This is a genomic window from Streptomyces sp. NBC_00376 (assembly GCF_036077095.1).
Lineage (GTDB): Bacteria > Actinomycetota > Actinomycetes > Streptomycetales > Streptomycetaceae > Streptomyces.
In genome coordinates this window covers 3,393,438-3,618,350 of record NZ_CP107960.1, presented here as the reverse complement: position 1 = coordinate 3,618,350, position 224,913 = coordinate 3,393,438, and the positions used below count along the sequence as shown (strand labels likewise).

219 protein-coding genes, 5 pseudogenes and 1 riboswitch (1 of these 225 cut by a window edge) are annotated in these 224,913 nt (G+C 71.0%); of the genes and pseudogenes, 142 read left to right on the top strand and 82 right to left on the bottom strand.

Annotation, left to right across the window (positions count from 1 at the left end):
* Window positions 1–1,735: the 5' portion of a DUF1998 domain-containing protein gene (locus OG842_RS16170; protein ID WP_328512662.1), read on the bottom strand. It extends 77 nt beyond the left edge of the window; the window shows 1,735 of its 1,812 coding nt (coding positions 1–1,735); it begins with the start codon at window positions 1,733–1,735; its stop codon lies off the left edge, out of view.
* Window positions 1,736–2,094: 359 nt separating this feature from the next.
* Here OG842_RS16170 and OG842_RS16165 point away from each other — a divergent pair, with 359 nt between their 5' ends.
* The 5 genes from OG842_RS16165 (at window position 2,095) to OG842_RS16145 (ending at window position 4,341) form a co-directional block, all read left to right on the top strand.
* Complete coding sequence (locus OG842_RS16165; RefSeq protein ID WP_266730388.1) at window positions 2,095–2,565, top strand: hypothetical protein; 471 nt, start codon at window positions 2,095–2,097, stop codon at window positions 2,563–2,565.
* Window positions 2,562–2,828 (top strand): hypothetical protein, encoded by a 267-nt coding sequence (locus tag OG842_RS16160; RefSeq protein ID WP_266730386.1) that lies wholly within the window; start codon window positions 2,562–2,564, stop codon window positions 2,826–2,828. The genes OG842_RS16165 and OG842_RS16160 overlap by 4 nt, the downstream gene beginning before the upstream one ends.
* A 150-nt stretch (window positions 2,829–2,978) precedes the next feature.
* The gene (locus OG842_RS16155) at window positions 2,979–3,440 is read left to right on the top strand and encodes a Panacea domain-containing protein (protein ID WP_266730385.1); all 462 of its coding nucleotides are present in this window, start codon (window positions 2,979–2,981) and stop codon (window positions 3,438–3,440) included.
* Window positions 3,440–3,910 (top strand): hypothetical protein, encoded by a 471-nt coding sequence (locus OG842_RS16150; protein WP_266730384.1) that lies wholly within the window; start codon window positions 3,440–3,442, stop codon window positions 3,908–3,910. Before OG842_RS16155 ends, OG842_RS16150 begins: the two co-directional genes overlap by 1 nt.
* Before the next feature lie 101 nt (window positions 3,911–4,011).
* Window positions 4,012–4,341: a hypothetical protein gene (locus tag OG842_RS16145; RefSeq protein WP_266730383.1), complete on the top strand. Its 330-nt coding sequence runs from the start codon at window positions 4,012–4,014 to the stop codon at window positions 4,339–4,341.
* Window positions 4,342–4,614: 273 nt separating this feature from the next.
* Here the strand turns inward: OG842_RS16145 and OG842_RS16140 are convergent, their stop codons facing one another.
* The 3 genes from OG842_RS16140 to OG842_RS16130 all read right to left on the bottom strand — a co-directional run bounded on the left by OG842_RS16140 (window position 4,615) and on the right by OG842_RS16130 (window position 7,153).
* Window positions 4,615–4,977, bottom strand: coding sequence for a hypothetical protein (locus OG842_RS16140; protein ID WP_266730381.1), 363 nt, complete (start codon window positions 4,975–4,977; stop codon window positions 4,615–4,617).
* 495 nt (window positions 4,978–5,472) lie between these two features.
* Window positions 5,473–6,444 (bottom strand): helix-turn-helix domain-containing protein, encoded by a 972-nt coding sequence (locus tag OG842_RS16135; RefSeq protein WP_328512287.1) that lies wholly within the window; start codon window positions 6,442–6,444, stop codon window positions 5,473–5,475.
* 217 nt (window positions 6,445–6,661) lie between these two features.
* A complete protein-coding gene (locus OG842_RS16130) occupies window positions 6,662–7,153 on the bottom strand; it encodes an ATP-binding protein (RefSeq protein ID WP_328512286.1) in 492 nt (163 codons plus the stop codon).
* A 165-nt stretch (window positions 7,154–7,318) separates the two neighbouring features.
* On the opposite strand from OG842_RS16130, the gene OG842_RS16125 reads away from it, so the two are divergent.
* Complete coding sequence (locus OG842_RS16125) at window positions 7,319–8,197, top strand: helix-turn-helix domain-containing protein (protein ID WP_328512285.1); 879 nt, start codon at window positions 7,319–7,321, stop codon at window positions 8,195–8,197.
* A complete protein-coding gene (locus OG842_RS16120; RefSeq protein WP_328512284.1) occupies window positions 8,194–8,403 on the top strand; it encodes a DUF397 domain-containing protein in 210 nt (69 codons plus the stop codon). The genes OG842_RS16125 and OG842_RS16120 overlap by 4 nt, the downstream gene beginning before the upstream one ends.
* Before the next feature lie 60 nt (window positions 8,404–8,463).
* On the opposite strand, the gene OG842_RS16115 is transcribed toward OG842_RS16120, so the two are convergent.
* Both OG842_RS16115 and OG842_RS16110 read right to left on the bottom strand, forming a co-directional pair.
* Window positions 8,464–9,909 carry a type IIL restriction-modification enzyme MmeI gene (locus OG842_RS16115; protein ID WP_328512283.1) on the bottom strand — a complete coding sequence of 482 codons (1,446 nt, stop codon included), beginning with the start codon at window positions 9,907–9,909 and terminating at the stop codon, window positions 8,464–8,466.
* A gap of 904 nt (window positions 9,910–10,813) precedes the next feature.
* Window positions 10,814–11,320 carry an SNF2-related protein gene (locus tag OG842_RS16110; protein ID WP_266733619.1) on the bottom strand — a complete coding sequence of 169 codons (507 nt, stop codon included), beginning with the start codon at window positions 11,318–11,320 and terminating at the stop codon, window positions 10,814–10,816.
* On the opposite strand from OG842_RS16110, the gene OG842_RS16105 reads away from it, so the two are divergent.
* Window positions 11,228–11,485, top strand: coding sequence for a hypothetical protein (locus OG842_RS16105; protein ID WP_266733860.1), 258 nt, complete (start codon window positions 11,228–11,230; stop codon window positions 11,483–11,485). The two genes, OG842_RS16110 and OG842_RS16105, sit on opposite strands and share 93 nt — an antisense overlap.
* A gap of 396 nt (window positions 11,486–11,881) precedes the next feature.
* On the opposite strand, the gene OG842_RS16100 is transcribed toward OG842_RS16105, so the two are convergent.
* Together OG842_RS16100 and OG842_RS16095 are read right to left on the bottom strand one after the other, a co-directional pair.
* A complete protein-coding gene (locus tag OG842_RS16100) occupies window positions 11,882–14,164 on the bottom strand; it encodes a poly(A) polymerase (RefSeq protein WP_328512282.1) in 2,283 nt (760 codons plus the stop codon).
* A gap of 201 nt (window positions 14,165–14,365) precedes the next feature.
* Window positions 14,366–16,036, bottom strand: a complete 1,671-nt coding sequence (locus OG842_RS16095) for an RNA ligase family protein (RefSeq protein WP_328512281.1) — start codon at window positions 16,034–16,036, stop codon at window positions 14,366–14,368.
* A gap of 506 nt (window positions 16,037–16,542) precedes the next feature.
* Between OG842_RS16095 and rpsJ the strand changes: the two genes are divergently transcribed.
* The 31 genes from rpsJ (at window position 16,543) to truA (ending at window position 33,978) form a co-directional block, all read left to right on the top strand.
* Entirely contained in the window at window positions 16,543–16,851 is a 309-nt protein-coding gene (gene rpsJ / locus OG842_RS16090) for a 30S ribosomal protein S10 (RefSeq protein ID WP_003948644.1), read from the top strand.
* 13 nt (window positions 16,852–16,864) lie between these two features.
* Entirely contained in the window at window positions 16,865–17,509 is a 645-nt protein-coding gene (gene rplC, locus OG842_RS16085; protein ID WP_072485542.1) for a 50S ribosomal protein L3, read from the top strand.
* A 4-nt stretch (window positions 17,510–17,513) separates the two neighbouring features.
* A complete protein-coding gene (rplD, locus tag OG842_RS16080; RefSeq protein WP_266730369.1) occupies window positions 17,514–18,164 on the top strand; it encodes a 50S ribosomal protein L4 in 651 nt (216 codons plus the stop codon).
* Window positions 18,164–18,487, top strand: coding sequence for a 50S ribosomal protein L23 (rplW, locus tag OG842_RS16075; RefSeq protein ID WP_014154589.1), 324 nt, complete (start codon window positions 18,164–18,166; stop codon window positions 18,485–18,487). The genes rplD and rplW overlap by 1 nt, the downstream gene beginning before the upstream one ends.
* A 39-nt stretch (window positions 18,488–18,526) precedes the next feature.
* A complete protein-coding gene (gene rplB / locus OG842_RS16070) occupies window positions 18,527–19,363 on the top strand; it encodes a 50S ribosomal protein L2 (protein WP_072485540.1) in 837 nt (278 codons plus the stop codon).
* A gap of 12 nt (window positions 19,364–19,375) precedes the next feature.
* A complete protein-coding gene (gene rpsS / locus OG842_RS16065; RefSeq protein WP_093540761.1) occupies window positions 19,376–19,657 on the top strand; it encodes a 30S ribosomal protein S19 in 282 nt (93 codons plus the stop codon).
* A 43-nt stretch (window positions 19,658–19,700) separates the two neighbouring features.
* A complete protein-coding gene (gene rplV / locus OG842_RS16060) occupies window positions 19,701–20,048 on the top strand; it encodes a 50S ribosomal protein L22 (RefSeq protein ID WP_004571827.1) in 348 nt (115 codons plus the stop codon).
* Entirely contained in the window at window positions 20,048–20,887 is an 840-nt protein-coding gene (gene rpsC, locus OG842_RS16055) for a 30S ribosomal protein S3 (protein ID WP_072485539.1), read from the top strand. Before rplV ends, rpsC begins: the two co-directional genes overlap by 1 nt.
* A 5-nt stretch (window positions 20,888–20,892) precedes the next feature.
* Window positions 20,893–21,312, top strand: coding sequence for a 50S ribosomal protein L16 (rplP, locus tag OG842_RS16050; RefSeq protein WP_072485538.1), 420 nt, complete (start codon window positions 20,893–20,895; stop codon window positions 21,310–21,312).
* Window positions 21,312–21,536, top strand: coding sequence for a 50S ribosomal protein L29 (gene rpmC, locus OG842_RS16045; protein ID WP_014047786.1), 225 nt, complete (start codon window positions 21,312–21,314; stop codon window positions 21,534–21,536). Before rplP ends, rpmC begins: the two co-directional genes overlap by 1 nt.
* The gene (rpsQ, locus tag OG842_RS16040) at window positions 21,536–21,820 is read left to right on the top strand and encodes a 30S ribosomal protein S17 (RefSeq protein WP_030977953.1); all 285 of its coding nucleotides are present in this window, start codon (window positions 21,536–21,538) and stop codon (window positions 21,818–21,820) included. Before rpmC ends, rpsQ begins: the two co-directional genes overlap by 1 nt.
* Before the next feature lie 107 nt (window positions 21,821–21,927).
* The gene (gene rplN / locus OG842_RS16035; RefSeq protein WP_003966950.1) at window positions 21,928–22,296 is read left to right on the top strand and encodes a 50S ribosomal protein L14; all 369 of its coding nucleotides are present in this window, start codon (window positions 21,928–21,930) and stop codon (window positions 22,294–22,296) included.
* A 2-nt stretch (window positions 22,297–22,298) separates the two neighbouring features.
* Window positions 22,299–22,622, top strand: a complete 324-nt coding sequence (gene rplX, locus OG842_RS16030; protein ID WP_003966949.1) for a 50S ribosomal protein L24 — start codon at window positions 22,299–22,301, stop codon at window positions 22,620–22,622.
* On the top strand, window positions 22,622–23,179 hold the full coding sequence (gene rplE, locus OG842_RS16025; protein WP_072485537.1) for a 50S ribosomal protein L5: 558 nt from the start codon (window positions 22,622–22,624) through the stop codon (window positions 23,177–23,179). Before rplX ends, rplE begins: the two co-directional genes overlap by 1 nt.
* Window positions 23,180–23,181: 2 nt before the next feature.
* Window positions 23,182–23,367 carry a type Z 30S ribosomal protein S14 gene (locus tag OG842_RS16020; RefSeq protein WP_003948630.1) on the top strand — a complete coding sequence of 62 codons (186 nt, stop codon included), beginning with the start codon at window positions 23,182–23,184 and terminating at the stop codon, window positions 23,365–23,367.
* A gap of 224 nt (window positions 23,368–23,591) precedes the next feature.
* A complete protein-coding gene (rpsH, locus tag OG842_RS16015; RefSeq protein WP_037688013.1) occupies window positions 23,592–23,990 on the top strand; it encodes a 30S ribosomal protein S8 in 399 nt (132 codons plus the stop codon).
* Between the two features lie 21 nt (window positions 23,991–24,011).
* Window positions 24,012–24,551 (top strand): 50S ribosomal protein L6, encoded by a 540-nt coding sequence (rplF, locus tag OG842_RS16010; RefSeq protein WP_093540757.1) that lies wholly within the window; start codon window positions 24,012–24,014, stop codon window positions 24,549–24,551.
* Window positions 24,552–24,553: 2 nt separating this feature from the next.
* Window positions 24,554–24,937 carry a 50S ribosomal protein L18 gene (gene rplR, locus OG842_RS16005; protein WP_072485534.1) on the top strand — a complete coding sequence of 128 codons (384 nt, stop codon included), beginning with the start codon at window positions 24,554–24,556 and terminating at the stop codon, window positions 24,935–24,937.
* A 46-nt stretch (window positions 24,938–24,983) separates the two neighbouring features.
* Window positions 24,984–25,589, top strand: coding sequence for a 30S ribosomal protein S5 (rpsE, locus tag OG842_RS16000; protein ID WP_072485533.1), 606 nt, complete (start codon window positions 24,984–24,986; stop codon window positions 25,587–25,589).
* On the top strand, window positions 25,589–25,771 hold the full coding sequence (gene rpmD / locus OG842_RS15995; protein WP_030914154.1) for a 50S ribosomal protein L30: 183 nt from the start codon (window positions 25,589–25,591) through the stop codon (window positions 25,769–25,771). Before rpsE ends, rpmD begins: the two co-directional genes overlap by 1 nt.
* A gap of 1 nt (window position 25,772) precedes the next feature.
* Window positions 25,773–26,228: a 50S ribosomal protein L15 gene (gene rplO / locus OG842_RS15990; RefSeq protein WP_018550610.1), complete on the top strand. Its 456-nt coding sequence runs from the start codon at window positions 25,773–25,775 to the stop codon at window positions 26,226–26,228.
* A gap of 215 nt (window positions 26,229–26,443) precedes the next feature.
* Window positions 26,444–27,763 carry a preprotein translocase subunit SecY gene (gene secY, locus OG842_RS15985; protein WP_093540755.1) on the top strand — a complete coding sequence of 440 codons (1,320 nt, stop codon included), beginning with the start codon at window positions 26,444–26,446 and terminating at the stop codon, window positions 27,761–27,763.
* Complete coding sequence (locus OG842_RS15980; protein WP_266730363.1) at window positions 27,763–28,419, top strand: adenylate kinase; 657 nt, start codon at window positions 27,763–27,765, stop codon at window positions 28,417–28,419. The genes secY and OG842_RS15980 overlap by 1 nt, the downstream gene beginning before the upstream one ends.
* Window positions 28,420–28,556: 137 nt before the next feature.
* Window positions 28,557–29,393, top strand: coding sequence for a type I methionyl aminopeptidase (gene map / locus OG842_RS15975; protein ID WP_266730361.1), 837 nt, complete (start codon window positions 28,557–28,559; stop codon window positions 29,391–29,393).
* Window positions 29,394–29,709: 316 nt separating this feature from the next.
* Entirely contained in the window at window positions 29,710–29,931 is a 222-nt protein-coding gene (infA, locus tag OG842_RS15970) for a translation initiation factor IF-1 (protein ID WP_003956442.1), read from the top strand.
* A 60-nt stretch (window positions 29,932–29,991) separates the two neighbouring features.
* Window positions 29,992–30,105, top strand: coding sequence for a 50S ribosomal protein L36 (gene rpmJ / locus OG842_RS15965; RefSeq protein ID WP_003956441.1), 114 nt, complete (start codon window positions 29,992–29,994; stop codon window positions 30,103–30,105).
* A gap of 194 nt (window positions 30,106–30,299) precedes the next feature.
* Window positions 30,300–30,680, top strand: a complete 381-nt coding sequence (gene rpsM / locus OG842_RS15960) for a 30S ribosomal protein S13 (RefSeq protein ID WP_018519286.1) — start codon at window positions 30,300–30,302, stop codon at window positions 30,678–30,680.
* A 105-nt stretch (window positions 30,681–30,785) separates the two neighbouring features.
* A complete protein-coding gene (gene rpsK / locus OG842_RS15955; RefSeq protein ID WP_003956432.1) occupies window positions 30,786–31,190 on the top strand; it encodes a 30S ribosomal protein S11 in 405 nt (134 codons plus the stop codon).
* A 133-nt stretch (window positions 31,191–31,323) separates the two neighbouring features.
* Window positions 31,324–32,346, top strand: coding sequence for a DNA-directed RNA polymerase subunit alpha (locus tag OG842_RS15950; RefSeq protein ID WP_024755423.1), 1,023 nt, complete (start codon window positions 31,324–31,326; stop codon window positions 32,344–32,346).
* A 179-nt stretch (window positions 32,347–32,525) separates the two neighbouring features.
* Window positions 32,526–33,026, top strand: coding sequence for a 50S ribosomal protein L17 (rplQ, locus tag OG842_RS15945; RefSeq protein WP_072486706.1), 501 nt, complete (start codon window positions 32,526–32,528; stop codon window positions 33,024–33,026).
* Window positions 33,027–33,123: 97 nt separating this feature from the next.
* Window positions 33,124–33,978, top strand: a complete 855-nt coding sequence (gene truA, locus OG842_RS15940; protein WP_266730360.1) for a tRNA pseudouridine(38-40) synthase TruA — start codon at window positions 33,124–33,126, stop codon at window positions 33,976–33,978.
* A 34-nt stretch (window positions 33,979–34,012) separates the two neighbouring features.
* Here truA and OG842_RS15935 read toward each other — a convergent pair whose 3' ends face one another.
* Entirely contained in the window at window positions 34,013–34,876 is an 864-nt protein-coding gene (locus OG842_RS15935; protein ID WP_266730359.1) for a hypothetical protein, read from the bottom strand.
* Between the two features lie 57 nt (window positions 34,877–34,933).
* Here OG842_RS15935 and OG842_RS15930 point away from each other — a divergent pair, with 57 nt between their 5' ends.
* The 4 genes from OG842_RS15930 to glmM all read left to right on the top strand — a co-directional run bounded on the left by OG842_RS15930 (window position 34,934) and on the right by glmM (window position 39,464).
* Window positions 34,934–36,562, top strand: coding sequence for an ABC-F family ATP-binding cassette domain-containing protein (locus OG842_RS15930; RefSeq protein ID WP_328512661.1), 1,629 nt, complete (start codon window positions 34,934–34,936; stop codon window positions 36,560–36,562).
* A 352-nt stretch (window positions 36,563–36,914) separates the two neighbouring features.
* Window positions 36,915–37,358 (top strand): 50S ribosomal protein L13, encoded by a 444-nt coding sequence (gene rplM, locus OG842_RS15925; protein WP_072486702.1) that lies wholly within the window; start codon window positions 36,915–36,917, stop codon window positions 37,356–37,358.
* Between the two features lie 44 nt (window positions 37,359–37,402).
* The gene (gene rpsI / locus OG842_RS15920) at window positions 37,403–37,930 is read left to right on the top strand and encodes a 30S ribosomal protein S9 (protein ID WP_030914197.1); all 528 of its coding nucleotides are present in this window, start codon (window positions 37,403–37,405) and stop codon (window positions 37,928–37,930) included.
* A gap of 175 nt (window positions 37,931–38,105) precedes the next feature.
* The gene (glmM, locus tag OG842_RS15915; protein ID WP_266730358.1) at window positions 38,106–39,464 is read left to right on the top strand and encodes a phosphoglucosamine mutase; all 1,359 of its coding nucleotides are present in this window, start codon (window positions 38,106–38,108) and stop codon (window positions 39,462–39,464) included.
* Window positions 39,465–39,480: 16 nt separating this feature from the next.
* On the opposite strand, the gene OG842_RS15910 is transcribed toward glmM, so the two are convergent.
* The 4 genes from OG842_RS15910 to OG842_RS15895 form a co-directional block, all read right to left on the bottom strand.
* On the bottom strand, window positions 39,481–40,437 hold the full coding sequence (locus OG842_RS15910) for a DUF389 domain-containing protein (RefSeq protein WP_266730357.1): 957 nt from the start codon (window positions 40,435–40,437) through the stop codon (window positions 39,481–39,483).
* A gap of 35 nt (window positions 40,438–40,472) precedes the next feature.
* A complete protein-coding gene (gene coaA, locus OG842_RS15905) occupies window positions 40,473–41,468 on the bottom strand; it encodes a type I pantothenate kinase (RefSeq protein ID WP_266730356.1) in 996 nt (331 codons plus the stop codon).
* A 172-nt stretch (window positions 41,469–41,640) separates the two neighbouring features.
* Window positions 41,641–42,612, bottom strand: coding sequence for a CU044_5270 family protein (locus OG842_RS15900; RefSeq protein ID WP_328512280.1), 972 nt, complete (start codon window positions 42,610–42,612; stop codon window positions 41,641–41,643).
* The gene (locus OG842_RS15895; protein ID WP_266730353.1) at window positions 42,600–43,199 is read right to left on the bottom strand and encodes an RNA polymerase sigma factor; all 600 of its coding nucleotides are present in this window, start codon (window positions 43,197–43,199) and stop codon (window positions 42,600–42,602) included. Before OG842_RS15895 ends, OG842_RS15900 begins: the two co-directional genes overlap by 13 nt.
* Before the next feature lie 177 nt (window positions 43,200–43,376).
* On the opposite strand from OG842_RS15895, the gene glmS reads away from it, so the two are divergent.
* The 8 genes from glmS to OG842_RS15855 all read left to right on the top strand — a co-directional run bounded on the left by glmS (window position 43,377) and on the right by OG842_RS15855 (window position 50,982).
* Entirely contained in the window at window positions 43,377–45,224 is a 1,848-nt protein-coding gene (gene glmS, locus OG842_RS15890) for a glutamine--fructose-6-phosphate transaminase (isomerizing) (protein ID WP_266730352.1), read from the top strand.
* Between the two features lie 20 nt (window positions 45,225–45,244).
* Window positions 45,245–45,613, top strand: a complete 369-nt coding sequence (locus OG842_RS15885) for a holo-ACP synthase (RefSeq protein ID WP_266730350.1) — start codon at window positions 45,245–45,247, stop codon at window positions 45,611–45,613.
* A 4-nt stretch (window positions 45,614–45,617) separates the two neighbouring features.
* Complete coding sequence (locus tag OG842_RS15880) at window positions 45,618–47,087, top strand: NAD(P)H-hydrate dehydratase (protein ID WP_328512279.1); 1,470 nt, start codon at window positions 45,618–45,620, stop codon at window positions 47,085–47,087.
* 50 nt (window positions 47,088–47,137) lie between these two features.
* Window positions 47,138–47,524 carry a DUF488 domain-containing protein gene (locus tag OG842_RS15875; RefSeq protein ID WP_266730348.1) on the top strand — a complete coding sequence of 129 codons (387 nt, stop codon included), beginning with the start codon at window positions 47,138–47,140 and terminating at the stop codon, window positions 47,522–47,524.
* Window positions 47,525–47,586: 62 nt separating this feature from the next.
* A complete protein-coding gene (alr, locus tag OG842_RS15870) occupies window positions 47,587–48,741 on the top strand; it encodes an alanine racemase (protein WP_266730347.1) in 1,155 nt (384 codons plus the stop codon).
* Between the two features lie 93 nt (window positions 48,742–48,834).
* A complete protein-coding gene (locus tag OG842_RS15865; RefSeq protein ID WP_266730346.1) occupies window positions 48,835–50,088 on the top strand; it encodes an alpha/beta fold hydrolase in 1,254 nt (417 codons plus the stop codon).
* Entirely contained in the window at window positions 50,057–50,596 is a 540-nt protein-coding gene (gene tsaE / locus OG842_RS15860) for a tRNA (adenosine(37)-N6)-threonylcarbamoyltransferase complex ATPase subunit type 1 TsaE (RefSeq protein ID WP_266730344.1), read from the top strand. The genes OG842_RS15865 and tsaE overlap by 32 nt, the downstream gene beginning before the upstream one ends.
* Window positions 50,597–50,814: 218 nt before the next feature.
* Window positions 50,815–50,982 carry a hypothetical protein gene (locus tag OG842_RS15855; RefSeq protein WP_266730342.1) on the top strand — a complete coding sequence of 56 codons (168 nt, stop codon included), beginning with the start codon at window positions 50,815–50,817 and terminating at the stop codon, window positions 50,980–50,982.
* Window positions 50,983–51,050: 68 nt separating this feature from the next.
* Here OG842_RS15855 and OG842_RS15850 read toward each other — a convergent pair whose 3' ends face one another.
* Window positions 51,051–51,584, bottom strand: a complete 534-nt coding sequence (locus tag OG842_RS15850) for a L,D-transpeptidase (RefSeq protein WP_266733615.1) — start codon at window positions 51,582–51,584, stop codon at window positions 51,051–51,053.
* A gap of 192 nt (window positions 51,585–51,776) precedes the next feature.
* Between OG842_RS15850 and tsaB the strand changes: the two genes are divergently transcribed.
* The 4 genes from tsaB to OG842_RS15830 are packed head-to-tail and all read left to right on the top strand — an operon-like array spanning window position 51,777 to window position 54,305.
* The gene (gene tsaB / locus OG842_RS15845) at window positions 51,777–52,424 is read left to right on the top strand and encodes a tRNA (adenosine(37)-N6)-threonylcarbamoyltransferase complex dimerization subunit type 1 TsaB (RefSeq protein WP_328512278.1); all 648 of its coding nucleotides are present in this window, start codon (window positions 51,777–51,779) and stop codon (window positions 52,422–52,424) included.
* Window positions 52,421–52,924, top strand: a complete 504-nt coding sequence (gene rimI, locus OG842_RS15840) for a ribosomal protein S18-alanine N-acetyltransferase (protein WP_266730339.1) — start codon at window positions 52,421–52,423, stop codon at window positions 52,922–52,924. Before tsaB ends, rimI begins: the two co-directional genes overlap by 4 nt.
* The gene (tsaD, locus tag OG842_RS15835; RefSeq protein WP_266730338.1) at window positions 52,924–54,030 is read left to right on the top strand and encodes a tRNA (adenosine(37)-N6)-threonylcarbamoyltransferase complex transferase subunit TsaD; all 1,107 of its coding nucleotides are present in this window, start codon (window positions 52,924–52,926) and stop codon (window positions 54,028–54,030) included. Before rimI ends, tsaD begins: the two co-directional genes overlap by 1 nt.
* Window positions 54,027–54,305, top strand: coding sequence for a hypothetical protein (locus OG842_RS15830; protein ID WP_266730336.1), 279 nt, complete (start codon window positions 54,027–54,029; stop codon window positions 54,303–54,305). The genes tsaD and OG842_RS15830 overlap by 4 nt, the downstream gene beginning before the upstream one ends.
* Before the next feature lie 15 nt (window positions 54,306–54,320).
* Here OG842_RS15830 and OG842_RS15825 read toward each other — a convergent pair whose 3' ends face one another.
* On the bottom strand, window positions 54,321–55,028 hold the full coding sequence (locus tag OG842_RS15825) for a TetR/AcrR family transcriptional regulator (RefSeq protein WP_266730334.1): 708 nt from the start codon (window positions 55,026–55,028) through the stop codon (window positions 54,321–54,323).
* Between the two features lie 114 nt (window positions 55,029–55,142).
* Between OG842_RS15825 and OG842_RS15820 the strand changes: the two genes are divergently transcribed.
* The 6 genes from OG842_RS15820 to OG842_RS15795 all read left to right on the top strand — a co-directional run bounded on the left by OG842_RS15820 (window position 55,143) and on the right by OG842_RS15795 (window position 60,035).
* Entirely contained in the window at window positions 55,143–56,627 is a 1,485-nt protein-coding gene (locus OG842_RS15820; protein WP_266730332.1) for an MFS transporter, read from the top strand.
* Between the two features lie 41 nt (window positions 56,628–56,668).
* Window positions 56,669–57,037, top strand: a complete 369-nt coding sequence (locus OG842_RS15815; RefSeq protein ID WP_266730331.1) for a YciI family protein — start codon at window positions 56,669–56,671, stop codon at window positions 57,035–57,037.
* 57 nt (window positions 57,038–57,094) lie between these two features.
* Window positions 57,095–58,369, top strand: a complete 1,275-nt coding sequence (locus tag OG842_RS15810; protein ID WP_266730330.1) for an RNA polymerase sigma factor — start codon at window positions 57,095–57,097, stop codon at window positions 58,367–58,369.
* A gap of 62 nt (window positions 58,370–58,431) precedes the next feature.
* Window positions 58,432–58,896: a VOC family protein gene (locus tag OG842_RS15805; protein WP_266730329.1), complete on the top strand. Its 465-nt coding sequence runs from the start codon at window positions 58,432–58,434 to the stop codon at window positions 58,894–58,896.
* Between the two features lie 57 nt (window positions 58,897–58,953).
* Window positions 58,954–59,619, top strand: coding sequence for a hypothetical protein (locus OG842_RS15800; protein ID WP_266730327.1), 666 nt, complete (start codon window positions 58,954–58,956; stop codon window positions 59,617–59,619).
* A 50-nt stretch (window positions 59,620–59,669) separates the two neighbouring features.
* Entirely contained in the window at window positions 59,670–60,035 is a 366-nt protein-coding gene (locus OG842_RS15795) for a hypothetical protein (RefSeq protein WP_266730325.1), read from the top strand.
* Between the two features lie 23 nt (window positions 60,036–60,058).
* Here the strand turns inward: OG842_RS15795 and OG842_RS15790 are convergent, their stop codons facing one another.
* The gene (locus tag OG842_RS15790) at window positions 60,059–61,330 is read right to left on the bottom strand and encodes a class I SAM-dependent methyltransferase (protein ID WP_266733614.1); all 1,272 of its coding nucleotides are present in this window, start codon (window positions 61,328–61,330) and stop codon (window positions 60,059–60,061) included.
* Between the two features lie 82 nt (window positions 61,331–61,412).
* On the opposite strand from OG842_RS15790, the gene OG842_RS15785 reads away from it, so the two are divergent.
* Both OG842_RS15785 and OG842_RS15780 read left to right on the top strand, forming a co-directional pair.
* Window positions 61,413–62,456 carry a polysaccharide deacetylase family protein gene (locus OG842_RS15785; RefSeq protein ID WP_401873415.1) on the top strand — a complete coding sequence of 348 codons (1,044 nt, stop codon included), beginning with the start codon at window positions 61,413–61,415 and terminating at the stop codon, window positions 62,454–62,456.
* Window positions 62,453–62,584, top strand: a pseudogene (locus tag OG842_RS15780) (polysaccharide deacetylase family protein); the annotation flags it as partial. The gene OG842_RS15785 and the pseudogene OG842_RS15780, both read left to right, overlap by 4 nt.
* Before the next feature lie 77 nt (window positions 62,585–62,661).
* On the opposite strand, the gene OG842_RS15775 reads toward OG842_RS15780, so the two are convergent.
* A complete protein-coding gene (locus OG842_RS15775) occupies window positions 62,662–63,138 on the bottom strand; it encodes a DUF6234 family protein (protein ID WP_266730324.1) in 477 nt (158 codons plus the stop codon).
* Between the two features lie 286 nt (window positions 63,139–63,424).
* On the opposite strand from OG842_RS15775, the gene groES reads away from it, so the two are divergent.
* Window positions 63,425–63,733 (top strand): co-chaperone GroES, encoded by a 309-nt coding sequence (groES, locus tag OG842_RS15770; protein WP_124716902.1) that lies wholly within the window; start codon window positions 63,425–63,427, stop codon window positions 63,731–63,733.
* A gap of 98 nt (window positions 63,734–63,831) precedes the next feature.
* On the top strand, window positions 63,832–65,457 hold the full coding sequence (gene groL, locus OG842_RS15765) for a chaperonin GroEL (protein ID WP_266730323.1): 1,626 nt from the start codon (window positions 63,832–63,834) through the stop codon (window positions 65,455–65,457).
* Between the two features lie 131 nt (window positions 65,458–65,588).
* On the opposite strand, the gene OG842_RS15760 is transcribed toward groL, so the two are convergent.
* From OG842_RS15760 to OG842_RS15740, 5 genes are all read right to left on the bottom strand, one after another.
* Window positions 65,589–66,617, bottom strand: a complete 1,029-nt coding sequence (locus tag OG842_RS15760) for a hydroxyacid dehydrogenase (RefSeq protein ID WP_328512277.1) — start codon at window positions 66,615–66,617, stop codon at window positions 65,589–65,591.
* Between the two features lie 35 nt (window positions 66,618–66,652).
* Complete coding sequence (locus tag OG842_RS15755; protein WP_266730320.1) at window positions 66,653–67,507, bottom strand: carbohydrate ABC transporter permease; 855 nt, start codon at window positions 67,505–67,507, stop codon at window positions 66,653–66,655.
* A complete protein-coding gene (locus OG842_RS15750; RefSeq protein WP_266730319.1) occupies window positions 67,504–68,397 on the bottom strand; it encodes a carbohydrate ABC transporter permease in 894 nt (297 codons plus the stop codon). Before OG842_RS15750 ends, OG842_RS15755 begins: the two co-directional genes overlap by 4 nt.
* Window positions 68,397–69,725 (bottom strand): ABC transporter substrate-binding protein, encoded by a 1,329-nt coding sequence (locus OG842_RS15745; protein WP_266730318.1) that lies wholly within the window; start codon window positions 69,723–69,725, stop codon window positions 68,397–68,399. The genes OG842_RS15750 and OG842_RS15745 overlap by 1 nt, the downstream gene beginning before the upstream one ends.
* 182 nt (window positions 69,726–69,907) lie before the next feature.
* Window positions 69,908–70,999, bottom strand: coding sequence for a substrate-binding domain-containing protein (locus OG842_RS15740; RefSeq protein WP_266730317.1), 1,092 nt, complete (start codon window positions 70,997–70,999; stop codon window positions 69,908–69,910).
* Window positions 71,000–71,241: 242 nt separating this feature from the next.
* Here OG842_RS15740 and OG842_RS15735 point away from each other — a divergent pair, with 242 nt between their 5' ends.
* Window positions 71,242–72,771, top strand: coding sequence for a right-handed parallel beta-helix repeat-containing protein (locus tag OG842_RS15735; protein ID WP_266730316.1), 1,530 nt, complete (start codon window positions 71,242–71,244; stop codon window positions 72,769–72,771).
* Between the two features lie 8 nt (window positions 72,772–72,779).
* On the opposite strand, the gene OG842_RS15730 is transcribed toward OG842_RS15735, so the two are convergent.
* On the bottom strand, window positions 72,780–73,553 hold the full coding sequence (locus tag OG842_RS15730; protein ID WP_266730315.1) for an SDR family NAD(P)-dependent oxidoreductase: 774 nt from the start codon (window positions 73,551–73,553) through the stop codon (window positions 72,780–72,782).
* A gap of 35 nt (window positions 73,554–73,588) precedes the next feature.
* Window positions 73,589–74,263, bottom strand: coding sequence for an MOSC domain-containing protein (locus tag OG842_RS15725; protein WP_266733610.1), 675 nt, complete (start codon window positions 74,261–74,263; stop codon window positions 73,589–73,591).
* Window positions 74,264–74,371: 108 nt separating this feature from the next.
* On the opposite strand from OG842_RS15725, the gene OG842_RS15720 reads away from it, so the two are divergent.
* Entirely contained in the window at window positions 74,372–75,262 is an 891-nt protein-coding gene (locus OG842_RS15720) for a LysR family transcriptional regulator (RefSeq protein ID WP_266730314.1), read from the top strand.
* A 130-nt stretch (window positions 75,263–75,392) separates the two neighbouring features.
* On the opposite strand, the gene OG842_RS15715 is transcribed toward OG842_RS15720, so the two are convergent.
* Window positions 75,393–75,719: a WhiB family transcriptional regulator gene (locus OG842_RS15715; RefSeq protein WP_266730313.1), complete on the bottom strand. Its 327-nt coding sequence runs from the start codon at window positions 75,717–75,719 to the stop codon at window positions 75,393–75,395.
* Between the two features lie 412 nt (window positions 75,720–76,131).
* Between OG842_RS15715 and OG842_RS15710 the strand changes: the two genes are divergently transcribed.
* The 4 genes from OG842_RS15710 (at window position 76,132) to OG842_RS15695 (ending at window position 80,480) form a co-directional block, all read left to right on the top strand.
* A complete protein-coding gene (locus OG842_RS15710) occupies window positions 76,132–76,743 on the top strand; it encodes a response regulator transcription factor (protein WP_003948568.1) in 612 nt (203 codons plus the stop codon).
* A 287-nt stretch (window positions 76,744–77,030) separates the two neighbouring features.
* Entirely contained in the window at window positions 77,031–77,606 is a 576-nt protein-coding gene (locus OG842_RS15705; protein WP_132904942.1) for a sigma-70 family RNA polymerase sigma factor, read from the top strand.
* Between the two features lie 139 nt (window positions 77,607–77,745).
* Window positions 77,746–79,251 carry an IMP dehydrogenase gene (gene guaB, locus OG842_RS15700; protein WP_266730311.1) on the top strand — a complete coding sequence of 502 codons (1,506 nt, stop codon included), beginning with the start codon at window positions 77,746–77,748 and terminating at the stop codon, window positions 79,249–79,251.
* A 104-nt stretch (window positions 79,252–79,355) separates the two neighbouring features.
* On the top strand, window positions 79,356–80,480 hold the full coding sequence (locus OG842_RS15695) for a GuaB3 family IMP dehydrogenase-related protein (RefSeq protein ID WP_072486665.1): 1,125 nt from the start codon (window positions 79,356–79,358) through the stop codon (window positions 80,478–80,480).
* Window positions 80,481–80,550: 70 nt separating this feature from the next.
* On the opposite strand, the gene OG842_RS15690 is transcribed toward OG842_RS15695, so the two are convergent.
* Window positions 80,551–81,114 (bottom strand): hypothetical protein, encoded by a 564-nt coding sequence (locus OG842_RS15690; RefSeq protein WP_266730310.1) that lies wholly within the window; start codon window positions 81,112–81,114, stop codon window positions 80,551–80,553.
* Window positions 81,115–81,218: 104 nt separating this feature from the next.
* Window positions 81,219–82,481 (bottom strand): nucleotide sugar dehydrogenase, encoded by a 1,263-nt coding sequence (locus OG842_RS15685; RefSeq protein WP_266730309.1) that lies wholly within the window; start codon window positions 82,479–82,481, stop codon window positions 81,219–81,221.
* Between the two features lie 258 nt (window positions 82,482–82,739).
* Here OG842_RS15685 and OG842_RS15680 point away from each other — a divergent pair, with 258 nt between their 5' ends.
* A complete protein-coding gene (locus OG842_RS15680) occupies window positions 82,740–84,446 on the top strand; it encodes a glycerol-3-phosphate dehydrogenase/oxidase (RefSeq protein ID WP_266730308.1) in 1,707 nt (568 codons plus the stop codon).
* Here OG842_RS15680 and OG842_RS15675 read toward each other — a convergent pair.
* Entirely contained in the window at window positions 84,443–85,531 is a 1,089-nt protein-coding gene (locus OG842_RS15675) for a serine hydrolase domain-containing protein (RefSeq protein ID WP_266730307.1), read from the bottom strand. The genes OG842_RS15680 and OG842_RS15675 overlap by 4 nt on opposite strands.
* A gap of 120 nt (window positions 85,532–85,651) precedes the next feature.
* Between OG842_RS15675 and OG842_RS15670 the strand changes: the two genes are divergently transcribed.
* The 5 genes from OG842_RS15670 (at window position 85,652) to OG842_RS15650 (ending at window position 96,184) form a co-directional block, all read left to right on the top strand.
* Window positions 85,652–87,640: a serine/threonine-protein kinase gene (locus OG842_RS15670; protein ID WP_266730306.1), complete on the top strand. Its 1,989-nt coding sequence runs from the start codon at window positions 85,652–85,654 to the stop codon at window positions 87,638–87,640.
* Window positions 87,641–87,871: 231 nt separating this feature from the next.
* Window positions 87,872–90,733, top strand: a complete 2,862-nt coding sequence (locus OG842_RS15665; protein WP_266730305.1) for a protein kinase — start codon at window positions 87,872–87,874, stop codon at window positions 90,731–90,733.
* Between the two features lie 131 nt (window positions 90,734–90,864).
* Window positions 90,865–92,535 (top strand): serine/threonine-protein kinase, encoded by a 1,671-nt coding sequence (locus tag OG842_RS15660; RefSeq protein ID WP_328512276.1) that lies wholly within the window; start codon window positions 90,865–90,867, stop codon window positions 92,533–92,535.
* Between the two features lie 140 nt (window positions 92,536–92,675).
* Window positions 92,676–94,304 carry a succinic semialdehyde dehydrogenase gene (locus tag OG842_RS15655; protein ID WP_266730302.1) on the top strand — a complete coding sequence of 543 codons (1,629 nt, stop codon included), beginning with the start codon at window positions 92,676–92,678 and terminating at the stop codon, window positions 94,302–94,304.
* A gap of 50 nt (window positions 94,305–94,354) precedes the next feature.
* Entirely contained in the window at window positions 94,355–96,184 is a 1,830-nt protein-coding gene (locus tag OG842_RS15650) for a GMC family oxidoreductase (protein WP_328512275.1), read from the top strand.
* A gap of 120 nt (window positions 96,185–96,304) precedes the next feature.
* Here the strand turns inward: OG842_RS15650 and OG842_RS15645 are convergent, their stop codons facing one another.
* Both OG842_RS15645 and OG842_RS15640 read right to left on the bottom strand, forming a co-directional pair.
* Window positions 96,305–97,327, bottom strand: coding sequence for an LAETG motif-containing sortase-dependent surface protein (locus OG842_RS15645; protein ID WP_266730299.1), 1,023 nt, complete (start codon window positions 97,325–97,327; stop codon window positions 96,305–96,307).
* Between the two features lie 474 nt (window positions 97,328–97,801).
* Window positions 97,802–98,137, bottom strand: a complete 336-nt coding sequence (locus OG842_RS15640) for a chorismate mutase (protein ID WP_266730297.1) — start codon at window positions 98,135–98,137, stop codon at window positions 97,802–97,804.
* 361 nt (window positions 98,138–98,498) lie between these two features.
* Here OG842_RS15640 and guaA point away from each other — a divergent pair, with 361 nt between their 5' ends.
* The 5 genes from guaA to OG842_RS15615 all read left to right on the top strand — a co-directional run bounded on the left by guaA (window position 98,499) and on the right by OG842_RS15615 (window position 103,779).
* Window positions 98,499–100,094: a glutamine-hydrolyzing GMP synthase gene (guaA, locus tag OG842_RS15635; protein WP_266730295.1), complete on the top strand. Its 1,596-nt coding sequence runs from the start codon at window positions 98,499–98,501 to the stop codon at window positions 100,092–100,094.
* A gap of 114 nt (window positions 100,095–100,208) precedes the next feature.
* On the top strand, window positions 100,209–100,814 hold the full coding sequence (locus OG842_RS15630) for a Uma2 family endonuclease (protein ID WP_266730294.1): 606 nt from the start codon (window positions 100,209–100,211) through the stop codon (window positions 100,812–100,814).
* Window positions 100,815–100,925: 111 nt separating this feature from the next.
* Window positions 100,926–101,696 (top strand): class II aldolase/adducin family protein, encoded by a 771-nt coding sequence (locus OG842_RS15625; RefSeq protein WP_266730292.1) that lies wholly within the window; start codon window positions 100,926–100,928, stop codon window positions 101,694–101,696.
* Window positions 101,697–101,830: 134 nt separating this feature from the next.
* Window positions 101,831–103,099: a hypothetical protein gene (locus OG842_RS15620; protein ID WP_266730290.1), complete on the top strand. Its 1,269-nt coding sequence runs from the start codon at window positions 101,831–101,833 to the stop codon at window positions 103,097–103,099.
* Between the two features lie 170 nt (window positions 103,100–103,269).
* Window positions 103,270–103,779: a DoxX family protein gene (locus OG842_RS15615; RefSeq protein WP_266730288.1), complete on the top strand. Its 510-nt coding sequence runs from the start codon at window positions 103,270–103,272 to the stop codon at window positions 103,777–103,779.
* Window positions 103,780–103,935: 156 nt separating this feature from the next.
* Here the strand turns inward: OG842_RS15615 and OG842_RS15610 are convergent, their stop codons facing one another.
* Entirely contained in the window at window positions 103,936–105,276 is a 1,341-nt protein-coding gene (locus OG842_RS15610; protein WP_266730286.1) for a PspC domain-containing protein, read from the bottom strand.
* A 169-nt stretch (window positions 105,277–105,445) separates the two neighbouring features.
* Between OG842_RS15610 and OG842_RS15605 the strand changes: the two genes are divergently transcribed.
* Together OG842_RS15605 and OG842_RS15600 are read left to right on the top strand one after the other, a co-directional pair.
* On the top strand, window positions 105,446–106,744 hold the full coding sequence (locus OG842_RS15605; protein WP_266730285.1) for an ATP-binding protein: 1,299 nt from the start codon (window positions 105,446–105,448) through the stop codon (window positions 106,742–106,744).
* Window positions 106,728–107,423: a LuxR C-terminal-related transcriptional regulator gene (locus OG842_RS15600; RefSeq protein ID WP_266689074.1), complete on the top strand. Its 696-nt coding sequence runs from the start codon at window positions 106,728–106,730 to the stop codon at window positions 107,421–107,423. The genes OG842_RS15605 and OG842_RS15600 overlap by 17 nt, the downstream gene beginning before the upstream one ends.
* A 24-nt stretch (window positions 107,424–107,447) precedes the next feature.
* On the opposite strand, the gene OG842_RS15595 is transcribed toward OG842_RS15600, so the two are convergent.
* Both OG842_RS15595 and OG842_RS15590 read right to left on the bottom strand, forming a co-directional pair.
* The gene (locus OG842_RS15595) at window positions 107,448–108,209 is read right to left on the bottom strand and encodes a GNAT family N-acetyltransferase (RefSeq protein ID WP_328512274.1); all 762 of its coding nucleotides are present in this window, start codon (window positions 108,207–108,209) and stop codon (window positions 107,448–107,450) included.
* A gap of 61 nt (window positions 108,210–108,270) precedes the next feature.
* Window positions 108,271–109,314, bottom strand: coding sequence for a C40 family peptidase (locus tag OG842_RS15590; protein WP_266730283.1), 1,044 nt, complete (start codon window positions 109,312–109,314; stop codon window positions 108,271–108,273).
* A gap of 322 nt (window positions 109,315–109,636) precedes the next feature.
* On the opposite strand from OG842_RS15590, the gene OG842_RS15585 reads away from it, so the two are divergent.
* Window positions 109,637–109,990, top strand: a complete 354-nt coding sequence (locus OG842_RS15585; RefSeq protein WP_266730282.1) for a hypothetical protein — start codon at window positions 109,637–109,639, stop codon at window positions 109,988–109,990.
* Window positions 109,991–110,040: 50 nt separating this feature from the next.
* Here OG842_RS15585 and OG842_RS15580 read toward each other — a convergent pair whose 3' ends face one another.
* Window positions 110,041–111,186 (bottom strand): C40 family peptidase, encoded by a 1,146-nt coding sequence (locus OG842_RS15580; protein ID WP_328512273.1) that lies wholly within the window; start codon window positions 111,184–111,186, stop codon window positions 110,041–110,043.
* Window positions 111,185–111,350, bottom strand: a riboswitch (cyclic di-AMP (ydaO/yuaA leader). It overlaps the preceding gene by 2 nt.
* Window positions 111,351–111,609: 259 nt before the next feature.
* Here OG842_RS15580 and pcrA point away from each other — a divergent pair.
* A complete protein-coding gene (gene pcrA / locus OG842_RS15575) occupies window positions 111,610–114,090 on the top strand; it encodes a DNA helicase PcrA (protein WP_266730278.1) in 2,481 nt (826 codons plus the stop codon).
* Between the two features lie 63 nt (window positions 114,091–114,153).
* On the opposite strand, the gene OG842_RS15570 is transcribed toward pcrA, so the two are convergent.
* Together OG842_RS15570 and OG842_RS15565 are read right to left on the bottom strand one after the other, a co-directional pair.
* Window positions 114,154–115,722 carry a M23 family metallopeptidase gene (locus OG842_RS15570; RefSeq protein WP_328512272.1) on the bottom strand — a complete coding sequence of 523 codons (1,569 nt, stop codon included), beginning with the start codon at window positions 115,720–115,722 and terminating at the stop codon, window positions 114,154–114,156.
* A gap of 251 nt (window positions 115,723–115,973) precedes the next feature.
* Window positions 115,974–116,891: an esterase/lipase family protein gene (locus OG842_RS15565; protein ID WP_328512271.1), complete on the bottom strand. Its 918-nt coding sequence runs from the start codon at window positions 116,889–116,891 to the stop codon at window positions 115,974–115,976.
* Between the two features lie 363 nt (window positions 116,892–117,254).
* Between OG842_RS15565 and OG842_RS15560 the strand changes: the two genes are divergently transcribed.
* On the top strand, window positions 117,255–117,668 hold the full coding sequence (locus OG842_RS15560; protein WP_124716864.1) for a cobalamin B12-binding domain-containing protein: 414 nt from the start codon (window positions 117,255–117,257) through the stop codon (window positions 117,666–117,668).
* A gap of 118 nt (window positions 117,669–117,786) precedes the next feature.
* Here the strand turns inward: OG842_RS15560 and OG842_RS15555 are convergent, their stop codons facing one another.
* Window positions 117,787–119,379, bottom strand: a complete 1,593-nt coding sequence (locus OG842_RS15555) for a DUF5691 domain-containing protein (protein WP_328512270.1) — start codon at window positions 119,377–119,379, stop codon at window positions 117,787–117,789.
* A 44-nt stretch (window positions 119,380–119,423) separates the two neighbouring features.
* Window positions 119,424–120,932 carry an SWIM zinc finger family protein gene (locus OG842_RS15550; protein ID WP_328512269.1) on the bottom strand — a complete coding sequence of 503 codons (1,509 nt, stop codon included), beginning with the start codon at window positions 120,930–120,932 and terminating at the stop codon, window positions 119,424–119,426.
* Window positions 120,933–121,064: 132 nt separating this feature from the next.
* Between OG842_RS15550 and OG842_RS15545 the strand changes: the two genes are divergently transcribed.
* The 6 genes from OG842_RS15545 to sucD all read left to right on the top strand — a co-directional run bounded on the left by OG842_RS15545 (window position 121,065) and on the right by sucD (window position 128,832).
* On the top strand, window positions 121,065–121,532 hold the full coding sequence (locus OG842_RS15545) for an MmpS family transport accessory protein (protein WP_328512268.1): 468 nt from the start codon (window positions 121,065–121,067) through the stop codon (window positions 121,530–121,532).
* A gap of 125 nt (window positions 121,533–121,657) precedes the next feature.
* Window positions 121,658–122,770, top strand: a complete 1,113-nt coding sequence (locus tag OG842_RS15540) for an ATP-binding protein (RefSeq protein WP_266730268.1) — start codon at window positions 121,658–121,660, stop codon at window positions 122,768–122,770.
* Complete coding sequence (locus tag OG842_RS15535) at window positions 122,767–125,193, top strand: DUF5682 family protein (RefSeq protein ID WP_328512267.1); 2,427 nt, start codon at window positions 122,767–122,769, stop codon at window positions 125,191–125,193. Before OG842_RS15540 ends, OG842_RS15535 begins: the two co-directional genes overlap by 4 nt.
* Entirely contained in the window at window positions 125,190–126,503 is a 1,314-nt protein-coding gene (locus tag OG842_RS15530; protein WP_328512266.1) for a VWA domain-containing protein, read from the top strand. The genes OG842_RS15535 and OG842_RS15530 overlap by 4 nt, the downstream gene beginning before the upstream one ends.
* Before the next feature lie 241 nt (window positions 126,504–126,744).
* Window positions 126,745–127,926 (top strand): ADP-forming succinate--CoA ligase subunit beta, encoded by a 1,182-nt coding sequence (gene sucC, locus OG842_RS15525; protein ID WP_266730262.1) that lies wholly within the window; start codon window positions 126,745–126,747, stop codon window positions 127,924–127,926.
* Between the two features lie 21 nt (window positions 127,927–127,947).
* The gene (gene sucD / locus OG842_RS15520) at window positions 127,948–128,832 is read left to right on the top strand and encodes a succinate--CoA ligase subunit alpha (RefSeq protein WP_266730260.1); all 885 of its coding nucleotides are present in this window, start codon (window positions 127,948–127,950) and stop codon (window positions 128,830–128,832) included.
* A 154-nt stretch (window positions 128,833–128,986) separates the two neighbouring features.
* Here the strand turns inward: sucD and OG842_RS15515 are convergent, their stop codons facing one another.
* On the bottom strand, window positions 128,987–130,327 hold the full coding sequence (locus tag OG842_RS15515) for a helix-turn-helix domain-containing protein (RefSeq protein ID WP_328512265.1): 1,341 nt from the start codon (window positions 130,325–130,327) through the stop codon (window positions 128,987–128,989).
* A 125-nt stretch (window positions 130,328–130,452) separates the two neighbouring features.
* Here OG842_RS15515 and OG842_RS15510 point away from each other — a divergent pair, with 125 nt between their 5' ends.
* Entirely contained in the window at window positions 130,453–132,051 is a 1,599-nt protein-coding gene (locus tag OG842_RS15510) for a cell division protein PerM (RefSeq protein ID WP_328512660.1), read from the top strand.
* A 20-nt stretch (window positions 132,052–132,071) separates the two neighbouring features.
* On the opposite strand, the gene OG842_RS15505 is transcribed toward OG842_RS15510, so the two are convergent.
* Complete coding sequence (locus OG842_RS15505) at window positions 132,072–133,004, bottom strand: hypothetical protein (protein WP_266730258.1); 933 nt, start codon at window positions 133,002–133,004, stop codon at window positions 132,072–132,074.
* A gap of 334 nt (window positions 133,005–133,338) precedes the next feature.
* Between OG842_RS15505 and purN the strand changes: the two genes are divergently transcribed.
* Together purN and purH are read left to right on the top strand one after the other, a co-directional pair.
* Window positions 133,339–133,995, top strand: coding sequence for a phosphoribosylglycinamide formyltransferase (purN, locus tag OG842_RS15500; RefSeq protein ID WP_266730257.1), 657 nt, complete (start codon window positions 133,339–133,341; stop codon window positions 133,993–133,995).
* On the top strand, window positions 133,982–135,535 hold the full coding sequence (purH, locus tag OG842_RS15495; protein ID WP_266730255.1) for a bifunctional phosphoribosylaminoimidazolecarboxamide formyltransferase/IMP cyclohydrolase: 1,554 nt from the start codon (window positions 133,982–133,984) through the stop codon (window positions 135,533–135,535). Before purN ends, purH begins: the two co-directional genes overlap by 14 nt.
* 113 nt (window positions 135,536–135,648) lie before the next feature.
* On the opposite strand, the gene OG842_RS15490 is transcribed toward purH, so the two are convergent.
* Window positions 135,649–136,419, bottom strand: a complete 771-nt coding sequence (locus OG842_RS15490) for an RDD family protein (protein ID WP_266730254.1) — start codon at window positions 136,417–136,419, stop codon at window positions 135,649–135,651.
* A gap of 224 nt (window positions 136,420–136,643) precedes the next feature.
* Between OG842_RS15490 and OG842_RS15485 the strand changes: the two genes are divergently transcribed.
* From OG842_RS15485 to OG842_RS15465, 5 genes and pseudogenes are all read left to right on the top strand, one after another.
* The gene (locus OG842_RS15485) at window positions 136,644–137,507 is read left to right on the top strand and encodes a bifunctional methylenetetrahydrofolate dehydrogenase/methenyltetrahydrofolate cyclohydrolase (RefSeq protein ID WP_124716850.1); all 864 of its coding nucleotides are present in this window, start codon (window positions 136,644–136,646) and stop codon (window positions 137,505–137,507) included.
* 29 nt (window positions 137,508–137,536) lie between these two features.
* Complete coding sequence (locus OG842_RS15480) at window positions 137,537–138,169, top strand: DUF3017 domain-containing protein (RefSeq protein WP_266730251.1); 633 nt, start codon at window positions 137,537–137,539, stop codon at window positions 138,167–138,169.
* A gap of 423 nt (window positions 138,170–138,592) precedes the next feature.
* Window positions 138,593–138,883: pseudogene (locus tag OG842_RS15475) on the top strand (helix-turn-helix domain-containing protein); the annotation flags it as partial.
* Window positions 138,884–139,349: 466 nt separating this feature from the next.
* Complete coding sequence (locus OG842_RS15470) at window positions 139,350–140,339, top strand: malate dehydrogenase (RefSeq protein WP_266730250.1); 990 nt, start codon at window positions 139,350–139,352, stop codon at window positions 140,337–140,339.
* Window positions 140,340–140,502: 163 nt separating this feature from the next.
* Window positions 140,503–141,870, top strand: a complete 1,368-nt coding sequence (locus OG842_RS15465) for a B12-binding domain-containing radical SAM protein (RefSeq protein WP_266730248.1) — start codon at window positions 140,503–140,505, stop codon at window positions 141,868–141,870.
* Window positions 141,871–141,934: 64 nt separating this feature from the next.
* On the opposite strand, the gene OG842_RS15460 is transcribed toward OG842_RS15465, so the two are convergent.
* Entirely contained in the window at window positions 141,935–142,669 is a 735-nt protein-coding gene (locus tag OG842_RS15460) for an isocitrate lyase/PEP mutase family protein (RefSeq protein WP_328512264.1), read from the bottom strand.
* Window positions 142,670–142,730: 61 nt separating this feature from the next.
* Complete coding sequence (locus tag OG842_RS15455; RefSeq protein ID WP_266730245.1) at window positions 142,731–143,246, bottom strand: carboxymuconolactone decarboxylase family protein; 516 nt, start codon at window positions 143,244–143,246, stop codon at window positions 142,731–142,733.
* A gap of 47 nt (window positions 143,247–143,293) precedes the next feature.
* On the opposite strand from OG842_RS15455, the gene pdxR reads away from it, so the two are divergent.
* Complete coding sequence (pdxR, locus tag OG842_RS15450; protein ID WP_266730243.1) at window positions 143,294–144,712, top strand: MocR-like pyridoxine biosynthesis transcription factor PdxR; 1,419 nt, start codon at window positions 143,294–143,296, stop codon at window positions 144,710–144,712.
* A 57-nt stretch (window positions 144,713–144,769) separates the two neighbouring features.
* Here the strand turns inward: pdxR and OG842_RS15445 are convergent, their stop codons facing one another.
* Both OG842_RS15445 and OG842_RS15440 read right to left on the bottom strand, forming a co-directional pair.
* Window positions 144,770–145,408, bottom strand: a complete 639-nt coding sequence (locus OG842_RS15445) for a LysE family translocator (RefSeq protein ID WP_266730242.1) — start codon at window positions 145,406–145,408, stop codon at window positions 144,770–144,772.
* 57 nt (window positions 145,409–145,465) lie between these two features.
* On the bottom strand, window positions 145,466–146,338 hold the full coding sequence (locus OG842_RS15440) for a hypothetical protein (RefSeq protein ID WP_266733607.1): 873 nt from the start codon (window positions 146,336–146,338) through the stop codon (window positions 145,466–145,468).
* 125 nt (window positions 146,339–146,463) lie between these two features.
* Between OG842_RS15440 and OG842_RS15435 the strand changes: the two genes are divergently transcribed.
* Window positions 146,464–146,730, top strand: a complete 267-nt coding sequence (locus OG842_RS15435) for a hypothetical protein (protein ID WP_266730241.1) — start codon at window positions 146,464–146,466, stop codon at window positions 146,728–146,730.
* Window positions 146,731–146,736: 6 nt separating this feature from the next.
* Window positions 146,737–147,915 (top strand): annotated as a pseudogene (locus OG842_RS15430) (glutathionylspermidine synthase family protein); the annotation flags it as partial.
* A gap of 22 nt (window positions 147,916–147,937) precedes the next feature.
* Here the strand turns inward: OG842_RS15430 and OG842_RS15425 are convergent.
* Window positions 147,938–148,726: an SMI1/KNR4 family protein gene (locus OG842_RS15425; protein WP_266730239.1), complete on the bottom strand. Its 789-nt coding sequence runs from the start codon at window positions 148,724–148,726 to the stop codon at window positions 147,938–147,940.
* Window positions 148,727–148,790: 64 nt separating this feature from the next.
* Window positions 148,791–149,996 carry an ornithine--oxo-acid transaminase gene (rocD, locus tag OG842_RS15420; protein WP_266730238.1) on the bottom strand — a complete coding sequence of 402 codons (1,206 nt, stop codon included), beginning with the start codon at window positions 149,994–149,996 and terminating at the stop codon, window positions 148,791–148,793.
* 141 nt (window positions 149,997–150,137) lie between these two features.
* Here rocD and trpS point away from each other — a divergent pair, with 141 nt between their 5' ends.
* Both trpS and OG842_RS15410 read left to right on the top strand, forming a co-directional pair.
* Complete coding sequence (trpS, locus tag OG842_RS15415; RefSeq protein ID WP_266730237.1) at window positions 150,138–151,151, top strand: tryptophan--tRNA ligase; 1,014 nt, start codon at window positions 150,138–150,140, stop codon at window positions 151,149–151,151.
* A gap of 113 nt (window positions 151,152–151,264) precedes the next feature.
* Complete coding sequence (locus tag OG842_RS15410; RefSeq protein ID WP_266730235.1) at window positions 151,265–151,855, top strand: 2'-5' RNA ligase family protein; 591 nt, start codon at window positions 151,265–151,267, stop codon at window positions 151,853–151,855.
* Between the two features lie 21 nt (window positions 151,856–151,876).
* Here OG842_RS15410 and OG842_RS15405 read toward each other — a convergent pair whose 3' ends face one another.
* Window positions 151,877–152,728 (bottom strand): SDR family NAD(P)-dependent oxidoreductase, encoded by an 852-nt coding sequence (locus OG842_RS15405; RefSeq protein ID WP_266730234.1) that lies wholly within the window; start codon window positions 152,726–152,728, stop codon window positions 151,877–151,879.
* Between the two features lie 57 nt (window positions 152,729–152,785).
* Window positions 152,786–154,135: an FAD-binding protein gene (locus OG842_RS15400; protein WP_266730233.1), complete on the bottom strand. Its 1,350-nt coding sequence runs from the start codon at window positions 154,133–154,135 to the stop codon at window positions 152,786–152,788.
* 143 nt (window positions 154,136–154,278) lie between these two features.
* Between OG842_RS15400 and OG842_RS15395 the strand changes: the two genes are divergently transcribed.
* Entirely contained in the window at window positions 154,279–155,202 is a 924-nt protein-coding gene (locus OG842_RS15395; RefSeq protein WP_266730232.1) for a YihY/virulence factor BrkB family protein, read from the top strand.
* Here OG842_RS15395 and OG842_RS15390 read toward each other — a convergent pair.
* Window positions 155,150–156,409: a D-alanyl-D-alanine carboxypeptidase family protein gene (locus OG842_RS15390; RefSeq protein WP_323185746.1), complete on the bottom strand. Its 1,260-nt coding sequence runs from the start codon at window positions 156,407–156,409 to the stop codon at window positions 155,150–155,152. The genes OG842_RS15395 and OG842_RS15390 overlap by 53 nt on opposite strands.
* Window positions 156,410–156,530: 121 nt before the next feature.
* On the opposite strand from OG842_RS15390, the gene OG842_RS15385 reads away from it, so the two are divergent.
* From OG842_RS15385 to OG842_RS15375, 3 genes are all read left to right on the top strand, one after another.
* Window positions 156,531–156,776 (top strand): SCO4848 family membrane protein, encoded by a 246-nt coding sequence (locus tag OG842_RS15385; protein WP_093549020.1) that lies wholly within the window; start codon window positions 156,531–156,533, stop codon window positions 156,774–156,776.
* Window positions 156,777–156,829: 53 nt separating this feature from the next.
* Entirely contained in the window at window positions 156,830–158,143 is a 1,314-nt protein-coding gene (locus OG842_RS15380; protein WP_328512659.1) for a metallophosphoesterase, read from the top strand.
* Window positions 158,144–158,332: 189 nt separating this feature from the next.
* Window positions 158,333–159,889, top strand: a complete 1,557-nt coding sequence (locus OG842_RS15375) for an ABC transporter substrate-binding protein (protein ID WP_266730230.1) — start codon at window positions 158,333–158,335, stop codon at window positions 159,887–159,889.
* 75 nt (window positions 159,890–159,964) lie between these two features.
* Here OG842_RS15375 and OG842_RS15370 read toward each other — a convergent pair whose 3' ends face one another.
* From OG842_RS15370 to OG842_RS15355, 4 genes are all read right to left on the bottom strand, one after another.
* Window positions 159,965–160,702, bottom strand: coding sequence for a TetR/AcrR family transcriptional regulator (locus OG842_RS15370; RefSeq protein WP_266730228.1), 738 nt, complete (start codon window positions 160,700–160,702; stop codon window positions 159,965–159,967).
* A gap of 23 nt (window positions 160,703–160,725) precedes the next feature.
* Window positions 160,726–161,160: a thiol-disulfide oxidoreductase DCC family protein gene (locus tag OG842_RS15365; protein WP_266730226.1), complete on the bottom strand. Its 435-nt coding sequence runs from the start codon at window positions 161,158–161,160 to the stop codon at window positions 160,726–160,728.
* Window positions 161,161–161,165: 5 nt separating this feature from the next.
* Complete coding sequence (locus tag OG842_RS15360; RefSeq protein ID WP_266730224.1) at window positions 161,166–161,597, bottom strand: hypothetical protein; 432 nt, start codon at window positions 161,595–161,597, stop codon at window positions 161,166–161,168.
* Window positions 161,598–161,664: 67 nt separating this feature from the next.
* Window positions 161,665–162,891, bottom strand: coding sequence for an MFS transporter (locus tag OG842_RS15355; protein ID WP_328512263.1), 1,227 nt, complete (start codon window positions 162,889–162,891; stop codon window positions 161,665–161,667).
* A gap of 88 nt (window positions 162,892–162,979) precedes the next feature.
* Here OG842_RS15355 and OG842_RS15350 point away from each other — a divergent pair, with 88 nt between their 5' ends.
* Window positions 162,980–163,489 carry a MarR family winged helix-turn-helix transcriptional regulator gene (locus tag OG842_RS15350; RefSeq protein ID WP_266730222.1) on the top strand — a complete coding sequence of 170 codons (510 nt, stop codon included), beginning with the start codon at window positions 162,980–162,982 and terminating at the stop codon, window positions 163,487–163,489.
* 7 nt (window positions 163,490–163,496) lie between these two features.
* On the opposite strand, the gene OG842_RS15345 is transcribed toward OG842_RS15350, so the two are convergent.
* From OG842_RS15345 to OG842_RS15315, 7 genes are all read right to left on the bottom strand, one after another.
* Window positions 163,497–164,297 carry a hypothetical protein gene (locus OG842_RS15345; protein ID WP_328512262.1) on the bottom strand — a complete coding sequence of 267 codons (801 nt, stop codon included), beginning with the start codon at window positions 164,295–164,297 and terminating at the stop codon, window positions 163,497–163,499.
* A gap of 12 nt (window positions 164,298–164,309) precedes the next feature.
* On the bottom strand, window positions 164,310–164,912 hold the full coding sequence (locus OG842_RS15340) for a hypothetical protein (protein ID WP_266730220.1): 603 nt from the start codon (window positions 164,910–164,912) through the stop codon (window positions 164,310–164,312).
* A 174-nt stretch (window positions 164,913–165,086) separates the two neighbouring features.
* Window positions 165,087–165,845 carry a succinate dehydrogenase iron-sulfur subunit gene (locus OG842_RS15335; RefSeq protein ID WP_266730219.1) on the bottom strand — a complete coding sequence of 253 codons (759 nt, stop codon included), beginning with the start codon at window positions 165,843–165,845 and terminating at the stop codon, window positions 165,087–165,089.
* A complete protein-coding gene (gene sdhA, locus OG842_RS15330) occupies window positions 165,845–167,599 on the bottom strand; it encodes a succinate dehydrogenase flavoprotein subunit (protein ID WP_266730218.1) in 1,755 nt (584 codons plus the stop codon). Before sdhA ends, OG842_RS15335 begins: the two co-directional genes overlap by 1 nt.
* A gap of 29 nt (window positions 167,600–167,628) precedes the next feature.
* On the bottom strand, window positions 167,629–168,105 hold the full coding sequence (locus OG842_RS15325) for a succinate dehydrogenase hydrophobic membrane anchor subunit (protein WP_124716825.1): 477 nt from the start codon (window positions 168,103–168,105) through the stop codon (window positions 167,629–167,631).
* A gap of 5 nt (window positions 168,106–168,110) precedes the next feature.
* Window positions 168,111–168,491, bottom strand: a complete 381-nt coding sequence (gene sdhC / locus OG842_RS15320; protein WP_072486591.1) for a succinate dehydrogenase, cytochrome b556 subunit — start codon at window positions 168,489–168,491, stop codon at window positions 168,111–168,113.
* A gap of 205 nt (window positions 168,492–168,696) precedes the next feature.
* Window positions 168,697–169,227 (bottom strand): 2-oxo-4-hydroxy-4-carboxy-5-ureidoimidazoline decarboxylase, encoded by a 531-nt coding sequence (locus tag OG842_RS15315; protein WP_443064063.1) that lies wholly within the window; start codon window positions 169,225–169,227, stop codon window positions 168,697–168,699.
* Window positions 169,228–169,528: 301 nt separating this feature from the next.
* Between OG842_RS15315 and OG842_RS15310 the strand changes: the two genes are divergently transcribed.
* From OG842_RS15310 to OG842_RS15290, 5 genes are all read left to right on the top strand, one after another.
* Window positions 169,529–171,148: a beta-N-acetylhexosaminidase gene (locus OG842_RS15310; protein ID WP_328512261.1), complete on the top strand. Its 1,620-nt coding sequence runs from the start codon at window positions 169,529–169,531 to the stop codon at window positions 171,146–171,148.
* Between the two features lie 233 nt (window positions 171,149–171,381).
* Entirely contained in the window at window positions 171,382–172,122 is a 741-nt protein-coding gene (locus OG842_RS15305; RefSeq protein WP_266730215.1) for a DUF4328 domain-containing protein, read from the top strand.
* A gap of 115 nt (window positions 172,123–172,237) precedes the next feature.
* Complete coding sequence (locus OG842_RS15300; RefSeq protein ID WP_266730214.1) at window positions 172,238–172,813, top strand: hypothetical protein; 576 nt, start codon at window positions 172,238–172,240, stop codon at window positions 172,811–172,813.
* Window positions 172,814–173,112: 299 nt separating this feature from the next.
* Window positions 173,113–173,871: an RNA polymerase sigma factor gene (locus tag OG842_RS15295; protein WP_266730213.1), complete on the top strand. Its 759-nt coding sequence runs from the start codon at window positions 173,113–173,115 to the stop codon at window positions 173,869–173,871.
* Window positions 173,850–174,992: a hypothetical protein gene (locus OG842_RS15290; protein WP_328512260.1), complete on the top strand. Its 1,143-nt coding sequence runs from the start codon at window positions 173,850–173,852 to the stop codon at window positions 174,990–174,992. Before OG842_RS15295 ends, OG842_RS15290 begins: the two co-directional genes overlap by 22 nt.
* 213 nt (window positions 174,993–175,205) lie before the next feature.
* On the opposite strand, the gene OG842_RS15285 is transcribed toward OG842_RS15290, so the two are convergent.
* Window positions 175,206–176,108 carry a L,D-transpeptidase family protein gene (locus OG842_RS15285; RefSeq protein ID WP_328512259.1) on the bottom strand — a complete coding sequence of 301 codons (903 nt, stop codon included), beginning with the start codon at window positions 176,106–176,108 and terminating at the stop codon, window positions 175,206–175,208.
* 241 nt (window positions 176,109–176,349) lie between these two features.
* Between OG842_RS15285 and OG842_RS15280 the strand changes: the two genes are divergently transcribed.
* The 3 genes from OG842_RS15280 to leuE all read left to right on the top strand — a co-directional run bounded on the left by OG842_RS15280 (window position 176,350) and on the right by leuE (window position 179,357).
* Window positions 176,350–177,930, top strand: coding sequence for an acyl-CoA mutase large subunit family protein (locus OG842_RS15280; RefSeq protein ID WP_328512258.1), 1,581 nt, complete (start codon window positions 176,350–176,352; stop codon window positions 177,928–177,930).
* 89 nt (window positions 177,931–178,019) lie between these two features.
* The gene (locus OG842_RS15275; RefSeq protein WP_328512257.1) at window positions 178,020–178,631 is read left to right on the top strand and encodes a Uma2 family endonuclease; all 612 of its coding nucleotides are present in this window, start codon (window positions 178,020–178,022) and stop codon (window positions 178,629–178,631) included.
* A 60-nt stretch (window positions 178,632–178,691) separates the two neighbouring features.
* Window positions 178,692–179,357, top strand: coding sequence for a leucine efflux protein LeuE (leuE, locus tag OG842_RS15270; RefSeq protein WP_259928170.1), 666 nt, complete (start codon window positions 178,692–178,694; stop codon window positions 179,355–179,357).
* A gap of 9 nt (window positions 179,358–179,366) precedes the next feature.
* On the opposite strand, the gene OG842_RS15265 is transcribed toward leuE, so the two are convergent.
* Entirely contained in the window at window positions 179,367–180,068 is a 702-nt protein-coding gene (locus tag OG842_RS15265; RefSeq protein ID WP_443063983.1) for an FAD-dependent monooxygenase, read from the bottom strand.
* Between the two features lie 35 nt (window positions 180,069–180,103).
* Between OG842_RS15265 and OG842_RS15260 the strand changes: the two are divergent.
* The 3 genes and pseudogenes from OG842_RS15260 to OG842_RS15250 form a co-directional block, all read left to right on the top strand.
* A pseudogene (locus OG842_RS15260) lies at window positions 180,104–180,442 on the top strand (TetR/AcrR family transcriptional regulator C-terminal domain-containing protein); the annotation flags it as partial.
* A 209-nt stretch (window positions 180,443–180,651) separates the two neighbouring features.
* Window positions 180,652–182,169, top strand: a complete 1,518-nt coding sequence (locus tag OG842_RS15255) for a hypothetical protein (protein WP_266730205.1) — start codon at window positions 180,652–180,654, stop codon at window positions 182,167–182,169.
* Window positions 182,166–184,550: a glycosyltransferase gene (locus OG842_RS15250; protein WP_266730203.1), complete on the top strand. Its 2,385-nt coding sequence runs from the start codon at window positions 182,166–182,168 to the stop codon at window positions 184,548–184,550. Before OG842_RS15255 ends, OG842_RS15250 begins: the two co-directional genes overlap by 4 nt.
* Window positions 184,551–184,652: 102 nt before the next feature.
* Here the strand turns inward: OG842_RS15250 and OG842_RS15245 are convergent, their stop codons facing one another.
* A complete protein-coding gene (locus OG842_RS15245; RefSeq protein ID WP_266730201.1) occupies window positions 184,653–186,047 on the bottom strand; it encodes a polysialyltransferase family glycosyltransferase in 1,395 nt (464 codons plus the stop codon).
* Entirely contained in the window at window positions 186,044–187,033 is a 990-nt protein-coding gene (locus OG842_RS15240) for a glycosyltransferase family 2 protein (protein WP_266730200.1), read from the bottom strand. The genes OG842_RS15245 and OG842_RS15240 overlap by 4 nt, the downstream gene beginning before the upstream one ends.
* A gap of 209 nt (window positions 187,034–187,242) precedes the next feature.
* On the opposite strand from OG842_RS15240, the gene OG842_RS15235 reads away from it, so the two are divergent.
* The 4 genes from OG842_RS15235 to OG842_RS15220 are packed head-to-tail and all read left to right on the top strand — an operon-like array spanning window position 187,243 to window position 191,892.
* A complete protein-coding gene (locus OG842_RS15235; protein WP_328512256.1) occupies window positions 187,243–188,592 on the top strand; it encodes a DUF6716 putative glycosyltransferase in 1,350 nt (449 codons plus the stop codon).
* 20 nt (window positions 188,593–188,612) lie between these two features.
* Window positions 188,613–189,845, top strand: a complete 1,233-nt coding sequence (locus OG842_RS15230; protein ID WP_328512255.1) for an acylneuraminate cytidylyltransferase — start codon at window positions 188,613–188,615, stop codon at window positions 189,843–189,845.
* Window positions 189,846–189,889: 44 nt separating this feature from the next.
* The gene (locus OG842_RS15225; protein ID WP_266730196.1) at window positions 189,890–190,825 is read left to right on the top strand and encodes an N-acetylneuraminate synthase family protein; all 936 of its coding nucleotides are present in this window, start codon (window positions 189,890–189,892) and stop codon (window positions 190,823–190,825) included.
* 11 nt (window positions 190,826–190,836) lie between these two features.
* The gene (locus tag OG842_RS15220; protein ID WP_266730195.1) at window positions 190,837–191,892 is read left to right on the top strand and encodes a hypothetical protein; all 1,056 of its coding nucleotides are present in this window, start codon (window positions 190,837–190,839) and stop codon (window positions 191,890–191,892) included.
* A gap of 68 nt (window positions 191,893–191,960) precedes the next feature.
* Here OG842_RS15220 and OG842_RS15215 read toward each other — a convergent pair.
* Window positions 191,961–192,301, bottom strand: a pseudogene (locus OG842_RS15215) (type II toxin-antitoxin system VapC family toxin).
* 213 nt (window positions 192,302–192,514) lie between these two features.
* Between OG842_RS15215 and OG842_RS15210 the strand changes: the two are divergent.
* The 8 genes from OG842_RS15210 to OG842_RS15175 all read left to right on the top strand — a co-directional run bounded on the left by OG842_RS15210 (window position 192,515) and on the right by OG842_RS15175 (window position 201,813).
* Window positions 192,515–193,156, top strand: coding sequence for a hypothetical protein (locus tag OG842_RS15210; RefSeq protein ID WP_266730193.1), 642 nt, complete (start codon window positions 192,515–192,517; stop codon window positions 193,154–193,156).
* Window positions 193,157–193,336: 180 nt separating this feature from the next.
* On the top strand, window positions 193,337–194,563 hold the full coding sequence (locus OG842_RS15205) for an amidohydrolase (RefSeq protein ID WP_266733604.1): 1,227 nt from the start codon (window positions 193,337–193,339) through the stop codon (window positions 194,561–194,563).
* A 138-nt stretch (window positions 194,564–194,701) separates the two neighbouring features.
* Entirely contained in the window at window positions 194,702–195,742 is a 1,041-nt protein-coding gene (locus OG842_RS15200; RefSeq protein ID WP_266730192.1) for a BMP family lipoprotein, read from the top strand.
* A 247-nt stretch (window positions 195,743–195,989) separates the two neighbouring features.
* Window positions 195,990–197,627 (top strand): ABC transporter ATP-binding protein, encoded by a 1,638-nt coding sequence (locus OG842_RS15195; RefSeq protein ID WP_266730190.1) that lies wholly within the window; start codon window positions 195,990–195,992, stop codon window positions 197,625–197,627.
* Window positions 197,624–198,742, top strand: coding sequence for an ABC transporter permease (locus OG842_RS15190; RefSeq protein ID WP_266730189.1), 1,119 nt, complete (start codon window positions 197,624–197,626; stop codon window positions 198,740–198,742). Before OG842_RS15195 ends, OG842_RS15190 begins: the two co-directional genes overlap by 4 nt.
* On the top strand, window positions 198,739–200,028 hold the full coding sequence (locus OG842_RS15185; protein ID WP_266730187.1) for an ABC transporter permease: 1,290 nt from the start codon (window positions 198,739–198,741) through the stop codon (window positions 200,026–200,028). Before OG842_RS15190 ends, OG842_RS15185 begins: the two co-directional genes overlap by 4 nt.
* The gene (locus tag OG842_RS15180; RefSeq protein ID WP_266415187.1) at window positions 200,025–200,423 is read left to right on the top strand and encodes a cytidine deaminase; all 399 of its coding nucleotides are present in this window, start codon (window positions 200,025–200,027) and stop codon (window positions 200,421–200,423) included. Before OG842_RS15185 ends, OG842_RS15180 begins: the two co-directional genes overlap by 4 nt.
* 112 nt (window positions 200,424–200,535) lie before the next feature.
* Window positions 200,536–201,813, top strand: a complete 1,278-nt coding sequence (locus OG842_RS15175; RefSeq protein ID WP_266730186.1) for a thymidine phosphorylase — start codon at window positions 200,536–200,538, stop codon at window positions 201,811–201,813.
* Between the two features lie 137 nt (window positions 201,814–201,950).
* On the opposite strand, the gene OG842_RS15170 is transcribed toward OG842_RS15175, so the two are convergent.
* The gene (locus OG842_RS15170) at window positions 201,951–205,301 is read right to left on the bottom strand and encodes a S8 family peptidase (protein WP_443063982.1); all 3,351 of its coding nucleotides are present in this window, start codon (window positions 205,299–205,301) and stop codon (window positions 201,951–201,953) included.
* Window positions 205,302–205,593: 292 nt separating this feature from the next.
* On the opposite strand from OG842_RS15170, the gene OG842_RS15165 reads away from it, so the two are divergent.
* A complete protein-coding gene (locus tag OG842_RS15165; RefSeq protein WP_266730185.1) occupies window positions 205,594–205,968 on the top strand; it encodes an STAS domain-containing protein in 375 nt (124 codons plus the stop codon).
* 33 nt (window positions 205,969–206,001) lie between these two features.
* Here OG842_RS15165 and OG842_RS15160 read toward each other — a convergent pair whose 3' ends face one another.
* From OG842_RS15160 to OG842_RS15145, 4 genes are all read right to left on the bottom strand, one after another.
* On the bottom strand, window positions 206,002–206,301 hold the full coding sequence (locus tag OG842_RS15160; RefSeq protein WP_266730184.1) for a hypothetical protein: 300 nt from the start codon (window positions 206,299–206,301) through the stop codon (window positions 206,002–206,004).
* A 20-nt stretch (window positions 206,302–206,321) separates the two neighbouring features.
* On the bottom strand, window positions 206,322–207,341 hold the full coding sequence (locus tag OG842_RS15155) for a sigma-70 family RNA polymerase sigma factor (protein ID WP_323185745.1): 1,020 nt from the start codon (window positions 207,339–207,341) through the stop codon (window positions 206,322–206,324).
* 78 nt (window positions 207,342–207,419) lie between these two features.
* Complete coding sequence (locus tag OG842_RS15150; RefSeq protein ID WP_266730181.1) at window positions 207,420–208,136, bottom strand: L,D-transpeptidase family protein; 717 nt, start codon at window positions 208,134–208,136, stop codon at window positions 207,420–207,422.
* A gap of 85 nt (window positions 208,137–208,221) precedes the next feature.
* The gene (locus OG842_RS15145) at window positions 208,222–209,568 is read right to left on the bottom strand and encodes an MFS transporter (RefSeq protein WP_266730180.1); all 1,347 of its coding nucleotides are present in this window, start codon (window positions 209,566–209,568) and stop codon (window positions 208,222–208,224) included.
* A gap of 63 nt (window positions 209,569–209,631) precedes the next feature.
* Here OG842_RS15145 and OG842_RS15140 point away from each other — a divergent pair, with 63 nt between their 5' ends.
* Window positions 209,632–210,585, top strand: coding sequence for a LysR family transcriptional regulator (locus OG842_RS15140; protein ID WP_266730178.1), 954 nt, complete (start codon window positions 209,632–209,634; stop codon window positions 210,583–210,585).
* Between the two features lie 127 nt (window positions 210,586–210,712).
* Entirely contained in the window at window positions 210,713–211,018 is a 306-nt protein-coding gene (locus OG842_RS15135) for a hypothetical protein (RefSeq protein ID WP_266730176.1), read from the top strand.
* Window positions 211,019–211,192: 174 nt separating this feature from the next.
* On the opposite strand, the gene OG842_RS15130 is transcribed toward OG842_RS15135, so the two are convergent.
* Window positions 211,193–211,963, bottom strand: a complete 771-nt coding sequence (locus OG842_RS15130) for an alpha/beta hydrolase (protein WP_266730174.1) — start codon at window positions 211,961–211,963, stop codon at window positions 211,193–211,195.
* Between the two features lie 103 nt (window positions 211,964–212,066).
* Between OG842_RS15130 and OG842_RS15125 the strand changes: the two genes are divergently transcribed.
* Window positions 212,067–213,221, top strand: coding sequence for an adenosine deaminase (locus OG842_RS15125; RefSeq protein WP_266730172.1), 1,155 nt, complete (start codon window positions 212,067–212,069; stop codon window positions 213,219–213,221).
* 136 nt (window positions 213,222–213,357) lie between these two features.
* On the top strand, window positions 213,358–213,675 hold the full coding sequence (locus OG842_RS15120; protein ID WP_266730170.1) for a hypothetical protein: 318 nt from the start codon (window positions 213,358–213,360) through the stop codon (window positions 213,673–213,675).
* A gap of 70 nt (window positions 213,676–213,745) precedes the next feature.
* Here the strand turns inward: OG842_RS15120 and OG842_RS15115 are convergent, their stop codons facing one another.
* The 5 genes from OG842_RS15115 to afsQ1 form a co-directional block, all read right to left on the bottom strand.
* Window positions 213,746–213,949 carry a PspC domain-containing protein gene (locus OG842_RS15115; RefSeq protein ID WP_259928209.1) on the bottom strand — a complete coding sequence of 68 codons (204 nt, stop codon included), beginning with the start codon at window positions 213,947–213,949 and terminating at the stop codon, window positions 213,746–213,748.
* Between the two features lie 93 nt (window positions 213,950–214,042).
* Window positions 214,043–214,591, bottom strand: coding sequence for a VanZ family protein (locus OG842_RS15110; RefSeq protein ID WP_266730169.1), 549 nt, complete (start codon window positions 214,589–214,591; stop codon window positions 214,043–214,045).
* Window positions 214,592–214,727: 136 nt separating this feature from the next.
* Window positions 214,728–215,357, bottom strand: coding sequence for a GerMN domain-containing protein (locus OG842_RS15105; RefSeq protein WP_266733601.1), 630 nt, complete (start codon window positions 215,355–215,357; stop codon window positions 214,728–214,730).
* Window positions 215,358–215,368: 11 nt separating this feature from the next.
* Entirely contained in the window at window positions 215,369–216,907 is a 1,539-nt protein-coding gene (locus tag OG842_RS15100; RefSeq protein WP_266730168.1) for a sensor histidine kinase, read from the bottom strand.
* Window positions 216,904–217,581: a two-component system response regulator AfsQ1 gene (afsQ1, locus tag OG842_RS15095; RefSeq protein WP_206433404.1), complete on the bottom strand. Its 678-nt coding sequence runs from the start codon at window positions 217,579–217,581 to the stop codon at window positions 216,904–216,906. The genes OG842_RS15100 and afsQ1 overlap by 4 nt, the downstream gene beginning before the upstream one ends.
* A 192-nt stretch (window positions 217,582–217,773) precedes the next feature.
* On the opposite strand from afsQ1, the gene OG842_RS15090 reads away from it, so the two are divergent.
* Window positions 217,774–218,535, top strand: a complete 762-nt coding sequence (locus OG842_RS15090; protein WP_266730167.1) for a SigE family RNA polymerase sigma factor — start codon at window positions 217,774–217,776, stop codon at window positions 218,533–218,535.
* A 135-nt stretch (window positions 218,536–218,670) separates the two neighbouring features.
* On the opposite strand, the gene OG842_RS15085 is transcribed toward OG842_RS15090, so the two are convergent.
* A complete protein-coding gene (locus OG842_RS15085) occupies window positions 218,671–219,378 on the bottom strand; it encodes a uridine kinase family protein (RefSeq protein WP_266730166.1) in 708 nt (235 codons plus the stop codon).
* A 63-nt stretch (window positions 219,379–219,441) separates the two neighbouring features.
* On the opposite strand from OG842_RS15085, the gene OG842_RS15080 reads away from it, so the two are divergent.
* Window positions 219,442–219,861 carry a hypothetical protein gene (locus tag OG842_RS15080; RefSeq protein WP_266730165.1) on the top strand — a complete coding sequence of 140 codons (420 nt, stop codon included), beginning with the start codon at window positions 219,442–219,444 and terminating at the stop codon, window positions 219,859–219,861.
* A gap of 66 nt (window positions 219,862–219,927) precedes the next feature.
* Here the strand turns inward: OG842_RS15080 and OG842_RS15075 are convergent, their stop codons facing one another.
* The 3 genes from OG842_RS15075 to deoC are packed head-to-tail and all read right to left on the bottom strand — an operon-like array spanning window position 219,928 to window position 223,236.
* A complete protein-coding gene (locus tag OG842_RS15075; RefSeq protein WP_266730164.1) occupies window positions 219,928–220,839 on the bottom strand; it encodes an aldehyde dehydrogenase family protein in 912 nt (303 codons plus the stop codon).
* Window positions 220,829–222,268: an aldehyde dehydrogenase family protein gene (locus OG842_RS15070; RefSeq protein WP_266730163.1), complete on the bottom strand. Its 1,440-nt coding sequence runs from the start codon at window positions 222,266–222,268 to the stop codon at window positions 220,829–220,831. Before OG842_RS15070 ends, OG842_RS15075 begins: the two co-directional genes overlap by 11 nt.
* 5 nt (window positions 222,269–222,273) lie before the next feature.
* Entirely contained in the window at window positions 222,274–223,236 is a 963-nt protein-coding gene (gene deoC, locus OG842_RS15065) for a deoxyribose-phosphate aldolase (protein ID WP_266733600.1), read from the bottom strand.
* A 124-nt stretch (window positions 223,237–223,360) separates the two neighbouring features.
* Here deoC and OG842_RS15060 point away from each other — a divergent pair, with 124 nt between their 5' ends.
* On the top strand, window positions 223,361–224,017 hold the full coding sequence (locus OG842_RS15060; protein ID WP_266730162.1) for a PH domain-containing protein: 657 nt from the start codon (window positions 223,361–223,363) through the stop codon (window positions 224,015–224,017).
* Between the two features lie 70 nt (window positions 224,018–224,087).
* Here the strand turns inward: OG842_RS15060 and OG842_RS15055 are convergent, their stop codons facing one another.
* Window positions 224,088–224,891: a hypothetical protein gene (locus OG842_RS15055; protein WP_266730161.1), complete on the bottom strand. Its 804-nt coding sequence runs from the start codon at window positions 224,889–224,891 to the stop codon at window positions 224,088–224,090.
* Window positions 224,892–224,913: the final 22 nt, after the last annotated feature.

Below are 224,913 nucleotides of genomic sequence, written 5' to 3'. Positions count from 1 at the left end.
CGCACGAGGTCTCGGCGGCGAAGAGGCAGGCATGACAGGCTGCCCCGTGCAGGCGTCCGTGCACCCGGGGGTCGTGTTCCGCGCACATCGGATCGGAGCTGCAGAGCCGGGCTTCTTCGAGGGCCTGGTCGATGACGGGTCCGAGCCGGTCCTTCCCACCCAGAGAGACCAGGCCTCCCAGGGTGCCCTCGCTGTCCGGGGCCGCGGTGTAGAGAAGGATGCCGGCCATGGGGTGCTTGCCGGAGCGTGCGTACACACGCTCCGCGATGCCGGAAGCCCCGTAACCGCACTCCAGGGCGAAGCCGCGGATGAGAACGTGAGCGAACGTATGGAGGAGCACGTATCGGATACCGGGCCACTGGGGCTCAAGTCCGCGTGCGAGACACCAGGTCACGTGTGCGGCTTTCAGTACCTTCTCGCGTGCGACTACTTCCGGGCGCTTTTCCCACTCGCTCAGACGCTCCTCCCGGAATGCAAGGAACACGCCCTCGCCGCGCAGTTCGGCGCAGGGGACCCAGGTCGGCGGTTCCTTGGTGAGGGGAGCGGCCTTGATGGTGGGGTCGTCATCCTGCGGCATCCATTCCGGGGCGTCGATCCGGGTGAATCCTGTGAGTGCCGAAACTTCGCGCAGACGATGAACGAGGATGACCCGTACCCGCCACCGGGCCGCGGTGGCGGGTACCTTCTCGGGCTCTGTGGTGAAGTCAGGCAGCTCGTAGCGATGAGGCGCGGTGAATGCCTCCCATTCGGGCGTCGCCAGGTCGAATCCCTCGTCATCGGGTTCGGGATTGACACCGGGCACAGCGCTGGAGGTGGCAGCCTCCTCGGTGACCGCCTTCCACACCTTGTCCACCCCGTACTCCTCCAGCACCGGCCAGCAGGCTTGTGTGGGCAGCAGCATCCTGGCTGCCTCGGCAGGGATGCCGGACAGCGGGGCGAGGAACTCCCAGTGCTCCCACACCGCCTGTGTCAGCGGTTCGTCGGCACGGGGCAGGCTGAAGACCCTCAGCTGGGAGGCGAACCAGCTGTTGGTGGCTCCGAGGGCGATGGTGCGGACGTTTTCGCCGCATGTGTCGAAGGTCCCCAGATGGGGATGGTGCCCCCGGCACGCGGGGAGCTCCTGCTCGCCCCGCTTGCCCATGGCCTCGGCCATCGAACGGTCGGCCACGTTCGGGCATGAGCACTGGACGAAGATGTTGGCGGCCTCGCCCGTCGTGCCCCGTTCGACCAGACTGAGCGTGCAGTCGTGAGCGGGTGTGCCGCCCCGGTGGACGAAGTACTGCCAGGGGAAGTCGTCCATATGGCCGGCGGGACAGGCGATCAGGAAGCGGGCGGGCACCGCTGTGGGACGACGCCGACCGGTACCGAAACAGGTGTGGACGTAGCGGGTGTTCTCCGGGCGGAAGAAGTGCTCTTCCAGCTCGAAGAGTCCGGAGGAGGCGGGTGACAGCTGGTTGCACTGCTCGCGTGAACAGCGCAGCCAGCGGGGGAAGAGCGCCACCGGGACACCGACTCGGGTCCATTCGCCGAAGGGATCGGAGCTCTCCTGCATCTGTGGCGGAGTCCGCAGCGTGGTCACCTGGGGGCCCAGGCGCCTGCGTACGGCGGCGAGCAAGCGGTCCTCGGTGAGCTGGGTCGCCTGCAGGAGCTCCCAGTGGTCCAGCCCCAGCACCATCGTGGCGCTGCGGAGTTCAGCCAGGTGAACGACCTGGCCACGTCCTCTCTGCTGCGCTATCTGCGAGGCCGTGGTTGGTCACCCTTCAGGGACTACGGCCGTGGGCAGCTCTGGGTGCTGGACGCCCCGGGGGAGTCCGGCGAACCGTACGAGGTGATGGTGCCTCTGGACCGCGGCCCCCGCGACTATGCGGACCGCGTCGCCGATCTGGTGGAGACCCTGTCCGTGGTGGAGGCTCGGCTGCCCGCCGACGTGCTGCGTGAGATGGCGCTCCCTTCCGCCAACTGGCAGTTCCTCCGGCTCACCCCGCCGGGACCGTCCGGAACCGCTCCGTTGGTGGAGCTGGTCCCCGCCCTGGCCGGCCTGAGGGATCTGATGACATCGGCCGCGGCCGCGGTGGCGGCGCCGGAGCCCAGCCGGTGCAGCCTGCCAACAAGCCGCAGCTGGTCAAGGACCATGTCGCCTCGGTGCGGCTGGACCAGACCCGGGTGGGCAGCTATGTCGTCGCCGTGCACACCCCGCTGCCCGAGGCCCCCGCTCAGGCGTTCCTCTTCGACCACGGCTCCCGCGCGGAGCCGTTCGCGAGGAGGGTTACCCGGGGTCTGTACGCGGCGCTGATCTGCGCCAGGGAAGCAGCGGATCTCACCCTTCAGCGCGACGAGCTGGCCGATTTCTCACGGTTCACCCCCGGCGGCCTGTCGGCGAATCTCTGCGAGGCCCTGGTCAAGATCGGCGGTGACGAAGGGCCGGGGTTCTCAGTCGACTTCACCTGGTCGGCGGATCTGCCGGTGGAGCAGGCAACCGAGCGCATCCGGCTCACCTCCCCCAGCTCGCGGCCCTGGACGCCGGGGCCAAGGACCTGTGGGCCCGGCTGGGGCACACGGACATGACATTGCTGGGGTCGGTGGTCCGCCTGCACCGTGAGCTTCCCTACGGGCCGGGCGCGGTCACCATCGCCGGGTACTTCGACGACCGGGACGGCCGCAGGGCGCGCAGGGTCAGGATGTCCCTGGACGAGCGCGACTACGGCAAGGCGGCCGAGGCCCACCGCCGGGGCGACGAGGTCATAGTGCGGGGTGACGTCACGGCCCAGAGCGGGGTCGCGGGGATGGAGAACATAGTTTCGTTCACGGTGCGACATGTATCCGAATGAGACAGCCGGCGCGGCTCGTTCCGTTCTCGTTGTCCGACCTCGCCCGTACGCTGGACCGACAGGGGAGGATCCTCCCCGCCCGGGAGCTCAGAGGATGTCGATGGGGGCGTGCGGCTCTAGGGTGGCGGCGAGGACCAGAGGGGACCGACCATGGCAACCGTGCACGACGTAGCCGCGTACATCCTGGTGAAGGCCGCACCGATGTCGGCCATGAAGCTGCAGAAGCTCTGCTATTTCTCCTACGGCTATCACCTGGCCTGGGAGGACCGCCCGCTGTTTGCCGAGCGTTTCGAGGCGTGGGCCAACGGGCCTGTCGCGCCGGAGCTGTACAGCAAGCACCGTGGCCGCTTCGAGCTGAAGCGCGGGGACATCGAGGGTGACCCGGCGGAGATGGACGACCAGGAGCGGGAATCGGTCGACATCGTGCTGGAGAACATGCGCGTGTACTCCGCACATGAGCTCTCCGAGATGACCCATCGGACCGGCCCGTGGGTCGAAGCCCGCGGCCGGGCCCAGGCGCCGGATCTGGTGCGGAGCAACGAGCCGTTGCTCGATGAGGACATCGCCGACTTCTTCGGCGCGCTGGCCGAGCACGAGGAGCACAACGGCTGATGCCCAAGGGGGGACGGGCCAAGAAGAAGTTGGCGCTCCCGCCCAGCGGGGAGGTGCGAGAGAAGCGGATCGGTGGCGTCCGGTTACTTCTGTCGGGCGCGGCCACTTCGGACGACCGGGTGTGCTGGCGGTTCACACATGTCGACCACGGCGGTCCCTGGGGGTTCGACCAGATGGATTCGGCCACGTTGTGTGAGGTGCTGACCAAGCTCCGGGACTGCGAGACGATGACTCTCGATGAGTTACGCAGGACTGGTGACTTCTTCAAGGAGTACGACCTGCCCGGCGGCCTGTGCAAGGAGGCTGTGGTGCGGCTGACCGCCATCGGCTTCGATGACGCGTTGAAGATCCAGCGTCTGCGGTTCACCGGCACCCAGCGGTTGTACGGATTCCTGACCGGCAACATCTTCCACGTGCTGTGGTGGGATCCCCTCCACGAGGTGTATCCGTCGAAGCTCAAGCACACCTGACTGCTCCGTCCGAGAGAAGCCGCAGATGTTCGAGCCCGAAGTCAGACCGAGGCTTCTCCCGGTCGTCGGCCGTCTCCGCGCTCAGGGAGCTCAGCCACGCCGTGCAGGCGTACCGATTCACCGTCAACGCCCGCAAGACCCGGATCGTGCCACCGGGCGCCCGCCGGTCAGTGCTCGGGCTTCTGGTCGACGGTGACGCCCCGCGCCTTGCTCCCGACTTCAAGTCCCGGGTCCTGGGCCACCTGTACGGCATCGAGAAGTTCGGGCTCCGCGCCCACCAGCAGCACCGTGACTTCGCATCCCTCGCGGGCCTGGTGCACCACGTCGACGGCCTCATCGCCTACGCGCTCGGCACGGAGGCCGCGTGGGCCGAGCCGGTACGAGAGCGGTGGCGATCGATCCTGGACGCGCAGGGCCGGCCGCTCGGCTGAGAGCGGTACCGTGGCGCGGCGTCAGCGTTTGTCGTTGAGGGCGGAGCGGCCGGCGATCGTCAGGCCGCGCTGCGCGGGGCTGCCATGCCGCACCTCCCAGGGCGGGGCTCCCTGGGAGGTGATTCCGGCACATCGGGTGCAGCTACTCCGTTGACGATGTCGCCTTGCCGGACGGATCCGGCCTGTCAGTGAAGATGGTCAGGTGCCACGTGCCGTCCACCCTCACCACGCTGAAGGAGTCCTGTGTTGTCTTGCCGGATTTCTCCTTCGCTGTCAGCTTTGCCGATCCGGCATCCGGCCCCATGTCGAGGTCAATTTGAATCTCCGTGATCGAGAGTCCTCGACCACCCTGTCCGAGGCGAGGAGCCACGTACCGTCGGCGGATCGGGTGAACGTCACCGTGTGCGGAAGGGAGAACTCTTCGTACTCGGGCGCCCCTTCGGCGACTTCTGCGGCTGTGAACGGCATGTAGAGCCGGGTGTCTTCGGTGAGTTGGATGGTGGCGGTGGTTCCCGCCAGCGACGAGTCCGTGACGGTGACGTCCACGACGGCCTTTGTGTAGCCGCCGTCCACCTGCTCGTACCTCTTGCCCTTTGCTGCGAGCTGGGCGAATTCATCCGAGGTGCGATTCGCCATGGCCGGGGTGGCTGAGATGTTCGAGATCCTTGCCCGGGGAGGAGTGGTGGTGACCATGCCTGCGCGCGTCTGCAGATATTCCCCTGCAAGCTGCGACAGCTCGTCGACCTCACTCGTGGACAGCTGGGTCTTCTGAGAGCTGTCCTGGGGTGAGGGCGGGGCTGTTCCTAATGTTCACTCGCAGCCGCGATGGTGATTGCGACGACTATCCATCTCTTGTAGGCGGTTCGCACAGAAGTCCCCCTGATCCGGACGTGACTGGTCAGCTTCCTTCGTACCTGTCGCCCGAGAGGCAGTGCCTGTGGTGGCTGTTCATCGTCTGGTTGTGATCACGGAATGGCTTATTCCTTGAGGGATCTGGGAGACGACCACCAGGCTTTTCCGCCGTTGTGTGGCTGGACGGTTGTCGAGGCCCTGTGCGGTGCGTTTGGCGATGGCTGCGGCGATGTTCTCGCGGGCGGGTCCGGAAGTTGCGGGTGGAGCGGCTGGTGGTTGTCAGGCGGCTGTGTGGAGGTCCGTCCGGCAGTCGCGGCAGTGGCCGGGGTGGCGGGAGCGGAAGGCGCGGTCGCAGTGGTCGCAGTTCTGGAGCGGAATGACGATGACGCCGGGGCGTGCGAGTGCGACGGCGTCCTGGGCTCCCGGCAGCGGTGGTGGCAGGAGTGCCGTGATGCGGTGGCGCAGGAGTTTGGCCGGGCGTTTCAGAGGGCTCGGGAGGTCGGTGGTGAGGGTGCGGCTGATGGTGTCGGGGTGGGCGTCGCGTTCGAGCCAGGTGGCGACGCCGGGGGTGAGGGTGTGGATGTCGTTCTCGGAGAGGACGAGTTGAGGTGCGTGGCGGCGCAGGTCGGCGAGGAGGGCGGTGGCCACGCGCTGGAGTTCCGGCGTGAGCTCCCGCGGCCGGGGGAGCGGCGGAGGCGGCGTCGTGCGCGCGGTGGGGGCCGGGACGAGGACGGGGGTGGGTTGAGGCTGCGGCGCGGGTGCCGGGGGTGGTGCGGGGCGTGGTTCGGGGGCGGCCTCGCGTGGTGGCTGTGGGGTGGGCAGCGGGGCTGCCGGTGTGCTGCGCCTGGTCCGCGGCTGCGGCGCTGCGACGGTGGACGCGTCGGCGCTCGGCTGGTTGTACGAGACGGTGCGGGTGATGATGCGGCCGTCGGCGAGGCGTACGCGGCTGCGGTGGAGGTAGCCGTGGGCTTCGAGCTCGCGCAGGGCGGCGGCGACGCGGGTCTCGCTCTCGGGGAAGCGTTCGGCGAGGCGCTTGATGCCGATCCTGGCTCCGGCGGGCAGCGACTGGATGTGGGCGGCGAGCCCGATCGCGGCGAGGGAGAGTCCGCGGTGCTGGGCGAGGTGGTTGCCGATGACGGTGAAGCCTGCGGCGTGCCGGAAGCTGATGTGGATGACACCGGGTGACGGTGTGGTGTCTCCGGGTACGGGGGACGGGGCGCGCGAGGGCGCGGTAATCTGCGGGGTATCCATCGGGAAGCCTCTTACTTCCTCGGTGGTCAGGCCCCCGGTTGAGACTACGAATCTCGGTCGGGGGCCGTCGCATGTTCTGGAGTTGTCGCGGCGAGCATATGCCAGCCAACCCACATGAAATCCAGCCCAGTTGCCCCATGTCACCCGCGTGAGTGACGGGAGCGGGAGGGGGGCGGGTTTGGGTGGGGAGGGTAATTTCCCCAGGTTCTTTAAAGCTTTATGCGTCGTGGAACGCGGGGACGTGGCTCACCGGGTCGCGGGTTTCCGCGACCCGGTGGAGCGGTCGCGGTACGAGGTCGAGTTCGGCCCAGATCGTCTTGCGCGGGACGGGCCCTACATCGATGCCCCACCGGTCGGCTAGCGCCTCGACGATCAGCAGGCCGCGCCCGCTCTCCGCGTACTGGTCGGGGGTGGACACGACGGGCAGTTGCTCGCCCCGGGTGTCGGTCACCTCGATCCGCAGGAGCTCGTCGCGGTGGGCAGTGAGGCCGAGTCGGAAGTCCCGGCCGGGTACGCGGCCGTGGACGGCGGCGTTGGCGGCCAGCTCGGCGACGATGTGCGCGGCCGGTTCGCAGACGATCCCCCAATCGCCCAGATGCGCCGTGGCCAGGAGCCGGGCGAGCCTGGCGCCCCGCCGGGTGGGGGAGAGCGAGACGGTGAACTGCCGGACGGGAGCGGAATGTTCGGTTCGGGTGATGTGTTGGTTCACGCCGCTCAGCGTGGCCGGGGCGTGCGTACCGTGAACAGCAACGAGCCCCTTGCGTACGGTGATTGTCCCGTGCTTGTCCAGTGCTGTCCCGGCTGTCCGGGGTGACGTGTCGGAGAGACCAGGGGTTGGGTCAAGAACGGCATGCACACCGGAAGTGGGGCACGGATGAGCGTGGATGAGACCGGTACGGAGCCCGGTGACGCCGGGGCGGACGAGCCGGGTTGGGACGTCGATCCCGATGACGAGTCGGGGGCGGCCGTGGTCGCGGCGGTGGGGCGCCAGATCAAGGCGTGGCGGGAGGCGGCGGGGCTGCGGGCCGGCGAGTTCGGGACCGCGATCGGGTACGGGGAGGACCAGGTCTACAAGGTGGAGGGCGGCCGCCGCATCCCTCGCCCGGAGTTCCTGGACAAGGCGGACGAGGTGCTGGGGGCGGGCGGGAAGATCGCCGCGATGAAGCAGGACGTGGCCGAGGTCCGGTACCCGAGGAAGATTCGGGAGCTGGCGAAGATGGAGGAGCGGGCGGTCGAGCTCTCGGCGTACGGGAGCCACAATCTCCACGGTCTGTTGCAGACGGAGGAGTACGCCCGGGCGTTGTTCGGGATGAGGCGGCCCGCCTTCTCGCAGGACGAAGTGGAGAGGCTAGTGGCTGCTCGTGTGGCTCGGCAGTCCATCTTCGACCGCTCTCCCGGCCCGGAGCTCAGCTTTGTCCAGGAAGAGGTGACGCTGAGACGCCACCTTGGGGGCAGAATGGTGTTGCGCCGACAGCTCGAACGCCTCTTGGAGGTAGGGCAGTTGCGTAATGTCGAGATCCAGGTGATGCCGACCGGCCGCGATGATCACGCCGGAATGGGCGGGGAGATGCAGGTGTTGAAGTTCAAGGACGGCTCGGCGGTGGGGCGCTCCGAAGGCGACTTCGGCAGTCGCCCGGTCTCTGACCCGAAGCATCTCCGGATCGTTGAGTTGCGGTGTGGCATCATCCGGGCTCAGGCTCTCACCCCCCGGGAGTCGCTGGCCTTCATCGAGCAAGTGCTGGGAGAGACATGATCAGCGAGACCTCTGCCGGAGGCGCTCCCCGGCTGGAGTGGTTCAAGAGCAGCTACAGCGACAGCAGCAACAGCAATGAATGCGTTGAGGTCGCGACCACCCCAGACGTAGTGCTCGTGCGCGATTCCAAGAACGCGCAGGGGGCCCGGCTCGCTTTCGCATCAGGCGCTTGGGCGGGCTTCGTCTCGTACGCCGCCGGGCGCTGAACCCGCACCCGCACCCTCGCCCCCGCCCTGGGCTGATGCCTGGGCGGGGGCGCGCTGCTGTCAGAAGAACCCGTCCTGGATGCCGTCCTCCGGCTTGGGCTCTGCCTTCGGCTTCGGCGCCCGCTTGGGGGCGGCCTTCTTCTTCGCGCCCGGCACGTGAAGCCCGGCTTCCTGTTCTTCCTTGTAGCGAGCGTGGTTCAGCTCTAGGAGGCGGTCCAAGACTTCAACCTGGGCATCGGGCGAGATGGTGAATCGGGTGCCCTGGCGCGTCTCGTGTATCCCATGGCGCAAGTTAAGGTCGGTCCAGCCGCACGCTTCGGCGACAGCTTCGTCCACTTCTACGTGGGCCTGGCGCACAGCTTCGGCGGAGGCGGAGTGCGCAGCCCCGGCGTGGATGGCGTTGTAGAGCTTCGTCAAGCCAATGGCCTGGCTGGCCATGGCGTCGCGCTGGATCTTCTCGAGAGTGTCACCGGCTGTGGCCAAGCGATTGGTCTCGCGCGGCTTGGGGAAGGTGTCGTAAACGTCTGAAGGCGTGTAGCGGAGGTCGCCTTTCAGGCTGGAGCCGTGTTGCACCGCCCACCAATAGTGCAGCGAGCCCGAGAGTAGGGCTAGCTGGGCAGCCGAGTCGGTGGCAAACACGCCGAGCATGTGCGAGAAGACCTGGGTGGTGGCTTGGCGCACGGGTACTGCCGTCTTGCTCACCAAGGCGATCACGATGACTCGATCCAGGTCGGAGATCGTCCTCACCATGGCGGGGCGCTTCTCGCCGTATTGCCACCAGAAGTCCCGGTACACCTTGCGGTTGTTCGCAAGACGCACCGGCTTGACGTCCCGCTCCACGATCGCGAACACGTCCTCGTATGTTGCCGCCTTCTCCTCCGACCACCCGTGGAAGTTGATCACCCACCGGCTGGCCGAGCAGTCCGGCCGTGAGTTCAGGTCCTCCCCGTTGAGGTACGGGAACAGCACGTCCTTGTTGCGCGGGTCCTTCTCGATCAGCGCCTGGGCCACCTCCGGCTGGAGTACGAACCCCTTTCCCAGGACGTTCGACCCCTGGAACGACTGCCCCGCGTTCGCCGCCAGCCGATACGGCTTCCCGCTCACCCGCGACCGAGGGTCGAGCCCCGGCGTGATCCCCCGCACCTCGTCCCCGTCCAGCACCGGCTGCTCGTCCTTGCCCGCGCTTCCGCCCAGCCACAGCAGCGAGACTTCCAGCGCCGCCGTCCCCGGCCAGGGCTGCGACTTGATCGCCCGGTACACCGTCCACCCGGCAGCCGTCGCCTGGTCCAGCCCGACCTCCCGGGTATCGCCCTGCGCGATCGTGTTCGTCGCGATGATCCCCGTACGCCGCCCCGGCGCCAGCGCCAGGTTCCGCAGCAGGAAGTACGCGCACAGGTCCGCGCTGCCCCGCTGCCCTCCGCCCAGTCGGTTGACCAAGTATTCGCGGTAGTCCGTGCCCAGCGCACCGGTCAGCTTCTGGCCGCCGATGAACGGCGGGTTCCCCACGATCGCGTCGAACCCCGACGCGCCCCCACCCCCATGATCTCCGGGAACTCCAGCGGCCAGTGCAACGGCCGTACCGCAGCCGCCCGTTCACCCGTCAGCCACCGGTCCACCACGCCCCGCGCCTGCTCACCCGCGTACGACGACCCGGGGACCTCCGCGTCCTCCTCCAGCGCCGTAGCCACCAGCCCCGCCACCGACTCCAGCCGGTTCCGGTACGCCCGTTCCTTCGCGCTCTCCTTCGCGTCCCGGAACTGCGCGGCGCCCCGCTTGCCGCCCACCTTCTCCTCGCCCGTCAGGTCGGACGCCTCCTCGTCGGAGATGCCCTCCGCCGCCAGCGCCGCACCCACCACCGCGTCCGCCGCCAGGCGCAACCGCTCCGACAGGGCCTCCGCCTCGCGCAGCTTCTCGGTCTTGGCGTGGACGCTTCGGATGTCGTGGACCGGGGTCGCCTCGATCTCGCGGCGCAGACCCGCGGCCTTCGAGAGCAGGGACTCCGTCACAACCAGGGCACGCGACACCTCCTGGCTCAACTGCCTTGCACCCGACTCCAGATGGAACGCCTTGATCTGCTCCACGTCGATGACGCCGACCAGCGAGTCCCCGCACCGCAGCGCGTGGTCCAGGAACGAGAACGGCCGGCCCTTCGCCAGCGTGACCAGCCACAGCGACAGCTTGGCCAGCTCCACCGCCATCGGGTCCCGGTCCACCCCGTACAGGCAGCGGTCGGCGACCAGACGCCGCGCCACGCGCAGCAGCTCGTCCCGGTCGTCCGCGCCCACATCGCGGCGGACCTCGTCCGGCAGCCCGTCCCGCAACCAGGCGTCCACCACCCGGTCCGAGAGGTAACGGCAGGCGGAGACGAGGAAGGCGCCGGAGCCCATCGCCGGGTCCAGCATCCGCAGCTTCAGCAGCTCTGCGGCGGGCTTTGCCTTCCAGACCCCAGAGGCCGCGCCCTCCGCCGGGCCGGGGGAGAAGCACAGGGGAGCGAGGGTGTGCTCGACGACCTCCTCCGCCAGCTTCTTCGGGGTGTAGTGCGTGCCCGTGTTGCGGCGGTTGCCGGAGCGCACCATGACCATGGAACCGGCCGGGAACACCATCGGTTCGCCGCGCAGATCGTCGTCGACCAGACCCGCGAAGGGTGCGACACGGGCGGCGAGCTCGTCGTCGTTGCCGGCCGAGGCGTGCAGTTCGGCGGTGACCACGCCCGCCTCAGGGCGCTGTTCACGATGCGGAAGTCCAGGCCGAACTTGTCCCGCATCTCGTCCTGCCACTGAAGGGTCAGGCCGGAAGGACAGACGATCAGCATGGTGCGGGCCCGGTGGCGGAGCATGAGCTCCTGCATGACCAGACCGGCCTCGATGGTCTTGCCGAGGCCGACGTCGTCGGCGATCAGCAGATTCGTCCGCGGCATGGACAGGGCCCGCACGACGGGGGCGAGCTGGTAGTCCTGGATCTCGGCCCCGGACCGGAAAGGGGCCTGGAGGGCGGTCTTGTCGGCGGAGGCGATCGCACCCCAGCGGACCGCGTCAAGGAAGGCGTCCAGGCGTGCCGGGGCGTCGATACCGGCGGTGGGTGAGGGGAGCTCGTACTGCTGATGGACGACCGCGCCCTGTTCCAGCTCCCAGACCACCCGGAGCTCTTCGTCGCGCGCGTCGTCCTCGACGGAGACCAGAGACACCAGGTGCGGCGCCGACGCCGCCGCAGTACGGGCGGGATTCTCGGACGAAACCGCGGAGCGGGTGACCTCGGTGACCACCCAGGGACGATTTCGTACGGTGACGAGCTGGCCGTGAGCCGGGGCGGCACCGTTCTCGTCCGTATCGATTCCGGTCCGGTCTGTTCCCACGGCCACGTCCGTCATCGATCGCACTCCCGCTCTCGTCCCCTTAACCCTGCGAGAAGCTCAAAGGGGGAAAAGCGGCGCACAGCGGGGTCGGAGGGATTGGTGGCGGGAAGGGCGCCGTCCAGTCCGTCAGAGGGCGAACGCCGGGTCTCCTGCCGACCGGAGACCGGAAATCTCCACCCGGGTCAGAGAGGCGTCCGGGATGCCGCGCAGAATCTCCGTCCTGATCTCCGCCAGCCGGTGCCCGTCGGGCGGTGTGGCGCCCAGGCCGATCGCGTATCCCACCAGGCCGTCGGCGGTGAGAGGGCGCGGCCAGATGCGGGAGTCCGGGGCACCCGCCCCGGCGAGGGCGGCGGCCAGGGAGAGGAGACGGCCGCGCAGCCGCCCCTCGTCGGGCCCGGGCCGTACGGAGGCGAGAGCCCAGGCAGTGTGCTGCGTGTGCAGCGGCGGCGGGGTGCGGAGCAGGGCGTGCGGTACGGGGCCGGTGTCGTCGGCGGACTCCAGGATCTCCCAGGCGCGGAAGAGTTCCTCGGTGAGGAGGTCGCGGCCGGCCGGGGAGACCTGTGCGGTGCAGGAGCGGACGGGGGCGGTCGGGGTCAGCACGGTGACGGGAAGCCCACCGGTGTCGGGGGCCGTGGCGGGGCCGACCGGGCGCTCCCAGTCCCAGGTGGCCCAGGACGCGAAGAAGTGCCTGAGCAGGGGGAGCGGAGGCAGGTCGCCCGACTCGTGGGCGGTACGGGCCGCGAGCACCGACCAGGCGAGGCCCGGCAGCCCGCCGCACGGTGCGGAGTCCAGGCCGCGCGCCCGCGCCCAGGCCTTCACCTCGCGGGCGAGGCCCACGAACGCCGCCCGGTGCGGGTCCGCCGCCGCGAGCACCGCGTCCGCGTCGCTCACCGCGCTGAGCGCCGTGGCCGCCGCCTCGCCCAGCCCGGCGCGCCCGGCCACCGCCTCGGCCGGGTCGAGCGCCCCCGTCGCCACGGTCACCATGTCCACGTTCAGGCCGCCGAGGGCGAAGCGCAGACCCGGTACGCGGGCGCCGGTCACCTCGCGCAGGCCGACGGCGTCCGGCAGGGCAACGGTCAGCCGCTCCCGTACCCCCGGCAGATCCACCGCGCCCGGCAGCGCCGCGACCAGGTCCACGTCCGCGCCGGGCAGCGCACAGCCCATCCGCCGGGAGCCGGCCAGGTGGACAGCGCCTCCGGGCAGGGCGGCGGCCACCCGGCGCACGACATCGGCCGCGCAGGCCTCCTCCGCAGCGTCCTCCCAAGCCTCCTCCGCCGCGTCCGCGCGGACCTCTTCCGCCGCCCCGGCGGCCAGCTCCACGCGTACCCCGAAGTGGTCCGAGACGTACAGCCCGTCCGGTGCGGGGACATCGCCCAGCAGCACCGCAGAGGCGGGGCGCAGCCGCTCCGAGCGGACCAGGACCCTGTCCAGCCGGGACGCCCGCCCGGACAGGGAGGAGACCGCCGCCAGCGGGTTGACCGACGGGTCGAAGGTGGGCGTCCGGTCGTCCGCGCCGTGCACCCGGCTCCAGGCGTCCGCCATCCCCAAGCGGTCCTGCGGGGTGTCCCCGCCGTCGTTGAAGTCGCCGAGCAGCGCCACATCGCCCTCGACCGCCGCCAACCCCGTTGCCAGATCGGCCAGTTCGGCATCGCGTCGGCCGGCACCGTCGGCCGAGTGGTCGCTGCTGAGATGGGTCACCGCGACCGTGACCGGCCCGTCCGACCCGTCCACCACGACCGCCGCGACCGCCTTGTGCGGGCCGAGTACATGCAGGCCCGCCTCGCGCACCGGCACCCTGCTGAGCAGCAGCAGACCGCAGTCGGCGACGTCCCGGCCCGCCGGATCGGCCCAGAACGTGTAGCCGTCGCGGACCCAGGGCGCCGCCAGCAGCATGGCGAGCAGGGCCGGTTCGGCCTCCTGGAGGGCGATGACATCGGCGTCCGCGGCGCGCAGCGCGTCGAGCAGGAGCGGCCGGCGCCGGGCGGTGTCGATGCGGTCGCTGTCGTAGCGGTCCCAGAGGGTGTTCCAGGTCAGCAGCGTCAGGGGACCGGAGGCCGGCCCGGGCGCCGGAGCGTCCTCGGGCACGGGCGTCCAGGCCGCCTCCGGCGCGGAGAACGCGTGCGGGGTGCGGGAGACGAAGTACGGGGACGGCAGCCGGCGCGGGGCGCGCACCCGCCCGGCCTCCGTCGCGTCGATCCGGTCCACGCCCGAGGACCGGTCCCACACCACCTCGCCGTCCGCCTCGAAGAACAGCACCCGGTGCCAGGGGATGTCCCCGCCGGGCGTGAAGCGGGGCAGCGGCACCCGCTTGGGCACGGTCCCGCGCTGCGCCACGCCCATCACGAAGCGCGCCGGGTCGAACCGGGAGTCCCAGCGGACCCGGTGGTAGATCTCCTCGCTGGTACGCATTCAGGGGCCTTCCGTCCGGATCAGGCCGGGCTCGCGTGTCCCGGTGCCGCGCCTCGCGGCATTGTCGTCACTCGCCATGGCTGCTTCCCCAAGCTCTCCGCTGCGCTCGAGCAGGGGAGACCCCACCGACTCCCTCCCCCGCCTTGCGATCCACGGCACCGGGCCCCGCTCCCTGATCCGGCCTGATCCAGACGGAAGGCCCTACGCCCTGTCCTCCACCGTTCCGCTCGCGCCGATGTACCAGGTGCGGTGGGCCTGGCCGGGGTACGGGGGCACGAATCTGTGCAGCTGCGCGGTCAGCACCTCGGGTGGTACGGGGTGGCTGCGGCACCCGTTGCGGCGGATCAGCTCCGCCTCGTCGACCAGCGCCACGGCATGGGTGAGCAGCGCGTCCCTGCGCCGGGCCACCGCGTGCACCAGGGAGCGCTGGTGGGCGTTGAGCGAGGTGGCGTCCCAGACGACCGTGGTGCCGGCCGCGAGCGCTGCGTCCAGCCGGTCGAGCCCCTCGCGCAGCACGTCCCCGTTGGCCTTCTGGTCGGCGCGCGAGCCCCGGGCCTGGCGCAGGTCGTCGAGCGAGAGGTACGTGTCGGTGCCGGGCAGGGCGCGGGCGAAGGTGCTCTTGCCGCTGCCGGACGGGCCGACCAGCTGGACCAGGCGCGGGAAGTCCCCGGCCCGCCAGCGCCAGGTCGCGGCGACGGCCTCCTCGGCGGTGGTGACCCGGCCCAGGGCGTACGCCTCACGGGCCTGCGCAAGGCAGCGGTCGGCGGTGTCCGGTGCCAGGTCCGCGAACGCCTCCCGCAGCCCGGCCGGTTCGCTCACGTCCTGTGCGTACAGCGCCGACCACTCCACCTGCTCGCGCGCCCCGGCCGTGTCCGCGACCGTGGCGGCCAACGCGTGCAGCAGCGGCAGATCGGCGGCGAACGACATCCGGACCAGCCCGGTGCGGCGTTCCTCGTCCGGGTAAGGGCGGTGCAGCCCGGGGTGCAGTCCGACGAGGTCCGCGACGCGCCGGGCGAGCGGCATCCCGAGCGCGGGGGCCAGCGCGGGCGCGAGCGCGGCGCGGCGGGAGCGGTGCAGCAGCGCGGCGAGCACCCCGGTCAGCCGGTCCTCGCCCGTCCGGCCCGCCGCGTCCAGGGCGTCGCCCATCGCGGCGGCGGCCCCGGCGTCCCCCGCGTCCGCGCCGGTGGCGGCGGCCAGCGCCGCCGCGTCGGCCGGGGCCCCGGACCGTACGGCCCACAGGGCGGCGGCCGGGCCGAGCCCGTTCTCCACGACGGCGGCGTGCATCCAGTGCGTATCGGTCTGTACGTGTCCGGGCCGCACCCACTTGGCCACCAGGCACCGGAAGTCCGCCGCGCCGAAACCGTCCGCGGGCCGCACGACGTAACCCTCCTGCCGGCCGGTGTCGAGCTTCAGCGCCCGCAGCGTCTTCTCGGCGCGGGCGTCGAACACTCCGCGCCAAAGCACCGGCGGCACCGGTATCCCCAGGTCCCGCAGGAACGCCACGGTACGGTCCCAGTCCAGGCAGTGCTCCCCGTCCCAGACGGAGAAGCCGTAGAAGAAGCTCTCCAGCTCCTCGTAGGGGATCGAGTGGCGCGCGAACATGTTCTCGCCGCAGACCCGCCACCCCTCGGGGATCCGCGCCCCGACCCGGCCCTGGAGCGCCTTCACCCAGCCCCGCGAGGGGTGGTGGGCGGAGTCCAGGGAGCGGGCGTGGAGCCCGTCGGCGTAGAGCGTGGTGTTCTCGCCGTCCAGCTTCTCGGTGACGACGACCTCGCGGCCGGTCAGCGCGGCGAGATGGGCGATCCGCACGTCGTCCGAGGTGGCTCCGGGGGACCAGGGCAGATGGGCCGTGCGCGGATAGTGCGTACGCATGATCGATGCCCCTGGTGACGACGGTTTGCCCGGCCGGTCACTGTAGGCACGGCGGTGCGGACCGCTCGACCGAATTACGCCGGGGGCGCCCGGCGCGGCCCCCGCTGCGCGCCCGCGTTTGACCGAGCGACCACGCGGGGTAAGATCCTCGGCCCGATTGGCCAGGCTCACGGCCCGTATGGCACACTGACCAGGTTGCTCGGTTGAGTGTCAATGCTGCGCGCCTCCCGCCGGGAGGACCGGAAGCGAGTCCCACAGTACTCGTCGACCCCTCGGGTCGGACGTACGGGAATCTTCCGGGAAGCGTCAGTGGGGCACCGGCCAGGCACCCGGTGGGTGTTTCGCCCCCGGTCCTGCGGTCCTCGGGCCCGCACCCCCTTGGTTGGGAAATCCTTCGGGAGATCTGCGTAGAGGGGATGCGACACGCCCGACCGCGTGGGTCGGAGGTGGAGTCGTTAGAACTCCCGGGTTCCAGAGCGTTATGAGAGACAGGACTACTAGTAGCCATGGCGGGACAGAAGATCCGCATCCGGCTCAAGGCCTACGACCACGAGGTCATCGACTCCTCGGCGAAGAAGATCGTCGAGACGGTGACCCGCACTGGTGCGTCGGTCGCGGGCCCGGTGCCGCTGCCCACTGAGAAGAACGTGTACTGCGTCATCAAGTCGCCGCACAAGTACAAGGACTCGCGCGAGCACTTCGAGATGCGCACGCACAAGCGCCTCATCGACATCCTCGACCCCACGCCGAAGACGGTTGACTCGCTGATGCGTCTCGACCTGCCGGCGGGCGTCGACATCGAGATCAAGCTCTGAGGTGACGCGCGAGATGGCTAAGAACATTAAGGGCGTCCTGGGCGAGAAGCTCGGCATGACCCAGGTCTGGGACGAGAACAACCGGGTCGTCCCGGTGACCGTCGTCAAGGCCGGGCCCTGCGTCGTCACCCAGGTCCGCACCAACGACAACGACGGCTACGAGGCAGTCCAGATCGCCTTCGGCGAGATCGACCCCCGCAAGGTGAACAAGCCCCTCAAGGGCCACTTCGCCAAGGCCGACGTGACCCCGCGCCGCCACCTGGTGGAGCTCCGCACCCCTGACGCCAGCGAGTACACGCTGGGCCAGGAGGTCACTGCCGAGGTGTTCGAGTCCGGCGTCAAGGTTGACGTCACGGGCAAGAGCAAGGGCAAGGGCTTCGCCGGTGTGATGAAGCGTCACAACTTCAAGGGTGGCAAGGCGTCCCACGGTGCCCACCGTGTGCACCGCATGCCCGGCTCCATCGGTGGCTGTGCCACCCCCGGCCGTGTCTTCAAGGGCATGCGCATGGCGGGTCGCATGGGCAACGAGCGTGTCACCACCCAGAACCTGACCATCCACGCGGTTGACGCGGAGAAGGGTCTGCTCCTCATCAAGGGCGCAGTCCCCGGTCCGAACGGCGGCCTCGTCCTGGTCCGTACCGCGGCCAAGGGGGCTTGAGGTAATGAGCACCATTGACATCCTTTCGCCGGCAGGCGACAAGGCCGGTACCGTCGAGCTCCCCGCGGAGATCTTCGACGCGAAGACCAGCGTTCCGCTGATCCACCAGGTCGTCGTCGCACAGCTGGCAGCTGCCCGTCAGGGCACGCACAAGACCAAGACCCGCGGCGAAGTCCGTGGTGGTGGCCGCAAGCCGTACCGCCAGAAGGGCACCGGCCGCGCGCGCCAGGGTTCGACCCGTGCGCCGCAGTTCGCCGGCGGTGGCGTCGTCCACGGCCCGCAGCCGCGTGACTACTCGCAGCGGACCCCGAAGAAGATGAAGGCCGCCGCCCTGCGTGGTGCCCTCTCCGACCGGGCCCGTCACTCCCGCATCCACGTCGTCACCGGCGTGGTCGACGGTGCAGTCTCCACGAAGGCCGCCAAGACGCTGTTCGGCAAGATCTCGGAGCGCAAGAACCTGCTCCTGGTCGTCGAGCGTGCCGACGAGGCCGCGTGGCTGTCCGCCCGCAACCTGCCCCAGGTGCACATCCTGGAGCCGGGCCAGCTGAACACGTACGACGTGATCGTCTCTGACGACGTGGTCTTCACCCAGGCCGCCCTCGAGTCCTTCGTGTCTGGCCCCCAGACCGCTGAGACCGAAGGGAGCGACGCCTGATGAGCGAGGCGACCGTTACCAGCAAGACCTACTCGGACCCGCGCGACGTTCTCGTCAAGCCGGTCGTTTCCGAGAAGAGCTACGCGCTGCTCGACGAGAACAAGTACACGTTCATCGTCGCGCCCGGCTCCAACAAGACCCAGATCAAGCAGGCCGTGGAAGCGGTCTTCTCGGTCAAGGTCACCGGGGTCAACACGATCAACCGGCAGGGTAAGCGCAAGCGCACCAAGACCGGTTTCGGCAAGCGCGCTGACACCAAGCGCGCCATCGTGACCCTCGCCGAGGGCGACCGTATCGACATCTTCGGCGGCCCGACCTCCTGACGGAGGTCGAGTCGTCCGGAATCGGACGAGGACTGAGAAATGGGTATCCGCAAGTACAAGCCGACGACCCCGGGCCGTCGTGGCTCCAGCGTCGCCGACTTTGTCGAGATCACGCGGTCCACGCCGGAGAAGTCGCTGGTCCGCCCCCTGCACAGCAAGGGCGGCCGTAACAACGCCGGTCGTGTGACCGTTCGCCACCAGGGCGGTGGCCACAAGCGCGCCTACCGAGTGATCGACTTCCGTCGTCACGACAAGGACGGCGTGCCGGCCAAGGTCGCGCACATCGAGTACGACCCCAACCGCACCGCGCGCATCGCGCTCCTGCACTACGCGGACGGCGAGAAGCGCTACATCATCGCGCCGCGTGGCCTGTCGCAGGGCGACCGTGTCGAGAACGGCCCGGCCGCCGACATCAAGCCCGGCAACAACCTGGCGCTGCGCAACATCCCGGTCGGTACGACCATCCACGCCATCGAGCTGCGGCCCGGCGGCGGCGCGAAGTTCGCCCGTTCCGCGGGTGCCTCCGTGCAGCTGCTGGCGAAGGAGGGCACCATGGCCCACCTTCGTATGCCGTCGGGTGAGATCCGCCTGGTCGACGCCCGCTGCCGCGCCACCATCGGCGAGGTCGGCAACGCCGAGCAGTCGAACATCAACTGGGGCAAGGCCGGCCGCATGCGCTGGAAGGGCGTTCGCCCGACCGTCCGCGGTGTCGCGATGAACCCGGTTGACCACCCGCACGGTGGTGGTGAAGGCAAGACCTCCGGTGGTCGCCACCCGGTCTCGCCGTGGGGTCAGAAGGAGGGTCGTACTCGTTCGCCGAAGAAGGCATCGAACAAGTACATCGTCCGCCGCCGCAAGACGAACAAGAAGCGCTAGGAGCGGGTTTAGATGCCGCGCAGTCTCAAGAAGGGGCCCTTCGTCGACGGCCACCTCATCAAGAAGGTGGAAGTTCAGAACGAGGCAGGCACCAAGAACGTCATCAAGACCTGGTCCCGTCGCTCGATGATCGTCCCGGCCATGCTGGGTCACACCATCGCGGTGCACAACGGCAAGATCCACGTCCCGGTGTTCGTCACCGAGTCGATGGTCGGCCACAAGCTCGGCGAGTTCTCGCCGACTCGCACCTTCCGCGGCCACGTCAAGGACGACCGGAAGTCGAAGCGCCGCTAACCGCGGGGTGGAAACGACTATGACTTACACCGAAGGGACAACCATGGAAGCCAGGGCCCAGGCGCGGTACATCCGCGTCACGCCCATGAAGGCCCGCCGCGTGGTGGACCTCATCCGTGGCATGGATGCCACGGAGGCTCAGGCGGTCCTGCGTTTCGCCCCGCAGGCCGCGAGCGTGCCGGTTGGCAAGGTGCTGGACAGCGCCATCGCCAACGCCGCACACAACTACGACCACACCGACGCCTCTTCGCTGGTCATCAGCGAGGCGTACGTGGACGAGGGCCCGACCCTGAAGCGGTTCCGTCCGCGTGCTCAGGGCCGTGCCTACCGGATCCGTAAGCGGACCAGCCACATCACCGTGGTCGTCAGCAGCAAGGAAGGAACCCGGTAATGGGCCAGAAGGTAAACCCGCACGGGTTCCGGCTCGGCATTACCACGGACTTCAAGTCCCGTTGGTACGCCGACAAGCTGTACAAGGACTACGTCAAGGAAGACGTCGCCATTCGTCGCATGATGACGAAGGGCATGGAGCGGGCCGGCATCTCGAAGGTCGAGATCGAGCGCACCCGCGACCGCGTCCGCGTTGACATCCACACCGCCCGCCCGGGCATCGTCATCGGCCGCCGCGGCGCCGAGGCCGACCGCATCCGTGGCGAGCTGGAGAAGCTGACCGGCAAGCAGGTCCAGCTGAACATCCTCGAGGTCAAGAACCCCGAGGTGGACGCTCAGCTGGTGGCCCAGGCCGTCGCCGAGCAGCTCTCCTCCCGCGTCTCCTTCCGTCGGGCCATGCGCAAGAGCATGCAGAGCTCGATGAAGGCCGGCGCCAAGGGCATCAAGATCCAGTGCGGTGGCCGCCTCGGCGGCGCCGAGATGTCCCGCTCGGAGTTCTACCGCGAGGGCCGTGTGCCCCTGCACACGCTCCGCGCGAACGTCGACTACGGCTTCTTCGAGGCCAAGACGACCTTCGGCCGCATCGGCGTGAAGGTCTGGATCTACAAGGGCGACGTCAAGAACATCGCCGAGGTCCGCGCCGAGAACGCCGCTGCCCGCGCAGGCAACCGCCCGGCCCGTGGCGGCGCTGACCGCCCGGCCGGCCGTGGTGGCCGCGGTGGCGAGCGTGGCGGTCGCGGTCGCAAGCCGCAGCAGCAGTCGGCTCAGACCGAGGCCCCCAAGGCCGAGGCTCCCGCCGCTGCCGCTCCGGCTGCCGAGAGCACCGGAACGGAGGCCTGACCGAAATGCTGATCCCCCGTAGGGTCAAGCACCGCAAGCAGCACCACCCGAAGCGCAGCGGTATGTCCAAGGGTGGCACGCAGGTTGCGTTCGGCGAGTACGGCATCCAGGCGCTGACCCCGGCGTACGTGACGAACCGCCAGATCGAGGCAGCTCGTATCGCGATGACCCGCCACATCAAGCGTGGCGGCAAGGTCTGGATCAACATCTACCCGGACCGTCCCCTGACGAAGAAGCCGGCCGAGACCCGCATGGGTTCCGGTAAGGGTTCTCCCGAGTGGTGGATCGCGAACGTCAAGCCGGGTCGCGTGATGTTCGAGCTGTCCTACCCGAACGAGAAGATTGCTCGTGAGGCGCTCACCCGCGCTGCTCACAAGCTTCCGATGAAGTGCCGCATCGTTCGGCGCGAGGCAGGTGAGGCGTGATGTCGGCCGGAACCAAGGCGTCCGAGCTGCGCGAGCTGGGCAACGAGGAGCTGCTCAACAAGCTCCGCGAGGCCAAGGAAGAGCTGTTCAACCTCCGCTTCCAGGCGGCGACCGGGCAGCTCGAGAACCACGGCCGGCTCAAGTCCGTCCGTAAGGACATCGCCCGGATCTACACCCTGATGCGCGAGCGCGAGCTGGGCATCGAGACGGTGGAGAGCGTCTGATGAGCGAGAAGACTGTGACTGAGACGAACACCGACCGCGGTTTCCGCAAGACCCGTGAGGGTCTGGTCGTCAGCGACAAGATGGACAAGACCGTCGTCGTCGCTGTCGAGGACCGTGTCAAGCACGCGCTGTACGGCAAGGTCATCCGCCGTACGAACAAGCTCAAGGCGCACGACGAGCAGAACGCCGCCGGCGTCGGCGACCGCGTCCTCCTGATGGAGACCCGGCCGCTGTCCGCCACGAAGCGGTGGCGCGTCGTCGAGATCCTCGAGAAGGCCAAGTAATTCCTGAGGGGCATTCCCCTCAGGCAAGTTCCGCCAGGCTCGGCGGGGGCTCGTTCCGGTGACGGAGCGGCCCCCGCCGGGAACCGGCAGACGATCAGGAGATAGACGTGATCCAGCAGGAGTCGCGACTTCGCGTCGCCGACAACACGGGTGCGAAGGAAATCCTCACCATCCGTGTTCTCGGTGGTTCGGGTCGCCGCTACGCGGGCATCGGTGACGTCATCGTCGCCACCGTCAAGGACGCGATCCCCGGTGGCAACGTGAAGAAGGGTGACGTCGTCAAGGCCGTCATCGTTCGCACCGTCAAGGAGCGTCGCCGTCAGGATGGCTCGTACATCCGCTTCGACGAGAACGCCGCCGTCATTCTGAAGAACGACGGTGACCCCCGCGGCACCCGCATCTTCGGCCCGGTGGGCCGGGAACTGCGCGAGAAGAAGTTCATGAAGATCATCTCGCTCGCGCCGGAGGTGCTGTAAGCATGAAGATCAAGAAGGGCGACCTGGTTCAGGTCATCACCGGTAAGGACAAGGGCAAGCAGGGCAAGGTCATCGTGGCCTACCCCGCTCAGGACCGCGTCCTCGTCGAGGGTGTCAACCGGGTCAAGAAGCACACCAAGGCCGGTCAGACCGCTCGCGGTTCGCAGACCGGTGGCATCGTCACGACCGAGGCCCCCATCCACGTGAGCAACGTTCAGCTCGTCGTGGAGAAGGACGGCAACAAGGTCGTCACGCGCGTCGGATACCGCTTCGACGACGAAGGCAACAAGATCCGCGTTGCCAAGCGGACGGGTGAGGACATCTGATGGCTACCACCACCACTCCGCGTCTGAAGACGAAGTACCGCGAGGAAATCTCCGGCAAGCTGCGTGAGGAGTTCTCGTACGAGAACGTCATGCAGATCCCCGGTCTGGTCAAGATCGTGGTCAACATGGGTGTGGGCGACGCCGCCCGCGACTCCAAGCTGATCGACGGCGCCGTGCGCGACCTCACCACGATCACCGGTCAGAAGCCGGCCGTGACCAAGGCCCGCAAGTCCATCGCGCAGTTCAAGCTGCGCGAGGGGCAGCCGATCGGCTGCCACGTCACCCTCCGTGGTGACCGCATGTGGGAGTTCCTGGACCGTACGCTGTCGCTCGCGCTGCCGCGTATCCGTGACTTCCGTGGTCTGTCGCCGAAGCAGTTCGACGGCCGTGGCAACTACACGTTCGGTCTCACGGAGCAGGTCATGTTCCACGAGATCGACCAGGACAAGATCGACCGGGTCCGGGGCATGGACATCACCGTGGTCACCACGGCGACCAACGACGACGAGGGTCGTGCCCTCCTTCGTCACCTCGGCTTCCCGTTCAAGGAGAACTGACCGTGGCGAAGAAGGCTCTGATCGCTAAGGCCGCCCGTAAGCCGAAGTTCGGCGTTCGCGGGTACACCCGCTGCCAGCGCTGCGGCCGGCCCCACTCCGTCTACCGCAAGTTCGGCCTGTGCCGCGTGTGCCTTCGTGAGATGGCTCACCGTGGCGAGCTGCCGGGCGTGACCAAGAGCTCCTGGTAATTCTCCTTCGCCCTCCGGGCGTTGGGAATTGACGGAAGCTCTCGGTAAGCATCTGGTCGGCAGGAGCCCGCCCTCACATGCCGTAGGCTTGTGGGGTTGGGCGCCTGCCGCCCAAGACCGACTTACTACGCCGTAGGTCCCCGCACCGCACCCGTCCTGCCTCTGAGTAGGGAGAGGGATGGCGCATACAGGAAACCCCGGCGAGAGAGGCCGAAGGCCAATTCATGACCATGACTGATCCCATCGCAGACATGCTCACGCGTCTGCGTAACGCGAACTCGGCGTACCACGACTCCGTCGTGATGCCGCACAGCAAGATCAAGTCGCACATCGCGGAGATCCTCCAGCAGGAGGGCTTCATCACCGGCTGGAAGGTCGAGGACGCCGAGGTCGGCAAGAACCTCGTCCTCGAGCTGAAGTTCGGCCCGAACCGCGAGCGCTCGATCGCCGGCATCAAGCGAATCTCGAAGCCGGGTCTGCGTGTATACGCAAAGTCCACCAACCTGCCGAAGGTCCTCGGCGGCCTGGGCGTGGCGATCATCTCCACGTCCCACGGTCTCCTGACCGGCCAGCAGGCCAGCAAGAAGGGCGTAGGTGGGGAAGTCCTCGCCTACGTCTGGTAGTCGGGAACGGAGGAATAGCTCATGTCGCGAATCGGCAAGCTCCCCATCCAGGTTCCCGCCGGTGTGGACGTCACCATCGATGGCCGCACGGTCGCGGTGAAGGGGCCCAAGGGCACCCTCTCGCACACCGTCGCGTCGCCGATCGAGGTCACCAAGGGTGAGGACGGCTTCCTCAGCGTCACCCGCCCGAACGACGAGCGTCAGAACAAGGCCCTTCACGGCCTGTCCCGCACGCTGGTGGCGAACATGATCACCGGTGTGACCCAGGGATACACCAAGGCGCTCGAGATCAGTGGTGTCGGTTACCGCGTCCAGGCGAAGGGCTCCAACCTGGAGTTCGCCCTGGGCTACAGCCACCCGATCCTGATCGAGGCCCCGGAGGGCATCACCTTCAAGGTGGAGTCCCCCACGAAGTTCTCCGTCGAGGGCATCGACAAGCAGAAGGTCGGCGAGACCGCGGCCAAGATCCGCAAGCTGCGGAAGCCTGACCCGTACAAGGCCAAGGGCGTCAAGTACGCCGGCGAGGTCATCCGCCGCAAGGTCGGAAAGGCTGGTAAGTAGCCATGGCATACGGCGTGAAGATCGCCAAGGGCGACGCCTACAAGCGTGCCGCCCTCAAGCGTCGCCACATCCGCGTCCGCAAGCACATCTCCGGTTCGCCGGAGCGTCCGCGCTTGGTCGTGACGCGGTCCAACCGCCACATGGTGGCTCAGGTCATCGACGACATCGCGGGCCACACGCTCGCGTCGGCGTCGACCCTGGACGCTTCCATCCGTGGTGGCGAGGGCGACAAGAGCACCCAGGCCAAGCAGGTCGGCGCCCTGGTCGCTGAGCGCGCCAAGGCCGCAGGCGTCGAGGCCGTCGTGTTTGACCGCGGTGGTAACCAGTACGCCGGGCGGATTGCCGCTCTGGCTGACGCCGCCCGTGAAGCCGGTCTGAAGTTCTGAGCCCGGTTCCTACGCACAGCGGACGTAACAGAGAGAGGTAAATCCAATGGCTGGACCCCAGCGCCGCGGAAGCGGTGCCGGTGGCGGCGAGCGGCGGGACCGGAAGGGCCGTGACGGCGGCGCAGCTGCCGCCGAGAAGACCGCGTACGTTGAGCGCGTTGTCGCGATCAACCGCGTCGCCAAGGTTGTGAAGGGTGGTCGTCGCTTCAGCTTCACCGCGCTGGTCGTGGTGGGCGATGGTGACGGCACCGTCGGTGTCGGTTACGGCAAGGCCAAGGAAGTTCCCGCGGCCATCGCCAAGGGTGTCGAGGAAGCCAAGAAGAACTTCTTCAAGGTTCCGCGCATCCAGGGCACCATTCCTCACCCGATCCAGGGCGAGAAGGCTGCGGGCGTCGTCCTGCTGAAGCCTGCTTCCCCCGGTACCGGTGTTATCGCCGGTGGCCCGGTGCGCGCCGTTCTGGAGTGCGCCGGCGTTCACGACATCCTGTCGAAGTCGCTCGGCTCCGACAACGCGATCAACATCGTGCACGCGACCGTGGAGGCCCTCAAGGGCCTGCAGCGTCCCGAGGAGATCGCGGCCCGCCGCGGTCTGCCGCTCGAGGACGTCGCCCCCGCGGCTCTGCTTCGTGCGCGTGCGGGAGCGGGTGCGTAATGGCTCGCCTCAAGATCACGCAGACGAAGTCGTACATCGGCAGCAAGCAGAACCACCGTGACACCCTGCGTTCGCTCGGGCTCAAGCGCCTGAACGACGTGGTCGTCAAGGAGGACCGTCCCGAGTTCCGCGGCATGGCTCACACCGTGCGCCACCTCGTGACGGTTGAGGAGGTCGACTGACATGGCGGAGAACAAGCCGCTGAAGGCCCATGACCTCCGGCCCGCCCCGGGCGCCAAGACCGCCAAGACCCGTGTGGGTCGTGGTGAGGCGTCCAAGGGTAAGACCGCCGGTCGTGGCACCAAGGGCACCAAGGCCCGTTACCAGGTTCCGGAGCGCTTCGAGGGTGGGCAGATGCCCCTCCACATGCGTCTCCCGAAGCTCAAGGGCTTCAAGAACCCGTTCCGCACCGAGTACCAGGTCGTGAACCTGGACAAGCTCGCGACGCTCTACCCCGAGGGTGGAGAGGTCACCGTGGCCGACCTGGTCGCCAAGGGTGCGGTGCGCAACAACCACCTCGTCAAGGTCCTCGGACAGGGCGAGATCTCCGTGGCGCTGCAGGTTTCGGTTGACGCCGTCTCCGGCTCCGCCAAGGAGAAGATTGCCGCCGCCGGCGGCACCGTCACCGAGCTCGTCTGAGACAACTCGATGGCCTGAACATCCGACCGGGGATGCCTCTTATTTGGGGCATCCCCGGTTGGTCGTTCCTAGGGGGGCATGGTCGCCGGTAAGGTGGCGTGCGTTGTTGTGTGGTATCCCTCTGGGCACCCGCCCCGGGGACTTTGACTTTTACGTATTCGTCGATCCTCAAGACCGTCACCTCTACGCTTTGCGCGGGGGTCGCAGGAGGCACCGTGCTCACCGCGTTCGCCCGGGCGTTCAAGACGCCCGACCTGCGCAAGAAGCTGCTCTTCACGCTCGGCATCATCGTGCTCTACCGGCTCGGGGCACACATCCCGGTACCGGGAGTGAGCTACGAGAACGTCCAGACCTGTGTTGATCAGGCCAGCAAGGGCAACAACAGCCTCTTCGGCCTGGTGAACATGTTCAGCGGTGGTGCACTGCTGCAGATCACGATCTTCGCGCTCGGCATCATGCCGTACATCACGGCCAGCATCATTCTTCAGCTGCTGACCGTGGTCATTCCCCGACTCGAGGCGCTCAAGAAGGAGGGGCAGTCCGGTCAGGCGAAGATCACGCAGTACACGCGTTATCTGACCGTCGCGCTCGCCATCCTCCAGGGCACCGGCCTGGTGGCCACCGCCACCAGCGGCGCCCTCTTCAGCGGCTGCCCGGTCGCCGACCAGATCGTCCCGAACCAGTCGATCTTCACGACCATCGTGATGGTCATCACGATGACCGCGGGCACCGCGGCCGTCATGTGGCTCGGTGAGCTCATCACCGACCGCGGCATCGGCAACGGCATGTCGATCCTGATGTTCATCTCGATCGCCGCCAGCTTCCCCGGTGCCCTGTGGGCCATCAAGACCAGCGGCAAGCTGGCCGACGGCTGGATCGAGTTCGGCACCGTCATCCTGATCGGCTTCGTGATGGTGGGCCTCGTCGTCTTCGTCGAGCAGGCCCAGCGCCGTATCCCGGTGCAGTACGCGAAGCGCATGATCGGCCGCAGGTCGTACGGCGGTACGTCGACGTACATCCCGCTGAAGGTCAATCAGGCGGGTGTGATTCCCGTCATCTTCGCTTCTTCGCTGCTCTACATCCCTGCCCTGATCGTCCAGTTCTCCAACTCCACTGCGGGCTGGGCGACATGGATCAAGGACAACTTCGTCAAGGGCGACCACCCGTACTACATCACGGCGTACTTCCTGTTGATCGTTTTCTTCGCCTTCTTCTATGTGGCGATCTCGTTCAACCCCGAGGAAGTCGCCGACAACATGAAGAAGTATGGTGGGTTCATCCCGGGTATCCGGGCTGGTCGACCTACTGCCGAGTACCTGAGCTACGTGCTCAACAGGATCACTTGGCCGGGCTCGCTGTACTTGGGTCTGATCGCTCTTGTGCCGACGATGGCGTTGGCAGGCTTCGGTGGTGCGAACGCCAACTTCCCGTTCGGCGGGACGAGCATCCTGATCATCGTGGGTGTGGGGCTGGAGACCGTGAAGCAGATCGAGAGCCAGCTCCAGCAGCGCAATTACGAAGGGTTCCTCCGCTGATGCGAATCGTCCTCGTCGGGCCGCCCGGTGCCGGCAAGGGAACGCAGGCTGCGTACCTTGCCAAGAACCTGTCGATTCCGCAGATCTCCACGGGCGATCTCTTCCGCGCCAACATCAGCCAGGGCACCGACCTTGGCAAGCAGGCCCGCTCCTTCATGGACGCAGGCAAGTTGGTCCCGGACGAGGTCACCATCGGGATGGCCAAGGACCGCATGTCCCAGCCGGACGCCGAGAACGGCTTCCTGCTGGACGGCTTCCCGCGCAACGTGGGTCAGGCCGAGGCTCTTGACGCCATGCTCAAGGACGAGGGCACCAAGCTCGACGCGGTCCTGGACCTCGAAGTCCCCGAGGACGAGGTGGTCAAGCGCATCGCCGGCCGCCGTATCTGCCGGAACGACGGCTCGCACGTCTTCCACGCGACGTACAACCCGCCGAAGGCCGAGGGCGTCTGCGACGTCTGCGGCGGCGAGCTGTACCAGCGTGACGACGACTCCGAGGAGACGGTGCGCACCCGGCTGGAGGTCTACCACACGCAGACCGAGCCGATCATCGACTACTACCGGGCCCAGAACCTGGTGGTCACCATCTCCGCGCTCGGCAAGGTCACCGATGTGACCGAGCGCGCGATGGAGGCTCTCAAGTCCGACAAGGGCTGAGCGCAGAACCCGCAGTACTTGTGCAGTCGGCCGCGGCGTCCATGGGCGCCGCGGCCGACTGTTTGCGCCGTATCGTTGTGTGCGTACGCCGCAGACATCACCGTTCGATGCAGTCCGATGCAGAGAGGCGCCGTGCAATGGTGCAGATCAAGACCCCCGAGCAGATCGCGAAGATGCGCGAGGCGGGGCTGGTGGTCGCTGCCATTCACGCGGCCACCCGCGAGGCGGCGGTGCCCGGCGCCACCACGCTGGACCTGGACCAGGTCGCCCGCAAGGTGATCGCCGATCACGGTGCGAAGTCGAACTTCCTCGGTTACGGCGGGTTCCCCGCGACCATCTGCACCTCGGTCAACGAGGTCGTCGTCCACGGCATCCCGGACGAGAAGACGGTCCTCAAGGACGGCGACATCATCTCCATCGACGCCGGCGCGATCGTCGACGGCTGGCACGGCGACGCCGCGTACACGGCCTTCGTGGGCACCGGTCACGCTCCGGAGCTGGTCGAGCTCTCCCGGGTGACGGAGGAGTCCATGTGGGCCGGCATCGCCGCGATGAAGGTGAACAACCGCCTCGTCGACATCTCGAAGGCGATCGAGTCCTACATCCGCCGCCAGCCCCGCCCCGCCACCGGCAAGTACGGGATCATCGAGGACTACGGCGGCCACGGCATCGGCACCGAGATGCACATGGACCCGCACCTGCTGAACTACGTCGCCCGCAAGCGCGGCAAGGGCATCAAGCTCGTCCCCGGCGTCTGCCTGGCCATCGAGCCGATGGTCTCGCTCGGTACCGCGCAGACCGAGGTGCTCCAGGACGACTGGACGGTCATCACGACGGACGGCACCTGGTCCTCCCACTGGGAGCACTCGATCGCCCTCACCGAGCAGGGCCCCCTGGTCCTGACCGCCCCCGACTGCGGCCGGGCGAAGCTGGCGCAGTACGGGATCGAGGTAGCGCCGGACCCGCTGGGGTGACGACATGACCGCCGGCCGAAGCCTGTGAGGCGCTCCGGCGCCGAGCCCGCGAGGGCTGCGTGAAGGAGGGGCCGGCATCGAGGTGGCGCCGGACCCTTCCCCGAGGTCTTGAGGACCAGGGGATACCCCATCGGGTGACGACACCCGGGGGATTTGACCCGCTTGTCGAGGTCTAAGGATCTCCCTCGGTGGGCAAACTTGACGGATTCGTCTTTTGGGGTCCGCTGACGTAGACTGACTCGTCGGCTCTCGTGCATCAGTGTGTCCGCATGCTGTGCCGAAAGTCGATCAAGGTAGCCGATTCGAAAGGCGAAGCGTGGCCAAGAAGCAAGGTGCCATCGAAATTGAGGGCACCGTGATCGAGTCCCTCCCGAACGCCATGTTCAAGGTGGAGCTCCAGAACGGTCACAAGGTCCTCGCGCACATCAGCGGCAAGATGCGGATGCACTACATCCGAATCCTTCCGGATGACCGGGTCGTCGTGGAGCTCTCCCCGTACGACCTGACGCGTGGCCGGATCGTCTACCGCTACAAGTAGATCTTGCCTCCACCTCGCTTCCGCGTGGTGACGGCACTGACCCGGAGAACCTGACATCCCATGAAGGTCAAGCCGAGCGTCAAGAAGATCTGCGACAAGTGCAAGGTGATCCGCCGACACGGTCGGGTCATGGTCATCTGCGACAACCTGCGCCACAAGCAGCGCCAGGGCTGACGCACGACCCCCTGCATCTCGCAGCACTTCGCGCGACGCACGTAAAACGTACATACGCAGAGTCCGTCCAAGCTTCGGCTGACGACACCTCCGGTGGGGGCCGGGGACCCGGGCGTACCACCTCTCGTCACGAGAGGTCGGCGATCGGGAGCGGCACTGCGGAAGACCCCCGAATTAACAACTGGAGCCATTGAATGGCACGCGTTTCAGGTGTTGACATCCCGCGCGAAAAGCGCGTGGAGGTTGCCCTCACCTACGTCTTCGGTATCGGGCGCACCCGGTCCAAGGAGATTCTCGCCACCACTGGCGTGAACCCCAACACCCGCGTTCGCGACCTGGCCGAAGAGGACCTGGTCAAGATCCGCGAGTACGTGGACGCCAACCTCCGCACCGAGGGTGACCTCCGTCGCGAGATCCAGGCCGACATCCGCCGCAAGGTCGAGATCGGCTGCTACCAGGGTCTGCGTCACCGCCGCGGCCTGCCGGTCCACGGCCAGCGCACCAGCACGAACGCTCGTACCCGCAAGGGCCCGCGTCGCGCGATCGCCGGTAAGAAGAAGCCGGGCAAGAAGTAGTCCTCAGCGGACGCACTGCGGACGTCCGGGCCACCGGTCATCCGCAGCAACCAGCGGTCTTCGCTGTAGGACCGATCACCTCCCCTCTCCATCTGGAGTCAAGACATGCCCCCCAAGGGTCGTCAGGGCGCAGCCAAGAAGGTGCGTCGCAAGGAAAAGAAGAACGTCGCTCACGGCCACGCGCACATCAAGAGCACGTTCAACAACACGATCGTCTCGATCACGGACCCCTCGGGCAACGTGATCTCCTGGGCCTCCGCCGGCCACGTCGGCTTCAAGGGCTCGCGCAAGTCCACCCCCTTCGCCGCGCAGATGGCCGCCGAGTCGGCCGCCCGCCGCGCGCAGGAGCACGGCATGCGCAAGGTTGACGTCTTCGTCAAGGGTCCGGGCTCCGGCCGCGAGACCGCGATCCGTTCGCTCCAGGCCACCGGCCTGGAGGTCGGCTCGATCCAGGACGTCACCCCCACCCCGCACAACGGATGCCGCCCGCCCAAGCGTCGCCGCGTCTGATTTTTTCGGGCTCTGCTCCAGGCAGTAGCTCGTGGGTCCGGGCGGTACGGCCCCTTCGGGGTCGTGCCGCCCGTACCCTTGTCAGTATCTGGGGGCGTCAAATAGTGGGCGCCCACGACTGAAGGAACGCAACATGCTTATCGCTCAGCGTCCGTCGCTGACCGAAGAGGTCGTTGACGAGTTCCGCTCCCGGTTCGTCATCGAGCCGCTGGAGCCGGGCTTCGGTTACACCCTCGGCAACTCTCTTCGCCGTACGCTCCTCTCCTCGATCCCCGGCGCTGCTGTCACCAGCATCCGGATCGACGGTGTCCTGCACGAGTTCACCACCGTGCCGGGCGTCAAGGAGGACGTCACCGACCTCATCCTCAACATCAAGCAGCTGGTCGTCTCCTCGGAGCACGACGAGCCGGTCGTGATGTACCTGCGCAAGCAGGGCCCCGGCCTGGTCACCGCTGCTGACATCGCCCCGCCGGCCGGTGTCGAGGTCCACAACCCGGACCTGGTCCTGGCCACGCTCAACGGCAAGGGCAAGCTGGAGATGGAGCTGACCGTCGAGCGCGGTCGCGGCTACGTCTCCGCCGTCCAGAACAAGCAGGCGGGCCAGGAGATCGGCCGTATCCCGGTCGACTCCATCTACTCGCCGGTGCTCAAGGTCACGTACAAGGTCGAGGCGACCCGTGTCGAGCAGCGCACCGACTTCGACAAGCTGATCGTCGACGTCGAGACCAAGCAGGCCATGCGTCCGCGTGACGCCATGGCGTCGGCCGGCAAGACCCTGGTCGAGCTGTTCGGCCTGGCGCGCGAGCTCAACATCGACGCCGAGGGCATCGACATGGGCCCGTCCCCGACGGACGCCGCGCTCGCCGCCGATCTGGCGCTGCCGATCGAGGAGCTGGAGCTCACGGTCCGCTCGTACAACTGCCTCAAGCGCGAGGGCATCCACTCCGTGGGTGAGCTCGTGGCCCGTTCCGAGGCCGACCTGCTCGACATCCGCAACTTCGGTGCGAAGTCGATCGACGAGGTCAAGGCGAAGCTGGCCGGTATGGGCCTCGCGCTGAAGGACTCGCCTCCCGGCTTCGACCCGACCGCCGCCGCCGACGCCTTCGGCGCCGACGACGACGCGGACGCCGGTTTCGTGGAGACCGAGCAGTACTGATCCGCCTCCGGCCGGGGCGCCTGGGTTTTCCGGGCGCCCCGGACCGGGGTGAGGCTTTGTCCTCGATCGCCGACGGGCTTGATCTGCCCGTCGGCTCTTGAACTTCCGGGTGGCGTCCGCCGCACGGGAACTGACACCGGTACCTGATACGGCCGGTGCAGCACACAAGGAGAAACACCATGCCGAAGCCCGCCAAGGGTGCCCGTCTGGGCGGCAGCGCCGCGCACGAGAAGCTGCTTCTCAACAACCTCGCGAAGTCGCTGTTCGAGCACGGCCGCATCACCACGACCGAGGCCAAGGCCCGTCGCCTGCGTCCGGTCGCCGAGCGTTTCATCACCAAGGCGAAGAAGGGCGACATCCACAACCGTCGCCTGGTGCTGCAGTCGATCACGGACAAGGGCGTCGTCCACACGCTCTTCACCGAGATCGCCCCGCGGTACGAGAACCGCCCCGGTGGTTACACCCGCATCACCAAGATCGGCAACCGTCGTGGCGACAACGCCCCGATGGCCGTCATCGAGCTGGTCGAGGCGCTGACCGTGGCCCAGCAGGCCACCGGTGAGGCCGAGGCCGCCACGAAGCGTGCGGTCAAGGAAGACGCCCTCAAGAAGGACGAGGCTCCGGCCGAGGCCGTCGAGGACGCCAAGCCGGCCGACGACGCGGAGTCCAAGGACGCCTGAGCGTTCTGAGACCACTGGACGGGCCCGCATCACCCTTCGGGGCGGTGCGGGCCCGTTCCGTATGCATCTGCGTGCACTCGCAGGAAAGGACCCATGGGTGAGTGACGAAGTGGAGCCCGGCTTCGTACGGGTGCGGCTCGATCTGGCGTACGACGGCAAGGACTTCTCGGGCTGGGCGAAGCAGACCTCCAGGCGGACCGTACAGGGCGAGATCGAGGACGCGCTGCGGACCGTGACGCGGTCCTCGCGGACGTACGACCTGACCGTCGCCGGCCGGACCGATGCCGGGGTGCACGCGCGGGGGCAGGTCGCGCACGTCGACCTGCCGGACGAGGTGTGGGCCGAGCACGGTGACAAGCTGCTGCGGCGGATGGCCGGGCGGATGGCGCCGGACGTACGGATCTGGCGGATCGCGCCGGCACCCGAGGGCTTCAACGCGCGGTTCTCGGCGCTGTGGCGTCGTTACGCCTACCGTGTCTCCGACCGGCAAGGCGGGGTGGACCCGTTGTTGCGCGGTCATGTGCTGTGGCACGACCGGTCGTTGGACCTGGACGCCATGAACGAGGCGGCCGCCCTGATGACCGGTGAGCACGACTTCGCCGCGTACTGCAAGAAGCGCGAGGGCGCGACGACCATCCGTACGCTGCAGAAGCTGAGTTGGGTCCGGGACGAGGCGAGCGGGATCCTGACGGCGACCGTGCAGGCGGACGCGTTCTGCCACAACATGGTCCGCGCGCTGATCGGGGCCGCGCTCTTCGTCGGGGACGGACGCCGCCGGCCCGAGTGGCCCGCGCAGGTGCTCGCGGCACGGGTCCGCGACCCCGGCGTGCACGTGGTGCGCCCGCACGGGCTGACGCTGGAGGAAGTGGCTTACCCGGCCGACGAGTTGCTGGCCGTCCGGGCCCGGGAAGCGCGCAATGTGCGGACGCTTCCCGGGGGCGGGTGCTGCTGAGGGCCGTTCCCCGGGACGAGGGAAGGGAGCGGGGTCAGGCGGTCCGTGCGGTCTGGGCGGTGGCCGCTGCCGAGGCCTGGACCTCGCCCCGGTGGTGGATCTGACGGAACGTGAAGTTCGTCAGATCGTCACCGGTGGTGTAGACCTTCTTGTCGGCCGTGGTGACGCTCTTGCCGTTGGTGAACCCGCTGATGGCGAAGTAGGCGTAACGGCCGTAGGAGTTGGCGGTGCGGCGGCAGACCGATCCCGGCGGGCAGAAGGCCGGTACGCCTGCGCCGCTCAGCGTGGCGATGCTGCCGCTCGCCTGCTGGGCCGCCTTCTTGGCCTGGGCCTCCGTCCGGAAGACCGCGAGCCCGACGGTGACGGCGACGCCGTCCTTGCTGTACGTGGCCCGGATGACCTGGTCGCAGCCGTTGTTCACGAGGATCGAGCCGAGCGCGCCCTTCGTGGTCGCGGCGCAGTTCTTCGTCTGCTGCGTCGCGCCCTTGAGGTAGACGCGGTCGCCCATCGTCAGCTTCTTGCCGGGGAAGAACGCGTCGACGGTGATCGGCGCCCGGTCCTTCTTCGCGTCGGAGATGTAGTCCTTCGGGTTCGGCGGGGGGAGCGGTGCCACCGAGGAGAAGGACGGCTCCGGCTCGGCGGTCTCGTGCGGCAGATCGCTCGGCGCGGGCAGCTCGCTCGCGTTCTTGCCGGAGCCGGTGGGGCTGTTGTTCTTGTTGGTCGAGATGACCGCGGTGGCCACGATCGCGCCGATCGCGGCGGTGGCGAGCACGCCGCCGCCGATCAGCAGCCACTTCTTGCGCCGGCCCCGCGCCGCGGACTCGTCGGCCAGCGCTGCCCAGTCCGGAGTCTGTGTGTCCCCGGGCCCCCAGGAGGGCCCCCCTTGCCCAAAGCTCATGCCGCGATCCTAGAGGAGACGTAAACCGGTTGGGCCAGGGCTTCGCGGGCCGTGACAATGCTGTGCATGGGACATCTTGAAGCGGGCCACCTTGAGTACTACCTACCGGACGGGCGGGTGCTGCTCGGCGATGCTTCGTTCCGGGTGGCGGACGGGGCCGTGGTCGCCCTCGTGGGGGCCAACGGGGCCGGCAAGACGACGCTGCTCAGGCTGCTGGCCGGGGAGCTCCAGCCGCACGGCGGCTCCGTCTCGGTGAGCGGCGGGCTCGGGGTGATGCAGCAGTTCGTGGGCTCGGTGCGGGACGAACGCACGGTCCGGGACCTGCTCGTCTCCGTGTCCCAGCCGCGCATCAGGGAGGTGGCCCTGGCGGTCGACAAGGCCGAGGAGCTGATCCTCACCGTCGACGACGAGGCCGCGCAGATGAAGTACGCGCAGGCTCTGAGCGACTGGGCGGAGGCCCGGGGGTACGAGGCCGAGACCGTCTGGGACATGTGCACCATGGCCGCGCTCGGTGTCCCGTACGAGAAGGCGCAGTGGCGCGAGGTGCGCACGCTCTCCGGAGGTGAGCAGAAGCGCCTGGTCCTGGAGGCGCTGCTGCGGGGGCCCGACGAGGTGCTGCTGCTCGACGAGCCGGACAACTATCTCGACGTGCCCGGCAAGCGGTGGCTGGAGGACCGGCTCAAGGAGACCCGCAAGACGGTCCTGTTCGTCTCGCACGACCGCGAGCTGCTGTCCAGGGCCGCCGAGAAGATCGTCAGCGTGGAGCCGAGCCCGGCGGGCAGCGACGTGTGGGTGCACGGCGCCGGCTTCGACACGTACCACCAGGCCCGCAAGGACCGGTTCGCCCGGTTCGAGGAGCTGCTGCGGCGCTGGGAGGAGGAGCACGCCCGGCTGAAGGCGCTGGTCCACCGGCTGCGGCAGCAGGCGGCGATCAGCCCCGACATGGCGTCCCGCTACCGGGCGATGCAGACCCGCTTCAAGAAGTTCGAGGACGCGGGCCCGCCGCCGGAGCCGCCGCGCGAGCAGGACATCAGGATGCGGCTGCGCGGCGGGCGGACCGGGGTGCGCGCGGTGACCTGCAAGAACCTTGAGCTGTCCGGGCTGATGAAGCCGTTCGACCTGGAGATCTTCTACGGGGAACGGGTCGCCGTCCTCGGCTCGAACGGATCGGGCAAGTCGCACTTCCTGCGGCTCCTCGCGGGCGAGCAGGTCGCGCACACCGGGGAGTGGAAGCTGGGGGCCCGGGTCGTGCCGGGCCACTTCGCGCAGACCCACGCCCATCCGGAGCTGCTGGGCAAGACGCTCGTCGAGATCCTGTGGACCGAGCACGCCAAGGACCGCGGCGGGGCGATGTCCGTGCTGCGCCGCTACGAGCTGGAACGCCAGGGCGACCAGCCCTTCGAGAAGCTGTCCGGCGGCCAGCAGGCACGGTTCCAGATCCTTCTCCTGGAGCTGGCCGGCACGACCGCGCTGCTCCTCGACGAGCCGACGGACAACCTGGACCTGGAGTCGGCGGAGGCCCTCCAGGACGGCCTGGAGGCGTACGAGGGAACGGTGCTGGCCGTCACCCACGACCGCTGGTTCGCGAAGTCCTTCGACCGCTATCTGGTGTTCGGCTCGGACGGCGTCGTACGCGAGACGGCGGAGCCGGTGTGGGACGAGCGGCGGGTGGAACGGGCCCGGTGACGCGGTTGCTCCACGGTCCGCACCCCCGCGGGGAACCCGCACCGACCAGCCCGTCCGGCGATTGAGGACGGAACCCCCGGCAGCGGGGCCGGCCAGGCCGGGGAACCCCGCTGCCGCCCGCCCGAGGGCCACGCGTTTTGACCCGTCCGGGGCGGGGCGGGTAGTCTCGTTGCTTGTTATGCGTATTGGCTTCGTCGTTCTCACGCGTAGGGCCCTTACGTAGGTTCTCTGGAGCAGTTACCAGTGGCTCGCATACGGGCAGCGTCCCCGGCATTGTGAGCTCCAGCTGCATGATCGCTTCAGAGGTGCCATGTGTCTGGACCCCATCCACTGAAGAAGCGAAGGCTACGAAGTGCGTACGTACAGCCCCAAGCCCGGCGATGTGACGCGCCAGTGGCACATCATTGACGCGCAGGACATCGTCCTGGGTCGTCTCGCCACCACGGCTGCGAACCTCCTCCGCGGCAAGCACAAGGCGATCTACGCCCCCCACATGGACATGGGCGACTTCGTCATCATCATCAACGCCGAGAAGGTTCACCTCTCCGGCAACAAGAAGACCCAGAAGATGGCGTACCGCCACTCCGGGTTCCCGGGTGGTCTGCGCTCCGTCCGTTACGACGAGCTGCTCGCCAAGAGCCCCGAGAAGGCCGTCGAGAAGGCCATCAAGGGCATGATCCCCAAGAACAGCCTGGGCCGTCAGATGCTCTCGAAGCTCAAGGTCTACGCGGGCGACCAGCACCCGCACGCTGCTCAGCAGCCGGTCCCGTTCGAGATCACCCAGGTCGCGCAGTAGTTCCGGCCTCCCCCTAAGACCAAAAGAAAGATCTGAGGAGAATCGTGGCCGAGACCACTGTTGAGAACCCCGTCGAGGGCACCGAGGGCGAAGAGGTCTTCGCCGAGGTGACCACCTTCGAGTCCGAGGTTCCCGTCGAGGGCGAGTACACCAGCGAGTCGCTGGCGTCCCGCTTCGGCGACCCGCAGCCCGCCGCCGGCCTTGGCCGTCGGAAGAACGCCATTGCCCGCGTCCGGATCGTTCCGGGCACCGGCAAGTGGAAGATCAACGGTCGCACCCTTGAGGACTACTTCCCCAACAAGGTGCACCAGCAGGAAGTCAACGAGCCCTTCAAGGTGCTCGAGCTCGACAACCGCTACGACGTCATCGCCCGCATCTCGGGTGGCGGCGTCTCGGGTCAGGCCGGCGCCCTGCGTCTCGGCGTGGCCCGTGCGCTGAACGAGGCGGACGTGGACAACAACCGCGCCCCGCTGAAGAAGGCCGGCTTCCTCTCCCGTGACGACCGTGCGGTCGAGCGCAAGAAGGCCGGTCTCAAGAAGGCCCGCAAGGCCCCGCAGTACAGCAAGCGCTAATCCGCCTGCTCATCTGCTTTACACGTTCGCCCCGGCGGCACACCTCGTGCTGCCGGGGCGTTCGTTTATCGGCACCTTCGGGCGTATAACGGCATAAGGCGTTCATAGGCTTGTTGCGTTGCTTTGCTTTGGTTGATTTGGTTTTGCGGTTTCGGAGCATCTTCGGAGGACACCAGTGGGACGACTCTTCGGCACGGACGGTGTGCGCGGTGTCGCCAATGCGGATCTGACGGCCGAGCTGGCGCTCGGACTCTCGGTCGCTGCGGCGCATGTTCTCGCCGAGGGGAGCGCCCTCGACGGGACCCGGCCGACAGCCGTGGTGGGCCGTGACCCGCGCGCGTCCGGAGAGTTCCTGGAGGCCGCCGTCGTGGCCGGTCTCGCCAGCGCCGGCGTGGACGTCCTGCGCGTCGGTGTGCTGCCCACCCCGGCGGTGGCGTATCTCACCGGTGCGCTGGGCGCCGACCTCGGCGTGATGCTCTCCGCGAGCCACAACTCGATGCCGGACAACGGTGTCAAGTTCATCGCGCGCGGCGGTCACAAGCTCTCCGACGAGCTGGAGGACCGGATCGAGTCGATCTACCAGCAGCACCGCACCGGTGAGCCGTGGGAGCGTCCGACCGGTGCCGGCGTGGGACGCGTCACCGAGTACGCGGAGGGCTTCGACCGTTACGTGGCGCACCTCGTCGCGGTCCTGCCGAACCGTCTCGACGGGCTGAAGGTCGTGCTCGACGAGGCGCACGGCGCGGCCGCCCGGGTCTCGCCCGAGGCCTTCGCACGGGCCGGCGCCGAGGTGATCACGATCGGTGCGGACCCGAACGGCCTGAACATCAACGACGGCTGCGGCTCCACCCATCTGGAGCCGCTGAAGGCCGCCGTCGTCGAGCACGGCGCCGACTTCGGCATCGCGCACGACGGCGACGCCGACCGCTGCCTGGCCGTGGACTCCACCGGCGAGGAGGTCGACGGCGACCAGATCCTGGCCGTCCTCGCCCTCGCGATGCGCGAGGCCGGACAGCTGCGCAAGGACACCGTGGTCGGCACCGTCATGTCCAACCTCGGCTTCAAGATCGCGATGGAGCGGGAGGGCATCCAGCTCGTCCAGACCGCCGTCGGCGACCGCTACGTACTGGAGTCGATGAAGGCCGAGGGCTACGCGCTGGGCGGCGAGCAGTCCGGCCACGTCATCGTCCTGGACCACGCCACGACCGGCGACGGCACGCTGACCGGCCTGCTGCTGGCGGCCCGGGTCGCCGCCACCGGCCGTACGCTCGCCGATCTGGCCGGGGTCATGCAGCGGCTGCCGCAGCTGCTGATCAACGTCCGCGACGTCGACAAGTCCCGGGTCGGGACCTCCCCGGAGGTCGCCGCCGCGGTGGCCGAGGCCGAGGCCGAGCTGGGCTCCACCGGCCGCGTGCTGCTGCGCCAGTCGGGTACCGAGCCGCTGGTGCGGGTCATGGTCGAGGCGGCCGACATCGAGCAGGCACGGGCGGTCGCCGAGCGGCTGGCCGATGTGGTGAAGTCCGCGCTCGGGTAGTCGGTGGTCCCGGCGCTCATTCGCCGGGCGGGCTCGTGACGAGGCCCGTCCGGCGGCGGTGTGCCGCCCACAGTGCCTTCTGGACCAGCAGGGTCAGCGTCCCCGCGACCACGATCCCGCCGAGATTCGCCAGCAGCTGGGCCGTGGAGCCCCACATCTGGCTGTAGTCGCTGTAGCTGAACGCCACCGCGGCGTTGGCCGCGGCCGGCACGGTCGTCACCGAGATGGCGACTCCGATCAGCGCCCCGGACTTCGCCGAGGTGAGCGAGAGCGTCCCGGCGATCCCGGCCAGGAAGGCCACCACGAAGGACATCGCGTCGGGCTTCCAGATGAACGCCGTGTTGGGGCGGTCGGCCTCGATCATCGAGCGGGTGAACAGCCCGGAGGCGTCCATCAGCCAGGCGAACCCGGCCGTCAGCACCATCGCGACGGCGAAACCGCCGATCAGCGCGTACATCGAACGCAGCGCCAGCCGCGGAGCACGCTGCACCAGGGCCGTGGAGATCCCGGCCAGCGGCCCGAACTCCGGACCGACCGCCATCGCGCCCACGATCAGGATCGCGTTGTCGAGCATCACACCGCAGGCGGCGAGCATCGTGGCGACGGTGAGGAACGCCACGTACGTGACGCTGAACGTCGACTCCTCGTGGGTCGCCTCCGTCAGCTCCTCCCACAGCACCGCGTCCGCGCCCTCGCCCGGCGCGTCCTCCTCGGCCTTGTCGGCGTGGGCGGAGAGCGTCAGATCCATGTTCTCGACGGTGATCGAACCGGACTTGTCGATACCGAGCCGGCGCAGCGCGGAGATCAGCTCGTCACCCGCCTCACGGGCCACGTCGCACAGGACCAGGTCGCCCGCCGGGTTGCGGGCGGCCCCGGCCATCACGACGAGGTGTGTCGTACCGCGGGTGCTCTCCACCAGGTGCAGCACCTCGTCCGTACGGTCGGCGGGGACGATCAGGCGCAGATGCAGCACGCGGCCACTCCCAGGAGGCTCGGGGTATCGGAGGATCAGAGTTTGCGCAGGGACAGCCGCTGGACCTTGTGGTCCGGCCCCTTGCGGAGCACCAGGGTGGCACGGCCCCGGGTGGGCGCGACGTTCTCCACCAGATTGGGCTTGTTGATGGTCCGCCACATCGTCGCCGCGTACTCCATGGCCTCCTCCTCGGAGACCTGGGTGTACTTGCGGAAGTACGAGAAGGGGTTCTGGAACGCCGTCTCCCGCAGCTTCCGGAACCGGTTGAGGTACCAGCTCTCGATGTCCTCGGTGCGCGCGTCCACGTACACGCTGAAGTCGAAGTAGTCGGCGAGACCGACCCTGGTGCGGCCGTCCTTGCCGGGCATCGCGGGCTGGAGCACGTTCAGCCCCTCGACGATCAGGATGTCGGGACGGCGTACGGTGAGCCGCTCGTCCGGCACGATGTCGTAGATCAGGTGCGAGTAGACGGGCGCCGTCACCTCGTCCTTGCCGGCCTTGATGTCGGCGACGAACCGGGTCAGGGCGCGCCGGTCGTACGACTCGGGGAAACCCTTGCGCGACATCAGCCCGCGGGCCCGGAGCTCCTTCATCGGGAGCAGGAACCCGTCCGTGGTCACCAGCTCGACGCGCGGGTGCTCGGGCCAGCGGGCCAGCAGGGCCTGGAGGATGCGCGCGGTGGTGGACTTGCCGACCGCGACACTGCCCGCGACGCCTATGACGAACGGGGTGCCGCGCTGCGCGCCGTGGCCGTTCCCCGCGTCCCCGAGGAAGGTGTTCAGGGCGCCGCGCAGTCCCGAGGTGGCCTGGACGTAGAGGTTGAGGAGCCGGGAGAGCGGCAGGTAGACGTCCCGTACCTCGTCGAGGTCGATGACGTCCCCGAGCCCGCGCAGCCGCTCCACCTCGTCGGCGGTCAGCGGCAGCGGTGTCTTGTCGCGCAGGGCGCTCCACTCGGCGCGGGACAGGTCGACGTACGGCGTCGCCGCGTGCTCGGCGCGTCGCTGGGTGCTCCGTGGCGGCGAAGTGATCACGGGTTCATTGTTGCGGGAGTTCTGCCGCGGTGGAGGGTGGGCTCGGTCACGTAGGGGAGGAAACAGGGGTACCGCCGCCGTCGCTCACGGCCGGGTGCCCCCCAGCCGGCACGAGCGGCGGGGTCTTCGGGCCGGTGTCCGCACCCCCGCGGCGGACACCGGCCCTGTGGCGTCAGGGTTTCTGGCCCTCGGCGTCGACGACGGCGGCCTCGATCCGGGCCTTGCTGGTGAGGATCTGCCCGGCCTTGAACTTGAGCGTCGTGCCGGTGGAGAGCTCGTACGTGTAGTTCTCGGTGACCACGGCACGCAGACCGACGTAGCCGAAGTCGTGCGGGTCCAGGAGGATTTCCCGCTGCTCACGCCTGTCGTCCTCCTTGCGTGTGATGGCGATGGCCTCGCGCCCGGCCGCGTCCTTCACCAGGTGGTCGGTGACGCGGACGCCGGGAATGGTGGCCATGGCGCGGTAGATCCGGGCGAGGGCGGGCGGGGAGACCGGGTACGCCTCGGCCATCAGCCCGATCGCGCGGAAGCTGTGCTGTGCCTTGCCCTCGGGCGGGCTCTCGGCCGTGTGGCCGGTCGGGTAGAAGGCCCGGATCTCCGCCAGCAGCCGCGCAGGGTCGTCGGGCAGCTCGTTGGCCGCCCGGTAGACCTGGCGGGCGGTGCGGTAGTCGTCGTCCTTGCCGTTCTCGGCCGCGGCGGAGTTGTCGTACGGGACCCAGCCGGGCTGGTACGTGACGGGGCTGAGGGACGAGCCGTCGGGGCCGCCCTGCGAGGCCACCTGCGCCGTTCTGGTGTAGATCCACTGGTCGTCGCGCGGCTCCGGCCCGGCCGGCTGCTTCTCCAGCGCGTCGGCGGCCCGGTTCAGCACCTCGGCCGGGCTGTCCAGCCGCAGGGTTCCGGCGGTCGACGCGGGCCCGGAGCGGCTGGGCGCGGCGGCGTCCCCGAGCTGGGTGCCCAGCACCGCCGCCACGGTGATCGCCGCGGCCGCGCCGACCGAGGCGACCCGCCAGTCGGCCCGCAGGCGGCGGACGCGGCGGCCCGAGGCCGCGGCCTCGGTGAGCCGCTGCCGGCCCGGGGCGAGGGCGGCACGGTCGGGAACGGGCACGTCCGCGCGGAGCTCGCGCAGCTGGGTCATTTCGTCCATGACGGGGTCAGCTCCATGGCATCGGGCGTGAACGAGGGGTCCGTGCTGAGGGCCGAGCGGACTCTGCGGCGGGCGCGGTTGAGCCGGGACCGCACGGTGCCGAGCGGGATGCCCAGCGCGTCGGCGACCTCCTGGTAACTGAGGTCGGCCCAGGCGACGAGCAGCAGTGCGTGGCGGTCGCCGGGCGAGAGCGCGGCCAGCGCCGCCGCCAGCGGTGCCTGGGCGGCGATGCGGTCGTCGCAGCGGTCGCTCCAGGACGCGGCCACCGGGTCCTGCCCGGTACGGGCCAGGGCCCGCAGTCCCCGCTCCTCGCTGCGCCGGTGCCTGCCGATGAGGTTCGCCGCGATGCCGTACAGCCAGGGACGGGCGCTGAGCCGGGAACAGTCGAAGCGGCGCCGGGAGCGGAAGGCGATGAGGAAGGTGTCCGCCGTGATGTCGTCCGCCGCGCCCTCCCCGAGGCGGCGGGCGGCATAGCGGTGGATGTCCGGGGCGTGACGGTCGTAGAGCCCGGCGAAGATCTCGGGTTCCTCCAGGGACTGCGCGATGACCTCGGCATCGTCGTCGGGGCTGGCCGGTGGTCCGGTCACATCGGCTCCTGGGGGTTCGTCGGGTGGGCGTGTCACCCCTTGTTCCCCGCAGGTGCCGGAAAGGTTCACAGGGTATGCGGGGCGACCGCCGCGCACGCCACGCCGTCCTCCCCGCCGCCCCGTTCGGCTTCTGCGACGATGCGAAGAAGAGGGGGGAGTGACCACGAAGGGAACGGTATGTGCGGAATCGTCGGTTACGTCGGTGGGCAGTCGGCGCAGGACGTCGTCGTCGCCGGGCTCAAGCGTCTTGAGTACCGGGGCTACGACTCGGCGGGCATCGCCGTCCTCGCGGACGGCGGCCTGGCCGCGACGAAGCGGGCCGGCAAGCTCGTCAATCTGGAGAAGGCGCTGGCCGATGCGCCCCTCCCGGCCGGGAACACCGGCATCGGGCACACCCGCTGGGCCACCCACGGCGCCCCCACCGACGCCAACGCCCACCCGCACCTGGACAACGCGGGCCGGGTCGCCGTCGTGCACAACGGGATCATCGAGAACTTCGCCGCCCTGCGCGCCGAACTCGCCGAGCGCGGCCACGATCTGGCCTCCGAGACCGACACCGAGGTCGTCGCCCATCTGCTCGCCGAGGCGTTCTCCTCCTGCGCCGACCCGGCGGAGGCGATGCGGCAGGTCTGCCGCCGGCTGGAGGGCGCCTTCACCCTCGTCGCCGTGCACGCGGACGCGCCCGGCACGGTGGTCGGCGCCCGGCGCAACTCACCGCTCGTGGTGGGGGTGGGGGACGGCGAGTCGTTCCTGGCCTCCGACGTCGCCGCGTTCATCGCGCACACCCGCTCCGCCATCGAACTGGGCCAGGACCAGGTGGTCGAGCTGCGCCGGGAGGGCGTCACCGTCACCGACTTCGACGGGCGGCCCGCCGAGGTCCGCGAGTACCACGTGGACTGGGACGTCTCCGCCGCCGAGAAGGGCGGCCACGACTACTTCATGCTCAAGGAGATCGCCGAACAGCCCAAGGCCGTCGCCGACACCCTCCTCGGCCGGATCGACGCCGCCGGCTCGCTCCACCTCGACGAGGTCCGCATCCCGCCGCACGAGCTGCGGGAGGTCGACAAGGTCGTCATCGTGGCCTGCGGCACCGCGTTCCACTCCGGGATGATCGCCAAGTACGCCATCGAGCACTGGACCCGCATCCCCTGCGAGACCGAGCTGGCCAGCGAGTTCCGCTACCGCGACCCGATCCTCGACCACCGCACCCTGGTCGTCGCGATCTCGCAGTCCGGCGAGACGATGGACACCCTGATGGCCCTGCGGCACGCCCGCGAACAGGGCGCCAAGGTCCTCGCCATCTGCAACACCAACGGCTCCACCATCCCCCGGGAGTCCGACGCCGTGCTCTACACGCACGCCGGACCCGAGGTCGCCGTCGCCTCCACCAAGGCCTTCCTCACCCAGCTGGTCGCCTGCTACCTCGTCGCCCTGTACCTCGGACAGCTCCGGGGGACCAAGTGGGGCGACGAGATCCGCACCGTCATCCGCCAGCTCTCCGCGATCTCCGGCGCCGTCGAACAGGTCCTGGAGACCATGGAGCCGGTGCGCGAGCTCGCCCGCTCGCTGGCCGGTCACGACACCGTGCTCTTCCTGGGCCGCCATGTCGGCTACCCCGTGGCCCTGGAAGGCGCGTTGAAGCTCAAGGAGCTCGCGTACATGCACGCCGAGGGGTTCGCCGCCGGTGAGCTCAAGCACGGCCCGATCGCGCTCATCGAGGACGGCCTCCCGGTCGTCGTGGTGGTGCCGTCGCCGCGCGGCCGGTCCGTGCTGCACGACAAGATCGTGTCGAACATCCAGGAGATCCGGGCCCGCGGCGCCCGCACCGTCGTCATCGCCGAGGAGGGCGACGAGGCGGTCGTCCCGTACGCCGACCATCTGATCCGCATCCCCATTACGCCTACGCTGCTCCAGCCGCTGGTGTCGGCCGTGCCGCTCCAGGTCTTCGCCTGCGAACTGGCCACGGCCCGCGGCAACGACGTGGACCAGCCGCGCAATCTGGCGAAGTCCGTGACCGTGGAGTAGCGAGGGATGAGGGAACGCGCGTGATCATCGGGGTCGGGATCGACGTGGCCGAGATCGAACGGTTCGACGCGGCGCTGGAGCGTACGCCGCAGATGGCCGAACGGCTCTTCGTGGAACGGGAGTTGCTGCTGCCCAGCGGTGAGCGGCGGGGCATCGCCTCGCTCGCCGCCAGGTTCGCCGCGAAGGAGGCCCTCGCGAAGGCGCTCGGCGCACCCGGTGGACTGCTCTGGACGGACGCCGAGGTGTGGGTCGAGGACAGCGGGCAGCCCCGGCTGCGGGTCCGGGGCACCGTCGCCGCCCGCGCCGCCGAGCTGGGCGTAAGGCACTGGCACGTGTCCCTCAGCCACGACGCGGGGGTGGCGTCGGCCGTGGTGATCGCGGAGGGTTGAGCACATGCGTACCGCCTACAGCGTTCAGACCGTACGGGCCGCCGAACAGGCCCTGATGGCCCGGCTCCCCGAGGGCGCGCTGATGCAGCGCGCCGCCGCCGGACTCGCGGCGGCCTGCTCCGACGTACTGCGGCGGCGCGGCCGGGTGTACGGGTCCCGGGCCGTCCTCCTCGTCGGCAGCGGCGACAACGGCGGCGACGCGCTGTACGCGGGCGCCCGGCTCGCCCGGCGCGGCGCCGGCGTGCGCGCCGTGCTCACCGCGCCCGGCCGCGCCCACGAGGGCGGCCTCGCGGCCCTGCTCGCGGCCGGCGGGCGGATCGCGGACGGCGTGGAGGCGGCGCGGGGCGCGGACGCCTGGAGCGGCCACATCGATCTCGTGGTGGACGGGATCACCGGCATCGGCGGCCGGGGCGGGCTGCGTCCGGACGCAGCCGAACTGGTGCGGGCCTTCGCGGCGACCGGCGCGCCCCTGATCGCCGTCGACCTGCCCAGCGGGGTCGAGGCCGACACCGGCGAGGTGCTCGGCGAGGCGGTGCGCGCCGACGCGACGGTCACCTTCGGCACGTACAAGCCGGGCCTGCTCGTCGACCCTGCCGCCGAACGGGCGGGCGCGCTGCATCTCGTCGACATCGGTCTCGGGCCCGAACTGCCCGAGGTGCCCGAGCTGGAGGTGCTCCAGTACGCGGACGTCGCGGCCCTGCTGCCGGTCCCCGGCGCGGAGAGCGACAAGTACCGGCGCGGGGTCGTCGGCGTCGTCGCCGGGTCCGCGCGCTACCCGGGTGCGGCGGTGCTGGCCGTCTCCGGGGCGCTGCGGGGCGGTGCGGGGGCCGTGCGGTACGTCGGTCCGGGCGCCGGCGCGGTGATCGCCCGCCACCCGGAGACGCTGGTCCACGCGGGGCCGCCGTCGAAGGCGGGGCGGGTGCAGGCGTGGGTCGTCGGACCCGGACTCGGGGACGGCACGGAGGCCGCCGAGGCGGTCCGGGACGTGCTCGCGACGGAAGTCGCGGTGCTGGTGGACGCGGACGGGCTGCGGCTTCTGGACGCCGGTGCCGTACGGGAGCGCACCGCGCCGACCGTCCTCACCCCGCACGCCGGTGAGGCCGCGGCCCTGCTCGGCGTCCCGCGCGAGGAGGTCGAGGCGGGGCGGCTCGCTGCCGTACGGGAGCTGGCCGCCCGCTACCGCGCCACGGTCCTGCTCAAGGGCTCGACGACCCTGGTCGCCACCGGCGACCCGGCCACTCCTGTACGGGTCAATCCGACCGGCACCTCCTGGCTGGCCACGGCGGGCAGCGGCGACGTCCTGTCCGGACTGACCGGCTCCCTGCTCGCCGCGGGCCTCGCCCCGCGCGACGCCGCGTCGGCCGGCGCTCATCTGCACGGGCTCGCCGCCCGCCACGCCTCCGACGGCTCGCCCGTCGCCGCGCAGGACGTCGCCGAGGCGATCCCGGCGGCGTGGCGAGACGTACGGGCCTGAGTGATCCTGGGCCCAGCAGCCACCGACCGCAGCCGACAGGAGGGCCGACCGTGGGCAGCAACAGCGAGGTACGCGTACGCCGGGTGTACGAGCCGAAGGAGGACGCCGACGGCACCCGCGTCCTCGTCGACCGGCTCTGGCCGCGCGGCGAGTCCAAGGAGAGGGCCGCGATCGACAAGTGGCTCAAGGAGATCACCCCGTCGAACGAACTGCGCGACTGGTACCACGAGGACCGCACCGGCACCCGTTACGACGAGTTCGTCGACCGCTACCGCGCCGAACTGGCCGACCCCGTCCACACGGCGGCCGTCCGGGAACTGGTCGAACTCGTCGAGGAGGGCGGCCCGGTGACACTGATCACGGCGGTCAAGGACGTACCTCACAGCCATGTCCCGGTCATCGTCGACCACCTGGAACACGAGCTGCACCACCGCTGAGGGACGGCCGGGCGACCCGCCGCCCGAGGGCTCCGCCGGGCGCCTCTGAGAGACTGGGCGCGATGAACGAGACAGCGTCCTTGAGAGCCCGTGCCGAGATCGACCTCGCCGCATTGCGCGCAAACGTGCGTGTGCTGCGCGCACGGGCGGCGGGCGCGCAACTCATGGCCGTCGTCAAGTCCGACGCGTACGGGCACGGGGCGGTGCCCTGCGCCCGCGCCGCGCTGGAGGCCGGTGCGACCTGGCTGGGCACCGCGACCCCGCAGGAGGCGCTCGCCCTGCGGGCCGCCGGACTCGGCGGCCGGGTGATGTGCTGGCTGTGGACCCCGGGCGGCCCCTGGCGCGAGGCGATCGAGGCCGACATCGACGTGTCGGTGAGCGGGATGTGGGCATTGCGCGAGGTCGTGGCCGCGGCCACCGAGGCGGGCATCCCGGCCCGGATCCAGCTCAAGGCCGACACCGGCCTCGGGCGCAACGGCTGCCAGCCCGCGGACTGGCCGGAGCTCGTCGCCGCCGCCCGCGATGCCGAGGACGCGGGCACCGTACGGATCACCGGCCTGTGGTCCCACTTCGCCTGCGCCGACGAGCCGGGCCACCCCTCCATCGCAGCCCAGCTGGCCCTGTTCCGGGACATGGTGGCGCACGCGGAGAAGGAGGGCGTCGACCCCGAGGTGCGCCACATGGCCAACTCCCCGGCGACGCTGACGATCCCCGAGGCCCACTTCGACCTGGTCCGGACCGGGATCGCGATGTACGGCATCTCGCCCAGCCCCGAGCTGGGCACCCCGGCCGACTTCGGACTGCGCCCCGTCATGACGCTCATCGCCTCGGTCGCCCTGGTCAAGCAGGTGCCGGCCGGTCACGGGATCAGCTACGGCCACCACTACACGACCTCCGCCGAGACCACCCTGGGCCTGGTGCCGGTCGGCTACGCGGACGGCATCCCGCGCCATGCCTCCGGCCGTGCCCCGGTCCTGGTCGGCGGCGTCACCCGGCGGATCGCCGGCCGGGTGGCCATGGACCAGTTCGTCGTCGATCTCGACGGGGACGAGGTCGAGGTCGGCAGCGAGGCGGTGCTCTTCGGCCCGGGGGACCGGGGCGAGCCGAGCGCCGAGGACTGGGCGCAGGCGGCCGACACGATCGCGTACGAGATCGTCACCCGGATCGGCACCCGCGTACCGCGCGTGCATCTGCACGCCACCCCGGCCGAGTCCTGACCGATCAGGCGCCGCTGACCAGGCACGATCGGATCACGACCGGAACAGCCCGGCCCTGACCTGACGGATACGACCGACGAGGAGCGCGGCACGGTGAGCGAGATCGGTGCGGGGGACGCGGTGACGACGGCCGCTACGGCGGTCGGCTGGCGCCGGGCGGGGATCGCCGGAGCCGCCATAGGCGTGATCGCGGCGGGCGCCGCCGCCGGTGTCGCGGTCGAGCGGCTCACCGTCGGCCGGGGCATGCGCAGAAGGGCCAGGCTGGCGCTGGACGCCACCGGACCGTACGGCTCGCTGCGCGGCCTGCCCGGCCGGGCCGCGGCCGACGACGGCACCGAGCTGTACTACGAGGTCGACGAGGTCGAACCGGACGGCGCCGTGGGGACCGACGCGGGTGCCGGGGGCGCCGCCGCCCCCGGCACCCGCCGCCGCAGGCTCTTCGGCCGCAAGGCCCCCGCCCCCGTCACCGTGGTCTTCAGCCACGGCTACTGCCTCAACCAGGACTCCTGGCACTTCCAGCGGGCGGCGCTGCGCGGCCTGGTCCGCACCGTCCACTGGGACCAGCGCAGCCACGGCCGCTCCGAGCGCGGCCGGGCCCATGCGCAGGGCGTGACGGTCGGCATCGACCAGCTCGGCCGCGACCTGAAGGCGGTCATCGACGCGGCGGCCCCCGAAGGCAGGCTGGTGCTGGTCGGGCACTCGATGGGCGGCATGACGATGATGGCCCTCGCCGACCAGTACCCCGCGCTGATCCGGGACCGGGTCGCCGCCGTCGCCCTGGTCGGCACATCGAGCGGGAAGCTGGGCGAGGTCGATTTCGGGCTGCCGGTCGCGGGCGTGAACGCGGTGCGCCGGGTGCTGCCCGGGGTGCTCAGGGCGCTCGGCTCCCAGGCCGAGCTGGTGGAACGGGGCCGCCGGGCGACCGCCGACCTCTTCGCCGGGCTGATCAAGCGGTACTCGTTCGGTTCGCGGGACGTCGATCCGGCGGTGGAGCGGTTCGCCGAGCGGCTCATCGAGTCCACCCCGATCGACGTGGTCGCCGAGTTCTACCCGGCCTTCACCGAACACGACAAGAGCGGCGCACTGCCCGCCTTCCGCGACGTCCCGGTGCTGATCCTGGCGGGCGACAAGGACCTGGTGACGCCCAGCTCGCACAGCGAGACCATCGCGGACCAGCTCCCGGACGCGGAGCTGGTCATCGTCCCGGACGCCGGCCATCTGGTGATGCTGGAGCACCCCGAGACGGTCACGGACCGGCTGGCGGACCTGCTGGTACGCATCGGAGCAGTGCCGGCAACGGCTAACGTTGGCGGACATGGAAGCACCGCACAACAGCCCGGCGACTGAGCTCGTCGAGGACGCCGCGTCCGCCACCGTCACCCTGGGCCTGGCCGTCGAGTCCCCCGAACGGATGCAGGCACTCGGCCGCCGGATCGCCGGGATCCTGCGGCCGGGCGATCTCGTGATGCTCACCGGAGAGCTCGGCGCAGGCAAGACGACGCTGACCAGGGGCCTGGGCGAGGGCCTGGGCGTGCGTGGCGCGGTCACCTCCCCCACCTTCGTGATCGCCCGCGTCCACCCGTCGCTGACCGGCGGCCCGGCACTGGTCCACGTCGACGCGTACCGCCTGGGCGGCGGGCTCGACGAGATGGAGGACCTGGACCTGGACGTGTCGCTGCCGGAGTCGGTGGTGGTCGTGGAGTGGGGCGACGGCAAGGTCGAGGAACTGTCCGAGGACCGGCTCCAGGTGGTGATCGACCGCGCGGTCGGCGACACGGACGACGAACGGCGCGAGGTGACGCTGGTCGGGATCGGCGCGCGCTGGGCGGGACTGCGCGAGGCGATGGGCCACTGAACCGCCGGGGCGGGCGGGTCTCCCGCTGGACGGTCCCTCGCTCACCGCGCCGTCGGCCTTCCGGGCGCTCGTCCGTGTGTGAATCCAGCCGTCCGGAATTCTTTCCGACAAGCCGTCGGTAAATTGTTGCGCGGAGAGCGGCGGTCGTGGTCACATGGACGGGAGACCTGGTTAGGTTCGCCTAACCACGACCTCCACCGGAGCTCCAGGAGGCATCCATGCCGACGCCCGAGCGTGACTCGCAGCCGCGGACGCAGCCGCCGTCCGCCCCGTCGATGAAGGATCTGCTGGCCTCGTGCGCCGCCGCCACGGCGGTGTCCACACCACCGGTCGAGCCGGCCGGGGAAGAGGCGGAGGAGCTGCCGTCCCGGCGCGACGCGGCATAGCGCGTGCGTGTCATGGGGCGGGGGCGGAACGGCGGCGAACCGCTGCGGAACAGCGGCGGGGCCGGCCGCTACGGGACGACGACCACCTTCGTGCTGACCATCGCGAAGTCCCACATGGCGTCCCCGTCGGGCCGGGACATCCGCACGCCACCCGTCTTCAGCGTCGGGTCCGGGCTCTCCATCGAGCCGTCCACCGCCGCGCTGAACCCGACGGCCGCGTCGTCCACCATCGCGAACCGCACCACGTGCTCGATCATCACGCCGTCCGAGCCCTTGGTGGGGGTGCCCTGGCGGGTGCCCACGGTGTAGGTCCCGGGCAGCGGGCTCAGCGCGCTCGGCATGACCTCGAAGGTCCGGGCCACCTTGCCGTCCGCGTCGACGAGCCACACACGACGGTCCTCCAGGGCGTACACGACCCGCTTCCCGGTGCCGGAGCCCTTGGGGAGCGCGGCCGGGCGCGACTTCTCCTTCGGCTTCGCGTGCTCGGTGGCGGTGGCGGAGGGCTTCGGTTTGGGGGCCGCGAGGTTGTCGGGGACGTGCGCCGACGCCTGGAAGGCCAGGACGCCGACGGCGACCAGCGCCGCCGCAGTGAGCCCGGCCACGATTCCCGAGCTGCCCCTAGACACCGTGCGCGCCCCTTTCGCTTCCGTATGTCGTACAAGCGTTTAGCGTTTACGTCGTACCCGCGTGTGCACGGTGACGGTAGCAGCCGGGGCCGGGCGTGCCGGGACGCCGTACGGGGCGCCGTACCCCCGTCGGCGGAGCCGTAGGCTGTTTGCGTGCTCTTGCTCGCCGTGGATACCGCAACCCCCGCCGTCACCGTCGCCCTGCACGACGGGACCTCCGTCGTCGCCGAGTCCGGTCAGGTCGACGCCCGAAGGCACGGGGAGCTGCTGCTGCCCGCCGTCGACCGGGTCCTCGCCGGGGCCGGGGTGAAACTCGACGCCGTGACGGACGTGGTCGTCGGCGTCGGCCCCGGTCCGTACACCGGGCTCCGGGTCGGCCTGGTCACCGCCGCGACCTTCGGCTCCGCCCTCTCCGTGCCGGTGCACGGGCTGTGCACCCTGGACGGTCTCGCGTACGCCGCGGGGCTGACCGGGCTGGAGGGGCCGTTCGCCGTCGCGACGGACGCCCGCCGCAAGGAGGTCTACTGGGCGAGATACGACGACGCGCGCACCCGGGTCACCGGGCCCGCCGTCGACCGGCCCGCCGACATCGCCGGACAGCTCGCCGGACTGCCCGTCGTCGGCGCGGGCGCGGTGCTCTACCCCGAGGCGTTCCCGGACGCCCGGGGGCCCGAGCACGTCAGCGCCGGAGCGCTGGCCGCCCTCGCCGCCGAGCGGCTCGCCGCGGGCGCGGAACTGCTGCCGCCGCAGCCGCTCTACCTCCGCAGGCCCGACGCCCAGGTGCCGAAGAACTACAAGGTGGTCACTCCGAAGTGACGACCACGACTGCCGCTCTGCGCGAGATGCGCTGGTGGGACATCGATCCGGTGCTGGAGCTCGAACACGAGCTGTTCCCGGACGACGCCTGGTCGGCCGGCATGTTCTGGTCCGAGCTGGCGCACTCCCGGGGCTCCCGGGCCACCCGCCGCTACGTCGTCGCCGAGGACCCCGTCACCGGCCGGATCGTCGGCTACGCGGGCCTCGCCGCGGCCGGCGACCTCGCCGACGTACAGACGATCGGCGTCACCCGCGACCACTGGGGCGGCGGCCTCGGCTCGGTGCTCCTGACCGACCTGCTGAAGCACGCCACGGCCTTCGAGTGCGCCGAGGTGCTCCTCGAAGTCCGCGTCGACAACACCCGGGCCCAGAAGCTGTACGAACGCTTCGGCTTCGAACCGATCGGCTTCCGGCGCGGCTACTACCAGCCGGGCAACATCGACGCACTCGTCATGCGCCTCCACGTACAAGAACACGTACAAGAAACAGAGACTGACTGATGGCTGACGAACCGCTCGTACTCGGCATCGAGACCTCCTGCGACGAGACCGGCGTCGGCATCGTCCGGGGCACCACCCTGCTCGCCGACGCCGTCGCTTCCAGCGTCGACACCCACGCCCGCTTCGGCGGCGTCGTCCCGGAGATCGCCTCCCGCGCCCACCTGGAGGCGATGGTCCCCACCATCGAGCGTGCCCTGAAGGACGCCGGGATCAGCGCCCGCGACCTCGACGGCATCGCCGTCACCGCGGGCCCCGGGCTCGCGGGCGCGCTGCTGGTCGGCGTGTCGGCGGCGAAGGCGTACGCGTACGCGCTGAACAAGCCGCTCTACGGGGTGAACCACCTCGCCTCGCACATCTGCGTGGACCAGCTGGAGCACGGCCCGCTGCCCGAGCCGACGATGGCGCTGCTGGTCAGCGGCGGCCACTCCTCGCTGCTGCTCGCGCCGGACATCACCAATGACGTACGGCCGCTCGGCGCGACCATCGACGACGCGGCAGGCGAGGCCTTCGACAAGATCGCCCGGGTGCTGAACCTGGGCTTCCCCGGCGGCCCGGTCATCGACCGGCTGGCGAAGGAGGGTGACCCGGCCGCGATCGCGTTCCCGCGCGGGCTCACCGGTTCGCGCGACCCCGCCTACGACTTCTCCTTCTCGGGTCTGAAGACCTCGGTGGCCCGCTGGATCGAGGCCAAGCGCGCGGCGGGCGAGGAGGTGCCGGTACGGGACGTGGCGGCGTCCTTCCAGGAGGCCGTGGTGGACGTGCTCACCCGCAAGGCCGTCCGGGCCTGCAAGGACGAGGGCGTCGACCACCTGATGATCGGCGGCGGGGTCGCGGCCAACTCGCGGCTGCGGGCGCTGGCCGAGGAGCGGTGCGAGCGGGCCGGCATCCGGCTGCGGGTGCCGCGCCCCGGGCTGTGCACGGACAACGGCGCGATGGTCGCGGCGCTGGGCGCGGAGATGGTCGCCCGGAACCGGCCGGCCTCGGACCTGGAGCTGTCCGCGGACTCCTCGCTGCCGGTGACCGACACCCACGTACCGGGCGCCCAAGCGCACACCCACGATCACGACCACGTCCACGAGATCAGCAAGGACAACCTCTACTCATGACCGTCGCCCTGATGTGGGAGGCCCGTGCCGCCGACGGCCGGGGCGCCGAACTCCTGGAGTGGGCGCGGGCCCGTTCGGCGGAGCTGGCCCGCGAGCCGCTCCGCCGCGAGCTGCTGCGCGCCCCGCAGGACCGGGTCCTGGTCATCACCTGGTGGGAGGGCGCGTACGGCGACGAGCTGCCCGAACTCCCGGAACCGGACGCCGAGCTGATCGCCCGCCCGGTGCACCGCTGGCGTTTCGAGTCGCTGGGGGACGCCGGGGCCGCCACCGGGTGACCTGCCCCCAGTCCCTCAGTCGGAAGCGGCGTCCCGGGGTATCAGTCCCCGGATGATCGCGTCGAGTTCGTCCGCCACGTCGTAGTCGGCGGCGTACGCGCGCCAGTCGTCCTTGATCGCGGCGAGCCGGGGCAGCGTCGCCGCGTCCTGTTCCGTGACCATCTCGGGGAAGTAGCGCCTGCTCGGCGGGGTCTGCGCGCGGCGTTCGGCGGCCCGGCGGAATATCAGGTCGCCGTAGACGTAGCTCCAGATCGTCCGGTACGCGCGTACCGCCCGGGCGGGGGAGAGGCCGCAGGCGAGCGCCGAGTCGATGATCTCCTCGACCATCCACAGCGCGTTCTTGTCGGTCAGCTCGCCCAGCGCCAGGATGTCCAGCACCCACGGGATCCGCTCCAGGATGCCGTGCATGTGCACGGCCACGGCCAGCAGCCGTTCGCGCGGGTCCTCGGGCAGTTCGGGGCGGGGGAAGGCGGCCGCGGTGCCCGACAGGGTGAGCATCAGCAGCTCGTCCTTGTCCTGCACGTAGTGGTAGAGCGCCATCGGCGTGGAGCCGAGCTCCTTCGCCACCCGCCGCATGCTCAGGGCGTCCACGCCCTCTTCCTCGATGATGCGGCGCGCGGTGGCGACCATCGCGTCCGGGTCGAGCCTGCGCGGCCGTCCCACGGATCGTTTCGCAGGAGCCCGGTCCGCCCCCGGCGCCTGCTTCTTCTCTGTCCCTGACACCCCGGCATTGTCTCCCGTCCCGCTGTCCCCACGCCTTTCGGGGTTCCCTGGCGATTAATTTCTATACGCGTATAGTAATGATCCGACCGGTGATCGCGAAGGAAGGGGCGGGTCGTGGACGAACAGTCACGGCACACGCGTTGGCTGCTGGTGGTGGCCCTTGTCGTGCAGTTCATGGTGGCGCTGGACATGTCGGTGGTGAACGTGGCACTGCCGGACATGCGCGGCGACCTCGGCTTCACGCCCCAGGGGCTGCTCTGGGTGGTGAACGCCTACGCGCTGGCCTTCGGCGGGCTGCTGATGCTCGGCGGGCGGCTCGCCGATCTGCTCGGCAGCCGCCGGATCCTGATGGCGGGCCTGGTGCTGTTCGGCGCGGCGAGCCTGGCCGGCGGGTTCGCCCGGTCGCCCGGCACGCTGATCGCCGCGCGGGCGGTGCAGGGCGTCGGCGCCGCGGCGCTCGCCCCGGTCGCCTTCGCGCTGATCGCCCTGGCCTTCCCGGCCGGGCCCGCCCGCTCCCGCGCCCTGGGGCTGTGGGGCATGGCGGGCGCGGCGGGCGGCGCGGTCGGCGTGCTCGCCGGCGGGGTGCTCACCGACGCCGCGGGCTGGCGCGCGGTGATGCTGGTGAACGTGCCGATCGTGGGCTTCGCGCTGGTGGGAGCCGTGCGCGCCGGGCTGCGGGGCGAACGGGCCCGGACCGGCGCCCGGCTCGACGTGCTGGGAGCGCTGCTGGCCACCACGGGTACGACGCTGCTCGTCCTCGGACTGGTACGCACCTCGACCGACTCCTGGGGGTCGCCCCGGACGCTGGGCACGCTCGGCGCCGCCGCGCTGCTGCTGACCGCCTTCGTCGCCGTCGAGCTGCGCACCCGCTCCCCGCTGCTCCGTCCCGGGCTGCTGGCACAGCGGCCGGTCCTGGGCGCGAACCTCATCTGCCTGCTGCTGAGCTCCGGGCAGTTCGCCGCGTTCTACTTCGTCTCGCTCTACATGCAGCAGGTGCTCGACTACGGGCCGACCGCCGCCGGTGTCGCCTTCCTGCCGTTCTCGGTGGGCGTCGTCGTCGGCTCGGTCGTCGCCACCCGTACGGTCGCGGCGCTCGGCACCGGACGGCTGCTGGCGCTCGGCGCCTTCCTGGCCGCGCTCGGCCTCGCCGGATACGCGGCGACCGCGCGGGCCGACGGCGGCTTCCTGCTCTCGATCCTCGGCCCGTCACTGGTCTGCAGCATCGGTGTCGGGATGTGCTTCGTACCGCTCGGCACGGCGGCCACGACCGATGTGGCGCCCGAAGAGACGGGCATGGCCTCCGGGCTGCTGAACAGCGCCCGCCAGGTCGGCGGCTCGCTGGGCCTCGCGGTCCTGGTCACCGTCGCCGCCCGGGTCACCGGCGACGGGCACCGCCCGGCCGACCTGGCGGCCGGGTACTCGGCGGCGTTCTGGGTCTGCGCCGGGCTGCTCGTGGTCGCGGCGCTGGTGGCCCTGGTGCTGCTCCCGAAGGTGTCGGCGAGGGCCCCGGAGACCGCTCCGGTGGCCGGGCCGGAAGATTCTCAGAAGAATTTCCCGGGAGCTGTCGATCCGGCCGGGTCCCGTTCGACGCAAGGGTGAGAGGCGGGGAGAGCCCCCGCCCTCCCGACCCAGGAGTCACCATGCCGCGCTTCATGTCACTGATCCGCATCGACGAGCAGAGCCTTCCCTTCGACGACCCGGACCCCGGGTTCGAGGCGCGCATGGGCGCGCTGTTCGAGGAGATCACCAAGGCCGGCGTCATGCTGGAGACGGCCGGGCTCACCCCGACCTCCCAGGGGACCAGGGTCACCTGGTCCGGCGGGAAGCTCACCCACACCGACGGGCCCTTCACCGAGACCAAGGAGGTCGTCGGCGGCTACGCCATCCTCCAGACCAAGGACAAGGAGGAGGCCCTGGAGTGGACCCGGCGGTTCCTGCGGACCCACCCGGAGAACTGGACCGTGACCTCCGAGGTCCGCCAGATCGACGAGACCACCCTGGGCGCCTGAGACCTGTCCGACCGGCCCGCTTGCCCCGCCCCGGCACGGCTGCTGTGATGAGTGATCATGACGGCAGCAAGTCCAGAGCCGGCGGCCGAAGCGGTCGAGGCGGTCTTCAGGATCGAGTCGGCGCGGATCATCGCAGGTGTCACCCGCATCGTGCGGGACGTGGGCATCGCCGAGGAACTCGCGCAGGACGCCCTGGTGGCCGCACTGGAGCAGTGGCCGGAGTCAGGTGTCCCGGACCGGCCGGGCGCCTGGCTCATGGCCACCGCCAGACACCGCGCGATCGACCTCGTACGCCGCAAGGAGACCTACGCGCGCAAGCTCGCCGAGGTGGGGCGGTCCCTGGAGGACGTGCCGCCGCCCGAGCCGCCGGAAACCGACGACATCGACGACGATCTCCTCCGGCTGATCTTCACCGCCTGCCACCCGGTGCTCTCCACCGAGGCCCGGATCGCCCTCACCCTGCGGCTCCTCGGCGGACTCACCACCGAGGAGATCGCCCGCGCGTTCCTGGCCCCCGAACCGACCGTCGCCCAGCGCATCGTCCGGGCGAAACGGACCCTGGGCCGCGAGGGCATCCCCTTCGAGGTGCCGTACGGACCGGAGCGCGCCGCCCGCCTCGGCTCCGTGCTCGAAGTCATCTACCTGATCTTCAACGAGGGCTACGCGGCGACCGCGGGCGACGACTGGCTGCGCCCGGCGCTCTGCGAGGACGCGCTGCGGCTGGCCCGGGTGCTCGCCGGCCTGATGGCGCGGGAGCCCGAGGTCCACGGACTGGCGGCGCTGCTGGAGCTCCAGGCCTCGCGCACCGCCGCCAGGACCGGTCCGGACGGTGCGCCGGTGCTGCTCGCCGACCAGAACCGGGCCCGCTGGGACCGCCTGCTGATCCGGCGCGGGATCGCGGCCCTGGAGCGGGCCGTGGCGGCGACCGGTCAGGGGGCCGGGCTCGGCCCGTACACCGTGCAGGCCGCGATCGCCGCCTGCCACGCGCGCGCCGTGACGTACCAGGACACCGACTGGACCACCATCGCCGCCCTCTACGACCGCCTCGCCGCGATCGCGCCGTCCCCGGTCGTCGAGCTGAACCGGGCCGTGGCCGTCTCGATGGCGCGGGGCCCGGCCGCCGGACTCGCCCTGGTCGACGCCCTGACCGACGACCCGGCGCTCCGGGACTACCACCTGCTGCCCAGCGTGCGCGGGGACCTGCTGGCCAGGACGGGGCGTACGGACGAGGCGCGGGCGGAGTTCTTACGGGCCGCCGGACTGGCCCGCAACGAACGGGAACGGACGATGCTCCTGGAGCGCGCGGAACATCCGGCCCGCGACGGCCGATGAGTTCCGGCCGACGCACGGGTCCACCTTCCACAGCCTCCCGTACCACCCGACAGGAGCAGACCGTGCAGAAGATCACCACCTTCCTGTGGTTCGACACCCAGGCCGAGGAAGCCGCGAACTACTACGTGTCCGTCTTCGGCGGCGACTCCGAGGTGCTCAGGACGACGTACTACCCCGGGGCCGGGCCGGGGGAGACGGGATCGGTCATGACCGTCCGGTTCCGGCTGGCCGACCAGGAGTACGTCGCGCTCAACGGCGGCCCGCAGTTCCCCTTCACCGAGGCGATCTCGCTCTCCGTGGACTGCGCCACGCAGGAAGAGGTGGACACCCTGTGGGCCGAGTTCACCGCGGACGGCGAGGAGGGGCAGTGCGGCTGGCTCAAGGACAAGTACGGCCTGTCCTGGCAGCTCGTGCCCCGCGGGTTCGAAGAGGCGCTGTCCGACCCGGACCCCGACAAGGCCGCGCGGGCCATGAAGGCGATGACGGGCATGCGGAAGCTGGACATCGAGGCGTTGCGCAACGCGTGAGCAACACCTGAGAAACGCCTTAACCGGCCTGCGGGCACGGTCGGTAGGGTCATGCCCATGTCTCGACGCGCACAGCTGCCGCCACCGCCGCCGCCCGTGGAAATACGCTCCTGGCCCGACCGGGAGGCGCTGCTCGCCGACCGGGCCGCGGTGCTCGGGGCGCTGGTGAAGGCCCATGTCTCGCCGGGGCAGCTGGCGATGCTGTGGCTGTGGGGTGCGATCTGCGCGCTCGGCTGGCTCCTGGTGGGCACGGCGCTCGTCACCTTCGAGGAGTCGTACGACGTCATCAGCGCCGGGGTCGGTGTGATCATCGCCGCCATGGGTGTCTGCTGCATGGTGCCCGCGGTCGTCCTCGTCGTCATCGGCCTGCGCCGGGACCGCAGGATCCGCCGACTGCTCGACGCCTGGGGCGGGTTGGACCGCGATCCGGCAGGTGACGCGGCGCTGCGGATGCCGGGCGCCGGCACCGCCTGGATGCTGATGTCCTCCGTGCTGTGCGGGGTCGGGGCGGTCACGTGCTTCGTGGTCCCGGCGACCGCCACCCCGGGCAGATCCACCTACAGCATGGTCGCCCTGGTCATGGGGCTCGGGCTGATCGGCTGGCTCGTCGGACTCATCGGCCTCGTCAAGGCGTCCGCCCACCGGCGCTGGGTGCGGCGGGTACTGGCCGGGGCGCCCGCCCCGCAGCCGCTGATCTCCGTCGGGGGCGGCGCCCACCGCTGACCGCGGACCTATCCTGACGGGACACATGGGTCACGCCGGGGGAGGGCGACATGGAGTGGTACTGGTGGGTGCTCATCATCTTCTGGACGGGCGGCTTCGGATGGGCCGTCGACAACGTCCGTACGGCGCTGCGCAACCGGCACGACCGCAAGCTGGAACTGCTCGACGCGGCCAAGCAGGAGCGGCTGGCGCTCGAAGCGGCGAACAGGCCGCCGGAGCCGGTCTGCGGCTGCACCCACCATCTCGCCAAGCACGACAAGCAGGGCAAGTGCCATGAGCGGGTCGAGGTGCCGACGGCCTGGGACGAGGCCAAGAAGCCGGTCCGTTTCGAGTCCGGACAGTGCAACTGCCAGCAGTACGTGGGCCCTCAGCCGCTATCGCAGGTGTACGCCGAGGACCTGACCGACCTCGCCTGACGGCCGCCCGTCCGCCCGTCCGGTCAGGCCGGGCGGGCCAGCGGGTGGCCGATCAGCATCGTCGGTGCCCCGGCCACCCGGGTCAGGAAGACCGTCGCGGACTCGGGCCCCTGGAGCTTCATCCTGCGGCGCAGTTCCTCCGGTTCGACCGCCGAGCCGCGCTTCTTGACGGTCAGCACGCCCACCTTCCGCTCCCGCAGCAGCGCCTTCAGCTTCTTCATGTTGAAGGGGAGTTGGTCGGTGATCTCGTACCCGGAGGTGTACGGGGACTCGTACGGCTCGTCGCTCGTGATGTACGCGATCGTCTCGTCGAGCAGCCGGCCCTCGCACCGCTCGACGAGGTCGGCGACCAGATGGGCGCGGATGACGGCGCCGTCCGGCTCGTACAGATAGCGGCCCACCGGGCCGACCGGCGGGGCGGGCGGCGGGGCCGCGGACCACAGGGTGGCCCCGGCCGGGAGCACGGTGGCGCGGTACGAACCGGCCGCGAAGCCCTCGCCGAACCAGAGCACCGCCTCCTTCACGTCGCCGCCGTCCGAGATCCACTCGGCCTCCGCCTGCGCCGGGATCGCCTCGTGCGGGATGCCCGGGGCGATCTTCAGGGCGGCCCGGGGAGCCGCGAGCGCGGCACCGGTCGCCCAGGAGAGCGGCGGCGAGTACGCCTCGGGGTCGAAGATCCGGCCCCGCCCGCCGCGCCGGGCCGGGTCGACGAAGACCGCGTCGTACGACGAGGTGTCGACTCCCGCGACATCGGCGCACCGCACCTCGATCAGACCGTCCAGGCCCAGCGCGGCGGCGTTGGCACGGGCCACCTCCGCGGTCAGCGGGTCGCGGTCGACGGCGAGCACGCGGATGCCCGCCCGCGCGAGCGCGAGCGCGTCGCCGCCGATCCCGCAGCAGAGATCGGCGACGCTGCGCACCCCGCCCGCGGCGAACCGCCGTGCGCGATGGGTGGCCACCGACGTACGGGTCGCCTGCTCGACGCCGTTGGGCGTGAAGAACATCCGGTACGCGTCCTCGGCGCCGAACTTCGCCACCGCCCGCTGCCGCAGTCGCGCCTGGCCCAGTGCCGCCGAGACCAGGGCGGCCGGGTGGGAGCGGCGCAGCCGGGTGGCGGTGGCGAGTTCCTGGGAGGGGTCGTACGACCGCAGTCCGTCCAGGAGCGCGGTGCCCTCGGGGGTGCGCAGGGCCTGGAAGGCGGCGATGGGGCCGGGGGCGTCGGACCGGTCGTCGGCGGCGGACGGGTCGCTGGCGTCGGACGGGTCGTTCGGGGCGAGAGCGTTCACCCGCCCCATTGTGAGCCAGCCGGGTAGAGCGGCGGGCCCGGCGGCGGTGTCGGGCCGGGAGGCCCGTCCAGTGCTGGCAGTATGCGGCGCCATGCAGCTTGTACGACAAAACGAAAAAAACACCATGAAACGGAGCGAGCCGGGCATGCCCCGGTCCGGGCGCGACCGGGGCTCGGGCGCGCACCGGCCCGCCTGCGCCGTCCTGGCCGCACTCCTGGTCGCCGCGGTCGGCTCCGGCTGTGCCTCCGGGGCCGGCGAACAGGCGGGCGACACCGAACACCGGGACCGGCCCCTGGCCGGGAACCCGGAGCCGAACCCTGGTTCGAACCCCGCCGCCGGGCACCCGGGCGGCCCCGGACAGCGGCCCGGCCAGGGCCGCGCACCCGACGGGTCCCATGAGAACGCGCAGCTCGCTCCGGCCGTGCGGGCGGCGCTCGCCAAGAAGTGGGGGCTGGAGAGGACGCCGCTGATCGCACCGCCGCCACCCGCCGTGAAGCCGCGCATCACCACCCGCGAGGGGTTCGAGGTGAAGGGCGGCAACGACTCGCTGCCGCCGGTCTTCACCACCGTCCCGACCAAAGACCGGATCGTCTTCCTGACGATGGACGACGGCTCCGAGAAGGACCCCGAGCTGCTGCAGATGATGGACGAGCTGGACATCCCGTACAGCGCCTTCCTCAGCGACTACGAGGTGAGCGACAACTACGGGTACTTCGGCGAGGCCCAGCGGCTGGGCGTCTCCATCAACAACCACACGCTCAACCACCCCTATCTGCCCGGACTCCCGTACGACGAGCAGGAACGCGAGATCTGCCACCAGCAGGAGATCATCGAGAAGCAGTTCGGCAAGCGGCCCGTCCTCTTCCGCCCGCCGTACGGCAACTACAACGGCGACACCCTCCGCATCGCGCAGTCCTGCGGGATCAAGGCCGTGCCCCTCTGGAACGCCGAGGCGTTCCCGGACCACATGGAGTGGCGCGAGGAGGACCAGGACCTGCACCCGGGCGACATCATCCTCACCCATTTCCGGGGGCGCGGTGAATGGGGCGGCAGCATGGCCGACCTGGTCCGGGCGGTCATGAAGACCGTCACGGACCGGGGATACGCCGTGGCCCGGCTGGAGGACTACGTATGAGAAAGGCGCACCGGCTGCTGGCCGGACTGCTGGCGGCCGGTGCGCTCCTGGCCGCCACCGGCTGCGCCCAGTCGGTGGACCCGATCGAACGGCTGGGCCGCAAGGCCGCCCAGAAGGTGCATCACCCGCAGCGGACGCCCGCGGCGGGCCCGCCCGCGCACGGTGATCACGGCGAGTCGGGGTCGATGGTCGTGATCTCCTGCGGTCAGCTGCCGGAGTCCCGGCACTCGCGGCTGTCGCCGCCACTGAGGCACTGGTGGTCGGTCCGGCCGGGACCGTACGAGGGAGCGGGCGCGGGCGCCGGGTGCGAGCGGCGGTAGTCCTCGTGGCCGGCCTGCACGGTGACCACGCACAGCGCCAGCGCCGCCAGCACCTGGAGCGCGCCCGCCCGGGGCCAGTTGCTGCGGATCAGCACGACGGCGATCAGGCCGATCACCGCGGCGATCGAGCCGAGGACGAGGACGGGCGTCCAGTCCATCGGCGGCGGGCCCGTGGTCTCCGAGCCGTCGAGGTCCGCCCGGGAGAAGGCCGGCTGGATGGTGGCGACCGCGCAGATCAGCCCCTCCAGGAGGGTCAGCAGCAGCCCGAGCACCACATCGAGGCAGCCGTTCACGGTGCGCGATTCGTACGGGCGCCGCCCGGACGCGGGGTCCGGCTGCCGGTACGGAGAAGGGCGGGTCATCTCCCCACGGTCGTACGGAACGGTCCGGTGCGTCCGTACGTTGCCTCCATGTTGTCCGGACTGTTGTCCGGACCGGTGTCCGGAAGTGCCACGCCACGATCGTCTGAATTGGCACTCCGCTTGACCGAGTGCTAATCCCGGTCATAGTCTCGGTGCTGGCACTCACCACTGGAGAGTGCCAGCAGTACTGCGCGACTGGCAGGTCCGGCACCCGCGACGACGGATCGACCTGGTCGCCACCCAAAGACTGTTACCCCGTGAGATCTCCGAAGGGGGAGACCGGATCGTGTCGACCGCCAGCACCAAGGTTGCGATCAAGCCGCTCGAGGACCGCATTGTGGTCCAGCCGCTCGACGCCGAGCAGACCACGGCCTCCGGCCTGGTCATTCCGGACACCGCCAAGGAGAAGCCCCAGGAGGGCGTCGTCCTGGCCGTGGGCCCGGGCCGCTTCGAGAACGGCGAGCGCCTTCCGCTCGACGTCAAGACCGGCGACGTCGTGCTCTACAGCAAGTACGGCGGCACCGAGGTGAAGTACAACGGCGAGGAGTACCTCGTCCTCTCGGCTCGCGACGTGCTCGCGATCGTCGAGAAGTAATTCACCCACGTTTGCTTCTGTTCTGCGCCCCTGGCCCCCGCGAATAACCAGCCGGGTGGTCGGGGGCGCAGTTCGTTCGAGAGGAAAGCTCAGCTCCCATGGCGAAGATCCTGAAGTTCGACGAGGACGCCCGTCGCGCCCTTGAGCGCGGCGTCAACAAGCTTGCCGACACGGTCAAGGTGACGATCGGCCCCAAGGGCCGCAATGTCGTCATCGACAAGAAGTTCGGCGCTCCCACCATCACCAACGACGGTGTCACCATCGCGCGCGAGGTCGAGCTCGACGACCCGTACGAGAACCTCGGTGCCCAGCTGGTGAAGGAGGTGGCGACCAAGACCAACGACGTCGCGGGTGACGGTACGACCACCGCCACCGTGCTGGCCCAGGCGCTCGTCCGCGAGGGTCTGCGCAACGTCGCCGCCGGTGCCTCCCCGGCCGCCCTGAAGAAGGGCATCGACGCCGCGGTCAAGGCCGTGTCCGAGGAGCTCCTCGCGACCGCCCGCCCGATCGAGGACAAGACCGACATCGCCGCCGTGGCCGCGCTCTCCGCGCAGGACCCGCAGGTCGGCGAGCTCATCGCGGACGCGATGGACAAGGTCGGCAAGGACGGTGTCATCACCGTCGAGGAGTCCAACACCTTCGGTCTGGACCTCGACTTCACCGAGGGCATGGCCTTCGACAAGGGCTACCTGTCCCCGTACATGGTGACCGACCAGGAGCGTATGGAGGCCGTCCTCGACGACCCGTACATCCTGATCCACCAGGGCAAGATCGGCTCGATCCAGGAGCTGCTCCCGCTGCTGGAGAAGGTCATCCAGGCCGGTGGCTCCAAGCCGCTGCTGATCATCGCCGAGGACGTCGAGGGCGAGGCGCTGTCGACCCTCGTCGTCAACAAGATCCGTGGCACCTTCAACGCCGTCGCGGTGAAGGCCCCGGGCTTCGGTGACCGCCGCAAGGCCATGCTCGGCGACATCGCCACCCTCACCGGTGCGACCGTCATCGCCGAGGAGGTCGGCCTCAAGCTCGACCAGGCCGGTCTGGACGTGCTGGGCACCGCCCGCCGCGTCACCGTCTCCAAGGACGACACCACGATCGTGGACGGCGGCGGCGAGCCCGGCGACGTCAAGGGCCGGGTCAACCAGATCAAGGCCGAGATCGACGCCACCGACTCCGACTGGGACCGCGAGAAGCTCCAGGAGCGCCTCGCGAAGCTGGCCGGCGGCGTGTGCGTGATCCGCGTCGGTGCCGCCACCGAGGTGGAGCTCAAGGAGAAGAAGCACCGTCTGGAGGACGCCATCTCCGCGACCCGCGCCGCGGTCGAGGAGGGCATCGTCTCCGGTGGTGGCTCCGCCATCGTCCACGCCGTCAAGGTGCTGGACGGCAACCTCGGCAAGACCGGCGACGAGGCCACCGGTGTCGCGGTCGTGCGCCGCGCCGCCGTCGAGCCGCTGCGCTGGATCGCCGAGAACGCGGGCCTCGAGGGCTACGTCATCACCTCGAAGGTCTCCGAGCTCGACAAGGGCCAGGGCTTCAACGCCGCGACCGGCGAGTACGGCGACCTGGTGAAGGCCGGCGTCATCGACCCGGTCAAGGTCACCCGCTCCGCGCTGGAGAACGCCGCGTCCATCGCGTCGCTGCTGCTCACGACCGAGACCCTGGTCGTCGAGAAGCCGGCCGAGGAAGAGGCCGAGGCCGGCCACGGCGGTCACGGCCACTCGCACTGACGCCTGGCCACCGGCTCCCGGCCGCCGAGGGCTCACCGCCCTCGGAAGGCCGAGCAGCCCTCGGAAGGCCGAAGGCAGCAGAAGGCCCCCTGCCCCACCGCTCGACGGTGGGACAGGGGGCCTTCGGGCATTCAGGCCGAGTGGCTCAGGCTCCCGGAGTGCACCGGGTCCGCGAAGGGCAGGCCGGCCGCGAACCGCTCCAGCTCGTCCAGCGCCTGGTCGGCCATCCGGTGCAGCTCGTCGCCCAGCGAACCCGCGACGTGCGGGGTGAGCAGCACGTTCGGCAGGGTGTACAACGGCGAGTCGGCGGACGGGAGTTCGGGGTCCGTCACATCCAGCACCGCCTGGAGCCGCCCGGCCGTCAGCTCGGGCAGCAGCGCGCCCTCGTCGATCAGCGAACCCCGCGCCGTATTGATCAGCGTCGTCGCGTCCGCCATGGCGGCCAGCTGCGTCGCACCGATCAGATGGTGGGTCTCCGGGAGCTGGGGGGCGTGCACCGAGACGACGGAGCTGCTCGCGCACAGCTCGTCGAGCGAGGTGAGCCGTACACCGAGCCGTGCCGCCTCCGGGCCGTCCACGTACGGGTCGTACAGCAGCACGTCCAGGTCGAAGGGGCGCAGCAGCTCGATCACGCGCCGGCCGATCCGGGAGGCGCCGACGATGCCGACGGTACGGCGGTAGTTGCCGGCCCCGTCGAGCTCCCCGAGCCAGTTGTGCTCGGCGCGCAGGCCGCGGTAGCGCTCCGCGGAGTGCAGCACCCGCTTGCCGGCGAACAGGATCGCGGCGAGGGTGAATTCGGCGACCGGCAGGGCGTTGGCCCCGGCCGCCGAGGTGACGGTGATACCGCGTTCCCAGCAGGCGTCGGTGATGTGGTGCTTCACGGAGCCCGCGGCGTGCACGACGGCCCGCAGCCGGGGCGCGCCCGCCAGTACCCCGGCGGTGAGCGGGGTCGCGCCCCAGCAGGTGAACAGCACCTCGGCCTCGGCGAGCGCGGCGGCCGCCTCGGGCGTCGGGTCGGCCAGGTCGTGGGCGACGAAGTGCGGGTCGGTGCGGGTGAGGGCGGCCAGCCGGGTGCGGTGGCGGTCGGCGAGGAGACGGTCGGCGATGCCGGGGCCCATCGCGAGCAGGGCCGTCGGCCGGTTGTCAGTGGCGTGGGGCATGGTGGGACTCGTACTCCTCAGGGCTCGCGGTGAGGTCACTTGACGCTGCCGGCGGTCAGTCCGGCCTTCCAGTGCCGCTGCAGCGAGACGAAGGCGACGATCAGGGGGATGACGGCGAGGAGGGACCCGGTGACGACGAGCGGGTAGAAGCTCGGCTCGCCGTGGGTGTTGGTGTTCCAGGAGTACAGACCGAGGCTCAGCGGGAAGAGCTTGCGGTCCGAGAGCATCACGAGGGGGAGGAAGAAGTTGTTCCAGATCGCGGTGAACTGGAAGAGGAAGACCGTCACGAAGCCCGGCATGACCATGCGCAGTCCGATGGACCAGAAGACGCGCAGCTCGCCGGCCCCGTCGATACGGGCGGCCTCCAGGGCCTCGTTCGGTATGTAGCCGGTGCTGAACACCCGGGCGAGATACACGCCGAACGGGTTGACCAGCACCGGGATCAGCACCGACCAGTAGGTGTTGACCAGGCCGGTCTTGGAGGCCAGGAGGTACATCGGCAGGGCGAGCGCCGTGGTGGGCACCAGCACACCCATCAGCACGAGGGCGAACAGCTTCTCCTTGCCCCGGAATTCGTACTTGTCGAAGGCGTATCCCGCGGCGACGCAGATCAGTGAGCAGACGATCGCCCCGCCGCCCGCGTACATGAGGCTGTTGAGGTACCAGCGGAAGTAGATGCCGTCGCCGTAGGAGGCCAGGTTCGACAGGTTCTCGCCGAGGTTGAAGCCCTCGAAGGAGAAGGCGTTGCCCGCGAGCAGGCCGCCGGTGTCCTTCGTGGCGGCGGTGACCAGCCAGACGAGCGGGAAGAGCATGTAGACGACGGCGAGCAGGAGAAAGCCGTTGACTGCGGTCTTCGACATCCAGCGGCTGCGGGAGGCGGGGGAGTTCATGCTTTCTTGCCCTTCCGGCCGGTGAAGCGGGTGACGACGAAGGACAGCAGCGCGGCCGTGAGCGCCAGCAGGATGGAGGCGGCCGCGGCGAGACCGTAGTCGTTGCGTTCGAAGGCCGCGGTGTACGCGTACATGTTGGGCGTCCAGGTGGAGGTGACGGCGGAGCCGGTCCCCTTGTTGAGGATCAGCGGCTCGGTGAACAGCTGGAGCGAGCCGATGACCGTGAACAGCGCGACCATCACGACGGAGGCGCGGATCAGCGGAACCTTGATGCTGAGCGCGACGCGCCAGGCGCCGGCCCCGTCGACCGTCGCCGCTTCGAGCACGGAGCGGTCGATCGCCTGCAACGCGGCGTAGAAGATCACCATGTTGTAGCCGAGCCACTCCCACAGGGCGATGTTGACGACCGAGGGAAGGGCGCCTTCGGGGGAGAAGAAGTCGAAGCCGATCCCGCCGGACTCCATGGCACTGACCACCGGGCTGAGCTGCGGTGTGTAGAGGTACACCCAGATCAGCGCGGCGATGATGCCGGGCACGGCGTGCGGCAGGAAGAGCGCGAGCTGAAAGAACCGGCGGGCCCGGGCCAGCGTGGAGTCCAGCAGCAGGGCGAGGGCGAGGGCTCCGATGAGCAGCAGCGGAATGTAGAACAGGCAGTATCCGAGGAGTACGCCGAAGCCCTCGCGGAACGCCCGGTCGCCCAGGGCCGCCGTGTAGTTGTCGAGTCCGCTGAAGACGGTCTCGGTGCCGCCGAAGCCCAGGCCGGACTGCTTCTCGGTGAACAGGCTGAGCCAGACCGCGTAACCGATCGGCAGCACCATGGCCACGGTGAACAGTACGAAGAAGGGCCCCAGCAGGATGGCGGCGGCTCTGGTCGTCCGGGCGCGCTTCATCAGCCTGCGTCCTCGACCTTCAGACCGCGCTTCTTCAGCTCGGCGACCGTGGCGTCGTGCCCGGCCTTCACGGCGTCCTTGATGGTGGTGCCACCGCTGGCGACCTTGCCGAACTGGTCCTTCATGGTGGTGTTCGTGGTGCCGGTCGTCGGGCCCCAGCTCCAGTTCTGGCCGATCGACGTCGCGGCGCCCTCGAACACCTGGTAGATGTCCTCGCCGCCGTAGAACCCGGCGTCGAAGGACTTCTTGGCGACCGGGCGCAGGGCGGCCGCGGCCGGGAAGGCGCTCGAAGTGCCGGACTCGATGCGGGCCTTGATGCCTTCCTCGGTGGTCGACATCCAGGTGGCGAACTCGACCGCGGCCTTCGCCTTCTTGCTGGTCTTGGTCACCGCGAAGGTGGAGCCGCCGAGCATGCCGCTGGCGGGCTTGCCGTCCCAGCTGGGCATCGGGGCGACGGCCCACTTGCCGCTCTGCTCGGGCAGCGTGCCCTTGAGGACACCCGCGCCCCAGGCGGCGCCGAGGTAGCCGACGGTGCCGCCGTTCTTGAGGGAGTTGGTCCACTCGGGGCTGAACGAGGCGTTGGAGCGGATCAGGTCGTCGTCGAGCAGACCCTGCCAGTAGTCGGCGACCTTGTTGGTGGCCGCGTCGGCGGTGCTGACCTTCCAGGTGTCGCCCTCGGGCTTGTACCACTGGGCGCCGGCCTGCCAGGCCATCGCCTGGAACGTGGTCGGGTCATCGGGGAAGAAGGTGCCGATCCGGGCCTTCTTGTCGGCCTTCTTGATCTTCTCGGCGGCCTTGCGGAACTCGTCCCAGGTCTTGGGGACCTCGACGCCGTACTTCTCGAAGAGGTCCTTGCGGTAGTAGAAGGACTGCGGCGAGGCGTCGAACGGAACGGCCCAGTTCTTGCCGCCGAGCGTCGTCAGCTCGACCGCCTGCGGCAGCAGCTTCTTGCGGATGTCCTCGGTGAAGTACTGGCCGATGTCCTGGAGCGCGCCCTGACTGACGTACTCCGGAAGCTGCGGGTACTCGATGGAGACCAGGTCGGGGGCGTTGCCCGCCTTCACCGCGTTGGAGATCTTGGCGTAACCGCCCGCGTTGCCGGACGGGATCTCCTCGTACACCACCTTGATGTTCTTGTGCGAGGCGTTGAACGCGTCAACGACCTCCTTGGATCCCTTGGCCCAGCCCCAGAAGGTGATGCTGACGGGCTTGCCGTCGCTTCCGGCGGCGGAGTCGTCGTCACCGCTGCCGCCACAGGCCGTGAGAAGGGCGAGGGCGGTGGCGGTGCCGACAACGGCGAGGGACGTTCTGCTCGGACTGCGGCTCACAGCGAGGCTCCTGAACTGGCGGCGACATTGGCGTTGGCCGTGATCCTTGGACCAGTCGTGACCGAAGTCAAGAGCGAAAGATCGATTGATCGAAAAAAGATCAGATAAGTTGCGTACGGAAGGGTATGAGATATCCTGCGAAATCGGGTGCGAGGGCCGCGGGAGCGCCCGCTCCGGCGCGCCTACGGCAGACGCGCCCCGCACGAGTCCCTGACCCTCAGCTGCGGCAGCAGCGTCAGATGCCGCCGGGGAGCGCCCGTGCTCTGGCCCAGCCGCTCCACCAGCAGCTCCGTCGCATGGCGGCCCACCTCGCGCTTGGGTGGCGCCACCGCCGTGAGCGGGGTGTCCGCGAGGGCCGCCACCTCGTCGTCGTAGGCGATCAGCGCCAGGTCCTCCGGCACCCGCACACCCAGCTCGGCCAGGCGCTGCACCACCTGGATCGCGTCCACGTCGTTGTGGATCAGCGCCGCCGTCGCCACCCCCGACAGGACCGCCTCGCGCAGCGCCCGCACCGCCTCCTCGAAGGCGTCCGGGGCGAGTTCGGCCGGTACGGAATCGATCACGTCCTGCGGTGCGCTCAGCCCGAGCACGGCCAGCGCCTCCGCGTACCCGGACCGCACCGCGACGGCGGTCGGGGAGTCCGCGCGGGCCATCAGCAGCGGCGCCCCGTGCCCGAGCTCCACCAGGTGGCGGACGGCCAACAGCACGCCGTGCGCGTGGTCCGAGCACACCCGGTCCAGGCCGTCCAGCGGGGAGCCCGCGGTGGGCCTGCGTTCCAGCAGCACGGTCGGCACGGGCAGCGAGGCGATCCAGTCGCCGAACGCGGCGGGGTCGCCCGGGTCCTGCCAGCCGGGCGCGATCAGCAGCCCCTCGGCGCCCGCGGAGAGCAGGCCCTCGGTGCGGGCGTGGTCCTCCTGCGGCCGGTAGTCGGAGATCCGCAGGATGAGCCTGGCCCCGGCCCTGGCGGCGGCCTCGTGGGCCCCGCGGATGACCTCGGCGAAGTAGTAGGTCGACGAGGGCGCGAGCATGCCGAGGACCAGCCCGCTGCCCGTGGCGCCGGGCCCGGCGGCGGCGCCCGGGGCGGCGTCCTGCGGCCAGGACACCGATCCGTGGACCCGGTCGAGCAGGCCGCGGCCGGCCAGCTCCTCCACGTCACGGCGCGCCGTGACGGGTGAGACACCCAGCAGCGAGGCCAGGTCCGAGACCCGGGCCGAACCCCGTTCCCGTACCAGCCCGAGCAGGCGGTCATGACGTTCAGCAGCACTCTCGCGCACGGCAGCAGTCCCCTCGCAGTGTGTGGCCCGGCCCCCGGTCCGGCCGGTGCCGGCGGCCGTTGTCCGACCCTAGACCAACGTGATCGAACGATGGGAGTTTCGATCATTCAAACGTGATCCATTGACGTTCGATCAATCCGAGTCCAGGATTCCCGGCGATGCGGACGCGTCCCGTCCCACCCCGACGGTCCACCCCCACCCCGACCGTCCGCCCCGACCCTGACTGTTCGTACGGAGGAATTGTGAGACATCGCCTCACCGCTGCGGCGCTCGCGGCCCTGACCACCGCGGGCGGCCTGACCGTCGCGAGCCAGACCGCCGCGCAGGCCGCGCCCACCGGCCGTACCTTCCACGTCGACTGCGCCGCGGACCCGGCCGGTGCCACCGGCAGCAAGGCACACCCCTGGACCTCGCTCGCCGAGGCCAACGCGCACACCTACGGCCCCGGCGACCGGCTCCTGTTCAAGCGCGGCGCCACCTGCACCGGCACCCTCGCACCCGCCGGCTCCGGCTCCGCCCACGCCCCGTTCACCATCGCCGACTACGGCGGCGGCCCGGCCCGAGCCAGGCTCGACGGCGCGGGCGCCCATGACGTCGTCCTGCTCGCCAACACGCAGTACGTGCACCTCAAGGCGCTGGAGATCACCAACGCCGACAACCCCGGCAGCGAGCGCAACGGCGTCCGCCTCCGCCTCACCGACTACGGCGTCGCCCGCGGCTTCGACATCTCCGGCCTCTACATCCACGATGTGCGCGGCGGCGACTACAAGACGGTCTCCGGCTCCAGCGCGATCCACATCGCGGTCGAGGGAAAGACGAAGGCCAGCTGGTACGACGGTCTGGACATCTCTCACAACCGCATCGAGGACGTCGACCGCGAGGGCATCTACTTCAAGTCGACCTTCTCCAAGCGCGACCTGGTCGGCCAGCAGCAGGACCCGAACGTGTACCCGGGGGAGTGGACGCCCAGCACCGGGGTCCGCATCCACCACAACACGCTCAAGTCCCTGGCCGGCGACGGGATGAAGCTCGACACCACCAGCGGCGCCCGCGTCGACCACAACCGGGTCGACGGCTTCCAGCTCCGCTCGCCCTCCGCCAACGCGGGCATCTGGACCTTCAACACCGACGACACGACCGTCGAGTACAACGAGGTCTCCGGCGGCGGCAACACCCACGACGGCATGTCCTTCGACGCCGACGGCGCCTCCCAGAACACCGTCTTCCAGTACAACTACAGCCACGACAACAAGGGCGGCTTCCTGCTGATCTGCCCGTACAGCGGCGCCAAGACCATCGGTACGGTCGCCCGCTACAACGTCAGCCGCAACGACGGCGCCCGGCTCATCCAGAACTGCTGGGGCCCGATCCTGGGCACCGAGATCTACAACAACACCTTCCACAACAAGGAGCAGATCCCCGGCTACCTCGTCCAGGACGACGCCGGCAGCCCCGCCACCACCCAGCACGAACTGTCCATCCGCAACAACATCTTCGTGAGCGAGGGCACCGGCGGCTACGCCTTCAAGAACCCGACCCCCGGGCTCTCCTTCGACCACAACGCCTTCTACGGCATCGACATGACCCGGCCGAACCCCGGCGGCATCACGGCCGACCCGAAGCTCCGGGCCGACTTCCGGCTCGGCGCCGGCTCGCCCGCCCTCGCCGCCGGAGCCGTCATCGAGAACAACGGCGGCAAGGACTACTTCGGCAACGAACTGAAGCCCGGCGCCCCCAACATCGGCGCCTACGCGGGCCGCGGGGTCCGGTAACCCGCCGCTCACTGAGGACCGTACTTGCGGCCTGTCTTGGAGGTCATCCCTCCGAGCAGGCCGCGCGGCGTCACCTTCACGACCCCCATCAGCGCCTTGTACCGGGGATCGGGGATTGAGACCGACTTTCCGCGCGCCAGGTCCGCCAGGGCCGTCGCCACCAGCTTGTCCGCGTCGAGCCACATCCAGCCCGGGATGTTGCCGGTCCCCATCCCGGCCCGCTGGTGGAACTCCGTCCGTACGAACCCGGGGCACAGCGCCATCAGCCGAACTCCCGTACCGGCCATGTCCTTCGCCGCGCCCTGGGTGAACTGCACGACCCACGCCTTGGACGCGCCGTACGTGCCGCGCGGCACGAACGCGGCCACCGAGGCCACGTTGACCACGCCGCCCCGGCCGCGCTCCCGCATCCCGGCCGCCGCCGCCGAGGTCAGCCGCAGCACCGCCTCGCAATGCACCTTCAGCATCTTCAGCTCATCGGCCATGGGCACGTCCAGATAGTGGCCCTTGTTGCCGAACCCGGCATTGTTGACCAGCAGGTCGACCGGATGGCGACGGTCCGTCAACCGGTCCTCGACCGAGGCGATCCCGTCGTCCTCGGAGAGATCGGCCCTCAGTACCTCCGCCTCGATGCCGTGCCGGTCGTGCAGCTCCGTCGCCTGCTCGCGCAGCCGCTCGGTGTCGCGCGCCACCAGCACCAGGTTGTGCCCGTCCGCCGCGAGCCGCCGCGCGAAGGCGGCACCGATCCCCGCGGTCGCGCCCGTAATCAGTGCAGTCGTCATACGCGGCACGTTAGTGCCTGTCCGGCGCGCGGCGATCAGCCGCCCGCCGTCGGCTTCCCGGCGTACTTCAGAGCGGCGCGCAGCGCCTCGGGATGCAGCGCGTCCCCGGCGGCGAGCAGCTCCGGCAGCAGGTCGCGCCGCGTGGTGGTGGCCAGGAACTCCATCCGCACGGTGACGTCGTGGTCCGGGCGGTGCACGATCTCGACCGGATCCCCGGCCCGGATCTCGCCCGGCTCGATCACCCGCAGATAGGCACCGGGAGCCGCCGCCTGCGTGAACCGCTTGACCCAGCGTTCCGCGCCGACATGACCGGCGAACGTACGGCACGGAATCCGGCCCGACGTCACCTCCAGCACCAGGCCCGCGCCGATCCGCCAGCGCTCGCCGACCCTCGCGCCGCTCACATCGACCCCGCCGGTCGTCAGGTTCTCGCCGAACGCGCCGTTGGCCAGCGGGCGCCCGAGCTCCCGCTCCCATGCGTCGAGCTCCTCGCGGGCGAAGGCGTACACCGCCTGGTCCGATCCTCCGTGATGGCGCAGATCGCACACCGAGTCCCCGGCCAGACCACTGCCGCCGGTGCCTTTGGGCCCGGGGTCGGCGACCCGGACCGGCCCGTCGGCCGGCCGCTTGTCGATGCCGGTCACCCCGCCGGGGGCGTCGGTGCAGGAGGCGGCCTTCGGGCGCCCGGTGTTCACGGTCAGCAGCCGCATCGGCCCGGTCGGTTCCATGGACTTCATACCGAGAACGCTAACCACTCCACCCTCAAAGATGTGCGCCAATTATTCACATTCGATCCAAGAACCGCTTATGGTTGAAGGGTGATCGAAGCCCGTCATCTCCGTGTCCTGCGCGCCGTGGCCGCCACCGGCTCGTTCTCCGCCGCCGCCCGCGAACTGGGCTGCACCCAGCCCGCGGTCAGCCAGCAGATGAAGGCCCTGGAGGCATCGGCGGGCACCACGCTGCTGATCCGTACGGGACGAGAGATGCGGCTCACCCAGGCCGGTGAGGCCCTCGTCCGGCACGCCTCGGGCATCCTCGCCGGTCTCACCGCCGCCGAGGAGGAGGTCGCCGCCATCGCCGGGCTGCGGGCCGGCCGGGTCCGGCTCGTCTCGTTCCCCAGCGGCAGCTCCACCCTGGTCCCGGGCGCCCTCGCCGCGCTGCGCGCCGCCCACCCCGGCACCCGGGTCTCGCTGGTGGAGGCCGAGCCGCCGCGCTCGGTCGAGATGCTGCGCGAGGGCGACTGCGACATCGCGCTGGCGTTCCGCTACGGAGCCTCCGGCGCCGAATGGGAGGACCTGGTGGTGCGCCCGCTGCTCACCGACCGGCTGATCGGCCTGGTCCCCGAGGGGCACCGGCTGTCGCGTTCCGCCACGGTGGGGATCGCCGAGCTCGCCGAGGAGTCCTGGATCGCGGGCTGCCCGCGCTGCCGCCGCCAGCTCGTGGAGGTCTGCGAGGCGTCGGGCTTCACCCCCCGGATCGACTTCGCCACCGACGACTACCCGGCGGTGGTCGGCCTGGTCGGCGCCGGACTCGGGGTCGCCGTACTGCCGGAGCTGGCGATCGAGTCCGTACGCCCCAAGGGCGCGTGCACCGTGACGGTGGAGCCGGCCATCGAGCGCGAGATCGTCGCGCTGACCCTGCCCGACCTGGCCCAGGTCCCGGCGGTGGCCGCCACCCTGGACCAGCTGTCCCTGGCGGCCGCCCGCTGAGGGGCCTGCCTGTACCCCGGCCGCCAGTCGATGGCCGGGTGTTCGGCCCTCCCGGGGCCTGTCCTGCGGACCAGGGTCGGAAGGACCCCGCCGCGGAAACGTTTCTCTTTTTTGTGCGGGCCTGGCGGGATCAGTCGTGCCCCGGGGCGCCCGACGGTGCCGCGGCCGCGATCAGCCGGCTGCGGGCCCGTCCCATGAGCTCCTCGCGTTCGTCCTCGGTGAGTCCGCCCCACACTCCGTAGGGTTCTCGCACCGCCAGGGCGTGCGCCGCGCACTCGGCGCGTACCGGGCATCGCATGCAGACCTCTTTCGCCGAGTTCTCGCGGGCGCTCCGTGCCGCCCCGCGTTCACCCTCCGGGTGGAAGAACAGTGAGCTGTCCACCCCGCGGCAGGCCGCCAGCAGCTGCCAGTCCCAGAGATCGGCGTTGGGTCCGGGAAGGCGGGAGAAATCTGCCATTGCTTGTCCCCTCGAAACCTTGCTGAGTCGGAAACGTCGTTGTCGTCCGTCATCGACCGTGCCCACGACCGTACATCTGCTGTGTAAGTAGATGTAAATATGACTGATTGCGAATCTATCCACAGACACCAGCAAAAGGGAAGAAAACCCGCTAAATGGGGCATACCTTCATGTGAAGGTTCGGTTGACGATCGGATGATCCGCGTCGTTCTCCTCCGTGTGCGGCCCCTCACGTAGAGTGCCGAACTCGGTTCCTCGGCCCGTAACTCTTTCGAGTGACCGTCGTTGAGAAGGCGGAGGCGGTTGACGGAAAAAGCGATCGGGCAGGTGTCCGAGAGTGTCAACCGCACAGGTGACGACTTGTAACAGCCTGGAGGCTCAAGGTGACGCGCATCGGCTTCGGAGGACGGTCATGACATCCGTCCTCGTCTGCGACGACTCCCCGCTTGCCCGAGAAGCGCTTCGTCGCGCGGTCGCGACCGTGCCCGGCGTGGAGCGGGTGACGACGGCGGCCAACGGCGAGGAAGTCCTCCGCCGCTGGGGCGCCGACCGTTCGGATCTGATTCTGATGGACGTACGCATGCCCGGTCTCGGAGGTGTGGAGACGGTCCGGCGGCTGCTCTCCGCCGACCCCGGAGCCAGGATCATCATGCTGACCGTCGCCGAGGACCTGGACGGTGTCGCGCTCGCGGTCGCCGCCGGTGCCCGCGGCTATCTGCACAAGGACGCCTCCCGCGCGGAGCTGCGCGCCACCGTCACCCAGGCGCTGGCCGATCCGACGTGGCGGCTCGCCCCGCGCCGGCTGCGGTCGGCCGAGATGGGTGCGGCGCCGACGCTCACCGCACGTGAGATCCAGGTGCTCGAAGGAATGAGCCACGGCCGTTCGAACGCCGAGATCGGCCGTGAGCTGTTCCTCTCCGAGGACACGGTGAAGACGCATGCCAGGCGTCTGTTCAAGAAGCTCGGCGCCTCGGACCGGGCGCACGCCGTGGCGCTCGGCTTCCGCTGGGGCCTGGTTCGCTGAGGTCCGGCAGTCGATCGATTCCCCGCCCGCGCAGCGGCGGGCGGGGCGACGTGACCGACATGCGCGCGACGGGTTCCGCCCGACCGGTGGAGCCCGTCGCGCCGACGCCATGTGACGCTTCCCGGCCGATGCCGCATCCTTGAGATGTGGAGTTCCTCGGGAACGATTCGGTCGAGCGGAAGGGGAGGGCGCAGGACATGACTTCCGGCGCACCCGCTCATAACGCTTCGGTGCACAACTACGGACGCGGCGGCACGGATGATGCGGCTCCGGGGCACCATGGTCCGATGCGCGACGACGGGACGACGGCGATCGGTGCCCTGGTGCACCGTGCCGTCGAGGGCGACGCGCAGGCCACCCATGATCTGCTGGCCCATGTCCACCCCCTGGCGCTGCGCTACTGCAGGTCGCGGCTGAACCGGCTGCCCGGTGATGCTCGCCACTTCGTGGAGGACCTGGCGCAGGAGGTCTGTGTCGCGGTGCTGATGGCGCTGCCGCGCTACAAGGACACCGGCAGGCCCTTCGAGGCCTTCGTGTTCGCCATCGCGGGCCACAAGGTCGCCGATCTCCAGCGCGCCGCCATGCGGCACCCGGGGTCGACGGCCGTGCCGTCCGACGAGATGCCCGAGCGGCCGGACGATTCGCTCGGGCCCGAGGAGCGGGCCCTGCTCAGCAGCGATGCCGCCTGGGCGAAGAAGCTCCTGGCCAACCTCCCGGAGAACCAGCGCGAGCTGCTGGTCCTGCGGGTCGCCGTCGGGCTCACCGCCGAGGAGACCGGGCAGATGCTGGGCATGTCGCCGGGCGCGGTCCGGGTCGCCCAGCACCGGGCCCTGAGCAGGCTGCGGGCGCTCGCGGAGCAGTGAGCGGATGCGGTCGGTGCCGTCCGCGAGGTTCCGTACGAAGCTACAGAACCTCCAGGTGATCTTGCTCGTGGAATGAGACACCCCCGGAGGCCGTTAGCATGGACATCCGCACCGATTAAGGCCATTTGGGGAAGGTGTCATGACTGCAAACGTCGACGGAGTGCCCGAGAAATTCGCGACGCTCGGGCTGACATACGACGACGTGCTGCTGCTGCCCGGCGCATCCGAGGTGCTGCCGAACGCGGTCGACACCTCGTCCCGTATCTCCCGCAATGTACGCGTGAACATCCCGCTGCTCTCCGCGGCGATGGACAAGGTCACCGAGTCCCGCATGGCCATCGCCATGGCGCGGCAGGGCGGCGTCGGTGTCCTGCACCGCAACCTGTCGATCGAGGACCAGGTCAACCAGGTCGACCTCGTGAAGCGCTCCGAGTCCGGCATGGTGACCGACCCGATCACCGTGCACCCGGACGCGACGCTGGCCGAGGCCGACGCGCTGTGTGCCAAGTTCCGCATCAGCGGCGTCCCGGTGACCGACCCGGCGGGCAAGCTGCTCGGCATCGTCACCAACCGCGACATGGCGTTCGAGTCCGACCGCAGCCGCCAGGTGCGCGAGGTCATGACGCCGATGCCGCTCGTGACCGGCAAGGTCGGCATCTCCGGCGTCGACGCCATGGAGCTGCTGCGCCGCCACAAGATCGAGAAGCTTCCGCTGGTCGACGACGCGGGCGTCCTCAAGGGCCTCATCACGGTCAAGGACTTCGTGAAGGCCGAGCAGTACCCGAACGCGGCGAAGGACGCCGAGGGCCGGCTCCTCGTCGGCGCGGCGGTCGGCGCGAGCCCCGAGGCCCTGGAGCGCGCTCAGGCGCTGGCCGGGGCGGGCGTGGACTTCCTCATCGTCGACACCTCGCACGGACACAACAGCAACGCGCTGAACTGGATGGCGAAGATCAAGTCCAGCGTCGGCGTCGACGTCATCGGCGGCAACGTCGCGACGCGTGACGGCGCGCAGGCCCTGATCGACGCCGGTGTCGACGGCGTGAAGGTCGGCGTGGGCCCCGGCTCCATCTGCACCACGCGCGTGGTCGCCGGTATCGGCGTCCCGCAGGTCACCGCGATCTACGAGGCCGCTCTCGCCGCCCGCGCGGCCGGCGTCCCGGTCATCGGGGACGGCGGTCTGCAGTACTCCGGCGACATCGGCAAGGCGCTCGCCGCCGGTGCCGACACGGTCATGCTGGGCAGCCTCCTCGCGGGCTGCGAGGAGTCTCCCGGCGAGCTCCTCTTCATCAACGGCAAGCAGTTCAAGTCGTACCGCGGCATGGGTTCCCTCGGGGCGATGCAGTCCCGTGGACAGGGCCGCTCGTACTCCAAGGACCGCTACTTCCAGGCCGACGTGGCCTCGGACGACAAACTCGTCCCCGAAGGCATCGAGGGCCAGGTGCCCTACCGCGGCCCGCTGGCCAACGTGCTGCACCAGCTCGTCGGCGGCCTCCGTCAGACGATGGGCTACGTGGGCGCCGCCTCCATCGACGAGATGGAGACCAAGGGCCGCTTCGTCCGCATCACGTCCGCGGGGCTCAAGGAGAGCCACCCGCACGACATCCAGATGACGGTCGAGGCGCCGAACTACAGCCGCAACAAGTAGCCGCCGACGGTGCCAGGGGCGGCCCCGGGACTCCCGGGGCCGCCCCTGGCGCGTATGTCGGGGATACTGGAAGGCGCTGAAACGCAGAGGGAAAGGCCACACACGTGACTGAGATCGAGATCGGGCGCGGCAAGCGCGGCCGCCGGGCGTACGCATTCGACGACATCGCCGTCGTTCCGAGCCGCCGTACCCGCGACCCGAAGGAGGTCTCGATCGCCTGGCAGATCGACGCCTACCGTTTCGAGCTGCCGTTCCTGGCCGCTCCCATGGACTCCGTGGTCTCCCCGCAGACCGCGATCCGCATCGGTGAGCTCGGCGGCCTCGGCGTCCTCAACCTCGAGGGCCTGTGGACCCGGCACGCCGACCCGCAGCCGCTGCTCGACGAGATCGCCGAGATGCCCGTCGAGTCGGCGACCCGCCGCCTCCAGGAGATCTACTCCGCGCCGATCCAGGAGGAGCTGATCGGGCAGCGCATCAAGGAGGTGCGCGACTCCGGTGTCGTCACCGCCGCCGCGCTCTCCCCGCAGCGCACCGCGCAGTTCTCCAAGGCCGTCGTCGACGCGGGCGTGGACATCTTCGTCATCCGCGGTACGACGGTCTCCGCCGAGCACGTCTCGGGTGCCGCCGAGCCGCTCAACCTCAAGCAGTTCATCTACGAGCTGGACGTCCCGGTGATCGTCGGCGGCTGCGCCACGTACACCGCCGCCCTGCACCTGATGCGTACCGGTGCGGCCGGCGTCCTCGTCGGCTTCGGCGGCGGCGCCGCGCACACCACGCGCAACGTCTTCGGCATCCAGGTCCCGATGGCGACCGCGGTCGCCGATGTGGCCGGCGCCCGCCGTGACTACATGGACGAGTCCGGCGGCCGGTACGTGCACGTGATCGCGGACGGCGGCGTCGGCTGGTCCGGCGATCTGCCCAAGGCCATCGCCTGCGGCGCGGACGCCGTGATGATGGGCTCCCCGCTGGCCCGTGCGACGGACGCGCCGGGCCGCGGCCGGCACTGGGGCATGGAGGCCGTCCACGAGGACGTTCCGCGCGGCAAGCTGGTGGACCTGGGCTCGGTCGGTACCACCGAGGAGGTCCTGACCGGTCCTTCGCACACCCCCGACGGCTCGATGAACATCTTCGGCGCGCTGCGCCGGGCGATGGCGACGACGGGGTACAGCGACCTCAAGGAGTTCCAGCGCGTCGAGGTCACGGTGGCGGACTCGCAGCACCGCCGCTGATCGTTCCCGGCATGACGGGAGGGCCCGGACCGCAGCGGCGGTCCGGGCCCTCCCGTATGTGTCCGCGCGACTAGCCGGCGGCCTTCTTGGCGCCGGAGAACGCGGCGACCGCCGCGATGGCGAAGAAGAGGTACGAGATGAAGTCCGAGTCGGCCTTCCACGCCTCGTTCAGCAGGCTGAAGTGGTCGAAGAACAGCTCGGAGACGGTGACCGGGAGCTCCTTGGCCGCGATCATCGCCTCGCCGAGCAGCTGGCCGAAGTAGACGGCGACCAGCGAGAGCAGGGCGCTGACGACCGGCAGCACGGGGTTGCGGCCGCCGACCTTGCCCGACGCGAAGCCGACGACGAAGCCGACACCCACGGCCGCGTAGCCGATCTCGTGCTTGGTGGCGCCGATGATGGCGCCGTAGATGGCCGCGGCGACGACGGCCGCGACGACGGCGGCGGCCAGGCCGAGGCCGATGTTGTTGCGTACCGGGGCCGGCGGGGTGAACGGCGCGCCGCCGAACGGGGCGCCGGGCTGCTGGCCCGCGAACGGGTTGCCGCCGGGCTGGGCGCCGGGCTGCTGGCCCGCGAACGGGTTGCCGCCGGGCTGGGCGTCGTGCGGCTGGTTCGGTGGCACGGGCTGGCTCATGTTGATATCCCCCCTGGGACGGAAGCGCACGACTGTGCGAGAAGTGACGCCGCAGGCTAGCAGCAGCCTGTGACATCTCCTACCGAAATCCTGGGGAGAGATGTTTAAAGCCGGTGTGCGGCCCCCGCCGGGGTCGCTCCCCGGGTGTCCAGGAGGAGCTGGGCCTTCACGGCGAGGCCCTGGAGGTCGTACGTCCGGTGGTGCTGGAGCAGCACCGTGAGGTCGGCGCTGGACGCCGCCTCGTACAGCGAGTCGGCGCGCGGGACCGGGAGCTCGCGTACCCGCCAGTCCAGGACGTGCGGGTCGTGGTAGCCGATCTGGGCACCCATGTCCATCAGCCTGGTCGCGATCTCCCGGGCGGGGGAGCCCTCCTGGTCGGCGAGGTCGGGCTTGTAGGTGACCCCGAGCAGCAGTACCCGGGCGCCGCGGACGGACTTGCCGTGTTCGTTCAGCAGGGTGGCGCAGCGCTGGATCACGTACTGCGGCATCCGGCCGTTGATCTCCTGGGCGAGCGAGACCATCCGCAGGGGGTGGCCGGGGGTGCGGCTGTTGTACGGGAGGTAGCCCGGGTCGACGGGTGCGCCGTGGCCGCCGACGCCGGGGCCGGGGCGGAACGGCTGGAAGCCGAAGGGCTTGGTCTCGGCGCAGCGGATGACGTCCCACAGGTCGACGCCGAGGTCGTGGCAGAGCACCGCCATCTCGTTGACCAGGGCGATGTTGACGTGCCGGAAGTTGGTCTCCAGGACCTTGGTCATCTCGGCCTCGCGCGGTCCGCGCGCCCGGACGACCTTGTCGGTGAGCCGGCCGTAGAAGGCGGCGGCGGATTCGGTGCAGGCGGGGGTGAGACCGCCGATGACCTTGGGGGTGTTGGCGTAGACGTGGGTCCGGTTGCCGGGGTCGAGGCGGCTGGGGGAGCAGGCCAGGTGGAAGTCGCGGCCGGCGCGCAGCCCCGAGCCCTCTTCGAGCAGCGGCAGCAGGTAGTTCTCGGTGGTGCCGGGCGGTACGGCCGATTCGAGCAGCACGGTGGTGTGCGGGCGCAGCCGGGCGGCGAGTGCGCGGGCGGCGTCGCCGACGGCGGTGAGGTCGATGGTGCGGTCGGCGCCGAGGGGGGCGGGCGCGCAGATCACCGCGGTACGGACCCGGCCCAGTTCGGCCGGGTTGGTGGTGGGCCGGAAGCCCCCCGAGAGCATCCGGCGGATCTCCGAGGCGGTGAGCGATCCCTCGACGGGGGTGCGGCCCGCGGAGAGTTCCGTGTAGGCGCGTGGGTCGGTGTCGTAGCCGACGGTCTGCACGCCCGCGGCCACGGCGGCCTGGGCGAGCGGCAGGCCGAGGTGGCCGAGTCCGATGACTGCGAGGTCTGCGGGCATGTGGATGGGCCGTCCTTCCCGTCGGACTATGACCATGAGGGCAGAAAGCGCAACCGCTATGGACAGCGCAATGTCACACTAGGCTTATATATGACCTGTATGTCGCATTGCGCGCTTCTGCCGTCCCGGTGTTGTCCACAGGCGGTGGCCGAAGTCGTGGACGCCGGACAGAATCGAGAGGTGGGCGCGGGCCGCCCCGGCCGTCGAGCCGGGTCGCGTCCCCGTGCCGGACCACCCCGATCTACCCGGGAGGCAGCAGTGAGGACAGCGACACTGGGACCTGCGGAGCGCGCCGAGGCGCTGGCCGCGATGGCCGAGCGCGAACTGGACGTGCTGGTCGTGGGAGCGGGCGTGGTCGGCGCCGGCACGGCGCTGGACGCGGCGACGAGAGGGCTCTCGACCGGGCTGGTCGAGGCCCGCGACTGGGCGTCGGGCACATCGAGCAGGTCGAGCAAGCTGATCCATGGCGGGCTGCGGTATCTGGAGATGCTCGACTTCGCGCTCGTCCGAGAGGCACTGAAGGAGCGCGGGCTGCTCCTGGAGCGGCTGGCCCCGCACCTGGTGAAGCCGGTGCCATTTCTCTACCCGTTGCAGCACAAGGGCTGGGAGCGGTTCTACGCCGGCTCCGGCGTGGCGCTCTACGACGCGATGTCGGTGTCGTCGGGCCACGGCCGCGGCCTGCCCGTGCACCGCCATCTCTCCCGCCGCCACGCCCTGCGCGTCGCCCCGGCACTGAGGAAGGACGCCCTGGTCGGGGCGTTGCAGTACTACGACGCACAGATGGACGACGCCCGCTATGTGGCGACCCTGGTGCGCACCGCCGCCGGTTACGGTGCGCACGTGGCCAACCGTGCGCGGGTGGTCGGCTTCCTCCGCGAGGGCGAGCGGGTCGTCGGCGCCCGGGTGGAGGACGTCGAGGCGGGCGGTGAGTACGAGGTCAGGGCCAAGCAGGTGGTCAACGCGACGGGGGTCTGGACGGACGACACCCAGGCGCTGATAGGGGAGCGCGGACAGTTCCACGTCCGGGCGTCCAAGGGCATTCACCTGGTCGTCCCCAAGGACCGCATCCACTCCTCGACCGGCCTGATCCTGCGGACCGAGAAGTCCGTCCTCTTCGTCATCCCGTGGGGGCGGCACTGGATCATCGGGACCACGGACACCGACTGGGACCTGGACAAGGCACACCCTGCGGCGTCCAGCGCCGACATCGACTACCTGCTCGAACACGTCAATTCGGTCCTGGCCACGCCCCTGAGCCGGGACGACGTCCAGGGCGTGTACGCCGGGCTGCGGCCGCTGCTGGCCGGTGAGTCCGACGCGACCAGCAAGCTCTCGCGCGAGCACACGGTGGCGCATCCGCTGCCGGGCCTCGTGGTGGTGGCGGGCGGCAAGTACACGACGTACCGGGTGATGGCCAAGGACGCCGTGGACGAGGCGGTGCACGGTCTGGACCAGCGGGTGGCGGCCTGCGTCACGGAGGAGATCCCGCTGCTGGGCGCGGAGGGATACCCGGCGATGTGGAACGCCAGGGCGAGGATCGCGGCCCGGTCCGGACTCCATGTCGCCCGGGTGGAGCATCTGCTCAACCGCTACGGCTCTGCGACCGAGCAGATCCTCGAACTGATCCTCGCCGATCCGGTGCTGGGGGAGCCGCTGCCCTCGGCCGACGACTACCTGAAGGCCGAGATCGTCTACGCCGCCTCGCACGAGGGGGCCCGCCATCTCGACGACGTACTGACCCGCCGGACCCGGATCTCCATCGAGACCTTCGACCGGGGCACCCGCAGCGCCCGGCTCTGCGCGGAACTGATGGCACCGGTGCTGGGCTGGGACGAGGGCCAGATCGACCGGGAGGTCGAGCACTACGAGAAGCGGGTGCAGGCGGAGCGGGAGTCGCAGCGCCAGCCGGACGACCTCACGGCGGACGCGGCGCGGCTCGGGGCACCGGACATCGTGCCCATCTAGGAACTCCCTGGATTCTCCGGCCGGTCGCAGAACTCCGCTTCGAGCAGTGCGGGTTCGAGGGTCCGCGCGTCGGCCAGCGTGTCCGTGTCGATGCGGTACGTCAGGGTGTGGAGCCCGTCGCGCGTCGCGGCGGTACGGACGTAACTGCCCGCTATGTGGCCGTTGTGGCCCCAGACGGTGGTGCCGCAGGAGAGCTTCTGCGGATAGATGCCCAGTCCGTAGACGCCGTGCGTGGCCCGGGTGTTCAGCAGGATCGCCAGCTGGGCGGGCGCGAGGAGGCGGCCGCCCAGCAGGGCCGAGTAGAAGCGGTTCAGATCGTCGAGCGTGGAGATCAGCTCGCCGGCCGCGCCCGCCGTGCGGGGGTCCAGCGAGGTGACGTCGCGCAGACCGCCGTCGGCCGGATCGCGGGTGTAGGCACGGCCGTGCGGGGAGGGCAGGGTGGTACGGGAGCCAGGGAGGGAGGTGCCCGTGAGGTGGAGGGGGGTGATGAGGCGGTTGCGGATCTCGGTGGCGTAGCTGTGTCCGGTGACCCGTTGAACGACGAGTCCGAGTACGGCGTAATTGGTGTTGGAGTAGGCGTAGCGGCCGGGGGCGCTCGTCGGACGGTGGGTCAGGGCGACGCGGACCGCCGCGATGGCCGTGAGGGGGTGGGCGGATGGGTCGGCGGTGTAGTCGTGGAGACCGCTGGTGTGGCTGAGCAGGGCGCGCAGGGTGATGCGGCGGCCGTCGTTGCCGTTGCCGCGCACCAGCCCCGGCAGCAGCCGCTCGACCGTGTCCGTCAGCTGGAGCCGTCGTTCCCGGGAGAGTTGGAGCACGACCGTGGCGACGAAGGTCTTGGTGATGCTGCCCGCCCGGAACCGGTCCGCCCGCCGGATTCCGGGGCCTGTCGAGCGATAGGTGTCGTACGGTGCGGTGGAGGCGCGGCGGGCCAGCAGCGCCGCCGTGGGGGCACCGCCCTCGGCGACGAGCCGGGGAAGGTAGGCGGCTGCGGGCGTGAGGTGTGGTTCGCTGGGCAGGGGCACCGTTCCCAGGCCGAGCAGCGCCAGCAGCAACGGGGCGGCGAGCAGTGCCCTGGGTATCGGCATGGCGGGGATTCCCTTCCTCGGGGCACATCATGGCGGGCCCGTGGACCCGGCACCATGACCCGTGCCGGGGTGAGGGACAATGAACGCTCTGCCAGGGCGGGTTGATCGCAGAGGGGACGCATGTCGGAGGCGGAACAGGCACGGGAGCCCCAACGGGACAAGGACGGACGTCTCCTTGCGGGGCGCTACCGGCTCGGGGAGGTGCTCGGCCGGGGCGGTATGGGCACGGTCTGGCGTGCCGTCGACGAGACGCTGGGCCGCACGGTCGCGGTCAAGGAACTGCGGTTCCCCACGGCCATCGACGAGGACGAGAAGCGCCGGCTCATCACGCGCACGCTGCGTGAGGCGAAGGCGATCGCCAGGATCCGCAACAACGGCGCGGTGACGGTCTACGACGTGGTCGACGAGGACGACCGGCCGTGGATCGTGATGGAGCTCATCGAGGGCAAGTCCCTCGCCGAAGCCGTGCGCGAGGACGGTGTCCTGACGCCGAAGCGCGCCGCCGAGGTCGGCCTCGCCATCCTCGACGTGCTGCGCTCGGCGCACCGCGAGGGCATCCTGCACCGCGACGTGAAGCCGTCCAACGTGCTGATCGCCGAGGACGGCCGGGTCGTGCTGACCGACTTCGGTATCGCCCAGGTCGAGGGCGACCCGTCGGTCACCTCCACGGGCATGCTCGTCGGCGCCCCCTCGTACATCTCGCCCGAGCGCGCCCGCGGTCACAAGCCGGGGCCGCCCGCCGACCTCTGGTCGCTCGGCGGACTGCTGTACGCCAGCGTCGAGGGCTCCCCGCCGTACGACAAGGGGTCGGCCATCGCCACCCTGACCGCCGTGATGACCGAGCCGCTCGACCCGCCGAAGAACGCCGGTCCGCTTGAGGAGGTCATCTACGGCCTGCTCGCCAAGGACCCCGAGCAGCGGCTCGACGACGCGGGCGCCCGTGCCCTGCTCAACGATGTGATCCACGCCCCCGAGAAGCCGGACCCGGTGGTGGTGCCGCCCGCCGACGCCACCCAGGTCATGGCGCTGCCCGGGAAGACCGACGAGCCCCGCGCCAAGGCGGCGCCGAAGGCCGCGGAACAGGGCGAGGGCGCGCGGGACCGGCTGCGGGGCGCCCTGCGCTCCGTACGGAACGCGAAGGCGGCACCGGCCGCCGCTGCGGCGACCACCACGCCGCCCCCGCCCTCGGCACCCCCGTCGGTCTCCCCCTCGTCCGCCGGCGCGGGCACCCCCGCCAAGCCCGCGACCGCCCCGGCCTCTGCCGCCGCCGCGGCCGTACCGTCGCCGCGCCCGGCCACGTCCCCGGCCGCCCCGACCCGGGCGTCCATCACGGACGTGGTGCCGCGCCGCACCCTGGCGATCATCGCGGCCGTGATCGTGCTCGCCGTGCTCGGCACGGTCCTCGCGCTCACGCTCGGCGGGGACGACAAGAACAACGCGGGCAACGAAGGCGGCAAGGACGACAAGTCCACCTCCGCCGGGCCCTCGGCGCCGAGCGGCGGCTCCCCGGAGACCGACAGCGGCAGTGGCAGCGGCAAGGACCAGGGCAACGGCCAGGGCCAGGACCAGAACGGCAACCAGGGTCAGGGCGAGGACAAGGGCACGGGCGACGACAAGGGCAGCGGCAAGGGCGACAAGCCGGGCGACGCGCTGCCCGCCGGATTCCGGATGGTCACGAACAAGAAGTTCCACTTCCAGATGGCCATGCCCGAGGACTTCCGCTTCGACACCACGGCGGGCGAGAACTCCGGCGGCATCTACAACGTCAGCGGCGGCTTCCCCCGTATCCAGGTCGACTACACCGATTCGCCCGGCGGCGACGCGGCCGCCGCCTGGAACGCCGCGAAGGCCGCCGTCGCGGCCAGCAGCAACGGCTACCACCATCTCGGCATCAACAAGGTCCAGTACAACGGCTACCCGACCGTCGCCGACTGGCAGTTCGAGCGCACCCAGCGCGGCCAGCGGGTCCATGTACTCAACCGGGGCTTCAAGGTCGACGGCGAGCACGGCTACGCGATCATGATCAGCTGCAGGACCGACGAGTGGGACAGCAAGGAGTGCCGGACGTTGCGCAAGACCGCGTTCGACACGTTCAAGCCCATCGACTGAGCATCCAGGCTTCGGGCGGACATTCGGGCTTCGGCGCCACCGGCTGATCCATGGGCGGAGGGGGCCGGGATGCGCCGACCCGGCCGCGTGTCCGGCACTTGCCACGTATCGTGAGAGCCTGAAGACCGTACGCAGCTGGAACGGTGGGTCAATTGCACGGTGAGTGACCGCAATTGATGGATCGATTCCGGCTTTCGTGGCCGGGGGGACAGCGCGCTCTGGGGAGGCGTCGTGGACGACTACGCGGGTCGGGTGCTTGCCGACCGCTACCGCCTTCCGTTGCCTCCGCACGATGAGTACGAAACGGTCGAGACCCGGGCGTTCGATACCTATAGCGGGCAGGAAGTCCTGGTCCGGCAGGTGCCGTTGCCCGAGGTGGTGGACGCCGAGGTGCTCGACGCCGAGGATCCGGACCCGTGGGCCCGGCGAGCCGCCGGGCGGGCCGTGCGCGTTCCCGCCGACCCGGTGGTCCGGCGCGCCGTGGAGGCGGCGCAGGCGGCGGCCCAGGTGCCCGACCACCCCAGGCTCGACCAGGTCTTCGACGTGTTCGCCGAAGAGGGCTCGCTCTGGATCGTGAGCGAACTCGTCGCGGCCCGCCCGCTCGCCTCGCTCCTCGCGGAACGGCCGCTCAACCCCTTCCGGGCCGCCGAGATCGGCTCCGACGTGCTGACCGCGCTGCGCGTGTTGCACGCCCACGGCTGGACCCACCGGAACATCACCGTCCGCACGGTACTGATCTGCGACGACGGCAGGGTCGTGCTGACCGGCCTCGCGGCCGGGGCGGCGGAGGAGGCGCTCTGCGGGTACGTGACGACACCGCAGCCCGACGAGGACGAGGACGAGGGCGAGAGCCAGGGCGGTTACGGGGACGAGGACGGCTACGGCTACGGGCACGAGGACGAGTTCGCCCGCCCGGCGCTGGGTACGGGCTCCGCGAGCGCCTTCGCGCCGCCTCCGCCCGCCATGCCGCCCCTGCCCGCCGCTCCGGCCGAGGTGCCGGCCTCACGCGGTCCGGCGGCGATCGAGACGGGCCGGGGGGCCGACGCGCCCCACGGCGACGACGCCCCGTACGCGGACGACGACCCGTACGACGACGGCGACGAGGGCGACGACGGTCCCGACGCCCCCCGTGGCGGCGGTCCGGGAGACGCCGCACAGCTGCGGGCCGAGCGCGCCGGGGCGATCGCCGCCTACCGGGAGGGCGCCCGCGCCGCCGCACGCGTCAACGAGGACCGGCGGCACGCCGGTCCGGGCGACGCGGAGGACACCGGAAGCCTGCCGGTCCAGCGTCCCGCACGGCCGGAGGACGGGTACCCGTCCGACCCGGACCACAGCCGTCCGCGTCCGGCCGCCCCCTGGAGCCACGCCACCGACGATCCGGACACCGACGACCCGTACGCCGACGATCCGCACACCAAGGACCTGTACGCGGCGGATCCCTACGACGACGTGGACGACGGCGGCCACGACAACGACGACGGCGAAGACGGCCGGCCGCCCGCGCGGCGGCTGTATCTCACCGGTTCCTGGAGCGACGGCCCCGGTTCCGGCCGCCCCGTCCCCGCCGGGGGCTCGGGCGAGGACGCCCTGCGCGCCGACGCCCGGCGCCACGGCGACTCCCCGGCGCTGCCCGCGCACCGCACGGGTCGGCAGCAGCAGCCGGGGCGCTGGGACGAGGCGTCCGCGAGCGACCGTACGGACTCCGTCTACCGGGGCCCCGCCACCCCGCTCGCCGCCGAGCGCGCCCGGCAGACCCGGATCGCCGTGGTCGGCGCGGTCACCGAGCGCTGGGCGCCCGAGCAGGCCGGCCCCGTCCACGAGAACTGGCGGCTGGCACCGCCGATCGGGCCCGCCACCGACCTCTGGGCGCTGGGCGCGCTGCTCTACCGCGCCGTCCAGGGCCACGCCCCCTACCCCGAGGAGAACGCGGCCGAGCTCGTCCAGATGGTGTGCGGGGAGCCGCCCGCCTTCGCCGAGGAGTGCGGTCCGCTGCGCCCCGTCGTCGAGTCCCTGCTGCGCCAGGACCCCACCGAACGGCCGGACTTCGAGGAGCTGAGCGGCTGGCTGCGCTCCCTCGTGCGGTCGGCGCCCGAGCCCGAGGCCGGTCTGGACGTCGTCCCCCTGCCGTCCGCCGACACGGCCCGGCTCCCCGTCGTACGCCGCCGGGGCGAGCTGGTCCGCAGGCGACGCGGCCGGAGCGCGGCCCACGGCCGTCACCGCCACACCAAGGACAAGCCCGGCCGACAGGACCACCAGGACCGGCACGACCATCACGACAGGCACGACCCGCAGGCCGGGCTGGCCATGCCCAGGGCCGAGCGAGCCCCCCGGGCGCCGCGTGAGCCCAAGGGCCCCAAGGCGCTGCGCACCCCTCCCCGCCCCCAAGAGGGCGGGGGCCGGGCGCCGCGGCGGCTCGGGAGGCTGCTCCTGGTGCTGATCCTGCTGGTCCTCGCCGCGGCCATCGCGTACGCCGTGATGTTCATGCCCAAGTCGGACGAAGAACCGGGCAGCGGCTCCTCGGGCCCGGCCTCCTCGGCATCCGGTTCGCCGGAGCCCGGCACGGGGGAGTCCGGCGGTCAGGAGTCCTCCGGGTCGCCCGGCGCCCAGCAGCCGCAGACCAGCCGCTCCGCCGTAGCGCTCGCCCCCGGCTACACCCTGCGCAAGGACAAGGAGGGCTTCGAGGTCGGTGTGCTCAAGGGCTGGCAGCGCAGCCCCGCCAACGCGGACCGTCAGATCCGCTACGGCAGCGACGGCTTCAGCCTGCTGATCGTCCCGGGCCGCGACACCGTCAAGGCCAACGGCGACGACCCGCTGGCGTACCAGGCGGGCAAGGAGCTGGAGTTGCAGCCGTTCCGCGACTCCAGCTGGTCGGGGTCGAGCGGGCTGCGCCGGATCGACGTCGGGCGACAGGCCATGGCGGAGGGCCAGTTCACCTGGCAGGACGCCTCGGGGCGCGAGGTGTACGCCCGCAACCTCGTGATGATCGTCGAGGGCCGCTACCACGTCATCCAGGTCATCGGCCCGGAGAGCCGACGCGACAAGGTGACCGACATCTACGAACAGGCCATCGCCTCCTACCGCGTGACGCACTGAATCCTCTCCGTACAACTCCCGGGCGCAGGCGGGAGCGACAAGCATCACAGTGCGGTCTCGTGGGCGGTGCGAGGTTCCGTGGCCGTGCGTCCGCTCCGTAATCTGGCAGCCGAGGAACGGGGCGGGGATACGTGGATCGATCACAGGGCACGGACGCGGGACTGTTGCTGGCCGGAAGGTACCGGCTGGGCGAGGTCCTCGGGCGCGGCGGCATGGGCAAGGTCTGGCGGGCCCACGACGAGGTGTTGCACCGCACGGTCGCGGTCAAGGAGCTGACCGCCGGCCAGTACGTCGCGGAGGCCGACCGGATCGTGCTGCACGCCCGCACGCAGAAGGAGGCCCGCGCGGCCGCCCGGATCACGCACCCGGGCGTGGTCACCGTGCACGACGTGATCGAGTACGACAACCGGCCCTGGATCGTCATGCAGTACGTCGACGGGCCGTCCCTCGCCGACGCCGCCAAGGAGTCCGGCGAGATCGAGCCGCGCGAGGCCGCCAGGATCGGCCTCCATGTGCTGAGCGCCCTGCGCGCCGCGCACGGGGCGGGGGTCCTGCACCGTGACGTGAAGCCGGGCAACGTGCTCCTCGCCAAGGACGGCCAGGTGCTGCTCACCGACTTCGGGATCGCCGCCATCGAGGGCGACTCGACCATCACCCGGACCGGTGAACTGGTCGGCTCCATCGACTACCTGGCACCCGAACGGGTACGCGGCGCCGACCCGGGACCGGCCTCCGACCTGTGGTCGCTCGGCGCCACGCTCTACACCGCGGTCGAGGGCCGCTCGCCGTTCCGCCGTACGTCCCCGATCTCCACCATGCAGGCCGTCGTCACCGACGAGCCCCCGCCGCCCGGCCGGGCGGGCCCGCTGGCCCCCGTGATCACCGCGCTGCTCCGCAAGGAGCCGGACGAGCGTCCGTCGGCCGAGGAGACGGAGCGGATGCTGCTGGAGGCCATGGAGGGCCGCAAGCCCGTGGCCGCGCAGGCGTTCGTACCGACGCAGAGCGTCCCCGACGAGGTCCTGCGCTCCCTGGGCCAGGACGGCCCGTCCGGCCCGCCCGCCCCCGGCACCACCCAGCTGCCCCACCCCACCACCGCCGCACCGGCCCCGACGGCCCGGCGCGGCCGCTGGCGCACCGCGGTCCTGGTCATCGCGGCGGCGGCGCTGGTCGGCGGCGGCGCGGGACTCGCCGCGATGAAGTACGGCGACCGGACGGAGGACAACACCGGGCGCGGCGGCACGGGCACGCACGCGCCCGTCGACCCCGGGAAGCCCGGCGCCGACACCGGCACCGACACCAAGGCCCCGCCGTCGGACAAGCCCGACGTACAGGTGAAGGACGTGCCCAACGGCTGGAAGCGGGTGGAGGACCCCGAGGGCTTCAGCCTGACCGTGCCCGAGGGCTGGGAGCGCCGGGCGGACGGCAACCAGATCGACTACACCCCGGACAACGGCGTGCACTACATCCGGATCAGCATCGACCCGGCGCCCGACTTCGACAACCCGTACATGCACATGCTGAGCCTGGAGACGCAGCTCTCCACGCGGCTCCCCGGCTACGAGCGCAAGACCCTGCACTCCAACACCTACCGGGACCGTCCGGGTTCTCTCTGGGAGTTCACCTGGACCGAGACCAAGGACCATCCGGGCCCGCGCCACGCCATCGACCAGATGTACTTCGGCGAGGAGGGCGGCCCGGAGTACGCGCTGTACATGACGGGCCCGGCGGAAGACTGGGACACGACCCGGGCACAGTTCGACACGATGCTGCGCGGCTGGCGCGCGCCGGGGGGCTCCGGCTGAGGCCCCCCGACCCCTTCCCTGACGGAAGGGCTCCTGATCAGGGGCTTTGTTGCCAGTGATCGCTGGCTTGTTTGTGGGGACTGTGAAAACCCGTTACCCACGGGTACCCAAAGTGTGCGGCTGGACGTACTCTCGCCCTCATGACGGACTCGCAGGCCTCCACATCCACCTCCGCAGCCCCGGTCGGCACCAACCCGGTGGCCGCCGCGCCCGCGGGCGTACGCACCGCCGCCGATGTGGTGACTCCCGAGGTGATCGCCCAGCTGACCCGGGGCGTGGCCGGCTCGGGCCGCACGGCCAACCACACCCCCTTCACCGGGGAGAAGCTGGCCGACCTGCCGGAGTCCACCCCCGAGGACGTGGCGGGCGCCTTCGAGCGGGCCCGTGCCGCCCAGCCCGCCTGGGCCGCGACGCCCGTCCGCGCCAGGGCCGCCGTGCTGCTCCGCTTCCACGACCTGGTGCTCAGCCGCCAGGCCGAGGTGCTCGACCTCATCCAGCTGGAGACCGGCAAGGCCCGGCTGCACGCCCACGAGGAGGTGCAGGCCGTCGCCGTCGCGGCCCGCCACTACGGGCGCAGGGCCGGCTCGTACCTGAAGCCGAAGCGGCACACCGGGGTCGTACCGACCCTCACCAAGGTCACCGAGCTGCGCCAGCCGCGCGGCGTCATCGGGCAGATCGCGCCGTGGAACTACCCGCTCGAACTGTCCGTCGGCGACGCGCTGCCCGCGTTCGTCTCCGGCAACGCCGTCGTGATGAAGCCCGACACGGAGACCGCGCTGACCGCGCTGTGGGCCCGTGACCTGCTGATCGAGGCCGGACTGCCCGCCGAGGTCTTCCAGGTCGTCCTCGGCGAGGGCCCCGTCGTCGGCCCCGAGGTCGTCAAGCACGCCGACTACGTCTCGTTCACCGGCTCCACCCGCACCGGCCGCGAGGTCGCGCAGGGCGCGGCGGCCCGGCTCGTCGGCGTCTCGCTGGAGCTCGGCGGCAAGAACGCCATGCTGGTCCTCAAGGACGCCGACGTGGAGAAGGCCGCCGCGGGCGCCGTCCGCGCCTGCTTCTCCTCCGCCGGCCAGCTCTGCATCTCCATCGAGCGGCTGTACGTCCACGAGTCGATCGCCGACGACTTCGTGGCCCGCTTCGCCGCCCGTACGAAGGCCATGCGGCTCGGCAACTCCCTCGCCTACGGCGCGGACATGGGTTCCCTGGTCGGCGAGCGCCAGCTGGAGACCGTCACCCGGCACGTCGCGGAGGCCGTCGAGAAGGGCGCCAAGCTCGTCGCGGGCGGCGTCGCCCGCCCCGACATCGGCCCGCTGTTCTACGAGCCGACCATCCTCGACGGCGTCGAGGCACCGATGGCGGTGTGCAGCGAGGAGACCTTCGGCCCGGTCGTCTCCGTCTACCGCTTCACCGACGAGGACGAGGTCGTCGCCCTCGCCAACGCCACCCCCTACGGCCTGAACTCCAGCGTCTGGACCAAGGACTCCAGGCGCGGCCACCAGGTCGCCGCCCGGCTGCGCACCGGCACAGTCAACATCAACGAGGGGTACGCCCCCGCGTACGGCAGCGTGCAGTCCCCGATGGGCGGCATGAAGGAATCCGGCCTCGGCCGACGGCACGGCTCCGAGGGCATCCTCAAGTACACCGAGGCACAGACCGTCGCCCAGCAGCGGCTGATGCCGCTCGCCCCGTCCTTCGGCATGGACGACGAGAAGTACGCGGCGTTCATGAGCGTCAGCCTCAAGGCGATGAAGGCGTTCCGCCTGCGCTGAACACCGGTGGTACCGCAGCACTTTCCGCCCGTTTCGCACCGAGGAGAGCCATGTCCCAGGACAGCCCTGCCCAGAATCGGCCCGTCGGCCCGGAAACGGCCGACGACGACGCCGCGTACGACTACGACGTGCTCGTCGTCGGCTCGGGCTTCGGCGGTGCGGTGTCGGCGCTGCGGCTGACCGAGAAGGGCTACCGGGTCGGGGTCCTGGAGGCGGGCCGCCGCTTCGCCCGGTCCGAACTGCCCAAGAACTCCTGGGACCTGAAGAACTTCCTGTGGGCTCCGACGCTCGGTCTGTACGGCATCCAGCGCATCCACCTGCTGGGCAACGTCATGGTGCTGGCCGGCGCGGGCGTCGGCGGCGGTTCGCTGAACTACGCCAACACCCTGTACGAGCCGCTCGCGCCGTTCTTCGAGGACCCGCAGTGGAAGGACATCACCGACTGGCGCGAGGAGCTGGGCCCGTACTACGACCAGGCCAAGCGGATGCTGGGGGTCCGGTTCAACCCGACCATGACCCCGTCGGACGTCCACCTGAAGGCGACCGCGCAGGCCATGGGCATCGGCGACACGTTCCACATGGCGCCGGTGGGCGTCTTCTTCGGGGACGGCGAGGACGGCGACGGCACGGCGAAGGCCCGGCCGGGCGGCGAGGTCGCCGACCCGTTCTTCGGCGGGGCGGGGCCCTCCCGCAAGGCCTGCACCGAGTGCGGCGAATGCATGACCGGCTGCCGGCACGGCGCGAAGAACACCCTCAACGAGAACTACCTCCACCTCGCGCAGAAGGCCGGCGCGGTCGTCCACCCGATGACCTCGGTCGTCGCGGTCACCGAGAACTCCACGGGCGGCTACGCGGTCAAGACCCTCCCCACCGACAACCGGAAGAAGGGCAAGGGCCGCACGTTCACCGCCCGCAGGGTCGTCGTCGCCGCGGGCACGTACGGCACCCAGACACTGCTGCACCGGATGAAGGACACCGGCCTGCTGCCCCGGATCTCGTCCCGGCTCGGCGAGCTGACCCGCACCAACTCCGAGGGACTGGTCGGCTCGCAGACCAGCGACCGGCGCTACCGCAAGAAGCACGGGACCGCGCGGGCCGACTTCACCCGCGGTGTCGCCATCACCTCCTCGATCCACCCGGACGAGAACACGCACATCGAGCCGGTCCGCTACGGCAAGGGCTCCAACTCGATGGGCGCGCTGACCATCCTCCAGGTGCCGTACGGTGCGCACCGGGTGCGCAGGTGGCTGCTGGAACTGGTCAAGCACCCCACGCTCGCGGCCCGGTCGCTCTCCAACCGCCGCTGGTCGGAGCGGACCATCATCGGGCTCGTCATGCAGTCGCTCGACAACTCCCTGACGACGTACCGCAAGCCGGGCGGCGTGGGGAAGGGCCTGCTCACCGCCCGGCAGGGGCACGGCGCGCCCAACCCGACCCAGATCGAGGCGGCGACGCGCAGCGCCACGCTGCTCGCCGAGGAGATCAACGGATTCGCGGGTTCGAACGTCGGCGAGCTGATGGGCACCCCGCTCACCGCGCACTTCCTCGGCGGCTGCCCCATCGGCGCCACCGCCGAGGACGGGGTGATCGACCCGTACCACCGGCTCTACGGACACCCCGGCATCTCGGTCGTCGACGGCTCGGCGGTCTCCGCGAACCTCGGCGTCAACCCGTCGCTCACCATCACCGCGCAGGCCGAGCGCGCGATGTCCTTCTGGCCCAACAAGGGCGAGGCGGACCCGCGTCCGGCGCAGGGCGAGGAGTACGAGCGGCTGAGCGCCATCGAGCCGCGGTCACCGGCGGTGCCGAAGGACGCGTTCGGCGCGCTGAAGCTGCCGTTCCTCGGGCTGCCGACCGTCCCGCCGAAGAAGAAGCCGTAGCGGGACGAACAAGCCGCAGCGGGCCGGACAAGCCGCAGCCTAGAGCGCGGGCCCAGGCAGCAGAAAGGGGCTGCACCCCCCTCCGAGTGCAGCCCCTCACGCTCACGGTGACCGGACGCGTCACACGCCGGCGTCACCGTTCCTGCGGCGCCGCACGATGAACATCGCGCCCGCGCCGAGCACCACGGCCGCGCCGCCCGCGGTGGCGAACACCGGCAGCGCGGAGGACGAACCGGTCTCCGCGAGGCTGCCGGACACCTTGCCCGCCGTGTTGTCGGCCGGCTTCGTGGCCGGGACCGGGGCACTGCCACCGGTCTGCGGCACCGAGCCGTCCCCGCCGGACTTCACGATCTTGAACTTGTACGCGACGTCGCTGACGCCCATGCAGTCCTTGTCGCCCACGTACAGACCGGCACCGAGCGTGAAACCGGCGCCGACGGGGGCGGTCGGCTTCACATTGATGCGCAGCGGGATGTCGACCTCGTAGCCCGCGGGGATCTCGTCGGACTGGCCCACGTAACCGACCGCGCGACCGTCCTCGCTGAGCTCCTCCCACTTACCGGTCTCCTGGTCCAGGGCCTGGAGGCTGACCTGCTTCGAGCGGAAGAGGTCGTTGCCCGCCTTGTCGGAGGAGGCGCCCGCGAAGTAGTCGATCTCCTTCACGGCGGACTTCGAGGAGTTGTAGACGTTCATCTTGAACTTGTGCCAGCCGCTGCCCCGGACGATCTGTCCCGGCAGGCCGGTGATGGAGATGTCCAGGTCGGACTTGGCGCACTCCGTCGGCTCCTCCGGGTCCTCGGACTCCGACGGGGTGGCGGAGGCGGACGACGAGGCGCTCGCCGAATCGCTCGGGGTCGCGCCGACTGCCTCGCCCGAGTCCGGAGCGGAGTCCTCGGCGGACTCGGACGCCTCGCCGGGACCGGGCTCGCCGGGCTCCTCCGCAGGGGCGGAGGCGGATTCGGAGGCGGACGGGGCCGGCTCGGTCGCCGGGGAATCGGAGTCGCTGGGCGAGGGCGAGACGGTGGTCTCGGCGGCAGCGGTGCCGTCCGTGGTCTCGGCGAACGCGGCGGTGGAGGCCAGGAGCGTGGCAGGCGCGATGACTGCCGTGGCGGCGGCGAGCGCCAGGGCTCGGCGAAGCTTCATGGTGACCTCAGAAGTCCGGCGTACCGCGATGAGCGATACGGGTATCGGGACGGGCCCGCCGTGCGGCAGCACGAGCGGGGCCGGTGGTTCCGCATGGTTGACCCGTGGTCCGCCGCAATGGTTGTCCGGATACTCACAGAACCTTTATGTGACGCCCCTCACGTCCGGGGGTCGCGCCTGAGGTGGGCGGGTACGGAAACGGCCGGCCCCGGGCGTCCCCGGAGCCGGCCGTTTCCTGGGGTGACCGGGCTGCTGTCCCCTGCCGACCGGTCACGCACGCTGGAGCGCGGTCCCACGGCGTACTTGTGGTACGCCACACGCACCAGCGGAGCCACGCGTGGTTTCTTTCCAGAGCCGCCCCTGGCTGGCACGGACACCGGGACCAACGAAGCCGCGCCGGACCCGGTCACGCGCCGTACGGGTGAGAGTCGGCCCGAACTGGGATACGCCGGAGTACTCCCGGCCCGCGGGGTGTCACGCCCGGCCGCGGCACAGCTCCAGCAGCGTCATGGCGAGGGAGGTGCCGGGCCTGCCGAGCGCGTCCCGGTACGAGCCCAGGACCTCCATCTCGCGGGCGAGGTTGATCCGGCGGCCGCCCGAGGTGATCCGGGCCTCCTGGATGACCGCCGAGACGGCCATCCGCTCCTGGACGAGCCCGATGATCCGGTCGTCGAGGGTGTCGATCCGGGCCCGCGCGTCATCGATCAGCGCGGCGGCCTCCTCGGTGCCCGCGCCGGTCTTCTCGGCGGCGGTCTTCGTGGCGGTGCTCTTCGCAGGGGCGGTGCTCTTCGCGGGGGCGGTGCTGGTCATGGTGACTCCTCGTGGGGTGTGGTCCCCGAGGCCGGCCGGTCCGTAACGCCAAGGCGCCCCGGGCCTTTCGGCCCGGGGCGCCTGGAACGTTGCTTGTCGGTGGGATCAAGCAGCACGACCATGGCAGCCGGCGGGCCGGATGCCATAGGTAAAGACGAAGGTCGTGTGCTGAAGCATGGAACCAGTATGGCCCGGTCGCCGTGGGCGGACCAACACGGCGCCCGGATGCTGAGACACCGGGTCCGGCAGGCGGTGGCCCCGCACCTGAGCACGAGCGGGACGACGGCGGACTCCGCAACCCCGGTAGAATCGACAAAACAGACCCCCGTTTTCGCCCCCCTTCACCGCCGGAAGGCCGCCCGTGCCAGCAGCACCCCCCGCCGCCCCCGACACCACCACCGACGTGGTTCTGGTTGTCGACTTCGGCGCGCAGTACGCCCAGCTCATCGCCCGACGCGTCCGTGAGGCCCGGGTCTACAGCGAGATCGTCCCGTCCACCATGCCGGTGGCCGAGATGCTGGCCAAGAACCCCCGGGCGATCATCCTGTCCGGCGGCCCCTCCTCGGTGTACGCCGAGGGCGCGCCGTCCCTCGACCGTGCGCTGTTCGAGGCCGGGGTCCCGGTCTTCGGCATGTGCTACGGCTTCCAGCTGATGGCCACCACGCTCGGCGGCACCGTCGACGACAACGGTGCCCGTGAGTACGGCCGTACCCCGCTCACCGTCTCCAAGACCGGCTCCACGCTCTTCGAGGGCACGCCCGCCGAGCAGTCGGTCTGGATGTCGCACGGCGACGCCTGCTCCGCCGCCCCCGAGGGCTTCACCGTCACCGCGTCCACCGACGTCGTACCGGTCGCCGCCTTCGAGAACGACGAGAAGAAGCTCTACGGCGTCCAGTACCACCCCGAGGTCCTGCACTCCACGCACGGCCAGCAGGTCCTGGAGCACTTCCTCTACCGGGGCGCCGGCATCGAGCCGACCTGGACCACGACCAATGTGGTCGAGGAGCAGATCGCGCTGATCCGCGAGCAGGTCGGCACCAAGCGCGCCATCTGCGGCCTGTCCGGCGGGGTGGACTCGGCGGTCGCCGCGGCCCTCGTGCAGAAGGCCATCGGCTCCCAGCTGACCTGCGTGTACGTCGACCACGGTCTGATGCGCAAGGGCGAGAGCGAGCAGGTCGAAAAGGACTTCGTGGCCTCCACCGGAGTCCAGCTGAAGGTCGTCGACGCCGAGGAGCGCTTCCTGACCGCGCTGGCCGGGGTCTCCGACCCCGAGCAGAAGCGGAAGATCATCGGCCGCGAGTTCATCCGGGTCTTCGAGCAGGCCCAGGCCGAGATCGTCGCCGAGGGCGCCGCCGACGGCGAGGAAGTCGCCTTCCTCGTCCAGGGCACCCTCTACCCGGACGTCGTCGAGTCCGGCGGCGGCACCGGCACCGCCAACATCAAGTCGCACCACAACGTGGGCGGCCTCCCCGAGGACATCGAGTTCTCGCTCGTCGAGCCGCTGCGCCAGCTGTTCAAGGACGAGGTCCGGATGGTCGGCCAGGAGCTCGGCCTGCCGGAGGAGATCGTCCAGCGCCAGCCGTTCCCCGGCCCCGGCCTCGGCATCCGGATCGTCGGCGAGGTCACCAAGAAGCGGCTCGACCTGCTCCGCGAGGCCGACGCCATCGCCCGCGAGGAGCTGACCGCGGCCGGCCTGGACCGCGACATCTGGCAGTGCCCGGTGGTCCTGCTCGCCGACGTCCGCTCGGTCGGCGTCCAGGGCGACGGCCGCACCTACGGCCACCCGATCGTCCTGCGCCCGGTCTCCTCCGAGGACGCCATGACGGCCGACTGGTCGCGCCTGCCCTACGAGACCCTCGCCCGGATCTCGACCCGCATCACCAACGAGGTGGCCGACGTCAACCGCGTCGTGCTCGACGTGACGAGCAAGCCGCCGGGCACCATCGAGTGGGAGTGACCCCTCCCGCAAGGTCAATGCCGATGCCGTCGCTCATTCGTTTGGGCGGCGGCATCGTCGTATGAGCTGGGTACGCTGGCTGAGGAGACGAGACTCTGCCCCATGGGAGCAATCATGAGTGCCGCACCCGAATATGAGCTGGACGAGAAGTACAACTACCCCGTCCCTCCGCCCGAGGGCTGGACTGCGGACGATCTCGACCGGCTTCCGAATCTGCCGCGGCGCACTGAGTTGATCGACGGGAGTCTCGTCTTCATGAGTCCGCAGACCAGGTTTCACATGCGGACGATGCGCCTGCTGGAGAATTCTCTCCTTGAGCAGGCACCGGACGATCTCGATGTCTTTCGTGAATTCAGCGTCAGGCTGGACAACCGGAACCGCCCGGAGCCGGACGTGCTCGTGGTTCCGCTCGGGGCGGACACCGGTCCCAAGCAGACATCGCTCAGGCCGGAGGACGTCATCCTGGCGGTGGAGGTCGTCTCGGAAGAGTCTGTGGACAGGGACCGGGAGGTCAAGCCCAGGAAGTACGCAGCTGCCGGGGTTGTGCACTTCTGGAGGGTGGAGGCCGGCGGGGACGGTCTGCCCATCGTGTACGTGTATGAGCTCGATCCAGCGCTGAAGGCTTACCTGCCCATGGGCATCCACCACAACAAGCTGAAGCTGGACGTTCCCTTCCCCCTCGAAATCGACCTCACCGCGATCAACGAGCGGCGGCGCTAGGCGGCGCGCGGGGGCGGCCCCACGTCCGGCCGTCCCCCGTACCCCTGGCCACTTGCGGCAACCGGCGGTAACTTCCGATCCCGTACGTCCTGGGAGCCACGAGGAGCCGCCATGTCCGAGCCCACACCCGTACCCGTGGACCAGCTCCACTTCGCGATGCCGCCCGTCCACGAATCCGTGGCCGACGAGCGTGCGTACCGCAAGGAGCGGCTGGCCGGGGCGCTCCGACTGTTCGGGGAGTACGGGTACGAGGACGGGGTCTCCGGGCACATCACCGCGCGGGACCCGGAGTTCTCCGACTGCTTCTGGGTCAACCCCTTCGGGGCCCCGTTCGCCGGGCTCGCGCCGGACGAACTGATCCTGGTCAACGGCGAGGGCCAGGTCGTCGAGGGGCACCACCACGTCAATCAGGCCGCGTTCGCCGTCCACGCGCAGGTGCACCGGGCCCGCCCGGACGTCGTCGCCGTCGCCCACACCCATTCCGTGCACGGGCGGGCCCTGTCCGCGCTCGGCGAGCTCATCGAGCCGATCACCCAGGAATCCTGCGCTTTTTACGAAGACCACGTCCTTTATGACGCGTACACCGGGGTCGTCGTGGACGAGGACGAGGGGCGCCGGATCGCCGCCGCGCTCGGCGGGCACAAGGCGATCGTGCTGCGCAATCACGGGCTGCTGACCGTCGGTGATTCGGTCGACGCGGCCGCCTGGTGGTTCATCGCGCTGGAGCGCTCCTGCCAGGTGCAGCTGGCCGCGCGGGCGGCCGGGAAGCCGGTGCTGATCGAGCACCCGGACGCGCTCGCCACCCGTGAACAGCTGGGCAGCGACCTGGTGGCCTGGATCAACTACCAGCCCCTGTGGCGCCGGATCAGCCGCGCGTTCTGACGATTCGGTCGCACATTCTGGCGATCGCCGCCCAGGGGCCGCCCCGATGCGGTCCGGAGCCCCGCCGTACGGCACAATTCGCAGCAATCACAGCAGAGTTGGCTGTACCGGGGGTTGAAAGGGCGGCGTTCCCAGTGGCGTTGGACGAGGCGAGGGCGGGCAGCACGCACGGGGGCGGCTGCACGTGCGGCGACTGCCCGCACGGGGCGCGCGAGGGCCACCGGCGCGCGGTGGCCGCGTTCCTGGCCAAGCGGGACGAACTCGCCGCCGGGCAGGGGCTGCCGCCCGGGGTCGCGCAGTCCGCCTCGGCGACCCGGCAGTGGGTGTCGGACGAGCTGACCCAGTCCGCCAGGACCGTCGCCGAACGAGGCCGGGAGGCAGGCGAGGCCTGGCTGTACCGGGTCTGGCGGCGCACCCTGATCGCGGTGTGGGGAGGCGTCGCCCTGCTGGTCATCGGCGAGGCCGTCACCGCCATCGGAGCGGGCTGGACCAACGCCCGCACGGCCGGGCTGGTCGCCGGACTCGTCACCGCGGGCCTGCTGACCGGCGCCGCCCATGTCCACCGCGCCCGGGGCGGCCTCCTCGCCCCACTGATCGGCGAGGACCACCGGCTCTCCACCTCCCGGGCGGTCGCCGCCTCCTGGGTCCTGCTCGCGGTCTTCTCCGTACTGGTGCTGGCGCTCCAGTTGGCGGGCGCCTCCGGGCACGACGAGCGGGACGAGTTGATCGAGGGGCTGGACCTGTCCCGGGGCGCAGGGGTGGTGACGGTGCTCGCGCTGGTCTGCGCCGTCGCCGTCGTCGTACGCCGGGTGGTGACCGTACGGACGCTGTCCGGGCGGCTCCAGAAGCTGCGGGCCGTCCGGCCGCGCGCCGCCGATCTGCTCACCGACGACTCCGGGCGGGGCAGCTTCACGGATGTGCAGTACGTGCTGGTGAGCACCGTCGCCGTGCTGTTCGCCGCGGTCCGCCTCGCCCGCCGGCCCGAGCAGCTGCCGGACCTGCCCTGGGGCCTGGCGCTGCTGGTGACCGTCTCGGCGCTCGCCTACTTCGCCGGGAAGTACGCGGAGGGCGGGCGGCCGGTGATCCTCTCGGTGGTCCGGGCCCGCGAGGCCGGGGACCTGGACGCGCCGGTCCGCACCGGCGACGACATCGAGATCCGGGGCGCGGGTTTCGTGCCGCCCGGCGCCGGGACCCCGGAGCGGCTGGCCCGCCTGGTCGTCCGGATCGGCCGGGTCCATGTGCATGTGCCGCTGATCCCGGTCGCCGGAGGCTTCGCCAACCCGACGGACGGCGTGCTCACCGTGCCGGTGCCGGTGGAGGTCGAACCGGGGGTGGTGGAGGTGCAGGTGGTGACCGCCGCCGGGGTGGAGACGAACCGGGTCGAGATCGATGTGACGGACTGACCGCCGGGCCCCGGCCCCTGCCACTGCCGGACCTCGCCACTCCCGGGCCCCATGGCCCCGCGACCGCCCCGGCCGGCGGCGGAATCCGGCCGGAGGACCCACCGGGTGAGCAGCGCGGTTCCCGCCTACGTATCGTCTGGTGACGGGTCTACGGAAGGCGGTGCAGCCACATGCAGGGGTACGGAATGAACGTACGCGGTCTGGGCGAGTCGAGGGGGCTCAAGGACTTGGCGCGGGAGCACGCCCTGCTGCCGCTGCGGATCTTCCTCGGCGTGACCTTCGTCTACGCGGGGCTCGACAAGCTCACGGACAGCGGCTTCTTCCAGGCGAGCGGTGCCGGCTCCATCGGCGAGACCATGCACGCGGTACGCGACTCGTCCGCGATCCCGGCCCTCGTCGACCTCGCGCTGAAGAGCCCCGGCGCCTTCGGGTACGCCATCGCCATCGGCGAACTCCTCGTCGGCCTCGGCACCCTCGTCGGGTTGTGGGCACGGCTCGCCGCGCTCGGCGGGGCGCTGATCTCGCTGAGCCTGTGGCTGACCGTGAGCTGGCAGGTCTCGCCGTACTACTTCGGCAACGACCTGGTCTACCTCATGGCCTGGTTGCCGCTGCTGCTCGGCGGGGCCGCGGCGTTCTCCGCGGACGCCCTTCTCGCGTCGCGGCGGCGACGGATCCGGTAGTTCACCCAGGTCGCGGTTGCGGCCAGCCAGAGGCCGCCGAAGAACAACGGGAAGAAGAACACCCACGGGGCGTCCCAGATCCCCGCGGCGTCCGCCGCGTATCCCGCCGCCAGCGCGAGCATGACGAGGCCCGCCACCGCCCGCCCCGGACGGATCTCATGACGCAGCACGGGTGACCTCCACCTGTCCGATGCCGACTTCGAGAGTGAGCTCCACCGTGCCCGCCGGTCTGCTGCCCGGGGACGGCGGCAGCGTCCGGTGCTCGTTCTGGGACGGCCTGATGTCCACGTCGACCGGCGCCTCGGTGGCCGGGGCCGCGCCGGGCCGGCTGACCGGCAGGGTGATGTCGCCGAGGCTCGCTCGCGCGTCCACCCTCACCGTCACCTCCTTCGGCACGACCACGACCACGCGGCCGGCCCCGACGCCCACCTCGGTCGCGAGGGTCTCGCCCCGAGGCACCTCGATCCCGGTGAGGTCCAGCCGGGCCACCCCGGTGCCCAGCTCGTACCGCGGCTGGACGGCGGCCACCGATGCGGGGCGCCAGCCCTCGCGCACCCACTGGGTCGAGATGTCCTTGGGCAGCGCGGAGGCGCACGCCAGCAGGACCGCCGTGATCATCGACAGCATGACCGTGCCGAACCCGGTCCGCCCCAGGAAAGCGCTGACCAGCATGCCGAGACCGAACACCGCGAGCGCGGCGGCCAGGCCGAACTGCAGGCTCGTACCGAGCGGCTGGGACTCCCAGCTCAGCGAGGTGCCCAGACCGCCCGCGATCAGCGCGAACAGGAACACCACACCGCCGATCGAGGTCGGGCCCCTGGTGCCGGCCTCCCGCCGGGGCGTGCGGAACGGATCCTTCGGCGCGGCACCCGCGGGGCGTGCCGCACGGGGCGGGACCACCGTGTCGGCCGGACCCCACAGATAGCCCGCGCCCACCGGCCCCGTCGTACCGTCCTTGACGATCGGGTCCCGCCACCACGACGGGCTGCCCGGCGTCGGCGGCGCCTTCACCTCGGGGGGCGCGTCCGCCACCGCCTGCGCGGTCGCCGGATGCAGCGGGTCCTCGGGCGCCGCGGTCCTGCGGTGCTGCGTCCACACGGCGAAGCCGACGACCGCGAGCGACAGCATCGCGGAGAACGCCAGCGTGCCGCCGTTGCCCAGCATCGACAGGAAGAGACCGCAGCCGATCAGCGCGAGCAGCACCGCGATCAGCGACGCCCCCTCCACCCGGCCGGACAGCAGCCTGCGCGCCTCGTTCTCCTCCTCGCCGTCCACCGGGACCAGCAGCCAGGCGAAGCCGTAGAAGATCAGCCCGATGCCGCCGGTCACGGACAGCACACCGAGCACGATCCGGAAGATCACCGGGTCGACGTCGCAGTACCGGCCGAGCCCGCCGCACACCCCGGCCACGACCTTGTGCTGCGGACTGCGCCGCAGCAGCGGGGCCGGTTCGGGGGGCGGAGCGACACCGGGGGAGGTGTCCTGGGGAACGGTCATGGCTCCATGGTGACGGGCCGGGAGCCCGTCCGGGACCCGAGCCGACCCTGGCCGATCCCTGATATTGGCCCGCCGCACCCCTGGGGGCCACCCCGGCCCCGGGCTCTCAGGGTCGATTCGGGGGCCGACCCTGATGCCTCCACCCGTACGGACATGTGACGATCGGGGCATGCCAGCCGCCACGACCCGAGCCGCCAGCTCCCGCAACCCCGCTCCGGAGGAGCCGCCGCTGCGCAGGCTGTACCGCAGCGCCGACGGACGGCTGTTGGGCGGCGTCGCGCGCGGTCTCGCCGGGCATCTCGGGCTGCCCGTCGTCTGGGTGCGGTTCGTCTTCCTCGGCCTCTTCTTCGCGGACGGCCTCGGCGCGCTGCTCTACGCCGTGTTCTGGATCGTCGTCCCGCTCGGCGTCGGCGGCGTCGAGGCACCGCGCTCGGTCTTCGAGACCGCCCCGGACGGCAGCCGCCGGCTCCGCAAACCCGACCGGGGCCAGGTCTTCGCCCTGATCGCGCTGCTCTTCGGCGCCATGATCTTCGTCGGCAACGTCGACATGGGCAGCGGGGCCAACCGTTACATCTGGCCCACGCTGCTGATCGGCGCCGGTTCCGTACTGGTGTGGCGGCAGGCCGACAACGCCCGGCGCGCCCGCTGGATGGAGGTCGGCAGCCGCCGCCGGGTGCTGCACCTGGCCCGGGGGCTCGCCGGGGTCGCCCTGGTCGGCCTGGGCCTGGCCGTCTTCATGGTGGTACGCGGCTCCGCGGCCCAGCTCGGCAACGTCATGACCGCGGCCATCGCCGTCCTCACCGGCATCGCGCTGCTGGCCGGCCCCTACCTCGTCCGCATGACCCAGGACCTCTCCGAGGAACGCCTGATGCGCATCCGGGCCCAGGAGCGCGCCGAGGTGGCCGCCCACGTCCACGACTCGGTGCTGCACACCCTCACCCTGATCCAGCGCAACGCGGAGGACGCCGGCGAGGTCCGCAGGCTCGCCCGCGCCCAGGAACGCGAACTGCGCAACTGGCTGTACAACCCCGAGGGCACCGGCAAGGACGAGGACGACGAACCCGAGACCCTCGCCGAGGCGGTCAAGCGCGCCGCCGCCGAGGTCGAGGACAAGCACGGCGTCCCGCTGGAGGTGGTCGTCGTCGGCGACTGCCCGCTGGACGAGAAGCTGGCCGCACAGATGCAGGCCGCGCGCGAGGCGATGGTCAACGCCGCCAAGTACGGTGGCGAGGGCGGCGCCGTGCAGGTCTACGCGGAGGTCGAGGGCCGCACGGTCTTCGTCTCGGTGCGCGACCGGGGTCCGGGATTCGACCTGGACTCCGTACCGGGGGACAGAATGGGCGTACGAGAATCGATCATCGGCCGGATGCAGCGCAACGGCGGTACGGCGCGGCTGCGTTCGGTGCCCGGCGGGGGCACGGAAGTCGAGTTGGAGATGGAGAGGGCGAGCGATGACCAAGACCACTGAGGCGACCGGCGGCCCGGAGCGCCGGGTACGGGTCGTGCTCGTCGACGACCACCGGATGTTCCGCACCGGCGTCCAGGCCGAGATCGGCCGCACCGAGGAGACCGGCGTCGAGGTGGTCGGCGAGGCCGCCGACGTCGACCAGGCGGTAACCGTCATCACGGCGACCCGCCCCGAGGTCGTCCTGCTCGACGTGCACCTGCCCGGCGGCGGGGGCGTCGAGGTGCTGCGCCGCTGCGCCCCGCTGATGGGGGCGGTCGAGAACCCGGTGCGGTTCCTCGCGCTGTCCGTGTCGGACGCCGCCGAGGACGTCATCGGCGTCATCCGCGGCGGCGCCCGCGGCTATGTCACCAAGACCATCACCGGCGCCGACCTGGTCGACTCGGTCTTCCGGGTCCAGGACGGCGACGCGGTCTTCTCGCCCCGGCTGGCCGGCTTCGTCCTCGACGCCTTCGCCTCCACCGACGCGCCGCCGGTCGACGAGGACCTGGACCGCCTCACCCAGCGCGAGCGCGAGGTGCTGCGGCTGATCGCCCGTGGTTATGCCTACAAGGAGATCGCCAAGCAGCTCTTCATCTCGGTGAAGACCGTCGAGTCGCACGTCTCGGCGGTGCTGCGCAAGCTCCAGCTGTCCAACCGCCACGAGCTGACCCGGTGGGCGACGGCCCGACGGCTGGTCTGAGTACGCCGGCGGGCGGCGGCCGCGTCAGGCCGGTTCGAGCGAGATGTTCAGCTTCTCGCCGATCCTGCGGAAGCCGATGCCCGCGTAGATCCGCTCCACATCGGCGTCGCCCGGCTCCAGCCACACCACCCGGCAGCCGCGCTCGAAGGCGGTCGCGGTCAGATGGGCGGAGAGCGCGGCGCCGATGCCGCGGCGGCGGTAGGCGTCGGCCACGGCGAGACCGGCCAGTTCGGTGAGGCCGTCGACCGGGACGGAGCAGCCGCCCGCGCCCGCCGGTACGCCGTCGACCGTGGCGAGGGCGGCGACCCCGCCGTCCCGGGCCGCGGTGCGCAGCCAGTCCGCCACACCGGCCTCGGGTTCGCCGGTGCCGCCGTATCCGTGGTGCTGGACGAGTGCGGCGGCGGCCAGCTCCGTGTCGGTGGCCGGTTCGATGATCGTGAGGGAGTCCACCTGCTTCGGCGTCAGCAGGTCGTCCGGTGCGCAGGCCATGATCGGGGCCCGGTTCTCGACGGTGAACCCGGCGGCGAGCAGCGCGGGTTCGACCGCGGGCGCCGTGCCGGGCAGGAACTCCAGCCGGGGCAGCCGGTCGTGCTCGCGGAACGCCGCGATCAGTGCGTCGAGATCGGCGGGCGTCGGCTCGGCATCCCGGTCGGGTATGGCGTAATTGGCGTACTTGAGCGACCAGTTGGGGTTGTGGCGCACCGTGAACGGCCCGACCCGGAGGTGGTCCGGGGAGCGCTGGGCGAGCGTACGGGCGTGGTTCTGGACCTCGGCGTCCATGGGCATGTGGTGTGGTCCTCCGGCCGGTTGGGCGCCGGCGGGCGGGCCCGCCGGCAGAGACGGGAGCCTATGCCACCCGGGTGGCCCCGGCGAAGGGCATTTGGTCGATCGGCGCGATCCGGACCGGTGACCCGGTGCGCGGGGCGTGGATCATCTGCCCGTTGCCGATGTACAGCCCGACGTGACTGATGCCGGAGTAGAAGAACACCAGGTCGCCCGGGGCGAGTTCGGAGCGCGATACGCGCTGCCCGGCGTTGATCTGGGTGTACGTGGTCCGGGGGAGCGAGACACCGGCGGAGCGCCAGGCGGCCTGGGTGAGCCCGGAGCAGTCGAAGGAGGAGGGGCCGGTGGCGCCCCAGACGTACGGCTTGCCGAGCGCCCCGTACGCGAACGCGACGGCCTCGGCGGCGCGGGCGTTCGGCGCCCGGACGGGGCCGCGCGCTGCGGAGCGGTCGGCGCGGTCGGCGGACCCGTGGCCGGCGTTCTCGTAGGCGGTGCGCTCGGGCGGGGTGAGCCGGTCGAGCAGCCGCTGTGCCTCTGCCAGCTTGGTGGTGATCGTCGCCTTGTGCTTCTTCAGCTCGGCCCGGCGGGAGGTGAGCGTGGCCAGCTCCCCCTCGGCCTGCGAGCGCAGCGTGGCGATCTGGGCGACCTGCCGCCGGACCTTGGTGAGCGCGGCGGCCTGGCGGTCGCCGATGCGGTCCACGTACGACGCCCGTTCCAGGTACTGGTCGGGGTCGGAGGAGAGCGCCAGCTGCACGGAGGTGGAGAGGCCGCCGGCGCGGTATTGCGCCGCGGCGAACGAACCGAGTGCGTCGCGCGAGGCGTTGAGGCGATCGGTCCGGCGGGCGGCCTCGTCGCGCAGGGTGTCGAGGGCGTGCTCGGCGGCGGTCGCCTTCTCCTTCGCGCCGTTGTACTGCTCGGTGGCGACCTCCGCGTCGTGGTACAGCCGGTCCACCTCGGCCTTGACCTGGGCGGGGGTGCGCTGCGGGTCGGCGTGCGCCGGGCCGGGCAGGGCGGCGGCGGTGGCGGCCCCGGTGAGGGCGAGGGTCGCCGCGGTGCGGGCAGCAGGGCCGGTGTACAAGCGCTGCTTGGGTTTTCGATGCGCTGCCACGAGGGCGTGCGTCCTTCCTGACGACTGCCCGCCGGGGGATTACCGGCGGGCCCGCCACAACTCACGGCGGGGCGACCGGTGCACCGTCCGCGTACGGAGCGGAGGTGATCCGGTCGTCTGGTCAGCGACGCTAAACCCGGGGCAAGGGCAGGAGTCGTAATGACGCTTATTGTCCGAATTTGGCGCGGCGCTGTCGTCGAACGATCGGAAAAATTACGCCAGAGTCAGGCAATTAGTACAGATGCGAGTGAAGTGGCCAGGAAGTGGCGAAGGTGTACCTGCCCTCCGGGTGGTGATGTGGCCGGAGCTAGGCTGCGGCCTCATGGACGTACTCATTCATGTCTTCGTCGCCCTGCACATCATCGGTATCGCCTCCCTGCTGGGTGGTTTCCTGACCCAGATGAAGGCGATGGGCGCGGGCACGGCCCGGTTCGTCCCGGCGATGCTGCACGGCGCGCTGACCATGCTGGTCACCGGTGTCGCACTGGTCGGGCTCAACGAGGCCGACGGCAACCACGTCAACAACATCAAGATCGGCGTCAAGATGCTGGTCCTGATCGTCGTCCTCGCGCTCGTCTACATCAAGCGGGACGAGGAGAAGGTCGACAAGGGCGCCTTCGCGGCGGTGGGCGGGCTGACGCTCCTCAACATCTTCATCGCCACCCTCTGGGTCTGATCCCGCCCGCGCGGCGCCGCCCCGGCACCGGGGCGGCGCGGTGCGATTCGCTACGCGGGCCGCACGCTGCCGTAGATCGGCATGTAGTAGATCGACTCCTCGCGCACGTTCGCCCCGGGCTTCGGCGCGTGGATCATCATCCCGTCGCCCTTGTAGATGCCGACGTGGCTGATGTCGTCGTAGAAGAAGACGAGGTCCCCCGGCCGCAGGTCCGCCGTGGCGACCCGGGTGCCGATCTCGACCTGGTCCCACGTGGTGCGCGGGATGTCGACCCCCGCCGCCTTCCACGCGGCCTGGGTGAGCCCGGAGCAGTCGTACGACGCCGGGCCCGTCGCGCCCCAGACGTACGGCTTGCCGATCTGGGCCCTGGCGAAGGCGAGCACCTGCTCCGCCTTGGTGGTGGCGCCGCTGTCCGAGCCGGTTCCGGTGCCCGTCCCGGTACCGCTGCCGCTCCCCGACTCCTTCGCGGCCTCCTCGGCCTTGCGGTCCGCCTCGGCCTGCTGCTTCGCCAGCTCCTGGGCCTTGCGCTCGGCCTCCGCCTCCTTCTTGCGCTCGATCTCCGCGAGCCGCGCCTTCTCCTCGGCGGTGAGCTTCGACAGCAGCGTGCGCGCCTCGCCCAGCTTCGTCCGGACGTCCTGCTTGCTGGTGCGCAGCGTGGCCTGCGTCGTCGTCAGCGTCTCCAGGCTCCGCACCGCCTCGGCGCGCTTCTTGGCCGCCTTGGCCTGCTGCGCACGGAAGTCCGTGATCGCCTTCTGCTGCCGGCTGGTCATCCGGTCCATCAGCTGGCTCTGGTCGAAGTACGACTGCGGGTCGTCGGCCAGGAAGAACGTGGCGCTCGGCGCTATGGAACCGTTGCGGTACTGCGCGGCCGCGTAGGTGCCGAGCGTCCTGCGGGCGTCGTTGAGCTTGTCGGCGCGCTTCGCGACGTCGTCCAGCAGGGCGTCGACCTTGGCGCGCTGGGCGGCGGAGGCTTCCTTCGCCTGGTTGTACTGCTGGGTCGCGGTGCCCGCCTGCCGGTAGAGGTCGTCGACCTTCTTCTGGACGTCCTCGACACTGGGCTTCGGATCGGGCGCGGCCACCGCGCTCTGCGTGGAGAGCAGGGTCACGGACGCCAGGGCCGCCGTGGTGAGACCGATGGCCGGTGCGGAGGTGCGCACCCGGGTGCGCGGCTTGCGATGGGATGCCAAGGCCGGCATCTCCTTCCGTGGACCGCCTACCGGGTTAGCTGTCGGGTTCGGGCGGAACGGAAGGCTGCCCTACGGTCCGAGTGGGGGATAAGGACCGATTCACCCCGGTACTGCGTATGGGTCCCCGGTTCCGAACTCCCGTGGGGGCAGCCCGGATTCGGCGGAGGCGCCCGCTCGGCGTGGTTCGCCTCAAGGGGGTACGGGCCGCCCGGTCGAGCACGCTAGCCAACCCGTGGTGCTGCTGGGAAGGTTGATGTTCGATATGCCCGATACATTTTCGTGACCTTGCCGCGACGGGTGGCGGAGGTCCGGGATTCCTCACGTGGAGTGGGTGATCGGTCCCGCTGCGTGTCCGACGTGTGTCCGCCGTGCCGTGTGCGGTTGGTCATGCGGCCTCCGGGTGTCGGTGCGGCGGCCTAGACTCGACAAGCGATGAGCAGCCTCTTTGACGACAGCTTCCTGGCCGGCCTCCAGCACTCGGAGGAAGAGCCCCCGCCGCCCCCCGAGGACTCCGCACCCGAAGCGGTGCCGGAGGACCTCTTCGCGGGCGTGTTCGACGGGCCCCCGCCGCCCAGGGACGCCTACTACCGCGACGGCGCGCACCGCCCCGTCATCGACTCGGCGGCGCTCCTCGACGGGCTGAACACCGAGCAGCGCGCCGCCGTCGTCCACGCGGGCTCCCCGCTGCTCATCGTCGCCGGGGCCGGCTCGGGCAAGACCCGGGTGCTGACCCACCGGATCGCCCACCTCCTCGCGGAGCGCGGGGTGCACCCCGGCCAGATCCTGGCGATCACCTTCACCAACAAGGCCGCCGGCGAGATGAAGGAGCGCGTCGAGCAGCTCGTCGGACCGCGCGCCAACGCGATGTGGGTCATGACCTTCCACAGCGCGTGCGTACGCATCCTGCGCCGCGAGTCGAAGCGGCTCGGCTTCACGTCGTCGTTCTCGATCTACGACGCCGCCGACTCCAAGCGGCTGATGGCCCTGGTCTGCCGCGATCTCGACCTGGACCCGAAGCGCTTCCCGCCGAAGTCGTTCACCGCCAAGGTCTCCAACCTGAAGAACGAGCTGATCGACGAGGAGACCTTCGCCGGCCAGGCCGCGGACGGCTTCGAGAAGACCCTCGCCCAGGCCTACGCGATGTACCAGTCCCGGCTGCGCGAGGCCAACGCGCTCGACTTCGACGACATCATCATGACGACGGTCCACCTGCTCCAGGCGTTCCCGGACGTCGCCGAGCACTACCGCCGCCGCTTCCGGCACGTCCTGGTCGACGAGTACCAGGACACCAACCACGCCCAGTACACCCTCGTACGCGAGCTGGTCGGCCCGGCGGGCGAGGGCGACGCCCCGGCCGAGCTGTGCGTCGTGGGTGACGCGGACCAGTCGATCTACGCCTTCCGCGGCGCGACCATCCGCAACATCCTCCAGTTCGAGGAGGACTACCCGAACGCGACGACGATCCTCCTGGAGCAGAACTACCGCTCCACGCAGACGATCCTGTCCGCCGCCAACGCGGTCATCGAGCGCAACGAGAGCCGCCGCCCCAAGAACCTCTGGACCAACGCCGGCACGGGCGCCCGGATCACCGGCTACGTCGCCGACACCGAGCACGACGAGGCGCAGTTCGTCGCCGACGAGATCGACCGGCTCACCGACGCCGGCGACGCCAAGGCCGGTGACGTCGCGATCTTCTACCGTACGAACGCGCAGTCCCGCGTCTTCGAAGAGATCTTCATCCGCGTCGGCCTGCCCTACAAGGTCGTCGGCGGCGTGCGCTTCTACGAGCGCAAGGAGGTCCGGGACATCCTGGCCTACCTGCGCGTCCTCGCCAATCCGGAGGACACCGTCCCGCTGCGCCGCATCCTCAACGTGCCCAAGCGCGGCATCGGCGAGCGCGCCGAGGCCATGATCGACGCGCTGTCGATGCGCGAGAAGATCACCTTCCCGCAGGCGCTGCGCCGGGTCGACGAGGCGTACGGCATGGCGGCCCGGTCGGCCAACGCCGTCAAGCGGTTCAACACGCTGATGGAGGAGTTGCGCACGATCGTCGAGTCGGGCGCGGGCCCCGCGGTGGTCCTGGAGGCCGTCCTGGAGCGCACGGGCTATCTCGCCGAGCTCCAGGCGTCCACCGACCCGCAGGACGAGACCCGGATCGAGAACCTTCAGGAACTGGCCGCCGTGGCGCTCGAATTCGAGCAGGAGCGCGGAGCGGCCGGCGAGGAGGGCGCGGACACGGCCGCCGGTGCGGGCACAGCCCCCGGCACGGGCACGCTCGCCGAGTTCCTGGAGAAGGTCGCGCTCGTCGCCGACTCCGACCAGATCCCCGACGAGGACGAGGACGGCTCCGGCGTCATCACGCTGATGACGCTGCACACCGCGAAGGGCCTCGAATTCCCGGTCGTCTTCCTGACCGGCATGGAGGACGGCGTCTTCCCGCACATGCGGGCGCTGGGACAGGTGAAGGAGCTGGAGGAGGAGCGGCGCCTCGCCTACGTCGGCATCACCCGGGCCCGCGAGCGGCTCTACCTGACCCGGGCCGCCATGCGCAGCGCGTGGGGGCAGCCCTCGTACAACCCGCCGTCGCGGTTCCTGGAGGAGATCCCGGACCAGCACCTGGAGTGGAAGCGGACCGGGCCGATGGCGGCACCGGCCGGACCGACGTCGGGGATCACCTCGTCGCTGTCCTCGTCGCGTTCGCGCTCCGGGCCCTCGGGCTTCGCGACCCGGCGTACCTCCGACAAGCCGACGGTCACGCTGGCCGTCGGGGACCGGGTCACGCACGACCAGTTCGGGCTCGGCACGGTCACGGCGGTCGAGGGCATCGGTGACCAGGCGAAGGCCACGGTCGACTTCGGCGACGAACGGCCGAAGAAGCTGCTGCTGCGGTACGCGCCGGTCGAGAAGCTGTAGACGGGGCGAGCGAGTAGAGCGGACGGGCGGGGGTTGCGGCCCCCGCCCCGCCGGGTTCAGGTCTCAGGTCGGGTTGACGCCGTGGCTGCGGAGCCAGGGCAGCGGGTCCACTGCCGCTCCGCCACCGGGGCGCACCTCGAAGTGCAGGTGCGGGCCGGTCGAGTTCCCGGTGTCGCCCGAGTACGCGATGACGTCACCGGCCTTGACCGGGCCCGAGCGGATCTTGGTGGCGCTGAGGTGGCAGTACCAGGTCTCGGTCCCGTCGGCCATGGTGACGATGGCCATGTTCCCGTAGGCGCTGTTCAGCTGGGTGCGCACGGTGCCGTCCGTCGCGGCCATCACGGGCGTGCCCTGCAGGACGGGGAAGTCGATGCCCGTGTGCACGGACATCCAGTTGACGCCCGCCTGGCCGAAGTACGCGCTGAGGCCGTGCCGCTTGACCGGCATGACGAACTTGGGGCGCAGGGCCTCCTTGCGGGCGGCCTCTTCCTCGCGCTTCTTCTTCTCGGCGGCCTGCCGCTCCCGCAGGTCGATGCGCTCCTGGGTGCGGCTGGCGCGGTCGGCGAAGTTCTCCGCGTCGGCGCTGAGGTTGGCGAGCTGGGTGTCCAGCTTGTTGTTGGCGGCGACCGGCTTGACGGAGTCGGGGTCGGCCGCCGCCATCGTGGTGTTGTCGTCCTTCTTGTCCTCGCCGCCCAGCCCGGCGACCGAGGCCGCGGCGATTCCGGCCACGCTCATCACGCAGGCGGAGGGGATGGCGACGGTCAGGAGCGCGGAACGCTTCGCGGGGGAACGCCGCCGGCTGCGGCCGGCGCCGCCGCCGCGGGTTGCGGAGCGGCCGACGGAGCGGCGCGGTTCGGGCACGGCCTCCGCGACGTCCGTGATGGCCGCGACGCTGATGGTGGCCGCGTCATGGACATCGTCCGCTGCGATGTCGTCCTTGTCGGCCGCGATGCCCGCGTCAGTCGTGCTGTCTGCGGCAGTGGCGGCGGCGTAGGGCGCGTACGGGTCGTAGAGGTCGTAGGAGCCCGGGTCGGCGTAGGTCTCGCGGGTTCCGAGCGCCTCATGTGCCGAATGTGCCGACTGCGCCTCGTAGGACACCTGTGCGGTTTCCGTGGTTTGCGCGATTTGCTGCTCGTGCTCGGGCGTGGCGCCGGTGTTCCAGGCGGTGGCGTCGTACACGCCGGAGTCGTAGACGGCCGTTTCGCCCGTGGACCACGGGTCGTTCGTCTGCCAGCCGCTGGTGTCCCACTGGGCCGTGGCGTCCGGGGCGCCGCCCTGTGCCGGGATCCCGGCGAACGTGGCGGTGTCGGTCGCGGTGGCCGTCTCCGTGCCGTAGTCGGCCGCGGGCGTCCAGGTGGCCGTGGTGTCGTACGTCGGCCCCGCCTCGTACTGCTGCTGGGACTGTGCGGGGTACGCGGTGTAGGCCTCGTACGAGGTGGTCGGGTGTGCGCCCGTGTCCCACTGCGTGGAGTCGTACTGGCCGCTGTACCCGGATTGTCCGGCACCGTAGCCGCTGCCGTACGTGCCGTCGTGGCCGCCGGGGAGCGAGCCGAAGAGCGGATCGCTGTCGAAGCTGCCGGTCGCATCACTGTCGTATCCGGCGTACCCGGCGTGGGGGTGCTGGTCGTTCACCAACTTCTCTCTCGCCTCGGCAGCAGGACCTGTGCTCTGGAGTCCGGCAGGGGGATCCCAGGGGAAGCAGTGGCCGCGACTGTACCCGGCGGTACGTGACGCCGACAATCTTCGGCGGGCATGGGCGGCTCAGGAAACGGGCAATCGGCCGTCTTTCGACGGACTGTGCACACAGCCTTGGCCTTTTGTTCGAAACCCGTTCTATTTGTGGGGTCTCTGCCGGCTCCGCGGGCCCGTCCGGCCCCGCCGGTTCACGCGGCTCCTATGGTTCCGGTGGCCTCGGCCGTCGGCTCGCGGGATTCCAGGGCCTGCCGGACGGCGGCGGCGACGGCCGGGTGCACCGGCAGCGCGAGATGGCCGATCCCGGTGACGCGTACGTTCCGCGCGTCCAGATCCGGATGGTCGATGCAGGCCGCCTCGGCCGGGACGATCACCCGGTCGAGCTCGCTCCAGAAGCTCACGAACCGGGTGCGGCAGCCGGGCGCGGGTCTGCGCAGCTCCTCGATCGGCGTGGAGCCCGTGCGCATCTGCCGCACGATGGGATGGGCGCTCGCCAGGGGGGCGACGGCCGTGCCCCCGTGCGGCGTGCCGAGGGTGATCAGCGTACGGACCCGCTGGTCACCGCCGAGTCGCTGTACGTAGTAGCGGGCGATCAGGCCGCCCAGGCTGTGCCCGACGATGTCGACCTCGCGGTGTCCGGTGCGGGCGCAGATCTCCTCGACATGCCGCCCGAGCAGCTCGGCCGCCGTCCGGATGTCGCAGGTCAGCGGTGAGTAGTTGAGTGATTCCAGGTGGCGCCAGCCGTGCCGGGCGAGGCAGCGGCGCAGCAGGACGAAGACCGAACGGTTGTCGATGAAGCCGTGCAGCAGGACGACCGGGGGGTGCTCGTCGCCCTCGGAGGGGAGGACGGAGGCCCCGGCCGGGGCGGGTGCGCTGGGGGGTGCGGCGGCTTCGGGAGGTGCGGTGGCGCCGGGTGGTGTGGTCTGCGGCCCGGCGGGGCGGGGTGCGGCTCGCCGTTCACCCGGGATGCCGGTGGGATAGATGAGTACATGCCCGGCGAGAACCGCCAGCTCCAGTGCGGTGGCCTTCAGCAGCGCGGCTGACAGCTGGACGGTGGGGAGCGGACACGGTCGGCGCAGCAGCGGGGGGAGAAAAGGCAGGTCCTTCATGGCCGACCTCCTGCTTCGGCAGGCGGGGGAGGCGGCTCCGGCCCCGGATGCCCTCTCATGGGGCGCCGTCACGAAGGCGCGGTCGTCCGGTCGGCCGGATCGCTGGACCGGCCGGGCCGGCCGTACCACCGTGCCGCGCGGCTGACGGCGCGGTGGTACGGCGACCTCGTAGCGGCTCCCCTGGCGGCCGGCCCCGCACGGCAGGTCTGCCGCGTGACTACGGGAACGGCGCCCGGTGAACATGTCCCACGTGTGATTTCCCCCTCCCCGTCCACCGCGAAACGGCGGCTTGCGGGATGCTGTAGATAACGTTCGTTCACATCCCCGGCCCTTCAGGCACGGGAGACGCATGTGGAGGCAGTGATGGGTGTGACCGGTCCGATCCGTGTGGTGGTGGCGAAGCCGGGCCTGGACGGCCATGATCGCGGGGCCAAGGTGATCGCGAGGGCGCTGCGCGATGCGGGCATGGAGGTCATCTACACCGGGCTCCACCAGACGCCCGAGCAGATCGTGGACACCGCGATCCAGGAGGATGCCGACGCGATCGGCCTCTCGATCCTCTCCGGTGCGCACAACACTCTCTTCGCCAAGGTGATCGAGCTGTTGAAGGAGCGCGAGGCGGAGGACATCAAGGTCTTCGGCGGCGGCATCATCCCGGAGGCGGACATCGCACCGCTGAAGGACCAGGGCGTCGCGGAGATCTTCACCCCGGGTGCCACGACGACGTCGATCGTCGACTGGGTCAACGCGAACGTCCGCCACCCCGCGGAAGCCTGACCCCCGTCGGTCCCGGGCGTCGCTCTCGGGCCTGCCCTCCGTCCCGGCCCGTCGCGTTCCCGTGTCGCGTCGCGGGGGAGGGGCGGGCCCCGTCCGGCCCGTTCTGCCGTCGGCCCCGTCAGGCCGGGGTCAGCTCCGAGTCCATCGCCGCGCGCAGCCGCAAAGTGGAGACCAGCCGTTGGAAGGCCTCGGACCAGTAGCCGTTCGCGCCCGGTGAGGCGTTCTCCGGTTCGTCCGGGGTGGTGGTGAGGACCTCCAGGCGGTCCGCCTCGGCCGGGTTCAGGCAGCGTTCGGCGAGGCCCATCACGCCGCTGAAGCTCCAGGGGTAGCTGCCCGCGTCCCGGGCGATGTCCAGGGCGTCGACGACCGCGCGGCCCAGCGGCTCGGCCCAGGGTGTCGGGCAGACCCCCAGGAGCTGGAAGGCCTCCGACAGCCCGTGCGCGGCTATGAAGTCGGCCACCCAGCCGGCCCGTTCGGCCGCGGGGAGTATGCCGAGGAGCTTCGACCGTTCGGCGAGCGATGTCGTGCCGGGGCCGTTCGACGGAGGTGCGGAGGGGGCGCCGAGCAGCGCGCGGGCCCACTCGGGATCCCGCTGCCGCACCGTCGCCCGGCACCATGCCGCGTGCAGTTCCTCGGCCCAGCCGTCCGCGACGGGCAGGCCGACGACCTCCCGGGCGGAGCGGCCGGCGAACCGCGCCGGCCAGGTGGCGAGCGGGGTCGCCTCCACCAACTGGCCGAGCCACCACGACCGTTCCCCCCGCCCGGAAGGCGGCGCCGCCACCACGCCGTCACGCTCCATCGCGGCGTCGCATTCGTGCGGTGCCTCCACGGCGATCGAGGCCTCGTCGCCGGTGAGGTCCGGGCTCACGCAGGACAGCGCACGGGCCGCCATCCGGCCGGCGAACGCCGACTCCGGCAGTGCGGAGAGCAGTTCGGCGGCTGTCGAGCGGACATTGCGGCTTCGGTCGGAGAGTGCCTGTTCCAGGAAGGGCTCGTCGACCGCGGACAGTCCGGTGCGCAGTGAGTCCAGGAACATCAGCCGGTCCTCGGCCCGCTCGGTGGCCCAGGTGGTCGCGAGCAGTGCGAGCGCCGCCGAGGGATCGTGTGCACGAACAGCGCCGAGCAGGGCGACCCGCTCGGCGAACAGCCCCTCCTCCCACAGCCGGGTGACCGCTTCCGGCTCCGTCGGGTCGGGCAGTGACGAGCCGCCGGACGAACCGCGCAGCGCGAACTTCCACTCGGGGTTCAGCCCGGCCAGCCAGAGTCCGCGCGGCCCGGCGAAGGCCAGGGCCTGCGGCCGCAGGTCCGTCCGGGCCCTGGCCGCGTCGAGCAGGGCGGGGAGCAGCGCGGCCGGGGCCCGGAAGCCCCGCTGGTTGGCGGTGGCCAGCCACTGCGGGATCAGCTCCGTGAGATCGGGTGCCGTACCGCGACGGCCGCCCGAGCCGCCCGATGCCGACCGGTCCGCCAGCAGTTGGGCGAGCCTGCGCCGGGCGGCCGGGGGCAGCGGCGGCCGCGGGTCGACGGGCGCCGGTGCGGGCCGGGTGGAGGGGGCGGCGGGCAGCAGACCCGCCCTGCGCCGCACGGTGTGGAGCGCTGCCGCGTCCAGCAGCCCGGCAGGGCCGCCGTCTCCCGCCGCCGGGCGGCGGTCGGTGCCGAGCAGCGCCGTGGTGACGAGCTCTTCCCACGGTGCGGGTGTGATGGTGCGAGGCATCGGTCCCTCTTGCATTGATCCCCCTGCGGGTTTCGAGTCCATCGTCAGATGAGCGGCACGGTCCCGGACGCCGCGTCGGCACGACCGATCCCGGAATCGGCTCCGGTTCCGCTTCCGGTTCGGGTTCCGGTTCCGGCTCCCGTACCGTCGTAGGACCCGTCGGAGCCGCTGCATCTGTCCGACCCGTCGGACCCGTCCGACCAGGCCGCGAACGGGTCGAAGCCGCGATGGCCGCATTCGCCGAAGACCGTGACCGGAGAGCCGCCGGAGAGCGCGACGAGCTTCCACAGTCCGGGCCGGGACAGCGCCGCCGGGGCGATGGGCAGAGCCGCATCGCCCGCCGCGTCCACAAGTTGCCAGCCGTCCCCGGACGGCACGGGTATGACGTCGCGCAAGGTCACCGGCCAGGCGTCCAGCCAGGGGTCCTCACGCAGGGCGTCTCCGTACGCGCGCGTCGCGGCCGCTGCCGTGTCGCCCGGTGGCGGTGTGCCGGTCGGCGACGGCACACCGAACTGCCGGCCCAGCTCCGCCCGCAGCCGGCCGGAACCCGGATGGTGTGTCAGCTCGGCGTCGATCGTGACGCCCACCGGCAGTGCCAGGCCGGGGGAGCGCCCGGCCGCTCCGAAGGAGAGCAGCAGTGCCGTGCGGCCCGTCTCCTTCCCGTACAGCCAGATACGGCGGGCGACGATCTTGCCGTCCGGGATGTCGTACTGGGCGAGGACCAGCCAGTGGTCGCGGACCGGCGGGCCCTCGGCGGGGGCCGTCAGCCCCACCCGGGTACGGACCGTGGCCGCCAGCGGCTCCGGCAGCCGGTCGATCCCCAGCCAGGCGCTGTCCAGCAGATGCAGCAGCGCGCACTCCTCCAACAGCCGGGCCGGCCAGCCCGGACCGGATGCCGGTATGGAGCCCAGCTCCCGCACCCGGGCCGCCAGTCCGGGCGCCTGGGCGTCGACCATGCGGGCCGCCGTCTCCTCCCAGAGCCCGTACCCCGGCTGATCGGCCGCCGCCAGCCCCCCGCGCAGCAGATCGGTCAGCCGCTCCTCCAGCTCCTGCGCACCGCCGGTGATCCGCTCGGCCCGGCGCTCGGCCCGCCGCCGGGCGGCCTCCGGGTCCGCCGGGCCCCTGGGCGGGGCGCCATCCGCCGCCGTACGCTGCTCCGCCTTCTCGGCCGACCGTTCACGGCGGCCCGTCAGCCACTCTCCGGCCCAGTCCGGCACCTCGCCCTCGGGCAGGGCCGACTCGCCCGACGCCCAGACCAGCAGCAGGCCCAGCGCGTGCTTGCACGGGAACTTCCGGCTGGGGCAACTGCACTTGTACGCGGGGCCGGCGGTGTCGATCACTGTCAGATACGGCTTGCTCCCGCTCCCCTTGCACTGCCCCCACACCGCACCCGAGCCGTCGCACCCGCCGCCCGACCACGGACCGGCCGCACCGAGCTTGCTCCCGGCCTTGCGTGACGCGTCGTCAGGAGCAAGGGCCAGTACCTGCTCCACCGTCCAGCGCGCCACCGGACCGGCGGTGCGCAAGGGTTCTCCCCCGTGAGATAGCAGCATGGGAACGACGGTAGAGCGCCCCACTGACAATCACCCTGACCTGCTGATTCGTCGTCACGCACGCATCTTGACTTTACTCGCCCTTTGCGATTCGCTGCGATTGACCGAGCCATGGATCCGGGGGGCCAACCGATGAGCCACACCGTTCGCAACACCCGCAACACCCGCAGCGTCCGTAACCTTCGCTCCGTCCGGGCCGCCGCCTGCGCGGCCGTCGTGCTCGGCCTCGGCCTGGGCCTGGCCGGCTGCTACGGGACGGCCGACCAGGTGGACAAGGCCGTGGACGAGGTGGTGGACGAGACGTTCGAGGTCACCTACGAGGTCACCGGCACGGGCGTCGACGAGATCCAGTTCCACGGCGGCGGGGGCAAGGCGATGGAGCCGAAGATCGAGACGGTCAAGTCGCCCACCCTGCCCTGGCGGAAGACCGTCACACTGCGCGGGATCATGCCGCCCGCGGTCATGCCGATCGCCGTCGACGCGAACGGGGCCGACATCTCCTGCTCGATCACGCACAAGGGCAAGGTGATCAAGGAGGCGAAGGGGGAGGGCATGCTCACCGCGGGCGGCTGCGTGGCCGTCTCACCGGTGGCCGGCTGAACCGTCGGCCCGCAACTCTTCGCCCGTAGCCGGGAAATCGGCCCTGACCTGCGGTCGGGGCCGATTGTCAGTGCCATGGTGCACGGTGGGAACCACATCGGGTCGACCGATCCGGAGGGGGATCCATGACCGTGTCCGAAACCACTGCCGCCGTCGACGTACAGGCTCTGCGACCGCATGCCGAGGACGCCTTCGCCCATGAGCTGAAGGCCCTCGCCGCGGCCGACGACCGCCCGCGACCCGCCCGTTGGAACCTTTCCCCGTGGGCCGTCGCCACCTACCTGCTCGGTGGCACCCTGCCGGACGGCACCGTGATCACACCGAAGTACGTGGGCCCGCGCCGCCTCGTCGAGGTCGCCGTGACCACGCTCGCCACCGACCGGGCCCTGCTGCTCCTCGGCGTTCCGGGCACCGCCAAGACCTGGGTCTCGGAGCACCTCGCGGCCGCCGTCAGCGGCGATTCGACACTGCTCGTCCAGGGCACGGCGGGCACCCCGGAAGAAGCGGTCCGCTACGGGTGGAACTACGCGCAGCTGCTCGCGCACGGGCCCAGCCGCGACGCCCTGGTGCCGAGCCCGCTCATGCGCGCCATGTCCGACGGCATGACGGCGCGGATCGAGGAACTCACCCGCATCCCCGCCGATGTGCAGGACTCGCTCATCACGATCCTTTCGGAGAAGACGCTCCCCGTCCCCGAGCTGGGACAGGAGGTCCAGGCGGTCCGCGGTTTCAATGTCATCGCCACCGCCAACGACCGCGACCGGGGCGTCAACGAACTGTCCAGCGCGCTGCGCCGCCGGTTCAACACCGTCGTGCTCCCGCTGCCCGCCACCCCGGACGCCGAGGTCGACATCGTGTCCCGGCGCGTCGACCAGATAGGGCGCTCGCTCGACCTCCCGGCCGCACCGGACGGCATGACCGAGATCCGGCGCGTCGTCACGGTCTTCCGTGAACTGCGCGACGGAGTCACCACCGACGGCCGCACCAAGCTCAAGTCCCCCTCGGGGACGCTGTCGACGGCCGAGGCGATCTCCGTCGTCACCAACGGCCTGGCGCTGGCCGCGCACTTCGGCGACGGGATGCTGCGCCCCGGCGATGTGGCGGCGGGCATCCTCGGCGCGGTCGTCCGTGATCCCGCTGCCGACCGCGTGGTCTGGCAGGAGTATCTGGAGACCGTGGTCCGGGAGCGGGACGGGTGGAAGGACTTCTACCGCGCCTGCCGCGAGGTGTCTGCATGACCGGCGCCGGGCGCTCTGCGGGGCCACTGCTGCTGGGGGTGCGGCACCACGGGCCGGGCTCGGCCAGGGCCGTCCGCGCGGCGCTGGACGCCGCCCGCCCGCGGGCCGTGCTCGTCGAAGGGCCCCCGGAGGCCGACGCACTGCTGCCGCTGGCCGCCGACGAACGGATGCGGCCGCCGGTCGCGCTGCTCGCCCATGCCGTCGACGACCCGGGACAGGCGGCCTTCTGGCCGCTGGCCGCGTTCTCGCCCGAGTGGATCGCGATCCGCTGGGCCCTTGAGCACGGCGTTCCGCTCCGGTTCATCGACCTGCCCGCGGCGAACTCCCTGGCCATGGCGCAGGCCGCGGAGAACGAAGCGGACGAGAACGCCGAGCACGCACCCGATGCCGATGCCGATGGCCGGGCCGCCGCGCCGGCCCCGATCGACCCCATCGGTGTGCTCGCCGAGGCGGCGGGCTACGACGACCCGGAGCGCTGGTGGGAGGACGTCGTCGAACACCGCGCCCAGGACGGCGAAGCCGTCGACCCGCTGGCGCCGTTCGCCGCCCTCGCCGAGGCGATGACCGCACTGCGCGAGGTGTACGGGGACGGCGGCCACCCCCGGGACGCCGTCCGCGAGGCGCACATGCGCATCCAACTGCGCAAGGCGCGCAAGGAGTTCGGCGACGGTGTCGCGGTCGTCTGCGGTGCCTGGCACGTACCCGCGCTCGGTACGGGGACCACGCTCACCGCCGACCGCGCCCTGCTCAAGGGGCTGCCCAAGGTCAAGGCCGAGCTGACCTGGGTGCCCTGGTCGCACCGGCGGCTGGCCCGCCACAGCGGCTACGGCGCGGGCATCGACTCGCCCGGCTGGTACGGACACCTCTTCGACGCCCCGGACCGCCCGATCGAGCGGTGGATGACCAAGGTCGCCGGACTCATGCGCGACGAGGACCGGTTCGTGTCGTCGGCCCATGTCATCGAGGCCGTGCGGCTCGCCGAGACCCTGGCCGCCATGCGCGGGCGCCCGCTCGCCGGACTGAGCGAGACGACCGACGCGGTCCGCGCCGTGATGTGCGAGGGCTCCGATGTGCCGCTCGCGCTCGTCCAGGACCGGCTGATCGTCGGCGAGACCCTCGGCGAAGTGCCGGACACCGCCCCCGCCGTGCCCCTGCAGCGCGACCTCGCCCGCCTGCAGCGCACGCTGAGGCTCAAACCGGAGGCGCAGGAGCGGGAGCTGGAGCTCGACCTGCGCAAGGACAACGACGCGGCCCGCAGCAGACTCCTGCACCGGCTGCGTGTTCTCGCCGTCGGCTGGGGCGAGCCCGCCGCCGGCCGGTCGAGCACCGGCACCTTCCGGGAGAGCTGGCGGCTGCGCTGGGAGCCCGAGCTGTACGTACAGGTCGCGGAGGCCGGTACCTGGGGCACCACCGTGCTCTCCGCGGCCACCGCCAAGGCCGGGGCGCAGGCGGCCTCGGCGACCGCGCTCGCCGAGGTCACGGCGCTCGCCGAGCAGTGCCTCCTGGCCGAACTGCCCGACGCGCTCCCCGTCGTGATGCGGGCCCTCGCCGACCGCGCCGCGCTCGACACGGACGTCGGCCGTCTCGCCGACGCGCTGCCCGCGCTGGCCCGCACCCTGCGCTACGGCGATGTGCGGTCCACGGACACCGCGGCACTCGCCGAGGTCGCGGCCGGGCTCGCCGAGCGGATCTGCGTCGCACTGCCGGCCGCCTGCACCGGGCTCGACGCCGACGGAGCCGCCGAACTGCGCGGCCGGGTGGACGGAGTCCACACCGCGATCGGCCTGCTCACCGGGGCCGCACCGGCCGACGCCGGTACGGGCGCGGAGGGACTGCGCGAACGCTGGACGGCCGTACTGCACAAGCTCGCCGCCCGGGACAGGGTCGCCGGAGTCGTCCGGGGGCGCGCGACCCGCCTGCTGCTCGACGACGGACGGCTCGGGCAGGACGGCGCGGCACGGCTGATGGGGCTGGCCCTCTCGCCCGGCACACCCCCGGCCGACGCCGCGGAGTGGATCGAGGGATTCGTCGGAGGAGCCGCCGGCGGAGGCATGCTGCTCGTCCACGACGAGCGGCTGCTCGGCCTGGTCGACGCCTGGCTCACCGGGGTGCCAGCCGACCGGTTCGCCGATGTGCTGCCACTGCTGCGCCGCACGTTCTCGGCGTACGAAGCGGGCGTACGGCGCACCCTGGGCGAGCTCGTGCGGCGAGGCCCGGCCGCCGGAGGACCGCCGGCCACCGGTACCGGCACGGGCGGCGCGACGGCACCCGGATTCGGCCCGAGGCTGGACGAGGAGCGGGCGGACGCGGTCGAGCCGGTGCTGCGCCTGCTGCTCGGACTGCACAACGATCCGGGTCCGGACGGCGAGGCCCGGTCCGGGCGGGCCGCGAACGCCGAGGAACCGCTGGGGGCAACGGGATGACCACGACCACGACCACGACCACGGGCGAGGCCACGGCCGGCACCACACCGGCCCCGCCGCACCCGGTCGGCCCGCCGCACCCGGCCGGCCCGCCGCACCCGGCCGGCACGGCGCACCCGCCGCACGCGTCGCGCACGCCGCAGTCCGGCCCGGCGAACGACGAGCGGCTGCGCAGGTGGCGGCTGGTCCTGGGCGGGGACAGCGCCGAGAGCACCGGCTGCACCCTCACCGGGCGCGACGCCGCGATGGACGGCGCACTGACCGCGCTCTACGGCGACGGAGGCAAGCAGGGTGGCCGGGGCAGGAACAGCCGCACGGCCGGACTCGGGGCCTCCGCCCCCTCCGTGGCCCGCTGGCTCGGCGACATCCGTACGTACTTCCCGAGCTCCGTCGTCCAGGTCATGCAGCGCGACGCGATCGACCGGCTCGGTCTCTCCGCACTGCTCCTCGAACCGGAGATGCTGGAGGCGGTCGAGGCCGACGTCCATCTCGTGGGCACGCTCCTCTCGCTCAACAAGGCCATGCCCGAGACGACGAAGGAGACCGCGAGAGCGGTCGTGCGCAAGGTCGTCGAGGATCTGGAGAAGCGGCTCGCCGCCCGCACCCGGGCCACGCTCACCGGCGCACTGGACCGCTCGGCCAGGATCGACCGGCCCCGTCACCACGACATCGACTGGGACCGCACCATCCGGGCCAACCTCAAGAACTACCTACCCGAGTACGGCACCGTCGTCCCCGAGCGGCTCATCGGCTACGGGCGGGCCGCCCGGTCCGTGAAGAAGGACGTCATCCTCTGCATCGACCAGTCGGGGTCGATGGCCGCCTCCGTCGTCCACGCCTCCGTCTTCGGCGCGGTGCTCGCCTCCATGCGCACCCTGCGGACGAGGCTCGTCGTCTTCGACACGGCGGTGGTCGACCTCACCGACCAGCTCGACGACCCCGTCGACGTGCTCTTCGGCACCCAGCTCGGCGGCGGCACCGACATCAACCGCGCGCTCGCCTACTGCCAGTCGAGGATCACCCGCCCGGCCGAGACCGTGGTCGTGCTCATCAGCGACCTCTACGAGGGAGGCATACGCAACGAGATGCTGAAGCGGGTCGCCGCGATGAAGGCCTCCGGCGTGCAGTTCGTGGCGCTGCTCGCGCTGTCCGACGAGGGCGCGCCCGCCTACGACCGCGACCACGCGGCGGCGCTCGGGGCCCTGGGCGCACCGGCCTTCGCGTGCACCCCGGACCTCTTCCCGGAGGTGATGGCGGCGGCCGTCGAGAAGCGTCCGCTTCCCGTGCCGGACAAGGAGACCCACCGGTGACACGGTGCCGTGCGGTCCACTCACACACGGCCACCGGCGTGATCTGTGACCGTAATCACCGCTCAGGTGCGATCTCTGATTTAGGGTCCTGCGGACCACGGGGATAACCTGCGAGATGGACATGCCGCGTACCCGGGGTCACCGTGTGCGCCTTCCTGGTGACAGAACAGTCACGTTGCCCCTCGCGGCACGCCCACGCAGAAAACCAACCGCGAGACCATTGATTAAGGGACGGACGCGCGTGGACCTGTTCGAGTACCAGGCGAGGGACCTCTTCGCCAAGCACGGTGTACCGGTGCTGGCCGGTGAAGTCATCGACACGCCTGAGGCAGCCCGCGAGGCGACCGAGCGGCTGGGCGGCAAGTCTGTCGTCAAGGCGCAGGTGAAGGTCGGTGGCCGCGGCAAGGCCGGTGGCGTCAAGCTGGCCGCCACCCCCGACGAGGCGGTCGCCCGCGCGACCGACATCCTCGGCATGGACATCAAGGGCCACACGGTCCACAAGGTGATGATCGCCGAGACCGCGCCGGAGATCCTTGAGGAGTACTACGTCTCGTACCTCCTCGACCGCACCAACCGCACCTTCCTGGCCATGGCCTCGGTGCAGGGCGGCATGGACATCGAGGAGGTCGCGGAGAAGACCCCCGAGGCCCTCGCGAAGGTCCCGGTCAACGCCGTCGACGGCGTCACGATCGAGAAGGCCCGCGAGATCGTCGCCCAGGCGAAGTTCCCGGCCGAGGTCGCCGAGAAGGTCGCCGAGGTCCTGGTGACGCTGTGGGACACCTTCGTCGCCGAGGACGCGCTCCTCGTCGAGGTGAACCCGCTCGCCAAGGTCGCCTCCGGCGACATCATCGCGCTGGACGGCAAGGTGTCTCTCGACGAGAACGCCGACTTCCGTCAGCCCGACCACGAGGCCCTCGAGGACAAGGCCGCAGCCAACCCGCTCGAGGCTGCCGCCAAGGCCAAGAACCTCAACTACGTCAAGCTCGACGGCGAGGTCGGCATCATCGGCAACGGCGCCGGTCTGGTCATGTCGACCCTGGACGTCGTCGCGTACGCCGGTGAGAACCACGGCAACGTGAAGCCCGCCAACTTCCTCGACATCGGTGGCGGCGCCTCCGCCGAGGTCATGGCGAACGGCCTGGAGATCATCCTCGGCGACCCGGACGTCAAGTCCGTCTTCGTCAACGTCTTCGGTGGCATCACCGCCTGCGACGAGGTCGCCAACGGCATCGTCCAGGCGCTCGCGCTGCTCAAGTCCAAGGGCGAGGAAGTCACCAAGCCGCTGGTCGTGCGCCTCGACGGCAACAACGCGGAGCTGGGTCGCAAGATCCTCTCCGACGCCAACCACCCGCTGGTCCAGCGCGTGGACACCATGGACGGCGCGGCCGACAAGGCCGCCGAGCTCGCCGCGGCTGCGAAGTAAGGAAGAGGGACTCAGACCACCATGGCTATCTTCCTCACCAAGGACAGCAAGGTCATCGTCCAGGGCATGACCGGTGCCACGGGCATGAAGCACACCAAGCTCATGCTCGGTGACGGCACCAACATCGTCGGCGGCGTGAACCCGCGCAAGGCCGGCACCTCCGTCGACTTCGACGGCACCGAGGTACCGGTCTTCGGCTCCGTCGCCGAGGCGATGGAGAAGACCGGCGCGAACGTGTCCGTCCTCTTCGTACCGCCGGCCTTCGCCAAGGCCGCCGTCGTCGAGGCGATCGACGCCGAGATCCCCCTCGCGGTCGTCATCACCGAGGGCATCGCCGTCCACGACTCGGCCGCCTTCTGGGCGTACGCGAGCTCGAAGGGCAACAAGACCCGGATCATCGGCCCGAACTGCCCCGGCCTGATCACCCCCGGCCAGTCCAACGCCGGCATCATCCCGGGCGACATCACCAAGCCCGGCCGCATCGGTCTCGTGTCCAAGTCCGGCACGCTGACCTACCAGATGATGTACGAGCTCCGTGACATCGGCTTCTCCTCCGCCGTCGGCATCGGTGGCGACCCGGTCATCGGTACGACGCACATCGACGCCCTCGCGGCGTTCGAGGCCGACCCCGAGACCGACCTGATCGTGATGATCGGCGAGATCGGCGGCGACGCCGAGGAGCGTGCGGCCGACTTCATCAAGGCCAACGTCACCAAGCCGGTCGTCGGTTACGTCGCGGGCTTCACCGCCCCCGAGGGCAAGACCATGGGCCACGCCGGCGCCATCGTCTCCGGCTCCTCCGGCACCGCCCAGGCGAAGAAGGAGGCCCTCGAGGCCGCCGGCGTCAAGGTCGGCAAGACGCCGACCGAGACCGCCAAGCTGGCTCGCGAGATCCTCGGCGCCTGATCGCTTCACCGCGTCGGAGCAGTACCGCAGGACAGCAGCATCGCGTCACCGCACAGACGGCGCGGGTCCGTACCCGATCAAGGGGTACGGACCCGCGCCGTTTCGTGTCTCCTCCGCTCCGCGTCCCCGGGGCTCCTCCGCGCCCCGGAGGGGGTCAGCCCACCCGGGGGACCAGCCGGGCCGGGCCCCGCACGAGCTCGCCGTGGAGCTGCTTCCGCAGCTTCAGGTCCTGCGGCGTCAGCTTCTGCGGACCGCCGCGCGGCGGCACCCCGCCGACCTGCTGGGCGGGTGACTCCGGAGTCTCGTACCGGGTCGGGGCCGTACCCAGCGTGAACAGCGTCAGCCCGATGATCAGCACCGTGAACGAGATGGCCGCCCGGGTCCACAGCTGGGCCTTGCGCTCGCTGTCCGTGCGGATCGTGGCGGACGGGGGCAGCGAGCCGGAGGGCTGGGCCAGGGCGAGCGCGCCGAGCCGCTCGTGCAGCAGCGCCGACTGCTCGGCCGGCGACGAGCCCGCCGCCAGCTCGGGCAGCCGCTCGGCCACCGCGGCGCGGGCGTTCATCAGCCTGCCCGCCGCCGCCGGGGTGCTCGCCTCCGTCTCCGCCGCCGTCTCCGGCAGGTCCAGGCCGACACCGTCGTAGAGCAGCAGGGTGCGGCGGTACGACGGCGGCAGCTTCAGCAGCGCGTCGAGCAGGGCCCGCGGACCGGGTTCGGCCTGCGGCGGGTCGAGCCGGCGGTGGGCGCGGCGCAGCCGGTGCCACGGCGACATGGCGTACTCGTACGCGGCGGCCCGCACCCAGCCGGCCGGGTCCCGGTCCACCGCGACCTCGGGCCAGCGCTCCCAGGCCAGCGCGAAGGCCCGTGCGACGGACTCCCGGGAGAGGTTCCGGCACCCGGTCAGCAGAAACGTCTGGCGGAACAGGGCGTCGGCGGCGTGCGCGTACAAGGCATCGAAGGCCTCGTCGGGGGAGAGGCCGCCGCGGGCCGTCCCGGCTTGGGCCGGTCCGGCGGTTTCGGCCGCGGGAGCCGGTTCGGGCATCACGGATGTGTTGGGCGGATCAGGGGTGGTGCCGGGCTCGGTCGGGGCCATGTCGGTGCTCCCGGTGGCTTCGACGGGGGTCGGCGGACGCGACGGCGGCTTCGTGGACGTCACCGGCTTCGACAGCCTCGCGACCGTCTTCGGTGCCGCCGGGCGGGCCGCACGTTTGACCGCGGCCTTCGGCCGGGTGTTCGGGGCGCCCGGTTTGGTCCGGGCGCTCGGCGGGGTGGCCTGCGGACTCGGCCGGCCACCGCTTATCAGCCTGGCGTACGCCTCGCGTTTCCGCCCCCGGGGCGTGGTGCGGCCGGTCTCCCAGGACCGGACCGTGGCGGGGGTGACGCCCATCGCCGCTGCGACCTGCTCTTCACTCAGTGACTTCGCCTCGCGCAGTCTGCGTCGTTCCTTGGGGGAGGGAAGTGGATGCGCGGAGGCCGAATCGGCCGAGCTCTCTGTCATGTAGGACCCCCGACCGAGCTGCACTGGGTGGAAAAGTACATAAACGCATATTGAGCGACACGGCGGCCATTCGCCTGTTACGAGAAATAAGCGCGTGTCGTTGGGAGCATGGCCGTGTGACCCAAGTGACCGGAAGCAGCCCGTCGTTGTCGGCCGAGCAGGGCCGGTCCGCCGTGCTGGCGTTCGCGCTTCTGCGTGGAGCCGTTGCGGCCGGGCTGGGACTGGGATCCATCGCCGTCCTCGTCCTGGTGCTGTGGATCAGCTCCCCCACCTCCGACAGCAGCCCGGGCGGGGCGCTCCACGCGGCGGCCGGGCTCTGGCTGCTCGCCCATGGCGCGGAGCTGATCAGAGCCGACACGCTCAGCGGGGTGCCCGCTCCGATCGGCCTCGCTCCGCTGCTGCTCGCCGTGGTGCCGGTTTGGCTGGTCCACCGTGCGGCGCGGGACCTCCTGGTGCCGGAGGAGGGGCGCCCGGTCCCCTCGGCGGCGGGGGCGTTCGTCATGGTCGTCACCGGATACCTGCTGGTCGGAGCGGCTGTCGCGTACTACGGGTGGGACGGTCCGCTGTCCGTGCACCCGCCGTCGCTGCTCTTCCCGTCGGCCATCGTGGTGGCGGGCGCGGCGGCGGCCGGGGTCTGGACGGCGGCCGGGCGGCCGGTCGGGCCGCTGCCGTCCTGGGCGCCGGTGAGCCTGCACGAGGCGCTGGCACGTGGCCGGTTCCGGGAGCACGCGGGGACGGCCTGGCGGGCGGCGGCCGCTGGAGTGACGGTGCTGCTCGGCGGCGGGGCGCTGCTCGTCGCGGTGGCGCTGGTGTGGCATGCGCACCCCGCCCAGCAGTCGTTCGTCCAGCTCTCGGGCGACTGGACGGGCCGGGCCTCGGTCTTCCTGCTCGCTCTGGTGCTGGTGCCGAACGCGGCGGTATGGGGTGCGGCGTACGGGCTCGGGCCGGGCTTCGCCCTCGGTACGGCGTCCACGGTCACCCCGCTCGCCTTCTCGGGGCGCCCGGCGCTGCCCGGCTTCCCGTTGCTCGCCGCGCTGCCCGCCGCGGGCCCGGGAACGGTCCTTAACTGGACGGCAGTCGCGGTTCCGGTCGCGGCCGGGGTGACGATCGCCTGGTTCACGGTGCGGCGGGCCGCGCCCCCGCACGCCGCACCGGAGGACGCCTGGAGCCTGCGGGAGACCGCTCTGACGGCCGCCCTGGCCGCGGTGGGGTGCGGGGCCGGTACGGCGGTGCTCGCCGCGGCTGCCGGGGGGCCGCTCGGTACCCGGGCGCTGACGGAGTTCGGGCCGGTGTGGTGGCTCACGGGCGCGGCGGCCCTGCTGTGGACGGCGCTGCTCGGCGTTCCCGGTGCGCTGCTGTTCCGGGCCTGGCGGCTGCGGGAGCGCGGCGCCGGCACGTGGTGGTGGCTCACGGGCGCGGTACGGGGAGGGGCGAAGGCGGGAGCGGAGGAGGGGGAGAAGGGACAGGAGGCCGGGAAGCCGGTGCCGCAAACGGTTCCGGTGCCGGAATCGGTGCCGGTGCAGGGAGGCGAGTCCGACGCCGTGTTTGTAAGCCCTTCCCCGCCCGTCGCAGCGCCGTCGGCGCCCGCGCAGCCCGTCGCCCGCATGTCCGTTCCGGACGCGGACGCGGACGAGGGCTTCGTACCCTACGATTTCCTGCCGACCGACCCCTGGCACGAGCGGACGGCCCGGCCTGGAGAGGCCGGACCGTCCGGAAACACCTGAGACGCCCGGGGCGCGAGTTCCTAGTTCTTGACGCCGAAGAAGGGCTCCAGCGGCTTCGGCAGCAGGTCGTTGCAGGACAGCTGACCGGTCTTGGTCAGGGCGTCGTTCACGCAGGTGTAGTAGTCGCGGTAGACCAGCTGCACGGTGTAGGTCGTCGCGACGATCGACAGCGCGAGCAGCGCCGTCACCAGACCGCTGACCGCGGCCGTGGTCTGCTGCCGGCCACCACCGGGAGCGGCGGGCGTAGCGGGCGCGGAGCCGGCCGCCGGAGCCCGACCGGCAGCGGCGGCACCGGTTGCCCGGTCCGGACCGGATGCCCGAGCCGGGTTCGACGCCCGGCCGGAGCCGTCGGCCGTCGTGGCGGAGGCGCTCCTCGGCTTCGCCCGGAGCGAGCTGATCGCCCAGTACACGGAGAGCGCCCCGAGCAGCAGGGCGACCTCGGGCAGGTCGAAGAGGGCGAAGAAGAAGGCCCACATGCCGCCGAGCAGGGCGTAACGGGCACGGCGCTGGGCGGGGTCGGTCGGGTCCCAGCGCAGCCCGCCCGGGCTGCCCTCGGGTCCGCCCTGGCCGTTCGAACCGCCCTGGCCCCCGGGGCGGCCGCCGAAGCCGCCGCTCTGGCGGCCGGGCTGCCGACTGCTCCACTGGCCGCCCCAGGCAGGCCGGTCCTCGGAGGAGCCGCCCTCGGAGGAGTCGTCCCCGTTGCCGTTGCCGTCCCCGTTTCCGGTGTTCGAGGGGCGGCGGGGCTGCCAGGGCTGGTCGGGCCGGTTCTCGGGCGGCGCGGCGAACGGGTTCTCGTCCGCCTGGCCGGAGGCCCCGGACGCACCGGACGCACCGGAAGAAGAGGAAGAAGAGGAAGAGGAGGAGCCCGTGGGGGACTGGCGTTCTCGCATCAGCAGTGAGGCCCGCTCGGGCAGCGGGTGGCGGAAGGCGGTGCGGCGGCGTCGGTCCGGCATGTGGTGAACGTCTTCCCCATCTCGTCATTTCCGCCCTGTGGACGGTTCGCTGTCCCCTGACGCTACCTCCCGCCCAGGAGCGGCCGAAAGCTGGGAGCGGGGCCCGAACAGCCGATATCCGTCCCCCGGGCCCGCCGCTCCTCCCCGGAGTCCGGCCGGCCGCCGTCCACCCCCGTCCCGTGGGGGTCCTCCGAGGTGCCGGTATCGTTGCTGACGGTCGGCTGGTTCGTAGAGTTCCCCGTATCAAGGGGCTCAGTTCTTTCGTACGACCATACAAATTCAGCGTCGCTCTGCTCCACCATGCGAGAACCACCACGCGAGAAAGGGCCCAGCAGTGGCCTCCCCGCCCCCCTCAGCCGCCCCGGTGCGCCTGGTCGTACTGGTCTCCGGTTCAGGCACGAACCTTCAAGCCCTGCTCGACGCCATCGGTGACGACCCCGAGGGCTTCGGCGCACGGATCGTCGCGGTCGGCGCCGACCGCCCCGGCATCGTCGGTCTGGAACGGGCGGAGCGCGCCGGACTGCCGACCTTCGTGTGCCGGGTCAAGGACCACGCCACCCGTGAGGAATGGGACGCGGCGCTCGCGGCCGCGACGGCCGAGCACCGCCCCGACCTCGTGGTGTCCGCCGGATTCATGAAGATCGTGGGCAAGGAGTTCCTCGCCCGGTTCGGCGGCCGGTTCATCAACACCCACCCCGCCCTGCTTCCCAGCTTTCCCGGTGCCCACGGAGTGCGCGACGCGCTCGCGTACGGCGTGAAGGTCACCGGGTGCACCGTCCACTTCGTCGACGACGGCGTCGACACCGGTCCGATCATCGCGCAGGGCGTGGTCGAGGTGACCGAAGAGGACACGGCGGAGGGCGAAGAGGCCCTCCATGAACGCATCAAGAAAGTCGAGCGCAAGCTGCTCGTCGAGGCCGTGGGGCGGCTCGCCCGTGACGGCTATCGCATTGAGGGACGAAAGGTTCATCTCGGTCATGTCGGTGAATAAGCCCATCCGCCGCGCCCTGGTCAGTGTCTACGACAAGACGGGGCTCGAAGACCTCGCCCGCGGTCTGCACGAGGCCGGTGTCGAGCTGGTCTCCACCGGCTCCACCGCCGGGAGGATCGCCGCCGCCGGAGTGCCGGTCACCAAGGTCGAGGAGCTCACCGGCTTCCCCGAGTGCCTCGACGGCCGCGTCAAGACGCTGCACCCCCGCGTCCACGCCGGCATCCTCGCCGACCTCCGTCTGGACGCCCACCGCGAGCAGCTCGCCGAGCTGGGCGTGGAGCCGTTCGACCTGGTGGTCGTCAACCTCTACCCGTTCAAGGAGACCGTCGCCTCCGGCGCCTCGGCCGACGAGTGCGTGGAGCAGATCGACATCGGCGGCCCGTCCATGGTCCGCGCCGCCGCCAAGAACCACCCGTCCGTGGCCGTCGTCACCAGCCCCGAGCGGTACGCCGACGTCCTCGCCGCGGTCAAGGCGGGCGGCTTCGACCTGACCGCCCGCAAGCGCCTGGCCGCCGAGGCGTTCCAGCACACCGCCGCGTACGACGTGGCCGTGGCCTCCTGGTTCGCCGACGACTACGCCGCCGCCGACGACTCGGGCTTCCCCGACTTCTTCGGTGCGACGTACGAGCGCAAGAACGTCCTGCGCTACGGCGAGAACCCGCACCAGCCCGCCGCGCTCTACACCTCCGGCTCCGGCGGCCTGGCCGAGGCGGAGCAACTGCACGGCAAGGAGATGTCGTACAACAACTACACGGACACCGACGCCGCGCGCCGGGCCGCGTACGACCACGCCGAGCCGTGCGTCGCGATCATCAAGCACGCCAACCCGTGCGGCATCGCGATCGCCGACGACGTCGCCGAGGCGCACCGCAACGCGCACGCCTGTGACCCGCTGTCGGCCTTCGGCGGTGTCATCGCCGTCAACCGTCCGGTGACCGTCGCCATGGCCGAGCAGGTCGCGGAGATCTTCACCGAGGTCATCGTCGCCCCGGCGTACGAGGACGGCGCGGTCGAGGTCCTGGCCCGCAAGAAGAACATCCGCGTGCTGCGCTGCCCCGACGCCCCGACCGCCCCGGTCGAGGTCAAGCCGATCGACGGCGGCGCGCTGCTCCAGGTCACCGACCGCCTCCAGGCCGACGGCGACGACCCGGCCAACTGGACCCTCGCCACCGGCGAGGCCCTGTCCGAGGGCGAGCTGAAGGAGCTCGCCTTCGCGTGGAAGGCCTGCCGCGCGGTCAAGTCCAACGCGATCCTGCTCGCCAAGGACGGCGCCTCGGTCGGCGTCGGCATGGGCCAGGTCAACCGCGTCGACTCCGCGAAGCTGGCCGTCGAGCGGGCGGGCGAGGAGCGGGCGCGCGGCTCGTACGCCGCCTCCGACGCGTTCTTCCCGTTCCCGGACGGGCTGGAGATTCTGACCGCCGCGGGCATCAAGGCCGTGGCCCAGCCCGGTGGTTCGGTCCGTGACGAGCTGGTCGTCGAGGCCGCGAAGAAGGCGGGCGTGACGATGTACTTCACGGGTACGCGCCACTTCTTCCACTGATACGCGTCGCACCCGGGCTGCCCGGGTAAGACGGAAGGCCGCCAACCCCCCGGAATGAGCGGGGGATTGGCGGCCTTCGCCATGCGGTGAGGGTGGTTACACCTTCAGCATGCTCACTTCGTCTTGATGACGATCGTGCTGCCCGCGCGGTCGTGCCAGCCCTGGAGCTTGCCCGAGTTGTCGAAGAAGGGGGAGAGGTAGACCAGCAGCGTGCCGAGACCGCAGAAGAGCGAGCCGACCATCGGGATGATCCAGCGGATGAAGCCCGCACCCAGACCGGGGGCCTGGCCGGTGCTCTCCTTGACGACCTTGACGTTGAGGACCATCTTGCCGAGCGTGGCGCCCCAGATGGAGACCATCAGCCACTCGTAGAGCAGCGCGATCAGCGCGAACACGGCGATGAAGCCGAAGAAGCCCGCGATGACGCCGACGCTGGCGTTGGCCGCGTCGTTCATGCACTGGTTGTAGGACTCGGTGCCGTACGAGTAGCTGCTGCAGTCGTCGATGGACTTCGAGGCGCCCACGAGGCCCGCGACGCCGATCGCCGAGAAGATCATGTAGAGGATGAAGTACGCGACACCGTCCAGCGCACGCGCGCCCAGGCGACGCCCCATCGTGGCGAGTTCGACGGCGCCGAGGCCCGCGACGTTGATGTAGCCGTTGTTGGCCTGGAGGGTGCCGCCCGGCTGCTCGGGCGGGTAGCCGTAGCCCGGCTGACCCTGCGGCTGGCCCGGCTGCTGCGGGTAGCCGTAGCCCGGCTGACCCTGCGGCGGTACGCCCTGAGGTGCCTGCGGGTAGCCGTAACCGGGCTGGCCCTGCGGCGGCTGGCCCGGCTGCTGGCCGTACGGGTTGTTCGGATTCTGGTTCGGGTCGCCGAAACTCATCTGGGCGTTCCTCCAACGTGCGTGCGGGGACGATGCGGCCGCACGGAGGAAAGAAGAGTCAGTGGTCCGCCCCCCGGTACTTCTGCGGCACTGCGGCCATAATCGTTATAAGCGCAATGTAAGTTTGTCCAGCCGTGACGGTGGTTGTTGCGCAAGTGCAACATCGAGCCACCGCCTGCGGCCTGAATTGGTATGCGGGCGGGGTCATCCGCGAGTATGGGGACATGACTGCCCAGATTCTCGATGGCAAGGCCACCGCAGCCGCGATCAAGTCCGATCTCACCGTCCGCGTGGCGGCCCTCAAGGCGCAGGGCATCACCCCTGGCCTGGGAACCCTGCTCGTCGGGGACGACCCGGGCAGCCGGTGGTACGTGAACGGCAAGCACCGCGACTGCGCGCAGGTCGGCATCGCCTCCATCCAGCGCGAACTTCCCGACACCGCCACCCAGGAGGAGATCGAGGACGTCGTACGGGAGCTCAACGCCAACCCCGAGTGCACGGGTTACATCGTGCAGCTGCCCCTCCCCAAGGGGATCGACACCAACCGTGTCCTGGAACTGATGGACCCGGCCAAGGACGCCGACGGCCTCCACCCGATGAACCTCGGCCGCCTCGTACTGAACGAGACGGGCCCGCTGCCCTGCACCCCGCAGGGTGTCGTCCAGCTGCTCCGTCACCACGGCGTGGAGATCAACGGAGCACACGTCGTGGTCGTCGGCCGCGGTGTCACCATCGGCCGTTCCATCCCGCTGCTGCTGACCCGTAAGTCCGAGAACGCCACCGTCACCCAGTGCCACACCGGTACGCGTGACCTCTCCGCCCAGCTCAAGCAGGCCGACATCATCGTCGCCGCCGCCGGGGTGCCGCACATCATCAAGCCCGAGGACGTGAAGCCGGGCGCCGCCGTGCTCGACGTCGGCGTCAGCCGGGACGAGAACGGCAAGATCGTCGGGGACGTCCACCCGGGCGTGGCCGAGGTCGCCGCCTGGCTCTCCCCGAACCCGGGCGGTGTCGGCCCGATGACCCGCGCCCAGCTGCTCGTCAACGTGGTCGAGGCGGCCGAGCGCAACGCGGCCGCGGCCGTCTGAGCCGGCCGACCCGATCCGGAAGGAACCCCATGGGTGCTGGTACGAGTCCGGCCGACCCGTCCGCCTCGGCGGACGGCACGTCCGCGGCGCCGTCCCGCGCGGACACGCCGGGCACGGGTGAGAAGGCGGCGGACGGGGCCGCACCGGACCAGGCCGCGACCCGTGACGGCGACGCTCGTGACGACGCCGCGCGTCCTGACGGCGCCGCTCGTGAAGGTGCGGGCGACGGCGGTACGGGCGACGGCGGTACGGGCACCGGCCCGCGTCCGTCGCGGCGCTTCCCGTCGCTCACCCGGGACACCGCGCGTCCCGAGGGCGGGGGCAGGGCCGCGTCCGGGGACGCGCCCGCCCCGGCCCGTCAGTGGCCGCTGCTCGCCGTGCTCTGCACGGCCGGGATCGGGCTGCTGATCGTGGCCGTCGACCCGTTCGCCGAAGCCTTCCGGGTCGGCACGATACTGATCGGCGCGGCCCTCATCGGGGGTGCCGTGCTGCGGCTCGTGGTGCCGTCGGTGGGCATGCTGGCGGTACGTTCCCGCTTCACCGACCTGGTGACCTACGGGCTGCTCGGTTTCCTCATCGTGATGCTCGCGCTGGTGGCGCAGCCCAAGCCGTGGCTGGACATTCCGTTCCTGGAGCAGGCGGTCCACTTCACCATCCGCTGAGCCCGCGTTCCGTCGCGCTCGCGGGTCCGCCGCGCTCGCGGAGAGAGCGGTGTCCGTCCCCTCCCCCGAGGAGGGACGGACACCGGTACCGGGGCCCGCCGGAACGTGAACGCTCCGGAACGCGGTGACTTGAGCGGCCTTGCCCCGGCCGGGATTCAGCCTGGTCGACGGGGTGAGGCGGTTCAAGAGATGCCTGTCGCCTGTGGCACGGAAGTGACCATTCCGCCACCGTGTGATCGTCCGGCAACGGAGGCCCGGCCCGGGGCTGTGAAGCGGGGGCGTGGAGCGGGGGCGCGCGGCAGCCGGGTGCGAGGTTCCGAATACCTCCGTGCGCCCCGTGACGATGACCCGCCGCCCCTCGTTCGCGCCCGCTCCTGGGTAGCCCGGAACGGAAGAATCACCGGATCCGGGCAAGGGGAAGCAATGCCTCGTTGGAAGGCGCTGTCGGATGAACTCGATCCACAGGTCAGGGAGTTCGCCGGCCAGTTGCGCAGGCTTGTCGACCGCAGGGTTCGAGCATCGCCGCAGTGGCCGACCGCACGGGGTACAGCAGGACCTCGTGGGAGCGGTATCCGAACGGGCGGCTGCTCGCGCCGAAGGGGGCGGTCGTCGCGCTCGCCGAGGCGACGGGCACCAGCCAGGCGCATCTGACGACCATGCGGGAGCCGGCGGAGCGGGCCTGGAGCCGTTCCGGGCCGCGCCAGGACATGACGGTGCTGAGCGTCAGCGGCCCCGGCGCGCGCAGTGCGGGGATACCGCCCCGGAACCCGGTCACGGTCCGCTTCAACGGCGGCCGGGGGTGGCCGGCCGCCGCCGGCCGGAGACGGCCGGTCGTGCTCCTCGCGGGTGTGGTCGGCGCGCTGCTGGTGCTGGCCGCGGTGGTGCTGCTGACCGGGCCGGGGCTCTGAGGGCGGGCCGTACGGGAGCCGCCACCCGGTCGCCACCGGACCGCCGCCTTCGGAGCGACCGGGGCGGGTGACCGGGACGGGTGACCGGGATTCGGCCGGGTGAGCGCTGTGTGACGGGTTGTGTGCGGTGCCACAGGGGGCAGGGCCGCCGGGAGGTTCCGGGTCGGATAGCCTGATCGCTGGATATCTCTTCACATCAAGATTCAGATGGCGAGGGATATCCAGCACCAGGGGCAGGGACCCCCACCGCCAGCTGTCTAACGGAGATCGCCATGACCCGCACTCCCGTGAATGTCACCGTGACCGGCGCAGCCGGCCAGATCGGCTACGCGCTGCTCTTCCGCATCGCCTCCGGCCACCTGCTCGGCCCGGACGTGCCGGTCAACCTGCGCCTCCTGGAGATCACCCCGGCCCTGAAGGCCGCCGAGGGCACCGCCATGGAGCTCGACGACTGCGCCTTCCCGCTGCTGCGCGGCATCGAGATCACCGACGACGCCGACAAGGCGTTCGACGGTGCCAACGTCGCCCTGCTGGTCGGCGCCCGCCCGCGCACCAAGGGCATGGAGCGCGGCGACCTGCTCTCCGCCAACGGCGGCATCTTCAAGCCGCAGGGCAAGGCCATCAACGACAACGCCGCGGACGACATCAAGGTCCTCGTCGTCGGCAACCCGGCCAACACCAACGCGCTCATCGCGCAGGCCTCGGCCCCGGACGTACCGGCCGAGCGCTTCACCGCGATGACCCGCCTGGACCACAACCGGGCGCTGACGCAGCTGGCGAAGAAGACCGGCACCACGGTCTCCGACATCAAGCGCCTGACCATCTGGGGCAACCACTCGGCGACCCAGTACCCGGACATCTTCCACGCGGAGATCGCGGGCAAGAACGCCGCAGAGGTCGTCAACGACGAGGTGTGGCTGGCCGACACCTTCATCCCGACCGTCGCCAAGCGCGGCGCCGCGATCATCGAGGCCCGTGGCGCGTCCTCGGCCGCCTCGGCCGCCAACGCCGCCATCGACCACGTGCACACCTGGGTCAACGGCACCGCCGAGGGCGACTGGACCTCGATGGGCATCCCGTCGGACGGCTCCTACGGCGTCCCCGAGGGCCTCATCTCCTCCTTCCCGGTCACCGTCAAGGACGGCAAGTACGAGATCGTCCAGGACCTGGACATCAACGAGTTCTCCCGCAAGCGCATCGACGCCTCGGTGAAGGAGCTCACCGAGGAGCGCGACGCCGTTCGCGAGCTCGGCCTGATCTGATCCGGTCTGATCCGGTCTGATCGGATCCGTCTGATCCGTACGCCTCTCCAGGCGCACCCCACTGCCCCCGGCCGCACCCGCTGCCGGGGGCGGTGGCGTGTCCGGGCGGCGCCGGCCGGGAACTGACCGCACCATTTCGCGAGTCTGCGCTGTCATGCGCGTGATGATGATCCTTCCGGCACTGACCGAGGCGACCAGCCCGCTGTTCCGCCCCATCAAGTACTCGCTCTTCCCGCCGCTCGGCCTGGCGACCCTCGCCGGGTACCTCGACCCGGACGACGAGGTGACGCTCCTCGACGAGCACGTCGAACGGGTGGACATCGAGGCGCTCGACACCCCCGACCTGCTGGTCGTCCAGCCGTACATCACCTCCGCCCGGCGCGGCTACGAGATCGCCGACCACTTCCGTGCCCGGGGCGTCCACGTGGCCATGGGCGGCCTCCACGTGACCTCGCTCCCGGACGAGGCCGCGGCCCACGCCGACACGATCTTCACCGGGCCGGGCGAGGACACCTGGCCGGTGTTCCTCAAGGAGTTCCGCGACGGGGCGCCGGCCCGTCGGTACGACTCGAAGCTGCGCACGCTGGCCGGGCTGCCGCCCGTGCGGCGCGACCTGATCAAGCGGCAGCTGTATCTCGTACCGAACTCGATCGTCGTCTCGCGCGGCTGCCCGCACCACTGCGACTTCTGCTACAAGGACGCCTTCTTCGAGGGCGGGAAGTCCTTCTACACCCAGGCCGTGGACGACGCGCTCGCCGAGATCGAGCGGCTGCCCGGCAGGCACCTGTACTTCCTCGACGACCATCTGCTCGGCAACCGGCGCTTCGCCGAGGCGCTCTTCGACGGGATGGCCGGCATGGGGCGGCTCTGGCAGGCCGCCGGCACCGTGAAGTCCGTGCTCCAGCCGGATCTGCTGGAGCGTGCCGTGGACGCGGGGCTGCGCAGCCTGTTCGTCGGCTTCGAGACCGTCAACAGCGCGAACCTCGCCGAGCGGCGCAAGGACCAGAACATCGGCAAGGACTACGCGGCCGCCGTCCGCCGGCTCCACGACGCCGGGGTCATGGTCAACGCCAGCTTCGTCTTCGGGCTCGACCACGACGGCCCGGACGTCTTCGACCGTACGGTGGAGTGGGCCGTCGAGCAGGGCATCGAGACGGCCACCTTCCACATCATGACGCCGTATCCCTCCACCGGCCTGTGGAAACAGATGGAGGCCGAGGACCGGATCGTCCACCGGGACTGGGACCTCTACGACACCCGCCATGTCGTCTACCGCCCGAAGGGCATGACGCCGCGCCAGCTGGAGGACGGGTACTGGCGGGCGTACCGCGACTTCTACCGGTGGTCCAACATCTGGCGCGGGGCGGCAGCCCAGCCCGGTACGCACGAACGGCTCAGGCACCTGGCGTACTCGGGCGGCTGGAAGAAGTTCGAGCCGGCCTGGGACGCCCTGATCCGTTCCCGCCGGGTGGTCCGGGCCATGCCGATGCTGGAACGGACCCTGGCGGCCTTCGGCGGCAGACGGCCCTGAGCGCCAAGTTTCGCGAGCGCCCGGCCCTGAGCGCCCAGCCCGGTGAGCGCCCGGCCCCGTGCGCTCAGTGCTTCCGCAGCTCGTCCGCGGTCTCGCGCAGCGCCGCCATGGCCCGGCGCTGCAGCCCGGGGCCGAAGGTGATCCGGGTGGCGCCCAGCTCGCCCAGCCGGCGCGGGGCCGGGCCGTCCGGCCGGGCCAGGGCGTTGAGCGGGGCCGGGACGGCGGCGGCCAGGGCGGGCAGCGTCTCGGGCGGGGCCATGATCGGGTAGACGCAGTCCGCGCCCGCCGCCACGTACAGCAGCGCGCGGCGGACCGTCTCCGCCTCCTGGTCGGTGCCCTCGGGGACGCCCCGGACGTAGGTGTCGACGCGGGCGTTGATGAAGAGCGCGTCGCCCGCCACCGCCCGCATCTGCGCGAGCCGGTCCGCCTGCCGCTGGGCGTCGACGAGGGTGCCGTCGGCCGAGTCCTCCAGATTGCAGCCGACCGCCCCGGTGCCGAGGAGCCGCTCCACCAGCTCCTGCGGGTCCAGTCCGTACCCCGCCTCGATGTCCGCCGAGACGGGCACTGAGGCCGGGACGGCCCGCACGATCCGGGTCACGGCCGCGAACATCTCGTCGGCGGGCGTAGCCCCGTCCTCGTAACCGAGCGAGGCCGCGACCCCGGCGCTCGGGGTGGCGAGCGTCGGGAAGCCGGCCTCGACGAAGACCCGCGCACTCCCCGCGTCCCACGGGCCGGGGACGACCAGTGGGTCGCCGGGGGCGCGGTCGTGATGCAGGGCGCGGAGGACGGATGCGGTCACGCGGGGCTCCTGTGGGTGTGTCGGGGCAGTGGCGGCGGTGCGGGTCGGGGCCTGCGGGGTGTCAGTGCTTGATGTCGCCCGGCTGGTAGTGACCGGGGACCATGCGGGTGGTCACGGCGAAGCGGTTCCAGGCGTTGATCGTCGTGATCGCCGCGACGAGATGGGCGAGCTCCGTCTCGTCGAAGTGCTTCGCTGCCTTCTCCCACACCTCGTCCGGCACGAAACCGTCGGTCAGCACCGTCACGGCCTCGGTCAGCTCGATGGCCGCGATCTCCTTGGGCGTGTAGAAGTGCTGCGACTCCTCCCAGGCGCCGAGCTGGACGATCCGCTGGACGGACTCACCGGCCGCGAGCGCGTCCTTGGTGTGCATGTCCAGGCAGAACGCGCAGTGGTTCAGCTGCGAGGCGCGGATCTTCACCAGTTCCCCGATGACCGGGTCGAGGCCCTTACGGGAAGCCGCGTCCAGCCGGACCATCGCCCTGTAGACATCGGGGGCGAGCCCGGCCCAGTTCTGCAGGCGGGGGGTGTGCTCGGGGTTGAGCTCGGAGGTCGGGTGGCTGTGCTCGTTCGTCGTCATGGGTACGACGTTACGGGGTGGGTGGCGCACGGGTATGGTCCATTCCCATGACGAATTCATGGGCCACTTTCGGTGCCGACCTGCATCTCGACACGACCGGTGCGGCAGGGCTGCGGGCCGGGCTCATGGACGCGCTGCGCGAGGCTGTACGGACGGGGCGCCTGAAGCCCGGCACCCGGCTGCCGTCGTCCCGCAGCCTCGCCATCGACCTGGGCATCGCCCGGAACACCGTTGCCGACGCCTACGCCGAACTGGTCGCCGAGGGCTGGCTCACCGCCCGGCAGGGCTCGGGCACCCGGGTGGCGCAGCGGGCCGAGCCGCGCCGGCCGTCCACCCGGGCCGTACGGGCCCGCGCGGCCCGGTCCCGGCCCGTCCACAACCTGCTGGGCGGCTCGCCCGACCTCTCGACGTTCCCGCGCGCCGACTGGCTCAAGGCGTCCCGGCGCGCCCTGACGGCGGCCCCGAACGACGCGTTCGGGTACGGGGATCCGCGCGGGCGCATCGAACTGCGCACCGTGCTCGCCGGCTATCTGGCACGGGCCCGCGGTGTGTACGCGGACCCGGAGCGGATCATGATCTGCGCCGGCTTCGTGCACGCGCTGAAGCTGATGGGGCCGGTGCTGCGCAAGCGGCGGGTACGGGAAGTGGCCGTCGAGTCGTACGGGCTGGACATCCACCGGAACCTGCTCGCGGACGCCGGGCTGCGGCTGCCCTGCCTGCCGGTCGACCCACTCGGGGCTCGGACCGGCGAGCTGGCCGGGATGCGGGGCGTGGGCGCGGTCCTGATGACACCCGCGCACCAGTTCCCCACAGGTGTGCCGCTCCACCCCGACCGGCGGGCCGAGGCCGTGGACTGGGCGCGCGGCACGGGCGGGCTGATCCTGGAGGACGACTACGACGGCGAGTTCCGGTACGACCGGCAGCCGGTGGGCGCGCTCCAGGGCCTCGACCCCGAACGCGTGGTGCACCTGGGCACCACGAGCAAATCGCTGGCACCTGGGCTGCGGCTGGGCTGGATGGTGCTGCCGGAGGCGCTGGTGGGGGAGGTGTGCGAGGCCAAGGGAGCGAGCGACTGGTCGTCGAGCGCGCTGGACCAGCTGACGCTCGCGGAGTTCATCGGGTCGGGTGCGTACGACCGTCATGTGCGCTCGATGCGGCTGCGCTACCGGCACCGCCGCGACCAGCTTGTCGCGGCACTGGCGGAACGGGCCCCGGGTGTCCGGGTCAGCGGCATCGCGGCCGGGCTGCACGCCGTGCTCGAACTGCCCGAGGGCACCGAGCCGTCGGTGCTCCGGGCGGCGGCCTGGCAGGGACTGGCGCTGGAGGGGATCTCGCGCTTCCGGCACCCGGACGCGGCGCCGGGCCGCGACGCGCTGGTCATCGGCTACGGGACACCCACCGACAGCGCCTGGTCGGGTGCGTTGGACGCGCTCTGCCGGGTGCTGCCCGGGGAGGCCGCCGGGTGACCTCCGGCCGCCCGACGGCCTCCGGGCGACGGGGCGGGATGCCCGGCCGCCGGGAGCTCAGTCGCCGAGCGCCAGCCGGACACCGAAGGCGGCGATGACGGTCCCGGTGATCCGGTCGAGCAGCCGGCGGGCCTGCGGTTTGCGGAGCCAGCCGTGCAGCACGCGGGCGAAGCCGACGAGCACGGCCGACCACACCAGGCCCATCAGGATGTGTACGGAGGTGAGCAGGAGGCCCATCGTGAAGTGGCTGGTGCCGGCCGGGATGAACTGGGGCAGGACGGCGACGTAGAAGGCGCCCATCTTCGGGTTGAGGAGGTTGGTGAGGACCCCCTGCCGCCATCCACCGGCGAACGAGTCCGCGCCGGACAGGAGGTCGGATTCGTCAGTGCCGCCGGCGGGCAGCCCCCGGAAGGTGTCGCGGAGCATGCGCAGGCCCATCCAGACCAGGTACGCCGCGCCGACCCAGCGCAACGTCACATAGGCGAGATGGGAGGCCGTGAAGAGTGCGGTGACCCCGAGGGAGGTGAGCGCGCCCCACAGCAGGGTGCCGGACTGGATTCCGAGGACGACGCCCCAGGCTCTTCTGCGCCGGCCGAGGGCCGAGGTGCGCAGGATCAGAGCGGTGTCGAGTCCGGGAGTGAGAGTGAGAAGCCCTACTACGAGGGCGAAGGACCACAGCGCGGTGCTCATTGCCATGGAAGGCCAGCTTACGTCACCTTTTCGCGGCCCGGCCGGCCGGGCGCCCGGTGCGGGTCACTTCCCGCAGCGGTCCCGCTCGCCCGCGCCCTCTGCCGGACCCGGGGACTGTGCCGGGGCCTCGCCGAAGCGGGCCAGGGCCAGTGCGCCCGCCACCGCCACCACGAAACCGGCGACCGCCACCCACTCCAGGCCCTCGCGGGTGCGGTCGCCGAGCCAGACGACGCCGACCAGCGCCGGGCCGACCGTCTCGCCGAGCACCATGCCGGCCGTCGCCGTCGTCACCGAACCACGCTGCAGGGCCGAGGTGAGCAGCAGGAACGCCGAACCGCCGCCCAGCAGCAGCGCGTACGCGGCCGGGTCGGCGAGCAGCGCCGCCGGGGACACGTCGTCGATCAGCCGGACCGTGACCTCCACCACCCCGAAGCCGCATCCCGCGCCGAGCCCGAGCACGAGCGCCCGCGGCCGCTCCGGCAGGCGGCCGGCCGCCGCGCCGATCAGCAGGATGCCCAGGGCGATCCCCAGCATCGACCAGGCCAGGGCGGCGGAACCGCTCCCGTGGCCCTCGCCGCCGGACGCGAGCCCCAGCATGCCGAGCCCGGCGCAGACGACGCCGACCGCGGTCCACTCGACGCCGCTCAGCCGCACCCCGAGGAGCCGCGCGGCGACCACCGCCGTCACCGCGAGGCTCGCGGCCAGGGCGGCGCCGACCGTGTAGATCGGCAGGGACCGCAGGGCGATGATCTGGAGGACGAAACCGCAGCCGTCCAGGGCGAGTCCGGCGACGTACCGCCACTGGCGCAGGGCGCGCAGCAGCAGCGCCGGATCGACCCCAGCGTCCGACCCCGGCTCGGCGGCGGCCCGCGCGGCGACGGCCTGGAGGACCGAGGCGGTGCCGAAGCAGACGGCGGCGCCGAGTGCGCAGATCATTCCGAAGACCACATAGCGACTCTACTTGTGGAATATGGCGCACCGGCTTCCCGCCGCCATTGGCGGGCATTTAATCTGACGGATGGTCGCATTGGCTTGATTCGTACGACGGGGGAGTCGGAAACATGGCACGCAGGCTGAGGTCGAGCACGGTCGTGCTCGGCGGCATGGGGGTGCTCGCGGCGATGATCACCTCCTGCGGTTCGGAGCCGGACAAGCGGTGCGCCGACCCGCTGACCCGCGACAAGCTGCCGAGCTACGAGTGCAAGAACGGCAAGGGCTCGTACTACTACGGCGGCAGCAGCAAGAACGGCAAGGTGGAAGGCGGCAGTTTCGACAAGTCCGCGGTCGACCGCGGCGGTTTCGGCTGCTCGGGCACCGGCGGCGGCTGAACCGGCATGGAACGTCGCACCGCAACGCCCCGCCCCGACTGGCAGCGGACGGTGGAGGAGCAGGGGATCGTCTTCCCGCTCACCCGCTACCCGGACGGATCGCTGCGCCCGTACTGGGACGAGAGCGCCTACTACGTCTTCTCGCTGCCCGAGGTCGAGGCGCTGGAGGACGTCGTCGAGGAACTGCACACCATGTGCCTGGCCGCCGCCGCGCACATTGTGGAGCGGGACCGGTTCGCCGAACTCGGCATCACCGACCGGCGGTTGACGGATCTGATCGCCCAGTCCTGGCAGCGACGGGACGAACTTCCGTCCCTGTACGGCAGGTTCGACCTGCGCTACGACGGCATCGGCCCGGCGAAGATGCTGGAGTACAACGCGGACACCCCCACCTCCCTGGTGGAGGCCGCGAGCGCCCAGTGGTTCTGGATGGAGGACCGCTTCCCGGGCGCCGACCAGTGGAACTCGCTGCACGAACGGCTCGTCGAGGCCTGGAAGCGGCAGGCACCCCTGCTGCCGCCGGGCCCGCTGCACTTCGCGCACTCCGACGGCGACGAGCTGGGCGAGGACCTGATGACGGTCGCGTATCTGCGGGAGACCGCGGAACAGGCCGGCATCGACACGGAGGCGCTCTCCGTCGAGCAGATCGGCTGGGACCGGCTGAGCGGGCGGTTCGTCGACGAGCGGCTCCGTTTCATCCGGAGCTGCTTCAAGCTGTATCCGTGGGAGTGGCTGGCGACCGACCGGTTCGGCCCGTATGTGCTCGACACCCTCGACAACGGCGGCGGTACGGGCACCACCTGCTGGATCGAGCCCGCCTGGAAGATGCTGCTGTCCAACAAGGCGCTGCTGGCGATCCTCTGGGAGCTCTACCCCGGCCACCCCAACCTGCTGCCCTCCTACCTCGACGGTCCGCGCGAACTCGCGGAGTCGGGCGGCTACGTCGCCAAGCCCCTGCTCGGCCGCGAGGGGGACGGGGTCACGATCCACGAGCCGGGAAGCCCGGCGGTGCCGCGGGACGAGCCGTGCTGCTACCAGGAGCTGGCACCGCTGCCGGACTTCGACGGCAACCGTGTGGTGCTGGGCGCGTGGGTCGTCGAGGACGAGGCGGCCGGGCTCGGCATCCGTGAATCGGCGGGCCTGGTCACGGACGAGTACGCCCGCTTCCTGCCGCACGTCATCCTCCAGGGCCCTGCGGCCCGGCCCTTCAGTCCGGCAGGGGCGCGCCCGCGCGCAGCCAGCCGAGCAGGTCGTCCGTGACCCACTCGCCCTCCGTCGCGACGTCCTCGCAGACCGCGCCCAGGCCGAGCCGGTGGACGGAGGCGCGGTCGCGGCCGTGGCGGCGCATGAGGAGTCCGTCGCCCCCGCTGTCGTCCCCGATCAGCACCCAGCCGGGCGCGTACCGGGGCACTTCGAAGGTCTCGTTGCGTTCCTGGATCAGGTGCGGACCGTAGATGTGCACGCCGTTGTCGAGCAGCACGCCCGGCGTCGACCGCCACAGCCGGGCGACCGCGGGATTGGGCCCGTCCCGCAGCCCGAGCGACCGGGCCGCCAGGACGGCCAGGAACCCGGCGAAGGACTCCGCCACCGGGTACTCGCAGCCGTCCGTACCGTCACGGCACACCACCGGGTACTCCCCGGTCCCGGCCCCGGCCCCGTCCCCGGCCTCGCCCGCCCGGCCGAGGACGAAGTGGTAGCCGTCGCCGTAGTCCGGCTCGACGGCGAAGCAGAGCCGGTCGCCGTCCAGCCGCCACCCGGCGGTGACGGCCTCGTACATGTCGTCGGCGGACCCGGCGGGCCCGACCGTCGCGATGTCCGCGTCCCCGGCCCGGCCGTGGCCGTACTCGGCCAGCCACCACCGGTACGACGGCGGCAGCGGGCCGACGCGTGCCTCGGCCTCGCGGATCAGGGGTTCCGGCGCGGCGCCCGCGCGCCCGCGGCCGAATCCCGGTGATCCTTCGATCAGCTCCCGCAGCAGTGTCAGGTCGGGTCTCACGGTGCGGAGTCTGCCAGGGCGGGCCCGCCGGACGGGCCCGGGGCCAGTCCGGCCGCCCGGAGGCTCAGCCGCGCAGGACGGCGCGGATCTGTTCGAGACCCCAGTCCAGGTCCTCCTTGCTGATCACCAGCGGCGGGGCGATCCGGATCGTCGAGCCATGGGTGTCCTTGACCAGTACCCCGCGCTCCATCAGCTTCTCGGAGATCTCCCGGCCGGTGCCGCGGCCCGGGGCGATGTCGACCCCCGCCCACAGCCCGCGGCCACGCACCTCCTCCACCGCACCGCCGCCCACCAGCAGTCCGAGCTCCCGGTGCAGGTGTTCGCCCAGCTCGGTCGCCCGCTGCTGGAACTCGCCGGTCCGGAGCATCGCGATGACCTCCAGCGCGACCGCGCAGGCGAGCGGATTGCCGCCGAAGGTCGAACCGTGCTCACCGGGCCGGAACACCCCGAGCACCTCCTGCGAGGAGACCACCGCCGACACCGGCACCACACCACCGCCCAGCGCCTTGCCGAGCACGTACATGTCCGGCACCACACCCTCGTGCTCGCAGGCGAAGGTCCGGCCGGTGCGGCCCAGGCCCGACTGGATCTCGTCCGCGATGAACAGCACGTTCCGCTCGCGGGTCAGCGCCCGCACCCCGGGGAGATAGCCGGGCGGCGGCACCAGCACCCCGGCCTCGCCCTGGATCGGCTCCATGAGCACCGCCACGGTGTTCTCGGTCATCGCCTCCCGCAGCGCCGTGAGATCCCCGTACGGCACGATCTCGAACCCCGGCGTGTACGGGCCGAAGTCCTCCCGCGCCTCCGGGTCCGTGGAGAAGCTGATGATCGTGGTCGTCCGGCCGTGGAAGTTGTTCGCGGCGACGATGATCTTCGCCATGCCGTCCGGGACGCCCTTCACCCGGTAACCCCACTTGCGGGCCGTCTTCACCGCCGTCTCCACGGCCTCGGCGCCCGTGTTCATCGGCAGCACCGACTCCATGCCGCACAGCTCGGCGAGCTGCGTGCAGAAGTCGGCGAACCGGTCGTGGTGGAAAGCACGTGAGGTGAGCGTCACCCGCTCCAGCTGCGCCTTGGCCGCGTCGATCAGGCGTCGGTTGCAGTGACCGAAGTTGAGCGCGGAGTAGCCGGCGAGCATGTCGAGGTAGCGGCGGCCCTCGACATCGGTCATCCAGGCCCCGTCCGCCGTGGCGACGACGACGGGCAGCGGATGGTAGTTGTGCGCGCTGTGCGCCTCGGCGGAGGCGATGGCGGTTTCCGTGGTCGACACGGGATCTCCGTTCGTCGTGCGGCGTGGGCGGGGGTGGTGCCCACTTTGTATCGTTGGTCGGATCAGCGGCGAGGAAACCTGTGTTCCCCGGCGCGCCAGGCCGGTCGGGGCCAGTTGCCCGCACCTGAGACAATGAGTTCCATGGCCTCTGAACGCCCCCGTGTGCTCTCCGGGATCCAGCCCACCTCAGGCTCGATCCACCTCGGCAACTACCTCGGCGCGGTCCGCCAGTGGGTGGCGCTGCAGGACACCCACGACGCCTTCTACATGGTTGTGGACCTGCACGCGATCACTGTCCCGCAGGACCCCGCGCGACTGCGCGCGAACACCAGGCTCGCCGCCGCCCAGCTCCTTGCCGCCGGTCTCGACCCGGAGCACTGCACGCTCTTCGTCCAGAGTCATGTCCCCGAGCACGCCCAGCTCGGCTGGGTCATGAACTGCCTCACCGGCTTCGGCGAGGCCTCGCGGATGACGCAGTTCAAGGACAAGTCCGCCAACCAGGGCGCAGACCGGACCACGGTCGGTCTCTTCACGTATCCGATGCTGATGGTGGCCGACATCCTGCTGTACCAGGCCGACCAGGTTCCGGTCGGCGGGGACCAGCGCCAGCACCTGGAGCTGACCCGCGACCTGGCCGAGCGGTTCAACGGCACCTACGGCGAAACGTTCACCGTGCCGAACCCGTACATCCTCAAGGAGACGGCGAAGATCTACGACCTCCAGGACCCGTCGGCGAAGATGAGCAAGTCGGCGGCCACCCCGAAGGGCCTGATCAACCTTCTGGACGAGCCGAAGGTCACCGCCAAGAAGGTGAAGAGCGCGGTCACCGACACGGACACGGTCATCCGCTTCGACCAGGTGGAGAAGCCCGGCGTCAGCAATCTTCTGACCATCTACTCGACACTCACGGGCACCGGTATCGCGGATCTGGAGCAGAAGTACGAGGGCAAGGGCTACGGTGCGCTCAAGACCGACCTCGCCGAGGTCGTGGTCGAGTTCGTCACACCCTTCCGGACCCGCACCCAGGAATACCTGGACGACCCGGAGACGCTGGACTCGATCCTGGCCAAGGGCGCGGAGAAGGCCCGTGCCGTCGCGGCCGAGACCCTGGCCCTGACGTACGACCGGATGGGCTTTCTGCCCGCGAAGCACTGAGTCCAAGGACCCTGGCGGTTTCGCTGCCGCAGGCGTCACACTGGCGACGGGAAGCTGAACCCGGTGGGTGGCCGCAAGCAGGCCACCGACCATCGAGCATTGAGGAGGACGACGTGGGGACCGTAACGCTCGGCGTTTCGATCGCGGTCCCGGAGCCCTACGGCAGCCTGCTCCAGGAGCGGCGCGCGAGCTTCGGGGACCCTGCCGCGTACGGCATTCCCACGCACGTCACCCTTCTCCCGCCGACCGAGGCCGAGGCGGCCGACCTGCCCGCGATCGAGGCGCACCTCGCCCGGATCGCGACGAGCGGCCGCCCCTTCCCGATGCGGCTGTCCGGCACGGGGACCTTCCGTCCCCTCTCGCCGGTCGTCTTCGTCCAGGTCGTCGAGGGCGCCTCGGCCTGCACCTGGCTGCAGAAGCGGGTCCGGGACGCCTCCGGGCCGCTGGTGCGCGAGCTCCAGTTCCCGTACCACCCGCACGTGACCGTGGCGCACGACATCGCCGAGGAGGCGATGGACCGGGCGTACGCCGAGCTCGCCGACTACGAGGCGGCCTGGACCTGCGGTTCCTTCGCGCTGTACGAGCAGGGCTCGGACAGCGTCTGGCGCAAGATCAATGAGTTCCCGTTCGGCGCCGGGGGCGGCGCGCCCGCCGTGCCCGCGCAGGGCAGCTCCTCCTTGGACGAGCCCTCCCTGCACTCCTGACCGTCTCCCGGTGGCTCCGGCTCAGATCGGCAGCCGCCGGAACAGCGGTCGCGGCACGTGCCGCAGCGCCGACATCACCGCTCGGAGCGAGCCCGGCACCCACACGGCCTCCGAGCGCCGCCGCAGCCCCGTCACGATGGCCTCCGCGACCGCGTCCGGCGTCGTGGTGAGGGCCGGCGCCTCCAACGGCGCCGCGGCGAACCGGGCCGAGGCCGACCGCGCCGCGGCGAACCGGGCTCCCACCGGTGACCCGGCAGGCATCGTTTCCGCGACCGGCACCGTCTCCGCCGCCCGCTCCGGTCGTACGACGCCGGGGCGCACGACCATCACATGCACCCCGGTCCCGTGCAGCGCGTCCCCCAGCCCCTGCGTGAACGCGTCCAGGCCCGCCTTGCTGGATCCGTAGATGAAGTCGGCGCGGCGGGCTCGTTCGCCCGCGACCGAGGAGAGCACCACCAGCGAGCCGTGCCCCTGCGCCTGGAGTGCGCCGGCGCACACCAGCCCGGCGGAGACGGCTCCGGTGTAGTTGGTCTGGGCGACCCGGGCCGCGGCGAGCGGCTCCTCCTCGTCACGCCCCTGGTCGCCGGCGATGCCGAAGGCGAGCAGCACCATGTCGATGTCGCCCTCGGCGAAGATCTTGCCGAGGGCACTCTCGTGCGACTCGATGTCCAGGGCGTCGAAGCCCACGGTGCGGACGTCGGCGCCGCGGGCGCGCAGTTCGGCGGCGGCCGCGTCCAGGGCGCGGCCGGGGCGCCCGGCCAGCCGGACCGTACGGGTCCGCAGGGCGATCAGCCGCCGGGCGGTGGCCAGCGCGATCTCCGACGTGCCGCCGAGGACGAGCAGGGACTGCGGGGCTCCGAAGGCGTCCTTCACGGGAACACTCCTTGCGACGTGGGGGAGGGGAAAGAGCGGCGGCGGTGGCGGCGGTGGTCAGAGCGACAGGCGGCGCGACAGGTCCGAGCGGAAGGCCCCGTCCGGGTCCAGCCCGGCGCGCAGCGACCGGAAGTCCGCCAGCCTCGGATACATCGCGGCCAGCAGCTCCGGCCGGAGCCGGGAGTCCTTCGCCAGGCAGACCCGGCCGCCCGCCGCCGCCACCTCCTCGTCCAGCGAGTCCAGGAACCCGGCCAGTCCGGGCAGGGCGGCGGGCAGGCCGAGGGCGAGCGACCAGCCGGGCACCGGGAACGACAGCCAGCCGGGGCCCCCGGCGCCGAACCGTTTGAGCACGGCGTTCGTCGCCGGGAGACGCCGCCGGGCGATCCGGTGCACGATCCGGCGCAGTGTCTCCTCCTGGCCGTGGCCGACGGCGAACTGGTACCGCACGGACCCGGCCCGCCCGTGGACCCGGTGCCGGTGCGGCAGGCCGTCCAGAGGGTGGAAGAACGCGGCGATCCGCTGGAGTTCGCCGATCCGGTACTTGGGCGCGCCGCGGTACCGGAGCTCGCCGAGCAGGGCGGCCGGGGCGCTGCCGAGCAGCGCCTCCGGTACGAGGGCGGGGGCGGCCGGGATCGGACCCGGGCGGAACGAGAGCGGTGTGCGCCGGGCGCGCGCCGGGAGCGCGTACCGGGGCACATGCTCCCCCCGGGTGAGTACGGAGCGCCCGGTGGCCCGGCCGCGGGTGTGGAGGTCGATCCAGGCGGCCGAGTAGCGGTAGCGGTGGTCCCCGGCGACGAGCCGTTCCAGCAGGTCGTCCAGGTCGACGGCGCGTTCGGTGTCGACCGACATCCACGAGCTGGTGACGCGGTGGCAGCGGAGCGTGGCCGAGAGGATCACCCCGGTCAGGCCGAGGCCGCCCGCGGTCGCGTCGAAGAGAGCGGTGCCGGGCCGGACCGTACGGATCTCGCCCCCGGCGGTCAGCAGCTCCAGCTCCTGGACGTGCCGGGAGAAGGAGCCCGCGACGTGCTGGTTGTGACCGTGGATGTCGGCGCCGACCGCGCCCCCCACGGTGACGTAGCGGGTCGTGGGCGTGACGGGGACGAACCAGCCGAGCGGCAGCAGGACTTCCATCAGCCGGTGCAGGCTGACCCCGGCGTCGCAGACCACGATCCCGGCGCCGGCGTCGATGGTGCGGATCCGGTTCAGCGCGGTCATGTCGAGGACGGAGCCGCCCGCGTTCTGGGCCGCGTCGCCGTGCGCCCGGCCGAGGCCCCGGGCGATGGAGCCGCGGGGTCCGCAGCCGCGTACCGTCGCCGCCGCCTCCTCGTACGAACGGGGGCGGAAACGCAGGGCGGTTGACGGGGCGGTGCGGCCCCAGCCGGTCAGGGACACGGTGTCGACGGACATGACGGTGACCGTATCGCCCGGGAAAACCCTTTCGAGGTATTTGTTACAACACTCACCGGTATGGGTGATTGAAGAAGTGTCAGGCCCTGCGGCAACGAGGCCCGGTGCCGGTTTTCCGCGCCCGGGAGGGTAAGCCGTAGGTCATGGACTGGCTGAAGAACCTCCCCGTCATCGGGCCGATCGTCTCCCGGCTGATGGTGACGCACGCCTGGCGCTCCTACGAGACGCTGGAGCGGGTCCATTGGGCCAGGCTCTCCGCCGCGATCACCTTCATCAGCTTCCTGGCGCTCTTCCCGCTGATCGCGGTCGGTGCGGCGATCGGTGCCGCGCTGCTTTCCACCGAGCAGCTCCACAAGATCGAGGACAAGCTGGCCGAGCAGGTGCCGGGCATCTCCGACCAGCTCGGCATCGAAAGCCTGGTGGCCCACGCAGGCACGGTGGGTGTGGTGGCCGGTGCGGTGCTGCTTCTTACCGGCATCGGCTGGATCGGCTCGATGCGGGACTGTCTGCGCGCCGTCTGGGACCTGGACGACGTGGGTCTGGGCAATCCGGTCCTGCGCAAACTCAAGGACGCGGGGCTGCTGCTGGGCCTGGGCGGGGCGGTGCTCGCGACGCTCGCCGTGTCGTCGGCCGGCTCCGTCGCGGTCGGCTGGACGGCGGACCTGTTCGGTATCTCGGACCGCGGCGCCGGTGGTGTGGTGCTCCAGGTGGCCACCCTGGTCGTGGCCGCGCTGGCCGGATTCCTGCTGCTGCTCTATCTGCTGACCCTGCTGCCCGGCGTCGAGCCCCCGCGGCGCGCGCTGCTGGTCGCCGCGGCGATCGGCGCGATCGGCTTCGAACTGCTCAAGCTGCTGCTCGGCAGCTACATGAAGGGCGTGGCGGCGAAGAGCATGTACGGCGCCTTCGGGGTGCCGGTCGCGCTGCTGCTGTGGATCAACCTCTCGGCGAAACTGCTGCTGTTCTGCGCCGCCTGGACGGCGACGCAGAACAGCGGGGACGAGGCGTCCGGGGCCGTCAGCGGCGAGGAAGGCGACGCACCAGGTCCGGCAGCGGCCAGCGCCGGTTGACCAGGAACACCGCGCCGGCCAGCAGCACCAGGGCGCCCCCGGCGATGCCCAGCGCGATCCCGGCGCCCCCGCCCCCGCCGCCGCCCTTGGACGCGGTGGCCTTCGCGGACTGCGCGGGGCCGTTGCGGCCCTCGTCCTCCCCCTGCTCGGCCGCGGGTCCCTTGCCGGACCCGGTGCCGGTGTCGGCGGACTTCGGGGGCACCAGCTCGCCGACCGGGGTCACCTTGCCGCTCGCGTCGAAGCCCCAGTCGAGGAGGCTGGCGGCCTCGTCGTAGACGGCGTGGGGCTTCTCGGACGACGGGTTCATGACGGTGACGAGCAGCACCTTGCCGTCGCGTTCCGCGACACCGGTGAAGGTGTTGCCGGCGTGCGTGGTGTAGCCGTTCTTGACGCCCGCGATGCCCTTGTACGGGTCGACGCCGCCCGCGCCGGTGAGCAGTTTGTTGGTGTTCTGGATGGCGAAGCTCTCGCGCTTCCCGTCCTTCTCCGCGCCGGGGAACTGCGCCTCGGCCGTGGAGCAGTACTCCCGGAAGTCCGCCTTCTGCAGCCCGCTGCGGGCGAACAGCGTCAGGTCGTACGCGCTGGAGACCTGGTCGGGTGCGTCGTACCCGTCGGGCGAGACCACCTTGGTGTCGAGCGCCTGCAACTCCTCGGCGTGCGCCTGCATCGCGTCGACGGTCTTGGGGACGCCGCCGTACATCGAGGAGAGCACATGCACCGCGTCGTTGCCCGAACGCAGGAACACCCCGAGCCACAGATCGTGGACCGTGTAGGTGAGCTTCTCCTTGACGCCGACCAGGCTGCTGCCCTCGCCGAGGTCGGCCAGGTCCTCGTCCTTGACGGTGTACTTCTGGGTCTTGGGCTGGAGCGCGGGCATCACCGTGTCCGCGAAGAGCATCTTCAGGGTGGAGGCGGGAGGCAGCCGCCAGTGCGGGTTGTGCGAGGCGAGGACCTGGCCGCTCTCCGCGTCCGCGACGATCCAGGACCGGCCAGTGAGGTCCTTCGGCAGCACCGGGGCGTCCGGTCCCAGCTGCACCTGCGTACCGGCCCGGCCCAGCAGTTCGCCGCCGACCTTGGACATGCCCGCGGGCGGCTTCGGCTGGTCGTCGGAGGCGTCCTTGCCGACCGCCGATGCCGGGCTGACAACAAAAGTGGACAACAACGCGGCAGAGATGACCGTCATCGCGGTCTTTTTGAGAGCAGGCACGGTCGAAAACGTACATGCAGAAGATATGAAAATGGGTGCGGACGCCTTGACCCGCCGGGCGTACCGCCAGGACAGCCCACCCCGGGCGGCTCCGCCGGAGGGCGGCGGCGATACTGAGTCCATGAAGCTCAGCCGCCCCGTCTCCTGGTTCCTGCTCGCCTTCGGGGTGTGGAGCTGGTTCATCTGGATCACTTTCGTCAAGAACCTGTGGAAGGACGGCAGCGGACTCGCCTTCGACGACGCGGGTGACCCGACTGCGTACTTCTGGGTGCATCTGCTGCTCGCCATCACGTCCTTTCTCCTGGGGACGGCGGTTGGAGTGATCGGGTTCCGTGGCGTCAGGGCCCTGCGCCGCGAACGCGCATAACCGGCCGTACGGCTGGCGGAGGAGGGCAAGTGGCAGTGGCCGGTCTCGTGCTGATGGTGATCGTGGTGCTCACGCTGCTGGCCGGAGTGCACCGCTATCTGTGGCGCCGCTTCGTCGGTGACACCACGGCCGAGGGCAGTGCCCTGCGCAAAGCCGGCACGGTGGCCGCGTACGTGCTGCCGCTGCTCAGCATCGGCGCGCTGGTCTCCGGCCGTGCGGGCGCGCCCTTCTGGCTCCAGAAGGTACTGGCCTGGCCGGGCTATCTGTGGCTGGCCGCCGTGCTGTACCTGACGCTGGCTCTGCTGGTGGGCGAGGCGGTACGGCCGGTTCTGCGCCGGGTGCTGGCGCGCCGGGCGGACCGGGCCGGGCGGCCGGAGGGCACGGACACGGGTACGGGTACGGACGCGGCGTCAGCGGACGGTGCATCCGGCGCGGACCCGGCAAATGACGCAAAAGAATCGGAACTCTCGTCGAGTGCGAGCGCTTCCGGCGCCCCGGGCACCCTCGTCGCCGACGCCCCCGCCCCGCCCCGCACCGACGCCCCCACCCGTCGGCTGTTCGTCGCGCGGGCCGTCGGCGGGGCCGCCGCCGTCGCCGGGCTCGGCACGGTCGGCCACGGCACCTACGGGGTGCTGCGCGGGCCGCGGGTGAAGCGGATCACCGTCCCGCTCGCCAAGCTGCCCCGCTCCGCGCACGGCTTCCGGATCGCCGTCGTCAGCGACATCCACCTCGGCCCGATCCTCGGCCGCGACCACACCCGGCGGATCGTCGACACGATCAACCGGACCCAGCCGGATCTGGTCGCCGTCGTGGGCGATCTCGTCGACGGAACCGTCGCCGACCTCGGGCCGGCCGCCGAGCCGCTCGCCCGGCTGAAGGCCCGGCACGGGAATTACTTCGTCACCGGAAATCATGAGTACTACTCCGGCGCCGCCCAATGGGTCGACCAGGTAAGGGAATTGGGTCTTCATCCACTGGAGAACGCCCGGGTCGAGATCGACGGATTCGATCTTGCGGGCGTCAATGACGTCGCGGGGGAGAGCGAGGGGCAGGGTCCTGATTTCGCCCGTGCGCTCGGCGACCGGGACCGTACCCGCGCCGCCGTCCTGCTGGCCCACCAGCCCGTCGTCATCCATGACGCGGTCGCCCACGGCGTGGATCTCCAGCTCTCCGGACACACCCATGGCGGCCAGCTCTGGCCGGGCAACTTCATCGCGGATCTGGCCAATCCCACCGGCGCCGGGCTCGACCGCTACGGCGACACCCAGCTGTACGTCTCGCGGGGCGCGGGCGCCTGGGGCCCGCCGGTACGGGTCGGCGCACCGTCCGACATCACCGTCGTGGAGCTCGCCTCGCTGCGGGCGTGACTCTCCGTCGACCACAGGTTTTCAGACGTTCAGATGCACCCAAGGTTTCAACTGTCGAACAAAAGGCTATGAATCACAGTTTCGCTCTTCCAGATGTGAAAATCGTGTGATTGGCTGATCGTGGGCATGCGGTGATGTGCGTATCTGAGCGCGGTTGCCGAGGTGGGGCTGGTAAGGGAGAGCACGTCAATGCGGTCGATCCGGCTACGGATTCTCGCGGTTCTCGCGGTTTTGGTCATCGCAGGCGTTGTCGCCTGGCAGTTGCTCCCCTCGGACGAGGCGAAGAAGGACCCCATCGCGGTCGGCACCACGGACGAGGTCACCTCGCTCGACCCGGCCGGTGCGTACGACGCGGGTTCCTGGGCGATGTACAGCAACATCTACCAGTCCCTGCTGACGTTCAAGTCGGGTGCGGTCGTGCCCGAGCCGGACGCCGCCGAGAGCTGCGGTTTCATCGGCCAGAAGCTCCAGACGTACCAGTGCAAGCTCCGTGACGACCTGACGTTCTCCAACGGCCGCAAGATCACGGCCGAGGATGTCAAGTACTCCATCGAGCGCATGATCAGGATAAAGACGGACGTCGGTCCCTGGGTGCTCTTCCCGAGCCTCAAGAACGTGGTGGCGGACGGACGCACCGTCACCTTCAACCTCTCCTCGCGCGACGCGACCTTCCCGCAGAAGCTCGCCACCGGCGCCGGTTCGATCGTCGACCGCGAGTCGTACCCGGCGGACAAGCTCCGCAAGGGCAACACCATCGACGGCTCGGGCCCGTACCTCCTGAAGTCGTACCGGTCGGGCGAGATCGCCGAACTGGTCCCCAACCCCCTCTACAAGGGCGCGCTGAGCAAGACCGGTGTCCCGGTCACCGTGCACTACTACGACAAGTCGGACCAGCTCCTGGCCGCCTGGAACGCCAAGCAGGTCGACGTCACGCACCGCGAACTGCCGCCGGCCACGCTCGCCGAGCTGAACCCCGGCGACCCCGACCTGCGCGTCACCGAGGCGGACAGCGCCGAGATCCGCAATCTCGTCTTCAACGTCCGGCCGGGTTCGCCACTGGCCGACAAGAAGGTCCGGCAGGCCATCGCCTCGCTCATCGACCGCGGGCCGCTGGTGACCGGCGTCTACAAGGGCACGGTCGAGCCGCTCTACTCGCTGATCCCGCAGGGCTACATCGGGCACAGCACGCCGTTCTTCGACGCCTACCCGACGCCCGACCCGGAGCGCGCCAAGCAGCTGATGAAGGACGCCGGAGTGCAGACGCCGGTGAACATCAGCTTCGGCTACCGCGGTGGGGACGAGGCCTACACGAAGGAGACCGCGGAGCTCCGCCACCAGCTGGAGGCCGACGGGCTCTTCAAGGTCACGGTCCACGCCGTCGACTGGCAGAAGTTCCAGAAGGACTACGCGGCCGGTAAGTACGACGCGTACACGGTCGGCTGGCTCCCCGACTACCCGGACCCCGACACCTTCAGCCAGCCGCTGGTCGGCCGAAACAACAGCCTCCACAACGGCTACTCCAGCAAGAAGGTGGACAGCCTCATCGGCTCCACGCTCCAGTACAGCGACCGCGGGCGCACCTCGGCCGACTTCAAGGAGCTGCAGGCGCAGGTCGGCGAGGACGTGCCGCTGGTCCCGCTGTGGCAGAAGAAGGACTACGTCGTCAGCACGACGGACGTCTCCGGTTCGCAGTACCTCTCGGACGGCACCGGCCTCTGGCGGCTCTGGGAACTGAGGCGGATCTGACGGTCCGCAAGGCAGCAAACGGGGCGGTCCGCCGGCGTTCGCCGGCCGGCCGCCCCGTCGTCCTGTGAGGGCTCGTCAGCGCTTGTCGGGGCCTGTCCGGCCCCGGTCCCGGGTCTTCGCGGCGCCGGGCAGGAACTCCTCCAGCACCTCGTGGATCTGCCGCACCAGCGGGCGCAGCACCCGGAACCGGGAGAGGGCGATGGCGCGGGCGCCGATCGGGGCGGAGCGCTCGACCAGGCGGCGGCTGCGTTCGGTGTGCTCCGTGCGGTCGTACACCCAGTACAGCACCAGGCCCATCTGTATCAGCCACATCAACTCCGGCAGGAGTTCGGCCAGTTCGGGGTCGGTCTTGGTGTCGGACCCGGCCAGGCACCGCCGGTGGATGGAGATCGCCGCCTCGCGGGCCGCGACCGACTCCGCCGAGAACGGGCTGAGCGGGCTCTCCGGGTCGGCGGCGTTCTTGAAGAACTGGGCGGCGAAGCGGTGGTACGGCTCCGCCACGTCCAGCCAGGTGAGCAGGACCCCGCGCATGCGCACCGCGAGGTCCTTGTCGCCGTCCAGGACCGGCTGCACGGCCGCCGCGTGCTCCGCCGCGAGCCGGTCGTAGAAGCCCTGGACGAGGTGTTCCTTGTTCGTGAAGTAGTAGTAGGCGTTCCCCACGGAGACGCCGGCCTCCTGGGCGATGGCCCGCATCGTCGTCTTGTCGTAACCGCGTTCCTGGAAGAGCCGGAGCGCCGTTTCGAGGATGAGTGTGCGGGTCTGCTCGCTCTTGGGAGCCTTGACTTCCTTCACGTCCTTCGCTTCCTTCGCCACAGTCCCGAGGGTATCCGTCGCGGTCAGCCCTCGGATCCGGGGACCGTACAGGCACCGTCCCCGCCCTCCCGTCCGCACGGTGCGGCGGTCAGGGACCGGTACTTCGCGGCGGCGAGCACGGTGGCCCGCGCGAACGGGCGGCCCGCCGGAGTGGTCAGCCAGTGGGCCCTGGGCCGGTGCTCGGCCAGCGCCCAGAGGCAGACGATCCACGCGGAGGTCCCGCGGTAGATCTGCCCCCGGTCGCCGATCACCGTGATCTCGTCCAGCGTCCCGGCGTGGTCGAGCCCGGGGAAGCGACGGAGCGCCTCCTCGGAGGCTGCCGGGACGAGGTCGAGCGGGACGAGCTGACGCTGCTTCATCAGCCACTGCCGCAGATGGAGGCAGAGCGAGCACCGGGCGTCGTACAGCACCGTCAGGCGCTCGACGGAGAGCCGCTGCCCGCCGGGCCGGCCCGTCATGGCGCTCAGGCCCTCGGGGCGGGCGCCGCCCACGGGCCGTTGCCCGGTCCCGTCCAGCCCTGCGGGGCCACGGGCGGGGTCTGCTCGCGCTCCATCAGACCGCGGCGGCGGATCTTGTTGAGCACGTAGACATTGCCGAGGTGCATCACACCGAGGACGAGCAGGACGACGCCGAGCTTCACCGACAGTGCCTCGAAGAGTCCGCGGGCGTCGGTGACGGCGTCGGAGTTCCTCAGGTAGAGGGTGACGAAGCCCAGGTTGACCAGGTAGAAGCCGACCACCAGCAGGTGGTTGACGGCATCGGCGAGCTTCTCGTTCCCGTGCAGCACATCGGCGAGGAACACCTTGCCGTTGCGGCTGAGTGTGCGCGCGACCCAGACGGTCAGCGCCACGCTGATCAGCAGATAGATGACGTACGCGACAACAGTGAGGTCCATGCCCCACCCTCCTTTGAACGCGTTCAAAAGCTGTTGTCATGGACTGTAGACCTGTAATTGAACATGTTCAAGCGGGGAGTTCGGCGGCTCGCCCGGGCTTCTCGCCGGGTGTCGCGAAGCGCCGTACGCCCGGCACCGCCGCCGTCCCCAGACAGGCCGCGCCGACCGCCACCGCGGCGACGGCCAGCGGTACTTCGGCGCCCCAGGCCGAGGCCGCGAGCGGGGCCAGGGCGTAGCCGAGCGGCATCGCGCCGAGGGAGAGCAGCCAGTCGTACGAGGTCACCCGGGCCAGCGCGTGCGCCGGTACGGCGGACTGGACCGAGGTCTCCCAGACCGGGCCGAGGAAGCCGAGGCCGGCCTGGGCGACGCCGTACGCGGCGATGGAGAGCGCGACGGGCGCGTGGGCGGCCAGCAGGCCGAGCGGCAGGGCGTACGTGGCGAGCCCCAGGTTGGCCACCAGGATCGGGCGGCGGGGGCGGGCCCGGCCGGCCAGCAGCGAGCCGAGGAGCAGGCCGACCGCGCCGGTCTGGAGCAGGGCGACCCAGACGCCCTTGCCGCCCAGTTCCCGGACGAAGAGCGCCGGGCCGACGGTCATCAGGACGGCCGCCGCGCCGTTCCAGGTGGCGTGCCCGATCAGGCTCGTCCAGTACCAGTCGCGGCTGCGGACCTCGCCCCAGCCCTCCTTGAGGTCGGTGAACAGCGAGCGCCGGGGGATGGGTACGTGCCGGACCTCGACGGCGGACAGCAGCGCGGCGCTCACCGCGAAGCTGGCGCCGTCCAGCACGAAGGCCCAGCCCGGCCCCGCGGTGAGGATCAGCACCCCGGCGAGGGCCGGGCCGCCGAGCCGGGTGGAGCTGTTGACCACCGCCATCAGGGAGTTGGCGCGCAGCAGCCCGGACTCCGCCACGGTGCCGCGGATCAGCGGTGACACGGTCGGCATCGCGAACGCCCCGGCGGCGCCTCCGGCCGCCTCGGCGAGCGCGATCTGCCAGAGCTCGGGGGAGCCGCCGAGCAGCTCCGCGCCGACGAAGAGCTGGGTCGCGCACCGCACGAGATCCGTGGTGAGCGCGACCGTACGGGCGTTGAAGCGGTCGCCCACGACGCCGCCCAGCGGCAGCAGGAGCAGCTTGGGGACCATCGCGCAGCCCAGGACCAGCGCGAGCGCCCCGGTCGAGCCGGTGGCCAGGTAGACGGCCAGCGAGAGGGCGGTGGGGATGACGGCGTCGCCGAGGAGGGAGAGGGTGCGGCCGATGAAGAGCAGGCGGAAGGCGCGCGTGCGCAGAGGATGCGGCATGCGCGGGAATCTATTTCGCTACCGAACTATTCGTCAACGAAATATTTGATACCGAAGGGTAGTTGGAGTCCCGGCGTACGCTTTCCCCATGGAGCGACGCGACTGGACCGACGGACATGTGGAGCGCTGGAAGCCCGTCCTTCCCGGCCTCGATCCCGATGTCGAGGGTGCCGTGACCCGCATGAAGAAACTCTCCGTCCACCTGCGCCGGGTGCGCGAGCAGTCCCTGGTCGACTTCGACCTGGACCGCCAGGAGTTCGACACGCTCCACAAGCTGGCCGGACGCGGCGGCAAGGCGGCCCCCTCCGAGCTCGCCGCCGACCTGGACCTCGCGCCCGCCTCCGTCACCGGCCGGCTGGACGCGCTCGAACGGCGCGGCTTCGTCCGCCGCACTCCCTCCACCACCGACCGCCGACGGGTCGACGTGGAACTCACCGACGCGGGCCGCTCGACCTGGCTGGGCGCGATGGACGTGCTCGGCCACGAGGAGTACCGGCTGCTCGGCGTCCTCGGCAAGGACGAACGCGCGCTGCTCAACGACATGCTGCGGCGCATCATGGTGGTCGCCGAGGACCGGGGCGCCGCCGCCTGGGACTGACGGGCGCTCAGCCGGTCCGCTCCGTCCCGTCGGCTCCGGCGACGAGGTGTCCGGCCAGCTCCGCCCGCAGCTCGTCGGGGCCCTTCGCGAGGATCTGCCCGAGCGCCTCGTTCCACTGCCCGGCCGCCCGCTCCACCGAGGAACGGAAGCCGCGGCGCAGCGGCACGCCCGCGAGCAGCAGCGCGAACGCGGCGACCGGCCGCAGCAGCAGCCGCCCGTGCACGCTCAGCGTGACATCGACGTGCCACAGGCCCTGCTCCGCCGGGCGCGGCCGCAGATACAGACGGGCGATCCCCAGCCGGTGCTTCAGCCGCGCCTCGGCCGGTGCGCGGGCCGCCGGGGGCGCCCCGGGCGCCGACTCGGCCGCCGCCCACCAGGCGGTCAGATCGAGCGACGCTTTGCCCGACAGGCGGTGCAGCGAACCCGAGCCCTCGGGACCCCGGACCCGCCCCGCGATCTCCAGCGCCGCCGGACGGTCCGGGCCGCGCAGCCGCACGGACATCCGCCCGGACAGCTCCGGTGACCGCATCAGCTGCTCGACGGCGATCGCACTGCCGCGCCGCCACTCCCGTATCACCGTCGTCTCCCGCTCCCCGGTGCCGGAGCCGCTGGACTCGTACCGGGCGCCCGGCCGCAGATGGCGGCCCTTGACCAGGGCGAGGCCGGGGACCTTGCGCCCGTCCGGCAGAACGATGTCCCGGCCGCGGGCCCGGGTGGACTCGGCGAGGTTCCAGAGCAGCGGGGCGCAGGTGTGGAGCAGTTCGCGGTCCGGTGCGAGGACGGTGACGGCGTGGCTGAGGCGGGCCATCGCGACCAGCCGTCAGATGCTCATCGCACGGGCCGTGTTGAGCTGGGCCATCACCAGGGGGAAGGTGTTCTGGTCGGCCGCCGGGATCATCGTCGAGTGGTGCCGGCCGCCGCTGGACACCGAGACCTGGACGAAGCCGGTCGTCTGCTTCTCCTTCATCAGCAGGAACAGCAGACCGACCAGGCAGAACAGTGCGAAGACGATCGCGAGCACGATCGCCACCGTCGGGATCTTCTCCTCGGTGCGGGTGAGGTCGGTCGCCGTCCACACCGCGCCCTTGAGCGGCATCGGGCCGGACGGGGTCACGATCTGGTCCTGCATCACGGCGATGTCACCGAACGTCATGACCGGCATCCCGGAGCCGCCCATCGGGGCGCCCGGCTGCTGCGGGAAGCCGTGACCGGGCATGGTCGGCTGGGCCGCGACGCCCTGCGGGTAGCCGTAGCCGGGGCCGGGCTCGACCGCGGAATCGGGCAGCGGCTGCGGGTAGCCGTACGCCGGGGCACCCGGACCGGGCTGCGCCTGGCCGTCCGCGACGGTGGGCGGATTGCCCGGCTGCTGGGGAGCCGGCCCCCACTTGTATGAGTCGTCCGCGTACGGATTCGGATCGCTCAACGTTCCCCGCTCTCGATCAGGCTGTACGCCCCGGGCCTGCTGCGCCGGCGGCGAACCGGTTCCGGTTCCGCACCGACCGTACCGTCAAGCCCCCGGCGGCGCAGCAAGCGGCCCCGTTCCCCGCGGTGTTGCCGCGGGGAACGGGGCCGGATGCGACTGCTGTGCCGGTGGCGGTCAGAAGCGGCGCGTGATCAGCGCCCGCTTGACCTCCTGGATCGCCTTGGTGACCTCGATGCCACGCGGGCAGGCGTCCGTGCAGTTGAAGGTGGTGCGGCAGCGCCACACACCGTCACGGTCGTTGAGGATCTCCAGGCGCTGCTCGCCGCCCTCGTCGCGCGAGTCGAAGATGAAGCGGTGCGCGTTGACGATCGCCGCCGGGCCGAAGTACTGGCCGTCGTTCCAGAACACCGGGCACGAGGATGTGCACGCGGCGCAGAGGATGCACTTGGTGGTGTCGTCGAAGCGCTCGCGGTCCTCGGCGGACTGCAGGCGCTCGCGGGTCGGCTCGTTCCCCTTGGTGATGAGGAAGGGCATGACGTCGCGGTACGCCTGGAAGAACGGGTCCATGTCGACCACGAGGTCCTTGAGGACCGTGAGGCCCTTGATGGCCTCGACCGTGATCGGCTTCTCCGGGTTGACGTCCTTGATCAGCGTCTTGCAGGCGAGCCTGTTCTTGCCGTTGATCCGCATCGCGTCGGAGCCGCAGATGCCGTGCGCGCAGGAGCGGCGGAACGTCAGCGTGCCGTCGAGGTCCCACTTGATCTTGTGAAGGGCGTCGAGCACACGCTCCTTCGGGTCGATCTCGATCTGGAAGTCCTGCCACTGGGCCTCGTCGGAGACCTCGGGGTTGAAGCGGCGGATCCGGAGGGTGACCGTGATGTACGGGGCGGCGGCGGACTCCGCCTCCACCTTGTCCAGAGTCGGGGTTGCCATCAGTACTTACGCTCCATCGGCTGGTAGCGGGTCTGGACGACCGGCTTGTAGTCGAGCCTGATCGACTCGGTGCCGTCGGCCGAGACCTCGCGGTACGCCATGGTGTGGCGCATGAAGTTGACGTCGTCGCGGTTCGGGAAGTCCTCGCGGTAGTGACCGCCGCGGGACTCCTTGCGGGCCAGCGCGGAGGTCGCCATGACCTCGGCCAGGTCGAGCAGGTTGCCCAGCTCGATGGCCTCCAGGAGGTCCGTGTTGAACCGCTTGCCCTTGTCCTGGACGGACACGTTGAGGTAGCGCTCGCGCAGCTCGGCGATCTTGTCGACGGCCGTCTTGATGGTCTGCTCGGTGCGGAACACCATCACATTGGCGTCCATGCACTCCTGCAGCTCCAGACGGAGTGTCGCGACCCGCTCGGTGCCCGTCGAGGAGAGCAGCCGCTCGACCTGCTCCTCGACCATTTGCGCCGGGCTCTCGGGAAGCTCGACGAAGTCGTGCTTGGCGGAGTACTCGGCGGCGGCGATGCCCGAACGGCGCCCGAAGACGTTGATGTCGAGCAGCGAGTTGGTGCCCAGTCGGTTGGCGCCGTGCACGGAGACGCACGCGACCTCGCCGGCGGCATACAGGCCCGGGACGACGGTGGTGTTGTCGGCCAGCACCTCGCCCTCGACGTTGGTGGGGATGCCGCCCATGGCGTAGTGCGCGGTCGGCTGGATCGGGATCGGGTCCGTGTAGGGCTCGATGCCGAGGTACGTACGTGCGAACTCGGTGATGTCCGGGAGCTTGGCGTCCAGCTGCTCCGGCGGGAGGTGCGTGAGGTCGAGGTAGACGTGGTCGCCCTCGGGACCGCAGCCGCGGCCCTCACGGATCTCCGTGTAGATGGAGCGGGACACGACGTCACGGGACGCGAGGTCCTTCATGACCGGCGCGTACTTCTCCATGAAGCGCTCGCCGTCCTTGTTGCGGAGGATGCCGCCCTCACCGCGGGCGCCCTCCGTCAGCAGGATGCCCATGCGCCAGATGCCCGTCGGGTGGAACTGGAAGAACTCCATGTCCTCCAGCGGCAGGCCCCGGCGGTAGCACGCGGCCTGGCCGTCACCGGTCAGGGTGTGCGCGTTGGAGGTCACCTTGAAGAACTTGCCGGTGCCGCCGGAGGCGTAGATGACCGACTTCGCCTGGAAGACGTGGATCTCGCCGGTGGCCAGCTCGTAGGCCACGACACCCGCGGAGTGCTTGACGCCGTCGACCTCGGTGATCAGCTGGTCCAGGACGTAGAACTCGTTGAAGAACTCCACGCCCTCCTTGACGCAGTTCTGGTACAGCGTCTGGAGGATCATGTGGCCGGTGCGGTCCGCGGCGTAGCAGGACCGGCGGACCGGGGCCTCGCCGTGGTTACGGGTGTGACCGCCGAACCGGCGCTGGTCGATCTTGCCCTCGGGCGTGCGGTTGAACGGCAGGCCCATCTTCTCCAGGTCGAGGACGGCGTCGATGGCCTCCTTCGACAGGATCTCGGCGGCGTCCTGGTCGACCAGGTAGTCGCCGCCCTTGATGGTGTCGAAGGTGTGCCACTCCCAGTTGTCCTCCTCCACGTTGGCGAGCGCGGCGGCCATGCCGCCCTGCGCGGCGCCCGTGTGGGAGCGGGTCGGGTACAGCTTCGTGAGCACGGCGGTACGGCTGCGCTTCGTGGACTCGATGGCCGCGCGCATACCGGCGCCGCCGGCGCCGACGATGACGGTGTCGTACTTGTGGATCTGCATGATTTCCTCTGGTCCCTCTGGCCCGGCGCCTAGCGGATGTTCGGGTCGAAGGTGAAGATCACCAGCGTGCCCAGCAGGACGGTGAACACCGTGGCGGTGTACAGCAGCATCTTCAGCCAGAAACGGGTGTTCTCCCGCTCGGCGTAGTCGTTGATGACCGTACGGAGACCATTGGCGCCGTGCAGCATGGCCAGCCACAGCATCCCGAGGTCCCAGAGCTGCCAGAACGGCGAGGCCCAGCGGCCCGCCACGAAGGCGAAGCCGATCTTGGAGACGCCGCCGTCCAGCACCAGCTGGATCAGCAGGTGGCCCAGGACCAGGACGACCAGGACGATGCCCGACAGGCGCATGAAGAGCCAGGCGTACATCTCGAAGTTGGTGCGCGAACCCTTGGGGGTCTTGCCGGTCCGCTTGCGCGGCGGCTCGATGACCGGGGCCGGGTTGTCTACGTCGTACAGGCTGACGCCCTCGACGGAGCCGATCGCGGCGGAGGACTCGGTGGACATTGGCCTCAGCTCCCGAATACTTCGCGTACGGCGTGGCCGAGGACCGGGTACAGCGCCCCGACCATCAGCACGACCCAGATGCCCACGACCGACCAGAGCATCTGCTTCTGGTAGCGCGGGCCCTTGGCCCAGAAGTCCACGGCGACGATCCGGAGACCGTTCAGCGCGTGGAAGAGAATCGCGGCCACCAGGCCGTATTCGAGGAGCGCGACGATCGGCGTCTTGTACGTGGCCACGACGTCGTCGTAGGCCTCGGGGGAGACGCGGACGAGAGCGGTGTCCAGGACGTGTACGAACAGGAAGAAGAAAATGAGGACACCGGTGACTCGATGAGCCACCCAGGACCACATGCCTTCCCGGCCGCGGTACAGCGTTCCAGCCGGCACGGAAGAACCCTCCGGGAGCGGGGATTGGGGCCGGCCGGCTTGCTGTCGGTCTGACCCGGCCGGGTACGGTCCACCGGCCCCGGCCATCGTAGCGACGGTTTGTCGGTTCGTTCGCGCGGGGGCCCGCGGTGTGATCAAAGTGGCAATCAAACAGGCACGGACGGCCTATAAAGAGCTGCTACACGCCTTTACCGAGCCCGTTCCGTTATGAACCTGATACCAGCTCGATGATGCGGCCCCGGGCGAGCCGGCGCATCTCCTCCGCGGTCGCCACCCGCTCCTGGTCGGGCTCGTGGGCCAGCCTGGCCCGGATCCCGGCGAGCACCTGGTCCGGCTGCTCGGCCGGCCCCAGGCCGTCCAGGCAGATCACGAAGACATGCCCGAAGCGCGACTCGTACGCGGCGTGCGCGGCCCGCAGCGCCAGATGGGCGGAGTGCGGCGCGGCGTGGTGCAGCCCGGGGGAGACCTCGGCGGTGAGCGCCTCGGCGAGGTCCGCCGGGGCCAGGTCGTAGCCCGCCTCGTCGGCCGCGGCCAGCAGTGCGTCCAGGTCGGGATAGGGGCGGTGGGCGGCCAGCCGCTGCGCCCAGCGGCGGCTGCCGCAGCACTCCAGCAGGGCGGCCTCGGCCTCGGCGGCCGGCACGGCGTTGAAGCGGTCGAGGCCCGGGACGTGGGTGGGGACCTGCTCGGCGGCGGAATTCTGGACGGGTACGGCCGTACGGGTGGCCGGCTGGCGCAGTTGCTCCGGGAGGCCGGCGGGGGACTCGCTGGACCTGGACAGCGTGGGCTCCTCGGCGGGTCAACGGCATCTGTGACCCTGGGGAGGGAAGGGGGGATGAAACCAGGCAGATGCGTGGGTGAAGGGAGAGACGAATGTGCCTCAAAGCTAGCGAGGCAGGGCAACGGACGTCCGACAGATGCGCGAACTTCACCCGGACGGGAGAGTTTCGGACCGTCTGACGTGCCGTATTCCAAGGAGAATGCCCGGCTGTCTCCCTTCTTCTGCCTCGTTGTCCGTAAATATCGGAGGTTTCTGACCGATGTCGCCCTCACGTGGCGCTCTCGTGGCCGGTGCGGCCCTCACCGCGGCGGCCGCCGCGACGATCGCCGTCGTCGTCTGGCCGGAAGGCTCCGACAGCGGACTCGCCGGACAGTCCTCGAACGCCCGCACCCCCGCGTCCTCCTCGGCCGCCGCCTCGCCGGCCCCTTCGCCAACCCGGAGCTACCCGCTCTCCACCGCCCCGCGCACCATCCCCGCGGTACGCGAGCACATCGCGGCCCGGGGTCCCGGCTGGCGCCCCGGCCCGGACGCCGGGGTCGTCATCGCCCGCAGCAGCGGGACGCTCGCCGACGAGGGACAGCTGCTGGCCCAGGAGCTGAAGATCCGTTACCGGGGCGACGTCCCCGCCCGGGCGGGCGACGTGGAGCTGGCCCTGGTCCCGGGCAAGGGCGCCCCCGAGTCGTACACCCTCGGCGTCCACGACGGGCGGGTCACCATCAGCGGGCCCGACCAGGCCGGGGTCTTCTACGGGACCCGCACCCTGAAGCAGTCGGTGCGCGCCGACGGTGCGATGCCGGAGGGCGAGGTGCGCGACCGCCCCGACCGGCCGCAGCGCGGACTCAACCTCGACATCGCACGCAAGTACTACACCCCGGCCTGGATCGAGGACCGGCTGCGGGAGATGGCCGACCTCAAGCTCAACCAGCTCGGCCTGCACTTCTCCGACGACCAGGCCTTCCGCATCGAGTCCCGCACCCACCCCGAGGTGGTGTCGCCGCAGCACCTGACCCAGGCGGAAGTGCGGCGGATCGTCGGCCTCGCGTCCCGGCTGCACATCGAGGTCGTCCCGGAGATCGACTCCCCGGGCCATCTCGGCGCGGTGCTGCGGGCCCACCCCGACCTCCAGCTGCGCAATGTGTCGGGCACGCGCTCGCCCGGGTCGCTCGACATCTCCGACCCGGGCTCGGCCAAGCTCGTCGACCAGCTCCTCGGCGAGTTCACCGAGCTGTTTCGCGGCGCGTACTGGCACCTGGGCGCCGACGAGTACCTCGCCCTGATGGCGCGGGACCCGGCCACCTCGTACCCGCAGCTGCAACGCGCCGCCCAGCAGAAGTACGGGGCGGGGGCGAGCATCAAGGACCTGGCGACCGGCTGGCTGAACGACCGCGCGGCGGTGGTGCGCCCGCACGGCAAGCAGCCCAAGGCGTGGAACGACGGCTTCTTCCGCGACGGGACCGTGCACGCCGACAAGGACATCGAGGTCGAGTACTGGACGGGCAAGGAGTACGGCGCCCGGCTGCCCGAGGAGTACCTGCGCGAGGGCCGGCGCGTGGTGAACCTCAACGACGAGTACCTCTATTACGTGCTCGGCCAGCCCAACCAGTTCGTCTACCCGACGGGCGAGCGGATCTACGAGCAGTGGACCCCGCTCGTCCTGCGCGGCACCCGGCCTGTCCCGGCGCGCTACTCCGGTCAGATCCTCGGCGGCCGGTTCGCGGTCTGGGGCGACCTCCCGCAGGCACAGACCCCGGCGCAGGTGGCGCAGGGCATCCGGATGCCGTTGCGCGCGACCGCCCAGAAGCTGTGGGTCCCGGGCAAACCCGCGCTGAGCTGGGAACAGTTCCGGGCGCTGGCCGCACGGATCGACAAGGCGGGCTGAGCGCGATCGCCGTGGCCGGCCGGGCGGGATTCCTCGTGGACAGCCAGGTGGCGGGGGGCTAGGTTCCGCATGCCGCGCGTTCCGGGGAGGAGCGCGCGGATTCGCGCGTTCGCGCTCAGAACCTTGGGGGGTTCCACTTCATGCTCTGCTCCACCTGCCGTCTCAGACCGCCGGTCACCGACGACGGACGCTGTCTGGTCTGTGCCGGTCCGGCCGGTCCGGCAACTGCCCCGATGCCGCCCGCCCCGGCCTTCTTCGCGCCGCAGCAGTACCTGCGCTCGCCCGAGGGGCTCGCGAAGGCCGTCGTCGTGCTGCTGGCGGTCGTCGCGGCGGCGGATCTGCTCGCCGTGGCGGCGGGACTGAACAGCCGCCGTGTGATCGCGGCCGGGCTGGAGAACGACTTCGCGACGTACGACGAGGCGGAGGCGACGCTCGCGGACAATCTGTACGGGACGGCGGGCGTGCTGCAGAGCCTCGTGAGCCTGGCCACCGCGGTCGTCTTCATCATCTGGTTCCGGCGGGTACGGCTCAACGCCGAGGTGTTCGACCCGAGCACGCAGCCGATGCGGCCCGGCTGGGCCGTCGGCGCCTGGTTCGTCCCGATCGCCAACCTGGTGCTGCCGCGCCGGATCGCGGGCGGCATCTGGACCGCGAGCGCCCAGACGAACACCGACGGCAGCTGGCGCACGGTCCCGGCCACCGTGATGAACCTGTGGTGGGGGTTCTGGATCATCTCGCTGGTCGGCTCCCAGTACGCGTCCCGGCGGTACTGGGCGGCCGAGCAGCCGCAGGAGATCCTGGACTCGGCGGGCCTGCTGATGGCCACCGACGCCTTGGACATCGTGGCCGCGGTGTTCGCCATCCTCTTCGTCCGCAAGCTGACCCGGATGCAGGGGGAGCGGGCGGCGCTCGGCGTGTATCCGCTGGGCGTCCCGGGTGCGCCGGGGCGGGCCGACTGGGGTCGCGCCCACTGAGAGATGCAATTCGGCCCCCGCAGTGACGGTTTTGAGCCATTCGGCGCTGAACGCGGTAACAGGAAGCGCCTCGTCCCCGTGTGCGCGCACGGGGGCGTGCCGACGGGAGACGCCGATGAGCCTGCTGGAACTGATCGCCGCCGCCGACGAGCGAGGGCTCGCGGCGAGCGCGGTCGCCTGCCTCGACCGCTGCCTGCCGCAGCCCGCGGACGGAGCGGACCCGGACCCGGATCCGCTCCGTCCGCTCTGGGCGGGCTGCGCGGACGCGGCGGTCTGGCCGTACCGCCTCGCCGAGGCCCGTACGGCACTGGACGCCGCCGCCGACGAGACGGGTGCCGCCCCGCGGATCCGGAAGCTGCTGGGCGAGGCGCCCGCGGACCGGGCGGCGCCGGAACTGCGGGACTGGGCCGACGCGTGCTCCTTGCTGGCCCTGGAGGTCCACCTCGATCCGGACGCGGCGCCGGGCACCACCGCGCAGACGGTGCGGCGCCTCGGCGAGGACGATCCGGACGCGGCGGGACCGTTGCCGGCCGGCGAGCTGCGCCGGCAGATCCGGATCCTGGAGCTGCTGGCCAAGGCCGCTGACGCCCCGTCGGCGGGCGCCGGGCTGCGCCAGGTGCTGGAGGTGTCGGCGGAGGGGCAGCGGGTGCTGCGCGCGGCGGTCTCGCGGCGGGCCCGGGGGCGGGGCTGAGCGGTGGCCCATGCGGGGGAGCCGCGAGGTGCCCGGTGCCGGGAAATACGAGGACGACCGGGGCCGCCACCCCCCACAGGAGAGGCCCCGGTCGTCTTCCGCGGGGCCGTAGGACGACCCCGTACTCCTCTCAGCGCCGTCGCTGCGTTTTCTGTCACACCGCACGTCGTCCGAGGAACGTTGCGGGTTGTACAAGTCATGGACGCGAGCCCCGCCGAGGACGTAGCGTGCTGAGTCGCGCAGGGTGGCGCGGCAGTGATGACCAGCTGCGATTCGGGACAGCAGGGCAGGTTGAGGGAGTGCTGGGGGACGACGCGGAGCTCACTGCCGCGGTACTCGCGGCGCAGGACGGGGACGAGGACGCCTTCCGTACTGTGTACCGCGCTGTGCAGCCGCGGCTGCTGGGCTACATAAGGACACTGGTCGGGGAGCCGGACGCCGAGGACGTGGCGTCCGAGTCCTGGTTGCAGATAGCGCGCGATCTCGACCGGTTCAGCGGCGACGCCGACCGCTTCCGCGGCTGGGCGGCGCGGATAGCCCGCAACCGTGCGCTGGACCATCTGCGGATGCGCGGCAGACGCCCCGCGATCGGCGGCGACGAGTCGGAACTGTCCGAGCGGCCGGCCGAGTCCGACACCGCCGACGAGGCGATGGAGGCCCTGGCCACCGGCCGCACGATGTCGCTCATCGCCCAGCTGCCGCAGGACCAGGCCGAGGCAGTGGTGCTGCGGGTGGTCGTGGGCCTGGACGCGAAGGGCGCCGCGCAGACGCTGGGCAAGCGCCCGGGGGCGGTGCGCACCGCCGCGCACCGGGGCCTGAAGCGGCTGGCCGAGCTGTTGCGCACGGACGGCGACGACGACGGCGACGACGACGACGGGGGCGGCGCCGTCGACGGTGTCCCCGAAGGAGATCCGGCGGACCCGTCCGCCCCGCACCGGAGCACGGCTGCCCGGACGGCGGAACTCGACGCGGTGCCCGCCCAGCGCCCCGCCCGCAACGGTCTGGCGGCGCCGGCCGGTGTGACGCATTCGCGTCCGTGGACGCAGAAGGACATGTGATGGCCGACGAGCGGTACGAATGGCTTGACAAGGACGCCGCGGAGAGATTGCTCCGCGGCGAGCCGGTCGATCCCGTCGGCGGTCGGTCGTGTACGGACGCCGAGAGGCTCGTGGCCGCGCTGGACGCCGCCGCCCGCGCCACCCGCCCGGCCACCGGTGAACTGCCCGGCGAGGCCGCGGCGCTCACCGCCTTCCGCACCGCCTCCCGCTCCGCGCGGGCGAAGACGCGGGCGGACGCGCGGCTCAAGGGTGCCGCGGACGGCCCTCTCGCCGGTGCCGAGGTGCTCGACCCGGTCCGTATCGAGGCCGCCGCCGGCGGCTCCGTCCCCCGCGCCACCGCGTCCGCGGTCTCCGGACGTACCCGCCCCTCGCGCTGGAGCAGGCCCGTCCGCTACGGCCTGGTCGCCTCCCTCGCCGGCTGTGCGCTCGGCGGGGTGGCCGTGGCGGCCGGAACCGGAATGCTCCCCGGACCGTTCGGCGGGCACCCCCTGCCGGCCTCCTCCGTCTCGGCCGAGGCGACGCCCGAGGAGCTCGGCTCCGACGGGCTCACCACGGACGAGACCGCGCAGCCGCCGCCGTCCGCCTCCCCGGGAACGGGCACCTCCCCGTCGCCAACGGACCCTTCGGCCCCGACCGGTGGCCAGGACCGCGGCAGTTCCGGCCGGGCGACGGAGCCGGGCGAGGCCGACAAGCGGAAGCCCGGCGACGCCGCGACCGGCTCCCCGGGCGGCAACCGGAACAGCGAGCAGCCCGAGACCCCCGGGAAGAACAGCTCCGCCGATTGGTACGCCAAGGCGCTCCAGGCCTGCCGCGACTACCGCGACGGCAACCTGAGCGAGAAGCGCAGGCGCAGGCTGGAGGCGCTGGCCAACGGTGCCGAGAACCTGGACCGGTTCTGCGACCGCGTGATCGAGCGGTCCGAGAAGGGCCAGGGCAACCAGGGCGGCGACGGCGGCGACGAGCAGAACGACGAGGGCTCGAACGGGAGCAACGCCTCCGACTCCGCCGCCGGCACCGCCCCGTCGGCCCGGTTCGCCAACGGTGTGCGGCTTCCTTCGACCCCGGTCTCCCTGACGCCTTCGGCCCGTACCTCCGGCGTGCGCGCCGGTTCACAGGGCTGAGCGAGACCGCCCGCGACAGGCTTCTTTCGGCCCGCCACCAACAGGTGTGACGTTTTTCGAGGCCGCGGCGCAGTACTGAGTGAGCCGACTGGTCATCGGCAGCGCACAGAGCCGGGGTTCCCCCCGTACCTACGGCTCAGCGCACATGGCGCGGGCGGGACACGTTCCCCCGGTCCCGCCCGCGCCTCTTCTCCTTCTTCGGCCGGACCGGCCCTACCCGTGGACCACGACCTTGTCGCCGTTCTTCACCTGGGCGAAGAGCGAGGCGATCTTCCCCTCGTCCCGGACGTTGACGCAGCCGTGCGAGGCGCCGTTGTAGCCGCGGGCCGCGAAGTCCGCCGAGTAGTGCACCGCCTGGCCGCCGCTGAAGAACATCGCGTACGGCATGGCCGTGTGATAGATCGACGACACGTGGTGGCGGGATTTCCAGTAGACGGAGAAGGTGCCCTCGCGCGTCGGCGTGTACTGGGAGCCGAAGCGGACGTCCATCGACGACATGACCTTGCCGTCGATCATCCACGACAGGGTCCGGCTGTTCTTGCTGATGCAGAGCACCCGGCCGGTCATGCAGCGCTTGTCCGGCTTGGCGACCTGCCGGGTGGTCGGCGGATTCAGCTCGGCGGTCGTCGGCTCGTGCGTCATGCCGAGCAGCTTCTGCCAGGTGAGGGTGTCCGCCCTGCCCGTACGGGTCAGGCCCCGCTTGCCCTGGAAGGACTGGACCGCGGCGACCGTGACGGTGCCGTAGTAGCCGGTGGGGCTGCGGTCGAAGTGGCCGATCTGCCGCAGCCGGGCCTGCAGTTCCCGTACCTGCTTGCCCTGGGAACCGCTCGCCATGAGCGTCGTGCCCTGCGGGTCGGGCTTCGGCGTGGGCGACGCCGTGGCCGTCGGCGGCGCCGAGGACGGTGAGGCGGTGGGCGAGGACGGCGGCGAGGCGGGCTTGTCGTCGTCGGTGGCCGTGGCCCGCGGCGAGGAGGAGGCCGCCGGTGCGCTGCCGGTGGCCTGCGCCTTGCAGCCGGCCGTCGCGGTGGCGACGGTGAGGACGGCGAGCACCGCCGCTGCCCCCGCCCGGCCCCGTTCCGCGTTCCGTGAGGTGCTCCTGGTGGTGCTGCCTGTCATCTCGGCCCCCTGTGCGTCCGCTGCGTCCGGTGTCCCATTGGACGGATTCCCGCTCTGCCCGGTTGCCAAAGCCCGCGCATGATGGGGGAAGAACGGCGACGAGCACGGCGGGCAGGGGCTGTGAGCAAGGTCCCAGCGCCTGCCCCTCCAACGGTCTCGCGCCGACCGCTACAGTCCGTCGCGGGAATCGTTGTTACCAGCAAGTAGCTTTACTGGGCAGCTTCAGCGGGAGGCACAGCAGATGACGCGCGAGTCGGAGTCGGGACTGCCCATCGAACCGGTCTACGGGCCTGACGCACTCCACGGCTGGAACCCCGCCGAGAAGCTGGGGGAGCCGGGCGCCTACCCCTTCACGCGCGGCGTCTACCCCACGATGTACACCGGCCGGCCGTGGACGATGCGCCAGTACGCGGGTTTCGGCACGGCCACGGAATCCAACGCCCGCTACAAGCAGCTGATCGCCAACGGGACGACGGGCCTGTCCGTCGCCTTCGACCTGCCCACCCAGATGGGCCACGACTCGGACGCGGCGATCGCGTCCGGCGAGGTCGGCAAGGTCGGGGTCGCGATCGACTCGATCGACGACATGCGGGTCCTGTTCGACGGGATCCCGTTGGACCGGGTCTCCACGTCCATGACGATCAACGCCCCGGCCGCGCTGCTCCTGCTGCTCTACCAACTGGTCGGCGAGGAGCAGGGCGTCCCGGCGGAGAAGCTCACCGGCACCATCCAGAACGATGTCCTCAAGGAGTACATCGCGCGCGGCACGTACATCTTCCCGCCCGGCCCCTCGCTGCGGCTGATCGCCGACGTCTTCAAGTACTGCCGGGCCGAGATCCCGAAGTGGAACACCATCTCGATCTCCGGCTACCACATGGCCGAGGCCGGGGCCTCGCCCGCGCAGGAGATCGCCTTCACCCTCGCCGACGGCATCGAGTACGTACGTACCGCCGTCGCGGCCGGCATGGACGTCGACGACTTCGCGCCCCGCCTCTCCTTCTTCTTCGTCGCCCGCACCACGATCCTCGAAGAGGTCTCCAAGTTCCGCGCCGCCCGCCGGATCTGGGCCAGGGTGATGAGGGAGGAGTTCGGCGCCGAGAACCCGAAGTCGCTGATGCTGCGCTTCCACACCCAGACCGCGGGCGTCCAGCTCACCGCCCAGCAGCCCGAGGTCAACCTGGTCCGCGTCGCCGTCCAGGGCCTGGCCGCGGTCCTCGGCGGAACCCAGTCGCTGCACACCAACTCCTTCGACGAGGCGATCGCCCTCCCCACCGACAAGTCCGCCCGGCTGGCCCTGCGCACCCAGCAGGTCCTGGCGTACGAGACGGACGTCACCGCGACCGTCGACCCGTTCGCCGGGTCGTACGTCGTCGAGACGATGACCGACGAGGTCGAGGCCGCCGCCCTGGAGCTGATGGCCAAGGTCGAGGACATGGGCGGCGCGGTCAGCGCGATCGAGCGCGGCTTCCAGAAGAGCGAGATCGAGCGCTCCGCGTACCGCATCGCCCTGGAGACCGACAGCGCGGAGCGCGTGGTGGTCGGGGTGAACCGCTTCCAGCTCGACGAGGAGGAGCCGTACGAGCCGCTCCGCGTCGACCCCGCGATCGAGGCCGAGCAGGCGGCCCGCCTGGCGGGGCTGCGCGCCGGGCGCGACCAGGACGCGGTGGACACCGCGCTGGCCCGGCTGCGGAAGGTGGCCGAGGGCACGGACAACGTCCTGTACCCGATGAGGGACGCGCTCAGGGCGCGGGCGACGGTGGGCGAGGTGTGCGACGCGCTGCGCGAGGTGTGGGGGAGGTATGCGCCGTCGGACGCGTTCTGAGGGGGCGGGTACCCGTGCGGGTGATCTCTCGCTGAATGTCCGCGACCCTGGATAAGCTCATGGACAGTGGCCCCCGAAAGGAGGATGCCGTGGCCGTAATACAGCACGAGGAGCAGGTGCACGTGCAGGAACAGCCGGAGCTGACGCTCGGCGAGGCAGCCGACCAGCTCGCACGCTCGCTGCCTGGGCATCGCGTGGAGATTCTCCAGGGGAGGCTCACTGTGACACCACCGGCGGACGTATCGCACGCTCTGGCTCTGTCCTGGCTGGGTGAGGAGTTCGGGGCGCGGGCGCGCACCGTGGGGCTCAGACTCGTCCAGGGCGTCGGGCTGTGGTTGCCCTCCGGGCCGGAGGACTACGCGATTCCCGACCTGTCGGTCGTCGAGGCCGACATCAAGGACGCCCATGTCATGAAGAACTGCTACGCCGCCCACGTCTTCCGCATGGTCGTGGAGGTGACGTCGGCCAACTGGGCGGACGACCTCGGCCCCAAGGTCGAGGACTACGCCCAGGCGGGCATTCCGGTCTACGTGGTGGCCGACCGCAAGCACGACCAGGTGCTGCTCTGCACCGATCCCCGGGGCGGCGAGTACAAGAACAAGGCGCACCACAAGCGCGGGACCTCGTTCACCGTGCCTGACGTGGTCGGAGTCGAGATGAAACTCTCCGTCGACCGCCTCCTCGACGGCGACGAGGACTGACCCCTCGCCTTCCCGAACCCCCTGGACAGAGTGTCGTACTCGCGTGCGACACTCCGTTTCATGCTGGGTGTCACCGATCTTCCGACCTATCTCGCCGGCCTGGTGCTGATCGTCCTGCTGCCGGGGCCGAATTCGCTGTACGTGCTCTCCGTCGCCGCCCGGCGCGGGGTGCGGACCGGGTATGTGGCGGCGGCCGGGGTGTGGACCGGGGACACCGTCCTGATGACGCTGTCCGCGCTCGGGGCCTCGTCGCTGCTGCAGACGACGCCGGTGCTCTTCGCCGTCGTCAAGTTCGCCGGTGCGGGCTATCTGACCTGGCTGGCGATCGGCATGCTGCGGGCCGCGGTGACCATGTGGCGCGAGCGGCACCGGCGGATGGCCGAGCTGACCGAGGAGGACGCGGGGCCCGCGGCCGCGGCGGCGATGGAGCGGCCGTACCGGCGGGCGCTGGTGGTCAGCCTCTTCAACCCGAAGGCGATCCTGTTCCTGATTTCGTTCTTCGTGCAGTTCGTCGACCCGCACTACGCCTACCCGGCGCTCTCCTTCCTTGTGCTGGGCACCCTGCTGCAGATCGCCAGCTTCCTCTATCTGTCGATGCTGATATTCGGCGGCACCCGGCTGTCCGCCGCGTTCCGCCGCCGCAAGCGGCTGTCGGCCGGGGCCACTTCGGCGGCCGGTCTGCTCTTCCTGGGGTTCGCGGCGAAGCTCTCGCTCAGCAGCGTGTGACGCCCCCGCTCAGCAGGGGGTGACCGGGGCGAGTCCGAACCGGGGCACGTGCCGCGCCAGCTCCGAGGCGTCCTCGCCCGCCCAGCCGATGTAGCCGTCGGGGCGGACCAGGAACAGGCCCTTGCCGTACGCCTCGCAGGCGCCCGTGCGGTGCACGAGTACCTGACCGCCGTCGCCGTCGAACGCCGGGAGCCCGGTGTCCGTGCCGACCGCCAGCAGCGTGAAGTGCGGGCCCCGGAAGACGTCGAAGAGGCGGCGGCCCCCGGTCGTCGGGCCGTCCGGCGCGCGGTCGCCGGAGTGCAGGGCGCCGGCCCGGCCCACCGACAGCGGGCCCTCGTGGTAGCCGAGGCCGAGCTGCTGGGCCGCCGCGCCGCGTTCCTGTTCGCCCCGGTGGATCCGGGTGGACAGGCCGAGCATGTAGGCGGCGACCGGACGGCGCTCCTGCTCGTAGCTGTCGAGCAGGGAGACGGGCGCACCGTGCCGCAGCACCTGGCCGAGCTTCCAGCCCAGGTTGTACGCGTCCTGCACGCTGGTGTTGAGGCCCTGGCCGCCCGCGGGGGAGTGCACGTGCGCGGCGTCGCCCGCCAGGTAGACCCGGCCGTCGCGGAACCGGTCGGCCAGCGCGGCACGCGGCCGGAAGTCGGACGACCAGCGGACCTCGGTGATGTCCCCGGCCGTCAGATGCGTACGGGCGGCGACCAGTGCGCGCACCCGTCCGGGGACGTGTCGGGCTCGCCCTCCTTGAGTACAGCGGCGCCAAATTCACCGGGACCGACCACGCCGACGGCCTCGAATCCCATCTGCGGACGATGGTCGACGCCGGATACGAGCTGTGGCAGGCCGTCCGGGCGGGCACCACCGCGTATGCGTACACCATGGGCTTCGTCACCGAGGAGCAGGGCGTGCGGCCGATGCCGGACGAGCGGCGCGAGGGCTACGACGTCGACGAGCGGGCCGCACGCCTGGCCGCGTACCCGCTCGCCGCCGCGGCCGGTGCCGAGATCTTCGCCAACTACGACGAACGCTTCGAGGACGGGCTGCGGCTGATCGTCGCGGGCGTCGAGGCGCGGTACGGGGTGCGCTGAGAAGGCCCGTACCAGCGCGGTCGGTGCGAGGTTTCCTGTACCGACAGGGTGAGTTCATCCGGTGGCCGTTCAGCTTTCTTAGCGTGAAGCGGAACCGAACACGCGCGCCGGGCATCCGCCCCCCCGACGGGGCGGGGCCCCGGTGCGCTCCGGTGACCGCACGACCGCACACGCCCCCTCCCCCCACGGGCACAGACGCTTGGAGCGCCATGAGAGAAGCCCGCACCCGTTGGCCACGGCAACGTGACGCGGCCCCGCCCGGGAGCGCCGCCTCGCCGCTCGCCTCCGTCACCCCGACCGACGTGGACGTGTGCCTGCGGGCCTGTGCCGCGCACAGCACCAAGCTGGTGGCGGGGCTCGACCGGCGGCGTACGGCACTCGCCGAGGCGCTGCGCCACCTGCTGGCCGTGCACGCCGCGACGCAGCCCGTGGCCTCCGCGGGCACCGCGTCCTCGATCCCGCTGATGCGGCGGGGCGGCAAGGCGGGTGCGGGCTCCGCCCCGGCCCTCGCCGACGAGCTGCTCGACCCGCTGCTCGCGGTCGGCAACAAGGCGCTGGACTGCGGTTACGAGGACGAGCTGAAGCTCTCGGTGCTCATCGGCGACACCGTGCTGACCCAGCGCAAGGGCTCCCGGGCCGGCTGGCGGCTGCGGGCCAGGACGCTGGAGGCGATGGGCGCGGAGACCGCGGCCATCGAGGCGTACGAGCGCTACCTCTCGTTCACCGAGGACGACGGCTTCGGCGTCGCGGCCAAGGTTGTCGGGCTGCGGGCGGGCGCGCGGCTCCAGGACGAGCTGCTGCGGAGGCTGGAGCGCGACTGCCCCGCCGCCGCCGAGCACGCCGCCCGCCCCGTCACCGAGTCCTGGGCCGAGGGCCTGGCCCTCCAGGCACGCGGCGACTGGCGCCGGGCCGAGCCCCTGCTGGTCGGCGCCCTGCTCGCCCAGGAACGCACCGGGGCCCCGGTGACCGAGATCCAGGAGGCCACCTCCCAGTACCTCGCACTGGCCATGGAGGCGGCCGGAACGGACCCCGCCGCCGTGGCCGGGCTCACCGGGATCGTCGCCCTCTACGCCGAACAGCGCCGCAGCCGGATGCGCGGCCCGGTCGCGGACCCCACCTTCGGCGGTGTCGAGTGGACCACGGTCGGCGAGTTCCGCAACCGGATCGCGGGCAAGTCCATCTGTCTGATAGCCAACTCCCAGCGCGTCGGCAGTAGTTCGATGGGCACCGAGATCGACGGCTACGACCTGGTCGTACGGTTCAACTCGTACCGGATCGACCCGGCGGCGACCGGCCGGCGCACCGACATCCACGCCACCATCCACAAGCACGGGTTCAACTGGGACCAGAAGGTGCACACCCGGCTGGTCTTCGGCGGGGTCTCCGGCGACTGGAAGCACTCCCTGCGCAACCGCCTCGTCCCGGGCGCCCAGCAGTACCTGGGCGACGAGTCGCTGCGCTGGCCGCTGCGCGACATCGGGCGGGTCGGCGCCGACGTCTGGCCGGCCATCCCCACCACCGGCTTCAACATGCTGTGGCTCCTGGACCACCTGGACGTCAGCAGCCGGCTCGACCTGATCGGCTTCGACTTCTACGAGAGCGGCGCCTACCGGCTGCCCGGCGCGATGCGGATGCCCATCACCTCCGTGCACGAGTACACCAGCGAAAAGGCGTGGGTCATGGAACGCGCCCAGAGCGTCACCGACATGAGGATCCGCCTGCGATGACGACGACGACCGCCACGCCTTCTTCCACCACGCCCCCGTCCGCCACCGCCCCGTCCGCGACGGCCCTCCCCGCCTCGCCCGCGCCCGCCAACCCGCTCACCGGCAAGCGCCGGGTCGCCTTCGCGAGCTTCGTCGACGAGAACTACCTGCCCGGCTTCCTCGCCCTGCTGCGCAGCCTGGCCCTGTCCAACCCGAACGTCTGCGAGGACTTCCTCGTCCTGCACGACGGACTGCGCCCCGCCTCCGTCGCACAGATCCGGGCCCTGCACCCGCGCATCGACTTCCGCCGCGTCGACGCCGGGCACTACGACTCGTACGCCAAGGGCGACCAGGACAACTACCTGGTCCGCAAGGCCTACTTCATCCTCGACGTCTTCCGGGTCCGCGACTACGACACCGTGATCACCCTGGACACCGACATGGTCGTCCTCGGCGATCTCGGTGAACTGCTCGAACTGCGCGACGGACTGGCCGCCGTACCGCAGTTCTTCTACGGGCAGCACAAGCTCAACAGCGGACTGCTGGTGATCCAGCGCGAGTATCTGAGCGACGCGTTCTGCGCGCGGATCGACGAGGTCGGGCAGGCCGGTACGTACGAGCTCGACAAGCACGACCAGGGCATCCTCAACGCCGTGCTCGACGGCGAATTCGTCCAGCTCGACGCCCGCTACAACTTCGTCAAGCGGCGTCTCTCCGGCGACCTCCCGGTGCCCGACTCCACCGCGATCCTGCACTTCACCGGGCGGCACAAGCCCTGGCAGGGCGGCGAGGCCGGATACCGCGAGGCCGAGGACCGCTGGCACGAATTCGAGCTGTCCGACGCCGAGTTCCACGCCGCGTACCTGGCCCTGCCCGGTGCCAAGCACCACGATCTGCTGGTCCACTACGGCACCCCGCACGTGGCGCGCACCGGCTCCCCGGAGGACGCCCGCAAGGTCGCCGCCGCCCACATCGCGGCGGGCGAGTACCAGGAGGCGGCCGATCTGCTGGGCCGGGTCCGGATCCCCGTCGACGAGTCCTGGCCGCACGAGGTCCTCGGCCACGCCCTGATGAGCGTCTCCCGCTACGAGGAGGCCCGCGCCCGGCTGCTGCTCGCCACCGCCTCGCCCAACCGGGCCGCCACCGCCTTCGCCCGCCTCGCCCAGATCGCCTGGATCCACGGCGACGACGACGCGGCGGCCGAGTACGCACTCAAGGGCCTCGCGGTCGACCCCACCCACCGGGCCAACCGGCTGATGCACAAGCGCACCACCGACCTGACCCCGCCCGTGGAGGGGCCCGCCGCCGGCCAGCTCGCCCATGTCGCCTTCTACATGGAGCGCCAGGGCAACGCCGGGGACAAGCTGCTGCCGGAGAGCGTACGGCTGGCCTTCGGCCGGGACACCGGCCCGCGGCGGTGGCACTCGATCCACGCCCACCGGCTCTTCGACGAGGCCGCGCTGGAACGGGTCAACGAACGCCGCGGCCTGGTCATCGGCGGCGGCGGCCTCTTCATCCCGGACACCGCGCCCAACGGCAACAGCGGCTGGCAGTGGAACGTCCCCGACGAACTGCTCGACCGGATCGACGTACCCGTCATGGTCTACGCGGTCGGCTTCAACGCCTTCGACGGGCAGGCGTACGGGCACGGGCGGGAGAGGTTCCTCTCCAGCCTGCGAAAGCTCGTCGAACGGGCCTCGTTCTTCGGGCTGCGCAACCACGGCTCCATCGAGAAGGTCCGCGAACTGCTGCCCGCCTCGCTCCACGACAAGGTGCGCTTCCAGCCCTGCCCGACCACGGTCACCAGGCAGCTGGTGGACGGCTGGACGGACCCGGAGCGGCGCGAGGACACCGTGCTCGTCAACGCCGCGTACGACCGTTCCGGGCTCCGCTTCGGGCACGACTACGGGCACTTCCTGGCCGAGATGGCGACCGCGGTGCGGGAGCTCGGCAAGCGGGCCGAGGTGCGGTGCGTCGCCCACTCGCTGGACGACGAGCGGATCGCCTTCGACCTGCGGCGCGAACACGGCATCGCGCTGCCGGTGATCCCGATGTACGACTTCGACAACGACGCGATCCGGGACACCTACGCCCGGACCAGGCTGGTCATCGGGATGCGCGGGCACGCGGGGATGATCCCGTTCGGCTGCGGTACGCCGATCATCAGCCTGATCTCGCACCCGAAGATGGCGTACTTCCTCGCCGACATCGACCGCCCGGAGTGGGGCATCTCGGTCCACGACCGGCACCTCGGGGCCCGGCTCGCCGAGCGGGCGGCCGGACTGCTCGACGACCACGCGGCGAGCGTCGCCGATGTGCACGGCCGGCAGCGGGAACTCTGGAAGGTCACCGAGGCCAACGCGGCGGACCTGCGGGTGATCCAGGGCGGCGTGCCGGTCTGAGGGCGCCATGGGTACGGGGCGGGGCGCCGGATCAGGCGTCCCGCCCCGTACCCGGCGCGGGGGAGGGGCTCGGCGCCTTGCCCCGCCCCGTACCCGGCGCGCCTACCCCCGCACCACCCGGCGCCGCACCGACCGCGCCACCCGGCGCACCACCGCGTTGCGCGGCAGGAACGCGAGCTGTGCCGGCACCGCCCCGGGCAGCGCCAGCGAGGTCAGCCGCTTCCGCTTGAAGTACCGCCAGGTGGAGGCGGACAGGTGGGCGGCCAGATACCGCTCGGCGGCCGGCCGCAGCCCCGGGTAGATCCTCGGCTGCATCGCGAAGCCGACCGCGGTGACCAGCCCGGTCAGGTCGGCCGCGTCCACCGCGTCCGCCGCCTCCGCGCCCCGCGCCGTCCCCGCCCGCTCGACGGCCGCCCGGTCCGTGACCTCCGGCAGCAGCGCGTCCACCAGCGTGACCGGGACGCGGTTGCTGTTCTCGTACGGGGCGAGCCGGTCCAGCAGCATCCCGGTGCCGACCCGGGCCACCGGCAGCCCGTAGAACCGCGAAGCGGTGAACAGCGCCGTCGAGAAGCAGCCGACGACCAGGGCCGGCCGCATCCGCTGGTAGAGCACCTCGGCGAGGACCGGCGCGGTGAGCACTCCGTCGTCCAGCACCGTCAGTTCCGCGCCCAGCTTCTCCGCCTCCTCGCCCATCGCCCTCGACCACTGCGCCGGGGCCGTGGGATGCGGCTTGAAGACGATGCGGGTGTGGCCGAGCTCGACCGCGCCGCGCATCATCCGCAGGTGCAGCTCCTCCTCCTCGGCCGCGCTGATCAGCCCGAGCGCCGACAGGTACTGGCCGAGCAGCAGCGCGGGCGCCTCCACGGCCGGAATCCCGTCCTGGGCCTCGGGCGCGTCCGCCAGCTCACCGAGCACCTTGAGGAACACCTCGCCCGGCACGATCTGCGGCGCCACCCCGAACTCCGTGAGCAGCAGCGGCTTCAGCCCCGGCACCAGATCGAGGTGGAGCAGCCGGCGCACCCGGGTACCGACCAGCGGGTCGATCTTGTTGCGGGTGGGGCCGTAACTCATCAGCCCGTCCGCGTACACATCGAGCGGCGCGCCGGTGAAGATCTGCGCGACGGCCATCGCGGGGTTGACCTGGATCGACTCGACCGCGAGCTCGATGTCGTCGTCGCCGAGCTCCCAGGCGAGGCGCAGATGGCGCTCCCACAGGGGTACGTCGTCGGGGCGCGGCGCCCAGCCGCCCGGGTGGAAGGGGGCGATCGTCGTGTTCCACGACACCACGTCGTCGAACCGGCCGCGCAGCGCGTCGAAGCCGGGCATCGTGTCGAGGGAGGCCGTCGTCTCCGGCACGGCCGCGTTGTTCGAGACGAGCAGGATGCGGCGGTCCGCGTCGGGGAAGCAGCCCGCGTCGAGCGCGGCGGCGAGGGTGGCGGCGCCGTAGAGCGTGGAGGCGAGGAAGATCTGCGTGGTGCGGGTCCGGGCGGTGTTCACGCGGCCGACACCTCCTTGGCGCCCGCGGCGGCCGGACGGCGGCGCAGCCGGCGCAGCACGGTGGCGCGCTGCGCGTCCATCGAGTCCAGGGCGTCGTCGAGCACCTGCTGCGGCATTCGCCTGAGCGCGGCCGCACTCATGGACTTCAGGGTGCGGGCCACGGCGGGTTCGAACCTTTCGATCGAGCTCATGTGGTGAAAAATGATCGCGCAATAGGTACGGACCGCTTTCGGCAGCAGTACCTGTGCGTCGCGGTCCTCCGCGGTTTCCCGAATGACCTGGTCGAACGAGCGAATGAAATCGAGCTGGCGTACGTCGCCGATCTGCGTGAGCGAAGAAGCGACACCGCGCCGGTAGAAAATTCCGAGAATCCCCAGCACCGCGAAGGAATCGGCCTCACGGTGCAGCCGCCAGATCCACGGGCGGTCCTCAGCGGTGCGCAGGCCGTCCGTGAAATGCAGCAGCCCGCGGTCCAGCAACCGCCGGTGGTACAGCCCGGCCCAGGCGTACGGATAGTCGACCGAGGTGGACCGCTCGGCGGGCAGGATCGCGTCCCGCGGGTCCAGTACCTCGCCGCGCCTGCCGTGCGGGACGCGGTGCACGCTGCGGTTGCGGCCCTCGACCTGGACATGGTCGGTACGGACGAAGTCGCAGCCCAACACCTCGGTACGGGCCACGAGTTCGGCGTAGTACCCGGGGGCGAGCCAGTCGTCGCCGTCCAGGAACGCGAGGTACTCGCCGCGTGCGGCGTCCAGGCCGGTGTTGCGGGCGGTGGCCAGTCCGCCGTTCTGCTTGTGTCTGCGTACGACCACCCCCGGAATCTCGTCCTCGGCGCGGCGCAGTATCTCCGCGGTCCCGTCGGTCGAACAGTCGTCGACGAGGATGAATTCGAAGTCCTCGCGGGCGTTCGCCCGCAGGCTTCTCAAGGTGTCGGGGGCGTATGTCTGCACGTTGTAGAACGGCACGATGACCGAGAGCTTAACCACCCGTCTCACGCTAGGCGTGAGCCCGTCATTTGCCTTGGCGCCGGGAGGGACGGCGAGTGAACGGCGAATGTCGGAATGATGAACCGGGCCGAATCATGGGCGATTGCGTCCCCTTTGTGGAGGCGATTCGCCAAGCGTCGGCGGGCTGTTAACCAGCTGTTGCCGTCACGTTGGGCCGCGAATCGAAATGCCTTCCTAAGTTCTGGGACGTGCCCCCACGTACCGAAAAGACGACCGCCCTCCGGGTAGCCGTACTCGCCGACTCCGACACCCGGTGGAAATGGGGCGCGCTCACCGCGCGCCGCCTCACCGCCGGGGCGTCCGGGGCGTCGGCGCAGCGCGTCGAGATCAGCGGACTGCTGCTGCGCGGCCGGGCCACCCCGACCCCGCGCCAGCTCGCCGAGGTCGGCGACGTCGGTATCGAGGCCGGCCGGGTCCACGAGGTGACGGCCGTCGAATTCCTGCACACCGTGCGGGACGAGGGGTACGACGTCGTCGTGCTCGCCCTCGTCGGCGGAGCCGTCCAGGCGATGCTGCACGGACTCGCCGCACTGCGGCTGCCCGCCAGGCCCGTCGTCGTCACCGGCTACGTCGGCGTCGTCTACGAGAAGCTCGCCGACGGGCTGCTGCTGCGGCACGGCGCGGACATCGTCCTTGCCAACTCCCGCCACGACGCGGAGCGTTTCCGCGCGGTGTACGAGGGAGTGGGCGCCGACGCCTCGGCGGTCACCGAGGCCGCGCTGCCGTTCCTCGGCGGCGAGCCGCACCGCCCGCAGGAGGGCCGCGACACCGTCGTCTTCGCCGCCCAGCCCTCCGTGCCGGCCTCCCGCGACGACCGCATGTACCTGCTGCGCAGGCTCGTCGAGCACGCCAGGCTGCACCCGGACCGCGAGGTGCTGCTGAAGCTGCGCTCCAAGCCCGGCGAGCACACCACGCACATCGAGGAGCTCCCGTACCAGCGGCTCGCCGAGAAGCTGCCCGGCGGACTGCCGCCCAACTTCCGTCTGGTGTACGGGCACATGGGCGAGGTCCTGGACCGCACCGACCTGCTGGTCACGGTCTCCTCGACCGCCGCGCTGGAGTCCCTGCACCGGCGTGTCCCGACCGCGGTCCTCACCGACCTCGGCGTCCGCGAGGCGCTGGGCAACCACCACTTCATCGGCTCCGGCCTGCTCACCTCCTGGGACCACCTGGACGGCGGCTTCCGCCCGGAGCCCGACCCGCGGTGGCTGGCGGGCCAGGGCGTCGCCGCCGACGGCACGTACGCCACCGCCTACGACCACGCCCGCGCCCGCGTCGACGCGCTGCTCGCCGCGGCCCGGCTGCCCGACCTCGCCCCGTACTACACACCCGCCACCGCCCCCGGCTACCTCCCCGGCATCCTCGCCCGCCACCACCTCGCCGCCGACGGACACCCGCTGCCGGGCGCCGAACGGCCCCGCGAGACCGGTGGAGTGCGCGGCGCGGTCCGCGAGGCGGTCCGGGAGGCGGCGCGCGGCGCGTACCGGCAGGGCGTCCAGCGGGTCGCCCCGGTGATCCGACGGATGGGCGAGCTGTGAACACCACTTCAGGAGCAGAGATGACCCCGACCCCCACCGTGCTCGCCGTGATCCCCGCCCGCGGCGGATCCAAGGGCGTACCGGCCAAGAACCTCGCCCAGGTCGGCGGCGTACCGCTGATCGCCCGCGCCGTACGCGCCTGCCTGGCCTCCCGCGAGGTCACCGACGTCGTCGTGACGACCGACGACGCGGCCATCGCGGACGCGGCCCGCGCCGCCGGTGACACGCTCGGCGCCGCCGAGCGGCTGCACATCGTCCAGCGCCCCGCGGCCATCGCCGGGGACAGGTCGAGCAGCGAGGACGCGGTGCTGCACGCCCTGGACGCCTACGAGGCGATGCGCGAGCGGACCGTCGACGTGGTGCTGCTGGTCCAGTGCACCAGCCCCTTCGTGCTGCGGGAGGACATCGACGGCGTCGCCGCCGCGGTCGCCCGGGACGGCGCCGACACGGCGGTCACCGTCGCCCCCTTCCACGGCTTCCTCTGGCGCGACGGCAGCGCGATCGAGGAGGACAACTACGGCGTCAACCACGACAAGTCCGTACGGCAGATGCGCCAGGACCGCCCCGAGGACCTCCTGGAAACGGGCACCGCGTACGCCATGGACGTGGCGGGCTTCCGTACCCACCGCCACCGCTTCTTCGGCCACACCGCCCTGGTGCGCACCGACGCCGCACGGGTCCTGGAGGTCGACGACCCGCACGACCTGGCCCGCGCCCGCGCCCTCGCACCGCTGCTCGACCCCGCGCCGCTGCCCACCCTCGACGACATCGACGCGGTCGTCCTCGACTTCGACGGCACGCAGACCGACGACCGGGTCCTCATCGACGCCGACGGACGTGAGATCGTCGCCGTCCACCGCGGCGACGGCCTGGGCATCGCCGCCCTGCGCAAGGCCGGACTGCCGCTGCTGATCCTCTCCAGCGAGCAGAACCCGGTAGTCGCCGCCCGCGCCCACAAGCTGCGCATCCCCGTCCTGCACGGCATCGACCGCAAGGACCGGGCGCTCAAGCAGTGGTGCGACGAACAGTCCATCGCTCCCGAACGTGTCCTGTACGTCGGCAACGACGTCAACGACCTGCCGTGCTTCGCACTCGCCGGCTGGCCCGTCGCCGTCGCCAGTGCCCACGACTCGGTACGGGCGGCCGCACGCGCCGTCACGACCACCCCCGGCGGCTTCGGCGCCATCCGCGAGATCGCGGCCTGGCTGCTCGGCCCCACCCTCACGACTTCCACTGCCCAGTCCCCCAAGTAACCCCCGGGTCCCCCAAACCCGTTCTAGCTAAGGAAACACACCTCATGAGCACCTCCCGTCTGCGCACCCTCGGCACCCGCACCGCCGGCCCCGGCAACCCCGTCTACGTCACCGGCGAGATCGGCATCAACCACAACGGCGACCTCGACAACGCCCTTGCCCTGATCGACGTGGCCGCCGAAGCCGGCTGCGACGCCGTCAAGTTCCAGAAGCGCACCCCGGAGATCTGCACCCCGCGCGACCAGTGGGACATCGAGCGCGACACCCCCTGGGGCCGGATGACGTACATCGACTACCGCCACCGCGTCGAGTTCGGCGAGGCCGAGTACCAGGCCATCTCCGAGCACTGCGCCAAGCGCGGCATCGACTGGTTCGCCTCCCCGTGGGACACCGAGGCCGTCGCCTTCCTGGAGAAGTTCGACGTCCCCGCCCACAAGGTCGCCTCCGCCTCCCTCACCGACGACGAGCTGCTGCGCGCCCTGCGCGCCACCGGCCGCACGGTCATCCTCTCCACCGGCATGTCGACCCCGCGCCAGATCCGCCACGCGGTCGAGGTCCTCGGCTCGGACAACATCCTGCTCTGCCACGCCACTTCGACGTACCCGGCCAAGGCCGAGGAGCTGAACCTCCGGGTCATCAACACCCTCCAGCAGGAGTACCCCAACGTCCCGATCGGCTACAGCGGCCACGAGACCGGCCTCCAGACCACGCTGGCCGCCGTCGCCCTCGGCGCAGCGTTCGTCGAGCGCCACATCACCCTGGACCGCGCCATGTGGGGCTCCGACCAGGCCGCCTCCGTCGAGCCGCAGGGCCTGACCCGCCTGGTCCGCGACATCCGCACCATCGAGGCCTCGCTCGGCGACGGCGTCAAGAAGGTGTACGAGTCCGAGCTCGGCCCGATGAAGAAGCTCCGCCGGGTCGCGGGCGTCGTCGCCCAGAGCACCGAGGCGGCCCCGGCCGCCGAGCCGGTCGCGGTCTGACGGGCCGACCGGTGAACCTCGCCTTCGTCGAGAGCCCGGTCCAGCTCCTGAACGTCCTGGAGTGGGCCTACGCAGAGGGAGGCGGCGACCGGGTCCTCACGGACATCACGGTCGTCGTCCTCCCCCCGGTCGACCCGATGTCGCGCGGTCAGCTGCGCCGGATGGCGGAGCTGGCCCGCGACGAGGGCATCAACGTCCGCTGGCAGGAGGCGCGCGGCGGCGCGGGCGCGCCCCTCAAGAGCCTGCGCGACCTGTCCGGACTCGTCCGCAGGGCGCAGCACATCGTCATCGGCGACCCGTTCTCCCGGTACGTACAACTCCTGCTCACCATGGTGCGGGCCCGCCGCCTCACCGTGGTCGACGACGGCACGGCCACCATGGAGTTCGTCGCCCAACTGGCGCGCGGCGAACGCCTGGTGCGCTGGCACCGCAAGGGCAGCTCGGGCCCCCGCGAACTGGTCCTGGCCCCGGTCACGGCCCGCGCCCGCAGCCGTTTCACCCCGTCCGCCACCCGCACGGTCGAGGTCTTCACGGCCATGCCGGTCGAGGCTCCGCCCGGCGTGAGCGTCACCTCCAACACCTTCGCCTGGACCCGCGCCCGCTTCGGCCCGCCGCTGCTCACCAAGGGCGCCGACCTGGTCGGCACCTCGCTGGTCGAGACGGGCGTGGTCGACCGGGACCAGTACCTGGAGGCCGTCGCGGCCCTGTCCCGCACCCACGGCGCGACCCGCTACTTCGCCCACCGCCGCGAGTCCACCGAGAAGCTCCACGCCCTGGAGGCCGCCACCGGCCTGGAGATCGTCCGCCCCGACCTCCCCCTGGAACTCATCGCCCGCCGCGGCCCCATCGGCCGCACGGTCCTCAGCTTCCCCTCCACGGTCGTCCACACCCTCCCCCTGGCCCTGGCCGGCACCGAGGTGAAGGTCGCGGTCTGCGACATCGCCCCGGAATGGCTCCGCGACACCGCGTCCCCACGCGCCCAGGGCTTCCTGAGCGGCGTCACGGAAACCGCCCGCGACGTCCAGCGCCTGGCGCCCTGGCGGGCGACGGCGGTGACGGAGGCGTAGGAAGCATCGGGCGGGCACCTCTCGGCCCCGCCCGCCGAACGCCCGGGGCAACGAAGGGCGCAGATCCGTCAGACGGGCATGACCTGCACGTCGTAGGAGGGCATCCACTTGTCGCGGGTCAGGATCGTCATTCCCTCGGTCTGGGCCTGTGCGATCAGTGGCCGGTCGAACGGATCGTGGTGATGTGCGGGCAGTCCGCCCGCCCGCACGCCGTGTCCCGTGGTGATCGGAAGCGGGGTGAACTGGCTGTCCCGTCCCGTTCGGCCAGGTCCTCGGGACCTTCGGGCTTTCCCAGGGACTGCTTGATCGCGATCTCCCACGGGGTGACCGCACCGACGAGGACCGAGGGCTCCGTGTCCAGCAGGTGCTTGATGTCGGTGAGCTCGGCGGAGTCGTCGAGCCGCCACAGGACGACATGTGGTTACTCCGTGATCCCGGGGCATGCGCCGACGGCGGCCGGCTCCTGCCTGCCGGGGAATGGCGGTCGATGCCGATGCCGATGCCGGTAGGCAGGCCTGCGGTGCGTCATGGATCACCCTGACCCGTAAGTGGCGTACCCCCAGGGTTTGTTGGGGGAAGGTCCCGATGGCGGTCAGGGTCGGCCGGGCGCGAGCATCAACGCATGACAACGATGAGGACGGCGACGGAGCGGCATGGTGGGGCGGCCGGTACGCAGGGCACGGCCGGGGTGACGGCCGCAACGGCCCTTCTTGCGGGGCCCGCCCTGATGGCGGGGTACGGGGTGGTGCGGCTGGCCGGGCGATCCGTCGGCGACTACGGGCCCGGGGTGTGGTGGACGGTGGCACATCTGTTGTTCCTGGCCGGGGTGCTCGCCTTCGTGCCGGTCTTCCTGGGGCTGCGGGGGCCGGCCGGGGAGCGCGGGGGCGGGCGGGTCGCCTGTGAGGTGGCCGCCTGGACCGGGCTGCTCGGTGCGGCGGCGGTGGTGGTGCAGGCGGTGATCGACCTGGGGGTCGGCTTCGTCGCGGCGGACAAAGAGGCCATGAGCGAGATGTTCGACCGGGTGCAGGGCGTGCCCGGTGTGATGCCGTTGGTCTACACCGTGGTGCCGATGCTGTTCTGGCTCGGGCTGCTGGCCCTCGTCACCCTGCTCGCCTTCCTCCGCCGTGAGCTGGTCCGGGCATGGGCGCCTGTGCTGGTGCTGGCGGGGACGGTGGTGATGGCCGTGAGTCTGGATCTGCTGCCGGTCGGGGCCCTGTTCCTCGGGGTGGCGCTGACGCCGGTGCGCCGGGGGCTGTCCGGCTGATGGAGGCCGGTGGTCCGTCGCGGCCGCCGATCATGGCGCAAAAGGGGGCGAGTGTACCCACCCGGCCGTCACCTCACACGCCACGACGCAGTCATTTATTCGTCTATGTGGCTGAACTTTTCTTGTTTCATGGTCAGTTGAAGGGGGAAGGGCCTTACCCTTCACCAGGTGAACCAGTTGATGTCCCGCGATTCCGATGCCCAGCCGCCCGGCGACGAGGCGCTGCCCGGCACCCTGCCCGAGGACCTGCGTGCCGAGCTGATCGCCTTCCGGCGCGACCTGCACATGCACCCCGAGCTGGGCAACCAGGAGTTCCGTACCACCGCGGCCATCCAGGCCCGGCTGGAGAAGGCGGGACTGGAACCCCGGGTGCTCGACACGGGGACGGGGCTCATCTGCGACGTGGGCACGCGGGACGGCTCCACCGCGCCGATGCTCGCCCTGCGCGCGGACATCGACGCACTGCCCATCCCGGACACCAAGACCGGCGTCCCGTACCGCTCCACCGTCCCCGACCGGGCGCACGCCTGCGGGCACGACATCCACACCACCTCGGTCCTCGGCGCCGGGCTGGTGCTCGCCGAGCTCGACCGGCGGGGGCTGCTCCCGAACCCCGTACGGCTGATCTTCCAGCCGGCCGAGGAGGTACTGCCCGGCGGGGCGCCCGACACGATCCTGTCCGGGGCGATGGAGGGCGTCGGGCGGATCATCGGGGTGCACTGCGACCCGAAGGTGGACGTGGGGCGGATCGGGCTCCGGGTCGGGGCGATCACCTCGGCCTGCGACCGGCTGGAGGTGTCGCTCGACGGTCCGGGCGGCCACACCGCCCGCCCGCACCTGACCACCGACCTGGTCACCGCCGCCGCCAAGGTCGCCACCGAGGTGCCCGCGCTGCTGGCCCGCCGGGTCGACGCGCGGGCCGGGCTCGCCGTCACCTGGGGGCGGCTGGAGTCCGGTCACGCCTGCAACGTGATCCCGCAGCACGCCGAACTGTCGGGCACCGTCCGCTGCCTGGAGCTGGCCGCCTGGCGGGAGGCCCCCGACCTGGTGCACGCCGCCATCGACGAGGTGGCCGGGATGCACGGCGCCAAGACGGTGATCGACTACGTCCGGGGCGTCCCGCCCGTCGTGAACGACGCCGCCGTGATCGATCTGCTCGCCACGGCGATGACCGCGCGCCGTGGATCGTATGCGATCGAGGACACCGAACAGAGCCTGGGCGGCGAGGACTTCTCCTGGTACCTGGAACACGTCCCCGGCGCCATGGCCCGGCTCGGGGTCCGCACGCCCGGCGACACTGCCCGGCTCGACCTGCATCGGGGTGATTTCGACGCCGATGAGGAGGCGATCACGGTCGCCGTGGAGCTGTTCACTGCCTCCGCGTTGCTCGACCGCAACCATCCGTAACCGGAGACGTCACCACTGGTTCGCGACGATCCGATAACGGCTTCCGTACAGGGCTTTATCTGACATCTACGCGCGTTACGATCGCGGCGAAACCAGCGCCGGAAGAGGCGCTTCGGTCAGGTTTGAAGGAGCCTTCCCTTGCGCCGGGTATCCAAGATCACCGCTGCGTGTACCGTCACTGCGGCCCTCGCGTTCACCGCCACCGCGTGCGGTGAGTCGTCCACCGAGAGCTCCGGCTCCGACAAGGGCAAGATGAAGATCGGCATGGCCTACGACGTGGGCGGCCGTGGTGACAACTCGTTCAACGACTCCGCCGCGCGTGGCCTGGACAAGGCCAAGTCCGAGTTCGGTGCCGAGACCAAGGAGCTCACCGCCAAGACCGGTGAGACCCCCGCCGACCGTGAGCAGCGCCTGGAGTCGCTCGCCGAGGGCGGCTACAACCCGGTCGTCGCGGTCGGCTTCGCGTACAAGGACGCGGTCGACAAGATCGCCGCCAAGTACCCGAAGGTGAACTTCGGCCTGGTCGACTCGGTCGCCAGCGCGAAGAACGTCGACAGCATCGTCTTCACCGAGGAGCAGGGCTCCTACCTCGCCGGTGTCGCCGCCGCGCTGAAGTCGAAGGACGGCCAGGTCGGCTTCATCGGCGGTGTGGACCTTCCGCTGATCAAGAAGTTCGCCGCGGGCTTCCAGCAGGGCGTCATGGAGACGAACCCGAAGGCCAAGGTGCAGATCCAGTACCTGTCCACCGGTTCGGACCTGTCCGGCTTCGGCAGCCCCGACAAGGGCTCGTACGCCGCCAAGGGCATGCTCGACAAGGGTGCCGACGTCATCTTCGCCGCCGCGGGCGGCTCGGGTGCCGGTTCGATCGAGGCCGTCGCGGGCAAGAAGGGCGCCTGGTCCATCGGCGTCGACTCCGACCAGGCCCTCGACCCGTCGCTGTCGAAGTACAAGGACACGATCATGACCTCGGTCGTGAAGAACGTCGACGGCGGTGTCTACGACCTGGTCAAGTCCGTCAAGGACGGCAAGCCGCTGACCGGCACGCAGACGTACACCCTGGCCAAGGACGGCGTCAGCCTGACCACCACGGGTGACCACATCAAGGACATCCAGGCCAAGCTCGACGAGGCGAAGAAGAAGATCGCCGACGGCACCATCAAGGTCAAGACCACGACCTGATCCACCGTCGATCGGGGCCCGGGTGAGCCGCTTCGGCTCACTCGGGCCCCGATTTCACGTACCGGCCCGGCCGACTTGCCGTAGCCGTACGCACACGGTCCGCCACCTGTCATCAGGTGGCCAACGATTCGGTGGCGCTACGCGCGTAGCGTCCGCCCGGCGCGATACCTTTCACGCTCCCACCGCCTCCGCCCTCCGCTCCTGCCAAGGAGAGTGCGCCATCAACGCGTCCAGCAGTCCCCATGCCGTGGAGCTCCGCGGCATCACCAAGCGGTTCCCCGGGGTCGTGGCCAACCACGACATCGACATCACCGTGCGCCGCGGCACCGTCCACGCCCTCGTCGGCGAGAACGGTGCCGGCAAGTCCACTCTGATGAAGATCCTTTACGGCATGCAGAAGCCGGACGAGGGCACCATCGCGGTGGACGGCGAGCAGGTCTCGTTCCACAACCCCGGTGATGCCATCGCGCGCGGCATCGGCATGGTGCACCAGCACTTCATGCTCGCCGACTACCTCACCGTCCTGGAGAACGTCGTCCTCGGCTCGGAGAAGCTGTACGGGATCGGCGACCGGGCCCGCGCGAAGATCAAGGAGATCTCCGACTCGTACGGTCTCGGGGTCCGCCCGGACGCCATGGTCGAGGACCTCGGGGTCGCCGACCGGCAGCGCGTGGAGATCCTCAAGGTCCTCTACCGCGGCGCCCGCACCCTGATCCTCGACGAGCCCACCGCCGTCCTGGTGCCGCAGGAGGTCGACGCGCTCTTCGACAACCTGCGCGAGCTCAAGGCCGAGGGTCTGACCGTCATCTTCATCTCGCACAAGCTGGGCGAGGTCCTCTCGGTCGCCGACGAGATCACCGTCATCCGGCGCGGTACGACGGTGGGCACCGCCGATCCGAAGAGCACCACGACCAAGCAGCTCGCCGAGCTCATGGTCGGCAGCGAACTCCCCTCGCCCGAGACCCGCGAGTCGACCGTCACCGACGTGCCGATGCTGACCGTCGACGGGCTGCGGCTGAGCGCCACCGACCCGGACGGCGTGGTGCGTTCGGTCCTCGACGGGATCGGCTTCACCATCCACAAGGGCGAGGTCCTCGGGATCGCGGGCGTCGAGGGCAACGGCCAGTCCGAACTCGTCGACGCCATCATGGGCATGCGCCAGCTCGACGCCGGAGTGCTCACCCTCGACGGCGCCGACATCTCCCGCACGCCGACCCGCAAGCGCCGCGAGGACGGCATGGGCGTCATCCCCGAGGACCGCCACCGGCACGGACTGCTGCTGGAGGCCCCCCTCTGGGAGAACCGCATCCTCGGTCACGTCACCGAACGCCCCAACAGCAAGGGCGCGTTCCTCGACCTCAAGGGCGCCCGCGCCGACACCGAGCGGATCGTGCGCGAGTACGACGTGCGCACCCCCGGCATCGACGTCACCGCCGCCTCGCTCTCCGGCGGCAACCAGCAGAAGCTGATCGTCGGCCGCGAGATGAGCCACGCCCCCAAGCTCCTGATCGCCGCGCACCCGACCCGGGGTGTGGACGTCGGCGCGCAGGCGCAGATCTGGGACCAGATCCGCGAGGCGCGCCGCGAAGGTCTCGCGGTGTTGCTGATCTCCGCCGACCTGGACGAGCTGATCGGCCTCTCCGACACTCTGCGCGTCATGTACCGCGGCCGGCTGGTGGCGGACGCCGACCCGGCGACCATCACCCCGGAGGAGCTCGGCTCGGCGATGACGGGCGCGGCCACCGGCCACCTGGAAGCCCCGGACGAGTCACCGGCACCCGAGGACACGGCCGCCGACGGCGCGGACAGCGCCGACAGTACTGACAGCTCCGACGGCGCCGACAGCACCGACACCGACCCCCGGGACGGGGGAGAGGACCGATGAAGAAGATCGACAAGGAGCGGCTGCTCCTGGGGATCGCGGCCCCCGTACTCGCGATCGTGGTCGCCTTCCTGGTGACCGCACTCGTGCTGGCCGCCACCGGCAAGGAGCCGTTCAGCGCCTTCGGCATCATGTTCGACTACGGGATGAAGTCGGACAGCCAGGTCTACATCCTCAACAAGGCGACGACGTACTACCTCGCGGGTCTCGCGGTGGCCGTCGGCTTCCGGATGAACCTCTTCAACATCGGCGTCGACGGCCAGTACCGCCTGGCCGCCTTTTTCGCCGCCGCGGTCGGCGGCGCGCTGACCCTGCCCGGCGCCCTGCAGATCCCGCTGATCATCCTCACGGCGATGATCGTCGGCGCGATGTGGGCCGGCATCGCCGGTGTCCTCAAGGTCACCCGGGGCGTCAGCGAGGTCGTTTCGACGATCATGCTGAACGCCATCGCGACCGCGATCATCGGCTATCTCCTCCAGCAGGGCCGCCTCGGCCACCTCGACGAGGCCGGCACGAAGATCTCCACCAAGCCGATCCCGGAGTCCTCGCACTTCTTCGAGTTCCCGACCACCCCGTCGCCCGTCTGGGGCTTCATCGTGGTCGCGGTCGTCGCGGGCGTCGCCTACTGGTTCACGCTCTCGCGCACCCGCTTCGGCTTCGACCTGCGCACCGTCGGCCAGTCCGGCTCCGCGGCCGAGGCCAGCGGTGTCGACGTCAAGAAGATGGTCATCACCTCGATGCTGATCTCCGGCGCCGTCGCCGGTCTGATCGGCATGCCGACCCTCCTCAACGACAGCTTCGAGTACAGCGGCGACTTCCCGGTCGGCATCGGCTTCACCGGTATCGCCATCGCCCTCCTCGGCCGCAACCACCCCATCGGCATCGCGCTCGGCGCGCTGCTCTGGGGCTTCCTGGAGCGCGGCACCGGCAAGCTCGAATTCGAGGGCTACGACAAGGAGATCGTCGGCGTGATCCAGGGCGTCATCGTCCTGTGCGTCGTCATCGCCTACGAAGTCGTCCGCCGCTACGGACTCAAGCGCCAGCAGAGCAAGGTCGGCGCGGAACTCGCCGCACAGGCCGCCGCCCGTAACAACGACCAGCAGGAGGTGTCGGCGTGAGCGCCACGGCGACTTCCACCCCGCCCCCCGCGGCCCCCAAGGTCGCCGGCGGCAAGGGCGGCCGCACCCGCCTCTCCTTCCCCGTCGTCCTGCTGATCATCGCGGGCGTGCTGCTCGCGCTGTCCGCCGTGCGCGCCATCACCGGCGCCGAGGACGTCACCTCCGCCGGCCAGATCAGCGCGGCGCTCGCCATGGCCGTACCGATCGGCCTCGCCGGTCTCGGCGGCCTCTGGGCCGAGCGGGCCGGCGTGGTCAACATCGGCCTCGAAGGCATGATGATCCTGGGCACCTTCTTCGGCGCCTGGGCCGGCTGGCAGACCAACCCGTGGCTCGGCGTACTGGCCGGGGTCGTCGGCGGCATGCTCGGCGGACTGCTGCACGCGGTCGCGACTGTCACCTTCGGCGTCGACCACATCATCTCCGGTATCGCCATCAACATCCTGGCGCTCGGCTTCACCACCTACTTCGCCAAGCTCTGGTTCAACTCGGGCGAGGCGGCGGCCAAGGGCGGCAGCCCGAAGCAGTCCCCACCGGCCGACGAGATCACCTCGGTGACGATCCCGGGCCTCTCCGACTGGCTGCACTCCATCGAGAAGCACCACTGGTTCTTCGTCTCCGACCTGGCCGGCGTCATCGGCGGCCTGGTCACCAACGTTTCGCTGCTGACGATCCTGGCCATCATCCTGTTCGTGCTCACGTTCTTCGTGCTCTGGAAGACCTCGTTCGGGCTGCGGCTGCGCTCCTGCGGCGAGAACCCGGTCGCCGCCGAGTCGCTCGGCGTGAACGTCTACACGTACAAGTACATCGCGGTGATCATCTCCGGCGGCATGGCCGGCCTCGGCGGTGCCTTCCTCTCGCTGGTCACCTCGCACATCTACAACGAGGGCCAGACCGGCGGCCGCGGCTACATCGGTCTCGCCGCGATGATCTTCGGCAACTGGCGGCCCGGCGGGCTCGCCATGGGCGCCGGGCTGTTCGGCTTCGCCGACGCGCTCCAGCTGCGCAACGGCGGCGAGTCCGTCCACGCGCTGCTCCTGCTGCTCGTCGTCGTGCTGGCCGCGCTCGCCGCCTGGAAGCTCTACCGCAAGAGCTTCGTCCAGGGCGTGGTCAGCGCGGTCATCGCCGCCGCGGTGCTGGTCTGGTACCTCGGTACGGACACCGTGCCCACCGAGTTCGTGAGCGCCACCCCGTACATCGTCACGCTGCTCGTCCTCTCGCTCTCCGCCCAGCGGCTGCGGATGCCGAAGGCGGACGGCATGCGCTACCGCAAGGGCCAGGGCAAGTGACGGCCGCCGCGGAGGTCGACTGGGCGGCGCTGCGGAGCGCCGCACGGTCCGTGATGACCCGCGCGTACGTCCCGTACTCGCACTACCCGGTCGGCGCCGCGGCGCGCGTGGACGACGGCCGTACGGTCTCCGGCTGCAACGTCGAGAACGCCTCGTACGGCATCGGGCTGTGCGCCGAGTGCGGACTGGTCTCCCAGCTGCACGCCACCGGCGGCGGCCGGCTGACCCACTTCACCTGTGTGGACGGGGCGGGCGAGATCCTGGTGCCGTGCGGCAGGTGCAGGCAGCTGCTGTACGAGTTCGGCGGCCCCGAGCTCGTCCTGGAGACGCCGGACGGGCTGCGCACGCTCGACGAGATGCTGCCGCAGGCGTTCGGCCCGGACCATCTGAAGTAGAACTCCGGTGGCCCTCCCGCACGTCGGGAGGGCCACCCCCGTTTCCACCCTCTATGCGCGTAGAGTTACTCAGGACTCCTGCGTACGCACCGGCCGGAAGGAATTCCAGGACATGGACGCCATCTCCGTCATCCGCACCAAGCGGGACCGAGGCGAGCTGACCCCCGAGCAGATCGACTGGGTCATCGACGCGTACACCCGCGGCGAGGTCGCCGACGAGCAGATGTCCGCGCTGGCCATGGCGATCCTGCTGAACGGGATGAACCGCACGGAGATCGCCCGCTGGACCGCCGCCATGATCGCCTCCGGCGAGCGCATGGACTTCGCGTCGCTCTCCCGCCCCACCACCGACAAGCACTCCACCGGAGGCGTCGGCGACAAGATCACCCTGCCGCTCGCCCCGCTGGTCGCCGCCTGCGGCGCCGCCGTGCCGCAGCTCAGCGGCCGGGGCCTCGGCCACACCGGCGGCACGCTCGACAAGCTGGAGTCCATCCCCGGCTGGCGCGCCCACCTCTCCAACGAGGAGATGCTGAACGTCCTCGACACCACCGGCGCGGTGATCTGCGCCGCCGGTGACGGGCTCGCCCCCGCCGACAAGAAGCTGTACGCGCTCCGCGATGTCACCGGCACCGTCGAGGCCATCCCGCTGATCGCCAGCTCCATCATGTCCAAGAAGATCGCCGAGGGCACCGGCGCGCTCGTCCTGGACGTCAAGGTCGGCTCCGGCGCCTTCATGAAGACCATCGAGGACGCCCGCGAACTGGCCTCCACCATGGTCGCCCTGGGCACCGACAGCGGAGTGCGCACGGTCGCCCTGCTCACCGACATGGCCACCCCGCTGGGCCTGACCGCGGGCAACGCCCTGGAGGTCCGCGAATCGGTCGAGGTGCTGGCCGGCGGCGGCCCCAAGGACGTCGTCGACCTCACCCTCGCCCTGGCCCGCGAAATGCTGGACGCGGCCGGGCTCAAGGACGCCGACCCGGAGAAGGCCCTCGCCGACGGCTCCGCGATGGACGTCTGGCGCCGGATGATCTCCGCCCAGGGCGGCGACCCCGACGCCACGCTCCCGGTCGCCCGCGAGCAGCACGTCGTCACGGCCCCCTCCACCGGCGTACTGACCCGCCTGGACGCCTACGACATCGGCGTCGCCGCCTGGCGCCTCGGCGCGGGCCGGGCCCGCAAGGAGGACCCGGTCCAGGCCGGCGCGGGCGTCGAACTGCACGCCAAGCCGGGCGACACGGTGACGGCAGGCCAGCCCCTGCTGACGCTGCACACCGACACCCCCGAGAAGTTCGACTACGCCCTGAAGGCCCTGCCCGACGCGTACGACATCGCCCCGTCCGGCACGACGTTCACCGCCACCCCGGTGGTGCGGGAACGTATCGCCTGACCTGCGGTTTCCTGATCTTCCCGGTCAGTTGACCGACTTCTCGGTGCCGGTCTCCCCGGAGAACGCGAGCGGCCCGCCGGGGCGGAGGAATCCGTCCCGGCGGGCCGCCGTCGTGCGGTCGGGGTGGGGCTACGCGCTCACTTGCCGAAGTAGGCGTTGTAGATCGACACCGACGACTTGTTGCCCTTCTTGTCCGTGACGTTCGCCCGGTAGGAGATGGACTTCCCCTTCGCCGGGTTCTTCACGGAGATCTTGCCCGCCTTGACCGTGGACTTCTTCCAGGTCTTGCCGGCGTCGTAACTGACATACACCGTCAGCGACTTGAGGTTCTTGCCGGCGGCCGCACCCTGCACCGTGACGGGCACGGAAGCGGTCCGGCCGGCCGTGACCCTGCTGTCCGCGGTGACGTTGGGCGTGAACCGCACCGTGGAGATGGGCAGCATGGCCGGGCCCGAGGTCCGCTTGGAGCGGAAGGTCCAGCTCGCGTCGATCCGGGTGGAGACCGGGGAGAGGGCGGCGCTGCGCCGCATCGAGGTCGTCAGCCGGTAGTCGGCGGCGGCGGACGACACGGTGAAGGGGGCCAGGCCCGTCAGCGGGTCGTCGTTCTGGGCGAGCTTCTTGCCGTTGCGGTACAGGACCGTCTTGGCCGAACTGTAGGCGGACCCGCCGAAGTTGCCGGCTCCGTCGGCCACCAGCGGCAGCATGCCGACGATGTAGTTGCCGTCGCGGAGGATGCCGTACTCGGAGTTGACCGCGGGGCCGAACACCGCGGTGTTGACCTTCTTCGTGTAGGACTTGCCCGCCTTGAAGCCCTGCGGGGCGCCGAGGGAGTAACTCGCCTCGGTCACCGGGTAGCCGTCCTCGTCGACTCCGCCGTCCTGGTCGAAGTCGAAGCTCCACTTCACCTTGTCGGCGGTGGAGACGTAGGAGGTGACCGTGCCGGGGATCTTGTGGAGGGACCAGGCCCCCCAGCCGCCGTCCGAGCCGGGCAGCGAGCCCGAGGCGGAGACCTCACCGCTCTTGCCCTTGGCGGGCGAGCCGAGGGAGAGGCCGACCTTGGCCAGTTGGCCGGTGGTGTACTTCCGCTCGAAACCGGTGGCCGCCCGGGTCACCGGACCGCCGGCCGCGATGTCGTACCGGGTCGAGGTCCCCTTGGTCCAGCTGCTGATCCAGTGCTGGGAGAGCGAACCGTCGGTCACGGCCGGGCCGAAGTGCGCGGTGCGGAAGTTCTTGTACGTGTCGAGGATCCAGCCGTAGGTGTAGCCGGTGTCCTCGGTCGAGAGCTGGAGGTCGGGCGCGGCCAGCAGGGACTCCGTCCCGGTGGCGGGCACGGTGATGTTCACCGGCTTCGCCTTGCGCGCGTCGAGCGTCACGGTGAGGTTCTTGGTGACGTCCAGCTTCGGCTGCGACAACCAGTCGGTGCCCTTGGAGTAGTCCTCCGGGTCGACGGTGACGGCACCGTTCAGCGTGTAACCGCCCCGGGGGACACGGACCTTGGCCATGCCGTCGGTGACCGTCGGCGAGAGCCACTGGCCGAGCGCCGTTCCCGAGAGGCCGAAGAGGTCGGCCTCGGCGAACTCGGCGGGCTTGCCGTCACGCCCGATCGTCCGGACCGTGAGGTCGTACGACTCGATCTCGCGCTCGACCGCGGCCGCGGTGCGGACGCTCTGGCCGCCGCCGGTCCCGACGACATACGCGGAGTAGGTGCCGTCGGCCGTACCGCCGAGCTTGGTGTTCACGGTCAGCGGCACGTCCGCGGTGCCGCCTGCGGGGACGGTCACCTTGTCGGCCCCGAGGCCGAAGAAGCCGGCCGGGACGGGCTTGCCCCCCGGGCCGGTGGCCGTGACCGCGAGGTCGAGGGTGACATCGGTCGTGCCGAGGTTGCGGTACGTCACCGTCTTTGTGACCGGGGTGTCGTCGGTGTGCGGCCACTGCTGCACCCCGAAGCTCAACGACACCGGGTCGGCGACGACGGTCTGGGCGATCGCCCGGTCGACCGCGATCCGGCCCGTGCCCTGCTCGAACGGCGAGTACGCGCCCGGCTTCGTCGAGGCGGTCAGCGCGCCCTTGAGCTCGGCGTACTTCCACTCCGGGTGCTGCTGCTTGAGGAGCGCCGCGGCGCCCGCGACATGCGGGGTCGCCATCGACGTACCGGAGATCGTCAGATAGCCGGGCGGGTTCTGCCCGACCTCCTGGTCGATGGCGGAGCCGGGTGCGGCCGCCGCCGTGATATCCACGCCGGGGGCGGTGACATCGGGCTTGATCGCCCCGTCGCCGACGCGCGGACCACGGCTGGAGAAGTCGGCCAGCTTGTCCTTGTCGTCGACCGCGCCGACGGTCAGCGCGGCGTCCGCGCTGCCCGGGGAGCCGACCGTACCGGCCGCGTCGCCCTCGTTGCCCGCCGCGATGGCGAACAGGACACCCTTGTCGGCCGACAGCTTGTTGACCGCCGCTTCCAGCGGGTCCACCTCGGGGGTGTCGCTGCCGCCGAGGCTCAGGTTGATGACATCGGCGCCCTGCGCGACCGCCCACTCCATGCCGGCCAGGATGCCGGAGTCGTCACCGAAGCCGTTGTCGTCGAGCACCTTGCCTTCCAGCAGCTTGGCGTCCGGGGCCACGCCCTTGAACTTGCCGCCCGATTTGGCGCCGGTGCCGGCCGCGATCGACGAGACATGGGTGCCGTGGCCGACCCGGTCCTTGGCGTCGGGCGAGGCGGTGAAGTTCTTCGTGTCGAGGATCTGGCCCGCGAGGTCGGGGTGGGTGGCGTCCACACCGGTGTCCAGGACGGCGATCTTGACGCCCTTGCCGGTGTAACCGGCCTTCCAGGCGGCCGGGGTGCCGATCTGCGGGACGCTCTTGTCGAGGCTCGCCCGGCGTACGCCGTTCAGCCAGACCCGGTCGATCCCCGCGGCGGTGGTGCGCTGGGCGCCGCGCGAGTCCTTGCTGGTGAGCGCCTGCCAGATGTCCTGGGCGTCGCGCTGCGGGGTGATCACCGACTGGGCGTTCAGCGTCTTCAGGGTCCGGTCGACCCGGGTGGAACCGGCCGCGCGGACCTCCGCCTTCGCGTCGGCGGCCTTCGCGCCCCGGTAGGAGACGATCAGCTTCAGGCCCGACTTCTGGGCCCGGCGGTTCTCCGCGCGGCTGAGCTCGGTGACGTCGAACAGCCTGCGGTCCAGCTTCCCGGAGCTGATCAGGCGGTGCGCGTCGGCGGGGACGAGCAGGGTGTGCCCGTCGACTATCTGCCGCTGCACGGGTATGTGCTCGCGCCCTTCGGCGGCCCGGAAACCCATGACCCGGCCCTTGGCGTCCACCGTGACGACGTCACCGGTGATCAGCGTCAGCCGGTTCTGGGCCGGGGGCCACTGGGTCCTGGCCCCGGTGCCGGACGGCTGGGCGGCGTCGGGCTGTGCGACGGCCGGGCTGGTCATCCCGGCCGCGAGTGCCACGGCGGCTGCCGCGGCGATGGTCGAAACACACGCGTTTCTCACGTGTTTGCGCAACTCTCCCCCTGGAGAATCGGGCGGCCCGCGAGAGGGCCGCTGGTCAGTCGGCGCGACGGGGACGCCGCACCGGCCGGTTCACGTACCTAGAGGGGGAATTGAACGGACGGGTTCACAGGAGGCCCACAAATAAATGGAGTTGACGGAAGATCACCGGTCGGAGGCCACCGGAGGACGCCGGAGGTGATCGGAGGCAGACGAGGGGCGATGCGGGCCACGCCTGGCCGCGCACGGCGTCCCGGGCCGCGGCGTCCGCCGGGAAACACGTATCCGGGCAGCGATGAGTTTCGGCCGCCGGGCCGGTCTCCCTGATGTGGAAGCCATGACCCCGATCGTTCTCGTCGTCACCGGCCGCGTCACCAGGGACGTGGTGCCGGGACTCTGCGCCGAGCTGGAGGCGCTGCTGTACGGCCCCGACGGCGCCGCCCGTGACCCGGGCGCCGGGGTGGACTGCGACGTGGGCGGGGTCGTACGTGCGGATCTGGCCCTGGTCGAGGCGATAGCCCGGCTGGGGCTCGTCGCACGCCGGGCGGGCGGCCGAAGGCTGCGGCTGCGCAATGTGCCGCCCGAGCTGCGGAGTCTGCTGGACCTGGTCGGGCTGGCCGATGTGGTGGACCTGGAGTGCGCGACGGGGCCGGGGGAGGGCGGGGGCTGAACGGTACGGGCCGCCCGCCCCGCCCCCGCCCGTTCAGTCCGTGATCCTGGCCGCGTCGCAGACCACCACCCGGAGCCGGGTGGTCGCGCCGTCGACTGGGGCAGTCGATGCCGTGAGGAGCGCGGCAGGGGTGGCGGTGGGCCGCGGCGACGAGACGCCGGCAAGGTCGTCGCAGACGGACTCGGGCTGCGGCCCCGGCTCACGGCCCGGCCCGGAGGGCCGGGCCGTACCGGGCTCGGGGCCGCCGGTGGCGGACGGCTCGCCCATCCACTGGGCCACCCCCCAGCCACCGGCTGCCAGTACCACCCAGCCGGCCACCAGCCCGTTCCGCATGCCGCGTCTCACGCCCGGCCTCACACCGCCGCGTCGTCGTCGAGATGGTCCGGCAGTCCGAAGAGCGGGAACCAGCGCGGCGTGTCCAGGAAGCAGTGCATCCCGGTGATGGCCCCGTCCGAGATGTCGATGACCTGCACCGCCCACGGCACGAACCCGGGCCCGTCCGGATTCGGCTTGTAGTGCGCGAACGCCGGGGTGCCGTTCGCCGACGTCGCCACCAGGCGGGAGCCGGCACAGCCCGCGCCGATGGAGAGCATAAAGCCGGTGATGTCGTCGTGCCCCTGGAGCCAGAGGTCGAACGGCGGCATGGTCATCACGGCGTCCTCATGGAGCAGCGCCGTCAGCGCCGCCATGTCGTAGCCCTCGAAGGCCGCCACGTACCGCTCAAGGAGCTTGCGCTGCTCCTCGTCGAGCGGATTCGCGGCATCGGCGGGCCTGCCCTCGTGTTCGGTGAGGGTGGCCCGTGCCCGCTGGAGGGCGCTGTTGACCGAGGCGACCGAGGTGTCGAGCAGCTCGGCGACCTCGCTCGCCTTCCAGGCCAGCACCTCGCGCAGGATCAGCACGGCACGCTGTTTGGGCGGCAGATGCTGGAGCGCGGCGACGAACGCGAGGCGCACCGACTCCCGCGCCACGGCGGCCTCCGCCGGGTCGGCCACCGTCGGCAGCATGCGCCCGTCCGGCATCGGCTCCAGCCAGGTGTTCTCCGGCAGGGGGTTGAGCGCCGCCTGGGCGAGCGGTGTCGGGCCCGTCAGATCGACCGGGCGGGCCCGCTTCTTGCCCGCGTTCAGCATGTCCAGGCAGACGTTGGTGGCGATGCGGTACAGCCAGGACCGCAGCGAGGAACGACCCTCGAACTTGTCGAAGTTGCGCCAGGCACGCACCAGCGTGTCCTGTACCGCGTCCTCCGCCTCGAAGGCCGAGCCGAGCATCCGGTAGCAGTAACCGGTCAGCTCGACCCGGTGTCCCTCCAGACGGCTGTCGACGTCCGTCGTCGTTGTCAGATCACTCATCTGCCCACCCCTGTTGCGCTGTGACACCGCTCACCCGGCACTCCGGAAGCTACCGCAGGCCACTGACAGCGGGGGTGTGAAGTACCGAAGCCGCCCTGTTCCGGGTCACGTTCCGGGCTTGCGTCCGTACACGTATACGTCGTCGCCGTTCTTCAGCAGTTTCCAGTACGACTTGGCGTCGGCGGTACGCATGTTGACGCAGCCGTGCGACCCCGGCGGGTTCCACATCTTCACGCCGACCGCGTGGAACGCCTGACCCCCGTCGAAGAACTGGGAGTACGGCATCGACACGTGGTAGATCGACGAGACGTGGTCGATGTGGCGCCAGTAGATCTTCTTCGACCCGGTGCGGGTCTCGTACCCGTTGCGTCCGGTCCGCACCGGCACGGGGCCGAACTTCAGCTTGCTGCCGTCCTGGATCCAGCTCAGCTGCCGGGTCAGGTCCACGCACGCGATGCGCCCCTTGTTGGTGGGGCACTTCTTGTCCTTGTTCGGATTCTTGCCGGCCGCCTTCTGCGCGGTGAGCGTCTTCATCGTGCGCCAGGTGACCGGACCCGCGTACCCGATGGTGGGGGTGACCCCGTAGGTGCTCTGGAACGACCTGATCGCCTTGCAGTCGGCCGCCGACTGCTTGCCGTCGACCGGCCGCTTCAGGTACTTCTCGACCTGCTTCTGGTACGGCCCGGTGGACGTCGTGCAGGACGCCGCCTGCGCCGACCCGCCGGTGGCCAGCACCAGTGCCGGTACCGCGGTCAGGCCCGCGGCCGACAGTGCGAGCCCGCGCCGCAGCCGGACTCCCCGTATGTTCCCCGCGACTCCCATGTACGCCAACTCCCCTTCGCGCGCCGTGAGGTGTTTCCGCCTTCTAGACGCGCGTCGGGGAGTCGATGGTTGTGCGCCGTATGTCTCAGTTCTGTACGGAGGCCATGCCCCGGTGCCGCACGGAGGTCACCGGCACCGTCCGGCGCCGCTCGGCGCGGGCTGCCCGCGTCCCGTACAGGGTGATCGAGACGACGCCGAGGACCGCGAGCAGTCCCAGCGAGACGGTCCCGGCCCAGCCCCCGGCGTGGAAGGCGACCGCGCCGAGCGTGCCGCCCGCGCTGGAGCCCAGGTAGTACGCGGACTGGTAGAGCGCCGACGCCTGGGCGCGGCCCTTCGTCGCGGTCCGGCTCACGGACGAGGAGGCGACCGCGTGCCCGGCGAAGAAGCCCGCCGTGATCAGGACCAGGCCGAGGAGCACGGCGGCCAGCTGGTCGGCGAGCGAGAGCAGCAGACCGGCGGCCGTGGTGGAGACGGCCAGGTACAGCGCGCCCCGGCGGCCGAGCCGGGCGACCAGCTGGCCGGCCGCGGCGGAGGAGACTGTACCGACGAGGTAGACCAGGAAGATCGAGCCGACGACGCCCTGCGGGAGGTTGAACGGCGCCTCCACCAGGCGGTAGCCGATCACCGTGTAGACCGCGCCGAACACCGTCATGAACAGCGCGCCGATCGCGTACAGCCGGCGCAGCAGCGGATCGGCGAGGTGCCCGCCGACGGTCTTCGCGAGGGCCTTCGGGTTCAGCGTCCCGGGGGTGAAGTTCCGGGCCCGGGGGATCATGAAGTGGAAGACCACCGCGCAGACCACGGCCAGCAGGCCGACCGCGCCGAGCGCCGCGCGCCAGCCCCACAGCTGGGCGATCCAGCCGGTGAGGATGCGGCCGCTCATGCCGCCGATGCTGTTGCCGGCCACGAACAGTCCGATCGCGGCGACCAGTGCCTTCGGCCGCACCTCCTCGGCCAGGTACGCCATCGCGGAGGCGGGCAGCCCGGCCAGTGCCGCGCCCTGGACGGCGCGCAGCGCGATCAGCCAGCCCAGCGAGGGGGCGAAGGGGACGAGCAGTCCGACCAGTACGGCGACCGTCAGCGAGGCGGTCATCATCTGCCGCCGTCCGAACCGCTCGGAGAGCGCGCTCATCGGCAGTACGCACAGTGCCAGTGCGCCGGTCGCCGCGGAGACCGTCCAGCTGGCCTGTCCGGCCGTGGCGCCGAAGGAGGCGGAGACGGCGGGCAGCAGGGCCTGCGTGGAGTAGAGGAGTGCGAAGGTCGCGACACCTGCGGCGAAGAGCGCGAAGCTCATCCGGCGGTAGCCGGGGCGGCCCGGTTCGAGACGGTCCGTCGCGGCGGAGTCGGTGGTGGCGACACGGGCGGCGACGGGGGACGGCTGGGGCGAGGCGGCCACGGTGAGGGTGGACGCCTCGGTACTGGCAGGAGGCATGTATCGAACGTAGGCCCCTCACCTTTCATGCGTCCAATGCACAAAACAGCGATAATCAATCCCATGGCGCATCAGCACAGCTCACAGCCTCGGCTGTCACCGAGCAGTTACGAAGAAGACATTCGCGCGATCCTCGCGCCGCGCCTCGCCTACTTCGAGGCGGTGGCCCGCCACGAGCACGTCACGCGCGCCGCGCAGGAGCTCGGCGTCCCGCAGTCGACGCTCTCGCGGGCGATGGTCAGGCTCGAACAGGACCTGGGAGTCGCCCTGTTCGCCCGCAAGGGCCGTACCGTCTCGCTCACCCCGGCGGGCCGCACCTTCCTCGGCTCCGCGGAGCGGGCCCTCGCCGAGGTCGAGAAGGCCGCCGACTCGGTACGGGCCGACGCCGACCCGGCCACCGGCAAGGTCGCCTTCGGCTTCCTCCACACCATGGGCTCGGAGACCGTCCCCGCCCTCCTGCGCGCCTTCCGCGCCGACCACCCCCGGGTCCGCTTCCAGCTCGTGCAGAACTACGGCGAGGCGATGATCGAACGGCTGCGGGCCGGCGGCCTCGACCTCTGCCTCACCTCACCCGTCCCGGACGCCCCCGACCTGGTCGCCCGCCGCCTGGACGAACAGCGGCTGCGCCTCGTCGTCCCCGAGGACCACCGCCTCGCCACCCGACGCCGCATCCGCCTCGCGGAGGCCGCCGACGAGAAGTTCGTCACCCTCGAACCGGGTTACGGCCTGCGGCGGATCACCGACGACCTGTGCGCCGAGGCGGGCTTCACGCCCCGGGTCGCCTTCGAGGGCGAGGAGGCGGAGACCCTGCGCGGCCTGGTCGCGGCCGGGCTCGGCGTGGCCCTGCTGCCGCCGCCCGCGGTGGCCCGCCCCGGCGTCGTCGAACTGACCGTCACGGCCCCCAGGGCGGCCCGTGAGATCGGCGTCGCCTGGCTGGACGGCCACCCGGACACCCCGCCGGTCGCCGCCTTCAAACGCTTCCTGCTGTCGAGGCGGGGGCACCTGCTGCCGGACTGACGCGGACTGGCGCGGACCGACCCGGACGCCCCGGAGCCGTGCCACGATCGATTTCGGCCGGTACGGAGCGCCTTACCTGCGCATCCCGTGCCGTCCGGTACCTGAGCATCCAAACGAGGGAGAGCACATGAAGCGCGTCATGCGCGGCCTGACGGGCGCCGCCGCCACCGCGGTCCTCGTAGGCGGCCTGATCGTCGCCCTGCCGGGCGCGGCGAGCGCCAACGACTACGGCTACACGTGCAAGAACTGGAAGACCGGCAGCTCCACCTGGACCGCCTCCTGCGCCGTGACGCGCGGCAAGGCCCGTACGGTGACGGAGTGCTCCAACAGGACGATCCACGGCGCCTGGGTCGGCAAGGGCCACTGGAAGTTCGGCGGCGACTGCGGCAAGTACGCGCTGCGGGCCTACGACGTCCAGTGGAAGAAGGCCTGACCTCTTTAGCCCGGCTCCCGCCGTGGTCCCGGCGGACCGCGGCGGGAGTCGCGCCCGGAGACGGCGGGCACTGCCGGCCCCGCCCGGAGACGGCGGGCGCCTCGCGCGCCTGCCGCCCCGCGCCCCGGAGGAGGCGGACACCTCACGCGCCCACCTGTCGGACCGTCAACTCCCTCAGCCCCGCAGCGACTTCCCGAATCCGGCCGCCAGCGGCATCCGCAGCCCCAGCGGCGGTGGCGCCGCCAGCGCGTCGGCGACCGGCCGCGCGTACGCCCGGCCGAACAGCGAACCGCACACGAAGTCGGCTGCCAGGGCCGTCACTTCGGCCCGGTGCTGGCGCAGTCCGTGGCCGTCGGAGTGGACCTCGAAGCGGCAGGTGTCGCGGTTGGTCTTCTTGGCCCGCTCGGCCAGGCGGAAGGACAGCTCGGGGTCGGTACGGGCGTCGTTGGTGCCGTGGACGAGCAGCACCTGGCGGCCGAGCAGGTGCTTCACCGGCTCCGCCCCGTCCGCTCCGTCCGCCCCGTCCTCGGGCAGCCAGGGGGCCATCGCCAGCACGGAGTCGACCGCCGCGTGGCCGCCCGCCCGGAGTGCGGCCCGGCCGCCCATGCCGTGGCCGGCCAGGCAGACCGGGACGTCGCCGTAGCGCCGTACGACCTCGTCCACCGCCCACTCGGCGTCCGCCGCGAGCTGCGCGTCCGTGGCGTTCCAGCCCCGGCAGCGATAGCGCACGACATGCGCGGCGAGCCCGTCGTCCTGCCCGGCGCGGGCCAGGGCGCGGGCCAGCGGGAGCTGGAGTGCGTAGGAGAGAGGTGAGGGGCGGCGGTGCGAATCGGCCTCGCCGTCCGGGAGCAGCAGAACAACGCCGCTGACCGCGGTTGGAGCTCCGGCCGCCCTGACGGCCCGTCCCAGCCTTGCGTCGGGCAGGGGGAGTGCGCGCTGTGCCATGACAGAACAGTGTCAGAAGGACAGGTGTACTCCACCCGTATTCGCGGTCACTGTTACGCATCGGCGAGCGACAATCTACGCGCGTAGGGGCTAGAGTGCGCAAATGATGAGCCCGACCCTTCATGTGCCCGGCCAGGATCAGATCCGGCGTGCACCCAAGGTGCTTCTGCACGACCATCTCGACGGCGGCCTGCGCCCGGGGACGATCGTCGACCTCGCCCTGGCGAGCGGATACGAGGGACTTCCCGAGACCGAGCCCGACAAGCTCGGCATCTGGTTCCGGGAGGCGGCCGACTCCGGTTCGCTGGAGCGCTACCTGGAGACGTTCGCGCACACCTGCGCCGTCATGCAGACCCGCGAGGCGCTGGTCCGGGTGGCCGCCGAATGCGCCGAGGACCTGGCCGCGGACGGTGTCGTCTACGCCGAGGTGCGGTACGCCCCCGAGCAGCACCTGGAGGCCGGACTGACTCTCGAAGAGGTCGTCGAGGCGGTCAACGAGGGCTTCCGCGAGGGCGAGCAGCGCGCCCGCCAGGACGGGCACCGCATCCGCGTGGGCGCCCTCCTCACCGCGATGCGGCACGCCGCGCGCTCCCTGGAGATCGCCGAACTCGCCAACCGCTACCGCGACCAGGGCGTCGCCGGCTTCGACATCGCGGGCGCGGAGGCGGGCTTCCCGCCCACCCGGCACCTCGACGCGTTCGAGTACCTCAAGCGCGAGAACAACCACTTCACCATCCACGCGGGCGAGGCCTTCGGTCTGCCGTCGATCTGGCAGGCGCTCCAGTGGTGCGGTGCGGACCGGCTCGGGCACGGGGTCCGCATCATCGACGACATCGAGGTCACCGACGACGGCGGTGTGAAGCTCGGCCGCCTCGCCTCCTACGTACGGGACAAGCGCATCCCGCTGGAGCTGTGCCCGACGTCGAACCTCCAGACCGGCGCCGCCGCCTCGTACGCCGAGCACCCCATCGGGCTGCTGCGGAAGCTGCATTTCCGGGCCACCGTGAACACGGACAACCGGCTGATGAGCGGTACGAGCATGAGCCACGAATTCGAGAAGCTGACCGAGACCTTCGGATACACGCTCGACGACATGCAGTGGTTCACCGTCAATGCAATGAAGTCGGCATTCATTCCTTTTGATGAGCGTCTGGCGATGATCAATGATGTGATCAAGCCCGGATACGCCGAGCTGAAGTCCGAATGGCTCTTCGAGCAGACCGCTGCGACCAGCGTTTCTTCCTCTTCTGCGGGCTGATCGACGTCATCGCGGAGAAGGGTCGGGGCGCCGAACTCCCGGCCTTTCCCGGTGTGTCGGCATGTTTGCGGGAAGGGCGGTGGGCTGGCTACTTTTCGGAGCCCCCCACATTCCTATCCCCAAGGATGAATTTCACATGAAGCAGTCTGCTGTCAGGACTCTCGGCGTCGCCGCTCTCGGCGCCGCCTTCGCCGCCGCCGCTGCGGGCACCGCCTCCGCCGCCGTGCTGCCGACCGACGCCGCGGGCACCGCTCTGCCGGTCGCGAGCGCGGCGCTGGGAACGGCGACGCAGAGCCTGCCGGTGCAGGAGACGGCCACCAAGCTGCTCGGCACCGGTCAGCAGAAGCTCGTCGGCGAGGTCACCACCCCGGCCAAGGGCCTGCTCGGCGGCATGCCCGCGGGCGGCCTGCGGACCGGCGGCCTGTCGGCCAACGGTCTCCCGCTCGGCGGCTGATCCCCGCACACACGCCCGTGGGGCGGACACCCGGACCGGGTGTCCGCCCCACGGGCGTATGCGTACGAGGTCACCAGGCGGCGGCCGACGACGTCTTCTCGGACGGGAACAGCAGCCACAGCGCCAGGTAGAGCAGGAACTGCGGCCCCGGCAGCAGGCAGGAGACCAGGAAGATGACGCGCATGGTCCCCGCGGAGGTGCCGAAGCGCCGTGCCAGCGCTGCGCACACTCCGCCGATCATGCGTCCGTCACGGGGGCGGGCAAGTGCGGCCATGGTGGGCTCCTTCGCGAACCGTTGCTGGGGAGCAGCTCCGTCGTGCTCCCGATAGCTCCATGGTGGCCCGTCGAACAGGGGCAAAGCGTCGCTCTACGGGGCGATCCCGACCCTTGGAATCGTCGGGGTCGAACCCTGGCCCGCCTCGTCTCTCGGGTGGGGTACCACCCCGACCCGCTCCTGCTTCCGGCGGCGCAGCCGCGCCCGGCACATGGGTACGACGAGCAGATGGGCGAGGGCCACGCCGATGGTGTTCAGCAACAGCGAGTCGACGTCGACGACCTGACCGGGCACTCCGGTCTGGGCCAGTTCGATGGTCGTCGAGATCAGCGCACCCGCCGCGACTGTACGGGCCAGCGAGGCCCACGGGGAGACGGTGAGCCGGCCCCCGGCCATCGGCAGCAGCACACCCAGCGGGGCGAGCAGCAGCAGCCCCTCACCGATCCGACGGGCGGCCTCGACCGGGCCGAGGGACAGGTCGGCTCTGATGCCGGCGAAGGGTCGGAGATTCGAGGCGCCCATCCACGGCACATCGAGCGGGCGCAGGGTCAGCCACCCGACGAGCAGCAGATGCGCGATGAGGAGAGTGACCCCGGCCGCGCGGAAGCGGATGACGGCTGTACCGTCCGAACCTTGACGCACGCCCCCCAAGACGCCACGAACGGCAGGATCGGTTCCGCCGCCCCGGAATCCGGCCCGTCCGGCGCCGCGGAGCGGACCGCCGGGCGCCCAGGCCCCGTACGTGCCGGGCGCTCAGGCCCCCGTACGTGCCGGGCGCTCAGGCCCCCGTACCCAACCCGAGCGTCGGTACCGCCTTGGGGCGCGCCTTCATCTCCGAGGTGCACAGGTACCCGCGCGGCGGATAGTTCCCGGGCCCGCCCAGTACCACGGTGCCCTCCGGGGCGAGCGAGTCGCTCTCCGCGTACGTGCACACGATCTGCGCCAGCGCCTCGGACCGCAGGTCCTCCGGCTGCTCGCTGAGCCGCAGCGTGCCCGACCGGTCGCCGCTGCGGGCCCCGCCGACCCGCAGGGTCTTCGGGACGGTCGTGGAGTACCCGGCCCGCCGTTCGGCGGCGGGCGGCTTCAGCAGCAGCTCGTCCAGGAGCGCCTGCGCGATCCGGACCCGGTCCGAACCGGTCTCGTCGACCTGGACCGCACGGTCCACCGTGACCAGCTGCGAGGAGCAGACCAGATAGATCTGTACGGGGATGCCCTTGAGGGCCTGCGTCGTGACGTCCTCCGCGGACATCGTGCACGGCACCTGCGACGGCGCGGCCCCGGCGTCCACCGGCACGGTGGTGGACCTGATCCCGCAGCCCGCGGCCAGCAGGGCCCCGACCACGGCCCCGGCCAGTGCCACGGCCGTGCGGCGCGCCCGGCGGTTGCCACCACCCGCCGCGCCACCCATCACGCTGTCCGTCACGTCGCGTCGCCCTCCTCGTCCCGGTCCCCGGCGTCGTGCCCACCGTCGGAACGGGTGAGCGGCTCGGCATCGCGCGGCAGCCGCAGTACGAACACCGCGCCGTCGCCGTCCGGCGAGTTCGCCGCCGTGATGTCACCGCCGTGGATGTGCGCGTTCTCCATGGCGATCGACAGCCCGAGACCGCTGCCCTCGGAACGCGGGCGCGAGGCGCTGGCCTTGTAGAACCGGTCGAAGACGTGCGGCAGCACGTCCTCGGGGATGCCGGGGCCGTGGTCCCGGACCTCGATGACGAGCTGGTCGCCCTCGGTCCGCACCGCGACCCGTACCGGCGAACCGCCGTGCTTGAGCGCGTTGCCGATCAGATTGGCCAGGATCACATCGAGCCGGCGCGGGTCGAGGCGGACCATCATGCCGCGCTCGGCGTCCAGATCCACCGCGTCCAGCCAGGCACGGGCGTCGATGCAGGCGGTGACCTGGTCGGCGACGTCCACGGTGTCGAGGACGAGCCGGGCCGTACCCGCGTCGAAGCGGGTGACCTCCATCAGGTTCTCCACCAGGTCGTTCAGGCGCCGGGTCTCGCTCACCACCAGGCGTACCGCGGGCGCGATCATCGGGTCGAGGCTGTCCGCCTCGTCCTCCAGCACCTCGGTGACGGCGGTCAGCGCGGTGAGCGGGGTGCGCAGCTCGTGCGACATGTCGGCGACGAACCGCCGGCTCGCCTCGTCCCGCGCGCTCATGTCCGCGACCCGCTTCTCCAGCGAACTCGCGGTCCGGTTGAACGTACGGGAGAGATCGGCCAGTTCGTCCGTGCCGGACACCACGAGCCGGGTGTCGAGCTTGCCCTCGCCGAGCTTGCGGGCGGCGTCGCCGAGCCGCTGCACGGGCCGCAGCACGGTCGTCGCCGCGGCCTGCGCGAGCAGCGCCGAACCGATCAGCGCGAGCCCGGTGGCGATGCCCAGCGACCAGGCCAGCGAGTTGAGGTCCTGCCGTTCCTGGTCGAGCGACTTCAGCATGTAGCCGGTCGGGCCGCCACCGATGATCTTCGTACCGCCCACCAGGTACGGCGTGCCGCGGATACTGGTCCGCTGCCAGAACAGGTGGTACTCGTACTTGTTGCCCGCCTCCACCGGCTGCTTCTTGTTGACCGCCTTCTGCAGCGACAGCGGGACGTTGTCGAGTGTGAAGTTGTCCAGGTCGGAGTTGCCGACGATCGGCTTGCCGGTGTCGCGCTCGTCGACCAGCAGCACGCTGTAGCCGGGCGAACTGCTCGCCATCTGCACCGCGGCGTTCTGCAGATCGTCCCTGGTGGGGTGGAGCGGCAGCGAGGCCGCCCGGCCCTGCATCTCCTGGCGGAAGTCCCCGAGCGCGGAGTCCTGGGTGCGGGTCAGCACGGCCTCGCGGTTCAGCCAGTACGCGATCCCCGACGCGGACACCGCGGCGGTCAGCGCCACCAGGGCGAACACCACGACGAGCCGCAGCCGCAGGCTGGTCCAGCGAAGCCCGGTGAGCAGGCTCCGTTTGACGGCGTTGCTCACTGAGGCGAGTCCAGCCGGTAGCCCACACCCCGGACGGTACGGATCAGGGTCGGCGAGGACGGCACGTCCTCCACCTTGGCCCGCAGCCGCTGCACACACGCGTCCACCAGCCGGGAGTCACCGAGGTAGTCGTGCTCCCAGACCAGCCGCAGCAGCTGCTGCCGCGACAGGGCCTGGCCCGGCCGGCGGCTCAGCTCCAGCAGGAGCCGCAGCTCGGTCGGCGTGAGCTGCAGATCCTCGCCGTTCTTGGTCACGGTCATCGCGGAACGGTCGATCACCACGCTCCCGAACGACGCGGAGTCGGTGGACTCGCGCTCGCCGCGGCGCAGCACCGCGCGGATCCGGGCGTCGAGCACCCGGCCCTGCACGGGTTTCACCACGTAGTCGTCGGCACCGGACTCCAGCCCGACCACGACGTCGATGTCGTCGCTGCGCGCGGTCAGCAGAATGATCGGCAGCTGGTCGGTGCGCCGGATCCTTCGGCACACCTCGAAGCCGTCGATCCCGGGCAGCATCACATCCAGCACGATCAGGTCCGGCCGCTGCTCACGCAGCAGTTTCAGGCCGTCCTCTCCCGTCGCCGCAGTGGCCACACGGTGGCCCTGGCGCGACAGCGAGAGTTCGAGGGCCGTGCGGATGGCGTCGTCGTCCTCGATCAGCAACAGGAAAGGCACGCTGGTCATTCTGACCCATGGTGGCGCCCCAGTTCGACAGTTGGGGTCGACTCATACATCCCGCGCGCCCCGGACGCACGGCCGGCGGGCCCTGTGACAGGCCTGTGACAGTCGGCGGACAGCGCCATGAAACTGCCCCGGCAAGCTCTTGGACACAAGGAACGGACGGACTCCACCGATGGGGGGCGCGAGATGAACGCAACTCACAGCACCACCGCAAGCGCAGTTGTCACGCGTCTCCACGACGTCGGCCGGAGTATCGAGAAGTCCGGCGCCGGGAACGGGCGGGGGTGCGTTCGTGGCGCCGGGCGTCAGCACCTGTCGTACATGACGGTGGTTGACGCGCCTGTGGGGGGCAACGGGGGAAACAACGGGGGCAGCGCGTACGGGGAGGTCACGGGGGAGCGGAAGGCCCCGGCGCAGGGCGAGGACGCCGAAGCGGCGTTCACGGCCTACGTCCGGGAGCGCCGCGCCTCCCTGTACGCAACCGCCTACCACCTGACCGGCGACCGGTTCGAGGCCGAGGACCTGCTGCAGAGCGCCCTCTTCTCGACGTACCGGGCATGGGACCGGATCAGCGACAAGGCGGCGGTCGGCGGCTATCTGCGCCGCACCATGACCAACCTGCACATCAGCGCCTGGCGCAGGCGCAAGCTCAACGAGTACCCGACCGAGGAGCTGCCGGAGACGGCGGGCGACACGGACGCGATGCGCGGCACGGAACTGCGCGCCGTGCTCTGGCAGGCGCTGGCGCGGCTGCCGGAACTCCAGCGCACGATGCTGGTCCTGCGTTACTACGAGGGCCGCACCGACCCGGAGATCGCGGCCATCCTCGACATCAGTGTCGGCACGGTGAAGTCCAGCATCTGGCGGTCGCTCCGCCGGCTGCGCGAGGACGAGGTCCTCAGCTTCGGCCGTGACGAGGAGGAGTCCTTCGGCGAGCTGGTGGCCTGAGGCGAGGGGGAACACGGGGGACAACGGGGCCGCTGCTTCGGGGGAGGCGGCGGAGTACGGGGGAAGTGCTGCGGGGTCGGATGGGCCGGGGGGTCCTGTCCGGCCCCGTTCGCGTGCGCGGAACGGGGAGGCCCGCTATGCCGTCCCGCGTGCGGCCGGCGCGCGGCGGCACCGGCCCGCTGCCGCCGCGGCCAGGCGGCCCAGGGCCTCTTCCTTGCCGCAGGGGTGGGCGCCCAGGGCCGTCTGGCGGGCCACGATCCGGCGCTCCGCGCGCATCAGCCGCCAGCCGCGCCGCAGCAGGAACAGCACCGACTTGCGGCCCTCGCGCAGGTCCCGCAGCAGGCGGCGGCGGAACGTCGTCGTCGGGCGGCCGCGCAGGCACAGGGCGTCGGCCAGTACGCCGAGTTCCTGGCACCGTTCGACTATGTCCGCGGCGAAGATCCCCTCGGCCACGAACAGCGGCGTGCGCTCGATGTGGAAGGCCTCCCGGTCGACCCGGGAACTGGTGGCGATGTCGTAGACCGGGACGTGGGTGCGGCCGGTGCGGCACAGCTCCGTGATCGCTGTGACCGCCGCGTCGGCGTCCCAGGACTGTGCGGAGTCCCAGTCGATGTCCGTACTGCCGGGAACGAGCGGCAGCGTGGGGTCGTCGCCCTCCTTGTAGAAGTCGTCCAGGCGCAGCACCGGCAGGTCGGTGCGGGCGGCGAGGGAGGACTTGCCGGAGCCGGAAGGGCCCGCGAGCAGTACGACGCGGGTCGGGATCGGTTGGGAATTCACAGGATACGAGTGTGAGGCATTGACCCGCGCAGGGGATCCCCCGGTGCCCTTGTTGGTATCGAGCATCACACCTCAACTACTCTACGCACTCAGATGGTTACTCGATCGTCTCGATCAGGTGGGAATTCCATGGCACGTCACGCACTTTCCAAGTCCCGTCGCCGCGCCCTGCTGAGGGCAGGTCTGACCGTCACCGCGGTGGGTGCCGCGCTCGGTGCGGGGGGTGCGGCGGCCCAGGCGGCGCCGCTGCCCCACGTGCCGGTGGTGGGAGCCGACACCGGCCTCGGCGCGGCCGGGGAGGCCGCGAGCGGCACGGTGACCGGGGCGCTCGGTCACTCGCTCGGCAACGGCGTCGCCCCGGTGACGCATCTGCGGCTCGACCCGCTGGCCGGCACGGGCACGGACCCGCTGGACAACGTGGTGGGGACGCAGGTCGCCGACTTCAAGCCGCTCTCCACGGCCGCCGTCACGGACCCGCTGACCAGCGGTGGCGCGCTGAAGGACCTGCCGGCGGTCGGGCCGGTGGCGCAGACGCTGCACGGCGGCTGAGCAGCCGGGAGCGGCCTGTTCCTCCGGGGTGCCGGAGGAACAGGCCGTTGCCGTGCGGGGAGCCGGTCAGTACGAGGAGCCCGAGACGCCCAGGGCGCCCGTCGGGTGCCAGACCGTCTTGGTCTCCAGGAAGGCCGTCAGGCGGTGGGTGCCCGGATCGGCCGTCCAGTCCGTGGCGCCGCCACCGTCTCCGTCCACAGGCTGTGGACGGAGAACCCGCTTCAGATTGTCGGCCGCTGCGATCTCCAGCTCCTTCGCGAGGGCCGTGTCGGCGCCCGTGAGGTCGATGGCGTTGACGTCCTGGTGGGAGGCGAGCGGTGTCGCGATCTCCGCCGTCCTGCCGGACAGGATGTTCACCACGCCGCCCGGCAGGTCGGAGGTGGCCAGCACCTCGCCCAGGGACAGGGCCGGGAGGGGGGAGGTGGTGGAGGCGATGACGACGGCTGTGTTGCCGGTCGCGATCACGGGGGCGATCACCGAGACCAGGCCCAGGAACGAGGACTCCTGGGGGGCCAGGACCGTGACCACGCCGGTCGGTTCGGGGGTGGACAGGTTGAAGAACGGGCCCGCGACCGGGTTCGCCCCGCCCACGACCTGGCCGATCTTGTCGGTCCAGCCCGCGTACCAGACCCAGCGGTCGATCGCCGCGTCGACGACGGCCGCCGCCTTGGACTTCGACAGGCCCTCCGCGTCCGCCACTTCCCGTACGAACTGGTCCTTGCGGCCCTCGAGCATCTCCGCGACGCGGTAGAGGATCTGGCCGCGGTTGTACGCGGTCGCCCCCGACCAGCCGCCGAACGCCTTGCGGGCGGCCACGACCGCGTCGCGCGCGTCCTTGCGGGAGGACTGGGGGGCGTTCGCCAGCCACTTGCCCTTCGAGTCCGTCACCTCGTACACCCGGCCGCTCTCGGAGCGGGGGAACTTGCCCCCGACGTACAGCTTGTAGGTCTTGAAGACGCTCAGACGGTTATCGGACATCGAGGTACGCCTCCAGGCCGTGACGGCCGCCTTCGCGGCCGAAGCCCGACTCCTTGTAGCCGCCGAAGGGCGAGGTCGGGTCGAACTTGTTGAACGTGTTGGCCCAGACGACGCCCGCCCGGAGCTTGTTCGCCACCGCGAGGATGCGGGAGCCCTTCTCCGTCCAGATGCCGGCCGAGAGGCCGTACTGGCTGTTGTTGGCCTTGGCGACCGCCTCGTCGGGCGTACGGAAGGTCAGCACCGACAGCACCGGGCCGAAGATCTCGTCGCGGGCGATGGTGTGCGCCTGGGTGACGTTGGTGAACAGCGTCGGGGCGAACCAGTAACCGGCGGAGGGGAGTTCGCAGGGGGCGCTCCAGCGCTCCGCACCCTCCGCCTCGCCCGTCTCGGTGAGCGCGGTGATCCGGGCGAGCTGCTCCGCGGAGTTGATCGCGCCGATGTCGGTGTTCTTGTCCAGCGGGTCGCCGAGCCGGAGCGTGGACAGCCGGCGCTTCAGCGCGTCCAGCACCTCGTCCTGGACGGACTCCTGGACCAGGAGCCGGGAGCCCGCGCAGCAGACCTGGCCCTGGTTGAAGAAGATGCCGGTGACGATGCCCTCGACGGCCTGGTCGATCGGGGCGTCGTCGAAGACGATGTTGGCGCCCTTGCCGCCCAGTTCGAGGGTGACCTTCTTGTCCGTGCCGGCGACCTGGCGGGCGATGGCCTTGCCGACCGCGGTCGAGCCGGTGAAGGCGACCTTGTTCACGTCCTCGTGCGCGACGAGGGCGGCGCCCGCGTCCCCGTAGCCGGGAAGGATGTTCACGACACCCTTGGGCAGGCCCGCCTGGCGGCAGATGTCCGCGAAGAACAGCGCGGAGAGCGGGGTCGTCTCGGCGGGCTTGAGGACCACCGTGTTGCCGGTGGCGAGCGCCGGGGCGATCTTCCAGGCCAGCATCAGGAGGGGGAAGTTCCAGGGGATGACCTGGCCCGCGACGCCGAGGGGGGCCGGGTTCGGGCCGTACCCCGCGTGGTCGAGCTTGTCGGCCCAGCCCGCGTAGTAGAAGAAGTGCGCGGCGACGAGGGGGAGATCGGCGTCCCTCGTCTCCTTGATCGGCTTGCCGTTGTCCAGGGTCTCCAGGACGGCGAGCTCGCGGCTGCGCTCCTGGATGATCCGGGCGATCCGGAAGAGGTACTTGGCGCGCTCGGAGCCGGGCAGCGCCGACCACTTCTCGAACGCCTTGCGGGCCGCCTTCACGGCCCGGTCGACGTCGGCCGCACCGGCCTGCGCGACCTCGGAGAGCACCTCCTCGGTGCTCGGCGAGACGGTCTTGAAGACCTTGCCGTCGGCCGCCTCGGCGAACTCGCCGTCGATGAACAGCCCGTACGAGGGCGCGATGTCGACGACCGCGCGCGACTCGGGGGCGGGGGCGTACTCGAATGCAGATGCCATGGGGATCAGTCCACCGTCACGTAATCGGGGCCGGAGTAACGGCCGGTGCTGAGCTTCTGGCGCTGCATCAGCAGGTCGTTCAGCAGGCTGGAGGCGCCGAAGCGGAACCAGTGGTTGTCCAGCCAGTCCTCGCCCGCCGTCTCGTTCACCAGCACCAGGAACTTGACCGCGTCCTTGGACGTGCGGATGCCGCCGGCCGGCTTCACACCGATCTGTACGCCGGTCTGCGCGCGGAAGTCGCGCACGGCCTCCAGCATCAGCAGGGTGTTGGCGGGCGTGGCGTTCGTGCCGACCTTGCCGGTCGAGGTCTTGATGAAGTCGGCGCCCGCCAGCATGCCGAGCCAGGAGGCGCGGCGGATGTTGTCGTACGTGGACAGCTCGCCGGTCTCGAAGATCACCTTCAGCCGGGCGTCGGGGCCGTCGGCCCGCGCGCACTCCGCCTTCACGGCGAGGATCTCCTCGTACACCTTCAGGTAGCGGCCGGAGAGGAAGGCGCCCCGGTCGATCACCATGTCGATCTCGTCGGCCCCGGCGGCCACGGCGTCGCGGACGTCGGCGAGCTTCACGTCGAGCGCGGCGCGGCCGGCCGGGAAGGCCGTCGCCACGGAGGCCACCTTCACGCCGGAGCCGGCCAGCGCGGCGACGGCGGTCGCCGCCATGTCGGGGTAGACGCAGACCGCCGCGGTGCGCGGGGTCGTGCGGTCGGTCGGGTCGGGGTTGACGGCCTTGGCGGCGAGGGCCCGGACCTTGCCGGGGGTGTCCGCGCCTTCCAGCGTCGTCAGGTCGATCATCGAGATGGCCAGGTCGATGGCGTACGCCTTGGCCGTCGTCTTGATCGAACGGGTGCCGAGGGACGCGGCGCGCGCTTCGAGGCCGACGGCGTCGACGCCGGGCAGCCCGTGCAGGAAGCGGCGCAGCGCACTGTCGGACGCGGTCGCGTCGCTGAATGCGGGAGCTGTGGTGGGCATGGTCACCAGAGGAGCATATCTACGCGCGTAGCGGCCTGTACAGGGGGCCCGCCTCTCCGCGCGGGGCGCGGCCTGGCGGCGGCCGCCCCGGCGCTCCTTGCGCCCGTCAGGCAGAATCGGGCCCATGACGAGCCCCACACCACCCGCCGAGCCGGTCTACGCCGACCGGACCTTCCGCTCGCCCGCCGGGATCGTCGGGGGTGTTCTGCTGCTCCTGCTCATCTGCTGGATCGGCGGGGACGCCCTGATCCGGGGGGACGGCCGGGTGCCGTGGCTGGCGCTGGCGGGGATGCTGACCGCGGTGCCGCTGGTCGTCGCCTTCACGCTGCGGCCGGTCGTGCTCGCCAACGAGCAGCGCATCCGGATCCGTAACCCGTTCCGGACGATCGGCATGCCGTGGACCGAGGTCGCGGATCTGCGGGCCGGGTACTCCTGCGAGCTGTTCACCGAGGGCGGCGCCAAGTACCAGCTCTGGGCGGTGCCGGTATCGCTGCGACAGCGGAAGAAGGCGGCCCGGCAGCAGTCCCGGCGGTCGCTGGACGACCCGTACGACCGTACGTCCGTGCACGCCGATGTCCGCGACACCAAGGCCCGGATGGCGTCGGCCGACCAGACCATGGTGGACCTGCGCGAGCTCGCGGAGCGGGCGAGGGCGGGCGGTGCGGGCGCCGCTGCGGGGTCCGCGGAGCCGTCGTCGGTGTCCGTGCGCTGGGCGTACGAGGTGATCGCACCGGCGGTGGTGGGCGCGGTACTGCTCGTGGTGCTGTTCGCGACCGGCTGAGGGCGGCCCGGCCGGATCCGACGAAGCCCGCACCGGGTTGCCGGTGCGGGCTTCCTCCATGCTCAGGGGCCTACTTGACGTCGACGTAGTCCCCGGCGGCGGTCGCTCCGCCCGTCGTGGACGTCTCGCCGAAGGTCCAGCGCCAGTAGCCGTCCGAGGCCGCCTTGACCGTGGTCTTCAGGTTGCCCGTGGAGTTCGCCTTGACGATCTTCACCGTGGAGTAGGCGCTGGTGCCCGCCTTGCGGAACTGCAGCTTCGCCGCCTTGCCGCTGTAACCGGCGTAGGCGTGCTTCACCCAGTCGGCGCGGGTGAGCCGGCCGGTCACGGTGATCGTCCTGCCCTTGGCCACCGGCTCGGGCGAGGCGTTGACGGTCGCCCGCGCCGCGCGCTTGACCTGCGCCGTGCCGAGGGCGGGCAGGTACTCCTGGGTCTTCGGCTGGCCGTTGGAGCCCCAGATGCGTGCGGCCGCGCCGACCTTCCAGGTCGTGGCGTCGTTGTTCGAGTCCAGGGTGTAGCGCGGCTCGATGTACAGCTCGCCCTTGCAGTCGGCGGCGCGCGAGCCGTCCTCGTAACAGGTCATGCTGCTCAAGTAGATGCCGCCCTGGTCGGCACCCTTGCTCGCCGTGGTGTCGTGGTACAGGTACGGACTGGCCTCCACGTCGGAGAGCGAGTGGCCCGCGGACCACGTGACGTGGAAGCTGATGCCGGGGAGCTTCTCCTCGGTGGTGCCCACGACGATGGGTCTGCCCGAGTTCACGACCATCCTCGACACCGTGATCCCGGTGTCGGCGGCTTCCGCGGCCGGGGCGGTGAACGCCGCAAGGGCGAGCGCTCCCGCGAGGGCGGCCACGGTGCCGGTTCTGCCTGTGCGCATGCACGGCCTCTCACTGGTAGGT

Excerpts from the sequence above, each read along its gene's own strand:
- OG842_RS16150 (WP_266730384.1), top strand. The coding sequence starts at position 3,440 with ATGCCCAAGGGGGGACGGGCCAAGAAGAAGTTGGCGCTCCCGCCCAGC.
- OG842_RS15545 (WP_328512268.1), top strand. The coding sequence starts at position 121,065 with ATGAGCCACACCGTTCGCAACACCCGCAACACCCGCAGCGTCCGTAAC.
- OG842_RS15210 (WP_266730193.1), top strand. The coding sequence starts at position 192,515 with ATGACAACGATGAGGACGGCGACGGAGCGGCATGGTGGGGCGGCCGGT.
- OG842_RS15775 (WP_266730324.1), bottom strand. The coding sequence starts at position 63,138 with ATGACCCGCCCTTCTCCGTACCGGCAGCCGGACCCCGCGTCCGGGCGG.
- rpsE (WP_072485533.1), top strand. The coding sequence starts at position 24,984 with ATGGCTGGACCCCAGCGCCGCGGAAGCGGTGCCGGTGGCGGCGAGCGG.
- OG842_RS15705 (WP_132904942.1), top strand. The coding sequence starts at position 77,031 with ATGCGCGACGACGGGACGACGGCGATCGGTGCCCTGGTGCACCGTGCC.
- OG842_RS15785 (WP_401873415.1), top strand. The coding sequence starts at position 61,413 with ATGCAGCTTGTACGACAAAACGAAAAAAACACCATGAAACGGAGCGAG.
- OG842_RS15175 (WP_266730186.1), top strand. The coding sequence starts at position 200,536 with ATGGACGCCATCTCCGTCATCCGCACCAAGCGGGACCGAGGCGAGCTG.
- trpS (WP_266730237.1), top strand. The coding sequence starts at position 150,138 with ATGGCCTCTGAACGCCCCCGTGTGCTCTCCGGGATCCAGCCCACCTCA.
- pdxR (WP_266730243.1), top strand. The coding sequence starts at position 143,294 with ATGACGAATTCATGGGCCACTTTCGGTGCCGACCTGCATCTCGACACG.
- OG842_RS15325 (WP_124716825.1), bottom strand. The coding sequence starts at position 168,105 with ATGTCCACCGAGTCCTCCGCCGCGATCGGCTCCGTCGAGGGCGTCAGC.
- OG842_RS15090 (WP_266730167.1), top strand. The coding sequence starts at position 217,774 with ATGAACGCAACTCACAGCACCACCGCAAGCGCAGTTGTCACGCGTCTC.
- rplD (WP_266730369.1), top strand. The coding sequence starts at position 17,514 with ATGAGCACCATTGACATCCTTTCGCCGGCAGGCGACAAGGCCGGTACC.
- OG842_RS15440 (WP_266733607.1), bottom strand. The coding sequence starts at position 146,338 with ATGATCTGCGCACTCGGCGCCGCCGTCTGCTTCGGCACCGCCTCGGTC.
- rpsQ (WP_030977953.1), top strand. The coding sequence starts at position 21,536 with ATGAGCGAGAAGACTGTGACTGAGACGAACACCGACCGCGGTTTCCGC.
- rplE (WP_072485537.1), top strand. The coding sequence starts at position 22,622 with ATGGCTACCACCACCACTCCGCGTCTGAAGACGAAGTACCGCGAGGAA.
- OG842_RS15480 (WP_266730251.1), top strand. The coding sequence starts at position 137,537 with ATGGGTGCTGGTACGAGTCCGGCCGACCCGTCCGCCTCGGCGGACGGC.
- guaB (WP_266730311.1), top strand. The coding sequence starts at position 77,746 with ATGACTGCAAACGTCGACGGAGTGCCCGAGAAATTCGCGACGCTCGGG.
- OG842_RS15305 (WP_266730215.1), top strand. The coding sequence starts at position 171,382 with ATGCCGCCCGCCCCGGCCTTCTTCGCGCCGCAGCAGTACCTGCGCTCG.
- OG842_RS15070 (WP_266730163.1), bottom strand. The coding sequence starts at position 222,268 with ATGGCATCTGCATTCGAGTACGCCCCCGCCCCCGAGTCGCGCGCGGTC.
- OG842_RS15640 (WP_266730297.1), bottom strand. The coding sequence starts at position 98,137 with ATGACCAGCACCGCCCCCGCGAAGAGCACCGCCCCTGCGAAGAGCACC.
- OG842_RS15810 (WP_266730330.1), top strand. The coding sequence starts at position 57,095 with ATGACGGCAGCAAGTCCAGAGCCGGCGGCCGAAGCGGTCGAGGCGGTC.
- OG842_RS15760 (WP_328512277.1), bottom strand. The coding sequence starts at position 66,617 with ATGCCCCACGCCACTGACAACCGGCCGACGGCCCTGCTCGCGATGGGC.
- OG842_RS15625 (WP_266730292.1), top strand. The coding sequence starts at position 100,926 with ATGTCCGAGCCCACACCCGTACCCGTGGACCAGCTCCACTTCGCGATG.
- sdhA (WP_266730218.1), bottom strand. The coding sequence starts at position 167,599 with ATGCAGATCCACAAGTACGACACCGTCATCGTCGGCGCCGGCGGCGCC.
- OG842_RS16100 (WP_328512282.1), bottom strand. The coding sequence starts at position 14,164 with ATGCGTACCAGCGAGGAGATCTACCACCGGGTCCGCTGGGACTCCCGG.
- rplC (WP_072485542.1), top strand. The coding sequence starts at position 16,865 with ATGGCTAAGAACATTAAGGGCGTCCTGGGCGAGAAGCTCGGCATGACC.
- OG842_RS16135 (WP_328512287.1), bottom strand. The coding sequence starts at position 6,444 with ATGGATACCCCGCAGATTACCGCGCCCTCGCGCGCCCCGTCCCCCGTA.
- OG842_RS16120 (WP_328512284.1), top strand. The coding sequence starts at position 8,194 with ATGATCAGCGAGACCTCTGCCGGAGGCGCTCCCCGGCTGGAGTGGTTC.
- OG842_RS15505 (WP_266730258.1), bottom strand. The coding sequence starts at position 133,004 with ATGCCGGACCGACGCCGCCGCACCGCCTTCCGCCACCCGCTGCCCGAG.
- rplB (WP_072485540.1), top strand. The coding sequence starts at position 18,527 with ATGGGTATCCGCAAGTACAAGCCGACGACCCCGGGCCGTCGTGGCTCC.
- OG842_RS15205 (WP_266733604.1), top strand. The coding sequence starts at position 193,337 with ATGTCCCGCGATTCCGATGCCCAGCCGCCCGGCGACGAGGCGCTGCCC.
- OG842_RS15595 (WP_328512274.1), bottom strand. The coding sequence starts at position 108,209 with ATGCCCATGGACGCCGAGGTCCAGAACCACGCCCGTACGCTCGCCCAG.
- OG842_RS15980 (WP_266730363.1), top strand. The coding sequence starts at position 27,763 with ATGCGAATCGTCCTCGTCGGGCCGCCCGGTGCCGGCAAGGGAACGCAG.
- OG842_RS15470 (WP_266730250.1), top strand. The coding sequence starts at position 139,350 with ATGACCCGCACTCCCGTGAATGTCACCGTGACCGGCGCAGCCGGCCAG.
- rpmD (WP_030914154.1), top strand. The coding sequence starts at position 25,589 with ATGGCTCGCCTCAAGATCACGCAGACGAAGTCGTACATCGGCAGCAAG.
- rplV (WP_004571827.1), top strand. The coding sequence starts at position 19,701 with ATGGAAGCCAGGGCCCAGGCGCGGTACATCCGCGTCACGCCCATGAAG.
- OG842_RS15365 (WP_266730226.1), bottom strand. The coding sequence starts at position 161,160 with ATGACGGGCCGGCCCGGCGGGCAGCGGCTCTCCGTCGAGCGCCTGACG.
- OG842_RS15715 (WP_266730313.1), bottom strand. The coding sequence starts at position 75,719 with ATGGCAGATTTCTCCCGCCTTCCCGGACCCAACGCCGATCTCTGGGAC.
- OG842_RS15225 (WP_266730196.1), top strand. The coding sequence starts at position 189,890 with ATGAGCACCTCCCGTCTGCGCACCCTCGGCACCCGCACCGCCGGCCCC.
- OG842_RS15515 (WP_328512265.1), bottom strand. The coding sequence starts at position 130,327 with ATGACAGAGAGCTCGGCCGATTCGGCCTCCGCGCATCCACTTCCCTCC.
- glmS (WP_266730352.1), top strand. The coding sequence starts at position 43,377 with ATGTGCGGAATCGTCGGTTACGTCGGTGGGCAGTCGGCGCAGGACGTC.
- OG842_RS15250 (WP_266730203.1), top strand. The coding sequence starts at position 182,166 with ATGACGACGACGACCGCCACGCCTTCTTCCACCACGCCCCCGTCCGCC.
- OG842_RS15105 (WP_266733601.1), bottom strand. The coding sequence starts at position 215,357 with ATGGGTGGCGCGGCGGGTGGTGGCAACCGCCGGGCGCGCCGCACGGCC.
- OG842_RS15855 (WP_266730342.1), top strand. The coding sequence starts at position 50,815 with ATGCCGACGCCCGAGCGTGACTCGCAGCCGCGGACGCAGCCGCCGTCC.
- rpmJ (WP_003956441.1), top strand. The coding sequence starts at position 29,992 with ATGAAGGTCAAGCCGAGCGTCAAGAAGATCTGCGACAAGTGCAAGGTG.
- OG842_RS15310 (WP_328512261.1), top strand. The coding sequence starts at position 169,529 with ATGTCGCCCTCACGTGGCGCTCTCGTGGCCGGTGCGGCCCTCACCGCG.
- OG842_RS15565 (WP_328512271.1), bottom strand. The coding sequence starts at position 116,891 with ATGAAGGACCTGCCTTTTCTCCCCCCGCTGCTGCGCCGACCGTGTCCG.
- OG842_RS16110 (WP_266733619.1), bottom strand. The coding sequence starts at position 11,320 with ATGCCGCGGACGAATCTGCTGATCGCCGACGACGTCGGCCTCGGCAAG.
- OG842_RS15165 (WP_266730185.1), top strand. The coding sequence starts at position 205,594 with ATGAGTTTCGGCCGCCGGGCCGGTCTCCCTGATGTGGAAGCCATGACC.
- rpsJ (WP_003948644.1), top strand. The coding sequence starts at position 16,543 with ATGGCGGGACAGAAGATCCGCATCCGGCTCAAGGCCTACGACCACGAG.
- OG842_RS15080 (WP_266730165.1), top strand. The coding sequence starts at position 219,442 with ATGGCACGTCACGCACTTTCCAAGTCCCGTCGCCGCGCCCTGCTGAGG.
- OG842_RS15285 (WP_328512259.1), bottom strand. The coding sequence starts at position 176,108 with ATGACAGGCAGCACCACCAGGAGCACCTCACGGAACGCGGAACGGGGC.
- OG842_RS15645 (WP_266730299.1), bottom strand. The coding sequence starts at position 97,327 with ATGAAGCTTCGCCGAGCCCTGGCGCTCGCCGCCGCCACGGCAGTCATC.
- OG842_RS15135 (WP_266730176.1), top strand. The coding sequence starts at position 210,713 with ATGAAGCGCGTCATGCGCGGCCTGACGGGCGCCGCCGCCACCGCGGTC.
- OG842_RS15445 (WP_266730242.1), bottom strand. The coding sequence starts at position 145,408 with ATGGCAATGAGCACCGCGCTGTGGTCCTTCGCCCTCGTAGTAGGGCTT.
- deoC (WP_266733600.1), bottom strand. The coding sequence starts at position 223,236 with ATGCCCACCACAGCTCCCGCATTCAGCGACGCGACCGCGTCCGACAGT.
- OG842_RS15585 (WP_266730282.1), top strand. The coding sequence starts at position 109,637 with ATGGACGTACTCATTCATGTCTTCGTCGCCCTGCACATCATCGGTATC.
- OG842_RS15395 (WP_266730232.1), top strand. The coding sequence starts at position 154,279 with ATGGACTGGCTGAAGAACCTCCCCGTCATCGGGCCGATCGTCTCCCGG.
- OG842_RS15605 (WP_266730285.1), top strand. The coding sequence starts at position 105,446 with ATGCCAGCCGCCACGACCCGAGCCGCCAGCTCCCGCAACCCCGCTCCG.
- OG842_RS15345 (WP_328512262.1), bottom strand. The coding sequence starts at position 164,297 with ATGGCCCGCCTCAGCCACGCCGTCACCGTCCTCGCACCGGACCGCGAA.
- OG842_RS15355 (WP_328512263.1), bottom strand. The coding sequence starts at position 162,891 with ATGCCGCATCCTCTGCGCACGCGCGCCTTCCGCCTGCTCTTCATCGGC.
- OG842_RS15725 (WP_266733610.1), bottom strand. The coding sequence starts at position 74,263 with ATGCGGCTGCTGACCGTGAACACCGGGCGCCCGAAGGCCGCCTCCTGC.
- OG842_RS15485 (WP_124716850.1), top strand. The coding sequence starts at position 136,644 with ATGACTGCCCAGATTCTCGATGGCAAGGCCACCGCAGCCGCGATCAAG.
- rpsM (WP_018519286.1), top strand. The coding sequence starts at position 30,300 with ATGGCACGCGTTTCAGGTGTTGACATCCCGCGCGAAAAGCGCGTGGAG.
- OG842_RS15465 (WP_266730248.1), top strand. The coding sequence starts at position 140,503 with ATGATGATCCTTCCGGCACTGACCGAGGCGACCAGCCCGCTGTTCCGC.
- groL (WP_266730323.1), top strand. The coding sequence starts at position 63,832 with ATGGCGAAGATCCTGAAGTTCGACGAGGACGCCCGTCGCGCCCTTGAG.
- OG842_RS16125 (WP_328512285.1), top strand. The coding sequence starts at position 7,319 with ATGAGCGTGGATGAGACCGGTACGGAGCCCGGTGACGCCGGGGCGGAC.
- sucD (WP_266730260.1), top strand. The coding sequence starts at position 127,948 with ATGGCTATCTTCCTCACCAAGGACAGCAAGGTCATCGTCCAGGGCATG.
- OG842_RS15085 (WP_266730166.1), bottom strand. The coding sequence starts at position 219,378 with ATGCTCGATACCAACAAGGGCACCGGGGGATCCCCTGCGCGGGTCAAT.
- OG842_RS15930 (WP_328512661.1), top strand. The coding sequence starts at position 34,934 with ATGCTGTGCATGGGACATCTTGAAGCGGGCCACCTTGAGTACTACCTA.
- OG842_RS15650 (WP_328512275.1), top strand. The coding sequence starts at position 94,355 with ATGTCCCAGGACAGCCCTGCCCAGAATCGGCCCGTCGGCCCGGAAACG.
- OG842_RS16155 (WP_266730385.1), top strand. The coding sequence starts at position 2,979 with ATGGCAACCGTGCACGACGTAGCCGCGTACATCCTGGTGAAGGCCGCA.
- OG842_RS15360 (WP_266730224.1), bottom strand. The coding sequence starts at position 161,597 with ATGGACCTCACTGTTGTCGCGTACGTCATCTATCTGCTGATCAGCGTG.
- OG842_RS15560 (WP_124716864.1), top strand. The coding sequence starts at position 117,255 with ATGGGTGTGACCGGTCCGATCCGTGTGGTGGTGGCGAAGCCGGGCCTG.
- OG842_RS15130 (WP_266730174.1), bottom strand. The coding sequence starts at position 211,963 with ATGGCACAGCGCGCACTCCCCCTGCCCGACGCAAGGCTGGGACGGGCC.
- rplW (WP_014154589.1), top strand. The coding sequence starts at position 18,164 with ATGAGCGAGGCGACCGTTACCAGCAAGACCTACTCGGACCCGCGCGAC.
- OG842_RS15610 (WP_266730286.1), bottom strand. The coding sequence starts at position 105,276 with ATGACCGTTCCCCAGGACACCTCCCCCGGTGTCGCTCCGCCCCCCGAA.
- OG842_RS15535 (WP_328512267.1), top strand. The coding sequence starts at position 122,767 with ATGACCGGCGCCGGGCGCTCTGCGGGGCCACTGCTGCTGGGGGTGCGG.
- OG842_RS15385 (WP_093549020.1), top strand. The coding sequence starts at position 156,531 with ATGAAGCTCAGCCGCCCCGTCTCCTGGTTCCTGCTCGCCTTCGGGGTG.
- OG842_RS15125 (WP_266730172.1), top strand. The coding sequence starts at position 212,067 with ATGATGAGCCCGACCCTTCATGTGCCCGGCCAGGATCAGATCCGGCGT.
- OG842_RS16095 (WP_328512281.1), bottom strand. The coding sequence starts at position 16,036 with ATGCGTACGCACTATCCGCGCACGGCCCATCTGCCCTGGTCCCCCGGA.
- OG842_RS15530 (WP_328512266.1), top strand. The coding sequence starts at position 125,190 with ATGACCACGACCACGACCACGACCACGGGCGAGGCCACGGCCGGCACC.
- tsaD (WP_266730338.1), top strand. The coding sequence starts at position 52,924 with ATGGCTGACGAACCGCTCGTACTCGGCATCGAGACCTCCTGCGACGAG.
- rplF (WP_093540757.1), top strand. The coding sequence starts at position 24,012 with ATGTCGCGAATCGGCAAGCTCCCCATCCAGGTTCCCGCCGGTGTGGAC.
- OG842_RS15880 (WP_328512279.1), top strand. The coding sequence starts at position 45,618 with ATGCGTACCGCCTACAGCGTTCAGACCGTACGGGCCGCCGAACAGGCC.
- OG842_RS15615 (WP_266730288.1), top strand. The coding sequence starts at position 103,270 with ATGCAGGGGTACGGAATGAACGTACGCGGTCTGGGCGAGTCGAGGGGG.
- OG842_RS15335 (WP_266730219.1), bottom strand. The coding sequence starts at position 165,845 with ATGGCAACCCCGACTCTGGACAAGGTGGAGGCGGAGTCCGCCGCCGCC.
- rplO (WP_018550610.1), top strand. The coding sequence starts at position 25,773 with ATGGCGGAGAACAAGCCGCTGAAGGCCCATGACCTCCGGCCCGCCCCG.
- OG842_RS15455 (WP_266730245.1), bottom strand. The coding sequence starts at position 143,246 with ATGACGACGAACGAGCACAGCCACCCGACCTCCGAGCTCAACCCCGAG.
- OG842_RS15555 (WP_328512270.1), bottom strand. The coding sequence starts at position 119,379 with ATGCCTCGCACCATCACACCCGCACCGTGGGAAGAGCTCGTCACCACG.
- OG842_RS15435 (WP_266730241.1), top strand. The coding sequence starts at position 146,464 with ATGGCACGCAGGCTGAGGTCGAGCACGGTCGTGCTCGGCGGCATGGGG.
- rplQ (WP_072486706.1), top strand. The coding sequence starts at position 32,526 with ATGCCGAAGCCCGCCAAGGGTGCCCGTCTGGGCGGCAGCGCCGCGCAC.
- OG842_RS15600 (WP_266689074.1), top strand. The coding sequence starts at position 106,728 with ATGACCAAGACCACTGAGGCGACCGGCGGCCCGGAGCGCCGGGTACGG.
- map (WP_266730361.1), top strand. The coding sequence starts at position 28,557 with ATGGTGCAGATCAAGACCCCCGAGCAGATCGCGAAGATGCGCGAGGCG.
- rpsK (WP_003956432.1), top strand. The coding sequence starts at position 30,786 with ATGCCCCCCAAGGGTCGTCAGGGCGCAGCCAAGAAGGTGCGTCGCAAG.
- OG842_RS15140 (WP_266730178.1), top strand. The coding sequence starts at position 209,632 with ATGGCGCATCAGCACAGCTCACAGCCTCGGCTGTCACCGAGCAGTTAC.
- rpsH (WP_037688013.1), top strand. The coding sequence starts at position 23,592 with ATGACCATGACTGATCCCATCGCAGACATGCTCACGCGTCTGCGTAAC.
- alr (WP_266730347.1), top strand. The coding sequence starts at position 47,587 with ATGAACGAGACAGCGTCCTTGAGAGCCCGTGCCGAGATCGACCTCGCC.
- rpsS (WP_093540761.1), top strand. The coding sequence starts at position 19,376 with ATGCCGCGCAGTCTCAAGAAGGGGCCCTTCGTCGACGGCCACCTCATC.
- OG842_RS16140 (WP_266730381.1), bottom strand. The coding sequence starts at position 4,977 with ATGGCGAATCGCACCTCGGATGAATTCGCCCAGCTCGCAGCAAAGGGC.
- OG842_RS15950 (WP_024755423.1), top strand. The coding sequence starts at position 31,324 with ATGCTTATCGCTCAGCGTCCGTCGCTGACCGAAGAGGTCGTTGACGAG.
- purH (WP_266730255.1), top strand. The coding sequence starts at position 133,982 with ATGTCGGTGAATAAGCCCATCCGCCGCGCCCTGGTCAGTGTCTACGAC.
- OG842_RS15230 (WP_328512255.1), top strand. The coding sequence starts at position 188,613 with ATGACCCCGACCCCCACCGTGCTCGCCGTGATCCCCGCCCGCGGCGGA.
- OG842_RS15160 (WP_266730184.1), bottom strand. The coding sequence starts at position 206,301 with ATGCGGAACGGGCTGGTGGCCGGCTGGGTGGTACTGGCAGCCGGTGGC.
- OG842_RS15350 (WP_266730222.1), top strand. The coding sequence starts at position 162,980 with ATGGAGCGACGCGACTGGACCGACGGACATGTGGAGCGCTGGAAGCCC.
- OG842_RS15830 (WP_266730336.1), top strand. The coding sequence starts at position 54,027 with ATGACCGTCGCCCTGATGTGGGAGGCCCGTGCCGCCGACGGCCGGGGC.
- OG842_RS15655 (WP_266730302.1), top strand. The coding sequence starts at position 92,676 with ATGACGGACTCGCAGGCCTCCACATCCACCTCCGCAGCCCCGGTCGGC.
- rplP (WP_072485538.1), top strand. The coding sequence starts at position 20,893 with ATGCTGATCCCCCGTAGGGTCAAGCACCGCAAGCAGCACCACCCGAAG.
- rplR (WP_072485534.1), top strand. The coding sequence starts at position 24,554 with ATGGCATACGGCGTGAAGATCGCCAAGGGCGACGCCTACAAGCGTGCC.
- rpmC (WP_014047786.1), top strand. The coding sequence starts at position 21,312 with ATGTCGGCCGGAACCAAGGCGTCCGAGCTGCGCGAGCTGGGCAACGAG.
- OG842_RS15145 (WP_266730180.1), bottom strand. The coding sequence starts at position 209,568 with ATGCCTCCTGCCAGTACCGAGGCGTCCACCCTCACCGTGGCCGCCTCG.
- OG842_RS15935 (WP_266730359.1), bottom strand. The coding sequence starts at position 34,876 with ATGAGCTTTGGGCAAGGGGGGCCCTCCTGGGGGCCCGGGGACACACAG.
- OG842_RS15490 (WP_266730254.1), bottom strand. The coding sequence starts at position 136,419 with ATGAGTTTCGGCGACCCGAACCAGAATCCGAACAACCCGTACGGCCAG.
- OG842_RS15300 (WP_266730214.1), top strand. The coding sequence starts at position 172,238 with ATGAGCCTGCTGGAACTGATCGCCGCCGCCGACGAGCGAGGGCTCGCG.
- OG842_RS15375 (WP_266730230.1), top strand. The coding sequence starts at position 158,333 with ATGCGGTCGATCCGGCTACGGATTCTCGCGGTTCTCGCGGTTTTGGTC.
- OG842_RS15815 (WP_266730331.1), top strand. The coding sequence starts at position 56,669 with ATGCCGCGCTTCATGTCACTGATCCGCATCGACGAGCAGAGCCTTCCC.
- OG842_RS15115 (WP_259928209.1), bottom strand. The coding sequence starts at position 213,949 with ATGGCCGCACTTGCCCGCCCCCGTGACGGACGCATGATCGGCGGAGTG.
- OG842_RS15150 (WP_266730181.1), bottom strand. The coding sequence starts at position 208,136 with ATGGGAGTCGCGGGGAACATACGGGGAGTCCGGCTGCGGCGCGGGCTC.
- OG842_RS15540 (WP_266730268.1), top strand. The coding sequence starts at position 121,658 with ATGACCGTGTCCGAAACCACTGCCGCCGTCGACGTACAGGCTCTGCGA.
- OG842_RS15120 (WP_266730170.1), top strand. The coding sequence starts at position 213,358 with ATGAAGCAGTCTGCTGTCAGGACTCTCGGCGTCGCCGCTCTCGGCGCC.
- OG842_RS15675 (WP_266730307.1), bottom strand. The coding sequence starts at position 85,531 with ATGCCGATACCCAGGGCACTGCTCGCCGCCCCGTTGCTGCTGGCGCTG.
- pcrA (WP_266730278.1), top strand. The coding sequence starts at position 111,610 with ATGAGCAGCCTCTTTGACGACAGCTTCCTGGCCGGCCTCCAGCACTCG.
- OG842_RS15400 (WP_266730233.1), bottom strand. The coding sequence starts at position 154,135 with ATGTCCGTCGACACCGTGTCCCTGACCGGCTGGGGCCGCACCGCCCCG.
- OG842_RS16160 (WP_266730386.1), top strand. The coding sequence starts at position 2,562 with ATGACATTGCTGGGGTCGGTGGTCCGCCTGCACCGTGAGCTTCCCTAC.
- OG842_RS15580 (WP_328512273.1), bottom strand. The coding sequence starts at position 111,186 with ATGCCGGCCTTGGCATCCCATCGCAAGCCGCGCACCCGGGTGCGCACC.
- OG842_RS15055 (WP_266730161.1), bottom strand. The coding sequence starts at position 224,891 with ATGCGCACAGGCAGAACCGGCACCGTGGCCGCCCTCGCGGGAGCGCTC.
- rpsC (WP_072485539.1), top strand. The coding sequence starts at position 20,048 with ATGGGCCAGAAGGTAAACCCGCACGGGTTCCGGCTCGGCATTACCACG.
- tsaE (WP_266730344.1), top strand. The coding sequence starts at position 50,057 with ATGGAAGCACCGCACAACAGCCCGGCGACTGAGCTCGTCGAGGACGCC.
- OG842_RS15800 (WP_266730327.1), top strand. The coding sequence starts at position 58,954 with ATGTCTCGACGCGCACAGCTGCCGCCACCGCCGCCGCCCGTGGAAATA.
- OG842_RS15690 (WP_266730310.1), bottom strand. The coding sequence starts at position 81,114 with ATGAGCCAGCCCGTGCCACCGAACCAGCCGCACGACGCCCAGCCCGGC.
- OG842_RS15710 (WP_003948568.1), top strand. The coding sequence starts at position 76,132 with ATGACATCCGTCCTCGTCTGCGACGACTCCCCGCTTGCCCGAGAAGCG.
- OG842_RS15795 (WP_266730325.1), top strand. The coding sequence starts at position 59,670 with ATGGAGTGGTACTGGTGGGTGCTCATCATCTTCTGGACGGGCGGCTTC.
- OG842_RS15190 (WP_266730189.1), top strand. The coding sequence starts at position 197,624 with ATGAAGAAGATCGACAAGGAGCGGCTGCTCCTGGGGATCGCGGCCCCC.
- OG842_RS15730 (WP_266730315.1), bottom strand. The coding sequence starts at position 73,553 with ATGACGACTGCACTGATTACGGGCGCGACCGCGGGGATCGGTGCCGCC.
- OG842_RS15790 (WP_266733614.1), bottom strand. The coding sequence starts at position 61,330 with ATGGGGCGGGTGAACGCTCTCGCCCCGAACGACCCGTCCGACGCCAGC.
- OG842_RS15750 (WP_266730319.1), bottom strand. The coding sequence starts at position 68,397 with ATGAAGCGCGCCCGGACGACCAGAGCCGCCGCCATCCTGCTGGGGCCC.
- OG842_RS15075 (WP_266730164.1), bottom strand. The coding sequence starts at position 220,839 with ATGTCCGATAACCGTCTGAGCGTCTTCAAGACCTACAAGCTGTACGTC.
- rplX (WP_003966949.1), top strand. The coding sequence starts at position 22,299 with ATGAAGATCAAGAAGGGCGACCTGGTTCAGGTCATCACCGGTAAGGAC.
- OG842_RS15380 (WP_328512659.1), top strand. The coding sequence starts at position 156,830 with ATGGTGATCGTGGTGCTCACGCTGCTGGCCGGAGTGCACCGCTATCTG.
- OG842_RS15685 (WP_266730309.1), bottom strand. The coding sequence starts at position 82,481 with ATGCCCGCAGACCTCGCAGTCATCGGACTCGGCCACCTCGGCCTGCCG.
- OG842_RS15060 (WP_266730162.1), top strand. The coding sequence starts at position 223,361 with ATGACGAGCCCCACACCACCCGCCGAGCCGGTCTACGCCGACCGGACC.
- OG842_RS15670 (WP_266730306.1), top strand. The coding sequence starts at position 85,652 with ATGTCGGAGGCGGAACAGGCACGGGAGCCCCAACGGGACAAGGACGGA.
- OG842_RS15755 (WP_266730320.1), bottom strand. The coding sequence starts at position 67,507 with ATGAACTCCCCCGCCTCCCGCAGCCGCTGGATGTCGAAGACCGCAGTC.
- OG842_RS15630 (WP_266730294.1), top strand. The coding sequence starts at position 100,209 with ATGAGTGCCGCACCCGAATATGAGCTGGACGAGAAGTACAACTACCCC.
- OG842_RS15900 (WP_328512280.1), bottom strand. The coding sequence starts at position 42,612 with ATGGACGAAATGACCCAGCTGCGCGAGCTCCGCGCGGACGTGCCCGTT.
- OG842_RS15550 (WP_328512269.1), bottom strand. The coding sequence starts at position 120,932 with ATGCTGCTATCTCACGGGGGAGAACCCTTGCGCACCGCCGGTCCGGTG.
- OG842_RS15255 (WP_266730205.1), top strand. The coding sequence starts at position 180,652 with ATGAGAGAAGCCCGCACCCGTTGGCCACGGCAACGTGACGCGGCCCCG.
- OG842_RS15280 (WP_328512258.1), top strand. The coding sequence starts at position 176,350 with ATGACGCGCGAGTCGGAGTCGGGACTGCCCATCGAACCGGTCTACGGG.
- leuE (WP_259928170.1), top strand. The coding sequence starts at position 178,692 with ATGCTGGGTGTCACCGATCTTCCGACCTATCTCGCCGGCCTGGTGCTG.